The following is a 227,457-nucleotide window of genomic DNA, read 5'->3' on the forward strand; positions in this document are numbered from 1 at the left end:
CGGGTCGGCCAGACCGACAGGTCAGCCCACTCGACCTGGCTGACCACCCGGTCCCCCGGGGCGCGGCCGGGGAGACGGGAAGCGACCACTTCGGACACGCCGATCCCGGTCACCGCCTCGCCCAGCGGGATCTGCGGCAGGAAGTAGCTTTCGTCGCCGGTCACCTGGCCGCGCAGGGTGGCGTCGACGGAGAATGCCAAGGGACGCAACAAGACCTGTCCATCCTGAAGCTCGGGCAGGTGCTTGGCGGCGACGGTGAAGTGCTCGGGTTCGACCCGGCCGACAGGCAGGTACCGGCTGAGGGACACGAACCGGGTGGTGAACGACATCCAGTCCTCGCAAGGGAAATCGGGTTTCTTGTGCCGGTCAGACGCTAGATCTACACTCCCGTTGTGGGAAGTACCGACAAAAAAGTAAGTACTGACGACGGAGCGGCCCGGGAGCGGCCGGGGTGTTCGATCAGCCAGGTCGAACGCGCGCTGGGCATCCTGGAAGGCCGCTGGAAGCTGCTGATCATCCACCATCTCCTGGTGCGTCAGCCCCGTCGCTTCTCCGAGCTGGAGCGCGCGATCCCGCGCGTGACGCAGAAGATGCTCATCCAGCAACTGCGGGCGCTCGAGGCCGACGGAGTGGTCCGCCGCATCGTTTTCCCCGAGGTGCCGCCGCACGTGGAGTACGAACTCACTCCGACCGGAACAGCACTGACCCCGGCGCTCAACGCCCTGCACGACTGGGCCGCCGACACCCGCCCCGGCGCATGAGGCCGCGGGCTCGGCGCTATTCCCCAGGAGTCCAGGGAAGAACTTGCCCGTCGCGGACGAGCTGGCCGTAGTGCTCCGGCCTGACCGGGCCGAACACGAGGTCCAGCAGCGCGTCAGCCGCTTGGGCGGGACTCGGCGCGTCGCGCACGTCCCACCACATCGCGGACGTCGGGGTGTTCATCATGCCGGGACAGACGGCGGCGAGCAGGATTCCGCGGGCCAGGTCGTCCTCGCGCCGCCGGCCGGCGAGCGCGCGCACCGCCGCGACCTGGCCGATCTTGGACGGGATGTTGACGAACCCCGGCCAGTCTCCGCCGCGGGCGCTGCCGTCGGCGACCGCGTCCCGCCAGGCGGCGACCTGCTCGTCCACCTCGTCCAAAGTGGACAGTTCAGCGAACCGGTCGTGCAGCGCGGGTGCCAGGTGGTTCAGCGCGCCCAGCGAACTGGCCACGACGAGGAACCGGCCGTCGTCGCGGAGCAGCGGCGCGAAGGCGCGCAGCAACCGGGTGGTGCCGAAGTTGTTGACCTCCGCGTAGTCCCGGACGATCGCGCGCGGGTCGTCGTCGGGGCCGACGCGCATCACCGCGTTGCCGAACACGACGTCGACGCCGCCGTGCCGGTCCGCCACCTGCGCGGCGAGCCGGGCGGCGCCCTCGGGTTCGGCGACGTCGAGGATCGCGCCGCGGACACTGGCCCCGCCGCTGGGAACGGTCTCGACGGCCTGAGTGACCCGGTCGAGATCGCGGCCGGTCAGGTAGACGGTGTCTTCAGAGGACAGGCGCGAGGCGAGCCCTTCGACCAGCGCCAGCCCCAGGCCCTGGGTGGCGCCGGTGACGAGAGCGACTTTGCCGGTCATGCGGCTCCTCCGGCGAGCAGGGTTTCGGAGAGGGTCCAGAGGCGCTCGGCGCCTTCGGGATCGAGGGCGTAGCGGGCCACGCCGTGCAGGGGCGGCGCGTCGCCCCGGCGGTCGATGGTCTCCGTCTCGTTGCAGTCGGCGAAATAGCGGCCGCCGATCCCGTCCAGCAGCGGCGAGGTCGCCAGCAGAACCGAGGTGGCGGCGCCCTGCTCGGGCGTCTTGATCAGCTCGGGCGGGACCTTGCCGCTGCCGCGGCCCCCGGTGTGGCGCTGCAGATTCGTGTAGATCGCGCCCGGCATCAGGGCGTTCGCCGTGATCCCGTCGGCTGCCCAGCGGCGCGTCGCCTCGACGGCGAAGAGCGCGTTGGCGGTCTTGGACTGGCCGTACGCCAGCCACGGGTCGTACGGCCGGAAGGCGAAGTTGACGTCGTCGAAGACCACCGGCGACTGCTGGTGCCCGGACGAGCTGACCACCACGATCCGGGCGGAGCCGTCGGCGGCCAGCGCCGGGTGCAAGCCGGCGGCGAGGGCGAAGTGCCCCAGGTGGTTGGTGGCGAACTGCAGCTCCCAGCCCTGCGGCGTGTACTGCTCGGGAGCGGCCATCACGCCCGCGTTGTTCACCAGGACGTGCAGCGGGCCGTCCCAGGCCGCGGCGAACGCGGCGACCGATGCCGGGTCGCTCAGGTCCAGCGGCCGGACGCGCACCGCGGTGTTTCCGGTGCTCGCGCTGATGTCCTTGGCCGCTCGTTCGCCCGCGCCGACGTCGCGAACGGCCAGGGTGACCTCGGCGCCGGTCGAGGCCAGCGCGCGAGCGGTCTCGACGCCGAGTCCGGAGGAGCCGCCGGTGACCTGGCCCGGCGCCCGGCCAGGTCGACGCCCGCGGCGACCTCGGCCGCGGTGCTGGTGAATCCGAAGGGAGTCTTGATCAGGTCCATGAATTCCACGCTAAAGGCCGCGAGTGCATGCGGATAGCGAAAGAACCGCAGATCTGGTATGCGTTTAAATCATGACGTTCGCCGATGCGTCCCTCACCGCGCTGCGCGTGTTCCGCGAGGTGGCCGAGCGGGGAACGCTCACCGCCGCGGCCGCCGCGCTCGGCTACACGCAGTCCGCGGTCTCCCGGCAGATCGCGTCGCTGGAACGCGCCGCGGGAACACCGCTGCTGGAGCGGCGCCACGACGGGGTGCGGCTCACCCCGGCCGGGCAGATCGTCGTGCGCCGCGCCGCCGACGTCATCGACCGGCTCGACGCCACCGCCCGCGAACTCGCCGGGCTGCCCGGCGAGCAGGGCACGGTGCGGCTCGGCTGGTTCCCGACCGCCGGGGCGAGCCTGCTGCCCCGGGCACTGGCCGCCCTGCGGCGCACCCACCCCGCCATCACCGTCCTCAGCCGCGAAGGCCGCACCCCGGCACTGGTCCGCGCGTTGCGCGCGGGCACCCTGGACCTCGCGCTGCTGGCCTCCGCGCCGCCGTTCCGCCCGCCCGACACCGAAACACCGGCGCTGGCCCTGCACACCCTCACCGAACGCAGCCTCCGCGTCGCGGTGCCCGCCGCCCATCCCCTCGCCCGCCAGGAGTACATCGACGTCGTCGACCTGCGCGGCCAGCGCTGGATCGCGGGCTCGGGCGACGACCGGGTCATGGGCGTGTGGCCCGGCCTCGACGAACGCCCCGAGATCGCCCACACCGCCCGCGACTGGTTGGCCAAACTGCACCTCGTCGCCGCCGGCTGCGGGATCACGACCGTGCCCGGCGCGCTCGGCGCCGCCGTCCCGGACGGAGTCCGCGTACTCGCCGTCCGCGGCGGACCCGGAGAACAGCGCCGGGTCCTGCTCGCCCACCTCCCGCGACCGCTGACGGAACCCGCCGCACGCGTCGCCGCCGCGCTGCGCACCGCCGCCCTGGAAACGGACGCCGCGGTCGAGTGACCAAGCAGGTGATCCCTGCTGCGCCAAGCCCGTTCGGCAACCCGAGCCGAAGTGCCTTCCGTCCCGGTTACTTCCTGCCCCCTGGGGCAAGTGTGGTTCTCCTGCAAACCGCGATCTTCACCGAGACCCGCGCCAGCCTCGCCCTGCGCCACTCCAAGGGGTACCGCGTCGGCGAACCGAACGATGCGGTGACAGAGACCTCGCACATCAGATGACAGTTGTCCCGCACAAGTGAGCCGGGACTACGACGACGCTTGGCGTGCCAAGTGACAGTTAGCGCGTACCGTCGCATCCAGGCAGGGGACACGACCTGATCAGCGTCGTCCGGTAGCGTCAGCGGTCTCGTCCGGGGCGATCCGGTCGCGCGGCGGGCTGCGGCAACCAGTAGAGCCTGGACGGTTTCGAGCTGCTCAGGGATGAGGCCGTATCAGCTCCAGGTGCGCGGCGTTGGCAGGCGAGGAGACCGGCGGAGACGAGGTTCATCGTTAGTGCACTGTTCAGAAAGCGGGATCGGCGCTTCGGATCATCGTGATAGCTTGAGCAAACCGAGATGATGCGCCAACCGGTTGGGGCCGGTAGCTCAGTTGGTTAGAGCAGGAGACTCATAATCTCTTGGCCGTCGGTTCGAGCCCGACCCGGCCCACAGCATCAACCGTCGTGAACCAGAAGCCTCGCTCCCTTCCGGGCGAATCGTCCGACGTGTGAGAGCTGACGCAAAGTGATGCCGGGCGAGGTGACTCTGGCCGAATTCCGTGGGATCGGCGTCAACATCAGCGATTTCCAACGCTGCGTATGCTCACGCTTGTGGCAACGCAACGTCCCTCCGAGCCTGACGGCATCTCGCTCCGCCTGCCATCGCCGGTTGTCGAGCTGCAAGATGACCGTCTTCGTCGGCACGGTGTCCGGCTCCTGCTCAAACGGGACGACTTGATCCATCCGGACGTTCCGGGCAACAAGTGGCGCAAGCTGAAGTTCAACCTGGAGGAGGCACGGACACAGGGCTTCCACTGTCTCCTGACCTTCGGCGGTGCGTATTCCAACCACTTGCGCGCGACGGCAGCGGCTGGCCGCTACTTCGCTTTCGACACGGTCGGCGTGGTTCGAGGCGAGGAACATTTGCCGTTGAACGAGTCACTGGAGTACGCCGCGAGCGCCGGAATGCGGCTGACCTACATGGACCGTACGACATACCGACGCAAGGCTGATCCGGACGTGCTTAGTCACCTGACGAGTCAGTTTGGCCCGTGCTACATACTTCCCGAGGGCGGGAGCAATGCGTTAGCGGCGCGTGGATGTACCGAGTTGGTCGACGAGATAGCCGAAGATTTCGACATCATCTGCTCAGCCTGCGGCACCGGCTGCACCTTGGCGGGCATCGCGGCGCGCCTCCAGCAAGGCCAGCGAGCGATCGGCTTCAGCGTGCTAAAGGGCGGCGACTTCCTCAGTGATGAGATCCGGCGCTTCCAACGAGAGGCGTTCGAAGCCGGGACGAACAACTGGACGCTGGACACGGACTTCCACTTCGGTGGCTACGCCAAGCGAAATCCCGAGCTGGACGCCTTCATTTCCGACTTCGAAGATCGCCACGGCGTCCTCCTCGACTGGGTGTACGAGGCAAAGATGATGTACGGCATCTTCGCCCGAGCTTCCTCCGGACAGTTCGCGCCCGGAAGCACTGTGGTAGCGGTTCTGTGTTAGCTAGGCCTTCTCGTAGTACGCGCGCTGCGCTTGCTTCGAAGTTGCGGACTCACACCAAGTCAACTGCCACTCGCCAGAGTTGATCTTGAAATCACGGCCGAACCCGAGCCACATGCCCGTCATCCGACGACCGGCCGGGTCAATGACCATCTGAAGGGTCCCGTGGTAGGTAGCGCCCTGGTAGTAGCCGGTCGGTGACGTTTGCTCGCACCATGTGCCAGTAGCTACGGCTTTGTCCAGAGCTAGCTCCAATCGCAGGCGGGAGCCAATGGAGTGCGGCAGGCTCTGGCCAGTTAGCCGATGATCCTGCTGGCGCAAAACAACATAGTGCTCACCAGTGAAACTCTTGCCCCGGCCCGAACTTGGGTAGACGTAGCGGCTGCGCCAGATTCCGGAGAAGCCACCGCTCCCTTCGCTCATGCCAGATGTTTCGGCAACGGCGGGCTCCTCCGTGAGCACCGGGGTCAGCGAAGCCAGCGACAGTGCAGCGCTGATCTTGAGCAGTAGAGACCGACGGCTAACTTCGGATCCGTCGGCCTGTGCCCATGTCGTTGCCATCTTTGCCAGTTCGTGAACGTCGGCTGCGCCCAATCGCGACACGATGTCCTGCATGGACGTACCCGGGTTCTCAATCACCGCCAGTTGCTGTCGCTCGTGATGGACCGAGTCGGCAGGCCGGTGATCAGCCACGTCAGCAAGAAGGTCGGCGACCCGGCATTCATAGAGTTCCGCCAGCCGGCAGAGAACCTCGAGAGGCGGAGCGTGCCCCGTCGGGGCGGGCCACACCTCCCAGTATGAAAACAACTTGTCATTCTTCGGCTCGGCCGGCCAACGTTGGTTCCAACGCTCGGCGGCCTCTCGCTGGCTCCACCCGCGGGCCAATCGGAAGGCGGTACGCATGTTGACGTCGTATCGCTCAGCGAAGACAAACGCGATTTCTACCCACGTCTTAGACTGCGCTCGAAGCTGATCCGCCAATGCGCGTTGCTTGCTTCGCACACTGCGCGGCGCGGTTGAAGGCATGGGCGGTCCCCCTTCGGGTGAGTCAGCGCGGACCATACGCCGCTTCCAGTATGGAGCAACTTCTCCCCGTTGAACAGGGAGATTCTGTCCCACAAGATCCCTGTTTCGTTGGGTGGTTTGTGCGCCTGAAATGCGGTTTCGTTAGTAGCGGCGCTTCGGAGGTCGACTTGGCAGGCCAGCAGGTCGCGAGTCCACCGCGACCGACACTTGCTGGCCCGACGGCAGCAGCTAGTCCGGCCAGGTGCCACCAACACCGACGAACGGAGAGGGTGCTTTCCAGTGATAGCCACGCTGCCTATGGCGACGGATCACCTTCGTCTCGTTCTCGATTCCGTCGGTCTCTTCGCAGTACAGCTTTCCCCGGCGAGCAGACGTCGTACAGCGACGTCCTTCGCCGCCGGGCTGATGCTCAGTCCTGATGAACGCGGAACGGGTTCAGCGCACAGCACTGGATACGGCAACGGCGACAGGGAGTTTGCGATGACCAGACCAGAAGCGGCCTGCCGAGAGGGAAGAACGTTGCGCGCGGGGGTAATCGGCCTGGGGCGGCAGGCACTGGAGGATCACATTCCAGGGCTGCGTGCCGCTGATGCCGTCGAGTTGGCTGCTGTGTGCGACGAGAACCCACAAATCGCTGCCGAGCAGCAAGGCGAGCTTGGGATACCCACGTACACCGATGCTGGAATGCTGTTCGCCGAGCATCAGCTGGATTTCGTGGTGATCTGCGTACCTCACGACGCCGGTGCTCAGCTGATCGAGCTGTCCGCTAAACACGGCGTGCATGTGTTGAAGGAGAAGCCGTTCGCTACCTCCCTCGGGCAAGCCCAGTACCTCGCGGATCAAGTGCAAAAGGCCGGGATCCATCTCATGGTGACCTTGCAACGACGGTTCAACCCGATCTACACCAGCTTTCTCCAACTCGCAGATCAGATTGGCGCGCCGTTCGTGATCGACGCCGCGTACACGATGCACATTGACGACCCCTCCGAAGGATGGCGCGGACAAGCAGGTCGTGCTGGGGGCGGATGCCTGATCGACATGGGCTACCACATGGTCGACATGCTGCTGTGGTACTTCGGCCTGCCCGACCGAGTGATCGCTGACATCTCTGTCGGTGCACGACCGGACCGCGACTACGACGCTGAAGACACCGCCTTGGTGCACATCGCCTACGACAGCGGCCTGTACGGATCACTGCTGCTGTCAAGGGCGATCGGCCCTAAGTGCGAACGGATTCGCCTTGCTGGAAGCAAGGGAGTCGTCTGCTTGGAACGGGGGCGAATTGCCCGGCTCACCAACGACGGGGAAGTCGTCGAATCCCTTGCTCGTGAGCAAGCGTGGCCCTCGGCGAGCGTCAGTCAGATCAACCACTTTACCCATGTCATCAAGGGTGAGAGGCCGAACCTCAGCGGTCCGATCGACAATGTGGCACACCTGCGGTTCATTCACGCCTGCTACGAGTCAGCCCGCACGCATGCCGCGGTGAAGCCGAAGGAGCTGGCATGACAAGCCTGGCAATCAGCGGCGGCACGCCGATCGTCACCACTCCACCTCCGCACTTCAGCTGGCCTCCGATCAGCCGGACGACGACCGACGCCGTCCGGCGGCAGATGAACACAGCCATTTCAATCTATGACCGGTCCGGTGTGATCGCTGAGCTGGAAGACCGGTTGCGCGAGTACTTCGGTGTCCGCCGCGCTGTGTTGACCAGCTCGGGGACCGCCGCGGTTCACTCCGCGTACGTAGCGACGCACATCGGCCCCGGCGACGAAGTCATCGTTCCTGCTTACACGTTTCTGGCTACCGCCACTCCTCTGCTGCATATCGGCGCGATACCGGTACTGGCCGACAGCGACGAGACTGGCAATATCTCGGTCGCCGACGTCGAGGCCCGCATTACGGACAAGACCAAGGCGATCATGGTCACTCACCTGTGGGGAATTCCTGCTGACGTACCAGCTTTGCGTGCGCTGGCGGATCAGCATGGCCTGGCGCTGCTGGAGGATGGCTCACATGCTCACGGCGCAGACATCGGGGGCTGGAAGATTGGCAGATTTGGCCGGGCGGCAGCTTTCTCGATGAACGGACCGAAACCACTGTCCGCGGGTGAGGGCGGGTTCGTGCTTACCGATGATGACGAAGTCTACAAACGAGTTCTCCTGCACGGGCATTACAACAAGCGCTGCCGCAACGAGATCCCCGCTGACGACCCGGCCCATCTGTATGGGGTTACAGGTATGGGGCTGAAGTTTCGTATCCATCCCTTGGCCGCGGCGATTGCGTTGGAGCAACTTGGCAACCTCGACTCCTATCTTGAGGGACGAGCACGGTTCGCCCACTACCTGTGCGAGCAGCTCGAATCCCTGCCTGGCATCGCAGTGCCCAAGCCACCAGGCGACACGTATCCGGCGTGGTATGGGCTTCCGCTGACCTACGTGCCGGACGAACTCAACGGCCTGCCCGTCGAACGGTTTCACGAGGCTCTGCGTGCCGAAGGACTGCAGGAGGTGGACCGTCCCAGCTCTACTCGCCCGCTCAACCTGCTGCCTCTGTTTCGCGACCCGACCCCGATGCTGCCGTACTACCCGCACCTTGAACGCGTGGCCTATCGGACGGGCGAGTTCCCCGTCGCGGAACAGATCTGGCACCACACGCTCAAGCTTCCTGTCTGGCACCGCTATGAGGACCTCCCATTGGCCGAGGCATACGTCGCCGGATTCCGCAAAGTCATCGACAACCACACCCAACTCCTCGGGTAGGACATCATGATCGACGCTTCCGTGCTCGAGCGGCTCTCCCACCAAGCCGCTGAAGACGACATCCAACAACTCGTCGTCGGTGCCGTTGTTGAGGCCAGCGACACGGTGTTGCTCCTGAAACGACGTGCCGGCGATTTCATGGGCGGCATCTACGAACTGCCCAGTGGCAAGGTAGAGCGCGACGAAACCCTGGAGGCCGCGACTGCGCGCGAACTCGCCGAGGAAACGGGTCTTACGCTTGTTGAGATCGTCGACTACATCGGCAGCTTCGACTACGTCAGCGGCAGCGGGAGACGAAGCCGGCAGTTCACCTTCCTTGTCGCCGTCGTCGACACCACGCACGTCACGCTGACCGAGCACGATGACTACCGCTGGATGTCGCTTGCCGGTGAACTACCTGTCACTGACGAGGTCAGAAGCATTCTCGCGACGTGGCGAAAGCCCCGAGAAGTCAACGCCTGACAGCCTCTACTGAGGCATCGCGGCCACCCCGTGACGTCTGGACCGGCAGTGCGAGACGTCTCTGGGGATATCGGCGGCGGGCGAGGTTGAGCCCGGTGGCGTGCCCACCCCAATCACGGCATGCCCAGGCACCCTCGCCCGTCCGCCGCCCTTAGCCGCGGTGGAGGTGACTGCCCCGACCAGTCGCCTCCACCGCGTCCCAACCCGAATGAGAGGTGTCTGGAATGGTCGTGCCAGCCCAACGCCTGTGGACCACGCCCTACACCTGCGGGCGCGACGGCCTGGAGCATGAGGTGACCGATGAGGCCTTCTGCGAAGCTCGTGAATACGGCACGCCCCTCGTCTCTGTCTGTTGTCGTCAGTTGGAATGCTCGCTCGCAATCTCGCCTCCTGGAGCCAAATGTGTGGAGTGCGCTCGCATCATTCGGCTGTTCCGTCAACGGCAGCGTGAGAAGCAGCGAGCAGTTCTTGTGCTTGTCCAGGGCGGGCAGGCCGGACGGCATTGCCGACCTCGATCGTGTCGCCGAGGCCGTTCTCGCGGACGAACCCACCGCGCGAGGAGGGTTTCATGACCAACGGTGACGGGCGGAGGCCGCCCGAGAGCGCACTCGCAAACCCTGACGGTACAGGCCAGGAGAAGGGGACCCTTAGCTCACGCGTGTTCGGAACGCGTGCGATGACAGTCGCCCGGTTCGCGGTGTGCTGCAACGCACTGGGGCTGCCGCTCGCTCTCTTGTCCGATCGTGTCTACAACGAGACAAACAGCGAAGGATTGGTCGTCGTGGACCTGGCCCGGGTGGCCCTGTCTGGGCATCCGCTCGCACGGCGTGCGGAGATCCGGACGCGGGAGCTTTCCCTGGGCTCGATGGGCCGTCTGCTCGTTACCCAGTCCGTGCCGGACAGGCTCACCGAGATATACGAGTGGGACAAGGCCCAGCCGTTCGACGCACCGAAGGCGGCCTGAAATGCCCGAGTGGAGCCCTTTCAAGGTGTGCCTCGCCTTTCCGTCATTCTTTCTTCTCCACGAGGTAGTCATGCACAAGGTTTCGCAGAGGCTCCTTCGTGTCCTGCACCGAGGGCGCGTGTGGTTGGGGATGAGCGAATGCGGAGTCATGTGCCTTGTCGACTGGGATCCTCCCGAAGATCTCGTTCCGATGTGGTGCATCAAGTGCTTTCCGGCGGGGACCTTGCCCGTCTCGCGAGCGACAGGAGTCAATAGCCGTGATCGACTGCCCTCACGCTGTGCAGGAGTCGACCCGAACTCCCGCGGCACGCGGGGCATCCCCGGTCGATCGCGAGGTCGAACTGGGTCGCCCCTCTGTCACCCGCCGCAGGCCGTTGGACGACTGGACTGCGACGGAGATCGCCTGGCCAGTCGAAGACCGCGATCTGGTCCCCGTAAACCGTTAGCGAGACAACTGACGCCGATTCGTTCGCGCTCGACACCGCGGTGCGACCACGCGGGTGCTAGAAGCGGCGCGTATCGACGATCGCGGTAGCGGCTCTTCGCACCGTGATGCAGATTTGTAGCTGTGCGACAACAGAAACGGCCTTACTGTTCGCCGGGCCAATGCCTCGCCTGCCGGCTGATAAAAATCAGCCGAGCGAGAAACATAGTCGCATGGCGAAAGCTCGGGAGAAAGGTAGAGGCTCCCGAGCGAGGCCTTATGGTGTAACCGGAAGCACGACGGGACACGATCCCGCCGGTCCGGGTTCGACTCCCGGTGGGGCTACATGATGACTGCGAACATGGCTCGGCAGATGCCAACGATCGGAAGCGTGATCGCCGAGCACCAACTGGCGCTCGGACAGGTCGTAGATCCCGACTGGACTATGACGATGCCCTTGCCGCGCAAACCCGGCTTGGTTCACCCGCAGCGTCCGCACTGGTTCACGGTGTGGCAGGCGATCGAATGGTATGCGCAGGGGCTCACCGCGAAGGAGTGCGGCGCGAAGATCGGTGTATCCGGGCGAACAGTGCTCCGCTGGATGACACGCATCGGTGTACCGCGCCGCTCTCGCGCTCTCAACCGACGGGCTCGGTATTTGCGCAGGACAGGCGGGAGTACGAGTCCAGTCGACACGATCAGCCCTTCGCGACCTTGATCCCCGCTCCGGCCGCTCCGGGCCGGACGCGGTCTGTGTGCATGACAAGAAAGGCAACTACGTGCGTTCCAGAAAGCTCACCGCAACCAGCGCTGCTGCCCTCGTGGCAACCTCGTTGTTCACACCTGCCGCTGCTGCCGCCTCCGGCAGCAGTCCCGGGGCCTCTCCGCAGCTCGTCGGCGGCCATCCAGCGCCCGCGTCGGTCACCTACATCGCCGCAGTCATGTTCGACGCCCCGGCCCATGGCGAGCGCGACGCGACGACGTGCGGATCCGTCGCAGTGCTACCCGATTGGCTCCTCACTGCGGCCCAGTGTGTCACGGATCTGGGACTGCCCGACGAAATCCCCGCCAAGGACAAGCGATTCCACGTCCGCGCGGGACTCGACCGCACCAAAGGCGGCACCACCGCCGACGTGAGCGGCATTTACGTCAACCCGCACTGGACCGGCAAGATCAACCCGCCGGCAGAGACCGCCGACCTCGCATTGCTGCACGTCAACCGGCCGCTCCGCGTGCGGCCTGTTCCGCTCGCGTGGACGGCCCCGCGCGCGGGCACCCGGCTGGTGACCTACGGCTGGGGCTCGAAGGACGCTACTCCGCACCCCGACCGGCACAACCTGCCCACCCGGCTGCAGGAACTGCACCTGAACGTGATCCCTGACGCCGAGTGCGCCGATGCGGGAATCTCCCGCGGCGAATTCTGCACCGGCCACAAGGACGATACTGGCCGCAACATCGGCCCCGGCTACGGCGACGCCGGCGGACCGGCGATCGTTCACGACGACAAGGGCCGCCCCTGGATCGTTGGGATCGATTCGCACGGCGGCAGCCCAGTACCGGGAGCCTCGAACACCGCATTCACCAGCACCGCCCACTACATCGACTGGATCTGGGACACCATCGCCGAGAACTCCTGACCCGTGATGGACTCGGGGCTGCCTGGTGCGGCCCCGAGTCCACACCAACATCGCGCGACAGCGCAGCTCGGCCGGGCCTGGAAGGTTGCACGTGCCGGAACGCAGCAGTCACCCCAGACCGACACCGAAGACAACGGAAGATTTGGCATCCAGACCCACGTCTATCACAGTCCACAATGGACGACTGTGCAGTCGTTCAGTGTCGTGAACACGTGAACCCATTCGATCAAGGCAGCAAGAAAGGACAGAAGCCCTTGACGCCGCCAGCAGTCAACCTCAAAGGGCATCAGGTCACTGGGCCTGCCCGAACCGCAATGGCCAAGGCATTAAAGAAGAAATACAAGAAAGGTGCCAGTATTCGCGCACTGGCCAAGGAATACAGTCGCTCGTACGGCTTCGTGCGACAGGTGCTCAAGGAGTCCGGAGTCTGCATGCGTAGCCGAGGCGGTCAAGTCCACACGGTAAGCCCAGCTAAATCTCGCGGCGGAACACCTCGAAACGTGACAGGACGCCCGCTATGAGCAACGACGCCAGTCGCGCGCCAGGGCCGCGAGTAACGGTCCATGCCCTCATCGGCCGCGACGAACAAATCCTGTTCATCACCGACGACACCGGTGCCCTCGTCCTCCCTGGCGGCCCGGTCCGCGACGGCGAACCCGTCGAGTACGCACTCCGCCGCACAGTGCGCGATCAGCTCGCGGCAACGATCACCGGCCTGGACTTCTGCTCCGTGATCGAGCACCAAGCCGACCGAGGCCCACACGGTTCCTCGTCCGCACTGGCGTTCCTGTTCGACGTGACCCTCGCCGAAACCGACCACATCGCCGAGCGCCAGCCTCATCCGCACCGGTGGGCAGACGAATCCGATGTCGCGTTGCTGCGTCCAGCTGCAATCGCTGCGGTGATCGCCGACGGCAGCCTATCGGTCGACACTCCATGGTGGGCGTGGACACCATGACCTTGGCATCAGAATCCGGGTCCTGGGGTGCGTGAGGCCGGCGCAGGCGGAAGGCAAGATCTGCACGGTTCGACGGCGGAGCCTCGGACACAGATAGAGGCCACGCGTGGTCTTCAACCGATTGTCGCGCCGTCGCGGGCGGAAATGCTGCGGTTTCGCCCGGAGAACGTACGGATGTACGGGTACGGGAAACACGAACTGTTCGCAACACCAAGAAGATCAGACGAGGAGTGGCTGCGATGAACGAAGCCGCGGCTCTCGACGAGGACGAAGTCGACCTTGCAGTGATGCGCACCCGACGTAAGCGAGGGGAGCCCGTCCCTGCGGCAGCGCTGGAGGCGGCTGCCCGTTACGTGGATCGTCACTATCCGAAGGGTCGGATCCCGGAGCAGTTCATCCAGGACTTTCCGTCGCAGGTCAACTGCCCGCAATGCCGGATGGAAACCGAGTCGAGCAAGACGCAGTGTCCGCGCTGCGAGGCTCCGATCTATCTCCACTGGACTGCTGCTGGCCGTGCTGGCGGCACCGAAGCCACTGGTGGGGTGTGATGTGACCGGGCGCGGCATCGACCCCACCCGCATTCTGCGCGACGCACCCGACCCGGCGAACCCGCATCGCAGCCGTACCGTCCCGGCTGCATCGCCGGATGCGAACGCAGACGAGCGCTCAAGTGGAGGCGCTCAGCACCCTGCCGTCACGTCGGGTGGCGGCAGGGTCCTCCGGCCCCAGCGATCGGCCGGACGTCACCGTCTGCCACACCAGGAAACCGCAGGCGCGGGCGTCTACGCGGATCGCGAAGCCCGGGACGCCGAGGCACGTGAGCGATGCGAGCTTGCTGTGGCGGCCGCGAACGGTCTGTGCAACCCGTCGGCTCGCGCGCAACTGATCCTTCTCGTCGGCATAGCAGGGCGCACCGACATCTCCGACGAGGTTCGCGGTCGAGAAACCGCCGCGGCGTACGCAAAACTGATTGCGCTGCTCAACGACAGTCCGGCCGCCGCGGCGAGACCCCGATCTCATTCGTGGCGGCTGGGCACCAACCAGAGAGGCGGCCGCGATGGCGGCCGTTGACCCCCGGGCTAAGAAGATCCGCGCCGCCCAGTGGCGCGCCGCCGAGGAACGCGAGGGCAGACAGTCCCGCAACGCGCTGATGCTGACCCAGTGGCGGTCCGGTATGTCCATCACCGAGATCGCCCAGGAACACCGGCTGTCACTGAGCTGGACGGGGCGACTGCTGCGGCTCGAAGGCGCTGCGCTGCCGCCGACCCGCCGGGGTGTCAAACGCACCGACCTCGATGTCGAACAGATCATTCGCGACTACGAGAGCGGTGCCTCCATTCAGACGGTTGCCGACAATCACCACACCTCCTACGGCACCGTTTATCGGCTCCTGAAGAAGAACAAGGTGAAGATCCGCCCGCACGGCGGCCAGAACGCAATCGAAATCTCGCCCCTGCTGACTCCGCGATCCTCCAGGAACCGGTGACCCGATGCGGAGTTCGATCACGCAAGTTCAGGTCACTGCGAGGCATGGATTCGTCTCAACGACCGGCCCGGAGGCCGCGGCGCGCCCAGGTCGATGCCGGGGCGTCGTGTGGCTCTTGATGGGTTACCCGGCAAGGTGGTCGCTGATCTGGGCGAAGACGTGTTCCAGCGGGGGCACCGGAATCGACGGCGACATCAGATGCGATCCGTAGTGCGCGATCACGAGGTCCCGGCCAGGGCTGACCTGCAGGCGCTGGCCGTGGATGCCCCGCGCGCCGAACGTGCCGTGGGCGTCGCCGGGTACCCACCAGAAATTGTGGTAGCCGATCGGCCGGTCGGCACCGGTGGGCAGGGCGCGCTGAGCGGGGCCGGGCGGCACCTCGGTCAGGTCGGCGACGACGCGTTCGGGAACGATCTGCCGGTCGCCGATCGCTCCGCCGCGGCGGAGCATCTCCCCTACCCGGGCAAGGTCGCGCAGGGTCGCGCTGTAGCGGCCGCAGGCGATTTCGGTGCCGGTGGGGTCGAGGCAGTAGGCACCGTCTTCGTCCGCGCCGAGCTGGGACCAGATCCGTTCGCTCCACAGGTCGGCGAGGCTGAGGCCGGTGACGCGGCGGAGGGCTTCGGCGGCTGCCTCGGTGTTGCCGTTGTCGTAGCGGAATTCGGATCCCGGCGGCGCGACGGCCTGTGCGGTGGCGAGGTGTTCTTTGACGCTGGTGGGGCCGGTGTATCCGGCGGGGCGGGGCACGATCCCGACGGCGGCGAAATACCGTTGCGCTTCAAGGGGTTTGCAGAACGGCCGCCCGGCGTAGTCCATGACGGTGCCCATGTGCAGCAGGTGGTGGATCGAGGCGTCGCCGAACGCGGTGCCGGCAAGTTCGGGAGCGTAATGGGACAGCGGCCGGTCGGACTCGAGCGTGCCTTCGTCGATGAGGGTCGCCGCGAGCAGTCCGGTCCAGGACTTGGCGACCGACGCGGACAGGTGGACGTCGTGCGGCCGCATGCCGTGGAAGTACCGTTCGTACACGATCTTTCCCTGGTGCGCCACCAGGATCGCGTCGGTTTCGGCGCTGGCGAGGAATTCGGTCAGCTTGACGGCTGGTCCCCCGATGCGCGGGGTGACGAGCAGGTGGTCGAGGTCGTGGGGGTCCTCGGGCAGGTCCCAGCGCGGGCCGGAGCCGCGCCACACCCGCCGGGTCGGGCCGGTTTCCCTGGCCCGGGTCATGCCGAGGCGGACGAACGCCGGGTCGACGTAGCCGCGGCTCCAGTAGGCGTTGTCCACTGTGTACGGTGAGGTCATCGTGCGGTCTCCCTGTTTTCGGGCAACGGCAGGGCGAGTGCGGCGATGCGACGGGCATCGCGTTCGGGGCGGACGAAGATCATTGCGGCGAGCCCGCCGGCGGCCATGAGGATTCCGGGGATGGCGAAGGCGGTGGCGAAGCCGGCGGCGGGGCGATCGGCAGCCTCGACGAACCGGCCGGTGAGGTAGGGGGCCAGCAGGCCCGCGACCGTGACCAGGGCGACGCTGACCGACAGCACCGCGCCGCGCTGCGCGGGCGGGCTGATCTCGCTGTTGACGGTCTGGCCGTTGGCGAAGGTGACGCCGTGGAAGCTGAACGCCAGTGCGATCAGCACGATCCGCAGCGCGGGCTGCGTCACGAGCGGCAGCAGCAACATCGCCACGCCCGCCAGCAGCAGCACACCCCCGCCGAGGACGCCGCGCGCGATCCGGCTCGGCACCCCGAGGTGCAGCAGCCATTGGGTGATCGCGCCGTGCGCGAAGGTCAGGATCAGCCCGGCCACCCAGGGAATCGTCGTGATCGCGGCGGCTTCCGCGGTACTGTAGCCGAGCGCGGTCTCCAGATACGGCGGGAGCCAGGCGACCATCAGGGTGGAGGTCCAGTAGGCGCCGAACGCGCCCACGAACCCGCCGAGCCAGGTTCCCGACAGCAGGATCCGCCGGTACGGAACCCGGCCGGTTCCGGCCGGCACTGCGGCGGCCGGAGCCTGGTCGGCCGGGCCGTCGCGGCCGATCACCAGCCACAGCAGGCACCACACGCAGCCGACCAGGAACATCGTCAGGAACGCGGCGCGCCAGCCGAAGTGCACGATCACCACGGTGAGCAGCGGGGTCGCGATCGCCCCGCCCAGCGCGCCGCCGCCGACGATCAGCGCGCTGGGGATGTTGCGCTTGGTGTTGGGAAACCAGCTGTGCGCGGCGTGCAGCGCCATCGGCTGTGCGGGCCCTTCGGCGGCGCCGAGCACGATCCGGCTTGCCAGCAGCAGCCCGATCCCGCCCGCCGCGACCACCGACACCTGCGTCACCGCCCACACCAGCGCGAGCACCAGCAGGATCCACCGGGTGGAGATCCGGCTCGACGCCAGGCCGACGCCCAGCGCGCACACGCTGAACAGGAAGAAGAACGAGCTGGACAGCAGGCCGTACTGCGACGGGCTCAGCCCGAACTCGTGCATGATCGGGCGCGCGGCCAGGCCGAGGACGGTCTTGTCGCCGTAGTTGATCAGCATGAACAGCAGCAGCATGACCACCACCGACCAGCGGCGCAGCCAGCTGCTCCCCGCGACGCCGTCCGTCGCCGCGACCGACCGCTGCCGGGTGCCGGCGGGCTTCACCGCTGCGTCCCGGACGGCAGGAGCAGGGCTTTGGCGATGCCGTTCTTCTGGATCTCCGACGACCCGGTGAGCACGCGGAACATCCGCAGCCGGCGGAACAGCCACTCCACCTCGGCCCCGCGCACCAGCCCGGCTTTGCCGTGGATCTGCACGGCCTCGTCGGCGATGCGGAAGGCGTTCTCCGCGACGAACAGCTTGCACATGAACGCCTCCGTGCTCGGCTTGCTCCCGGAGTCCAATTCGGACAGTGCGTCGTAGGTCATGGCGCGGGCCGCGTAGTAGGCGGTGGCCATGTCGGCGATCTTGTGCTGGATGGACTGCAGCGCCGCGAGCGGGCCGCCGAACACCTGGCGGGTGCGGGCGAAGTCGATGGTGAGTTCCAGCGCGCGGCGGGCGTGGCCGAGCACGGTCGGGCAGTGCAGCAGGCGATTCGTGGTGACCCGGCCCAGACCGATGCGCAGCCCGTCGCCGACCCGGCCGAGCAGTTGCTGCGGGCCGACGTAGCAGTCGTCGAGGATGATGTCGGACTCGATGTGCTGGCCGGACATCGGAACCTCGCCGTCGGCGACGGTGCAGCCCGGCGAGTCCAGGTCGACCAGGAACGCCGAGTAGCTCTCCTCCGCCCCGGCCATCCGGGCGACCAGCACGGAGAAGTCCGCGATCGGGCCCGCCGAGGAAAACACCTTGTGCCCGCTGATCCGCCAGCCGTCGCCGTCCGGAGTCGCCGTGGTGCCCATGGCGCGGACGTCCGACCCGGCATTGGTTTCGGTGAGCGAGAAACAGCACGCGCGTTCCCCGCGGACCACCGGCAGCAGATACCGCTCGCGCTGGTCCTCGGTGGCTGTCGTGAAGATCGCGCCCGCGCGCAACGGGCCGCCCAGGTCGCCGAGCACGCAGTGGTAGAGGATCCGGCCGGACGCGCCGACTTCTTCCTTGAGCGCGGCCAGTTCGGTGTAGGTCAGGTCGAGGCCGCCGTATTCACTGGGCAAGTGGACGCCGTAGAAACCCAGCTCCCGGCAGCGTTTCCACACCGGCTCGATCATCGCCCGGGTGAGCGGTGTCTCCGGGGTCAGCCCGAGAGCGGCCTCGTACTCGGCGAGTTCGCCGGTCAGGTATTCGCGCAGCCGGCCGACCAGGTCCGCGAGCCGCGGGTTGTCGTCGTAAGCCGGGGTCAGGGTGAAGGACATGCCGGGCCTCCTCAGTGGACTTTCCGGGCTTCGCCCGCCCAGTACCGGTCCCGCACCGCGCGCCGGTCGATCTTGCCGTTGCGGTTCACCGGAAGCTCGTCGGCGAAGTCCACCGACCGGGGTTTCTTGATGCGCGCCAGCCGCTGCGCGCAGAACTCGATCAGCTCCTCGGCAGTGACGTCGGATCGGCGGACGACGACCGCCTTCACCGCCTCGCCCCACTGCTCGTCGGGCACGCCCACCACGCACGCCTCGGAGACGGCGGGATGCTCGTAGAGCACGGATTCCACTTCGGTGCAGTAGATGTTGTAGCCGCCGGAGATGATCATGTCCTTCTTGCGGTCCACAATGAACAGATAGCCGTCGGCCCGCAGGTAGCCGATGTCGCCGGTGTACACCCAGCCGTCCCGGAACGTCTCCGCGGACAGATCCGGTTCGTGCCAGTACTCCGTCACGCAGTCCGGGCCGCGCACCACAACCTCGCCGAGTTCCCCGGCGGGCACCGGCTTTCCTCCGTCGTCGACCACCCGCACCTCGGAGTCGAACAGCGGCCGCCCGGCCGAGGACAGCAGTTCCGGGTCCTCCTCGATCCCGCGCACCACGTCGTCGCAGGTCAGCACCGTGACGCCGCTGGTGGTCTCACCCTGCCCATAGCCCTGCATCACGACCGGCCCGAACGCCGCCACCGCGTCGCGCAGCCGCTGCGGCGACACCGGTGCGCCGCCCACCCGCAGGCAGGTCAGCGACGACAGGTCGAAGTCGCCGAGCCCGGGATGGGACAGCACCATGTTCAGCATCACCGGCACCAGGAACGTCGACGTGATCCGCTCCGTCTCGACCGCCCGCAGGAACTCCTCCGCGCTGAACCGCCGCAGCACCACCGCCGTGGCACCCCGGGAAAACGCCGCCAGCAAGCCCATTCCGGTGGCGTGCGTGATCGGTCCCGCCGCGAGGTAACGCTCCGATGTGGACGGTGAACCTTCCGGGCTCATCAGCCGCTTGCGCATGTTCGCCAGCCGGTTCCCGGTCGTCTGCGTCGCCGCTTTGAGCTTCCCGGTGGACCCGGAGGTGAAGTGCAGGACCGACGGATCGTCCGCGCCCACCTCGATCGCGACCGGCTCCGGCGAACCCGCGGCCAGCACGTCGGCATAGGACTGGGCATCCGGCGTGCGGCCGTCGTAGTCGATCAGCGAACACGATGTCGCGGCGGCCGCCTTGCGGGCCGCGTCGGCGTGCTCGGCGTCGATCAGCAGCACCCGCACGTCCGCGTCGGCCAGGATGTGCTCGACCTCGCCCGCCGACAGCCGCGCGCTGATCGGCACCCGCAGGAAACCGCCCTTGTAGCAAGCGATCTCGGTCTCCACCAGCTCCGCGCTGTTGCCGGAGAAGGTGGCCACCGCCTGTCCCGGCTCGACGCCGGACGCGAGCAGCGCGGACGCCAGCCGGTTCGTCCGCTCCTCCAGTTCCCGGTAGGACCACCGCCGCTCGCCGCACACCAGCGCCTGCTGATCGGGCCAGAACGTGCTGGCACGGGTGACATAGCTGCCCAGGTTCACGCGGACTCCCTGTTTATCGCCAGATTGACCAATGCTGAACACTGTGTCTATTAACGGTCGCGGTGTCAACAGTTCGCTAGACTCGGGCCGGCAACGACCGAAGGGGGCCCATGCCGACCACTGACCGACGGACCCGCCGCACCCGCGGCCTGCTCCGCGACGCGCTGGTGTCGCTGGTGCTCGAACGCGGATACGCCAACGTGACGGTGGAGGACATCACCGAACGGGCCGATCTCGGCCGCGCGACCTTCTACAGCCACTACCCGGACAAGGACGCGCTGCTGCGGCACGTCGTCACCGAACTCCAGGAGGAGCTGGACGAACGGCTGCGCCCGCTGGTCCCGGCGTCCGAGGTGGGCTTCACCGGCAAACCGGCGCTCGAACTGTTCCGGCACGCCCGCGAGAACCGCGACCTCTACCTGCTCATCCTGCGCGGCGAGGGCGACGGCCGGGCGCTGCGGCAGTTCACCGACGCGCGCATCGACGCGGTGTGCTCGGTGTTCAAGTCCCGCGCCGACCACCACGACGTCCGCCCGCGCATCGATCTCGGCGTGCTGGCGAGGGCGTGGGTCGGGGAACAGCTCGCCGTCCTGCGCTGGTGGCTCGAAACGGACCCGGCGCCGATGTCCGCCGAAGAAGCCACCGGAATGCTGCAGAACCTTTCGCTGCGCGGCCGCTATTGGGCCAACGGCTTCGAAGGCGATCCGCCCGACCCCGCACCGGCCGGATTGGACGGATGAACGCGGCCTGACCGCAACGACCCGCGCAGCACATCTCGACGCGGAACTGCACGGCGCCACCCATTCTCCCCGTACCGCGAACGCCGAAGCGGTAGTCCGTCTCGACCGGGAACGAGCTTCGTCGCGATGTTGTCGTGGAATCTCCTCCGCGGCGGCGGCTCTTGCCGGAGACGGTTGACCGGGCCCGGCCTTCGCCCGGCTGCCAGGCGAGGCACGGAAGCGGGTTGGACTTCGGGCTCGGCGTGGCGACCGGACCGGCAGGCCCGACCCGCGCCGACGCCGCGACCCCCAGCGGACACGGCGTCGGCGAGCCGCCGCAGCCCGGGACCACGTCCGGCCGACCCAGATCTGAACGAACGGGATGTGCCCCTCGGCGCGACCGCACAGCAGGCGACAGCGGTCGTCCCGGCTCCCCGGACGCGCGGCAACGGTGGGACTCGAATGAGCGAGCCGGTCACGCCGGGAGCCGGACGGCAGGGTGCCGCATGCGATGTCGACGTCGGCACGAATCGCCCCTGCCCGGCGGCGCTGCTCAGCCGATCGTCTCCGCGCGCTCCGCCAGCACGCGCTGGACCGGTTCGGAGAACGCGAGCTTGCCCATCAGCGAGCCTTCGGCATCGCGGCGGCGCTCGAACACCTCGAGGTAGCAGTTCTGCGCCGCGGCCGAACACGGGTCGGCCTGGAACGCCCATTCGGCCAGGTGACAGGCCAAGCGCAGATCAGTGCCGGCCAGTTCGCGCGCTCGCGCGACCAGCGCGTCGGCACCTCCGGCCAGGCGCGCGATCTCGTGTGCCCGGGCAGCCGCCGGTGCGGGCAGCAGGTTCGCCGGGTAGCCGTCCCACCAACCGCCGTACCGGCGGATCACGTTGCGGCAGACGAATTCGGGCCGGTCGTAGTGCGGCTGCAGGCGCGGGTGCGCGGCCAGGTCCGGCGGAATCACCAGGGATTCCACGATTTCGTCCGGCCGCAGGCCCGCGTTGAGACCGTCGAGCGCGTGGCGCACGATGTGCCGGAGGTACTCGGCCATGGTCAGCAGTTCGTCGCGGATCGCGTCGGCTCCGTGCACGCAGTCGCCGTGGCCGGTGATCACGCAGACGGCGTCGAGAGCGGCCATCTGCTCTGCCGCGTCGGCCCACTCTTCCGCGTAGCGCTGGACCTTGCGGGGGTTGCCCGCGTTGGGCAGGTAGCCGACCACCAGGTCTCCGGCAGCGATCACTCGCCGCTGCGGCGCCCAGACCCACGCGGCATCGTCGGTCTCTCCCTTGGCGTGGCGCACCACGAACCGCTCGCCGCCGACCCGCAGTTCCAGCGTGTCGCGGAAGGTGAGGTCGGGGACGACGAAGTCTTCCGGGGCGCTGGGCCAGCTGCGGCCGTTCGCGCCGGGACGCTGCCCGTTGATCGCGGCGTTCAGCCCGGCAGTCTTGGCGTAGCGGGAGAAGTGGCCGAGCAGGTTCTCGTGCGCGACCACGCGGGGCCGTTCACCCGCCTCCAGGAATGCCCACAGCCCGAAGGCGTGGTCGACGTGCCCGTGCGTGAACACGACCGTGTGCAGCGGCTGCGTGCTCAGCTCGCGTACCGCGCGCAGGAGCGCGGGACCGTCGCCGGCGCAACCGGAGTCGACCATGAGCAGGCCGTCGTCGGTCTCGAACAGCGCGACGTTCGCCATCCCGGGCCGGATCATGAAGGTGCGCGAGGCGACCTCGACGACCTGCGGCGGGTTCGGGGCGGCGATCTCGCGCGCCGCGACATGCAGGAACTGCGAGTTGCCGATATTGCCGAAGTTCTGCCGCATCAGCGCGTGCGCACCCGAGCCCAGCCGCGAGTCCACCGAGGCGCGGTCGTCGCGCGCCCCGGCCGTTCCACCGGACGAATCAGTCACGAGGATCTCCTTACTGCGATGTTCGACGGCACGTTGACGCCGATTAAACCACATGATTTAATCGCGGTGGGATAACGCTGCCGAAGAGAAGCTGGATCACCGTGGAAAGTTCAACTCGCTGGCACATCCTGCGCACCGCTGAACAGCTGTTCGCGACGCAGGGAATCGACGCGACCTCGCTTCGCCAGATCAGCGCGGACGCGCAACAGCGGAACACGGCGGCGACGAAGTACCATTTTCAGAACAAGCCGACCCTCATCAAGGCGATCTTCGACCACCGGCTCGCCACTATCGACGCCCGGCGCGCGGAACTGCTGAAATCGGCCGAGGACGCGGGTCTGCTCGGCGAGCCGTGGCATCTGGTCGAGGTGCTGGTCCGGCCGCTCGCCGAGCAGGCGATCGAACCCGGCAGCCACTACGTCCGGTTTCTCAACCAGGTTTTCGAGTACGCCGGGCGCGATGTGACCGCGCTGCCGGACATCGCGGGGCTTGACGAGGCGGTGGCCGTGGGCCGCTTGGTCGCCGACCGGCTCCCTTCCTCGCCGAGCCCGGGGCCCGTCCCCGAATTCGGTGGGCAGGGCAGTTGATCATCTCGGCGCTCGCCGAACTGGAGCAGTCTCACGCGTCCGCGGAAACCACAAGCGACGAGCCGGACGCCGAAACGTTCGTCGTCGCGCTGATCGACGCGGTCACCGGTCTGCTGACGGCCGAAGTGTCCGCTTCGCACAGCTGAATTCGGCCGAGGACGCCGCACCCGACCTTCAGGAGAAGACTTCCCCATGACTGCCGACGAACGCGCCAGGCCGGCCGGGACGACGATGCGCCTCGGTTATGCCGTTGCCGGGCTGGTGATCGGCGGTGCCTGGGCATTCGGCTGGGACGTTCCGGTCTGGGAGCACGCCCTGCGTCTTCTCGTGATCATCCTGGTCGTCCCGCCCGTCGTGCACCTCGCCCGGACACGGCTGGGACGGTTGACGCACACGCACCCGCCGTTGCGGCACCTGGTAATCGCCAAGGTGCTTCTCGTCATCGGAGCCATCGGGCTCGAGTTGCTGCTGGACCAGGTGACCCCCGCGGCCCCCTTCATCACCGCAGCGGCCCTCACGGTCATCGTCGCCGCCTGCGGACCGAGATGGCATCGAAAACAGCGGCGGAATGCCGCACCGCCCCACTCGGCCGGGAGTGCCGCCGGGCACCGCACCACGGAATAAACGAAACCCAGGACAGCAAAGGACACCGCAAACCAGCCGACATCGCGTTGCCCTTCCACCGTCGTGGAACGTCGGGCATGCAACAGAGGTCCGGTCAACCGGAAGGTGCCGGACGTCAGCGACGCCGTCGCGCCGTAGCCGAACCAAGTGTGGAGGAGCCGAGGATGGGCACGTATGCCGTTACTGGATCCGCGTCCGGGATGGGGCGGACGACCGCGGACAAGCTCCGCGCCGCCGGGCACACCGTCATCGGCGTGGACCTCGCGGAGGGCGACGTCGTCGCTGACCTGTCGACCCCGCAAGGCCGGCGCGAAGCCGCCAGCGAAGTGCTGGACGCCGCCAGCGGTCATCTCGACGGCGCTGTCCTGGCGGCCGGTCTGGGGCCGATGCCGGGACAGGAACGCGTGATCGCCCAGGTCAACTATCTCGGCGTCGTCGAACTGCTGAAGGCATGGCAGCCCGCACTCGCGGCGACGGGCAATGCCAAAGTCGTCGTGTTCTCCAGCAACTCCACGACCACGATTCCGCTGGTACCGCGACGCGTCGTCCGAGCGCTGCTGGCCGGGGACGCGCAGAAGGCGGTGCGGGGCGTGCGCCTGTTCGGCCGCGCCGCACCATTGATGGTCTACGCCGCCTCCAAGATCGCGGTCAGCCACTGGGTGCGCCGGCACGCGGTCCGGGCGGAATGGGCCGGTGCCGGAATCCGGCTCAACGCCATCGCCCCCGGCGCGATCCTGACCCCGCTGCTCGAACACCAGTTGGCCAATCAGCCCCAGGTGAAGGCGGTCCGATCGTTCCCGATACCGATCGGCGGCTACGGCGACGCCTCGCAACTCGGCGACTGGGTGGTGTTCATGCTCTCCGACGCCGCGGACTTCCTGGTGGGCAGCGTCGTTTTCGTGGACGGCGGATCCGACGCCTACCTCCGCACCGACGCCTGGCCGCGCCCGGTCCCGCCGCACGGGCTCGCGCGCTACCTTCGCCGGTTGCGGTCTCACACCCCGAGCCGATGACCGGAGACGTCCGCTCAATCGCACCCGCCACCCCGGTAAAGAAGAAGGAGACGCACCGTTGACCGACACCGACACGCACGAGAACCCGTCCGGGCAGTGGATGGAGCCGGGAGACCGCAGCCCGGACGAGGCCAAGTTCTTCTGGACAGGCGGACCGGTCCAGGTCGCGCCCGAAAGCTGGTTCGCCTCCCTCGGGTCCGGGGTCACCGCGTTCGCCACCGGCGAGGGCCTGGTCCTCATCGACTCCGGTACCAGGCTTTTCGCCCCCGAAATGGCCCGGCTGATCCGCGGTCGCACAGATCTTCCCGTGCACACGGCCGTCTACACCCACGGCCACGTCGACCACGCCTTCGGCCTGAGCGCCTTCCTGCACGAAGGCCAGCCCCTTCCGCGCATCATCGGACAGGCCGCCATGGCCGACCGCTTCACCCGATACGAGCGCACCCCCCAGCACAACGCGACCATTAACAGCCGCCAATTCGGCGGCCGCCCCGACGACCCGGCCTTCCGCGAACAGGACTTGCGATTCGGCGCCCCCGAACATCCGCCGAACCTCTACTACCAGAACGATTTGGAGCTGTCGGTCGGCGGCGTGCGCTTCGAACTGCACGCCTGCCGCGGCGAAACCGACGACCACACCTGGGTTTATTGCCCCGAACGCGGCGTGCTCTGCCCGGGCGACCTGATCATCTGGGGCGTCCCCAACGCCGGAAACCCGCAAAAGGCTCAGCGCTTCCCGTGGGACTGGGCACAGGGACTGCGCGTCATGGCCGCCACCGGCGCCCGCACGCTGTGCCCCGGACACGGCGGCCCGATCGTCGACGACGCCGCACTGGTGCGCCGCGTCCTGCACGAGACCGCCGATCTGCTCGAACAGATCGTGGACCGCACACTGGCGGTACTGGAAGCCGGGTCGCCGCCACACGTCGACGTGGTCCGCCGGGTCGAGCTTCCACAATCGGATTCCCCTGGCTCCAACCGGTCTACGACGAGGCGGAATTCATCGTCCGCAACGTCATCCGCCACTACGGCGGCTGGTGGAGCGGCCGCCCCAGCGAACTCAAACCAGCGCCCCGCCAGGACGTCGCAGCTCAGATCGCCGACCTCGCCGGAGGCACCCACGCACTCCTGCAGCGCGCCGGATCCCTCGCCGACACCGACCTCCGGCTGGCCTGCCACCTAGCCGACTACGCACTGGAAGCCACCCCGGGCGACCCCCGCGTCGCCGCCGAAGTCGCCCGGCTCTACACACTGCGCGCCGACAGCGAGCCGGGCCTCATGGCCACCAACCTCTACCGCTCCGCCGCCTCCTACGCCCAAGCCAGCCGTCCGTTTGCCTGACCACGACCTCCGTCCGGATCCGTGACAGGACGACGTCATCGTTCGGGCCCGAACGATGACGTCCAGGGGATCTACCGGCGCAAGCTGTGCGCCGATTCCTTGCTGGTCTGCGACCTGGGGCCCTTGACGGGTGCGGACCGGATCGAGTTCGCCGGGGCACCCCGGCAACTCACCGGCCAAGGGCTACTCATCCTCTGGCACCGCGAACCCTGTCGCACCCCGAAAACCCGCGCGCCCTTCGCTGCATATATCCGCAGGTCACGACACCTGGAAGCATGTACGACACGCAAATCTGGTCTTTGCTGCCGCCCGACCGCAGCAGGTTCGCAACACACCACATCCACACAGGTCAAACACGGTAATATTCACCCCTCACCGCTCCTGCCGGAGCGGTCCTTCATCGAGGCGAAGATCGTTCCCGTCGCTACGTCACCCCTGATCCGGACTCATCACACTGGTCGGCATGTTCTCGACACGAACCGCTGCAACCAGAGCCCGCGAAGTCGTCGCACCGACCCGAAGCTGCTTCCGCAACGTCTCGGCCGAGATCGGGCGCCGATAGCGTCGCCAGTGTTCCGTGTCCGCACGGCGAGCACGCTCAACAAGGTCGTGATCGAGACCAGCACTGCCATCCGGAGCCACCTCGACGCGCCTGTGGCGCTCAACGACCACAGGCTCAGCTACCGCACCGTCGAGGCCCGCACCCGCCCGGCCCGCTGCCACACGAGCAGGCAACTGCTCCAGCCCCGGGCCGCCATCGTTCGAAATGCTCAGCGCCCGCAGCAGTCCGGGGCCGACCTCAGCCCACCCGATCAGCAGAAACGGACCGACCGAGTCGAATGCCGCCTTACCCCACTCCCCAACGCACACAGGGTCGGCCACATTCAACAACAGCGTCCCGACGCTAGCCGCCGTCAACAGACGTCGACCTGCTCGCAGCACGTCATCACTGGCCCCGGACAAAGCCAGGTGGCGCGTGCCCACGAGCAACCCCAGCACCGTCAGGTCGACAGCAGGCGCTATCAGCGGTGCCACGAACACGGGTACCTGCAGCTTCAACGCCAAGCTCAACACGTTCCCGAACCCGAAGAGAAACGTGAGCCCGATGACCAACCCCATCACGACCGAGACAAACCGAGCAACCACCTGCGAATTGGCACTCATGACGGGCTCCCACCCGAACTCGGCAGCTCGAAGCTCGCTTCTATCACAAGCGTGCCGCTGAAAGGTCCCTGGTCAGCCCCGTTCCCATCCTTTGGTAGCCCTGCCGAGGGCACAATCCAAGCAGCCGCACAGAGCAGGGGAACCTGTCTCTGGCCAGCTATTTTGCTGGATTCGTTGATTCCCCTTACTCTCCGGCTGTCTCCAGCCTTGTACGGGCATCTCTTCCCAAAGGATCAAGTCCCGGGCCCCGCCCCAAGGCGGCGGCCGAGGATTTTCTCGATGCGAGCGCGGATTTCCGCCTCCCCGCGACCTAGTCCGCGGACGCGCAAGCGGTTCTGTCGGCAGAAGACCGGACGGCGCACTGCAGTGGCACGACACACCGATCGATCACAGCTCGTCGCGGCTGGCTGCTCTCGCCCCGACCCCCGGGGCTAGCTGAGGCGCTCACCGGGGCGATTTCCCGATGCCTTCCCAAGCACTCCGGCCGGAGCAGCACGTGCCTTTACTGAACCTCCAGGTCAGAGACACTTTCGCGCAGGAACAGCCCGCCGAGGTCGCGCCGACCTTACCGGTTAAAGCAACTAATAGTTGCGCGAAGCTGCGCCCCGGAGTAGGAAGATCATGAGAGGTTCGCCGCTTCGACGACGGGACTGGCCATGGTTCAGCAGATTTCCCACGGGGACATCACGATCGCCTACGAGGAATCCGGCTCCGGCGAACCGCTCATCCTGCTGCACGGCGGGGAGAGCAGCCACATCCAGTACGACACGTTCCGGCCGGTGCTCGGCGACGGGATCCGGGCCATTGCCTACGACCAGCGCGATACCGGCGACTCCGCGAATCCCGCTGAGCCGTACCGGATGGCGGATCTCGCCGACGACTGCGCGGCTCTGATCCGAGGGCTCGGCTACGAACGCGCGCACGTCTTCGGTGCCTCCTACGGCGGTGCCATCGCCTTGCAGGTCGGGATCAGCCGGCCGGAGGTCGTGCGGACGCTGACCGTCGGGACCGCGATCCCGCGGTTCTCCGCCGCGCCTGCTTCCGCGCAGGACCTCACTCGCGCGTCGGAAGATCGTGCGGCCAAGATGCTCGACGCCGTCCTGTCCGGGAAAGGGCAGCAGTCACCCGAACTGCTCGCCGAGGCCCGGCGAATTCTCCTCCATCGACCCGCTGAGGCGGACAAGCGCCGGATGGACGCGATCCGTGAGTTCGACGTTCTCGGCCGGCTGGGCGAGATCACCGCACCCACCCTGCTGATCTACGGCGGCGACGATCCGCTCGGCAAAGTCGAGTACGGACAGCAGATTGCCGAGGCGATCCCCGGCGCCCGCCTCGAGGTGATTCCCGGGATGCGGCACGGGATCACGCTGGAGGCCAAGCACGAGGTGGCCGCGCTGCTTCGCGACTTCATCCTGACGTCCTCGCGTGCACCGCGTGAATTCCCGCCAGAATGATGTCGACGATCTGTTTCGCGTCTTCGCGGGTGAAAGATCGCGGACCCCGGCGGAGGAGCAGATGCACTGGGCCGGACAACATTTCGGTGAGGAAATAGACGTCCACTGGTGGCAGCTCGCCGCGTTCGAACGCTTTGTCCAGTCGCTGGCGCATGGTTTCCATCCGCCGTTTGTGCGCGGCGTCCACGATCGCGGCTACTTCTTCGTTCGTCGGTGCCGACGCGGCGACGTTCGACAGTGCGCGGCCTCGCGGAGTGGACAGGGAATCGGCGAAGGCGACGAGGAATTCGGTCAGGTCCACGCGGAGGTCGCCGGAGTCCTTCACCACCACACTGTCCGCGTCGAACGAGGACAGCGCTTCGATCACCAACTCGACGTGGTCCGGCCAGTTCCGGTAAACGGTGGTCTTGTTCACCTCGGCAAGTTCGGCTACTTCCTCGTAGCGGAACCTTTCGATGCCGTCCCGCGCCACCAGTTCGGTGGCCGCGGCTAGCACGCGCTCACGCACGCGGGCGTTCCGTCCGCCCGGCCGGCGGGCCGGCGTCGCGCTCCCGGCGTCTTTGCTCGCCCCGCTGTGGTCGGCCACCGTCACTCACTCCTGAAGACTCGCTGCGCAGCGGCTGATCGACCAGGCACCAGGGGACGGCGCCGCCGGTCCGGCCCCCGGTGCATGATGCCGCACTGCCCTACTGTGCGAGCAGCAGCCGCGCGTTGCGCCGCTCGATGTCTTCCCACGTCGCGGGGACCATGAGGTCAGCCCCGCTGTTCGCGGACTCCTGTGCCTTGTCCGAGTACGGCCGCTGACGCCGCTCGTACTCGGTGAACGCCGTCGCGAGGTCGCCTTCGTGACGGGTGAGTTCTTCGGTCAGGAGCCAGGCGCCGGTCAGCGCCAGGGAGGTGCCGCGTCCGGCCATCGGAGTCGCGCAGTGCGCGGCGTCGCCGAGGAGGACGACGCGCCCCTGGTGCCACGTCGGCAGATGGATCTGGGCGATAGCGTCGAAGTACAGCTCTGGGTCTGCCTGGGCGGCGGCCAGCAGTTGCGGAATCTTCCATTGCCGGTCCTCGCCGTAGAAATCGGCGAGAATGCGTTTCTGTGCGGCCAGATCGTGGTGGTCGTATTCGATTTCCTTCGAGCGGAAGGTGAAGATGGCGAGCGCTTTGTCTCGATACCGGCCTAAGCACGCCATTCGCCCCGGCAGATTGAGAATGTGCACCGAATGCGGAGCGCCTGCCGAGACCACCTCCGCGGGCGCGGCACCGATCGCGACGTACAGGCCGAGATGCCGGGAGAACTCCCGTTCCGGGCCGAACACCAGTCGCCGTACGTTCGAGTGTGCGCCGTCCGCACCGACCACGAGGTCGTACCGGCCTTCCCGCCCTGAATCGAACCCGACGTCGACCCAGCCACCGTCGTCGGACAATGTCCGCACGGAATCCTCGAAACGCAGCTGGGCACCCTCCGGCAAAGCCTCCCACAGAATTCGCATCAGGTCTTCCCGAGGAATCTCGATGTCCGCGTCGGAATCATTGGTCTCCGACATCGGCTGAGGAGCGACGACAGCGCCGTTCTCGTCGACGAATTTCGCCCCCTCGGTCATCGTGATCGCATGCTCGAGCACTTCGTCCAGAAGACCCATCCGCTCGATCACCCCGACGGAGTCCCCTCGCACGTCGATGGGCGAACCGTTCGTCCGCAGCTGCCCGGCCCGCTCGACGATCTCGACCGCGTGCCCGGCCCGCGCCAGATCGATGCCCGCGCTGAGGCCGGCCACCCCCGCTCCGCTCACCAGGATTCGCATCCCGGTCTCCTCTCCCTGGATTCACGTTCCCCCAGAGACGACTATAGCAACTTTTTGTTGCTTTAGCATGGGCTTCGCGGCAAGACACCCGGCCGACGTCGTCAAAATTCCATAGCGAGCCCCGCTGGAGCGGCACCGGCCGTGCCACGCTGGCCGCCATGAGCAACTTGGCATGGACCGGGTCCCTGATCGGGCTCTTCCTGGTCGTGGCAATCCTGCTGAGGGCGGCGGGGCAGTATCTGGACCGCCGGGAGCAGCGGCGCTGAGCGTCAGTCTTCGAGGCCGGCGTGTTCGAGGTCGAGCAGGTGCTGCACCCGGCGTCGCGTGCTGTCGGTGATCTCGCCGTTCGCGAAGAGCCGGGTCAGTTCCGCGGCTTCGACGTCGAGCAGTTCCCGCCGCAGCGCGCGGTAGGCGGCGTCGTGGGAGGTGTCCGCCGGGTCCTCGGCGGCGGCTCGGATCCGGTCGGCGCGCGATTTCCAGCCCACGCGGAGCTGTTCGACCGCGTGCAGAGGCGCGGATTCGGTTTCGGCGACCTGTTCCAGGTGGTCCAGACCGGCTTCGGCGAGTCTCAGCCGGGCCGCACGGTACTCGTGGCGGACGGCGAGCGGGTCGAGCGCGATCCCGGTCCGGCGCACCAGCGGTGCCAGCGTGAATCCCTGCACCACCAAGGTCAGCACGATCACCGCCGTGGTCAGCAGCAGCACGAGATCGCGGTCAGCCAGCCCGGTCGCCGGCAGCGAAAGCGCGGCAGCCAGCGGCACGACGCCTCGTGCGCCTGCCCAGGAAATGACCGCGGGCGCCTGCCACGACAGCCGTCCGCGTCCGCGACGCTGCCGGATCGCGGTGAGCGCGAACACCAGCAGCAGCCGGACCACGACCAGCGTCGCCGCGATCCCCGCGGCCTGCAGCAGCCACCACGGGCCGCTGCTGGCGAGCCGCCGGACGAGGGCGGGCAACTGCAGGCCGATGAGGCCGAAAATGACGCTTTCCAGCAGGAACACCACGGTCTGGTACACCGCGCCGACCTGCAGGCGGATCCGCGCGGTGGACAGCCGTTCCGCCTGCGTCCCGAGGATCACGCTCGCCACGACCACGGCGGTCACGCCCGACGCGCCGACCGATTCCGCGATCACGTATCCCGCGTACGGCGTGACCAACGCGACCACGGTCTCCAGTACCGGATCCTCGGTGCGGCGGCGGATCACGAACGCACCCGCCGCCGTGAGCGCACCGACGACCAGGCCGCCGCCGGCCAGCAACGCGAACTCCCCCAGCATCCGGGACCACGCGGCGCCGCCCGCCACCGCCGCGAACAACGCGACCCGGAACAGCAACAGGCTGGTCGCGTCGTTGAACAGGCTTTCGGCTTGGATCAGGGCCTGCACCCGGGGCGGGAGCGCCAGCCGCCGCGCGAGTGCGGTCACGGCCACCGGGTCGGTGCTCGCGAGCACCGCGCCCAGCACAAACGCGACGCCGACGGGCATCCCGGTGACCGCGACCGCGATTCCGGCCACCGCCGCGGCGGACACCAGAACCAGCCCGACCGACAGCACCGCGACCGGCCGCGCCACCGCGCGCAGATCACGCCACGGAAGCTCCTCTCCCGCGGCGAACAGCAGCGGCGGCAGCACCACGAGACTGATGACGTCCGGGGTCACCTCGACCGCGGGAACGCCGGGCAGCAACCCCACCACCACGCCGACGAGCACCAGCAGAGACGGCGCGGGAAGGCGCAGCCGGTTGGCGAACGTCGCCACCACGGTCGCGATGACGACAAGGAACAACACCGTTTCGACGCCGCGCATCCGCCTGGTCCTCCACATCCGGTTCGGATGCCGACCAGACTTCCCGGCTCACCACGCGTCAGCCTACGCGGTCAAGCGGCGCGCACGGGACCGGATCTCGGCGGGTCACACCCCGGTGCGAAGCTCGTTTTCGACCCGGGCACGCCGTTTCTCCGGAAAGGTCAGTTTTTCGCTGATCCGCCAAAGCCTTTCCACCGCGTCCGGGTCCACCGCCGTCGAGGACGCCTTCGCCGGCAGCCTGCCGTCGTAGTAGCCGCCGTTGAACACCCGGGTTCCCGGGTCTGCTAGCCGGGCCACGACCTCGGCTCCGTCGGTCACGGGGCGGCCGCGGAAACTGTAGTGCGCCAGCATGCCGGTCGCGAGAATTCCCGGGTGCACGCTGACCGCCTCGCGCACCTTCGGGCAGCGCTCGGTCAGCGCCGTGGTGAACATGGTGAGCGCGAGTTTCGATTGCGCGTAGGCCGCGCCTCGGTGATAGCGGCGTTTGAAGTTCAGGTCGTTCCAGTTGATCCGCCCGCCGCGGTGCAGCGACGAGGACACGTTCACGACCCGGCTCACCGGCGACGCGGCGAGCGCGTCCTCCAGCAGCCGGGTGAGCAGGTAGGGCGCGAGGTAGTTGACCTGGAAGACCTGTTCGTGCCCGTCCGCGGTCACCGTCCGGCCTCCCGCACCGGCGGTTCCGGCATTGTTGACCAGGACGTCGATCCGCGGACAGGCCGCCGCGATCGCGTTCGCCATGTCGGCGACCTGGCGCAGTTCGGTGAAATCCGCGACGGCCAGATGCAACCGGCGCTCGTCGACGCCGGAGCCGAGCAGTCGCTCGCGGGTCTGCGCGGCTTCATCACCGCTGCGGGCATGCGCGATGACGATCGTGCTTCCGACAGCCAACTGCCGGACGGTGTGGTAGCCGAGGCCCTCAGCGGCACCGGTCACGAGAACAACAGAGTTTTCGGGCATGATTAGTCCACAATGGATTCTGCGGCGCGAGTACCGCGCCGGGCGGGCAGGTCAGCGACCGGCCGGGGAATCGTCGCGCACGACCGCATCGCCGGCCGGCTCCGGATCAGGCGGCCGATCGTCGTGGCGCACCCCGGGGCGTGCCCTCTGCCCATGCCGACGATGAAATCCCTCCGGCCGCCGCGAGGGCAAGAACCGGGACCCGGAACTTGCGGATTCCTGACGAACCGTTCTTTCCGGCCGCGCAACGGTTTACGCCGGGTGGATGAGGCGGCTTTCGTAGGCGAAGATCACGGCCTGGATCCGGTCGCGGAGTTCGAGTTTGTGCAGGATCCGGCCAAGGTGGGACTTCACGGTCGCCTCCGCGAGATGCAGGGCGGCGGCGATCTCGGCGTTGGACCGCCCGGAACCCACCTGGACGAGCACCTCGCGTTCGCGGGCGCTGAGCCTGCTGAGCCGTTCGTCGCGCGCGGTGGCGGCGGCGTCGGGGAGATGCGAGCGGAATTTCTCCAGCAGGCGGTGAGTCACACGCGGGGAGACGACCGCGTTTCCGGCGGCCACGGTGCGGATCGCGGAGAGCAGTTCCTCCGGCCGGGTGTTCTTGAGCAGGAAGCCCGAGGCTCCGGCTTTGAGCCCGGCGAAGGCGTACTCGTCCAGGTCGAAGGTGGTGAGGATCAGCACCTTGGTCTGCGGACAGTTCCGGATGATCTGCCGGGTCGCCTCGATTCCGTCGGTCTTCGGCATGCGGACGTCCATCAGGACGACGTCGGGGCGCAGATCGGCGGCTAGGCGGATGGCGTCGGTGCCGTTTTCGGCTTCGCCGACCGGTTCCAGGTCCGGTTCGGCCTCCAGAACCATGCTGAAAGCCATGCGCAGCAACGCTTCGTCGTCGGCGATCAGGATGCGGATCGTCATGCGGACTCCGTGGGGCCGAAGATCAGGCGGGTGTGGACTCGCCAGCCGCCGCTGGGAAGCGGTCCGGCTTCCACCGTTCCCCCGTAGACCGCCGAACGCTCGCGCATGCCGGTGATGCCGTTGCCGGGGCGGTTCACCGGGGAGGTCGGTGGGCCGGTATCCGTGACGTCCACGGTGACGGTCTCGGCGGCGCATTCGATCCGGACCTTCGCGCGGGTGCCGGCGGGGGTGTGCTTGAGAGTGTTGGTCAAGGCTTCCTGCACCAGGCGATAGACGGTCAGCTGCGCGGTCGCGGGGATGTGCGTGTGGTCGCCGTCGATATGGAGGTCGGTCGGGAGCCCGGCGGCGTTCGTCTGGCCGGCGAGGGTCTCCAGTTGGGCGATGCCGGGCAGCGGGTGGCGGGCCGCGTCCGGTTCGTCGGGGCGCAGGACGCCGAGGGCACGGCGCATGTCGGTGAGGGCTTGCCTGCCGGTTTCGGAGACCTGGAGCATCGCGGCGGTGGCCTTGTCCGGCGACCGATGCTGCGCGCGGACGGCGGCGTCGGTGAGCGCGACCATGACGGACAGATTATGGGTGACGATGTCGTGCATCTCCCGGGTGATCCGGGCCCTTTCCTCGGTGACGGCCCGTTCCCGCTTGGCTTCCAGGTAAGCCCGGGTGGTCCGGTCGTTCACCCCGAGCACGGCCGCGGCGACGACCATCGCGGTGAGCGCGGCGAACGGCGTCAGGAACGCACCGTCCGTCGCCCAGCGCAGGCAGGCGAGGACGGCCCCGATCTCCACCACGACGACCGCGGCGAGGGTGACGCGCTTGCCTGAGTTCGCGGCCACTGTGTACAGAGCCACCAGCAGCGCGATGTCGGCAGGCAACTGGACGCCCACCAGCCACTGGACGAAGGCCGCGGCCGCCACCACAGCGAACACCGTGCGCGGGGCCCGGCGCCGCCACACCAACGGCACCGCGAGGGCGGCGGTGAGCGGGACGGCCACCGGCAACTCCGCGGGTGCCCACATCGTCAGGACGTTGAGCAGGAGAAGCGCGGGCAGCAGCGAGTCCCACACCATCGGCGGTAGCCGGGACGCCCAGCGCATCACATCGCAATCGTAGGCCGACGGCGCGGCGCGCACATGAACCCGCAGTCTGACTGCGACGCGCCGGATTGCGACCGCAGCAGGACTCCCGATACCTCCTGCGGTCGGAGTCCGGACGCTGGTTCCGGTGTTCGATTGCCACTGGAGACGGCACGGAAATCGCGTCCGGAGAGCGATGCGGACACTCGGGTCCGCAGCCGAATATGGCCAGGTGACCGAGATCATCACCGGACTGAACCTGTTGGAACTCCTGACGTCGCTCAGCGCCCTCGCGTTGGTGGTGGCGCGGTGGTTGCCCGCCGTTGCCCGCCCGCGCGTCACCATCGCGGCGGGGGCGGTGTTTCTGCTGTCCGCGATCGCGCTCTGCGTGACCGGGATCCGCTGGCAGCTGCTGCCAGTGCTCGCGGGTGCTCTTGTCGCGGCACCGTTCGCTTTCTCCCCGCTGATACGGAGCCGTGCGCGGCGGGTCCGGTGGTGGCTGGCATTGCCGGGATCGGTGGTCTGCGTCTGCCTGATCCTCGCTGGTTCCGTTACGGCGTGGGCGTTTCCCGTCCCGGTCTTCCCAACGCCGTCCGGCGGCTTCGCGGTCGGCACGCGGGTGCTGCAGTGGACCGATCCGGACCGTCCTGAGACCTTCACCGCCGATCCTCAGGACCGGCGCACAGTAGTGGCCCAGCTCTGGTACCCCGCGCGGAAGAGCCCGGCTGACGTCGCCCGGTACCTCGGCCGCACGGAGGACGAAGCGCGCACCGTCGCCGAAGCACTCGCCAACGGAGTCGGTTTGCCGGGCTTCCTGCTCGACGGACTTCCGCACGCCCGTACCCACGCGATTCCCGACGCGCCCGTCGAGGGAGGACGGTTCCCGCTCGTGCTGTTCTCGCCGGGGTCCAGTGGAGTACGCACGCAGAACACCGCGTGGGCCGAAGAACTCGCCAGCCACGGTTACGTGGTCGCCGCGCTCGACCACCCGTACGACTCCGCCGCCGTCGTGCTCGCCGACGGCCGGACGATCACCACCGCGACCGTCTCCACCGGCGACCGGGACGAGGACGACCGGCTGGGCGACAACTGGACAGCGATCCGGGCCGCCGACCTCAGCTTCGCGCTGACCCGGCTGGAACGCCTCGACCAAGGCGACCCGCTGACCGGGCACCTGGACACCAGCCGGGTCGCCGCGACCGGTCATTCCATGGGCGGGGCTGCCGCACTGCAAGCGGCCAGGCGGGATCGGCGGTTCGACGCCGTCATCGATCTGGACGGCTACCCTCGCGGGCCCCTCTCGCCGACGCTCGACCAGCCGACACTCGCGCTCACGCAGGCCATCACGCCGGCTACCGATCCGCGGTACTTGCCGCAGCTCACCGAGGTGCTCAGCCGTGGTGCGGCGACCAACTACCGGGTCACTGTCCCTGGTGCCGCGCACCTGTCCTTCACGGACGGTCCGCTGTATCTGCCGCCGGTGCCGTCGATCGTCGGTTCGCTGGGACGGGACGAGAGTCCGCGCGTCGTTGCTGGTGCCACGCTTGCGTTCCTGGATTCCGTTCTGCGCCATGGAGCTGGCGATCTGGCAGGTGTGCTGTCGGGTTACGGGGAACTCACGGTGTCTGGCGGTGGCCGCTGATCGGCTCCAGCTACGACGAACGGCGGTTGTCCATCGCCCCATCAGCGGGTACTTCTATTTTTACAACGTTGTAAAGACGAGTGGAGGCTGGTCTCCATGCCGCTGAACCGCAGGCACTTCGTCGCGGGGACCGTCGCCGCACTGCTCGCCGGGGCGGCTGCCCCGAGCGCCGCGAGTCTCCGGAAGCCTGCGCGAGGCGGGTTCTACACGCCGAACGCGGCCCCGCTCGCCCCCACCGCGTTTCTCAAGCTGCCGCCGGGGGCGGTCAGGGCTCGCGGCTGGCTCGCCGGGCAGCTGCGGCTCCAGCTCGACGGCCTCTGCGGCCATTACCCCGAGATCTCGCATTTCCTCGACTTCGACACCACCGGCTGGGTACATCCCGAGCGCGGCGGCTGGGAGGAGGTGCCGTACTGGCTGCGCGGGTACGTCGACCTCGCCATCGTGACCGGGGACGGCACCGCCCTGGACTCGGCTCGCCGCTGGATCGACGCGGTTCTCGCTACTCAGCAGGCCGACGGGTTCTTCGGGCCGAACGAGTTGCGCACGAAATTCCGGGGCGGGCCGCACTTTTGGCCGTATCTGCCGATGATCCAGGCGCTGCGATCGTGGCAGGAGTACACCGGCGACGCGCGAATCGTCCCGTTGCTGACTCGGTTTTTCCGGTACATGAACGCTCAGCGCAACGACATCTTCGACGCGGACTGGCTGAACGTGCGCTGGGGCGACGGTCTGGACAGCATCTTCTGGCTGTTCAACCGCACTGGCGACACCTTCCTCCTGGACCTCGCCGACAAGATCCATCGTTACGGTGCCAACTGGGTCGGCAATCTGCCCAGCCTGCACAACGTCAATGTGGCACAAGGATTCCGTGAACCAGCGCAATACGCGCTGCGTTCGGGCGATACAAAGCTGATCCAAGCGTCCTATCAGGACTATGACCAGATCATGGCGGCGTACGGCCAATTCGCCGGCGGCGGGTTCGCCGGGGACGAGAACGCGCGGCCCGGTTTCGGCGATCCGCGGCAGGGCTTCGAGACGTGCGGGATCGTCGAATTCATGGCGAGCCATCAGTTGCTCACCCGGCTGACCGGCGATCCGGTGTGGGCTGACCGGTGCGAGGATCTCGCCTTCAATTCCTTGCCTGCCGCACTCGATCCGGCTGGGCGTGCGGTGCACTACATCACCAGCGCGAACAGTATTGATCTCGACAACGTGCCCAAGAGTGAAGGCCAGTTCCAGAACGGGTTCGCGATGCAGGCCTATCTGCCCGCCGTGGACCAGTATCGCTGTTGCCCGCACAACTACGGCATGGGCTGGCCGTATTTCACCGAGGAACTCTGGCTGGCCACACCGGACAAGGGGCTCGCGGCGTCGATGTATTCGGCGAGCAGCGTGACAGCGAAGGTCGCCGACGGGACCTCGGTGACCATCGACGAGGAAACGACGTATCCGTTCTCGGAGCAGATCACCTTTACTATCCGGACGCCGAAGCAGCTGAGTTTTCCGTTGTATTTCCGGATTCCGGCCTGGTGTACGGCTCCGCGGCTCACCGTGGCGGGCGCGCCGGTTGCGGTGCCTGCCGGGCCTGCGTTCGCGAAAGTGCGGCGGGCGTGGCGAAACGGCGATGTCGTTACCCTAGTGCTCCCGCAACGAACCTCCGTGCGAACATGGCGGGCGAACCATGACTCCCTGTCGGTCGATCACGGCCCGTTGACGTACTCGCTGCAGATCGGGGAACAGTACGAGCGGCTCGGCGGTTCTGCACAGTTCCCGGAGTATGCGGTGCATGCGACCACACCCTGGAACTACGGGCTGACCGTCGATGCCGCCTCGGCGATGACGTTCGCGGCCTCTAGCGAGCTGTCGGACAATCCCTTTACCCCGGACACCGCGCCAGTGCGGATCACCGCGCCTGCCCGGAAAATCACTGAATGGACGGCGGACGACCAGAATGTCGTCACGCCGTTGCAGGCGTCACCAGCGCGTAGTACGGAGGAGGTCGAGACGGTCACGCTGATTCCGATGGGCGCGGCCCGGTTGCGAATCACGTCGTTCCCGATCGCCTCGCCCGAGGGCACCCAGTGGCTGCCGGGCGGCGGCGGGGCGGGGTTCCGGATCGTGAACCTCAATTCCGGCAAGGTACTCGGGGTCGATCGGATGTCCACTGCGGACAGCGCGCAAGTCGTGCAGTACACCGACAACGGCACCGCCGACCATCTCTGGCAGCTCATCGCGAACGGCGACGGCTGGTACCGGATCCGCAATCACAACTCAGGCAAGGTGCTCGGCGTCGACCAGATGTCCACAACGGACAGCGCACAGGTCGTCCAGTACACCGACAACGGCACCGCCGATCACCTCTGGCAACTCATCGACAACGGTGACGGCTGGTTCCGGGTCGTCAATCGCAACTCCGGCAAGGTACTCGGGGTAGACCGGATGTCCACGGCGGACAGTGCGCAGGTGGTTCAGTTCGCTGACAACGGGACTGCGGACCACCTGTGGCAGCTGGTACCGGATGGTCAGCTGCGGATCGAGAACCGGAATTCGGGGAAGGTACTGGGCGTCGACCAGATGTCCACAGCCGACAGTGCTCGCGTGGTGCAGTTCGGCGACACCGGCACGGCGGATCACTTGTGGACCTTCGAGGCGACTGGTGGCTGGCTTCGGATCCGGAACGTCAACTCGGGCAAGGTGCTCGGGGTCGACCGGATGTCTACTGCGGACAGTGCGGAGGTAGTGCAGTTCAGCGACAACGGGACAGCCGACCACGACTGGCGGTTGCTCGACAACGGCAGCGGCTGGTTCCGGATCGTGAACCGCAACTCCGGCAAGGTGCTCGGCGTAGACCGGATGTCCACCGCGGACAGCGCACAGGTGGTCCAGTTCGCCGACAACGGGACCGCGGACCACCTGTGGCGGGTGCGTTAATCGGCGGCGCTTTCCGCGACCCGCAGCAACGCCTTCCCGATCACCGCCGCCTCCTCGTTGCTGACGTGCGCCGAAAAGTGCCGCTCGATGCTCCGCAGGTAGACCGGCGCGGTCTCGCGCAGCGCACGGACGCCCTCGTCGGTGATCACCGCCCAGCTGACCCGGCGGTCGTCCGGCTCCGGGCGCTTCGTCACCAGGCCGGCGCGCACTAGCTCGTCCACCAGTCGGCTCACCCGCGTACGGCTGAGCACCACCCGGTCGGCAACCTCCCGCATCCGCAGGCCCTTCGCACCCACCGCGTTCAGTTCCAGCAGGACGTCGTACCAGGCCAGGGGCACGGTGCCGCCGCGCCGCACGTCGGTTTCGATGGCGCGCACCGCCGCGCTGTGCGCGAGCAGCATCGCCCGCCACGCCTCCAGGCCGATCTTCGGATCGCTCACCGCCCCAGTCTAGGCCATTGCGTGCGTACGCACCTAATATGTAGAGTGCGTGCGTACGCACCTAAATGGTCCGAGGAGGACTGGATGGTCAAGCCCATCACGCGGGACGAGGTCAAGCGGCGGATCGACGCCGGTACGGCGATCGTCGTCGAGGCACTGCCCGCCGAGTACTACGCGAAGGCGCATCTGCCCGGCGCGCTCAACCTGCCGGTCGACGACGTCGAGGAACTCGCCCCCACCCTGTTGCCGCACAAGGATTCCGCGGTCATCGTCTACTGCGCCGATTCTCCCTGCCAGAACTCCGGCAACGTGGCAAAGCACCTGCAAGAACTCGGCTACACCCAGGTCTTCGACTACGACGAGGGCAAAGCCGACTGGATCGCGGCCGGACTGCCGACCGAATCCGGCGAATAAGAAAGGACTGGTACCCACCATGGCAGACACGACAGCGGCCACCCGGATCGTCGCCGGGGTGGAACTTCCCTCGGCGGGCACGTGGAAGGTCGACCCTGGACACGCCGAGGTCGGTTTCGTCGGCAGACACTTCATGCTCACCAAGGTCCGCGGCCGTTTCACCGGCGTGGACGCGACGCTGGACATCGGCGAGCAGATCGAGGACACCAAAGTCACCGCGGTCATTGACATGGCCACTGTGGACAGTGGGGACCAGACCCGGGACGACCATCTCCGTTCCGGTGATTTCTTCGACGTGGAAAAGCATCCGCGCGCCACGTTCGAATCGACCTCGGTCACGGCGACCGGCAGCGAAGCCGTCATGGTCGGAAACCTGACGATCAAGGGTGTCTCGCATCCGGTCGCCCTCGCCGTGGAGTACCTCGGCCACGCGCGCGATCCGTGGGGATCCGACCGGGCGGTGTTCTCCGCACGCGGCAAGATCAACCGCGAGGACTGGGGACTGGTCTGGAATATGGTGATGGAAACGGGCGGTCTGCTCGTCTCCAAGGAGATCGAACTCGTTCTTGAGGTCGAGGCGATCCGCTCCTGACTGAGCGGCGCGGCCGGGTTCCCGGCCGCGCCAATCGGTCAGCGCGCCTCGACGTCGGCCATCACCGCGGCGGCGAGAGCGAATTGTTCCTGCGCCGCCTCGTCCTCACCTCGTGCTTGACGGCACGCGCCCAGCCGATTCCGGACCTCGATTTCCGCCCACGGCGACATTTGATCTGTCAAAGCGCTCAACGCACGCAGATGGTGTGCGAGCGCGACGTCCAGGCTGCCCAATTCCTGTTCCGCACTGCCGAGCCTCGACAGCGAACTCACCAGGAGCAGCCGGTCGCCCACCTGCTCGGCCAAGGAAGCCGCCTCGCGCAAGGGTTCCGCGGCTTCGACGGACCGGCCGAGGTGCAATCGGACGCTGCCGATGTGGCTCAACACCCGGCCCAGCATCGCCGGATTACCCGTCTTGACCGCGACTTCCCGCGATTCGGCGAACGCGGCGAGGGAGCGTTCGTAATTGCCCTGTTTGAAATGCACGTAGCCGAGCCCGGACACCGCCCGTTCCACCAGCCAGCTGTCCGCCACTTCCTCGGCGAGCGTCTTCCCCTCGGCCAGCACCTCTTCCGCTTCGTCGAGCGGACCGGCGAGCATCGTGACCATTCCCAGCCCGCACAGGCCCCGCGCGGTTTCCCGCCGGTCGCCGGTTTCCCGGCTGATCCGCAGTCCTTCCTCGCACCATTGCCTGGCTTCCGCGGAATCGCCCAGCGCGAGATGCGCCCAGCCGAGCCCGAAACGCAGCGCGGTCGCCATTCGCCGGTCCGCGAGAGTGTCCGCTTCGGACAGTGCGACTTCCAGCAGGGCAACGCATTCCCGGTACCGGATGCGCCGCACGAGGTAGTCGACCGCGCTTTCGGCGATCCAGCACGCGTAGTCCGAATGGCCCGCGGCGACCGCGGACGAGACCACTTCCACCAGGTCGCCTGCCTGGTCCAGCCAGGCCGAGGCGTCCACCAGACCGGCGAAGGGCGACTCGGCGGGGGTCGGACCGCTGGGGAAACCCGGTTCGCCCCATTCGCTCGCCGCCCGGCAGGCGTGCAGGTACACCCCCAGCCCGCTGGTGACGTCGGGTTCGTCCCCGGCGAGGCGGCGCGCGTAAACGGCGACCAGGTCGTGCATCCGGTACCGGCCCGCGGCGGGTGCCTGCACGAGGTTGGCGTCGACCAGATCCTCGAGCACGCTTTCCGCCTCGCGCCGGGAACAGCCGAGCATCGCGGCGAGCACCAGTTCGTCGAATTCCGGCGCGGGTGCGCGGCCCAGCGTGCGGAAGGCGCGTTGCGTACTAGCCGGAAGCTGGTCGTAGGAAAGCCGGAACGCGGCCTCGACGCTGCGTTCCTCCGCAGTCAATTCGCCGAGGCGGCTCGTGTCGTCGGAGAGCCGGTCCGCCAGGTCGCGGAAGGTCCACATCGGACGGTTCTGGAGCCGGGCTCCCGCGATGCGCAGCGCGAGCGGAAGCCGTCCGCACAGACTGGCCAGCTCGTGCACAGCCTCGCGTTCCTGCCCCGCGCGTGCCGGGCCGACGATCCGGCTCAGCAGGCCGGCCGCGGCGTCGGAAGTCAAGGGCCCCAAGGAAATCCGGCGTTCGACGTCCAGGCCGGGCAGGCGGCGACGGCTCGTGATCAGCACGCGGTTTCCGGTGCCGCCGGGCAGCAGCGGGCGGACCTGCTCGGCGCTGACGGCGTCGTCCAGCACCAGCACCAAGCGCAGCGGCGCGGTAGCCGCGCGCCAGTTCGCGGACAGTTCGTCCAGGTCGTCCGGAATGTTCTGGTCGTTGACGCCAGCCGAACGCAGCAGCCGGCGCACCACGCGCACCGGAGCGAGCGGGGCCCGGCTGGTGCTGTGCCCGTGCAGGCCGACGAACAGGCAGCCGTCGGGATGTTCGTCGCGCAACAGCTGGGCCGCGCGCACTGCCAGCGCCGTCTTTCCGGCCCCGGGCACCCCGTCGACCGCCGACACCGCGCTCCCGGGCGCGGCGAGCCGGGCCAGTTCGTCGTCGCGACCAGCCAGCTCTCCGACGTCGGCGGGCAGCTCGTCCCGGATCCGCGGCTGCGCTGGCCGCGCCGCGAGGCCGAGTGTTCCGTCGTCACCGCGCAGCACCGCTTCGTGCACGCGGCGCAGGTCTTCGCTGGGTTCGAGCCCCAGCTCATCGAGCATCCGGACGCGGAACTCGCGCCAGGTGTCGAGCGCGTCGGTCTGCCGTCCGGCGCCGTAGAGGGCACGCATGAGCAGCCCGGTGAGCGGTTCGCGGTCCGGGTGCTCGGCAAGCAGCGCCGACACCTCCCCGATCGCCGACTCGTAGTCGCCCAGCCGGATCAGCGCGTCCGTCCGGCCCTCGACCAGCCCGATCCGGCGTTCGGCGAACCGGCGCCGTTCCCGTTCGGCGAACGGACCGGGCAGTCCGGCCAGCGGAACGCCCTCGTAGAAGGCCAGCGCCTGGCCGTAACCGTCGGCCGCGGCGGCGACCGCACCGGCCGCGGCCGCTTTCTTGGCCCGCGCGGCGATCTCCTCGACGCGCACCGCGTCCACGCCGACGCCCGCGCTGGCGAACCGGTACCCGCCGGGGTCGGTCCGCAGCACCGCTTTCGCGTCCGCGCCGGCCGCTGCCAGGGATTTCCGCAGCTGGTAGATGTAGCCGGGCACGCCGTCGCTCTCCGGCGGATGCTCGCCCCACACCCGGTCGACCAGCTCGGCCCGGCTGACCGTCACGTCCGGCCGCAGGAGCAGCGCGACCAGCATCGTCGTGCGCAGCACCGGCCCGAGTTCGAGCGGCTGCCCGCCGTACCAGCCGCGGACGGGTCCGAGCACCGCGAACTCCAGCCGGGACCCGGGCTCGCGCTCCGCACCGTCCCGGCCGGTTCCCGCGGCCCCCGAAGACATACCGGGAGTTTAAAGCAGCTCTCGCCGGTGTCCCCCGGGAGAGCTACTCGCGGGTGTCCACTGTGCGGGGACGATTTCGCGGTCGCGGATCAGTAGCGTTTCCGCCATCCGGGTTTCCGTTGATGGAGGGGTATTCGATGCGCAAGGTCGGGGGAATCGCGGCGATCGCGGCTTGTCTGGTGCTGACGGGGTGCGACGAGGAAACGGATCCGGATTCGGTGCCGAGCAGCGCACCGGTCAGCGCTCCGGTCAGCCAGGCCGCGTTCACCGGAGTGAAGAAGCTCACCGTCGACGGCAAATCGGTGAATGTATCCTGCGCCGGAACGCTCGAAAAAGGCAAACCGGTCGTCATTCTGCTGCACGGCGGCGGGGACGCACTGGACAAATTCGCCAGCCTGCAGGAAAAGCTCGGGAAGAAGAACCGGGTGTGCTCCTACGACCGGCTCGGCGCGGGCGGCAGTGCCCAGCCGGACGGCCCGCAGACCTTCGAGACCACCGGAAAGGTGCTGACCGGCGTCATCGGCCAGCTCGCCGCGGACTCCCCGGTCGTGCTGGCCGGGCATTCGCTCGGCGGGCTGATCGCCGCCCGTTACGCGCCCGAGCACCCGGACAAGGTGAAAGGCCTGGTGCTGATGGACGCCACCTCGCCGACACAGAACGCCGACCTGGCCAAGGAAATCCCGGCCAATGCCACCGGGGACGCGGCCGATCTCCGCGCGCAGACCATGGCGGTGTTCAAGGGCGAAAGCCCGGAAAAGCTGGTCGTCGCCGATGCCGCCGTGAAATCCGCCGGGGCTATTCCGGTCGAGGTGATCAAGCACGGCCAGGAATACCTCGCACAACTGCCGCAGTACGGTCCGGGACTGGAACGGGCGTGGACCGAAGGGCAGCAGAAATGGCTCGAGATTTCCAGCCGGGCCAAGCTGACGGTCGCGAAAACCAGCGGGCATTACATTTACGTCGACCAGCCCGATCTCGCCGTGCAGGAAATCGAAGACGTCGCCGCGCGGGCAGCTGGTTAATCCGCCAGCCCGTGCCGGTATGCGTAAACGACCGCCTGCACCCGGTCGCGGACGCCGAGTTTGGCGAGCATGCGCGAAACGTAAGTCTTCACCGTCTCCTGGCTGAGCACGAGCGTCGCGGCGATTTCGCTGTTGGACAGGCCGTCCGCGACCAGCCGGAGGACTTCCAGCTCGCGCGGGGCCAGCGGGAGGCCACCCGGATCCGCGGCAGCGGGGCGGATCCGGGTGGCGTACCGGCCGACGAGCTGGCGCGTCACCTCGGGGTCCAGCAGCGCCGCGCCGGACGCGACGGTCCGGATTCCGTGCAGCAGCTGCTCCGGCGGAGCGTCCTTGAGCAGGAATCCGGCGGCACCGGCGCGCAAGGCCTGGTAGACGTTCTCGTCGAGGTTGAAATTGGTCACCACCAGCACTTTCGCCGGCCGCGGCACGTCGGCTCCGGCCAGCAGCCGGGTCGCGGCGATACCGTCGAGGACCGGCATCCGCACGTCCATCACCACGACGTCCGGACGCAGCTCGCGGGCCAGGTCTACCGCGGACTGGCCGTCGCCGCATTCGCCGGCGACCTCGAGGTCCGGCTGCGCGTCGATGATCGTCACCAGCCCGGTGCGGACCAGCACCTGATCGTCGGCCACGAGGACCCGCAGCGGCGCGGTCATGCCGGAATCCGGGCCCGGACGTAAAACCCGCCGCCCTCGCCGCGTCCCGCGCTGAACTCGCCGCCGACGTCGTCCACCCGCTCGCGCAGTCCGGCCAGCCCGCGCCCGCTTCCGCCGACGGCCGCGTCCGCCTCGCTGTCGGTGCGGATTTCCACGGTGATGTCCTCGTCGCCGCGGCGGACCTGGACCGAAGTGGGGCTGCCGTGCGCGTGTTTGAGGGCGTTGGTCAGCGCTTCCCGCACGACCCGGTACGCCAGCCCCGATTCCACCGGCGGGCCCACCTCGGTGAACTCCACCGGCTGCCCGGCTCGCCGCGTCTGCTCGACCAGGGTGTCGAGGCCGAGGTCAGGCTGGGGGCCGGGGTTGAGCACGTCGAGCAGATTCCGCAGCTCAGCGATGGCCTGGCGGCCGGTACCGGTGACCGTGGCGAGGGTCTGGTCGAGCCGGTCGCCGCTCAGGTAACGCGCCGATTCGGTCTGCACGACCATGGCCGTCACGTGATGGGTCACGACGTCGTGCAGCTCGCGGGCGAGCCTCGCCCGTTCGGCGGCGCGCGTTTCCTCAGCGATCCGGCGGCGCCGTTCCGCCTCCGCGACGCGGGTGGAGCGCAGCCACGCGCCGATCCCCCACACGACGACCAGCGACAGGTAGAACGCGACCACCCCCGCCGCCGGCTCGCCGCCGCCACGCAGCGGAAACGCCGCCACGAACAGCAGATACGCCACGGTGAAGCCGATCGCCGCGGTGCGCCGGCCCCGGCCCGCCCGCCAGCCGGCGTTCAGCACCGCGACCGGCAACGCCGAACCGGCGAACGAGTGGTAACCGCTCAGCTGATCGAGCGCGAACCCGGCCGCCACCAGCGTCAACATGGCGATCGGCCACCGGCGGCACCCCGCGAGCGACAACGACTGCAGCGCGACCGCCACGACGGCCAGCGCGTCGTACGGCCGCGAGGGCAGCCCGCCGAACTGGGTCCCGAACGTCTGCAGCGACGGCAGCAGCGATCCGACGAAGAGCAGCAACCCGATCAACGGGAACACCGTGTGCTTCGAGACCCGCCGGAGGTTGATCACCCGGCGAGTGTATTCCGGACGAAAAGGATGCCGTATTCGCTCACCGCGGGTTGCCCGATCACTACTCCTCGGCTGCCCATTCGTCCCGGGTCAAGGCGTACTCGACCTCGCCGTGTTCGGTGCCTGGCAGCGGATCGTCGAACTCGACGTGGAACGTACGGACATAGCGCAATCCGGCCCGTTCCATCACCCTGCGGGACGGGGTGTTCACCGCCATCGTCTGCGCCCACACGCGTCGCGTGCCTAGCTCGGTGAATCCTTTGTGGATCGCGGCCCGCGCACCTTCCGTCGCGTATCCCTTGCCCCAGGCCTTCGCCATCAGCCGATAGCCGAGTTCCAGCTCGGTCGTGCTGCCGTCTTCCGGCGGATCCAGGGAAATCCAGCCGATGAACTCGCTACTCGCCCTCTCGATCGCCGCCCAGCGTCCGGCCGGTCCTTTCTCGTAATCCTGGAGAATGGCAGGCAGAACCTTGTGCTCGATCTCCGCGCGCGGCGTCGGCTCGCCGGCGAGGAAGCGCATCACTCGCGGGTCGCTGTCGAGCTGGACCAGATTCTCCATGTCGGCCTCGGTGAATTGCCGCAGCAGCAAGCGATCCGTCTCCAGGAATTTCACCGGGCCGCCATTCCGGCAGCCGCGGCGATCCGGTCCCGCGATTCCAGCAGCCGGTCCCTGAGCCTGGGCAGATCGACCCCCAGGAGCTTGCCGTCCCGCTTGACCGCGCGTCCGCCGACGTACACGCTGTCCACCAATCCCGGATGTCCGGAAGTGACCACTGTGGACACTGGATCGCTGACCGGAAAGACCGACAGGTCTTCGGCGTCAAGGAGAATCAGGTCCGCGTCCTTGCCGACGCTGATGCTGCCTGTCCGGTCTGCTCGCCCACAGGCCCGCGCGCCCTCCACCGTCGCGAACTCAAGCAGATCGCGTGCGACAAGACCGCCGTCGAGACCGCGCTGCGTCGCAAATGCCGTACGCATGGCCGAAAACATGTCACCCCCAGCTGACGGACAGTCGTCAATCGACAACGAAGGCCTGATCCCAGCAGCCAGCAGCCGTCCGGTTTCCGGCCACCCGAACCCCATCTTCACCTCGACGTCCGGGCTGATCGTCACCGAACAGCCGGTATCCGCGAGGATCGCCAACTGCTCGTCGGTGAGACCGTTGCCGTGAACGATTGTCGTACGGTCGTCAAGCAGGTTTCGTTCGTGCATCTCGGGAATCGAGTCGCACACCTCGCCGTGGACATGCACGCTCACCCGAAGGCCGAGTTCCCGCGCCAACGCGACGTCCGCGACGGTTGTGTCCATTGTGGTCAGAATCGGCCCGCGCAATCCGAACGCCATCTCGTCGCCCGGCAACCGTTTCCTTATGCGGGTCACGTCTTCGGGTTCCATTGCGCAGTAACAGAAGATCGATCGTCCGGGAGCTTCGTCGAGCGCGTCGATCGCCGCGTCGGCGTTCTCCGGTCGGTCTGAGCAGTGGAACCAGTCAAGCATCGTCGTCACGCCCGAGTCGAGCGCTTCGAGGCGACCCAGGAGATTGCCGAGATACACGTCCTCCGGCTGATAGTGCGGCCGGAGCTTGCCGTGCATGGCAGCGCGGTATTCGGCGAACGTCCAGTCCGCGCCGATCCCGCGAAACGCCGTCTGCCAGGTGTGCCGATGGGTGTCCACGAAGCCCGGCAGAACGATCTTGCCCTTGACGTCCACGACCTCCGCGTCGACGTCCAGGGCGGCCCCGACCGCCGCGATCCGACCGTCCTCGATCAGCACGTCCCCGCACGGAAAGTCCCCCACCGCTGGGTCGAGGCTGACCACCGTCCCGCCGCACAGCAAAGTCCGCATCGCGCCCCCTTCTAGAGTTGATGCGTCAACTCTAGGGCCGCACGAGTTGACGAGTCAACTGTGCCAGTACGCTTGCCGTCCATGACCCCCGAAGATTGGGAGCTGTGGAACGCCTGGGTCCACGCACAACGCCTGCTCACGCGTGAACTCGACCGCGGGTTGCAGCGGGAATGCGGCATCACGAAGACCGAATTCAGCGTTCTCGTGACGCTGTGGCGGACGCCCGGGCACGAGCTGCGCGTCGGCGACCTGGTCGAGGCGCTCGGCTGGGAGAAGAGCCGCGTCTCGCACCAGCTGACCCGGATGGAGGCGCGCGACCTCATCGCCCCCGCCCGGAGCCCCAGCGGACGGCGCACCGGGATCAGCCTCACCTCTCAGGGCCGATCCATCGTCCAGGATGCGCTGGTGGTGCACGGCGACAACATCCGCCGCCACTTCCTGGATTCGCTGACCCCCTCGCAGACCACGGCCATCCGGTCGTGGGCGGAGCAGACGATCGAACGTATTGAGCCAGGTCGTTGACCGGACGCTACCGTGTTCCGAAGATGACTACAGGTATCCGAAAGGTTGATGCCGGATGAGCGACGCGTCGGGCAAAGCAGCGTCGCCGGCCGCGGACCGGACGCTGACCGTTCTGGAGGCTCTCGTGCGGGCGGAGGAGCCGTTGACGCTCACCGCGCTCGCGAAGACCGCCGGGGTACCGCTCGCCACCTGCGCGTCTATCGCGTACACGCTGGAGCAGCGGGGGTATGCCGTGCGCCGGGTCGTGGGTCGGAGCCACTTCTGGCGTCCCACTCTGCGGCTCTACGGGCTGGCTATCGAACTGGTCCGGAAGGTCGATCTGCCGTCCCTTGTACAGGCGGACCTGCGCCGTCTTGCGGAGAGCCTGGGGATGCCCGCGCATGTCGGGATCCTGGAGGACGCTTCGGTCGTCTATGTCGCGAAGGCTTCTACGCCCGGGTTTGTGCAGTTCGATACTTACCGGGGGAAGGTCGCGCCGTTTGATCTGACCGCTTTGGGGCGGGCGATTGCCGCGCATTTGCCGGAGGCTGAGCTTAAGCCGTTGCTGTCCCGCCTTTCGCGGGGTGTTGGCCCCAACGCTGTTGCTCCTGACGCAGGGCGGTTCCTGGCCTTGCTGGCGAAGGTACGGGCGGATGGGTATGCGATCGAGAGCGAGGAGGAGCAGGCGGAGATCGCTTGCCTTGCGGCACCGTTCTTTGACGCCGAGGGGTCGGTTGCCGGAGCGGTGGGGGTGACGGGGTTCGCTCGGCAGTTGGTTGGGGAGAAGCGGAAGGCCGCGGCGCGAGGGGTGGTTCAGGTGGGACAGGAGGTCTCGCGGCGGTTGGGGTTTGCCGGAGTGAAGCCAACGGCCGGAACTTCAGAACCCGAACTACCGATAGCCCCTCGAACAACCATTTAACCACATACCGGGCAGACACTCTCGCGAACTTTATCGTCCAGCCCGCGAGTCGCGCATTGCACCACCCTCCGTCGAATTGTTTTCAGAAGCAATCTTCCTACACGACCGACCATGCAGCCGGAGAAAGAGCAGAATCAGCGCACAACCTCAAAAATTAGCATCAGCAAGAGACTACTCGCTTTTCGAGCTGGCCACAAAGATGGATACTCGCTTCGGCTTCCCATTGGTCTTAATCGGGTCAGCCAACGATAATGCTACATCTTGCAGAACCTCTAAGGCGATATTATAATCAGAACGAGATCGCTCTTTAAATTCCTCGGCGTCCGGCCACCAGATTACAGTTCGCTTACCATGAAGATTCAGAATACCTTCCCAGAGGGAGTCCGACAAGGCATCCCAGCTTCGCGATCCCATTACCGGCGGATCCAGGGGAAGCACAGAGCGCACAGCATCAAAGAAAGCCTTCCGACCTAAACCTTCCCCTGTCAAAATAGTGAAAACCTGCTGCCGCGCACTCTTTAGACGCAGAATCAATGGACTAATTTTATCTGCCTCTACCTTTGTAACACCTATACGATATTCCATTCCCGTCACCGAATCCGAACGAATGCTGGAGGACCACTGTCGCCATAGTGCGTCCACGTATAGTACGTCTCACCAGACTGGGCGTTTTGCACGACACGCAGGGGCCCAGCGCCTTTTACCCCGGGCGGCGCAGCCACCCTGTACTCAAGATACGGCGAACTCGCACCCGTACCACCGGGCAGGTCTTGCCCCCAGTTTTTGAAAGGTGTTCCCCACTTGTGGGCTGTCGCACCCTGAGGGATCGTCTTCATGTCGATATGACCCAATGTTTCAGCCAAAGCCTTCTCTTCTGCGGCAGGCAGTTTACCGGTGATCCACGGAACTCTCGACAGCGCCTTCTGCGGCACCGACAGCTCCGGCAACCGCCCCTGCACCTTCGCCAGCAAGAGTATCGTATAGTTGATCAGCGGAAATTTCCAGAAGATACGAACGGTCACAAGACTCAGAGCAGATGGACCGCAACGCACTCAGCGTAGCTTCACCGGTCAAGCTTCCAACTCTGGGCATCCCACGGTCAGCCTGTTTTTGCGCCGTCTTCTTCCACAAGCTGTTATTGCGAACCCAGTCGTCCAACTGCCCTGCAAGAACCTCAAAATCCGGAGAAACATCAGTGATCGGCATTTCCACACCATTGATAAACGCCTGGCCGGCAGTCCTGTAGTATTCAGTTCCACCAGGAAAAACTATGTGCCGACCTTTTTTATTCTCCGCCCGATATTCTTCTTGATTTTTCCGCATCTCCGGCGTCTGCGGTTTTTCAACGCCGGAAGGGTCGTAGTACTGGTTGGTTTGTTGCAGGTACTGGTCATACAGCTGACAGTCCTCAGTGCTTCCACAAGGTTTGTGCCCGTCGATCTCGATGCGACTAATAGGATTCCCACCAGTGAACGCATAGCGGTTGCCAGTCCAGGGATCAGTCGACAGCCCTAGGTCGTCGACAGCCCCGTTGTACGAGTCACGGGTCAGGAAGGTGTTGCGACCAGGGCTGTAGTGCCGGAACCCCATGTCGTAGTTGCGCGTTGCCGGGTCGTAGCGCTTGCCATTGAAGCGATACAGGTTGTAAGCCTGTGCCGACGGATCCTGCGGCTTCGGCTTGTCGATCCCGGTGAACGACTGCTTGTCATCACTCCCGTAAGCCGTGTACCCGTAGGTCGCCTTGGTATCGCCCTTATCCGTAGTAAGAGTCTCGACATCCGTATGCGGGTTATACCCGTACTGAGTCGTCTCCTTGCTGCCGTCCCCGTTTTGCTTGGTCTGTGACAGCCGCTGCCCGTTGGGGCTGTACTGGTAGGACTTGTCCAGCTTCCCAGCGAGCTTCTCGTTCAGGACGCTGCTCGACAGGCCGAGATAGGCGAAATCGGTAGTCTTGCCGCCCTCGGTCTTGGAGAGCGTCCGGTCCAACGGGTCGTACGCGTACGTCGTCGTGACCCGCTCGGTCGTGCTGCCTTCCTTCAGCTTCTGGTACTCCGCGATCCGGTCGAACCCGTCGTACCGGTACTTCTCCAGCAACGTCCCATCGACTGTCACGTTGTCCAACCGGCCGAACGGGTCGTACGTGTGCGTGCTGGTGTTCTTGTCGACCGACGACGTGACCAGCCGGTTGCGGTCGTAGGTGTATTTGGTCGTCTTCCCTTCGAGGGTCTGCTCGATGACGTTGTTGTTCGCGTCGTGCGTGTACTTTTCTTCGCCGGACGACGTGCCGGTCTTGGTGACGCCGCGGAGGCGGTCGCGGGGGTCGTAGACGAACGTGCGGGTGTTGTCCAGATAAGCGCCGTGGTCGTCGGCGTTCATCGTGTGTTGCGTGTCGTGCGCGGGGTTGCCGTTGGCGTCGTAGTCGCGGGTGTGTTCGCTGACGATCGTGCCGTCCGGCTTGCGTTCGATCTCGTGCCGGAGCGCGCCGTCGGGGAAGTACTCGGACTGGACCTGGTTGCCGTTGGCCTTAGCTTCGAGCAGCTTCTGGGCTCGCGGCGTGTAGGTGTAGGTCGTGTTCTGGGGTGCGCCGCCGGTGTCAGTGTTGGTGACCTTCGCCAGCAGGTCGCGGACGTCGTACTCGTACGCCGAGTGCTGGTCGTCGTGGTCGCGGGTCTTCGGGTTACCGTTCGGGTCGTAGCTGTAGGTGGTGGTTTTGGCTACGGCGCCCTTGAGCTTTTCCTGGACCTGCTGGATCTGGTTCAGCCCGGTGTAGGAGATCGCGTAGTTGTCGATCTTCGTGTTCGGGCTGGAGTCGGTGATGTCGACCAGGTTGTTGTTCGGGTCGTAGCGGTAGCCGAACGTTTTCTGCTGAGCGGGGCCGGTTTCGCCGCTTCCGTCGCGGACGATCTTCACCGCGTCCGCGGCTACCACGCCGTTGGCCTTGTCGGACAGCGTTACCTTGCGTGCTTGTCCTTCGGTAAGGCCATACGAACCGAGGCTGACCCACTGGCCGGGCTGCTGCGTCTGGTCGACAGTCTTCGTCGTGCTGCCGCCGTCGTGGTCGATGGTGTAGGTGGCGTTCGTGGCGGTGGCGGCCTTCGGATAGCGGACGAAGATCTCGTACGTCCCGGTGCGCGGGGCGTCGAGGTTCCAGGCGACGGTGTCGGTACCGGTGCCTGGGTTGTGCCGCCGGTAGTCGAAACCCTCGTAGTCAGGATTCGGGTCGGCACCGCCGGTGCCCCACGTTCCGGTGACGATGGCGGCGGGGTCGGTGTTGTCGATCACGCGCACGTCCCGGCCCAGCGGGACGCCGTCGTCGGAGCGCGACTTCAGCTTTCCGTCCGGGTAGAACGACCACGTCATGCTGCGGCTCATGGACCCGCCGGCCGCGGTGAGCGTGCGGGCGGTCTGCTTGCCGAGCTGGTCGTAGTCGTAGGTGGTGGTGATGTTCCACGGGTCGACGCTGGAGCGCAGCCAGCCGGTGTCGAAGTAGCTGGTGCGGGTCACGTTGCGGACGTTCTGCCCGTTGGACGGCGGCGCGCTCACTTCAGTGAGCCGGCCGACCTCGTCGTAGGTGTAGGTCGTCTTGTCGGGCGCCTTGACACGTTCGTCGTTGCGGTCGAACGGGGTCTGCTGTTCGACGGGGCGGTTCAGCTTGTCGTAGACGGTGACCGCGGCGAAGTTCTCCGTGTTGCCGGGGATTTCCGTGCCGCGCGGGGAAATGACCTTGGTCTTGTTGCCGACCTCGTCGTATTCGAAGCGGGTCTTGCGATAGACGGGATTTCCTGACGCGTCTTTGGCGCGCGGCACCCACTGTTCCTCGACCATGGCGCGGGCATCGAGCTTGAGCACTGTGGTGTTCTGCTCGGCGTCGGTGGACTCGACGATGTTGCTGTCCCGGTCGTACTTCCGGCCGGTGGTGAAACCCGCGGCGTCGGTGACCGTCTTCACGCGATGGTTCAGGTCGTAGGCGTACTTTGCCGTATACGCCTTGGGATCGTGGGTCGCGGTCTTGCGCGGGTCGACTACCACGGTGAGGTTGCCGACGTTGTCGTACTCGTACGTCGACCGGTTGCCCCCAGCATCCACAGTGGCGATGACCCGGTTGAGCTGGTCGTATTCGCGGGTGGTGGTGAAGTCGGCGGGATCGGGGGTCAGGGTGCCCTTCGGGTCGGTTTGCCGGAGCAGGTTCCCGACGTTGTCGTAGTCGTAGGTGGTGGTCCGGTCGGGATCGCCGGCGTCGTCCTTGGGAGTGCTGACCGCGACGATCTCGTCGGTGGGGCGATAGGCGGCCGTCGTGATCGCGCCATTGGCCGCTGTCGTCTTGATGACGTTGTCGTTCGAGTCGTATTGCGCGCCGGGGGTGAAGATGTAGTCGCCCTTGTCGGCGTCCTTAGGCACCTTGGACGACAACGGTCTGCCGAAGAGGTCGTAGGTGTACTCGCTGACCTTCTTTCGCGCGTCCATTGTGGACAACACGTTTCCGGTCGCGTCGAATTTGGTCAGCGTGTCGTGGCCGTAGGCGTCGGTGATCCGGCGCGGTGAACCGATGGGGTCGTAGTCCCCGAAGGTCGTGGTGTTGTTGTTGGCGTCAGTGACGGTCAGCAGCTGGCCGAAGCTGTCGTAGCTGCTGAGCGTGGTGTAGTGACCGGCCGTGGGGTCTCCGCTGCCCTTCGGATCGGTGACCGCGACCAGGTTTCCGCGGTCGTCGTAGGTGAACAGCCACTTGCGGCCTTCCGGGGTGATTTTCTCGGTCAGGTCGGCGACGTGACCGCCGAGTCCGGTCCGGTAGTTCAGGACGGTCGGCGGGGTTTTGTTCGCGTTGGCCTCGGCGTCGGCGATGCTCTTGGGGAATCCGGTGATCGGGTCGTATTCCCAGGTGGTGACAGCTTTGCCGCCGTCCTCGGCCAGGCGGCGGACGTTGTTGTCGGCGTCCCAGGTCAGTTCGGTGGTCTGGTTTTTCGCGTTGGTCAGCTTGGTCGGGCGGCCGTAGCCGTCGATGAGCGTGTCGGACGCGTGGCCGTTGGCGTCAGTCACGATCGAGTCGACCGCGGAGCTGTGGTCCGGATCCGGGTAGCGGTAGTCGAAACCGGTGTCCTTGCCCGCGCGGTTGGTCAGCGCGCGGGTCTTCCACTTGCGAGCCGGATCGTCGTAATAGGACAGTCCGGTCGAGTTGCCGCGCGGGTCGGTGACCGAGATCAGTTTGGCGTTCTTGTTCAGCAGCGCGTTGTTGTAGAAGAAGGTGAACGTCTTGTGCTGAGCGGTGCCCGCGCCGTCGGTGATCTCCTGCAGCAGGCCGCGGTCGCTGTAGACGAACTCGATCCGGCGGCCGGAGATGTCGGTGATCGCCTTGAGCTGGTTGGCGATCTTTCCGTTGGCGAGGTTGACGCCGTGGTGCTTCTGGTCGCCGGTGAAGTAGTCGTAGTCCGGATCGCCGTTCTGGAAGTATTCGAGGTTCAGGGTGCGGCGGCCGGTCGCGTCGGTGAGGTACTTCAGTACGCCGGTGTTGTGGTTGTTGACATACGAGCGTTCGTAGGTGAACTGGAGTTCGTTGCCGTTCTTGTCGACAGTCGCGCTTGGGTAGCCGTCGCTGTCGAACACGAGCTGGGTGCGGTCCGGCCGGGTCATGACCCAGGTGCGGTTCGGGTCTCCGCTCCCGGTGCGCTGCAGGTAGAGGTGGACGCCGGCGGGTTTGTCGTAGTCCCACAGCCGTGGGTCGGGGCTGTCGTGCTTGTTCAACGCGAACTGATGGCTGGTGCCGTCCCCGTCGGTCAGCACGATCTTCGCCGGGTATCCCGGCCCGCCCCAGCCGTAGAACTCCAGCGGGGTCCCCAGCCGCGCCAGGCTGGAGGCCGAGAGGGACCAGCCGGAGCCGATGTAGGAGTTGGACGTGTCCTGGGCGTTGTAGGTCATCCGCAGGAACGTCGCGAGACCGCGGCTCGGATTGCTCAGCGCGTTGTAGGACCACACCGCGTTGCCCGCGGACTGGTTGACCATCAGCGTCGAACCGGCGCCGGTGTTGCCGCCGGAATAAGAGTAGAACTTCTCCAGGCCCAGCTGATCCGATTTCGGGTCGTCGATCGTGATGTTCTGCGCCAGCGACGGGATCTTCGTGGTCTCCGACAGCCACTTCCCTGCCGTCCGGTTCCGCAGATCCCACTTCAGCACGAAGGCTTCGCGCTTGTTGCCGAGGTCGAACGGAGTCGCTGTCTTCACCTTCGCGTCGACCGCGATCACACCGTCCGGTGCGACGTCCTTGGGCAGCGGCGTCTCGACCCGGTTGCCGGGGCCGGTGACGTCCGTGCCGTCGGGCAGTTCCCAGTGGTAGGACAGCACGTAGTCAGCCGCGGACCAGGCCGCGCCGGTGGTGTTGGTGAGGGTGACCGGGACGGTGTACTCGTCGCCGGGGATCATCCGGTCCGGGGTAGTCGGTGCGTAGTAGGTGCTCTCCGCGGTCTGTTCGGTGTAGACCACGGTCAGTTTCGGCCGCAGGCGCGGCTCGGCGGCCTCGCTGCTGAGGAAGATGGTGCGTTCCGGCGGGTTGGCCTCGTCGGCGAGCTTGACCAGCGCGCCGTGGTTGCTCGCCGGATCGTTGACCCATCGCTGCGCCAATCCGGTCACCCGGAGGACGCGCAGGGCCGGATCATTGGTGACACCGGTGGTGCTTCCGGCGACCGCCGGCTCGAAGTCGCCGCCGGGAGCCGACCAGGACCGGCCGGAGCTGGCCTTGTTCCAGGTCGCGCTGCCCTGGTCGAAATCCTTGGTGAGCCCGTGTGCCTCGTAGGTGCCGGTGCCGACCGGGGTGCCGCCGACGTAGGTGAAACCCCAGAGACTGATCTCCGCGTTCTGCACTCGCGCGCCGGACGGAATCCCGGCCAGGTTCGGGAACTTCACCAGGCCGCGGGTCGCGCCGAAGGTGCCGGAGTTGTTGCCGACCGACAACCACGGCTCGCCGGTCAGCTTGTCGTGCGGCTGATCGGGCTGCTTGCTCGCCAGAGTGGTGTCGGCGGCGTTGCCCTGGATGACCTTGACGACCTGGCCCGCTTTGGGCAGCCGCACCAGTTGGGTCGCCGACGGGATCAGCTGTCCGTCGCGCGTTTTGGCCGCGACGATGTAGTAGAAGGCGTTGCCGAATGGCTGCGGATCGTCCGCTTTGGTCGGTTGCGCGGTGGTGTCGGCGTAGCTGGCGGTACCGGGGCGCACCGGCGCGACCAGCGTCGCGGCGGTCGGGGTGAACTGCTGGAAGACGGAGCGGTGGACCTGGTATTCCACTAAATCGTCCCCGGGATAGGCCGACCAGGTCAGGTTCGCGCCGGTGGCCCGGATCGTCGTCGGAACGTCGAGGACGGGGCCGGGCTTGCCGTAGGTCAGCAGCAGCCGCGGGGTCTGCTCGGTAGCCCCGTTGTAGGCGTACTCGGCGGCCTCGTACCGCGGACCGCCCTTGCCCTGGGTCTCGTCAGCGGCCTTGAGCAGGAACCCGTGGTTGGGCTGCGCACCGTCCAGCCAGCTTTGGACAGTGGAACGCACGCTGAAGCTGTGCCACACGTTGGCTTTGTCGGCCTTCTTGACCTGCGTACCGGGCTTGGTCAGGCGCACCGCGTCAGCCACGACCTCCTTGCCCGGCACCCCGCCGAGCACGACCTTCTGCCCGGTACCCGCCTTGAACGACCAGGTGCCCAACGACTTCCACCCGCCGGGAGCAGCGGCGGTCTGGTCCACCGGCACGGTCTGCTGGCCGCCGTTGTAGAACACGGTGTACGGAGCGTTGGACGCCCGCCCCGCCCCGGGCACGTAGTGCACCTCGACCTGGTAGTCGCCGTCCTCGGTGAGACGGGGAACCCAGGTGTAGTCGCCTCCCCGGGCAGCGACCCGGTAGCTGTGGCCCACCGCCTGCTCGGCGTCGCCGGTATCGATCGGACGCCATTCGCCGTTCGCCGCGGTACGGCCGGGTTCGCCGTCGTCTACGTTGTCCTGGTTCTGGCCGACCTCGGCGAACGCACCCGCGGAGGTGTTCCACGTGGCGGTGTTCGCCGTCCACGGCTGGGTCGCCCGGTGCGCTTCCACCGTGACGTCGTTGGAGCCGGTCGTGTGGTCCTGGTCGTAGTAGACCTGCAGCTGCGCCGAATCCAGCCGCGTGCCGGCCGGGATGTTCGCGAGGTCGAATTTCAGCAGGCTCCGAGCGGCGCCGGTGTTCGTCGCGCCGACCGACAACCGCCAGCTGCCGTCGTGGTTGGCGTCCGGTTCGTCGGAGGTCACCATCGTGTCCTGCGCCTGCGTGGCGGTGGGCTGGATCTTGATGGTCGGGTCGATCACCACCGGGTACACGCGTTCCTTGGCGCGCAACCATTCCTGGTCCGCGGTCACCGTGACGGTGAACCGGCCTCCCTCGGCGCGGACAGTCTGGGCGACCTTGCCGCTCCATGATTTTCCGTACGGGGAGGCCGGGTCGTCACGACCGTCCAGCATGAACGGCTTCGCCATGACGTAGAGCGGTCCGCCGTCGTGGTCGCCGCCCGCACGGAAGAAGGCGATCGAACCGTCTGGCTGCTGCTGGGCCTCGACGCCCGCCAGGTCCATCGTGAAGCTGTAGCTGGGCGCCTCCGCGGGCGGCTTGGCCAGCACGAGCTTTTCCTTCAACGCGTTCGGAGTCACCTGGTAGACCACATCGGTGCCGGGGAATGCGCCCGGATAGGTGACCGCGCTGCCCTCGGCGCGCGGCTCGAGCGGACGCGGCGCACCGGCGATGCCGAGCCGGATTTCCCGTTCTCCCTGCTTGAACCCGACGAGATTCTCGGTTTTAGTCCCGAAATAACTCTGGAAAGTGTTGCGCTCGTTTCCGTACGCGAAACCCGGGCGCGCTGCCGTTTTCGCGATCCGGGTGTCGATGTCCTGCCAATTCCCGGCGGAGTCGCGATAGTGCAGTGGCGTCTGGGAAACCTGCAGTTGCGTCCGGCCGTCCGACAACGGAAACGCCTTGGTCGTGAGCGTGCGCTGCGCGACCTTTTCCGCCAGCCGCTTCGGCTCGGGCGCTACCTGCCCTACTGGTGCCGATTCGTGTCGGGGAACCGCATCCCCCGGTCCCGGCGGGGACGGGGGAACGCTGCGGTGCGAGTGGACTGGCGGGCCGGCGGCCGCCCGCGGCGGCTGCGCCGCCGCCACCGGGCCAGCGCCGAAAACGGTGCCAACAGCTACGATAATCGTAAGAACGCAGCACGAAAAAGCGCGTCTGGCCGACATCTCAGCTTCCCCCTGCACAATCGCGCCCGAGTCCGCTGGATATGCGGCCGACCGGCGACAACGCCAGCCATCCCCTCTGGGCGGCGAACACCGCAATCGACGGTACAACCGGGTGATCACGGCCTCAATAGGCCGGATGGTCCAGCTTGGACAATCGCGGCGGGATGGACCGATCAGACAGTATTCGCTACATTCGAGTTACTCACTCATGCAATCGCATGATCCACCGATGGGGAGGCCGGAATGAGTACTATTCCGCGCGCGAAAACAATGTTCCTGGCCGCCGCGGCGGCCGCGGCCGCGCTGATCGTCGCGCCGGGCGCGGAAGCGAGCCCGGCCGTGGGTTCGCTTGGTCTGCCCGCTTACTCCGACCTGGCCGTCGACGAGGCGAACCATCACGTGTTCGTCAGCGGAGGCAAGACGAGCAACGGGGTCGTCGTCACCGACTTCGGCGGCTGGGTGCGCAAGACCATCGACAGCCAATTCGGTGCGTCCGGGCTCGTTCTCTCGGCGGACGGCCGCACGCTGTACGTCGCGCTCGCGTCCGGCGACGCGATCTCCGCGATCGACACCACTACCCTCGCTGAAACCGCCCGCTATCCCACCGGGGCCCAGACCTGCCCGGCCCATCTCGCCCGCACCGGCAGCGTCGTGTGGTTTGGCTACGGGTGCGAGGAATCGTGGAACGGCGGCATCGGCAAACTCGACACCGCCGCTGTCCCGCCCGCGGTTACGCTCGACCAGCAGGGCGCGAACGTCCGGTTCCATCATGCGCCGCTGGTCGCGTCCCAAACCGGGGACGCCGGGCCGCTCGTGGCCGGGCAAGCGGAACTCAGCCAGTCGTCGGTGTACGTCTACGCCGTCGCCGCCGGGAAGCTCGAGTCGCGCGCGTCCGGTGCGATCGTCGGCAGCGATCTGGCCGACCTCGCTCTGTCGCCCGACGGCAAGACCATTTACACCGCTTCGGGTTCCCGAGACGCAGTGGAAGCCTTCAACAGCAAAGATCTCACTCGCGCCGGCGCATACCACACTGGGCAGTACCCGAATGCCGTCGCCGCGTCGCCGGACGGCAAGTATCTCGCGGGCGGCGTCCGCAATCCGCGTGACGACGTCTACGTGTACAAGGTCGGCGGCTCTGCTCCGCTGGCCGCCCTGGACGCGACGAACGACGGCGTCCTCGCGCCCCGCGGCCTGGCGTGGACCGCGGACAGCGAGCGGCTTTTCGCTATCACCCGACCCGCCAACGGGCCGGAGCCCACGTTGCGGGTCCTGAGGGATCCGGCTGACCGGTAATCCTGCGTCACGATCGGCCCGGCCGCGTTCCTACCTGCGGCCGGGCCTCTTCTTGCCCTCCCCCGCGCCATTGCGTCTCCCCCTTCGATCGACTATCTTCCTGAATCAGGAAGACTTCTACGAAATACCGGAAGATAGGCCAACCGGAGTATCGGGGAGACGTCGTGGGCGCACTGTTGCGCTGGGCGGAGGCCGACCGCGCCGCGGTGCGTGGGGTGCTTGCCGAGGCGCTGGTTCTGGTGCCGATCGGCGCTACCGAACAGCATGGGCCGCATTTGCCGACTGGGACGGATGCGTTTCTCGCGGCTGCCGTCTGCGAGCGGGCGGCCGAGGTGGCGGCACCGGAGGCCGATCGGCCGTTGTTGCTTGCGCCGCCGATTCCCTACGGGGCTTCGGATCATCACCTTCCCTTCAATGGCACGCTTTCGCTTTCGGCGCAGACCTTATTGCAAGTACTTGACGATCTCGCGAGGTCGATCGCGGTGCAGGGTGGGCGGCGGGTCGTGGTGGTCAATGGGCACGGCGGCAATGTGGGGGTCTGCCACGCGTTCGCTGGGGCCGCTTCGACTAAGCATGGGCTTGCGGTGGCGCATACCGACTACTGGCGGGTGCTCGAACCGGACGACCTCGTGCCTGGGCATGCTGGTGAGTTCGAGACGTCGATGATGTTGGCGGTCCACAAGGAACTGGTCCGTGAAGCGACTCCGCGTGAGGCACCGCGGGTCGAGCGGGTGTCTGATGTGGACGTCCATTCCGGACACGTCTGGCGGAGTATCGACGGGTATACCGGTCGGCCTGAGTTAGCGACCGAAGCGCAAGGGCGTGAGTGGCTCGAGGCGATCGTCGGCGGGCTTGCGGAGCGGTTTGTCAGGCTGGCGAAGGTGTTGTGAAGCCATGATCGTGGACGTGCACACGCATACTCCGACCCACCAAGCGGCGGTGCCGGAGGGTGAACGGCGCGTCTATGACGGGTGGCGTACGGACCGGGCTGTGGTCACGACGAATTCTTGGGCTGACTACGACCAGGCGACTGCGGCCGCGGATCTGTCCATTGTGTTCAACATCGCGGTCGACAAGCCGGAGGAGGCCACGGGGCTGCCGTATCGGCCGGAGGACACCAATACTGCCACCGCGGCGTTCGCTACTGCCGATCCAGAGCGGCGGATCGGGTTTATGTCAGTGAATCCGACCGCGCCTGGGGTGTTCGAAGAGGCGGATCGGTGTCGTGAGCTGGGGTTGGTCGGGGTGAAGCTGGGGCCGAATTACCAGAACTTCGATCCGCTGGGCCAACCCGCGCTGGACTTCTACGCGTACTGCGAGCGGCACGGGTTGCCGATCTTGTTCCATCAGGGTGCGTCGCCGATTCGGCAGGCACCGTTGCGCTATACGTATCCGCTAGTGACCGACGAGGTCGCGCTGCAGTTTCCGGAGTTGCGGATCGTCATGGCGCACATGGGACATCCGTGGGGGCGCGAGACGGTGGTGACGATCCGCAAGCATCCGCACGTTTACGCCGACGTCTCGTCGATCTACCTCCGGCCTTGGGTCTGTTACGAATCACTGCTGTCCGCGCAGGAGTGGGGCGTGCCGCAGAAGCTGTTGCTGGGGTCGGACTTTCCGATCGCCACCACCGCGGAAGCCATCGCGGGGATTCGGCGGGTCAACGACATCGTCGCGGGTACTGCGTTGCCGAAGATCTCCTCCGAGCTGATCGAGGGAGTCATTCACGCGGATGCCGTTGCCGCGCTGGGTCTGCAGAGGGGGAAGCGATGACGCCAATTCGCGGGGTGTCGCCCGTGCTCGAAGTGCCCTTTACTGTGGACGGCGAGATCGATGTTTCTGGCTTTCGCCGGGTGGTCCGGCATGTGCTCGGGACCGGGGTCGGCAGTGTGATGTTCCCAGGGTTCGCGTCGGAGTTCTACAAGCTCACCGACGGCGAACGGGAATGCCTCACTGAGGTGTTGCTGGCGGAGACTGTTCCGCGGGCGGATGTGCAGGCCATTGTCGCGGTTCAGGATCACGCGACGAAGCTTGCGGTGAAGCGGGCGACTGAGGTGGTCGCGGCGGGGGCGGATTTGATCAATCTGCTGCCGCCGCATTATCTGCAGCCGTCTCGTCAGGCGCTGGTTGAGCATATTCGCGAGGTGCTGGATGCGGTGGCACCGACGCCGGTGGTCTTGCAATATGCGCCTAGCGAGACTGGGACCAGTCTGGACGCGGATGTGCTGCGGGCGATCGCGGCCAAGCATGCCAATTTGCGGCTGGTGAAGGTCGAATCCAGTCCGCCTGGGCCGCTGATTGCCGAGCTGGCCGCTGGGGATCCGCCGATTCCGGCGGTCGAGGGGTATGCGGGTGTGCAGTTGCCGGACGCGATCCGGCGTGGGGCGGTCGGGACGCAGCCGGGGTGTTCGTTCACCGAGATCTACGTGGAAATCTGGCGGCGGTTCGAGGAGGGCGACGACGCGGGCGGGGACGAGTTGCACCGCAGGCTGCTGCCGTACATTTCCTACTGGATGCTGGACACTGAGCGGATCATCGCCACGGAGAAGCTGATTTCGGTGCGGCGTGGGCTGTTCTCCAGCCCGTACTGCCGGGCACCGGCGTACCAGCTGGACGCCGAAGACATCCGGATGATCGACCGGTTTCTCGACGAGTTTCGCGATCTGCTGTGAACACCGTCGAGGACATCGAGGTCACCGCGATCAGTCCGGTCGTCCGGCCGGAGCTGGTGGTGGCGGGGGCTCGCGGGACCCATGACCGGTCTGACTTTCTGCTGGTCCGAGTGACCACTTCGGACGGAGCGACCGGGGTGGGCGAGGTCAGTGCGACCCTTCAATGGAGCGGTGAGGACGCTGGCACGGCGGAGTATCTGATCCGGCGGGCGCTCGCGCCGGCGATCCTCGGGCAGCCGCTCGTCCCGGTCGCCGATCTCGAGCGGAGGATGGATCAGGCGGCGGCTGGTGCTCCGTTCACCAAGGCGGGGATCTCAACCGCGTTGTGGGACGCGTATGCGCGCACGCTCGGAGTGCCATTGGCGGTCGCGTTGGGTGGTCCATTAAGGACTGAGGTGCCAGTGAAGTGCTCGCTCAGCGGTAGCAGTGAGCGGCTTCGCGACGTCTACCAGGCTGCCCACCGAGCTGGCTTCCGGAGCTTTAAGTTGAAGGTTGGCTTCGATCCGGTCGATGACGCGCGACGGCTTGCTGAGGCCCGTGCGCTCGTGGGGCCGGATACGTTCCTCGGTCTGGACGCGAATGGCGGCTACCGGCCTGCGGACGCGGCGAGGGCGATCGAGTTGATGCGGGACCAGGATCCGGCGTTTCTCGAACAGCCGGTGGCTGCCAAGGATCTCACCGCGATGTCCGCGCTGCGTGGACGTGGTCTGTCCATTGTGGCTGATGAAAGTGTGTTCGGTACCGATGATCTGGTGTCCGTGATCAGGGCGGAGGCGGCGGACGCGGTCAGCTTGTACATCGGCAAGGCGGGCGGGCCGGGCCGGGTGGTGTCGATGGCGCATCTGGCGAATGCGTTCGGGCTGGACGTCGTGCTCGGGTCCAATGGGGAGCTGGGCATTGGCGCGGCGGCACAGCTGCATGCCGCTTGTGCCGCGCCGGGGCTGTCGCTAACCATTCCGTCCGACATTATCGGTGCGCACTATTACGAGCGGGACATCCTCAAGACACCACTGGACAGCGACGGACAGACGGTCCGGCTCGGCGACGCACCTGGGCTCGGCGTCGAAGTGGCGGACGACATCGCCGCTGGGTTCACGAGCGTCCGCTGAACCGGTCGAGCACGTTCGCGGTCACTGCGGATACGCCGTCGTCCACGAGCACGGCGGACGTCCAAGCGATCGACCCGACGGAGAATACCTCGCCGCCGCTGGCCGTCGAGTGGTGCGCGATTTCGCCGCCGCCGTCGCCGGGATTCCGGCCGCGGGCGAGGACGTGTGTCCCCTGTGGACTGTGTGGTCCGGTCTTGTCGGTTTCGTGGCCGGAAGCGCCGCCTGGGCATCGTTCGTGCAGGCTCCGCACGCCGAACAGGTCTCCCTTGGCCAGTTCGGTGCCGCGGAAGGCCCAGTGGCCGGGGTCGATCACCTCGTACGGCGCGCCGGTCATCGCGCCCGCGCTGGTGAATACGACGCCGAACAGTTCCGACGTGGGTCGGAATGTGCGGTGCATGCGGCTCTCGTGCGGTCCGGCGACCTGGGTACGGAAACGCAAGAGATCCGGTGACGGGAATTCGACCTCGCAATCGGCGACGTTGCCACCGAAGTTGGCGAGCTTTCCGCCGCGATCGTGCACCCAGGAATAGACCGCGGAGTACATCTCTCGGGACCAGTACTCCGGGTGCGTGCTCAGGACCAGCACGCGGTAGCCGTCTAGGGGCAGGGTGCCGTCGTGGAGGTGTGCGTCCGAGTAGAGGTCGTATTCGTAGCCGTTGCGTTCCAGCCAGCTGAGCAAGCGCCATTCCGCGGCGGCCAGGTGACACGGTTGCCTGCCGCGGATCGGGTCGTCCGGCTGAGTGTCGGGGCTGAGCTGATTCAGCGGTTCGGGGCGTTCGAAGGACAGCGGCGGATAAACGTCGTCTGGCAGTGCGTGTTCGCTGAAGCTTGATTCGAGGTAGCGGGGCATTTCCAGGCGGGGCACCAAAACCGGCACCGCCGGTAAGCCAGAGGCGTTGATGTAGTTGCTGCGGCCGCCGAAATTGTTGTAGGCGTTCCAGGTGTTCGTGGACGCGACTACGGCGATGGGGGCAGTCGGTTCACGCGGTGCGACTATCCACGGAAAGGAGAATCGGGCACCGGACTCGCCTTCGGCGTGGAAGTAGTACAGGCCGCTGCGGTCTGGTGCGGTGACGTACTGGCGGTGTGATGGATCGGCGTAGCCCTTTTCGTTGAAACGCACGCCGGTTTGGGTGTAGTCGCCGTCGGGCGTAACCTGCACGGTCGCGCGTGGTGCGTGTTCGTCGAACCAGCCGATCAACGCCGTTTCCTCGGCCGTCGCACCGTGCCGCCACAGGCTCAGGCGGTACGGCTCGGGGCTGTGGATCCGGAACTCCCCCTCGTCGCCGCTACGGGCCCATTTCGGCCAGATATAACCGAAAAGCTGATCGGACAGCAGCCGGAATTGATGCGGTGCACCGGATCCGAGCGAGACGTCGACGTGTTTGGCACCGTAGCCGTCTTTGGCGAGGGTGACGCGGTAATCGCCAGGCGGGAGATCGGCGTGGATCGCTCCGGTCGCGGTGGAGCGAGCGGTCCAGTACGCATCGCGGGCGCTGATCTCGACGGTCACCTCGGGCAGGGCGAGATAACGTTCGTCGCTGACATATCCCAGCAAGGTCATACGGTCGCGGCTTTCGGTTCGCCAGCCGATTCCGGCAGCGGTTGTCCGGCACGTTCGGGCAAGAGCAGCATCGCGATCGCGCTGAGCACGCAGCCGGCGATCACGTAGATACCGACGCCCCACACCGCGCCGGTCGCGCCGACCAGCAGCGCGCTGAGGTACGGGGCGAATCCGCCGCCAAGTACCGCAGTGAGCTGATAGCCCAGGTTGACGCCGGTGACGCGCGAGCGAGTATCGAACAATTCGGACAGAATTGTCTGGGACAGCGCGGACATCGCCATCACGAAGATCGAGAAGCCCAGCACCATCGCGACCGCCACCAGCACCGGGTTCTTGGTTTCGAACAGCCAGAACACCGGGAAGATCACTACGGCGAGCCCGACGCAGCCGCCGAGGAACACCGGTTTCCGGCCGATCCGGTCGGACAGCGCACCCCAGGTCGGCGCGAGAATGATCTGCGCTCCCGCGGCGACCATTGTCGCGGTGAGCGCGACCGACGCAGGCATGCCGAGATCTTTCTTGACGTACGACGCGCCGTAAGTGGTGATGACGTAGCCGCCGATGCTGTTGGCGAAACCGAACAGGACGCCGTAGATCAAATTGCGCGGACGACGCAGTACGGCGAGCAACGGAATACGCGCGCCGGCATCCTTCTTCCGGGCGCGTTCAAACTCCGGCGTTTCGCCAACGCGCATCCGGATGATCAAACCGGCGACCAGCAGCACGAAACTCAGCAGGAACGGGATCCGCCAGCCCCAGGCCAGGAAATCCCGGTCGGGAAGGGTCGCGAACAACGCCATCAGCCCGGAGGAGATCAGCAACGCGACCCCGGCGCCGGACAGCAGCAGAGCACCGTAGAGACCGCGTTTGCGCGGCGGGGCGTGCTCGACGGCCAGCGAGATCGCGCCGCCCATTTCCCCGCCGGTCGAAAAGCCCTGCAGCAACCGCAGGAGCACCAGCAGAATCGGGGCGGCGACGCCGATCTGGCGGTAACCGGGCAGCGCGCCGATCAGAATCGTCGCGATCCCCATCAGCACGATGGTGAGGATCAAGGCTTTCTTGCGGCCGAACCGGTCCGCGATGTGGCCGATCACGATGCCGCCGATGGGACGCAGCACGAATCCGACGGCGAAGGTGGCGAACGACGACAGCTGGCCGGTGAGCGGATCCGCGGCCGGGAAGAACACCGCCGGGAACACGACGGCGGCGGCTAGGCCGAACAGGTAATAGTCGTAGTACTCGAGCAGCGTGCCGATACTGGAAGCCAGCACCGCGGACCGGCGCGCAGAGGTCGAGCCGGGCGAGTCCGAGCCGTCTGAGTGCATGACGCCCGCACCTCCTGATCCGAGTGCCCCCCGAATCCCCGTATTTCCGAAATACCGTAGATACGTCTTCTATTTCGGAAAGATTAGTCTATGCTGGCGCTGTCGGACAAGGGGAATCTCGGGCGGGCGCAACCGGGCCGCCGAGCCGTGGAGGGGTCGATCCATGCCGTTGAGCCGTCGTCGTCTCTTGCAGTTGTCCGCGGTCGCGGCGGGCGCGGCCGCGATCGGCGCCGGAACCGCGGACGCCGCTGAGGAACCGGACTGGGCCGCGTTGCGCCGAAAGCTGCACGGCGCGCTGCTGCGGCGAAACGACGCTGGCTACGAGGAAATCCGCCCGCCGTTCAACCTGCTCTACGACGATCGCTACCCACCGGCGATCGCCCGCTGCGCCGACGCCGACGACGTCCGGAAGTGCGTGGAATTCGCGGCCGAAAAGAAAATCAAGTTCGCCGCTCGCAGCGGAGGCCACAGTTACGTCGCGTATTCCACGCCCGGCGACGGATTGGTCGCGGACCTCAAGCTGATGAACCGCGTCGAGGTCCGCCGGAACGGCACGGCGGTGATCGGCGCGGGCACGCGGCTGATCGACGTCTATCACGCGCTGGCCGCGCAAGGCCGCGCGCTGCCCGGCGGCACCTGCGGTTCGGTCGGCATCGCCGGGCTCGCGCTCGGCGGCGGAATCGGCGTGCTGATGCGGAAATACGGGCTGACGTGCGACCACCTGGACAGCGCGAAAGTGGTGACGCCGCGGGATCTGCGGCTGCGTTCGGTCGACCCGGGTTCGGACCTCGGCTGGGCGCTCACCGGCGGAGGCGGCGGGAACTTCGGCGTCACCACGGAATTCACCTTCCGCACCGTGCCCGCGCCGCCGCGGGTCACCGTCTTCGTGGTGCACTTCCCCGAGGGGTCGGGCGCCGACGTCTGCGGTGCCTGGCAGGACTGGGTCACCGCCGCGCCGCGCGAGTTCTGGTCGAACATCTCGGTGCTCGGCGGCCCCCGGCCAGCCGCTGGGGTCCCTGGCTGTCTCCTCGGCGGCGCACAGCAGGCGCGCGATCTCATCGCCGATCTGGAACGCCGCGCCGGGGTCAAGGGCACGGTCTCCGGCTTCCAGGAGACGGACTATCTGGGCGCGATGGATTTCTGGTCCGGAGACCTCGGGCGGCGCCGATTCATGGCCGCTTCCCGGGTGTTGGCAACGAAAGCGGATCCGGCCGCGCTGAGCGCACTGGTCACCGGCGACACCAAGGTGGCGCTGGAAGTGAACCCGCTCGACGCGGCGGTCTCCGACGTCCGCCCCACGGACACGGCGTTCGCCCACCGCGGCGTGTTCGGCGACGTGCAGGTCTACCTCACCGCCGACCCGGGCGTCGACCGGGAAACCGCGAAGCGCGTAGTGAACGACGTCCAGGCGCGGCTGGCTGAGTTCGCCACCGGCGGCGCGTACGTCAACTACCTCAACGACGACCAGAAGGACTGGCCCACCGCGTACTACGGGGTGAATCTTCGGACGCTCCGGGCGGTAGCGGCGAAGTACGACCCGAGTGGGGTGCTCGCGTTCGAGCAGGGTCTCTCGCCGCGCCCGGTGTGAAAGCCGGTCTGCGGCCGGCGCAGGACTCCGGCCGCAGACCGGTGGGCTAGGCGGCGACCTGCAGAATCCAAGTCACGCCGAAGCGGTCCTGGAGCATGCCGAACGCCGGGGCCCACCGCGACGGGCCGAACGGTTCGATGATCTTCGCGTCCTCGGACAGCTTCTTCCAGAACTCGCCGGCCTCGTCGACGGAATCGCCGCTGACGGACAGGAAGAACTTCTCCGTGGTGATCGTCGTGCCGTTCTCGCGGGTGGTCTCGCCGGACGGCGCGGGCGCGGTGGTCCCGGGGACGTCGTAGGCCATCACCTGGAACCCGTTGTCCCCGGTGACCTGGCCGAACACGACCCGGTCCGCGCCCGGCACGTCCTTCGGCATGCCGAAGTCGCCGTACGTCGCGATCCGGATCTCCCCGCCGAACACCGCCCGGTAGAACTCGAGCGCCTCCCTTGCCTCGCCCCGGAAGTTCAAGTGGGCGACGGCGTGCACTGCCATGATTTCGACTCCTCGGTTTCCGCGCCGGACTCGTTCCGGCACTGGAACCGAGACTCGCAGCAGTAGCGGACAACGAGTGACCGCTACCTCCGGCATGATCGAACTCATGCGAAAAGTGACCGACGACGAGCGACGGGACCGGATCGGGCTGCGGCACGCATTGGCGACCGCCGCGTCTGGAGTGGAGGAAGCCGTCCGCGCGGTCACCTGCCTGCACGCCACCGAGGCCAGCAGCATTTACCTGTCCGCGTACGCCCGGTCCCGCGCCGATCGAGAGTCCATTTCGGACGCGTTGTTCGGCCGTCGGACCGTCGTGCGGCAGCTGGCGATGCGCCGGACCGTCTTCGCCTTTCCGGCCGATTTGTTCGCCGCCGCACGGGGAAGCGCGGCGGCCAGGGTCGCACGGCAGCTGACCGCACGGCTGGTCAAGGACGCCGAACTCGCCGGGATCAGCGACGGCGCGGCGTGGGTCGAGGAGAGGTGCGCCGAAGCGCTTGCGGCGATCCGCGAGGAGCCTGGAACCACCGTGCAGCTACGCGCCCGCGTACCCGAGTTGAGCACGCGGATCGCGGCGGAAGGACGGCCGACCGTTCTCGCCCCGGTCGGATCGCGGGTGCTCACCGTGCTCGCGGCGAGCGGTTCGGTGGTGCGCGGGGACAACGCGGGCAAATGGCAAACGTCGCGTCCAATGTGGACAGCGGTGGAGCAGTGGCTCGGCGAGGATCCGGGCGTCCTGGACGAACGCGAGGGCTACCGGGAGCTGGTGCGGCGGTGGTTGTGGTCGTTCGGGCCGGGGACCGAGGACGACCTGGTGTGGTGGCTCGGCGCGACGAAAACCGCGGTCCGGCGGGCGCTGGACGACGTCGGCGCCGCGCCCGCCGAACTGGAGGACGGAACCCCGGCGTGGCTGCATCCGCTGGACGAGGAGCCGGTCCGCCTCGACGGGGACTGGGCCGCGCTCCTGCCGACCCTCGACCCGACGACGATGGGCTGGCGCCGCCGCGACTTCTACCTCGGCGGCCACGCACCGCTGCTCTTCGACGGCGCGGGCAACGCCGGTCCGACCGCGTGGTGGAACGGCCGGGTGGTCGGGACCTGGACCCAGCGGCCGGACGCGACGGTGGAGGTCGTGCCGATCGAACCGCTGTCCCCTGCTGCCGCGGCGGCGCTGGAAGCGGAAGCGGAGAAGCTGACCGCATGGTTCGACGGCGAGGTGGTCGCGACGGGGTACGTGCCGCCGATCGTCCGCGGCCGGGTCAGCAGGCAGGCTGCCGGCGGAGCGTCGGGTCGGTGAGCGACGGCGGAACGTAGGCCACGTCGATCGGGCCCACGTCGGTGCCCGGCGCGACGATCTCGTCGATCCAGTCCAGCAGCTCGTCGTCCAGCCGGAGGTCGGCTCCGGACAGCAGGTCTTCGAGCTGCGGCAACGTCCGGGGCCCGATGATCGCCGACGTCACCGCCGGGTGGTGGACCGCGAACGCCAGCGCGAGGTGAGCCAGCGAAAGCCCCGCTTCCTCAGCGACCCGCGCGAACTGTTCGACCGCGGCGTGCTTGCGTTCGTCGCTCATGTGCTGCGGCACGAAGCGCAGCTGTGCTTCCCGAAGCTGTTCGCCGCCGGGCCGGTAGCGACCGGTCAGCAGGCCCATCGCGAGCGGGCTCCACACCAGAACGCCCAGGCCGTAGCGACGGCAAACCGGCAGGATTTCGCTCTCGATCCCCCGGTTGAGCAGCGAATACGTCGGCTGCTCAGTCCCCGCGCGCTGCGACGCCCACTGGGCCTCGACGATCTCGGACGACGGGAAGTTTGACGACCCGATGGCGCGCACCTCCAGATCGGTGTCCGGATCGGGGCGGTGGAGCTGAGAGCGGTCGATATGGTCGGTTCGCAACGCCGCGCCCAGTATTGCCTCGGATTCCCCGCCGGTTCCTTTCGTGCTCACGGCACGGTGGCAGAGGAACCGGTCAAGCAGTGTCCGCTACTTCCCCGGTCTGCGAGAGTGGACCCGTGACCGACGTCGTGCTGCCGCCGCGAATCCAGCCTGGGGACCGGGTCCGGCTCGTGTCCCCGGCCAGCTGGCCGACCGCCGAGATGCTCCAGGATTCCGTGCGGACGCTGGAAGACTGGGGGCTGACCGTCGAGGTCGGCAAGCACGCGCTCGACCGGCACGGGTTTCTGGCCGGGCTCGACGACGACCGGCTCGCCGATCTCAACGACGCCTACCGCGACCCCGGCGTGCGCGCGGTCATCGCGACTCGCGGCGGGGCCGGGGCGTACCGGATCGCCGACGGCATCGATTTCGCGGCCGTGCGCGCGGATCCCAAGCCGCTCATGGGGTTCAGCGACATCACCAACCTGCACCTCGCGCTGTGGCGGCACTGCCGAATCGCCGGGATCCACGGTTTCCTGGCCGGCGCGCGCTCCGCCGAATCGACCCGGCGGCTGTTGTTCGAGACCGAACCCACGACGCTGTACCGCGATCCGGAGGCACTCACGGCCGCGGTGAAGTTCCCGGGGAAGGCCACCGGGAACCTGGTCGGCGGGCATCTCGGCACAATCATCGGGTTCATCGGTGCCGGACTGCCCAGCCTCGACGGCGCGATCCTGTTCCTCGAAGCCCCGCGCGCGATCGGCCTCGGGCAGGTCGACCGGCAGCTGACGCACCTCATGCGGTCCGGTTCGCTGCGCGGTCTGCGCGGGGTCGCGCTCGGCCGGTTTCCCGGGTTCGAGGACTACGCCGACCGGGGCTGGACTGTGCTGGACGTGTTGCGCGATCGGCTGGGGGCGCTGGGCGTTCCGGTGGTCGGCGGCATTGATGTGGGGCACGGCGACTCGCCGCTGTCAGTACCGCTCGGGCCGGTCGCGGAGCTGGACGCGGACGCGGGCACGCTCGTCGCCGGACCCGCGGTCAGCTAGGAACGCCAGCTCAGGTGCCGGTAATGCAGGCCGTTCTTTGACTCCTGCCACTCCCCGACGGTGTCCGGTTCCCGGCCGATCTCCGGCGCGTAGACATCGCCCTCGAAGGACTCGCGGAGTTCGGTGACCTCGATCCGGTCGGCGAACGGCAGCGACTCCTCGTAGATCCGCGCGCCGCCCATCACCCACACGTCGCCGTCGGCGGCCGCAAACGCTTGCTCCAGGGAGGGGAAGGTCTCGGCACCCTCTTGCGGCGTGCGTGAGACCACCAGGTTGCGGCGTCCGGGCAGCGGCCGGGCCCGGTCCGGCAGCGACTCCCACGTACGCCGTCCCATCAGCACCGTCGCACCCGCGGTCACCGTGCGGAAGTGCTTCATGTCCTCCGGGATGTGCCACGGCAGGGCGTTGTCGCGGCCGATGACACGGTTCGCCGACTGCGCCCAAATGAGTCCGATCATCAGACGGCCACCGGAGCCTTGATGCCGGGGTGCGGGTCGTAGCCCTCGATCGCGATGTCCTCGTAGCGGTACTCGAAGAGGCTGTCCGCCGGCTTCAGGCTCAGCACCGGGAACGGCCGCGCATCCCGGGACAGCTGCTTGCGCACCTGGTCGACGTGGTTGTCGTAGATGTGGCAGTCGCCGCCGGTCCAGATGAAATCGCCGACGCCGAGGCCGACCTGGTCGGCGATCATGTGCGTCAGCAGGGCGTAGCTCGCGATGTTGAACGGAACGCCGAGGAACAGATCCGCGCTGCGCTGGTAGAGCTGGCAGGACAATTTGCCTTCGGCTACGTAGAACTGGAAGAACGCGTGGCACGGCGGCAGCGCCATCTGCGGGATCTCCCCGACGTTCCACGCCGACACGATGATCCGCCGCGAATCCGGGTTCTCCCGCAGGGTCCGCAGCACCTCGCTGATCTGGTCGACGTGCCCGCCGTCCGGGGTCGGCCACGACCGCCACTGCACGCCGTACACCGGGCCGAGGTCGCCGTCCGGAGCGGCCCATTCGTCCCAGATCGTGACGCCGTGGTCACGCAGCCAGTTCACGTTCGAGTCGCCGCGCAGGAACCACAGCAGTTCGTAGGCGATGGACCGGAAGTGCACCTTTTTCGTGGTGATCAGCGGGAATCCGTCCGCCAGCCGGTAGCGCAGCTGGTGCCCGAAAATCGACCGGGTGCCCGTACCGGTGCGGTCCCCCTTCTTGGCTCCGGTGTCGAGCACGTGCTGAAGCAGGTCTTCGTACTGCGTATCCGGCATGCCCGGATCGTAATCGAAACCGTGTTCCTGACGAGGCAGGCCTGCCCGTGTCAGCGGGATATCAGCCGCCGCGGTGACGCTGGTCGCACCACCACGGAGAGGGGATCCGAAGATGACCCGCCCACCCGGCCTGCCGCTCGACCGCGACGCGGGCCCGTTCGCGCCGCCGTCCGCCATCACCCGGTTGCGGGAGGACCGGCCGGTCAGCCCGCTGAAGTTCCCGGACGGGCACGACGGCTGGCTGGTCACCGGCTACGACGCGGTCCGCCAGGCGCTGGCCGACCCTCGGTTCAGCTCGCGCCAGGACCTCGGCCCGGTGCACGTGCCCTACGAAACGCCGAGCATGCCCGAGGCGCAGGAGAACCTCGAAGCCTCGCCGCAGGTGCCCGGCCTGTTCATCACGATGGACCCGCCGGACCAGACGCGGCTGCGCAAGAAGCTCACCGGCACGTTCACCGTCAACCGGATGAAGCGGCTCGAGGAGCACATCGCCGAGGTCGCCGAACGGCAGCTCGATCATCTGGCGGAGTGCCCGAAGCCGGTCGATCTGGTGACGGAATTCGCGCTTCCGGTGCCGTCGCTGGTGATCTGCGAAATGCTCGGCGTCCCGTACGCGGACCGGGACATGTTCCAGAAGAATTCCGCGCAATTCATGCAGCGGGACCAGTCGATCGAGGACAAAATGGCCGCCTGGACGGCGATCACGACGTATCTCGGCGAACTGGCGGCGAGCAAACGCGCGGAACCCGGTTCGGACATCCTGTCCGATCTTGCCCGCGACGACGACCTCAGCATCGAGGAACTGGTCGGCATCGGGTTCCTGCTGCTGCTCGCCGGGCACGAAACGACGGCGAACATGCTGGCGCTCGGCACTTTCGCGCTGCTGGAGAACCCCGAGCAGCTGGCCGCGCTGCGCGACGACCCGGACCTGATTCCCGGGGCCGTCGAGGAGTTGATGCGCTACCTCGCGGTGGTCGACATCGTCTTCCGTTACGCGTCCGAGGATCTCGAACTCGGCGGCGAGAAGATTCCCAAGGGATCGACTGTTCTCGTTTCGATGGCGGCCGCGAACCGCGATCCTGCGCATTTTCCGGACAGCGAAACCCTCGATGTCGAACGGAAGGCGCGCACGCATTTGTCGTTCGGCCACGGGGTGCACCAGTGTCTCGGGCAGCAGCTCGCCCGGATCGAAATGCGCGCCGGATTCGCCGGGCTGCTGCGCCGGTTCCCGACGCTCGCGCTCGCGATTCCGGCCGACGAGGTGCCGCTGCGGACCGGCATGAACATCTACGGCGTCCACGAGCTGCCGGTCACCTGGTAGCCGTCAACGTACCCGTTGACAAGTGGCTGCGTCAACGGGTACGTTGACGTTCATGGCCGACGACCCCGTGCAGGAGATGACCAGCCGCTACTTCCGGCAACGCCGGAACCCGTTTCTCGACGAACTGCTGCGCGCGGCCAGAAACGGGCACAGCGACGACCTGGACGCGGAAGACGCGGCGGACGCTCTGCACCTGGTCCCGGACGTCCGCCGGGATCTGGACCGGGCCGAGGTCACGCTGATCGAATCGGTCCTCGACCACGGCTGGACCTGGGAGCAGCTGGGCGCGGAGTACGGAAACCGGTCCAAACAGGCCATGCAGCAGCACTATCGGCGGCGCGGCGGCAAACGTTCCTGGCCAGCGGGGGAACGCCCGCCGCGCGCCGAATCCCCGCACCGGCTCTCCGACCAGGATCTTGACCCGGCGGACGTGGCGAACGTGCGCGAGGCGATCCGGGCCCTGCTCGCCACCGCACACGATGTCGCCGAGACACACACCGTCGACGGCGTGTGGCCCGCAGTCGACGCGCCACTCGAAGAAATCTCGGCGATCGGGCTGGATCCCTTGCCCCGGCTGGAAGTCGCGTGCCGCAAGGCGGCCGAGGCCATCGAAGGAATGGTCGTCGCGGGATGGGAACGCCGAGACCCGGGCCGGGAGGCCCGACGGCGGCAGTCGTGGACGGTGCGCCTTGAGGACGAGATGCGGGATATGGCGTCCTGGCTCGACCGGGAACCGCAGGGGCGGCTCATCCCGCGCGTCGACCGCCCGCTGCGAGTCGGGACGGCCACCGCCGAACGACCGGACCACCTCGAGATCGCCGCCGAGGACGTCGATCAGGTACAGGAGTCGATCGCCCTGACCCTCGACCGGCTCGAAGCACACCGTGCGGTCTTCGACCAGGTCATCGACGAACTGCGACGGCGACAGGCCGAACTGTCCTGAGCGAATTCACCGGGACTGGAGCCACTTGTCCCACGGTCGTTCTTTGTCCTTCGCGAACGGCACGTCGGAGAGCAGCCCGCGCGGGATGAGCACCAGCGCTTCACCGGCGAAGCTGACGCCGATCGCGAGCTGATACGGCCGCGCCTGTTCGTGCATGCCGGATTTCACTGCCAGCACGGTGAATCCGATCGACACGCCCACCCCGAGCACGAACAGCGCCAGACTCGACTTGCGGTAGCGCTGCCACAGTTCGCCTTTCTTCTCGTACAGCCGGACGGTCGCGCCGCGGGCCGCGCCGAAGGCGAGACCGATCAGGCAGCTGCCGGCGATCCACCACACGTCAGTGCTGGTCAGCCCCGGGAAGCCGACCACCCCCGCCACACCGATGGCGATCAGCACCACCGGCGGCGCGACCGTGTCGCGCCAGTTCAACGGCTCTCCGAGCATCCGGAACACCAGCATCACCACGACGCCGACGACCAAACCCGCAAGCACCCACCCGCTCACCATTCCCCCTTTCCCAGGGCCTCGTGAGTGGTGGGTTCTAACTGGTGCCACCACTCACGGCCCCCTCAGCCGACTCATCCACGGTGACGCCGGACCCGACCACCGCCTCGTGAGTGGCAATGCCAGTTCTCACTGGCACCAGCACTCACGGCCCCCACCCCACTCACCGCCCGACCCCTCCACAGCGACGCCGGGCCTGGCCAGCGCCTGACCGAACCTCGCCGCCCGGCCCTCCCGCCCCGCCACTCGTGAGTGCTGGCACCGGTTCCACCCGGCACCAGCACTCACCACCCCTATTTAGCACTCTCGTGCCAAATCCATCGTGGCACCATCGTGCTATAAACGCAACCATGCCGAAGATCGTGGTGCCGGAAGACCGGCGGAAGGCCGTCAGCGAGGCCGTGGTGCGGGTGGTCCGGCGCTCCGGCATCGAGGGCGCGACGCTGGGCAACGTGGCCAAGGAAGCAGGCCTTGCGATCGGCTCGATCCGGCACTACTTCGCCGACCACGAGGCGATGATGATCTTCACCATGGACCAGCTCGGCCGCCGGATCGGCGAGCGCGTCGCGGTTCGCGCGGAACGGCTGCTCGCCGCCGAGACCGATCGCCGGACCCTTGTCGAAGACCTGCTCGCCGAGTTCCTCCCGCTCGACGCCGAACGCCGGGACGAAGCCGTGGCCTGGCTGGCGTTCACCGTCGCCGCCCGCACGCGTCCGGCGTTTCGCGAAAGCGCCGACGCGCAGCACCAGTTCCTGCGCGACCTGATCACCCGGATCCTGCGCGAGGCCGTCGCGCTCGGCCGGCTTTCCGGGGAACTGGACCTGACCGTCGAGTCGGTCCGGCTGTCCGCGTTGCTCGACGGGCTGACCATGCAGGCGGTGCTGCACCCGGAATCGACGACGCCCGAACTGCTCCGGAGCGCGCTGCGGAACAGCCTTCCGTAACCCGGGTCCCTTGTGGACTAGCGCGATTCATCGCCTGTGAACGCGTTGTGAATATTGCGAATTACCCGCCGCCGCGAAGCGCGAAACCGCGGCGGTGCTAGTCGTTTCCCCGCGAACCCCGCTGTGAACGCTCACACCGCGTGCCGGGGCCGTTGCTCTGCGGGAACGGGCGAGCACACAGTGATGCTCGGCCGGGCCGACCCCGGCAAGCTCCCCTTCCCCGTCTGGCACAAGGAGATTCGATGAAATACCGACCCACCCGGCGGACCGTCCGGATTACGGTGGCGACCGGGGCGGCCGCGCTTGCCACGGCGCTGCTGCCGGGTGCCGCGCTGGCCCAGTCGACCGGCGACGCGAGCCAGCCGAACGGCCTCATCAAGACCGCCACGCACACCCAGGTGCGCGAGATCCAGCCGCTCGGCGCGCGTACCTCGCACGCGCTGCCCGTGTCGAAGCAGCTCGACTACAGCCAGCAGGTGCAGGAAAACGACCAGTGGTGCTGGGCCGCCGACGGCGCCAGCATCGAGCAATCGCAGGGCGGCTCCGCCTCGCAGGCCGATTTCTGCGCGGCGGGCAAGGGCGCGCCGGGCGGGTACTGCCCGAACGAGGGCGCCCAGATCTACGAGATCGTGCAGGGCTTCCAGGGCACCGGGTTCTCCGCGCAGGACGCGAACGGGCCGATCAGCTATTCGTCGATCCAGAACCAGGTCAACTCCGGAATCCTGAACCTGACCGGCATTTACTGGACCTCCGGCGGCGGCCACGCCGAGGTGATCTACGGATACGACAGCTCGAACCAGTCGCTGATGGTCGGCGACCCGTGGCCGAGCTACGAGCGGTACCAGACCTGGGATTACAACCAGTACCGCAGCAACGGCCAGTTCACCTGGAACGACACCATCGTCAACATCAAGAAGGGCTGACGAGCCGCCATGGGTGAGATCTGCCGGAAGTTCGCCGCCGGCGCGGCGATCGCGGTCGCGGCGCTCCTGTCCGCCGGTCCCGCCGAGGCCGCCGGGGCCTCGTGGGTCGCGCCGCCGTCGGAGCAGGACGTCGCGGCCGCGGTCAACGCCGCGGCCACGGCGCGCGCGATCAGTTTCGCCAAGTCGAACTTCCGGCAGGTCGGCCACGGCGATCCGGGGCGGATCACGCTGGAGCACAAGGGAATCCCGGTCTACACGCTCAATCCCGACTTCGTCACGGCGAAGCCGGGGGCCCCGGCCGGGATCCTGCGGGCGATCGCGGTGACCGCCACCTCCGCGACGGGGGCGAAAGCCACCCTCCGCGCCGCCCCGGACCACGCCGCGCCGGGCGGCTGGTCGGTCGGGAACGTGTTGTCCGGCAACGACGAGGAGCGGCTCAGCGCCCGGCTGCGCCCTGGTTCGGTGCTGCTGAACGAACCGCAGATCAACGGGTGGTACGACCTCGGCAAGGACGGCGTCGTGCTCCTGCAGGCCAGCCTTCCCCAGTCGCCGGTCGGCGAGTTCACGCCGCTCGACGGTTACCAGCACCAGGTGCACGAACGCTACGCCGACAAGCTGCCCGGTTCGGAGTACCAGCGCGGCGGCGGGATCGGCTTCAAACAGGCCGTCCAGCAGCGGGACACCGGACCGGCCGGTTCGCTGACCGTCGGGCTGATCGTGTTCGGCTCCGCCGTGGTGCTCGGCGCCGGGTTCCTGGCGTGGCGCTGGACGAAACGGCGGATCAATCCCAAATGAGATCGACCCCCGCGATGCCGACGCCGAGTTCCTCGAAGTAAGCGCTGACCGTGTTCCCCGGCCCGCAGAACAGCGGTTCGCGGACCAGCAGTTCCAGGTCCTCCCGGGGCCGGATCGTCCGCAGGCACCGCGCGGGCAGCGCGGCCGGGTCGAAGCGCAGCCGCAGCAGGTACGCCGACATGCGGGAGCGCACGATCCGGTGGAAGCTCGCCGGCCGGACCGAGGCGGCGGGACGCAGCGTGAACCCGAACGTGTGCGTCTCCCCCTCGGCGAGGCCGCGGTCGAAGAGCACCTCGAACACCATCCCCGCCGACCGCACGTTGCGCCGTACCCGCCCGACCCGGCAGCCGTCGACCGCGGCGATCTCGGTCGCGGTGACGTCGCTGCCGTCCTCGTCCTGGTGCGTCACCAGGAAACTGTCCTGCCCGGATCTTCGGGCCCGCACCACCATGGTCGACGAGATCTCCGCGGTGCGGCCTTGCGCGCCGAGCGTCAGCACGTCGACCACCGTCGCGACGTCGAGGTCCGCGTTCTCCTCGCCGCCGGGCATCCCGCCAAGCTCGTCACGCAGCGCGAACGTCTCGGCCCAGCTCTGCTGGAGTTCCGGCAGCGACGGGCGGCGGTCGGCGTCGGCGGTCCGGTGCGGCCCGATCAGCACCACCAGGCTGTCCGGCGGCAGGTTCAGCACCGACTCCAGAGCGCGCACGACATCGAGCGATCGGGGGGCGGACGGACTGCGCAAGCCGCGCTGCCAGTAACTCAGCGTGGACTCGGCGACCGAAACCCCGTGCGCGGCGAGGTGCGCGCGCAACCGGGAAAGGGACAGCCCGCGCCGCTCGACGGCCTCGGACAACGCGCGGTGAAACGGCCCGGACCGGACAGTTCGCGACGACCACCGGACCGCCAAGCTCTGTTGCTGCATCTGGCTTCCCCTGCTCGTGCGGAATAACTGTTCAGCATGAGCAGTTCGTGACCGGGCAACAACCGTCCATGGTCGAGAATCGGACATTTCACCCGGTTTGCGGAGTCTCAGCCGTCGCCGAGGTCTCGCCAGATGCCTGCCAGACAGCGCAGCTGCTCGTCGTCCAGCCGGTCGAAGAACAGCGTCCGCAGGTCCTCGTGGTGCCGGCGGCGGGCTTTGCGCATCAGCGCGCGGCCCTGCGCGGTCAACACCGCGTCGAAGCTGCGGGCGTCTACCTCCGATTGGCGGCGTTCGATCAACCCGCGGCTGACGAGCCGATCGGCCAGCCGGGTGAAGCCGCCAGTGGACATCAGGCGACGCTGAGCGAGGTCAGTCATCCGCATCCCGGCGTCGCCGACTTCGGCCAACAGGGCCAGCACGCTGTACTCCGCCATGCTCACGTTCAGCGGCGCGAGCCCCTCCGCGAGCGCGCGCCACAGCCGCTCGTGCGTGAAGAGGAATCCGCTCCACGCCTCCTGTTCCAGGTCCCGCAGCCCGTCGCTCGCCATGGCCAACACGGTAGCCGGGACCCGGCAAACGGGTGTCCGCGACCAGCTCCGGAATAGTTGCCTGCGCAGACAGGTTAATTCGGGCAGGCCCGGCCGCAGACCGCGGCCAGGTGCTGGAAAGGAGCACGGACCATGGCTGAATCACAGGCCAAGCGGCCGTTCGAACTCGGCATCCTGACGTTCGGCGAACTCACCAGGGACCCGGTTTCCGGGGCGCTCCCCTCGTCGCGGCAGCGGGTGCGCGAGACGATCGAGCAGGCGCAGCTCGCCGATCAGGTCGGGCTGGACGTCTTCGGCGTCGGGGAACACCACCGCAGCGATTTCGTCGGGTCCGCGCCCGCGATCCTGCTCGCCGCGGCGGCCGAGCGCACCGAACGGATCCGGCTGACCAGCTCGGTGACCGTGCTGAGTTCCGAGGATCCGGTGCGGGTGTGGGAGCAGTTCGCGACCATCGACCTGCTCTCCGGCGGCCGGGCCGAGATCATCGCCGGCCGCGGGTCGTACACCGAATCCTTCCCGCTCTTCGGCTACGACCTCGCCGACTACGCCGATCTCTTCCGCGAGAAGCTCGACCTCCTGCTGGCGATCCGCGAGGAGAACCCGTTGACCTGGAAGGGAAAGTTCCGCGCGCCGCTGATCGACGCCGACATCGCGCCGCGGGCGGACGCCCTGCCGGTCTGGGTCGGGGTCGGCGGGTCCCCGGCTTCAGCGGTCAGCACCGGACGACGCGGGCTGCCGATGGCGATGGCGTTGCTGCTGGGACCGTTGACCCAGCATGAGCAGACCGCCGCGCTTTACCGGGAGGCGGCGCGGGAAGCCGGACACGAACCGGGGCCGATCAGCGTCAACGTGCACGGTTATGTCGGGCGGACCAGCCAGGAAGCGCGCGAGACGATGTATCCCTACTTCGCGCAGGGCATGCGGGAGAACAACCATCAGCGCGGCGAGGGGATGATGATCTCCCGGTCGGCCTTTGAAGCGCAGGCCTCGCCTGGGTCGGGGCTGTTGGTGGGCAGTTCGGCGGAGCTGATCGAGAAACTGCTTGCCTACCACGAGGTTTACGGTCTGAATCGGGCGCTGATCCAGCTGGGTTTCGGCGGAATGCCGCAGAAGGAACACCTCGAAGCGATCGAACGGCTCGGCACCGAGGTCGCCCCGGTCGTGCGGCGCGAGGTCGCGGCGTGAGCGGGCTGCGGGTGGCCGTCGTCAACGGGAGCCCGAACCAGCCGTCCAAGACGATGGGGCTGGTGGACGTCATCCTGGAAACCCTCGGCGGGCTGACTCCCATCACGGTGTCCCGGATCGACGTATACCGGCTGGGGCTCGGCGGGACGATCGAGCGCTCGGAGGCACCGCCGGACGTCGAGACGGCGTTGCGGACCGCCGAGGAAGCCGACCTGCTGATCGCGGCGACACCGGTGTTCCGCGGTTCTTATCCCGGAATGTTCAAGCAGTTCTTCGATCTTGTCGACCAATACGCCCTCGTCGACAAGCCCGTGCTGCTGGCCGCTACCGGCGGCGGCGACCACCACGCACTGGTGCTGGAGCACGCGCTGCGGCCGTTGTTCGGGTTCTTCCAAGCACTGACGTTGCCGGTCGCGGTTTTCGCCTCGGCCGGGGATTTCGACGGTACTGTGCTGTTGAATCCGCGGGTGCACGGGAGAATCCAGATCGCGCTCGAATCCGCGGTCCGGTTCCTCCCGGCGGCTTGAGATGATTCACACCGCGAACTCGGGCTCCGCGAAGTAGGCCGTCGCGAACTCCGTGAGGCGTTGTGCCGCCGCGGAAAGGTACGAATCCGAGCGCTGGACCACCGTCAGGCTTCGATGGCAGCCCGGGGCGTCGAGCACCAGCGTGACCGCCGTTTCGTCCTTCGCGGCGGCGCGACGGGCAACCTCCGGCACGAAGCCGATTCCCAGCCCGGCCGAGATCAACTGGCCGGTCGCGCCGGGTTCGTCGCTCTCGCAGGCGTAGTTCGGCTCCAGGCCGGCCTCGGCGAAGAGCCGGTCGGCGAGGGAGCGCGGCCAGTAGCCGGGCCGGGTCGTCACGATGGGCTCGTTCGCGAGATCCGCCATCCGCACCCGTTTGCGCTTCGCCAGCCGATGCGTGCCGGGCACGGCCAGCAGCACCTCCTCGCGAAGCAGTTCGCGGGCCTGCAAACCGGGCAGCAGCAGCGGCTGCGACGCGAAGCACAGGTCGACCTCGCCCGCGCACAATTGCTGCGCCATGGTTTCCGCCGACGACTGGTACAGCCGGAGGTCGACGCCGGGGTGCTCCGCGCGGAAGGCGCTCATCAGGCCGGTGAGCGTGAGCAGGGTTTCCGACGCGACCGCTACCCGGCCGTGGTCCAGACCGGCCAGATCGACGAGTTCCTGACGGGCGTCGTCGAGTTCGCGCAAGGCTCGGTCGACGCGGCGCAGGAACGTGGTGCCGAAGTGGTTGAGCCGCAGCCCGCGCCCCGCGCGTTCGAACAGCGGCACGCCGAGGTCGGCTTCCAGCCGCGCGATCGCCCGGCTCAGCGACGGCTGCGCGATGTGCAGTTCGGCCGCCGCCTGGCTGAGGTGGCCGCGGTAGGCGACCGCCTGGAAGTAGCGCAGTTGCAGCAGGTCCATCTCATAGCCCCCAGGTCATGAGTATATGCCAATTTTGGTCTTGGACGGCATGAGAAGTTCAGCTTAGCGTCTGTTCGGGGGAAGACTTACGCGCACAAGGGGGAACGGTGGCCGAAGCGGCCCGAGCCGAGCACGGACGAGGGCGGACCTTGCTGGTGGTGATGCGGGCGTTCGTGACGGTGCACGCCGTCGCGATCCTGGGCCAGCCGGTGTTCGCCGGGCGGTATCTGATCGGCGATTACGACATGCTCGCGATGCACGAACTCGGCGCGAACATCGTGTCGACCGTCGCGCTGGCGCAACTCGTGCCAGCCGCGCTGTACTGGTGGCGCGGCGGCGTCCAGTGGCCGTTCTGGGCCAGCCTGCTGCTGGCCGGCGGCGAGACCGCGCAGTACTTCGCCGGTCAGGCCGGTGCGCTTGACCTGCACATCCCGCTCGGCGTCGCGCTGGTCGCGATCGCGCTCGGGGCATTGTTCGGCATCTGGCGGACCGGAGCGCGGCGATGAGCGGGATGTCCCGGCGGCGGTTTCTCGGGTTGGCCGGCGGTGCCGGAGTGGTGCTCACCGCCGGGTTCGTCACCCCGCGGTTGTTGCGGCCCGCTGCCGCCACCGGGGAGCTGTTGACCAGCGAAGTGCCGCTGCCACCGCCGTTTCAGGTCCCGCTGCCGATGCCGCCGGTGCTGAAACCGGTGACCCGCGAAGGCGGCGTCGACCGGTACGAGATCGTGCAACGCGCGAGCACCGCGGAAATCCTGCCGGGACTGCGCACGCCGATCTGGGGCTATCAAGGCACGTTCCCCGGTCCGACGATCGAGTCCCGCAGCGGCCGCACCACGATTGTCCGGCACCGCAACGAACTTCCGGTGCCGACGGTCGTGCACCTGCACGGCGGACGCACGCCTGCGGAGTCCGACGGTTACGCCACCGACCTCGTACTGCCCGCGGACGGCCGGTATCTGGCCAGCGCCGGGCACGGGCATTCGGGAATGGCCGATCCGGACGCCGTCGTCACCACGGGCAGCCGTGAGTACACGTATCCATTGCAGCAGAAGGCCGCGATGCTCTGGTACCACGACCACCGGATGGACTTCACCGGTCCGGCAGTCTACAGAGGACTCGCCGGACTGCACATCGTTCGCGACGACGAGGAAGACTCCCTGCCGCTGCCGCGTGGCGAGCGGGAACTGCCGTTGATGATCACCGACCGCGCGTTCGCCGAGGACGGTTCGATGCGGTATCCGTCGCTCGACCCTTCATTGCGGACAGTGCCCGGCGTCGAAGACGCTTACGCCGCAGGAGTTCTCGGCGACGTGCTTCTGGTGAACGGCGCGCCGTGGCCGGTCGCGGACGTGTCGGCGACCCGCTACCGGCTACGATTCCTCAACGGTTCCAACGCCCGCCGTTACGACCTCGCGCTCGATCCCCCGCCGCCGAGCGGACCCGCGTTCACGCAAATCGGCTCAGACCAAGGATTGCTCGACGCCCCGCGCGGCCACGAGCACCTGCCGATCGCGCCGGCCGAAAGGTACGACGTTGTGGTCGATTTCGGTGCCTATCCGGTTGGCACCGAGGTGACGCTGGTCAATCGCCTCGGCACCGGGACTACCGCGCAGGTGATGCGCTTTCGCGTCGCGCGCCGAGCGAAGGACGACAGCCGCATCCCGGCCAAACTGTCCGAAGTGGAGCGGCTCGACCGTGCACAAGCGACAGTGACGCGCGAGTTCGCGTTCCGAAGTGGACAGTTCAACGGACGGCACGGCTGGACCATCGGCGGCGAAGCCTTCACCCCGACCAAGATCGCCGCCCAGCCGAAGCTCGGCGACGTGGAGATCTGGCGATTCGTCGCGGATCTGCACCATCCGATCCACCTGCATCTGGTGCACTTCCAGGTGCTTTCCCGTGGCGGCAAGGCTCCCGCCCCGCACGACGTGGGCCGCAAGGACACTGTGGACCTTCAGCCCGGCGAGGCGGTCGAGGTGATCGCCCGGTTCGACGGGTATCGCGGACGGTACATGTTCCACTGCCACAACGCCGAGCACGAGGACATGGGGATGATGGCTACCTTCAAGACCGTCTAGGCGAGGCGCAGCCAAGACTTCGCGCGGCGGCCGGTCGCGAAGGCGCACACCAGCAACGGGAGCACCCAGTCCACTGAGACCAGGAAGAACCCGACCAGCGACGAACTGTCGACGGCAGTCGTGTCGAGCACCCGGGTGCCGTCGATCGGGACGAACGCGAAGACGAAGGCGACCACGACGACCAGCAGCCTGCTGCCCGCGCCCAGGAGAACAAGGGTCCGGCCGAGCGAGTTGCGCAGCGCCAGCAGCATCGCGCCGGCCAGGCAGCACACGCCGCAGAAGACCTGGCTGACCAGGCCGCCGAGCATGCTGGCCGACATGGTGCCGTCGTCCGCTGGCAGGTACATGGTGATGAGCGACAGTGCGTCGAGGGCGTCCCAGTCGTTGCCGGGGCGGATCGAGTGCACGGTGCCGGAGGGCCAGATCAGGAACACGGTCTCCCGTACGGCCGCCAGCAGCGCGAACCCGATCGAGAGCACCGTTCCCACTGGGATCCGCCTGGTCCGTTCGACTGTCTGTTCCGCCACCAGTGCCTCCTCCGTCACCAGAAGGCGGCCAAGATAGCGCAATGCGGGCGGGACCGGTCCCCGAACGCTCAACCGGACGAAGCACCCAGCCGATATCCGGCACCGGCGACCGTCTCGATTACCGGTGGCGATCCCAGCTTTCGGCGCAGCGTCATCACCGTGACCCGGACCGTGTTGGTGAACGGATCAGCGTGCTCGTCCCACGCTTTTTCCAGCAGTTGTTCCGCGCTCACCACCGTGCCGTCGGCGCGCATCAGCACCTCCAGCACCGCGAATTCCTTCGGCGACAATGGCAGGAACCGGCCATCCCGCGACGCCTGATGCCGCGGTAAGTCCAGGACCAGGCCGGCCGCTTCCAGTACCGGCGGCAGCGCCGGGCGGGCGCGGCGGGCCAGCGCGTGCACCCTCGCGACCAGTTCGGCGAACACGAACGGTTTGGTGAGGTAGTCGTCGGCGCCGAGGTTCAGGCCTTCGATGCGGTCGGTGACGTCGGCGGCCGAGGTGAGCATCAGGACGCGGGTCTCGCCGCCCGCCTCGACGATCGCGGCGCACACCTCGTCGCCGTGCACGGTCGGCAGGTCGCGGTCGAGGACGACGACGTCGTAGGAGTGCACGGCGACGCGTTCGAGGGCTTCGCCGCCGTCGTAGCAGACGTCCACCGCGATCGAATGGCGGCGCAGCCCCTCGGCGATCGAATCCGCCAGGAGCGGTTCGTCCTCGACAATCAATACCCGCATTCGATCATCATGCCCTGGACCAGGATAAAAGCGAGATAAGGATCAAGCGGGCAATCGCACCTCGACGGTCAACCCGCCGTTCGGATTTGCCCTTCCGGACACTTCCCCGCCGTGCGCGCGGGCAACGGAACGCACAATCGACAGTCCGAGTCCGGAGTGATCCGCGGCACCGGTGCGATCCGGTTTTCCCCGCCGGAACGGTTCGAACAGACCCGCCACCGCGTCATCGTCCACATTGCGCCCGGAATTGCGCACGCTGAGCGCGGGCGTCGCGCCGATCACGATCGACACCCAGCCGTCCGGGACGTTGTAGCTGATCGCGTTGCTCACCAGGTTCAGCACGAGCCGTTCGAGAAGCACGGCATCGCCGACGACAGTCCGCGCGCGCAGGCGGGTTTCGACGGTCACTCCGGCTTCTTTAGCTTGCGCGGCAGTGAGTTTCACGACCGAACGGACCACTTTGTCCAGTCGTACCGGCGTGCGTGCGCTGAGGCCGCGGTCGCTGCGCGCGAGGATGAGCAGACCCTCGATGAGCCGTTCGCTGCGTTCGTTGGTCTGCAGCAGATGCGTGCCCAGTTTGGTCAGCACCGGCCCGGCTTCAGGGTTCTCCAGCGCGACTTCGATCAGCGTACGTTGCACGGCGAGCGGCGTGCGTAACTCGTGGGAAGCGTTGGCTACAAAGCGTTTCTGGCTGTCGAACGAACCGGCGAGACGGTCCAGCATGCTGTCGAAAGTGTCGGCCAGTTCTTTCAGTTCGTCACTCGGGCCGTCGAGGTTGATTCGCTGGTCGAGCTTCCCGGCTTCGAGCCGTCGGGCGGTCGAGGTGATCGTGTGCAACGGACGCAGCGCGCGGCCGGCCATGAACCAGCCGAACAACACCGCCAATGCCGCGGTGATCACCAGCGCGATCGCGGACGCGACGAGCAAAGTGGACATGGTCGAACCGCGATAGTCGGTGACCACGGCCGAGGCCACCTGTTCCACCGGGGAAGGCGAGGTGCGCATCGGAATCGTCGTCGCGGCTTCCGCCGGGGCCCACTGGCCATTGGCGGGTATCGCCTGGCCGAGCCGCACCGAGGCGCCGTCGCCGAGGTACTGCGCCGGCCCGGGCAGCTCGTTGCTGACGACGACATAAGTCACCACCACCAGCACGATTCCGGCCAGCAGGAAGAACCCGCCGTACAGGGCGGTGAGCCGGGTCCGCACGGACAGCCGGAGCAGTCCCCGGCGCTTGTCGGCGCTGTTTTCGGCCAAGGGATCCTCCCGGTTCGCGGCTGCCGACAGTGTGTCCGCTACCGGCATAAGGAGAGGATAAACAAGATCGCTTAACGGGCCTGTATAGCCGCGTCGGTACTACTGGGGCCACCGGCGGGAGCCACCCGCCCGAGCGAAGGAGAATGCCGATGCGGAAAGCGCTTCTGGCGGCCGCCGGAATGACGCTGGCGCTGCTCACCGGGTGCTCGTCCGGGGACAACGCGCCGCAGGTGCCGTCGATCTCCAGCCCGAACGCGAGCCCGAAAGCGAATGCGGGACCGGGGGCCGCGGTCGGGAACAGCGATTCCGCGGCGGACCGGGACGCGATGCGCAAGTTCGCGAAATGCATGGGTATCGATACACCGGATCCCGGCGAGAACGAAGCCCCGACCATCAACTTCAGCAACGATCCCAAAAACCAGGCCGCGCTCGACGCCTGCAAAAAGCTCCTGCCGGGCGGCGGAGTCCCGAAGAAGCTGACCCCGGAGGAGCTGGACAAGGCACGCAAGGACGCCAAGTGCATGCGAGACCACGGCATCGACATGCCCGACCCCAGTGCCGACGGCGGCGCGCGGGCGATGCCGATGGAGGGCGACGGGACCAAAATGGAGGAAGCGATGAAGGCGTGCGGCATGGGGATGGCTCGCAAGTGACCAGAAAACGAGCACGCTGGTTCATCGCCGCCGGAGCGACGGTCGTCGTGATCGGCACAACGTCCGCGGTAGTGCTGACGCACGTCGCGTCCGGCGGCGAATCGGCCCCGGCGGCGAAACCGGTGTCGACCGCCGAAGTGACCAAATCGGACTTGAAGGAAGAGGAGAGCGCGACCGGAAAGCTGGGCTACGGCAAGGAAGCCACGTTAAGCGGCAAGAAGAACGGCACGGTGACCTGGCTTCCCGCACAGGGCGACGTGCTCGGCCGTGGCAAGACAGCGTACACAGTGGACGCCAAACCGGTGCCGTTGTTCTACGGAACTCTGCCGTTCTATCGCGCGCTGAACGACGGTGTCGACAAAGGACCGGACGTCAAGGAGCTTGAGGAGAATCTGAAAGCGCTGGGATACAGCGGTTTCGGCACGCCGGACGAGAAGTTCACCTCGGCGACCGCGTCCGCGCTCAAGCGGTGGCAGAAATCGCTCGGCCTGGAGCAGACCGGATCCTTCGATCCGGCGGACGTCCTGCTGGCCCCCGGTGAGATCCGGGTTTCGTCGGTGACCGGGCAGCTCGGCGGCCCCGGCGCGGGCGAGGTCTTCAAGTACACCGGCACGGCCCGCGTCGTGGAAGCCGAATTGGACGCGACCAAGCAGAGCGTAGCGGTCAAGGACGCCAAGGTTTCCGTCGCGTTGAACGGCCGCACGCTGACCGGCACTGTCACCGAGGTCGGCAATACCGCCGCGAAGGACAAGGAAGACAAGGGACAGGAGGACGGCAAGGCCAAGGTCACCGTCCAGATCCGGATGGACGACCCGGCCGCCACCGGCGACGTCATCGACGTTCCGGTCTCCGTTCAGTTCACCAAAGAGGTGCACAAGGACGTGCTGGTGGTCCCGGTTGGCGCCCTGGTCGCGCTCGCCGAAGGCGGGTATGCGGTCGAGGTCGACGAGCAGGGCAAGCGGCGGTTGGTCGGTGTCGAGACCGGGCTGTTCTCCGGCGGTCAGGTCGAGGTCAAGGCCGCCGGTCTGCACGCGGGCCAGAAGGTGGTGACCACGTCATGATCCCGGTGCTTGCTGCGTATGAGGTTTCGCGCACCTACGGCGGGAACGTGCCCGCGCTGCGCAAGGTGTCACTGTCCCTTTCGGACGGTGAAATGGTCGCGATCGTCGGGCCGTCCGGCTCGGGTAAATCCACCCTGCTGCAACTGATGGGCACGCTGGACCGGCCGACCGCAGGCCGGATCGAAATCCGCGGGCACGACGTCGCCCAGCTGTCTGACCGGAAGCTCGCCGCACTGCGCTCACGGTGGATCGGATTCGTGTTCCAGCAGTTCTTCCTCGACGACGGACTGTCCGCAGTGGACAACGTGTGCACCGGGCTGCTCTACAGCGGGGTCCCGAAACGGAAGCGGCGGGCGAAGGCGCTGATCGCGCTGGACCGCGTCGGGCTCGGGCACCGCGCCGGGCATCTGCCGGGCGAAATGTCCGGCGGCGAGCGGCAGCGGGTCGCGATCGCCCGTGCGGTCGTGAACACGCCGCCGATCCTGCTCGCCGACGAGCCAACCGGGAACCTCGACACCGGCAACGGCGCGGCGGTGCTCGCCCTGCTCTCCGAGCTGAACGCGGACCGCACGACCGTCGTGGTCATCACGCACGACCGGGAAATCGCCGCCGGGATGCCGCGCCGGATCGAAATCCTGGACGGGGCGCTGCGCGTCGACACCGGCGCGGCGGGAGCGCTCCGGTGACCGCGCCCGCCCCGGTGGCCCCGCCGGATCCGAACCGGCTGGGCCCCGTCGATCTGGTTTCCCTTGGCGCGCATGGCATGCGGACCCGGCCGATGCGGGCGATGCTGTCCGCGCTCGGCATCGCGATCGGCGTCGCGGCGATGGTCGCGGTGCTGGCCATCCCGGCGTCCGCGGACCAGGCGTTACAGGACAAGCTCGCCGCGATGGGCACCAACCTGCTGCGCGCGGAGGCCGGTCAGACGTTGCTGGGCGGTTCGGCCAAGCTGCCGGACTCGGCGGTCCCGATGGTGCGGCGGATCGCGCCGGTCGAGGGTGCGGTGGAGGTCGGCAAGGTCAGCGCCAAGGTGTACCGCAACGACCGGATGGACAAGGGCGACTCCGCGGGCGTTTCGGTCTTCGCCGCGCGGCCGGACCTGTTGCCGGTGCTCGGCGGAACGGTGCGGGCCGGGACGTTCCTCACCGCAGCGAACCAGCGGTTCCCGTCTGTCGTCCTCGGCTCGGAAGCGGCGTCGCGGCTCGGGATCGACCACCTCGATCCGGCGCGGCCGCCACAGATCCTGATCGGCTCGTCGTGGTTCAGCGTCGTCGGGATCCTCGCCCCGATGCCGCTCGCCCCGGAGGTCGAACGGTCGGTACTGATCGGCTGGGACGTCGCCAAGCAGGTCTTCGGCTTCGACGGCCATCCGAGCACGGTGTACCTGCGGGCGCGGGAATCGCAGGTCGACGCGGTGCGTTCGGTGCTCGCCGCGACGATCAACCCGGCCGCGCCGAACGAGGTGGCCGTCGACCGGCCCTCCGACGCGCTCGCCGCGCAGCAGCTGACGAAGAACACCTACGGCGCGCTGTTCCTCGGTCTCGGCGGGGTGGCACTGCTGGTCGGCGGCGTCGGCGTGGCGAACACGATGGTGATCTCGGTGCTGGAACGCCGGCGTGAGATCGGGCTGCGCCGCGCGCTCGGCGCGACGCGAGGCCAGATTCGCGGGCAGTTCCTCGCCGAATCGGTGCTGCTGTCTGGATTGGGCGGGCTGGTCGGGGTGGTGCTCGGCGTCGGCGCGACCGCGGGCTACGCGCTCAGCCAGGGCTGGCCCGCGGTCCTGCCGCCGGTCGCACTGGTGGGCGGGGTGGCGATTTCGGCCGCAGTGGGGGCGATCGCCGGGGCGTATCCGGCGATGCGGGCCGCGCGACTCCCGCCCGCGCAGGCGCTGGCCTGAGCCCTCGGGCGGCCCGTACGGCCGGGCCGCCCGAACGCCACCCGTTCGTGCGGGCAACACTTAACACTGGACCCGCGTCTAGTGCTATGGTTCAACTACGGTTACAAGTACTAACGTTCAATTGAGTACTTAACAAACTCTTGAGCTGCCGAGGTACCGCAGGCGCTACCGCTGTCTCGGCAGCGCGGGGGATCGAACCCGCGCGCCGGACCGGGGATCCTCGGCCGAGGGATCGCCGGCGGGAACGACTGGTCTGTGAGCTGACATGAGCGCATTGCCCGAACGAGTGGCGATCATCGCCAACGACCCGATCAGCGGCGAGGGAGCCGCCGCGTACCTGCGCGCCGCCCCGCGCTACGCCGTGATGGCTCCCGGCGAGGTCCCGCGTGCGGACGTCCTGCTCGTGATCGTCCCGGAGGTCCGCGAGAAGACCCTGCTCGACCTCGCCCGGATCCGCCGGACGGCGCTCGTGCCGGACGTGCGCGTCGTGCTGGTCGCCGACCGGATCGAGCAGGGCGAGCTGAGCAGGCTCGGCGGATTCGGCCTGGCCGCGGTGCTGTACCGCGGCTCCGCGACACGCGAGCGCATCCTGGGCGCGCTGTCCGCCCGGGTGCCCGCGGCCGAGCCCGAGGAGGCGCGCGCGACGCGGCTCGCGAACGAGTTCCACGCCAGCGAGGCGGAAGCCCGTTATCCGCGCGGTTTCCTCGACCGGCACCGGCTGCAGAGCCGCGAGGTGGAGATCCTCGGCCTGCTCGCGGACGGCTTCGGCACGGTCGAAATCGCCGACCGGATGGCGTATTCGGAGCGGACGATCAAGAACATCATCAGCACGCTCCTGGTGCGGTTCGATCTGCGGAACCGCTCGCACGCGGTCGCGTACGCGTTGCGCACCGGCATCATCTGAGCCCGGCTCAGATCGCGCCCTTCCGAAGGGCGTAGGCCACCGCGTGCGTGCGGTTGCGCAGTTCCAGCCGCTGTGACAGATCGTGGATGACCTTCTTCACCGCACGCTCGGAGAAGTTGATTTTCTCCGCCGTCTCCGCGGTGTCGAGACCGTCGGCCAGCAGGCGCAGCACGTCGATTTCCCGTTGCGTCAGCCCGGAACTGTGCTTCGGACGGGGTTCCACCGGACGGCGGAAGTGGCTGAGCAGCGTCCCCAGCGCCGCGGGCGGCAGGATCCCGCCGCCACGGGAAGCGGTCAGCACCGCGGCGGCCAGCTGCTCGCTCGACGTGCGCTCGCGGTTCAGCAGGGCGACCACGTTGCACTCCACCGCGGTCAGCACCGCCGGGCCCGCGGCCTCCTCGTCGACGAGCAGGACGACCGGAGCGTCCACAGTGGCCTTCAACCCGCGCAACGTGGACGCCACCTCGACCGACACCAGCTCGGCCGCGGCGACGATCACGTCAACCTCCTCGGATACCACGGAAAACTCCGGTCTCGCCTGCAGCCAGCTCCGGATCCCGGTGTCCGTCAGCGGATCCGGTGCTTGAATCAGCACCCGAACCGATCCGTTCATCCCACTCCCCCTGCCGCCCGTCCTCCCCGGTTGTGCCGAAACTTACGGCCGCGGCGGGACCGCTGGCGATCCCGCGCGGGGTAAAGATCAGGTACAGCCAGCTGTACCGCCCATGGTCCCGCGATACTGGAGCGGACGAAAGGACGCCGATGGCACGGACGGGACGCCGCCCCGGGCAGACCGAAACGCGGGAGGCCATTCTGGCCGCCGCGCGGGACCTGTTCGGCCGGAACGGGTACGAGGGCGCGACAATCCGCGCGATCGCCGCCGAAGCGGGCGTGAATCCCGCTCTGGTGCACCATTTCTTCGGCAGCAAGGACCAGGTTTTCGCGACCGCGCTGCACCTCCCGGCCGACCCCGGCGTCGTAGTGAACGCAATCCTCGACGGCCCGAGATCCGGCGTAGGCGAACGGCTCGTGCGGCTCTTCCTGACGCTTTGGGAAACCCCGGCCTCGCGCGACGCGTTTTTCGGCGTGCTGCGCTCGGTCTCCACCACCGAACAGGCCGCGGACATGCTGCGCGGCTTCATCCAGGGTGCGCTGCTGGACAAGATCGCGGGTGCGCTTGACATCCCGCCCTTGCGGGTCACCGGGATCGCCGCGCAGCTGGTCGGGCTCGCGATGGTTCGGTATGTCGTGCAGGTCGAACCCCTGGCCGGGGCGGCGCACGAGGACGTCGTCGCGTTGATCGCGCCCGCGGTACAGCAGTACGTCGACCGCGGCTGACCCTCCCGCCCCGGGCTCGATGTCCGTGAAGGACTCCTTGAAGGAATGAGATTCCCATGTCAGGGACTCAAGGCGGTGCTATGGGGCGTGGAGACTCGTCCGCCCAGGTCAGAAGGCTGACCAGGGCCGGTGCAGCTCTTGGCGCGGACCCGGCGGGGTTGGGTTGTCCGTGAGGGGCACCTTCACGGACTCAGATTCCCTCAGGGCTCCCCTCACAGACCTTTGGATATGGACACATGGGAATCAATCGGGCAATTCGGCGACTCCGGCGTCCTTTGTGGACGGTTCAGCAGATGTGGGGTCTCACAGCTTAAGTCCCCGGCAAGGGATCTCATTCCCGCAAGGAACCCTTCACGGATCTCTGCGGGACGGAGCCGCGCGGCCCGTCTCGCCCCGACCACCGAAACAACCCCAACGTGGCCTTGGTCGGCCCGGGCCGAAGGGGCCACAAGCGGAAGGCGGTCCGGCAGCCGCGGGCGACGGCGAACCGCTCGTGCTTGACAGGGAAATTCCGCGCGCGCAGAATTAAACGCATGACGAATTCCGCGGTGGTCATCGACGACCTCCGGGTCGTGCGCGGTGGCCGTGAAGTGCTTCGCGACGTGAGTTTCCGCGTCGAGCCCGGTTCGGTCACCGGGTTGCTCGGGCCGAGTGGTTGCGGGAAGACCACGCTGATGCGCGCCGTCGTCGGGGTGCAGGTGACGCACGGCGGCGCGGTTACCGTGCTCGGTGAACCGGCCGGAAGTCGTCAGCTGCGGAAGCGGATTGGGTACGCCACGCAGGCGCCGGCGGTCTACGCCGACCTCACCGTCACCGAATCCCTGCGTTACTTCGCTTCCGTGCTCGGCGCGCCGTCCCGGTCGGTGGCCGCCGCGATCGAGCAGGTCGGCCTCGGCTCGCACGCGGACGCACTGGTCGGACGGCTCTCCGGCGGTCAGCGCAGCCGGGCCAGTCTCGCCGTCGCGTTGCTCGGCCGTCCTGAGCTGCTCGTGCTCGATGAACCGACCGTCGGGCTGGATCCGTTGCTGCGCGAGCATTTGTGGAACGTTTTCCACCGCCTCGCCGCAGAGGGCACCACGCTTCTCGTGTCCAGTCACGTCATGGACGAGGCCGCGCGCTGCACCCGGTTGGTGCTGATGCGCGACGGCGCGCTGCTCGCCGACGATTCACCGGACGCCCTGCGCGCGGCCACCGGCGAACAAGACCTCGAACGCGCGTTCCTGCACCTGGTGAAGGCCCAGCGATGACTGTCTCGATCACCCTCGCCACCACCCGCCGGATTCTCGCCCAGCTGCGGCACGATCCGCGCACCGTCGTGATGCTCGTTCTCGTGCCGACGCTGCTGATGGTGTTGCTGCGCTTCGTCTTCAACTCGGCCGCGATGTTCAGCCGGACCGCGCCCGCGCTGCTCGGCGTGTTCCCGTTCGTGATCATGTTCCTGATCGCCTCGATCACCACCCTGCGCGAACGCACCGCGGGCACCCTGGAACGGCTGATGACGCTGCCGCTCGGGAAATTCGACCTGCTCGCCGGGTACGCGCTGGCGTTCGGCCTGGTCGCGGTGCTGCAGGTAGCGGTGGCGACGGCGGTCAGCCTGTGGTGGCTCGGCCTGTCGGTGGCCGGTTCGGTGTGGTCGCTGCTGCTGATCACCGCGCTCGACGCGGTGCTGGGCATGGCCCTGGGCCTGTTCGTGAGCGCGTTCGCGACGAGCGAGTTCCAGGCGGTGCAGTTCATGCCGCTGTTCGTGCTGCCGCAAGCGTTGCTGTGCGGGCTTTTCCAGCCGCGCGACGAGATGGGCTGGGTGCTGCACTGGCTGTCGGACGTGATGCCGCTGTCCTACGCCGTCGAAGCGCTCACCCAGGTGACGCGCAGCGCGGACTGGACAACGACGTTGACCCGCAACATCCTCATCGTCCTGGGCTGTGCGGTGCTGGCACTGGGCCTCGGGGCGGCGACCCTGCGACGTCGTACGCCTTAGAGGCGGCGTATCGCAGCCTCATACGCCGCGTGGTTGCGGTTGAGCCATTTCGCGAAGTACTGATCAGACTGGGCGTGGACATATCCCGGCGGGACGAACAAAACGGCGAAGACGGCGAACGCGCCAAGCCCGATGATCACCAGCTTCAGCACCGCGTCCGGTGGCGGATGGGCCATAAAGGACAGTCCACTAACGACTGCTGCTAAGCCGCCCATTCCCGCTGCGGCAAAGAAAGCGCCGCGCACATTCCCCGGCGTTCGGCCAGCAGACGGGCGTGAACCCGGGTTCAGCGCACGTTCGGTCGCGGGCCGGGAGCGCCAGATCAACGTTCCGCTGAGCCACAGCACAGCGAAGAAAACCCCGCCGCCTGCCAGCCCGAGGCCTGCCCCAGCCGAATGCAGTCCCAGCCCGATCCCGGCGACACCGAAGAGCCCGGCGAGACTGGCCGTCATCACCCGGTACACCCGCCGCGCGGTGACGATCGCCTGCAGCCGCGCGGTGTAGTCGCGCAGCCGTTGCTCGGGAGTGTCCGCGACCGCGCGAACCTCGTACCCGCTCACGGCTTCCGGACGAACCCGGCCGCACGGAGCTGTTCGGTTCCGCGCACGTCGATGCTCGTCCGGACCCCGTTCGTCACGGTGACGTCGCCGCTCAGCGCACCGAGCGCGATGATCACGAACCCGAGCGTGCGGATCAGCATCGCCCAGCCCGCCTTCCAGAGCCCGATCCGGCCGCCGTCGCGGAGGCGGACGAGGCGGATTCCGGTGCACAGCGCGCCGAGGCCGCGTCCGTTGCCGTAGAACCAGCCGTACAGCAGCGGCACCACGATCAGCCCGGCTATCCCGATCACGCTCGCGCCGACCGCCGCGTCAATGGTGTCCGCCTTGACGTAGTACGCCACCGCCGCGGCCACGGAGAGGCCGGTCACCAGGAGGAAGTCGACCAGCCAGGCCCAGATCGTGGAGCCGGTGCGCGCCTCGACGTACAGGCCGCCATTGCCGAACGCACGGATCCGCGCCGCCACGTCCTTGCCGAGGACGGGTTCCGCCTGCGCGCGGAGACGGGCCATGACGTCATGCTCAGAGTTCACGCCATCCCCGACGCCGGCCGAGGGCGCCAGGTTCCCCTGACCGGCGCACATCACGCGTCGGCGACAAGCTCCACGTGCTGCCCGACGTTGTCCGCGCCGGCCGCGTCCAGCACCGCGTCCAGCAGACCGGGGAAGCGTTCTTGGAGATCGTCTCGGCGCAGGGTGACGTAGCACCGGGTGCCTTCCTGCCGGGTGCGGGTGATGCCGGCGTCCCGCAGCACCCGCAGGTGATGGCTGAGGGTCGACTTCGCCACCGGCACCCGCAGCGCCCCCCAGCCCCGCTCGCGGCCGTCGGCGAGCACCCGGACCACCCCGACCCGGATCGGATCGCTCAGCGCCGCCATGACCGAAACCAGCTCCATCTCGCCGGCCTCCGGATGCCGCGCCTGCTTCATGCTGGTCATGCTACCTTGTTCGATGTTCTACAAACATCGAACATAGGAGAGAGATGGCCACGTTCACGGATCGGGTCGTGGTTGTCACCGGGGCGGGCTCGGGCATCGGGCGCGCCGCCGCGCTCGCCTTCGCCCAGGCCGGAGCACACGTTCTCGGCGTCGGCCGCCGTCAGGAAGCGTTGGCCGAAACCGCCCGCCAGCACCCAGGCATCGCCGTGTTCGCCGCGGACATCTGCGCCGACGGCGCGCCAGAGGCCGTCGTGCAGGAGGCAGTCGATCGATGGGGCGGCGTCGACGTGCTGGTGAACAACGCCGGTGCCACCGCGATCATGCCGCTCGCCGAGGCGACCGGTTCCCGCATCGACGACCTGTTCCGGCTCAACGTCACCGCACCCAGCCTGCTCGCCCGCGCCGCGCTACCCCACCTGCGCCGAACTCGCGGAGCGATCGTGAACGTCTCCAGCACCTACGGCCATCGACCACTGCCCAACGCGTCGCACTACGCCGCCACCAAGAGCGCCCTGGAACACCTCACCCGAAGCTGGGCGCTGGAACTCGCGCCGGACCGCATCAGGGTCAACGCGCTGGCCCCGGGGCCGACCGAAAGCGAGGCGCTGACCGCGTCCGGCCTGCCGTCGGAGACGGCGGACCAGATCAAGCAGGACGAAGCCAGCCGGATTCCCTTGGGACGCCGAGGCGAACCCGGCGAACTGGCCGCCTGGCTGTTACATCTCGCCGACCCCGCCGCCACCTGGCTCACCGGCCAGATCCTCACCGTCGACGGCGGGCTCGAACTGCTCTAAACGGCTCGGGCGAAGCGGTAGTCCTCGAGCGGGAACCGCGCCGCTTCCCGGTGGGCGCTGATCGTCGACGTCGGCCGCAGCAGGGTCGCCTCGCCGTGCTGGTTGAAGTAGTAACTGTTGGCGGTCGCGCACTGGCCGAGCGCGAACACCGAGTGCCCGACCTTGTGTTTCATCCGGTCGAGGAACTCGTCGTTCGCCCGCTGGGTCACCTCGAACACGTCCGAACCGCGGGCGCGCATCCCCTTGAACAGCCGGTCGATATGCTTCATCTGGCATTCGATGGTGGTGAAGTACGACAGTCCGCTGTAGGAATACGGGCTGTTGAGCGAAATCAGGTTCGGGAACCCGGGAACGGTGACGCCCTCGTACGCCTGGAACCGGTTGTCCCGCCACCACTTCCCGAGGTTCTTGCCGTCCCGGCCGATGATCTCGATCGCCGGGAAGTTGGTGTCCCACAGGTTGAAGCCGGTGGCCAGCACGAGCGTGTCGATCTCGGTGCGCTTGCCGTCGGCGGTCACGATCCCGGTCTCGTCGATCCGCTCGATGCTGGTCGTTTCGAGGTGCACGTGCGGACGGGTGAAGGCCGGGAAGTAGTCGTTGGAGAACGTCGGCCGCTTGCAGCCGAACGAGTAGTCCGGGGTGAGCTTGCGGCGCAGCTGCGGGTCGCGGACCTGGCGGTACAGGTGCGCACGGCACCAGCGTTCGGCGATCCGGTTCGCGCCGCGGAACTGCCGGTACTGCACGACGCCGGAGATCATCATCAGCTCCAGGATCGAACTGCCCGCCAGCCGCACGGCGCGCTGCACCAGCGGCAGCTTCGCGAACGCCTGCTGCAGCGGCTTCGGCACGGCGTAGTCCGGCTTCGGACTGACCCAGATCGGCGTGCGCTGGTAGACGGTCAGTTCCGCGGCGACCTTGGCGATCTCCGGGATGAGCTGGACGGCCGTCGCGCCGGTGCCGATCACCGCCGCGCGTTTGCCGGCGAGGTCGTAGCTGTCGTCCCACGCGGTGGTGTGGATGACTTTGCCCGCGAACCGGTCGATGCCCTCGATGTCCGGCATCTTCGGCTGCGAGAGGAAGCCGGTGGCGGTGAGCAGGTACTTCGCGGTGACGGTCTCGCCGCCTTCGATGCTGACCCGCCAGTGCGAGCCGTCCCAGGTCGCCCCGGTCACCACCGTGCCGAAGCGCATCGAGGCGCGCAGGCCGTACTTGTCCGCGACGTGCTCGGCGTATTTCTTCAGCTCCGCGCCCGGCGCGAACAGCCGTGACCAGTACGGATTGGGCTCGAACGAGTACGAGTAGGTGGACGACGGGATGTCGACGGCCAGGCCCGGGTAGCGGTTCACGTGCCAGGTCCCGCCGAGGTCGTCCTCGCGATCGAGAATCAGCAGGTCGCGGTAGCCGAGGCGGCGGAGCTGGATCGCCGCCCCCATGCCGCCGAAGCCCGCGCCGACGATGACTGCGTCGTACTGCGCGTCCATGTCCGACCTCTCATCCGGAATTACCTGTCAGTAACGGAACGGTATGTCACTTCTCGGAGGTTGGCAATACACTGCAGTGCGTGACAGCCCAGGAGAGCCCCCGCATCACCCGCGCCGAGCGTAAGAAGCAGGAACTACGCCGCGAGATCATCGACGCGGCGTTCGATTGCTTCGCCGACCTCGGCTACCACGCCACCGGCATCTCCGACATCGCCACGAAGCTCGGCATCGGGCACGGCACGTTCTACCGCTACTTCGAGAACAAGCGCGACATCGTCGACCACGTCATCGACGACTTGGTCGCCCGCATCGTCACCGCGCTCACCGCGGAGAACGCGCCGGACGCGGTGTCCACTTTGGACGCCTACCGCGAGCAGACCGCCCGCATCGGCGACGCGCTGGCGCAGATCTTCGGCGAGGACCCGCGCGTGCCGCGGCTGCTGCTGTTCGAGGCGGCCGGAATCGACAAAGCGATGGCGGCGCGGGTGCTGGACTTCTTCGAGCTGGCCACGGAACTGACCGCGGCGTATCTGTCGCATGGCGTCGAACTCGGGTACCTGCGCGCGGATCTCGACATCGAGAACAGCGCGCGGGCGATCAACGGGATGATCCTGGCGTCGGCGATCGCCTCGCTGCGCAATCCGGATCCCGACGAGCAGCGCCGGCTGAGCGAGGCGGTGCGGCGGATGATGTACGACGGGATCTCGGCGGCTAAGGGAGCGTGACTCCGGCCAGCTTGTCGGGGTTGCGCACGAAGCACAGCGTCGACACGCCCGCCGCGCCAGCGCGCAGGGTGACGGTGGTCGTTGCCTTGCCGTCCTGCAGGAAGACCGCGCCGGCCCCGCCGTTGATGATCGCCGGCACGATCGTCACCTCCTCCATCGTGGAGATTCCGATGAGGAACTGCGCGATCCGCTCGGGGCCGAACACCGGTTTACGGGCGGCCAGCACCTTGCCGCCGCCGTCGGAGTACAGGACCGCGTCCGGCGCGATCAGCGCGGCCACCTTGCCGATCTCGCCGGACAGCACCGCTTCGGCGAGCGTCGCCAGTGCCTCGGCGTCGCGATTTCCCTGATCTGGCAAGGAATCGCCGATCGCCGAGGTCACCGCCCGTTGCGCGCGCGAGACGAGCTGGCGGGCCGCCGCGGGCGTGGTCTCCAGTACCTCGGCGACGGACGCGTAGTCGACGTCGAGCACCTTTCGCAGCACGTACGCGGCTGCCTGTTCCGGGGTCAACGTGCTCAGCACGAAGTCCAGCGCCTGGCCGAGGCCGTCGCGATGCAGCACCTCCCACTCCGGCGAATCCCCCTCGACCACCGGCTCCGGCAGCCAGGGACCGGGGTAGTTCTCCCGCCGGCGCCGCTGCGCGCGGACCGCGTTGAGCGCCAGCCGCGACACCATCACCGACAGAAACGCGTGCGGGGTGCGGACGGTGTCAAGATCCACGCGGGACCAGGTTTCCCACGCGTCCTGCACGACATCCTCCGCGTCGTACCGCGATCCGGTGATGTGGAAGGCGGCGGCGAGCATCGTCGAACGATGCGCGGTGAAGACGTCGCCGTGATCCATGGTGACCAACTCTAGGCGCCGGCCGGCCACGAGTAGCGGCCCGCTCGGTCCCGCTCCTGGGTCAGCCATCGCACGGTCATCCGGCAGATCGTCTCCTTGATCAGCCCGCCTGCCCGCCCGTCGATCGCGAGCGCGCGTTCGGTGTCGTCCGGATGCAGGAACTGGACCCGCCCGCGTCCGCCGCCGAGGTCGGTGCACTGGAGCACGTATCCCATCCGGAACGGTTTCCCGGCCCGGCCTTGGCGACGTTCGGTGATGACGTCGGCGGCGTGCGCCCCCATCGGCAACGCGGTCGCGCACGCGGCGCGGTACGAGCTGTGCACCGCGTCGCCCGCGCCGAGGATGTTCGGATGCCCCGGCACGGTGAGCCGCTCGTCGACCAGCAAGCGGCCGGACTCGTCGACCGGCAGCTCCGAATCGGCGGCGAGGCTCGGCACGGTGAACCCGGTGGTGTCCACCACGATCCCCTCGATCTCGGCCGGATCGACGCGGGCGATCTCGACCTCGACCCCCTGTTTGGCGAGGAACCGCAGATGCGCCTGGATCGCGCGACGGCCCGGGGTGGTGGTGATGAGCTTGACCTCGCGGCCCGCCTCGCGGAGCGCACCGGCGAGTTCGACGCCGGTCAGGCCCGCGCCGACGATCGTGACGGGCGCTTGTGGTGCTTCGGCGAGCGCGTCTCGGAGCCGTTCGGTCTCGCGCTCGGAGACGATCCGGTAGCTGCCGTTGTGCGCGCTGGCCCCGGATCCGACCGCGTAGAGCAGGGTGTCGTAAGGCAGATTCTCGCCGGAGGCGAGCTGGACCTTGGCATCGCCGATCCGCGTTGCGGTGCCTTCGATGACCTCGACGGCGGGGTTCAGCACGGTCTTGAGATCGAGCCGGGCGTTTTCGCGGAGGCCGGGTGCCACACGGTGCAGCCGGATGCGTTCGACGAACCACGGCTCCGGGGTGACCAGCACCACCTCTTCACCCCGCCCGGCGAGCCGATTCGCGGCCATGACCCCGGCGTATCCCGCGCCGAGCACCATTGTCGTCATGCTGTCCTCCTCCGCTTTTGGGTGTGTCAGCGGATGGACACCGGCCGCGCGAAATCTGTGACGGTCAGATGCGGCGAGACAGGTAAGTGCTGTTCGGATCGTCCCGGTAGCTGCCGAACGGAGCGCACGGCGTAAAGCCCGCCCGGGCGTACAAAGCGCGGGCCGGAGCGAAGAACTCCATACTGCCCGTCTCCAGGGAGATGCGTTCGATGCCGCGGTCTTTGGCGTCCTGGAGCAGGTAGTCCAGCAGGGAACGGGCGATGCCTTGCCCGCGCCGGGCGGGGTCGGTGCGCATGCTTTTCAGTTCCTCGTGCCGGGGTTCCAGTGCCGCCAGGGCCGCGGTGCCGACGATGTGCCCGTCGTCATGGACGGTCCAGAGCCGGACGTCGGGACGCTGGAGCGCGGTCAGATCGAGGGCATGCTGACTCTCCGCCGGGGCGGTCGGGGCGAGGTCGTCCAGGTGCGCTTGGAGGAAGCGCTGGAGTTGCGGGTCCGCGAAGTCGGCTCGGTCGATCTGCATGGGTCCAGGCTGCCGTCCGGATGTTTCGCGGTTGTTGCCGCCGCACCCGATGCGACGTCCGGTGCGTCACATCGGGTGCGGCCCGGGTCAGAGCGCCAACCTTGGCCAGGAAGCCGTGTCGCGCAACAACTGTCGGTCGTGCGTGGCTACCACCACTGCGGCGGGCGTCGAGTGGAGGGCAGCGGTCAGCTCGTCGACCAGCGTTGCGGACAGGTGGTTCGTCGGCTCGTCCAGCAGCAGGACCTGCGGGCGCGCGGCCAGGACCAGCGCGAGATCCAGCCGTCGCCGGGCTCCGGTCGACAGCTCGGCGATCGGGCGGTGCCGGTCATAGCCGCTGAGCAGGCCGGGGTCGGACGAGCCGGGGAATCGTTGCTCCAGCAGCTCGGCGGCGGTGCGCCGGGCGGGGAGGTCGGATTCCTGGCCCAGCCAGCCGATCCGCACCGAACGGGCCCGCGTGACCGTGCCCGCAGTCGGTGCCAGCGTCCCGGCCAGCACCGTCAGAAGCGTCGACTTTCCCGCTCCGTTCGGGCCGGTGACGACGAGCCGGTCCGCGCCGCCGAGGGTCAGGTCGACCGGGTGGTCCAGCCGTCCGGCGACGGTCACCCCGGCCGCCCGCAGCGCGACGGTTCCCTGGTGCTGCGGCAATTCCGGCATGACGAACCGCGCGGGCGGCGGCGGGACGGCCACCACATGCGCGCGCAAATCCTCCTGCCGACGGTGGACGGCTCGGACCAAACCGGGCGCACGCGTCGCACGCGTGTGCTTGCCGTGGCCCTTGTCCGGACGCCAGTTGTCGCGCAATCGGTTCTGTGCGGCGGAAAGGTCGTCCGCCAGCCGCTGCCGTTCGGCGAGTTGCTCGGCGTGCAGCGCCTCCCAGCGGGCCCGTTCGGCTTGCCGCGCCTCGACGTACGCCGCATAGCCGTCGCCGTAACCGCGCGGGCGGCCGTCGCTCGACGGGTCGAGGTCGACCACGGTCGTGGCGACGTCGGCGAGCAACGCGCGATCGTGGCTCACCAGGACGACCACGCCCGGGTACGCGCGCAGCCGCTCGGTGAGGTGCGCGAGGCCGGACGCGTCGAGGTGGTTGGTCGGTTCGTCCAGCAGCAGCACGGAATGTCCCGCGCCAAGCAGGCACGCCAACCGGACCCGATGCCGTTGTCCGACCGACAGCGTGCCGAGCGGCCGGCTTCGATCGTCGACGGCGTTGAGCGCGGCCAGCGATACCTCGACGCGCCGGTCCGCGTCCCACGCGTCGAGCGCTTCGGCGTCCGCTAGCGCGGCGGCGAACGCGTCGTCCGCACCGGGCTGACCTTCGGCGAGTGCGGTGGTCGCGGCTTCCAAACTGGCCAGCGCGGTGCGTACGGCGGCCAGCTCGAGATCAATCAGGTCGCCGACGGTTTCCTTGTCGCCCAAGGGAATCTGCTGGTCGGCGACGCCGATCGTGCCCGCGCGGACGACCTCGCCCCGATCGACCGGCTGAGCACCGGCGAGGACGCGAAGCAGGGTGGTTTTGCCGCGCCCGTTCTCGCCGACGATGGCGACCCGGTCCCCGGCCGCCGCGACCAGATCGACCCCGGCGAGCACCGGGCGGCCGCCGAAACTGACGTGGACGTCGGACAGGCGGACGTGCGCCGTGCGAACGAGCGCAGGCGAAAGCGGAGATGACATGAGGGAAATGCCTCCGAAGAAACGTGATGAACAGCAAGGACGAGGGCCGGTGCCGCGAACGCGCGCGGTACCGGTGGAGGCGGAAACCCTCAGAGGTAGAACTGGTGCTGTATCACGATCATCAGGGTAGAGACCCGGTCGACGCCGCGCATCCGAATTTACCGCAGATCACGCGCGGGCCCGAACGGCCAGCACGATCGGCAGCGGAGTCCCGGATTCGGCGAACCGGTCCGGAACGAGACCAGCGTCGAGGAACGCGTTCAGCAGCTGCGGCAACGGCCAGTGCGTGGCCCCGAGCTTGTCGCGAATCCCCTGGTCCGTCCACGATTCCTTGGTCCAGTGCCCGTCGAGATACCCAGGCCGGACGACCACCGCGGCCGGATCGCTGCGATCGGCGAACCCGCCGCAGAAACACGGATGGACCCCGACGTGCACGAACACCCCGCCCGGCCGCAGCACCCTGGACGCCTCGCGCAGCACGGGGAAATACGCGGGCATATCGGTGTGCACCAGCACCGAGACGACCGCTTCGACGCTGTTGTCCCGCACCGGCAACCGCTCGGCGTCCGCCTGCGCGATCGGCAGCCGGCCGCGAGCGTGCCGCAACATCCCGCTGGACAGGTCGACGCCGAGCGGAGTCCAGCCCAGCTCGCGCACCGCGTCCGCGTGCACGCCGGTGCCGCATCCGATTTCCAGGCACACGCCGCTGCCGGTGCCAAGCAGCTCACGCAACGCGCCGGTGCCAGGATTCACCGGCTGGGCGCGAAGAAACTCCTCCTCGTACCAATCCGCGATCTCGTCGTAGGCGGCCACTCCACCATTGCACCGCCGAACCGGCCTGCGCCGCCACCGATTACGCGCTGGGCGAAGAAACCTTGCGAGCGCTGAGAATCGTGTCGTGCAATTCCCCGCCGGGCACCTCGCGCGTGCGGCTTTCGGCGAGAGTGATCTCCCACTGCCCCGCGTCCAGCCCAACATCCTCGACAGTGATCGTCGATTCGGGCGGATGCAGCTCACCGTGCGAATGCCCGACCACCAGCAACGTGCCACCCGGCGCGACCCACTCCGCGAGCCGCTCGAACAACGGGCCCGCCGCGTGCACGTAGTGAGTGGCGACCAGATCGAACTGCCCCGACGGAGTCCATTCCAGCAGGTCAGCGCACACCCACTCCACCGCGCTCGACCGCTCGCGCGCGTGCCGCAGCACCTCCTCCGACAGGTCGACCGCCGTCACCCGCCAGCCGTTTTCGGCCAGCCAGACCGCCTCCGTACCCTCCCCGCAGCCAGCGTCCAGCGCCCGCCCTGGCGTGAGTTTCCCCGCCTCCATGACCAACTGCGGATGCGGCCCGAGCCGCGCATGCCCGGCGGCCGCGGCCCAGTGCTCGTCCCAATAGGACTGATCGAATGCGTGCTGCACAGCGGTTCCTTTCCTGGTTCCTCCCTCCACCTTGCGAACCGTCCGGCGAGCCTGGCAAGGAATGTTGCCAATGTGTCAAACTCGAGGGATGAACGACGAACGCGCCCTGGACGCAGTCGGCCCCCGGCTGCGTGAGCTGCGCCGGAAGCGGGAAATGACGCTGGCCGAACTGTCCGCGCGAACCGGCATCGCGACCAGCACGCTGTCCCGGCTCGAGTCCGGCAACCGGCGGCCCACCCTCGAACAGCTCCTGCCGCTGGCCCGCGCGCACGGCGTGACCCTCGACGAACTGGTCGATGCCCCACAAACCGGCGATCCGCGCATCCACCTCCGCCCGATCAGCTGCGGCGACGGCGTGACGATCCTGCCGTTGACGCGCCGCCCGGGCGGGATTCAGGCGTACAAGTTCATCCTGCCGGGACAACGCGAAAAGCAGGAACCCGATCCCAAAACGCACGAGGGCTACGAGTGGACCTATGTCCTCAATGGACGGTTAAGGCTGGTGCTCGGCGAGCACGACATGACGCTTTCCCCCGGCGAGGCAGCGGAATTCGACACCCGGGTACCGCACTGGTTCGACGCGGCGACGGCGGAACCGGTCGAGTATCTGTGCTTGATCGGACGGCAGGGACAGCGCGCGCACGTGCGGGCCGCGCCTAAGGCGTGACCGAGGCGGGGAGTCCGAAGGGCGGGAAGTGTTCCGCGCCGAGGAACGACGTGAGGTCGCTGATCCGGTCGTCGCGCAGGGTCAGCACGGTGATGGACCATGCCTCGTGCGGGAGGGTCGCCGAACCGCCGAGATAGAACGCCACCGCCGGCTGAGCGTTCGCGCTCGTCAGCCGGTAGCGCCAACTCGGGCAACGCGTCATCGGGACCTCGAAGGCGAACTCGGTCACGGCCTCCCGGCCGCGGTACCACTGCGGCAGCGGCGGCATCGACCAGGTGACGTCCTCGGTCAGCAGGTTCACCAGGCTGTCGACGTCGCCTTCGGCGAGGGCGGTGGCGAAACCGGTGACCAGTTCGTGGAGCCGGGCGTCGTCGAGGGCCCGGAGGGTCTGCTGTTGCGTGCGGGCCGGGACGTGCGCCGAGACGGTCCGGCGGGCGCGGGCCAGGGCGGAGTTCACCGAGGTCACCGACGTTTCCATCATCGTGGCGATCTCGGCGGCGGAGAATCCGAGGACGTCGAACAGCAGCAGCGCCGCCCGCTGATTGCCGGGCAGGTGACGGCACGCGGCGACGAAAGCGAGTTCGACCGCCTCGCGCTGTTCGTAGCTGCCCGCCGGTTGATCGGGATACGGGCCTAGCCAGGCCACGTCGGTGCGCGGAGCCGAGTCGAGCACTACCTGCTCGCTCGACGGACCCAAGTCGATCGGCAGCGCCCGACGGCCGCGCTGGTCGATGAGGTCGAGACAGGTGCGCGTGGCGACCGTGTACAGCCAGGTGCGCAGTGCGCTGCGGCCCTCGAACCCGGACAGCCCGCGCCATGCCCGCAGCAGTGCCTCCTGCACTGCGTCGTCGGCGTCGTGGATCGAGCCGAGCATGCGGTAACAGTGCGCACGCAGTTCCGCACGCAAGGGTGCCACCGCACGGGTGAACTCGGCTTCTGAAGAAAGTTCCCCCATGACCGACGATTCTGCCGCACCCAGCCGGTCTCACCTGAGAACGAATACCGAGGAGAACCGGAATGACCTGGCCACAGATCCACACCGAACGCGCCGCGCTGGCAGAAGACCTCGCCACCCTCTCCGACGCGCTATGGAGCACGCCTTCGCTCTGCGACGGGCTCTCCGTCCGGGAAGTGCTGGCGCATCTCACCGCAGCGGCATCGCTCACCCCGTTGCGCTGGATGGCGGGCGTGCTCCGCTGCCGGTTCGACTTCGACCGGCAGGTCGCGATGCGGCTGGCCGAGCACCTTGGCGACGACTCCGCCGACACGTTGGCCCGCTTCCGTCGGGTCATCGGGAGCACGATCAAGCCGCCGCTGCCGGTCGTCGCGATGCTCGGCGAGACGGTCGTGCACGGCGAGGACATCCGCCGTCCGCTCGGAATCCGCCACGACTATCCGATCGAAACGCTCACCGCGGTGGCCCGGTACTACCTCGGCTCCGACCTCGTCGTCCTCGCCAAAGGGCGCGTCCGCGGCCTCGCGCTCGCCGCGACCGACAGTGACTTTTCCGGCGGCTCGGGACCCCTCGTGTCCGGTCCGACGCTCGCGCTGATCATGGCGATGACCGGGCCCTCGACGACCTGACCGGCGACGGCGTCGAGATCCTGCGGCAGCGCTGACGAGCTTGCGCTCCGCCGCCAGGAGTTCTATAACAGTGGGGACAGTTATAGAACTCTAAGGAGATGCTCATGCGCACCCCGACCCAGGAAGGACGCTTCGGGGAGTACGGCGGGCGCTGGGTGCCGGAATCGCTGGTGCCCGCCTGCCTCGAAGTCGCGGACGCGTTCGAGGACGCCTGGGCCGACCCCGGTTTCCGCGAGCAGCTCCGGACGATGCTCGCCCGGCACGTCGGCAGGCCCACGCCGTTGACCCCCGCCGAGAGGCTGTCCGCCGAACTCGGCGTGACCGTCGCGCTGAAGCGGGAAGACCTCACGCACACCGGATCACACAAGATCAACAACGCGGTCGGCCAGGCGCTGCTCGCGCGGCGGATGGGCAAACAGCGGCTGATCGCCGAGACCGGGGCCGGGATGCACGGCGTCGCGACGGCCACCGCGGGCGCGTTGCTCGACCTGCCGGTCACCGTGTTCATGGGCGAACAGGACGTCGAACGCCAGTCGCACAACGTGTTTCGCATGCGCTACCTCGGCGCGGAGGTCGTCCCGGTCCGCAGCGGCAGCCGGACGCTCAAGGACGCGACCAGCGAGGCGATGCGGCACTGGGTCAGCGCGACCGAGGAGGCGCACTATTGCCTCGGCTCGGTCGTCGGGCCGCATCCGTATCCGTGGATGGTGCGGGAATTCCAGCGCGTGATCGGCGAGGAAGCCCGCGAACAGTACGCGGCGGTGCCCGATTTCGTCGTCGCGTGCGTCGGCGGCGGGTCCAATGCGGCGGGCACTTTCGCGGGATTCGCCGACACCGGCGCGCGGCTGGTCGGCGTGGAGGCGATCGGCGGATCCGGCGCGACGTTCGGCCAGGCTGGCGTGTTGCACGGTTCGCAGTCGTTGTTCCTGCAGGACGAGCACGGGCAGATCCGGGAAGCGCATTCGATCGCGGCTGGGCTGGACTACCCCGGCGTCGGACCGGAACACGCCTATCTGCGGGATCTGGGCCGGGCTCGGTATGTCGCGGTCAATGACGAAGCAGCGGTCGCCGCGGCCGCGCAATTGGCTCGCACGGAAGGAATCATTCCGGCGCTCGAATCCGCGCACGCACTCGCTTGGGTAGCCGAAGCCGCTGGTACGGCGGATCTTCCAGCCGGTTCGACGGTCCTGCTCACCCTTTCCGGCCGTGGCGACAAGGACATCGCCACGCTCATCGCCCGTTCCGAGGAGGCCACCGCATGAAAACCGGCCGCAAGATCCTGATGCCGTACCTCACGGGCGGAATCAGTCCGAATTGGACTGATTACCTCCCGGCGCTGGTCGCTGCGGGCGCGGACGCGATCGAAGTCGGTATCCCGTTCTCCGACCCGACCTTGGACGGCGTCACCATCCAGGAAGCGTCCAACGTCGCGCTCGCCCGCGGAACAACGCCACTGAGTGTCCTTAATGCACTAAAAGAGACCACAGTGGACGTTCCGATCATCGTGAGCACGTATGCCAACTTGGCGGTCCGCAAGGGTTTCTGCGCCCAGCTGAAGGACACCGGAGTCGACGGCTTGATCGTGCCGGATCTTCCGCTGGAGGAAGTCCCCGCGATCGAGCAGTCGGGGATCGAGTTGGCGCTGCTGGTCTCCCCCGCGACGCCTGCCGACCGCGCACGCGAGATCGCCGCGCAGAGCCAAGGTTTCGTTTACGCCGTCTCGTCCATGAGCACCACCGGCGAACGCGACCACCTCCCGGCCTCCGCGATCGAACTGGCCACCCGGCTGAAGGGCACCACCGACCTGCCCATCCTGATCGGCTTCGGCATCTCCCAACCGGCACACGCCGCCGAGGCCGCCCGGGTGGCCGACGGCGTGATCGTGGGCGCGGCCATCATGCGGCGCGTGCTCGACGGTGCCGGTCCGGCGGAGGTCGGCGAGTACGTCGCAACGCTGCGAGCCGCACTGGACTAGAATCCGCTGGTCTACCCGAACCGGACCAGAACGGACGCGCATGGCCCGATACCGAGCGATCGCCGCGGATCTCGCCGCGAAGATCCGCGCCGGGGAGTACGCGCCCGGCGAGGCCTTGCCACCGCAACGGGAACTCAGCGCGTCCTACGGCGTCACGCTCATGACGCTCCGCCAGGCGCTGCGCGAACTCAGCGACGAAGCCCTGATCGTGCAACAACCCGGCCGCGGCACCTTCGTGGCGCCAACGCCGGCCTCGTACCAGCTGGGCTCGCTGCGCAGCTTCACCGAGGACCTGCGCGATCAGGGTTACGTCGTGCGCACCGAGGTCGTCAGCCAGGCAGTACGACGGCTGCCCGCTCGCGTCGCGGCCCGGCTGCAGGCGCGGGCCACCGATTCCGGCCTGCGCCTGGAACGGGTACGCGAGTTCGGCGGCCGCCGGGTGATCCATCAGGTGTCCTGGGTCGCTCCCCCGCACGGGGAACGCTTGCGGGACACCGATTTCACCACAGTCTCGCTCTACACCGCACTGTCCGAACTGGACGTAACGGTGGATCGGGCCGCGGAAACCATCCGCCCGGACACTCTCGACGACAAACTCGCCCGCCTCCTCGACGAACCCGTCGGCACCCCGGTTCTGGTCAGCGAACGCACCACCAGCACCCCAGACGGCACCCTCGTCGTCATCGACCGCGCGACCATCCTCGGCAGCATGATGCACATCAGCACCGAACGCGCCGCCGACCGGCTCTCACTGCGCTGGGGAGCCGGCAGCTGAATCACGGTGCCCATGCGCCAAAACCGCCAGATGCAACGAAAGCCGAGTGTCCGGATTGGACAGATCAACCCCGAGCACCCGCTCGATCGTCGCCAGCCGCGAATACACCGCCGGACGGCTGAGGTTCAACGCCTTCGCGAACTCCGTCATCGAATAACCCGACTCGACAAACGCCCGCAACGTCGCGAACGCCCGGCTGGCGCGCGGTTCCGGCAGCGTCAGCAACGGCCGCAGCTGCGCCTCGGTGAACTCGTGCAGCCGCGGATGTTCCCGCAGCCACCACAACAACCCGCGCACGCCCAAGTCGCCAGCCCGCCGAAGTCCAGGCGCGCCAGGCGATTCGACGTCCGCGACGTGCACCGCCTCCTGCAGCGCCGCCGGTAGTTCCCCGAGCCGCCGAACCGGACCGGCCGCGCCGAAAGCCGCCGCCAAGCCTGTCGGGACACCGGCGACCACCCGCTCCAGCAGCGTCTTCTCCGCCGCCACCGAGGAACACGGGAACACCGCCGCGACCCGGCCTTCCGCCAGCACGCCGCCGATCCCGTCGCTGGTCAGCACCGCGTCCAGCAACGCCCGCTCCTGCCCGGCCCGCGCCGGACGGCACACCAGCACCGCGTAGTACGCCGCCGAAGCCAACCCCAGCGCCCGGGCTCGCGCGCGGACCGAACCCTCGTCCGCGCCGTGCAGCAGGTCCCGCAGCAAATCGCCCTGCGCCTCGATCTCCACCGACAGCGGTGAGCGTTCCAGCAGCTTCCCGACGGTCAGCGCCTCCGCCGCGCGTTCGAGCACCATCCACGCCGCCGGTTGCTCCGCCGACCGCGCGGGCACGACCAGCCGGCCCCAGCGTTCGCGCGGCGGCCCGACCGGCGTGCACATCCAGCTCTCCGGACCGCCCACCTCGGTCGCGGCGGAGAACGGCACCCGGCGCGACCGGGCCGGCCAATCACGCAGCAGCGCCTCCGCCGAACCGACCCCGGCGAACGCGAGCGCCCGATGCGTCCGGTCCTCCAGCACCACCGGCAGCCCGATCAAGTCCGCCGCGTGCGCGAGGACCGCATCCTGCGACTGCGACGCCGAACCGACCGTGCTGAACGCCTCGTGCGCGCGCTCGGCCAGCCGCAACCGCTCGTAGTGCGCGTTGACGATCCGCGCGTGCACGATCTCGGTCACCTCGATGAAGCGGACCGTGCTGCGCAGCTCCACCAGCGGAAACCGGGCGGCGCGCGCGGCCTGCACCAACGCGTCCGGCAACGCTTTCAGATGCTGGCCCGGCTCCACGACCAGCCCGATCGCACCGGCGTCGCGCAACGACCGCACGTAGGCCACCGCGTCGAAACCCGGCTCGGTGAATGCCCTGCCGATCGAGAGCACCAGAACGTCGCTGGTCAGCGTCCCGGCGACGTCGCTCAGCTCGCTCACGTGCACCGACCGCACCGGCACGTCGACCGCGTCCGCCGCCGAGCGCACGACCGGAGCCCCGGCGGCCATCACGGGCAGCTCGAGGACGTCTCGCAAGCTCAGGTGCACGACGTCAGGATAACCCGACGATCTGTAAAGCGAGGACCCCGCAAACCGACGCTTCGTCGGTTACCCGCGACCCGTCCGGCAGGGACCCTCAGAGGGCGAATACCAGGAGAAAGGTGGCTCGATGAGCGATTCCGTGCCGACGCTGTCCCAGTGGATCGCCGGCGGTGAAACAGCAGGCACGCCGGACGGCTACGGGGACGTCACGAACCCGGCGACCGGAAAGGTCACCGCACGCGTGCCGCTCGGCTCGGCCGCGGACGCCGAGGCCGCGATCGCCGCCGCGAAGGCCGCGTTTCCCGCCTGGCGCAAGACTTCCCTGGCGAAGCGCAGCCGGGTGCTGTTCCGGTTCCGCGAACTGCTCGACGCACGGGCGCCCGAACTCGCGAAGATCATCACCGCCGAACACGGCAAGGTGCTGTCCGACGCGGCGGGCGAGGTCGCGCGCGGTCTGGAGGTCGTCGAATTCGCCTGCGGGATCCCGCAGCTGCTCAAGGGCGCGGCGACGGCCAACGCGTCGACCGACATCGACGTCACCTCGCTGCGCGAGCCGCTTGGCCCGGTCGCGATCATCTCGCCGTTCAACTTCCCCGCCATGGTCCCGATGTGGTTCTTCCCGATCGCGATCGCGGCCGGGAACACCGTGGTGCTGAAGCCGTCGGAGAAGGTGCCGACCGCCGCGAACTGGCTGGCCGAACTGTGGCGTGAAGCGGGTCTGCCCGAGGGCGTGTTCAACGTGTTGCACGGCAACAAAACCGCGGTCGACGCGCTGCTGCACAGCCCGGACATCGAGGCGGTCTCGTTCGTCGGCTCGACGCCGATCGCGCAGTACGTCTACGAAACCGGCACCGCGAACGGCAAGCGCGTCCAAGCGCTCGGCGGCGCGAAGAACCACATGGTGGTGCTGCCTGACGCCGACCTCGACCTGGTCGCCGACCAAGCCGTCAGCGCGGGTTTCGGGTCCGCGGGCGAACGCTGCATGGCGGTGTCCGTGGTGGTCGCGGTGGGCGACGTCGCCGACGCGCTGGTCCCGCGAATCGCTGACCGCGCGAAGACGCTGGTCACCGGCGACGGCACCCGCTCGTGCGACATGGGCCCGCTGGTGACCGCCGCCGCGAAGGACCGGGTGTCCGGCTACATCGCCGCCGGTGCCGAGGCAGGCGCGACCCTCGTGCTGGACGGCCGCGAAGGCGAGTTCGACGCGGACGGCGAGGGCTTCTTCGTCGGCCCGACGGTGTTCGACCACGTCCGCCCGGACATGCCGATCTACACCGACGAGATCTTCGGCCCGGTGCTTTCCGTGGTGCGCGTGGAGACCTTCGCCGACGCGATCGAGCTGATCAACGCCGGACCGTACGGCAACGGCGCGGCGATCTTCACCAACGACGGCGGCGCCGCCCGCCGGTTCTCCGCCGACGTCGAGGCGGGCATGGTCGGCGTGAACGTCCCGGTGCCGGTCCCGGTGGCCTACCACTCGTTCGGCGGCCGGAAGAACTCGCTGTTCGGCGACACGCACGCGCACGGCGGCGAGGGCGTGCACTTCTTCACCCGCGCCAAGGTCGTCACCACCCGCTGGCCGGGCCCTGAGCAGGGCGGACTCGACCTCGGCTTCCCGCAGAACGTCTGAGAGGGGATCAGCGATGGACACTCAGTCAGCAGCGGCCCGGCATCTCTGGATGCACTTCTCCCGCATGGGGAACTACCAGGACTCGCCGGTCCCGGTGATCACCCGCGGCGAGGGCGTGCACGTGTGGGACGACCGCGGCCGCCGGATCCTCGACGGGCTGGCCGGGCTCTTCGTCGTGCAGGCCGGGCACGGCCGCCGGGAACTCGTGGAGGTCGCCGCACGGCAGGCGAACGAGCTGGCGTACTTCCCGATTTGGGGCTATGCCACGAAACCCGCCGCGGAACTGGCCGAACGGCTCGCCCACCTCGCGCCCGGCGACCTCAACCGGGTCTTCTTCACCACCGGCGGCGGCGAGGCCGTCGAGTCCGCGTGGAAGGTCGCGAAGCAGTACTTCAAGCTGACCGGAAAACCCGGCAAGCACAAGGTGATCAGCCGCGCGGTGGCCTACCACGGCACCCCGCACGGCGCGCTCGCGATCACCGGCCTGCCCGCGATGAAGAAGGACTTCGAACCGCTCGCGCCGGGCGGCTTCCGCGTGCCGAACACCAACCTGTACCGGCATCCGGAGTTCGCCGGCGACCTCGAAGCGTTCGGCCGCTGGGCAGCGGACCGGATCGAGGAGGCGATCCTGTTCGAGGGCGCGGACACGGTCGCCGCCGTCGTGCTCGAACCGGTGCAGAACTCCGGCGGCTGCCTCACCCCGCCGCCCGGGTACTTCGAGCGGGTGCGGGAAATCTGCGACCGGCACGACGTGCTCCTGGTCGCCGACGAGGTAATCTGCGCGTTCGGCAGGCACGGCACGACGTTCGCCAGCGAGAAGTTCGGCCTCCAGCCGGACCTGCTGACCTGCGCCAAGGGCCTCAGCTCCGGCTACAGCCCGATCGCCGCGCTGATCGCGTCGGACCGGGTGATGGAGCCGTTCCTCGCCCGAGGAGTCGGCTTCCCGCACGGCTACACCTTCGGCGGGCACCCGGTGTCGGCCGCGGTCGCGCTCGCGAACCTCGACCTGATGGAGCGGGAGGGCCTCAACCAGCGCGTACTCGACAACCAGGACGCTTTCGAGGCGACCCTGGGCAAGCTGCTGGACCTGCCGATCGTCGGCGACGTCCGCGGCGACGGCTACTTCTGGGCGGTGGAACTGGTCAAGGACAAGGCGACCAGGGAGACGTTCAACGCCGAGGAACGGGAACGCCTCGTCCGCGGCTTCCTGCCCGGCGCGCTGTTCGACCGCGGCCTCTACTGCCGCCCGGACGACCGGGGCGACGTGGTCGTCCAGTTCGCGCCGCCGCTGATCGCGGGGCAGGCGGAGTTCGACGAAATGGAGCAGATCCTGCGGGACGCGCTGCTCGAGGCGCAGAAACTCGTCTGAGCCACCTGGCGAGGGAGGGGGCCGGGACCAGCTGCGTCCCGGCCTTCTTCCGTGCCGTCGACTACCATGGATCGGAAGGAGTCCTAGCCGCGAGGCGGTGCGCATGCCCGAGCACGAACCCAGCCTCGACCGACGGCTGGCCGACGCCATCGAGCGGCTCGGGAACGGCCTCCGCTCACTGGCCCAGCACAGCGCCCGCACGCAGGGCCTTTCGCCGCTGCAGCAGCAAGCGGTGCTGTCGCTGGCCCACCAGCCCGCGGCCCGGCGCGAGGTGAACGCGCTGGCCGCCGCCTTCGACGTGACCACCCCGACGATGTCCGACGCGGTCAGCGCGCTGGAGCGCAAGGGGCTCCTCACCCGCTCACCGGGCTCGGACGGACGCCGCCGCCTGCTCACCCTCACTGACCGCGGCCACGAGGTCGCCGCCGAACTGTCCGGCTGGGACGAGCAGCTGGTGCGCTCGCTGGCCGCCCGTCCGGAGGCGGACCGGGCCACGACGCTGCACACGCTGCTGCGGGTGATCGCGGACCTGCAGGCCACCGGGGCGATCAGCGTGGCCAGGGTGTGCACGACGTGCCGGTTCTTCAGCCCGGACGCACACCCAGATCCGCGTGCGCCCCACCACTGCCATCTCCTGCGGCAACCGTTGCCGCTGACCGACTTGCGCACCGACTGCCCCGAACACGAGCAAGCGACCGCCTGACGTCCGTGAAGGACCCCTTGAGGGAATCTGATTCCTTCAAGGGGTCCTTCACGGGCCTTAAGCCAGCGTCACAACGCGCCGATCTCCTCGCACGCCTTCCGCACCCCAGCGCCGTAAGCCGGGTCTGCCTTGCCGCAGTTCTCGATGTGCAGCTCGACCGTCTCCTTGCGCGCGCCCTTGATCGCCCGCGCCGTGTTCTCGAAGAGCCGCTGCCGCTCGTCCTCGGTCATCAGCCGGAACAGGTTGCCCGGCTGCTCGAAGTAGTTGTCGTCGTCCTCGCGGAAGTCGAACCGGTCCGCGACCGCGCCCGCCGCCTCCGCGGGCTCGGCGTACTGCGGCTGCTCCGCCCACCGGCCGTAGGTGTTCGGCTGCACGCCCGGCACCCCGCCCTGGTTGCCGTCCACGCGCATCGCGCCGTCGCGGTGGTAGCTGTTCACCAGCGCGGCCGCGCGCGGGCAGTTGACCGGGATCTGGTGGTGGTTCACGCCGAGCCGGTAGCGGGTCGCGTCGCCGTAGGAGAACAGCCTGCCCTGCAACATCTTGTCCGGGCTGACCGAGATGCCCGGCACCAGGTTGGCCGGGGTGAACGCGGCCTGCTCGACGTCGGCGAAGTAGTTCTCCGGGTTGCGGTTCAGCTCCAGCTCGCCGACCTCGATGAGCGGATAGTCCTTCTTGCTCCACACCTTCGTGAGGTCGAACGGGTGGAACCGGTAGGTCGCCGCGTCCGCCTCTGGCATCACCTGCACGTACAGCGTCCACTTAGGATAGTCACCCTGTTCGATCGCCTCGTACAGGTCGCGCTGGTGCGATTCGCGGTCCTGGCCGATGAGTTCGGTCGCCTCCGCGTCGGTGAGGTTTTCGATGCCCTGCTTCGTGCGGAAGTGGAACTTGACCCAGTGCCGCTCGCCCTCGGCGTTGATGAAGCTGAACGTGTGCGAGCCGAAGCCGTGCATGTGCCGGTAGCTCTTCGGGATGCCGCGGTCGCTCATGACGATGGTGACCTGGTGCAGCGCCTCGGGCAGGTTCGTCCAGAAGCCCCAGTTGTTCTCCGGGCTGCGCAGGTTCGTCCGCGGGTCGCGCTTCACCGCGTGGTTCAGGTCGGGGAACTTCAGCGGGTCCCGGTGGAAGAAGACCGGCGTGTTGTTGCCGACCACGTCCCAGTTGCCCTGCGAGGTGTAGAAGCGGACGGCGAACCCGCGGATGTCGCGTTCGGCGTCCGCCGCGCCGCGTTCCCCGGCGACGGTGGAGAACCGCGCGAACGTCTCGACCTCGTTGCCGACCTTGCTGAACAGCGCGGCCTTCGTGTAGCGGCTGATGTCGTGGGTGACGGTGAACTTGCCGAAAGCACCGGACCCCTTGGCGTGCATGCGCCGTTCCGGGATGACCTCGCGGTCGAAGTGCGCGAGCTTCTCCACCAGCCAGAGGTCCTGGAGCAGGAGCGGGCCGCGCGCACCCGCGGTAAGGCTGTTCTGGTTGTCGGCGACCGGGGCTCCCGCCGCGGTGGTCAGCGGGTCGGTGTTGTCAGCGAACGTCATTGCTCCTCTTTTCTCGGCGGTGCGGACAGACAGGACGGGCAGGTGCCCCAATACGTCACCTCGGCCGCGTCGATGCGGTAGCCGTTTTCCTCGGCGGGCGGCAGGTCGACGCGCTCGACGTCCGCCACCGCACCGCACACCCGGCACGCGACGTGGTCGTGGTCGTCGGTGCGCAGTTCGAACCGGGCGCGCGAGCCGGGCAGTTCGAGCCGCCGCACGAGCCCGGCCGCGAGCAGCGCGGCCAGCACGTCGTACACCGCTTGCGCGGAAACGGAACCGAGCTTGCCGCGGACCTCGTCGCGGATGTGCTCGAACCCGGCGTGCGGCCGGCTTCCCAGCACCTCCAGCACCGCGATCCGCTGTTTGGTGACCCGCAGCGAAACCCCGCGGAGCGCGGCGACCGGGTCCGCAGCCTGCACGACGGGCTCCCCTCCCACACTGGCAACTAGTTAGGACTCCTAGCGGCAGTGTGGCAGGCCGTCCACGGGTCGCACAAGAGAATTCCGGATTGATTCCAGAAAAGCACCCGAAGGGGTTCGTCCGGAGAGGCGTCAAGATCGTACCGGAGCGCGAGAGCGGTCCACTGCGACAAACAGGCTAAAATTGGAGCAGCGTTATTCTCGACGCGCCAATTAGCTTGCGCCGTTCGCATTTCGTTGAATACCGCGTGGCTATTTCCGAATACCTAAGCCAAAAGCGTCTGACACTGAGGATTTCTGGTCAGTCCTCGCTGTCGCGCACCACCAGCGCGATCTGCACCCGGTTCACCACACCCAGCTTCGCGAACAGGCTGCTCGTGTGCGCCTTCACTGTCGCCACGCTGATGTGCAGCCGCGCCCCGACCTCGGCGTTCGACAGTCCGTCCGCGATCGCCCGCGCGGTGTCCAGCTCGCGTTCGGTCAACGCGGCCAGCCGGGCCCGCGCCGTCTCCCGCGCCGCGCGCCGGGTCTCCGACGACTGCGGCCCCATCGCCGCGGTGATCAACCGGGTCGTGGCCGCCGGGGAGAGCGCGGGATTCCCGTCGGCGACCGAGCGCACCGCGGCCACGATGTCCGGCGGCGGGGTGTCCTTGAGCACGAACCCGAGCGCGCCTGCCCGCAGCGCGCCGAGCACCATCTCGTCGGAGTCGAAGGTGGTCAGCACCAGGACGCGCGGCGGATCCGGCCAGCTGAGGATCGCCTCGGTCGCGCTGAGGCCGTCGCGTCCGGGCATCCGCACGTCCATCAGCACGACGTCCGGCCGCAGCCGGCGGACCTCGGTGATCGCGGCGTCGCCGTCCGCCGCCTCGCCGACGACCTCCAGGTCGGCCTCGCCGTCGAGCATGAGCCGCAACGACATCCGCACCAGCTGATCGTCGTCGACGATCACGACCCGCACCCGGTCCACTCACTCGCTCCCTTCGCCGCGGGCAGGCCACGGCAGCCACGCGGTCAGCACGAACCCGCCGTCCGGATCCGCGTGATGGTCAAGTTCACCACCTGCCAGCTCCACCCGTTCGGAGAGGCCGAGCAAGCCGAATCCGGCCGACGGCGGCGGAGCCTCGCCCCGGACCGCGCCGGAATCCCGCACGGTCACCCGCAGTCCTTCGCCCTCCCCGCCAGTGACGGTAACGCGCACCTCGGCACCGGGTGCGTGTTTCCCGGCATTGGTCAGTCCTTCTTGGACAATCCGGTAAACCGTGCGCGCGAGCAGATCCGGCGGGGTGCCAACGGAATCCGGGGTGTATTCGACGTTGACCCCGAGCGCACGCGCGTCGGCGACCAGCGCGGGCAGATTCGCCAGCGACGGCTGCGGCGGTTCGAGCCCGCCCGGGCTGGCCCGCAGCACCCCGAGCACCTCCCGCAACTCCTCCAGCGCCTGATGTGCGCCGTCGGCGATCCCCTTGGCCAGCATCGACACCTGCGCGGCCGGCAAATCGGTGCGATGCCCCAGCACGCCGGCCTGCATCGCGACCAGCGAAACCCGATGCGCGAGGACGTCGTGCATCTCGCGCGCGATCCGGTGCCGCTCGAGAATCCGCGCCTCCGCCGCCCGCGCGACCTGCTCGCGTTCGGCGCTCTCCGCCCGGTCCCGCAGCGACTGCAACTCCTCGCGCCGCGCCCCGATCGCCGCCCCGACCGCGACGACGATGCCGGTGATCAGCACGATGAATGACATGGACAACCACCACGGGTCCGGGTCGCTGCCCCGCGGGTAGAGCCCTTCGGTGACCGCCGCGGTCGCGACGCAGGCGAACCCGATGAACATGGTCTCGAGCGGACGGCGCCGGGTCGCGAGCGACCCGAGCACGAGCAACGCGGCACCCCCGGCGGACGTCGACACCGCCGAGACGATTACCACTCCCGTCGCGATCGAGAGCGGGTACTTCCGCCGCCACAGGGACACGACGAGGCAGCCGAGGCCGATAATCGGATCGCCGAAGATCAGCCATCCGATCCGCGGGTCGTCGGACCCCTCCGGCAGCTGGGCGGCCACCGCCAGCCAGGCGAACACGCCGAGCAGCGCGGCCACGACCAGCCGCCACCCCTGCTGCCACGGCTTGAGCTTGGCCTGCGCGACGATCACCAGCCCATCTTCGCCGATCCGCCCCCGCCGTGCAGCCGCCCGCGGCACAGCCCGTGCCCTAGACCAAAGTCGTAACCCTCGGCTTTTGGTCGGCCCCGGTTCACTCCGCAGGTCCGATGCCCGCGGCGGGCGCGGCCGTCACACTGAGGGCACCACGAACTCAAGGAGAGCAGATGAGCAAGGGCGGTTACTCGGCAGTGCAGATCGCCGGCATGGTGATCACCGTCGTCTGCGCACAGGCCGCGATCCGCAGTTTCTTCGACCACGACGCACGCCAGCTGTGGGGAGCCTTCGACTGGGTCCCCGGCGGATGGGGCGGGCAACTGGTCGCGCTGCTGATCCTGACCCTGGCCGGCATGCTGCTCGCCGGCTGGGCGCACGACCGGGCGAAGGCGAAAGGCTGAGTCCTTTACGGGCTCAGTGGACGTCCGGCCCGAGCGCCGCATACGTCTCGGGCCGCCGCCTGCGCAGGTAACCGGCCATCGCCAGCCCCGCGACAATCAGGATCGGCAACAGCCACGGCAGCAACCCGATCCACGCCGCGTCGGACCCGGCCATCGTCGGGAAGTTCAGCACCGCCAGCACGATCACCCCGATCAGCCCGGCCCCGCCGAGCCCCGGCGCGACGAACGTGCTCCACCAATGCGGATCACGCCGCTGCCGGAAGAACACCACCACCGCGATCGACGCCATCGCCTGCAGCACCAGAATCGCCAACGTGCCGAACCCGGTCATCGACGACGTCAGGAACGCGACCGGGTCCAGCCCCAGCACCGCGAAAATCGCCGCGACCACGGTAGCGAACCCGATCTGTGCGGCGCTGGCGTTACGCGGCGTACCGGAAACCGTGCGCCCCAACGCCTTCGGCAGCACACCATCCCGAGCGAGCGCGTAAATGTAGCGGCTCGCGGAGTTGTGCAACGCCAGCAACGCAGCGAAGAGACTGACCACGAGCAGCAGCTGCATCGCGTCGGTCAACACGGTGCCGAGGACGTCCTGTGACGTGGACAGCAGCAGATCGCCAGCCGCAAGATGGTCCTGCGCCACGGATTTCGCGTTCTCCACGCCAATCGCACTCACCAGCGCAAGCGACGTAACCGCCGCGAACACCCCAATCGCAATCACCGCGATATAAGTGGCCCGCGGCACCGACCTATTCGGATCCCGCGCTTCCTCACTGAACAACGCGGTCGCCTCAAACCCGATAAAACACGTCGCAGCAAACAACAACCCGAGCCCGATCGACCCGGACGTCACCACCGCAGGCGACAACGCACTGAACGAATACCCAGATTGCACCAGCACCGCGACGTCGAACACGACCAGAATGCTGACCTCGAGAATCAGCGAAACAGCCAGCACCTTCGCGGAAACGTCAACCCCGCGCCGGCTCAGCAAAAACACCGCCGCCACGGAGAGCCCCGCCCACACCTCCCAAGGCAAGTCAAGATGGAAGACCCGGTTGACCACGCCGCCCGTCAGCGCCCCGGATGTCCCCACCGCGCCCGCGACGAAACAGTTGTATCCCGCCAACGCGACAAACGCCCCCGACAACCCAGCCGGCCGCCCCAGCGCAGCAGTCAAGTAGGCGTAGAACCCGCCCGCGTTGGAGACGTACCGGCTCATCCGCGCGTACCCCACGCCGAACAGCAGCAACACGATCCCGGCGATCAAGAACGACGCAGGCATCCCGCCACCATTGCCGAGCGCGATCCCGAGCCCCGCGATGACGACCATCCCCGTCAACGGCGCGACGGCGGCGAGCACCAGGAACGCGATCCCGCCAGTACCGAGCGCATTAGCGCGAAGCCGCCCTTCAGCAGCCTCCGGCGACGCTTGCTGTGGCATTCCCAGCCCTCCCGCGATCAACTCCAGGGCGACTCGTGCCCCGCGAGCGTCCCAGTGTGCTAGCCGAGAGCCCCTTCCCCCTTGTCCCCGCAGGCAGAGGTCTTGGCAATGCGCGCACCCCCACCTCCCGTGAGGGGAACCCTCACAGCCCCAGATTCCCTCAGGGTTCCCCTCACGACCCTCTGACACCCCCGCACAGTCCCGTCACCGATGCACCCACCCATCGAGGCACCCACCCCACCCCCAACCCCGATACGGAGCCAAAAACACGGCGCGGGGGTGCTTGTCAAGGCATCTTTCCCGCCTTGACAAGCACCCCCGCGCCGTAGTCACACTCAACCTTCGGGGTGCCCCACGCCATCACCGGCCCGCAATGTCGCCGCCAGGCGACGAGCAAACTCCCCCGGCCGCCCCGCATACCCACTCTCCTCCCCCAAGAACCCCCCATGATGCGAAGGAAACATCACCACCTCCAACCCCAACTGACCAGCAATAGCCCGAGCAGTCCGAGAAGTAAACGTATCCCCAGTCTCCTCCCCCACCCCCACCACAACCCGCGTCCCCGCAGCCTTCAACCCCGCAACATCCGGCACATAATCAATTACCGGCCGAGACCGCTCAGACAACAACGGATCATCCCGCCGCCCGTCATCCTCGGCAGGCAACCCGAACTGCCCAGGCTCAGCAACCGGCAACGCGAAGTACTCCTCGGTAAACTCCCCAACCCAGCTAGTCATCGCGATAAACGCAGCCATCCCATACCCCCACCCCCGGGACAGATACACCTCCGTCATCGCATCACAAGCCCGCGCAGCAGACCACAGCGTCCGGCAACGCAGAAATAGCAGGCGGCTCATGCGCCACCAACGTCACGACATCCTCGGGATAAGCCGCGACCAACGCCAGTGCAGTAACCGCCCCGCCACTACTGGCGAACAAATCAACCGGCCCCGCACCAAGCGCCTCGATCACCGCGTGCACGTCCCCAGCCTGCACCTCAGGCCGATTCTCAACGCTGCCGTCAGACCGCGTACTACGGCCGAGCCCGCGCGGGTCATAGGTGACCACCGTCCGCTCCGGAAACCGTTCAGCCAGCGCGCTGAACCCACTGGCGTCCATCGGCTGCCCGATCATCACGAGCGGCCGGATCCCGTCGGTGACCGGCTGGTTCCGCACGTCGTAGACGATATCCGCGCCGTCAGTTTGAAGGTGAAACTCAGGCATAGCGACTCTCCCCTGTTCTCACGAGAACGAGCAGCCTACCCGACCACCGCGTCCGAAGGGTCCATTGTGGACCGCAGCATCGCGGAAGTCGTTCAGCTATGCTGGCCAGGTGACTAATCCGGCAGGCAGCAAGGGAATGCCGCGACCCGAGCGGGAGCGGCTGATCCTCGACGCCGCCGTCCAGGAGTTCGGCACACAGGGCTACGCGCACGCCTCGGTCGCCGCCATCGCCCGGCGGGCGGAAATTTCCAAACCGTTGGTATACGGCTATTTCGAGTCCAAGGACGGCCTCTACCTGGCCTGCCTGCACCGCGGTGCCGCCCCGCTGGTCGACGCCGTCACCGAAGCGCAGGCGGGCACCGGCCTGTCCCGCGCGCTGGGCACGCTGGAAGCCATCTTCCGCACCCTCGAACCGCGCCGTCTGGACTGGGCGGTCCTGTGGGATCCGACCCTGCCGCCAGGCTCCGCGGTCGACGAAGCGGCCCGTTCCTACCGACGGAAACTGTCGTCGCTCGGCGCGGAAGGCACGAAAGAAGCCTTGTCCTCAGCCGGTTTCGCCGATCCCGCCGACGCGTCGCTGTTCGCCCGCATCTGGTACGGCGCGGTCGCCGCCACCGTCAACTGGTGGCTGGAACATCCGGAGGAGCCCGCCGAAGTCACCACCCAGCGCTGCGCCCGGATCCTCACCTCGCTGCGCGGCTGACCTCGCAGTCGACCCACTCGAAGTATCCCGTTCCCGACACTGGCCGCTGCCGGAAAGTGCCGGAATATGTGTAAGCGCCGACATAACCGCGCCCGTGCCCGTACCGGAGTGGACTGTCCACAACAGCCTCCAGCGTCACGACCTCGTCCGCGCCGTCCCGGACCGTCCAGCGGAACCGCTCCGGCACCCGCATCTCCCGCCCGCGCGGATCGACCTCCGGCTCGACACGGTGCTCAACCTCGACCTGAACCTCGCGGAACGCCGCCGAGTCGCCATCGAGCGTGCGCAGGTGCGCGAACCGGCACGCCGTCGCCCCAGCCGCGCGGACGTCGGTGAGCAGCAGCTGGGTCCGGTCGTCCAGGTTGATGATCTGATAGGTGAAGAAGTCGATCGGCAGCTTGAGCCGCGGCGGCAGCGGCGTACGGCGAAGTGCTTGCGGGGACAGCGATCGCGCGTATTCCACGGTGCAGAGGCCGCCGATCTCGGTCTCGCCGGTGTCGTCGGTGATCATGCCGGTGAAGGTGGCGAGCAGGCTCAGGTGGTCGTACGCCAGGTTGCGCATGAACCACGACACCTGCCGGGTCGCGGTGATCTCCAGGTCCGCCGAGAAGCCGTCGTAACGCGCGTGCACCCGGTACGACGGGTGCGCCGCTTCGATGGCGAGGTCGGAATCCCATTCCAGCCGCGAACCGTCCTCGGCGAAGCGACAGTCGGTGCGGGAATCGTAGGCTCGGTAGTGGTGGTGCCCCGGCGCGGCGGTCGACGAGAGCACGGTCGTGGTGCGCCGGACGTCCGAGGTCGCGAGGTAGTCGTTGTCGAAGCAGACCGTGCCGGTGCTGCCGATCAGCGTCATGGTGTTGAGGTAGCGAAACGGCCGGGGCAACTCCGGCACGAAGACGCCGTAATGCGTCCACGCCCAGGTCCGCGAGCCCGGCTGCGGCCGCAGCAGCTCAGGCCGGTCGAACGGTTTCGCGGATTCCTCGATCCGCTGGTCGAAGCGGGGCAGCACCCGGTTCACCACGAACGGCGCGGCGGCGGTCAGCAGGCTCATCTTTCCTCCTCAGGGCCTATTACCCTAGAGTAAGTTACCCTAGGGTCACTTCGGAAGGGAGCAGTCGGATGACACGGTCCTGGTGGGGTTGGGGCGACACCGAGGAAGCGCTGACCGCCGCGGAGTCGGAAGCGCTGGTCGCGCGCACGGCCGCGTTCCTTCCCGCGCACGACTTCACCGACCACGCCCCGCCCTCACCGGACGACCTTCCGGTGCCGCGTTCTCGCCTCCGCCCGCCCGCCGCGCTGGCCCGGCTGTGCTCGGCCGACCCGGTCGACCGGCTGTCGCACGCGCGCGGCAAGGCGTTCCGCGACGTCGTGCGGAACCTCGAAGGACGGGTCGAAACGGTGCCGGACGTCGTCGCGCGACCGGAGACCGAGCAGGACGTGCTCGACCTGCTGGACTGGTGCTCGGTCAGCGGCACGCCGGTAATCCCTTACGGCGGCGGCAGTTCCGTCGTCGGCGGCATCGAGCCCCGGTTCCCCGCGCCCGCGGTGTCGATGGATCTCGAACGCCTCGACCAGGTCGTGGAGATCGAGCGAACGAGCCGCACCGCGCGGATCCAGGCGGGGGTGTACGGCCCCGCGCTGGAGGACCAGCTGCGTCCGTACGGGCTGACACTGCGGCACTATCCCCAGTCGTTCACGCACTCCACGCTGGGCGGCTGGCTCGCGACCCGCGCCGGCGGCCACTTCGCCACGCTGGCGACGCACATCGACGACCTCACCGAATCCCTGCGCGTCGTGACTCCGGCGGGCGTCAGCGAATCGCGCCGGCTGCCCGGTTCGGGGGCCGGACCGTCGCCGGATCGGTTGTTCCTTGGCTCCGAAGGCACACTGGGCGTGATCACCGAAGCCTGGATGCGCCTGCAGGAACGTCCGCGCTGGCAGGCGAAAGCGTCAGTGAGTTTCGCGCGGTACGCCGACGCAGTGCAGGCGACCCGGGCAGTCGCCCAGTCCGGCCTGTACCCGGCGAACTGTCGCCTCCTCGACACCGCCGAGGCGTTCCTCAACACCGGCGTCCAGACGGACGGGTTGCTGCTGCTCGCCTTCGAGTCCGCCGACCATCCGGTGGACGCTTGGCTGGACCGCGCGCTCGAACTGACCGCAGACCACGGCGGCACGGTCACCGCCCGCCGCGGCGAATCCGGTTCGACCTGGCGATCGGCGTTCCTGCGCATGCCGTACCAGCGCGACGCGCTCGCCCGCCGGTCGATGGTGGTGGAGACCTTCGAGACCGCCTGCACCTGGGACGCGTTCGAGTCGCTCCACGAGGCAGTCACGACGGCCGCCAACGCGGCGATCGCCGAAATCTGCGGCGCGGGCGTGGTGACCTGCCGGTTCACCCACGTCTACCCCGACGGCCCCGCGCCGTACTACGGCATCTACGCGACTGGCCGATGGGGCAGCACCGTCGCGCAGTGGGACGAGCTGAAAACCGCGGTGTCCGAAGCACTTCTGGCCAACGGCGGCACGATCACCCATCATCACTCGGTCGGCCGCGACCACCGCCCGTGGTACGACCGGCAGCGCCCGGACCCGTTCGCCGCCGCCCTGTCCGCCGCGAAGAACGCGCTCGACCCGGCAGGCGTGCTGAACCCGGGCGTCCTGATCCGGTAACCCGTCATCGCCGCAGGTACCGCAACGCCCGCGCCGCCGCGTGACTGCCGCACATCCCGTGCGCGCCCGGCCCCGGCGGCGTGGCCGCGGAACACACGAAGTGGCCCGGAACGCCAACGTCGTACGGCTGCCAGGTCGCGCGCGGACCAAACACCAGCTGCCGCACGTCCTTCGCTCCGGTGAGGATGTTCCCGCCGACGAAATTCGGGTTCCCCACAGCGAATTCCGCCGACGACGTGGTCACCGAACCGAGCACCCGCTCCCGGAACCCGGGCGCGAACCGTTCGATCTGCGCGGTGATCGCCTCGGTCGCGTCGCCGGTGTAACCATGCGGCACATGCGCGTACGCCCACACCGGATGCACATCACCGACCGAACGGGACGGATCGGCCAGGTACTGCTGTCCCAGCAACACAAACGGCCGTTCCGGCATCCGTCCGTTGTGGACTTCTCGCTCTCCCGAAGCGACTTCCGCCGCCGATCCTCCCAAGTGGACCGTCCCAGCCGCCCGCGCCTCCGGCGAACGCCACGGAATTCCGCCCTGCACCGCGAAGTCCACTTTGAACGCACCAGGACCGTAACGGAACCGCTCGTACGCACGTCGGATCCGCGGTGGCAACCGGTCGCCGAGCACCGACGCCAGTGTGCGTGGCCCGACATCCCACACCACGACGTCCGCGCGCGGCAGCTGCGAAACCGACCGCACCCGCACCCCGGTCTCGATCTTGCCGCCGAAGTCGGCCACCAACGCGGCCAACGCGTCGCTGATCGCCCGCGAACCGCCCTCGGCGACCGCCCAGCCGTGCCGGTGCCCAGCGGTGAGAATGCCGAGCCCGATCGCCGACGACAGCGGCCGATCCAGCGGACGGAACGCGTGCGCCGCCACCCCGAGCCACAGCGCGCGGGCCTGCTCGGTACGGAAGTACCGGGCCAGCACGGTTGCCGGCGCGAGCGTCGGCAGACCGAACCTTCCCAGCAGCAACGGATGTTTCGGCACTCGTAGCAGCGGACCGAGGATGTCCTCGCTCAACGCGTCGTAGTTCTGCGCCGGTGCGGAGAACAGCGCGGACCAGCGACGCTCGTCCGGGCCGAGCCCGGCGGCGGTGTCGGCGACCGAGGTCCGCAGGACGCCAGCGGTGCCGTCGTCGAGCGGGTGCACGCAGTCGATCTCCGGCAGTCGCCAGCGCAGGCCGTACCGATCGAGCCCGAGGTCGGTCAACACCGGCGAGCCGACCGCCATCGGATGCGTCGCGGAGCAGTGGTCGTGGCGCAGGCCGGGGACGATCGCCTCGTAGGTGCGGGTGCCGCCGCCGATTTCGTCGGCGGCCTCCAGCACCGTCACGTCGACCCCGGCGCGCGCCAGCACGGCCGCCGCGGCGAGCCCGTTGGGTCCGCTGCCGACCACCACCGCCGTAGTCATGCCGGCACGCTGCTGGTCTTGGCCTGGTTCGCGGTCCAGGTGACGGTGAGCGGGATCGGGCCGTTCGGCAGCCACGGCTGCTCGTTTACCGCGTCGGCCACCGTCCAGTGGCCCCGCTCGACCACGCCCAGCGCCGCGTCAATCACCTGGTAATGCTGCACCTTCGAGTGGATGGCCTGCGACTCGACCCACACCACGATCCACTCTCCGGGCGCGAAGCCGACCCGCTTCTGCACCGCGTTGACGAAGTCGAGGCCGTGCAGGTGCCCGTCGCCGAAGTTGAACCCGAGGATGGAGTTGCAGCCGAATTCGGCCTCCCGCACGGTGCGCGTCTCGAGGTCCGGCAGGTTCTTCGCGAGCACTGAGAACAGCCCGCGGCCCTGGCTGTGCATCGACCGCCACGCGATCGTCTGCTGCATGGTGATTTCCGCGACCTCGGCCGGGTAGCCCATCGCCTGCAGCTGGTCGACCTGGTTCTTCGTCGGCCGGTGCGGCAACGTGTTCAGCTTCGCCTCGGCACCCGGCGCGAACGCCCACAGCGCCGACGCCCAGTTGCCCGCGTACTGCCGCATCGACGGCAGGAACGACACCAGATCCGGCCGCAGGTTGCCGAGCACCGGGAAGAACAGCAGCGCGGCCGCGATCACGACGCCGAGCCAGCCCGGCGTCAGGTCGCCGACGCCGTATCCGGCGCTCGCCGGGAAGCCGAGGAACAGGAAGATCGCGAGGTAGCCGAAGAGAATGTTCCACTCCAGCGGCACGGCCAGCGGGAACGTGGACGTGATGAACAGGTGGAACACCACCATCAGCGCGACCCCGGCGAGCGTGACCCAGTGATTGGTGGAGAACAGCAGCACCAGCGGCGTGATGATCTCCACCGTCGTCCCGCCGACGTGCGCCATGAACGACGCGAGCTTCGACGGCCGGATATCGTTCGGGAAGTCCCGGTAATGCGCCCGCTTCAGCCATTTGAACGGAACGCACGGGCTGTTGGACACCATCGGCGGCACCACATTCGTGAAGTGCTTGCCGAATTTCGAGACGCCCGCGCCGATCCACACAATGCAGATCAGCAGCTTCGCCGCGATGATCATGTTCACGAACGGCAGGAAGGCGAAGAACACCAACGCGGGCAGATACTGTTCACCGCGAGCGGCGAGGAAGATCGTCTTGTCCCGCAGTCCATTCAGGACGTACAGCACGATCGGCGCGATCAGCAACGCCGGGCGAACCAGGCCTGAGGTGTTGCCGGGCAGCGCGGCCGACAACGCCGCGTCCGGGGCTCCCGGCAGGACGATCGCGGTCAGCAGCGAGGCGAGGAAAGCCAGGTACAGCAGCACATCGAAGCCGCTTCGCCGGTCGCCCGCGGTGAACGGGACGCGCCTCCACGGCCGCAACCGGATCGTGCCGGGCCGCGCCCAGAACAGGATCCCGCCGGTCATCGGCTTGAACTTGCCCGCGATCGGTCCCCAGGAACCGGCGACACCGACCGCTTCCAGCAATACCGTCCACAGCACGAGCTTTTGGTAAACCACCGGCTCGTGCCACCACGCGGCGACGTCCCAGAACGGGCCGACGCCGGACGTCGCGGTGGCAATCGCCACTCCGGCCAGCACGTACAGGAAGATCAGCTTCACCACATACGTCGCCGGAATCATCTTGGGCGAGCCGAAGCCGAACTGGACCCAGTGCAGCGCGAGCGCCTTGGTCCGTTCAAAAAGTGGCTTCCGCAGGAAGGTTTCCGGATCGACCGGGGGAAAGTCCCCTGTCTTGAACCCCATTGTTCTCCGCCTTTCTCCGGGCAGCATCGACCGGACCCGCGAATGCGGGCACGGATTTTTCTTTCAGCAGCGAGGAATCAGCCGGCCGCGGCGAGTTCGCGGCGCAGCGCGGGTTTGTCGATCTTGCCGACCGGGTTCCGCGGCAGCGCGGGCACGATGTCGATCCGCACCGGCACCTTCACCCGCGTCAGCCGGGCCCGGCAGTGGTCCAGCAACTCGTCCTCGCTCACCACCGCCGAGGGGTACAGCGTCACGGTCGCGACCGGCAGTTCGCCGAGCACCGGATGCGGCGCGCCGACCACCGCGGCTTCCAGCACCGCCGGGTGTGCGTGCAGTGCGTTCTCGATCTCCTTGGGGTAGAGGTTCTCCCCGCCCCGGATGATCATGTCCTTGATGCGGTCGACCAGGACGAGGTAGCCGTCCTCGTCGAACCGCCCGACGTCGCCGGTGTGCAGCCAGCCGTCCACGATCGTCGCGGCCGTGTCCTCGGGCCGGTTCAGGTAGCCGCGCATCACGTTCGGCCCGCGCACCACCACCTCGCCCGGACCGTCGGTCAGCCGGCCTTGTGGATCCATCAGCGCGACCTCCTGGCCGGGCAGCGGACGCCCGACAGTGCCCGGTTTACGCGGCCCGGCCAGCGGATTCAGCGTCGAAGCACAGCTTCCTTCGGACAGCCCATACCCTTCGACCACCACCACACCGAACCGTTCCTCGACCCGCTCGATCAGCTCGGCGGGCATCGGCGCGGCCCCGCACACCACCAGCCGCAGCGACGAGGTGTCCGGCCGCACCGTCTCCGGAAGCTCGGCCAGCCGCGCGTAAATCGCTGGCACAGCGGAGAAATACGTCGGACGGACGCGTTCGACCGTGTCGAAGAAGTCGTCGGCGCGGAATCTCGCGGTGATCGTCGAGCGGCCGCCGGCGAGCAGCGGCGCGAGCACGCTGACCACGATCCCGTTGACGTGAAACAGCGGCAGGATCAGCAAGCTGTGATCCGCAGGGCCGAGTTCGAGCGCGTCGACGATCATTTCCGTCATCGCCCGCACATTCGCGTGATCGAGGACCACGCCTTTCGGCCGTCCCGTGGTGCCGCTGGTGTAGATGAGCAACGCGACCGCATGATCGTCGTCGGCCACCGACCCCTCGTCCGGGGAGGCCGTCTCCAACTCCTCGATCCGCAGCGTCACCAGGTCCGAATCGCCTTGCCCCACCACGACTTTCGCGCCCGCGTCGGCGATCTGGAACGAGGCTTCGCCGTCGGTCAGCTCCGGGTTCACCGGCGTGACCGCGGCACCGAGCCGCCAGGCCGCGAACAACACCACCGCGAACTCGATCCGGTTCGGCAGCAACACCGCGACGACGTCGCCCGCGCCGACTCCCTTGCCCGCAACGCGGCCGCCGCGCTGCGCACCCGCACCGCGAAACCAGCGTTGCCGAGTTCGCCGTGTTCGTCGCTGAGACAAGGCAGGTTCGGGCTCCGCCGAGCCCGTTCTTCAGGCAGCGCCGCGAGGTGCATCGTCGAAGTCCTTTCCCAGGGCGGCTTAGTGGGAAATGACGGTAAGGACGGGGCGTGACCTGGGCCATAGGCCGCAGAACCGAAGGTGGCGCGGGTCGTTGTGCCGGGGTCACAACCGCCTGCACCGAGGGGGTGAACGGTGCCGCTCGCCTGTCGCCGGGGCGCTCCGGTGGTTACCCTGACCGCCATGTCCGACGCCGTCGACGCCGTCGTGGCCGAGATCGCGCACGCCATCGACGCCGATCTCCCCGCGCGCACCACCGAACTCACCGACTGGTTCATCGAGGTGATCCCGGAGTTCCGGCACGACGAGACGGTGCGCAAGCTCATGATCGCCAGCACGTCGGCGAATCTGGTCGCGATCCTCGACATGCTGTCGCATTCCATCCCGCTCGACCGGATCACCGTCCCGCCCGCCGCGGCCGAGTACGCGCGCCGGTTCGCCCAGCACGAGCTGTCCCTGGAGGCGCTGCTGCGCGCGTACCGGCTCGGCGAGCACCGGTTCGAGCAGTGGGCGATCGAGGCGCTGGGGCGGCAGCCGAACATCAGCACCCAGGTCGCGCTCGGCGTGCTCGCCGAACTGTCGCGGCGCACCAACCGCTACATCGACCAGGTCATCGAGGGCCTCATCGACATCTTCGAGACCGAACGCCGACGCTGGAGCAGCCGCACCGGCGCGGCCAGGGCGGCGCAGATCCGGCTGGTGCTCGAATCGGACACACTGACCGAGGATTCCGCGCAGCAACTCCTCGCTTTCCCGATGCAGCAGTGGCATCGCGCGGCGGTCGCCTGGCTGCCCGCCGAGGGCGCGGGCGAACTACAGGCCGCGGCCCGGCTGCTGCAGGAGGTGTGCGGACGCGGGCCGGCGCTCACCATGCTCGCCGACGACCGCACGCTGTGGAGCTGGACGGTCAGCATGGAACGCGACGATGTCGAGGTCGACCGGCTCCGCTCCGGCGTGGCGGACATCGGCGGCGGCCTGCGGCTGGCCTTGGGCGCGCCGGGCTACGGGCTGGCCGGATTCCGCGGATCGCTGCGCGAGGCGGTCCGGGCGCGAGCCGTCGCGGAGACCGACGAGGACCAAGATCAGAGCGTCGTGCTGTTCGACGACGTCGCGATCGCCGCGCTGCTCACCGAACAGTCCGACGACGTGTACCGCTGGATCGCGCGGGTCCTCGGAGACCTCGTCGCCGACGATCCCGGCACCGAACAACTGCGCGAGACGCTGCGGGTCTTCCTCGACACCGACGGCAGCTACACGCACGCCGCCGCCCGCCTGCACCTGCACAAGAACACCGTCCACTACCGAGTCCGCAAGGCCGAGGAACTGTGCGGACGGCCGCTTTCGGAGCACCGGCTGGAAGTGGAGGTCGCCCTGCGCGCGGCCACCTTGCTGCGCAAGCGGCTGCCGTGGAACGAACCCGGCTGACCCGTTCGTCCATTGTGGATTGGTTTGCCTTCGCGCGCCGCCGTGTTAGCCTGACGCCGTGCTGCGCTTCCTTACGTCTGAGCGACTCGTAACCCAGCGCGCCGGCTGAACCAGGCTGCCGGCGCGCGATGCCGGCGTACGCCGTCTTCTTCGGGACCTGGCCCCTTTTCCCGCCAGACCTCTCTTCCCGGAGAAACGCCATGTCGCTGAGCACCTTTTCGTCCGCCCCGTACACCTCCGCCCCGGCCATGCTGGTCCGCCGCCGGATCGCGACCTACTTCGTCGGCGGCATCGACCAGATCCCCGGCCTCGTCGCCACGCTGAGCCAGCACGGGAAGCTGATCCACGAGCTGTCCGTCGACGTCCGCGAAGGCGTCCGGGAAAGCAGCATGGTCAGCACCGTCCTGGTCAGCCCCGACGCGCTCGACCCGCTGCTGGACGCCCTGCGCGACCTGCCGTCGGTCGTCTCCGCGGAGCTGGCCTGACCCCTTGCGGCGGTGACTTAGAATGATCATCCGTACCAGCAGCGTCACCCTCGCGGGTGATCCGGCACGCGGGGGCAGTCATCGGCGGCGACGAGTCGGGTCCGGCGTTGCGGTTCGCCGTGCTCGGACCGGTCCGCGCCTGGTACGGCGACCAGCCGGTGGCGCTCGGCCCGGTCCGCCAGCAGGCCGTGCTGGCGGTCCTCCTGCTCGACCGCGACCGCGCCCGCACCGCGGACGACCTGCTGCGCACGATCTGGGGCGGTGCCCCGCCGTCGAGCAAGACCAACCTGGTCTCGGTCTACCTCTACCGGCTCCGCGCCGCCTTCCGCGCGGCCGGGGTGCCAGGCGAGGTAATCAGCAGCGGACCGGCCGGGTACCGGTTCGTCGCTGACGCCTACCTCGACGCCGCCCACCTGGACGAACTGCTCGAGGCGAGCTGCGCTGACGACGCGGAAGCCGCCCTCACCCAGGCCACCGCATTGCTCGGCGGCGAACCACTGGCCGGACTGCCCGGCGACCACGCGGCAGCAGAACGCGAACGCCTCGCCAACCGCGGCCTCACCGCCTGGCGGCAGCTGACCGAACTGTGGATCCGCGAGAACCGGCTGACCCCCGCCATCGACGCGCTGACCAAACTGGTCGCCGCCCATCCGCACGACGAACCGCTGGTCGCGCTCCTCATGCGCGCCCGCTACCGCGGTGGCTGGACGTCCGACGCCCTGCGCGACTACCGCGACCTGCGCCGTCGCCTGATCACCGACCTGGGCGTCGAGCCAAGCCATACCCTGCGCATGCTGCACGAAGCGATCCTCCGAGACGACGCTTCAGCGGTCGAAACCCCACGCAGAAACGAGCTACCACCAGACATCTCGAACTTCGCCGGACGAGACGCGGTTGTCGACGCGATCGCCGCTTCGCTGGCACCACGCCCCGGCGACGCACCCCGGCTCGCCGCGGTCGACGGGATCGCCGGAGTCGGCAAATCCGCAGTTGTCGTCCACCTCGCGCACCGGCTGCACCCCGCGTACCCGGACGGCGCGCTCTTCCTCGACCTCCACGGCTATACCGCCGGACGCACCCCGCTCAGCCCGTCCGACGCCCTCGGCCGACTCCTGCGCACCGTCGGCGTGGCAGACCGCGAAGTGCCCGATGACCTGGACGAACGTGCCGCAGTGTGGCGTGCCCGGACCGCCGACGCGCGGCTCCTGCTCGTCCTCGACAACGCGGCGTCCGCCGAACAAGTCCGGCTGCTCCTGCCCGGCGGCAGCGGCAACGCGGTCCTCGTGAGCAGCCGGGGCCGCCTCGCCGGACTCGACCCGGACAGTCAGTTCACCCTCGACGCCCTGCCAGAGGCCGTGGCCGTCGAACTGCTCACCGCGCTGATCAACGACACCCGCGCCTTTGCCGAACCCGCCGAGGTCTCCGCCGTCGCCCGGCTGTGCGGCGGCCTCCCGCTCGCACTGCGGATCGTCGCCGCACGGATGCGCAGCCGTCCACAGTGGACCTTCGCGCATCTAGCGGCCCGCTTATCCGAACGCCGCCTGCACGAACTCGCCGACGGCCCGCGCAGCATCGAGGCCGCGTTTTCCCTTTCCTTTCAACGCTTATCGCCAGCCGAGCAACGCGTGTTCCGTCTGCTGGGCGAAATCCCCGGCGTGGCACTGGACAGGCATTGCGTGGCCGCGCTAGCCGCCATCCCCGCGACCGAGGCCGAGGAGCTGCTGGAGAACATCGTCGACGCGAGCCTGCTCGACCTCGTCGCGCTCGACCGATACCGCCTGCACGACCTGGCCACCGACTACGCCCGCAGGCTCGCCGCCGAAACCCCGGATCCGCAAGCGCTGGACCGGGTCCTGGCCTACTACGAAGCCGCCGCCCGGGACGCGCACGCGCAGCTGACCGGCGACGGAGACCTCCCCAGTGCGAACGCGTGGCTGACCGCCAACCGGGTCGCGCTGGTGGAACTGGTCGAGTACGCCGTCGCGAACGACCGGCTCGACGCCGCCGCCCGGATCGCCACAGTGGTCGCCGAACTGTTCACCATGCACGCCTGGTTCAGCGACGCCCGCCGGATCCATGAATGCGTCCTCGCCGCCGGTCCGGACGACGACGCTCCATTGTGGATGAATCTGGCGCACGTCCACGGCATGCGCGGTGCGTACCAGCAAGCGTGGGACTGTTTCATCCGTGCGGAGAAAGGCTTCTCCCGCAGCGGCGACGAAAAGGGCGTAACGCGCGCGCTGGCCGGTCTCGGCGCCGCAGCCCGCGCGCTGGGCCGATACCGCGAAGCCGCCGGATACCTGGAACGCGCACTCGCCGAAGCCAACCGGCTCGAATACTCGACGCCGATGTTCACCGTGCTGCCGAACCTCGCGATGGTCCACGAGCAGAACGGCCGCTACGACCTGGCCCTAGAGCACGCGCGCACCGCCGTGGAACTGGCCGCCGAACTCGGCGACAGCCGCCGGCACTGCGCCATGCTGGGTCACCTCGGCGAACTGCTGCGCGATTCCGGAGACTTGGCGGAAGCCGCGCAGGTCCTCACCGACACCGTCGAGCTGGCGCAGCGCACCGGAAACGTCCGGGTGCACGCCCAAGCGCTCACCGAACTGGGCGCGGTCTCGTTGCGGCAAGGCGACCCGGACACCGCGATCCGCCACCAGCTGGCCGCACTGGACATGGTCGACGCGGACGCTCTCGAGACGATGATCATGCTCCGCACCCACCTGGGCGAGGCCTACCTCGCCGCCCGCCGCGCGGCCGATGCCGCCACCCAGTTCACGACCGTGCTCACGCTGACCGACCGAGCCCCGAACCCAGTGGCCCGCACCCGCGCGCTGGCCGGTCTGTCCCGCTGCTCGTGAGTGCTAATGCCGGTTCTAACCGGCACCAACACTCACGACACCCTCGGACCGCGGCCGGTCGTGCGCACCTATGCCATCGTCGGCACGCCCGGGATGGAATCTGGATGAAATCGCCCGCCGCCAGTGATTTTCCCCCTTCAGTCCCTCTTGACCAGGTGATCACCGCGCCCGGAAACTGCTGGCACGCCCCGGGCAGCCGCGCCCGGGACCACTGGAGGGACCAGATCTTGCGACTTCTGAAGAAAGCCTGCCTGCTCCTCGCCGGGGCGGTGACCGCGGCGGGCGTGACCGTTCTCGGAGCGGGCGCCCCGGCGTCGGCCGCCGACTGCAGCCACGTGTACTTCCTCGCCGACGGGCACCTCAACGGCACCACCGGCGCCACCTGGGACGTGAACCACACCGTCGCGCCGCCCGGGGCGCATCTGGAGAAATTCCTTTACGACGACGGCATCATCCCGGTCGTCGAACCGCACGACCTCGACACCACGCAGAAGTACGCGGGCCCCGCGCTGGAGAAGAAGGTCACGGACTTCCACCAGTCCTGCCCCGGCACGCCGATCACGCTCGTCGGCTACTCGTTCGGCGCGCTGATCTCCGGCAACGTCGTCGCGAGCCTCGCGAGCAAGAACGCCGTACCGCACAACCTGCTCAACGCCGTGCTGATCGCCGACCCGCGGCACGCCGTGCACACCAGCGGCGTCGAGGGCCCGGCCGGCGGCATCATGTCGGTCGCCCCGGACGGTCCCGGCATGCACACCACCGGCCCGCGGAACTTCGGCGACATCAAGGTCGCGAACATCTGCCGGCACGACGACATCATCTGCAACGCGGTCAACCCGGTCTCGAACGCGCAGGGCTTCATCGGCGAAATGCAGCGCTTCAACACCGCACACACCGCGTACGGCGACCCGGACCCCAACCGCAGCCCGTGGCACAACCCGGCCGCCTTCGAGAACTCCGGCGACCTCATGCTGGCCCCGTCGGCCCCGATCACCTGGGGCGGCCCCGCCTTCCCCGCCCCCATGCCGCGTGATGTGCTGAACTCCAACCCCGTCTACCAGGGCGTGATCGACGGTCTCAGCAAGTCCGGAGACACCCTGGACTGGGCGAACGTGCTCAACTCCTTCGGCCTTCCCGGCGACCAGGTGATCCACGAGATGATCGCCGCGCTAGAAGCCGCGGGCAAATACTGGTGACCTGTTCCGCGCGCGGCACCCGCTTCCACCGGGTGCCGCGCGCGGCGCCGCTCGCCCGATCGCGCAGACTGGGTTCCCCACCAGCGAAAGGGCACCCCACATGCGTTTGGCCGACAAGATCACCCTGATCACCGGCGCTTCAAGCGGAATGGGCCGGGCGGCGGCCCGCACGTTCGCCCGCGAAGGCGCGACAGTCGTCGTCACCGACATCGAAGACGCCGACGGCACCGCCGTAGCCGAGGAAATCCGCACCACCGGCGGCCAAGCCGAATACCGCCGCCTGGACGTCACCGACGAAGACTCCTGGACCGCCGCGATCGCCGACGTCCTGGACCGGTACGGAAAGCTCGACGTACTGGTCAACAACGCCGGCATCAGCGGCACCTACGACCCAGACCTCACCAGCACTGCGTTCTATGACCGCTTGATGCAGGTCAACGCCCGCGGAGTGTTCCTGGGCATCAAACACGGCGCCGCGGCGATGTCCGGCCGCGGCGGCTCGATCGTGAACCTGACGTCGATCTCCGCCTCGATCGGCCAGCCCGGAGTCCACTTAGGATACGGCGCTTCCAAAGCCGCGATTAAGTCGATGACCACCACCGCATCGGTGCACTACGCGAGGGACGGCATCCGCGTCAACGCGGTCGCCCCCGGCGTGCTGCCGCCGATGCGCACCTCCCGCGGCTCCACCGACCCGGTCTGGCGCGCGAAGCAGATCGAAGGCATCCCGCTGGGCCGCGCCGGCGAGGTCCAGGAGGTCGCCGATGTGATCCTGTTCCTGGCTTCCGCGGAATCCTCGTACGTGACCGGAGTAGAAATCCTGGCAGACGGCGGTTTCACGGCGCAGTAGCGCCACTACCCGGTACCGTTCTGGGGCGAGACGAAGGCGAGGCCCGATGGAGCTGAGGCAGGTCGAACACTTCCTCGCCGTAGTGCGGCACCGCAATTTCACCCGCGCCGCCCAGGACGTGCACGTCGTGCAGTCCGCGCTCAGCGCTTCCATCCGGAAACTGGAAGCCGACCTGGGCGCGGAACTGTTCGACCGCACCACCCGCCGAGTAACCCTCACCCCCGCCGGCGAGGCCCTGCTCCCGCTGGCCCACCGGATAGCGACAGAAGTAGACGCCGCCCGAGGCGAAGTAGCCGCAGTGACCGGCCTGGCCTGCGGCCGAGTGTCGATCGGCACCATCCAAACCCTGACCGTCATCGACCTCCCCGCGAAACTAGGCGAATTCCGCGCCCGCTACCCAGGAATCCGCCTACGCGTACGAGAAGGCACGATCCCCGGCCTGACCGCCGCGGTCTCGGACGGCGAACTAGATCTGTCCTATGTAGGCGGTCCGCTGCCAGAGGACCTGGCAGAATTCGCCAGCTGGCAGCAAAACCTGGTCCTGCTCACCCACCCAGGACACCGCCTGTCCTCCCGCCGCCGAGTACGCCTAGCGGAGCTGGACGGCGAACCATTCGTCGACTTCACCGGCAGCGGCCTGCAAGTATTGGTAGACCACGCCTTCACCGAAGCCGGTGCCCGCCGTGATCAGGTCTGCGAGGCAACCAACGTTGCACTGCTAGTCGACCTGGTCGCCGCAGGCCTAGGCGTCACCGTGGTCCCCGAACAAGTCGCCGCCCGATCCGGACTGCCTTTCGCCCACCTGACCCAGCCACCCCTGGCCCGCACGATCTACCTGACCGGCCGCTCGGCAAACCTCACCAACCCGGCCGCTCGGGCACTGCTGGCGCACCTCCTCGCCTGACCCCACGCACCGGCGCGAGGATCAAGGCGAACCCGACCAACCCAAGCACCAGCGCGACGGTCGTCAACCCGGTAAGCCCAGCGACGAAGGCCAACGCGAACGCCCGCCAGCCAAACCGCCGCAGCAACTGGACCACATCCCGAGTCGACTGCTCCTGCTCCACAGCGGCTTCGCTGAGCCCAGCGGCTTCAGCGGCGTCCGCAGCCCCGGCGGCTTCAGCGGCTTCGGCGGTCCCGGCGGCTTCGGCGATTTCTGTAGCCCAGGGGGCTTCAGCGGCTTTGCTGAGCCCAGCAGCTTCGGCGACTTCAGCGGCTCCGGCAGCCCAGGCGGTTTCGGCAGCCCCAGCAGCTTCGGCGGCTTCGGCAGCCCAGACAGCTTCAGCGTTGGCGGCGGCGCTGAAGGAGACGTCGTTCGGCGCGACCGCGCCGAAGAGACCGTGGTCCGGCGGGATGCCACCGAAGGCACCTTCCTCCGCGGCCCCACTGACGGCACCGTCTTCAGCCACAGTCCCACCGGCGGCACCGCCTCCAGCCACAGTCCCACCGGCGGCACCGCCTCCAGCCACAGTCCCGCCGGCAGCACCTTCGCCTGGCCCGGTGCCACCGGCGCCACTGTCGCCTGGAACGGTCCCGCGAGCGCTCGCCCCTTCCTCAGGACAACGCTCGCCAGTCCAGCCCGAAGCCGCTCCACCAAGCCTGAGTTCCGCAGCCCAGGCGGCAAAGTCAGCCGAGCCGGTCCGGCCGGAAGTCTCTTCCTCACCGCCAGCACAGTCCGGCACCAGACCATCCGCACACGACTCGGAGCCAACGGCACGGCGCGGATCAGCACCCGACGCCACCTCACCGTGCGGCACCAGACCGTCCGCACTCGCCTCGGCGCCAGCGGCACCGCACGGGTCAGCACCCGAGGCCGCACGACTGGACGCCGCACCGTCCTCGCTCGCACCGCCGCCAGCCGCATCACCCGCAGCAGAACCATCGGTACCCGCGGCCACACCGCCGACCACATGACCCGTAGCAGCACCCCCGCCATCAGCTCCGGACGTCGCCCCAGCGTCGCCGGACCGGTCCGCCGACACCCCGCCACGGTCGTGGCAACCGTCGAGACACCGATCGACGCCTCGATCGTCATCCCTCCAGCCGGAACTCTCGCCGGAATCACCAGCCGCAGACGTCATGGGCTGAGTATTGGCCCGCGCTCGCCATCCAGTCCAACGCCTGTTTTCGCTGCGATTCAGCGATGAAATCGATCGCCAACCCGAAAGCCCGTCGACCAAAGCAGCCGCCGTCGACTCGACGGCACCGAGGATCAGCCGAAGACCACCTCCTCACTCCCGACCAGCTTCACGCCCGCCGCCGACAGTTCCGCGTCAACCCGTGCGCTCTCCTCCGCGGCGGAGAGTTCGTCGTCATAGGTGGCGTGAGCGTCTTGTACCAGGGTGACCTCGTGCCCCCGCTCAAGGGCGGCCAAGGCGGTAGCACGAACACAGAAGTCGCTCTGCATCCCGGCCAGCACCAACGGCACCGAATCCGGCAGCAAGGAACCCAGCGGGGTATCGGCGAACGAATCGGGTGTCTGTTTGTCGACTATGTGCTCGCCCGGGCGGACCTCATGCACCAGTTCCCAGCCGGAGGTGCCGGGAACGTCGGGATCGTCACCGGTGCCGTTGTTCCGGATGTGCACGACCTGAGCACCCGCGGCCCGCGCCCGTTCGAGGACGCGCGAGATCGCGGCGGCAACCCGGTCGGCGTCGGGTACGGGGGTGGGCGGGAGAAGCATGTTGTTCTGGACGTCGATGAGAAGCAGCACGGGAACCATGCCAGAAGCATCTCAGCCACCACCGACAAAAAACGCGGCTCGGCCGAAAGACCTCGGTTACGAATCCCGACGTTCCCGCGCGGCATCCTGCTTGCCGGACGGTCGCGGATGCGGCATCGGACGTTGCCGGGCGACCGGGTAACGGGCCAGCGGATGCGCCTCGTCGAGCCGGTGACGGGCACGGCGCGGCACGTCGTCCGACGGGGAGACCCACCGGCGCGCCGAATCGTCCGACGGGACGGCGGGAGGCGGCGGAGCAACAGGGCGACGCCGGGCGGCGCGGCGCAGGAACACCACGGCCAGCACCACGAACACCGCGGCGACGGCCACCAGGAGCCACCAAGCTTGCATTCGTCCTCCCGTCTGGGTGGGTCGCACGCAAGGGTGCCCGTTCAGCCCGTCGGCAGCGCGATGTCCACACCGCCGGGTGTCACCGGAACGGGGTAGTTTGCTGGATAATCACGGCAGGAGCGCGCCGTGCGGGTCCGGTGGCAACGACCCCGGCCGGGAACCAGCGAGGCTCCGGAACAGCGCGACGCTTCACCACGCGACCAGACACACCAGCACCCGCCTCACCCGCTCGACAAGGCGCACCGGCGATGCCCCTCACCGCGCGGCAAGGCACACCAGTGCCAACCTCATCGTGCGGCGCACCGACACGAACCACACCGCCCGACGAGGCACACCGACGGTGACTCGTCAACCGGCACGGCCTACCAGCGCGAACCTCATCGCATGGCGAAACGCACCAGCAACAGCCTCACCGCACAACCAGGCGCACCAGCACCGGCCTCACTCGCACGACACGGCCCACTAGCGCCAACCTCATCGCACGACGTAGCGCATCGACAGCAACCTCACTGCCCGACCAGGCACACCGACACCGACCTCAACCGCACGACACGACCCACCAGCGTCAACCGCACCACACGACGAACCGCCAGCAGCAACCTCACCGCACAACCAGGCCCACCGGCACCGACCCCACTCGCACGGCAAGACACACCGACGTCAACCTCACCGCACAACCAAAAGCGTCGAAGACAGCATCTCAGCAACCCGCAGCCAACCCCACCGCCGAAAGCCTCACTTCAACCCATCCCGCAGGGCCGAAACCCGGTCCACCGCCGCAGTAAACTCACCGCTCGGCAGCGATCCATCCGACAACCCCGCCGCCAGCGCGGACGCCGCATCGTCACCCTGGCCCACATCCCGAGCCGAGGCCAGGATCAAATCCATCCCTGCCTTAGCCGCCAGCGCCGCACGGTTTCCCGGCCCGCCATAGGATTTCAGCGCGCCAGCCTCCAAAGCATCCGTCACGGTCACCCCGGAGAACTTCGTGCCGGTTCGGAGTTCCTGCACCACCGCGGGAGAAAGCCCAGCCGGACGGGCGGCGTCCAACGCGGGATACACCGCCCACGAGAGCATCACCAGTTTCACCCCCGCGTCCACCACCGGGTGGTACGGCGCTTCATCCTTCGCACGCAGCTCAGGCAGCGGGATGTCCAGGGTTACCGGGCCGACATCCGTGTTGCTTCCCGCCGGGACGGCACCCAGGCCAGGGAAATGCTTCGCCGTCGCCGCGACGCCCGTCGCCTGCTGGGCCGTCACGAAATCCCGGCCGAGTGCGCCGGCTACCTGCGGATCGCGGCTGTAGGAACGGCCGTACTTGTCGATGAAATTCCCCGATTGGCGGTAGACATCCAGAACCGGCGCGAGATTCACGTTCATCCCGACCCCGGCGAGGTTCTGCCCGGCCCCAGTACCAGTGGCTTTGGCCGCCGCCGCGGGGTCCGCGGACTCCGCGACCTGCTTCGCCGACAGGGCGGGCTCACCAGGCAACCGACGGACCTTGCCGCCCTCCTGATCCGTCATCAGCAGCAGCGGACGGTGCACCGGGCTTTGCGCGTTCGCGTCCCGCAATTGCCGTACGACGCCGGCGATCTGCTGCGAGCTGGAAACGTTCTCCCCGAAGAAGATCACGCCAGCCGCTTCGCCGGCGCGGATTCGCTGCAGCAAGGCGGCGGGCGGGGTCAGGCCGGGATAGGAGTAGATCACCCGCTGTCCGGCGAGCTGTCGCGGCGTGAGCCCCGCCGGGGTCGCGGCGACCGTGCTCATCGCGAGCACCGCGACTCCGAGCGCCTGCAATGCCTTCCGACGCTTCATGTGGCCTCCGTTCTCGCGCGGGTCCTCACGACAACGCTAGCCCCCTGCGGCCGTGCGCGCTTGACTGGAGCAAACCGTCCTAAATGGACATCAGACCCAGTACGCCACCCGAGCCCGGTAGTTGCGCAAGACCAGCAGCGCCAGCGACCAGCCGACCACCGTCACCACGCCCGCCACGAGCCAATGCGTCCAGCTCTGCTGCTGTCCCACGAGCGGCGCGCGCACGATCTCCACGAAGTGGTACACCGGATTGAGCTGCAGCAAATTCACCGCGACAGAGCCGAAACCTTCGCTCGAACCCCGGTTCATCGCCCGCACCTGGTCCATCGACCACATGATCGGCGTCGCGTAGAAGAGCATCGTGATAAAGCTCTGGATCACCGGCGGAATGTCGCGGAACCGGGTGGACACCACCCCGAACAGCAGCACCACCCACGCCCCGTTCAGCAGCACCAGCATCAGCGCGGGCACGGCGAGCAGCATCCCCCAGCCGAGCCCGGGGTGCAGTAACGCGCCTTCCTTGTCCACCAAACGGTACGGCTGCGAAAGCTTCCCGAAGAAGACCGCCAATACCACCAGGTACACGACGAGGTTGTGCGCCAGATACAACGCCTGCCGCCACACCGTGCGCAGCGCGTACACCGACACCGGCGCCGGCAGCTGCTTGATCATTCCTTCGTTCGCGATGAACGTCTCGGAACCCTCAACGATGCAGCCGTTCATGAAGTTCCACAGGATGAGCCCGGTGGTGATGCTCGGCAGCAAAGTCGCGATGGACGTGCCGAACAACGCGGAGTTCACCACGCCGAGCGCGAGCGCGGTGACCGCCATTCCGACGGTGATCCACAACGGGCCCAGCGAAGAACGGCGGTAGCGCTGCTTGATGTCCTGCCACGCGAGCAACGCCCACAGTTCCCGGGCGCGCAACCCAGCCTGCAGATCTGCGAGAGCGCGGCGCCAACTTCTCGATGCCGCGTCGATCGCGGGCGGAGCGGTCATAACAGCGAATCTAGCCGCGATCGCCGTTCCCGGCCAACACACGACTACGGTGTGCCGGGTGAGCTTCTTCCTGTCCCGCGTCCTTTCGGCGCTCCGCGACGGCGGCGACACCGTGCTGTTCCATCACGACGACACCACGATGACGTACCGGGCGGCGTCAGAGCTGCTGTCGCGGCTGTGCGGCGGGCTTGCCGACGCACGCGGCATGATCGCGATCGACGCCGCCAACCGGCCGGAAGTGGTGCTCACGCAGCTTGCCGCGCAGCTGCGGGGGCTGGAAGTCGTGCTGATCGCCACGTCCGCGAGCCGTCCGGCGCGGGCGGCGACCTTGGCGGCCACCGGCGCGACCTTGCTCACCGACGCCGACCTCGACAAGCTCGCCACCGCACGTCCGTCCATTCCGGACTCGTTGCCGGACAGCGTCACGGCGATCTTCCCCAGCGGCGGCACCACTGGTGCTCCGAAACTGATCCGGCACAGCGGCATCTACAACGGCGTGGCGCACATTTTCCAGCCGGACGGCACCAAAACCGCCCTCGTCACCGCACCGCTCACGCACATGACTGGCAACGCCGCCGTCCTTGGCGCGCTTTGCTGCGGCAATACCGTAGTGCTGCACCGGGAATTCGCCGCCGAAAAGCTTCTCACCGATCTGGAACAGCATCGCATCACGACGCTTTCCCTTACCCCGCCCAGGCTCGCCGCGGTTCTCGACCATCCCGCACTGTCCACTACAGACGTGTCCAGCGTGCAACAGCTCTCCCTCGGTGCCGCACCATTGCCGCCTCGCCGGTTGGCCGAGGCGCTCAAGGTGTTCGGCCCGGTCGTCGGCCAGGGTTACGGGCTCACCGAAGCACCGATGATCGCCAGTATCTCTGCAGACGAAGTGCTTGCCCGGCCGGAACTTCTTGGCTCCGTCGGTCGCATCGTGCCCGGAATGGAGGCCCGGATCGAGAACGGCGAGGTACTCGTCCGCGGACTGTCCATGATGGACGGCTACCACGGACAGCCGCCGATCGGCGACGGCTGGCTGCGCACCGGCGACCTCGGCCGCTTCGACGAAGACGGTTACCTCTACCTAGAGGACCGGATCGACGACGTCATCGTCACCGGAGAACACGGCACGAAGGTCTCCTCGACCACAGTGGAGCACGCGCTTCTCAGCCACCCCAAGGTAAAAGCCGCCGCAGTGGTACCCGCAGCCGGGCCGGACGGAACGCTTCTGCACGCGGTGGTGGTCGCCGAGGAAACTACTGCGGAAGAGCTGCGCCGCCAGGTTCGAGAAGAACTTGGCGGCGAACACTTCGTACCGTCCACCGTGGAGTTCCGTGCCGCGCTGCCGCTCACCCCGGTCGGCAAAGTGGACAAACAGCGGCTCAAGCGCTCAGCGAACGTTGTCTAGCGCAAAAGTTGTCCTCAGCAATAATCCGCGTCCAGGGCGGGCACTTTCTCCCGGCCACCGGATTTTGTCGGTGATCTTCACTAGGGTGGGGTTCAGCGACGCGGAGGTGAGCCGGTGGAGGACCACCCACTCCGGGGCAACCCCGGGGAGCAGCACGACACGTACCCTCAGCGCCCCGCGCAGCGGCGGCACGCTCCGCGTACAAGACAGCGCGGATGAACGGAGAACGAGTCGCCTCCGCGTCGCTGCCCGGCCCGATGCCGGTGTGGCGCTGGCCGGTCGCGCGCTGGACGACGTTCGACGAATGCGCCGCCGCCCTCGACCTCACCCCCGGCGAGCTGGCCTGGTTCGCCGACGAACGCGGCTGGCACCGCCGGTCCCGTCCGGTGCTCCGGCACTACCGCTACCGCTGGATCCCCACGTCCACCGGCGGCGTCCGGCTGATCGAACAGCCGAAACCGCGCCTGGCCGAGGTGCAGCGCCGCGTCCGCAGGCACGTGCTCGACGCGCTGCCAGTCCACGAGGCCGCGCACGGGTTCCGCCGCGGCCGCTCGATCCACACCTGCGCTCTCCCGCACGCCGGACAAGACCTGGTGGTGCGGCTGGATCTGGCCGGCTTCTTCCCGACAGTCTCCGCGACCCGCATCCGATCGCTGCTCGACCTGGCCGGCTATCCGCAGGCAGTCGCGGCCGCGATCGCCGGAATCCTCACCACCCGCACCCCGGTCGACGTCCTGCGCGCCGCCCCCGCCCGGTCGGCCATGCTGAACCACCTCGCCGGGACGCACCTCCCGCAAGGCGCACCGTCGTCGCCCTCGGTGGCGAACGCGGTCACCCACCACCTGGACCGCCGGCTCTCCGGCCTCGCCGCCGTACTGGGCGCGAACTACACCCGTTACGCCGACGACCTCGCCTTCTCCGGCGACGCGAGCCTTCCGCTGCACCGGCTGCTGCCGGGCGTCCGACGGATCGTGACCGACGAGGGCTTCCGCCTGCGCGACGACAAGACGTCCGTGAAACCGGCGTACCGGCAGCAGCGCGTCGCGGGTTTGGTCGTGAACGCCGCACCAGCCGTCGCCCGCGCCGAGTACGACGAACTGCGGGCCGTGCTGCACAACTGCGTCCGCACCGGCCCCGCGCTCCAGAACCGCGAGGGGCATCCGGATTTCCGCGCGCACCTGCTGGGCCGGATCGCGTGGATCAGCGCGACGAACGCGGCGCGCGGCGCGAAATTGCGCGCTCAGTTCACCCGGATCGACTGGCCGCCTTCAGACGGATAACAGGCTCAGATTCCGCTCCATCTCAGCCCACCATCCAGTCGCTGGAACATCGCGCGGCTGAATCAACGAGGCTTTGACCAGAATGTCGGGCCGGTTTTCTCGCCAAGCGTAGGAAAAAAGCTCGTCATAATGCGCCCGCGGAAGCCACCCTTGTTCCCGGCCCGCTTCCAATCGCATCAGCTGCCGGGCAAGATCCACGCTGCTTCGGTCACAACTGCGAAACGCGCTCGCAAATCTTTGCACGGCCACCGTATCCCCGCGCCGAACCGCCTGGCAGGCAAGGAAAAGCGCGGTCACGGCGAGGACATCCGACCGGTGCACCCCACCCTCCGCCGCCAGATGTTCCGCCAGCTGAAAACTGCGCTTCCGCCGTCCCCGGCGCACCATTTCCGCCAGCGCGCGCTGTTGGCGAGTGAGATATTCGTCTTCCCGCAGGTACTGCACAGCGTTTCCTCCCCTGCGCCCGGTCCCGACCCAGGCCGCTTCCCGGTACAGGATGCTCCACCAGGGTGACAGATACATCGGCGACACTCAGCCGTTCGGAGCAAAATATCACCCAGGGGCATCGACAGTACCCGACCGCGCAAGCACGGGAATTCTTGCCGTGCCGAAGGAATCGGGGTCTCAGCAGGGTTCGCGGGAGTTCGGGACGCGAGTCGGTTTCCGCATCAGTTTTGCCGCTTGAGTGGCGTTGCCGACGCGGATGCGGTGAGAGGCTGCGGAATCCGCATCCCTGAGTCGACTGACCTCTGTGGACACGTCGCGGACGCCGGGAGCGTGATCGCGAATCGCTTTCATACCAAGGACTTGTCCAGCCGAAGCGGAGCAGGCCTCCGGGCGGCCGGGGCTTCGATTTCCGCTATCCGCGCGGTTTCCCGGCGTGATTTCTGAGTGCGATTTCACCCGTTCGGCCCAATCGGGCGTGATGAATCGAGGCTGGCACGCTGCTCTGGGGTGACTGGCGAGGCTGCGGTCAGCCAGGATGCGAACAGCTCGGGACAGCTCGCCGATTGGCGGACTGGCTGTCTCGCAGCCGAGCGCCCTCCGCGCACCACGCGAATGTCCCTCCCGGCTGGGTTTCCTGCCCAACCGCGACCCCGGTTCGACGCACTGAAGCACGCGACCGTCCCGTCAGGATTCCCTGTCCGCCGGAGCCGAAACCGCCCAACCCCAGGACAAACGGCCCAGCCGTCCCCGCAGCTAGGCCGCACATCCACTGCAATTTGGCCGCAGCCAGCCCAGCTGTCCCCACAGCTAGACCGCACATCCACTGCCGCCCAGCCGTGCCCACACAGCCGGACCGCGCATCCGCTACCACTCAGCAGCGGCCAGCCCAACCGCCCCCACAGCCGGACCGCACACATCCACTACCGCTCGGCCGCAGCCCAGCCGTCCCCACAGCCAGGCCGCGCATCCACCGCCACTAGGCCGCAGCCAGCCCAGCCCTCCCCAGGGCCGGACTGGCGCACAGCCTGGCAACCCCCGTCCGCGCCGATCCGCATACCGGCCGCGGCATCTTCCTCAGCCGGAACTCCCCCGGCTGAAACCGGAGTACCTCAAGCGACCTCGGTCCGGCTGCCGCCGGGCGCGTGCAGGCCCAGCATGTCCAGCAGCAGGGCGCATTCCTCGGCGTCCTTGGCCTGCGACGCGACGGCCAGCGCTGCCTTGCGGCGGCGTTCCTCCTGCCGGGCCGCGTCCGTGTCGTCCACGAGGTCTGGCGCCGGGTGCAATCCGGTGGTCAGGTCTCGCATGATGGCTCCTCCCCGATCGGCGTGAGCGCGGACCCTTCCCGCGCTCGCTGCACACCCCTTCAACGGCCGAGCCGTGCCGGATGTTCCGATGACTCCGATCACGTCGGCAGGCCATGCGCGGACGGCAGCCGCGAAAGAGCCGCCGGGAAACGGGGCCGGTGCAGGGCACGAACGTAAAGCGTCCTAAGTGGACTGACCGCGAAAAGCGCCCATTCGGGTGGAGTGAGTGGACTCACCCGGCTGGGCGAGTCACCATCCACGCTGTGCATTCCGACCGGCGCCCTGTGCGCACCGCTCTCGTCGGGATGACTGTGCTCGCCCTCGGCTTCCTCACCGCGTTGCAGGCGCCCAATCTGCCGATCATCGGCGACGGCACCGCGTATGCCGCCGAATTCAGCGAGGCCGCGGGGCTGGAGACCGGCAATGACGTCCGGGTCGCCGGGGTGAAAATCGGGCGGGTGTCCGGGGTTTCGCTCGACGGCGCGTCCGTCCGGGTGTCGTTCCGGGTGTCGGGGGCGTGGCTCGGGGACCGGACGTCGGCCGCGATCCGGATCAAAACGGTGCTCGGCCAGAAGTATCTCGCGCTCGACCCGGTCGGGGCCGGCTCGCTCGATCCGGACACGCCGATCCCGCGCAGCCGGACCACCGTTCCCTACGACGTGCTGCCCGCGTTCCGCCAGCTGGCCACGACCGTCGACGCCATCGACACCACCCAGCTGGCGCACAGCTTCCGCGCCATCTCCGACACCTTCGCGCACACCCCGGCCGCCGTCCGCGCCACGCTGACCGGGCTGTCGCGGCTGTCCGATTCACTCTCCGCCCGCGACGCGAAACTGGCTCACCTTTTAGCGGGCACCAGAACGGTTTCCGCCACGCTCGCCGACCGCGACGCGCAGCTGACCCGGCTGCTCACCGACGGCAACCAGCTGCTGGCCGAGGTGCAAAAACGCGAGTCCGCCATCCAATCGCTGCTCGCTGGAGCCCGTCAGCTGGGCAAGGAAGTCTCCGGGCTCGTCGCCGACAACGATCGCGAACTCGGGCCGGTGCTCGTCCAGCTCGACCGGCTGACCGCGTTGCTCGAACGAAACCGCGCGTCCCTCGGCGAGGGAATCCAGAAACTGGCCCCGCTCGTCCGTCTCGCCGCGAATCTCACCGGAAACGGCCGTTGGATCGACGGTTATCTGTGCGGCCTGATCTTCCCCTCGATCGGACCGCTCAACGAGCACGGCTGTTTCACTCCATGAGCCCCGGTCCGCCGGTGATCCGCACGGTGACCTGGTTGTCGTTGTAGGTGTAGGCCTCGTAGGTGAACTCGACGCCGGTCTTCTCGACGTGCTCGGTCCACGCCCGGTACTCGTGCCGCTTCCAGCCGGGGAAGTTGAAAAACTCGTCGAAGTGCACGATGCTGCCGACCCGCAGCCGCGGGCCGACGTTGTCCAGCACCGTCTTCGCGGAGCTGTAAAGATCGCCGTCCACGTGCAGGAAATCGACCGGTCCGGGGTGCTTCTCCAGGAACCCGGGCAGGCTGTCGGAGAACAGGCCGACGACCAGTTCGGCTCCCGGCACGTCGGGCAGATCGTCGCGGGCGAAGGCGCCGGCGGGCATGCCGTTGAGCCACGCCTCGGGCAGGCCGTCGAACGAATCGAAGCCGTACACCTCGGTCGCCTCGCGCGCGGCGGTGATGGTGCGCAGCGTGTTGCCCGACGCGACGCCGAACTCCAGCGCCATCCCGCCGGTGGGCGCGAGGGAAAGCGCGTACTTCAGCGTTTCCTTCGGGCTGCCGAAATGCCGCGCCCCGACCAGGTTTTCGCGCGCGAAGACGTTGCTCTCCAGCGCCGCGTCCTGATCTCCGGCGTACACGATGTCGCGGCGGCTGCGGATCTCGAACTCGACCACCCGGTCCAGCAGCCGATCCCCCTGCCGGACGATCTCCGCCCGCAGGTCCTCCCGCGTCCGCTCCAGTTCGGCGCGCAATGCGTCGAGCTGCGCGGTCTGCGGATCGCGCAACCGGGCCGCGGCCCGGCGCAGCACCAGGCCGGCCTTCCGGCGCAGCGCAGGGCCCAAAGTCCTTGTCGTCAGCCGATCTTGGCTTTCCTGGTTCATCCCGGGACGATAGCCGACAACCGGACACCGCTCCGAACTGCCCGGCTTACCCGGGAGTAGCCGACCGCTTGACCACCGCGGATCCCTGTGCGGCCGCGCATAACGTCGAGTTTCCGTCTCCGTCCACTGTGTACAGATCGCAGCGGCAGGTGGCCCGCGAACGACTCGCTTGCACGACCGTCGCTTCCGCGCGCAGCAGCACCCCGTCGGCGGGTACGAGGTAGTCGATGGAGAAGCCGCTCGTGAGCAGCTGCGGGCCGAGCACGGTTCCGGCGGCGAAGGTGAGCGCGTTGTCCGCGGCGTAGGCGAGGACGCCGCCGTGGAGGTAGCCGTTCTGCTGGCGGAGGTCGTCGCGGACGTCCAGCTCCAGCACCGCGCGGCCGTCGCCGAACTCCTCGACCCGCGCGCCGAGCAGGACACTGAACGGTTGCGCGGCGAGCCCGGCGCGGGCGAAGTCCAAGTGCACTTTTCGTCCTCACTTCAGTAGTGAAGTGCTTCAGTAGTGAAGTGAGGATGGCGGTGCGAGGAGAACACTGTCAAGATCCCCGCATGGCCGCCGACGAACGTCTTTTCTTCCTGCTGCAAAGCGCGGCACACCGGCTGCGCGTCGAGGGCGACCGACGCTGCCTCGCCGCGGGCGGCGTGACGACCGCGCAGCTCGGCGCGCTGCTCGCGGTGCACGATCAGCCGGGGCTCACCCAGCGGGAACTGGCCGCGGAGCTGGGCCAGCGCGAATCCGCGATCACCGCGATGACGGCGCGGCTCGTCGAGGCCGGGCTGATCGTGCGGCAGCAGCATCCGGAACAGCACCGGGCGCTGGTGCTGGACCTGACCCCCGAAGGAACCGCGACGCTCGCCCGGCTGCGGCCGGTGATCGAATCCTTCAACGGCGAACTGCACGCGCTGCTCGGGGACGCGTTCGGCCCGACCAGCGAGGCACTGCGGTATCTGGCGGGCTGGCCGGGCTGAGGGGACCCCAGAACCGCGGCTCTCCCGGGTGCCGCCGGAACCGGACCGGCTAGCCTGAACCGAGATGTCACCCACCACACCCGCCCCCGCCGCCTCCCGGCAACGTGCGGCCCGCACCATGTCCGGCGTGGCGATCATGACAGCCCGGCTCTGGTGGGCCTGGCAGACGATCCGATCCGCGGGTGTTGCCTACCTCTCGGCTCAGCGGTCCGAGCCGTCCCCGCCCTGTTCCGCGAGGAACCGCTCGAACTGCGAGCCCAGTTCGTCGGCCGTCGGCATGTGCTCCTGCGATTCGGCGAGCAGGCTGTGCCCGGACGCCTCGGTGAACGTGTCGTACTGACGTTCCAGCGCGCGCACCACGTCGGCGGATTCGTCGGACTCGGCGATCTGGCGGTCGATTTCGGCCTTGGCCACCTCGGCCGCGGTCCGCAGTTCGCCGTCCGGCAGGCGCAGGCCGGTGACCTTCCCGATCGAGTCGAGGATCGTCAGCGCGGCGGCCGGGTACGTCGACTGCGCGAGGTAGTGCGGCACGTGCGCGGCGAAGCCCATCGCGTCGTGGCCCCATTCGCCGAACCGGTACTCCAGCATCGCGGCGGCGCTGCCCGGCACCTGCATCCGGTTGGGCAGCGGCTGGTGCTCGCCGATCAGGTGCTCGCGGGTCGCGTGCGCGGTGACGCCGAGCGGGCGCGTGTGCGGGGCCCCCATCGGAATCCCGTGGTAGCCCACGGTGAGCCGGACTCCCCAGCGTTCCACGAGCTGGCGCACGGCGGCGGCGAACAGCTCCCATTCGCGGTCCGGTTCGGGGCCGGACAGCAGCAGGAACGGGATGCCGTCGTCGTCGTGCAGCAGGCGGACGACCAGCTCGGGGGCCTCGTATTCCTCCCAGTGGTCGACCGCGTAGATCATCGCCGGGCGGCGCGACCGGTAGTCGATGAGCCGGTCGACGTCGAACCGCGCGATGACGCGGTTCTCGACCTCCCCGGTGAGGTGGTCGGTGACCAGCTGACCGGCCGAACCCGCGTCCATGAAACCTTCGAAGAAGTGCAGCAGCACTGCTCCGTCCAGGTCGGGGACGTCCGAGTCCACCTCGTACAGTTCCTCGGGATCGAGTCCCACCGGATCCTCCTGCTGCTCGCTTGCACGGACGTACGCGGTACAACGCGGCCCGGCTGCGAATCCATCCCGCGCGCGGCGGAAATAGTAACGCCCCGCATCCATCCGCCACCCCGGATCGGGGCATCGTGACACTTGTCGTGGGCATCTCCGCGGCCGGTCGGGCACTCTGAGCGGGTGAACACCGAAGGATCCACCACTCTTGAACTGCGGTTGCGCCCGCCCGAACACCGGGTGAGCCGGCGGGCGATCGGCCACTGGGCGGCGTCGGCGGGGGCCGGCTGGCTGCTCGTGCTCGCGGTGCAGGCGGTGGTGGTCGCGACCGCGGACGACCCGCCGTCGTGGCTCACGGTGACGCTGCTGCTCTCCTGCGTGCTGGCCCCGCTGCATCTGCTTGTCATGCCGCAGTGGCGCTACCGCGTGCACCGCTGGGAAGTCACCGGCGAGGCCGTCTACACCCAGTCCGGCTGGCTGAAGCAGGAGTGGCGGATCGCACCGATCTCGCGGATCCAGACGGTGGACGTCGAACGCGGTCCGCTGGAGCAGCTGTTCGGGCTGGCGCGGCTCACCGTCACCACCGCGTCCGCCGCCGGGCCGCTGCGCATCTCCGGTCTCGACCGGGAGGTCGCGGTCGCGCTGGCCGACGAGCTGACCCGTACCACCCAGGCCGTGCGCGGGGACGCGACGTGAACGCCACCGCGCCCTCCCAACCGGTCGCTGCCGAAGGCACCGGCGACGCTCCCTGGCACCGGCTCGACCGCCGGATGCTGCTGATCCGCCCGGTCCTCGACCTCGTGAAGTCGCTGCCGGTGCTGGTCGGCGCACTGGTGCTCGGCCACGGCAATTACTGGCAATGGATCGGTCTCGCCGCCACCGCGGTGACCATCGGGGTCGGCATTTCGCACTGCCTCACCTCGCGCTACCGCGTCACCGCGACCCAGATCGAATGGCACACCGGGTTGCTGCTGCGTAAACAACGCGCCATCCCGCGCGACCGAATCCGTACCGTAGACGTGCTTTCGGAACCGAAACATCGGCTTTTCTCGTTGTCCGCGGTACGAATCGGTACCGGACGGCACGATCACGGAAAAGGCCCCGGCAAGGACCAGCTCGTGCTCGACGCGGTCACCCGCGCCGAAGCCCAGCGGCTGCGGACCCTGTTGCTGCACCGGAAACCGGTGGAAACGGAAGCGCCGCCGGAGTCGCTCGTCGCCGAGGTCGACAAGCGGTGGGTGCGGTACGCGCCGTTCACGCTGTCCGGAATCGCCGTGGTCGCCGCGATCCTCGGCACGGTTTACCACTTCGCACACGAGTTGCACTTCGATCCGACCAGCTTCGGGCCAGTGCGCGACCTGACCGCTCGCGCGCTCGAACAACCGGTGTGGCTCACCGTCTTGGTAGCGGCGGCCGGGCTGCTCGTGCTGGTGTCGGTGCTGTCGATCGGCGGATACGTGCTGTCGTTCTGGAACTTCCGGCTCACTCGCGAACCAGGTGGCACGCTGCACATCCGGCGCGGGCTGATCACGACGCGGTCGGTGTCGATCGAGGAAGACCGGTTGCGCGGCGTCGAGATCAAGGAACCGTTGCCGCTGCGGATGGTCGGCGGCGCGAAATGCGTCGCGGTGGCGGCCGGATTGCGCGAGGGCAAGGGCGCGGACCGCGGCGGCGGCCTGCTGCTGCCACCCGCTCCGGCCGCGAAAGCCCGGGAGATCGCGAGCGAGGTGCTCGGCGAGGATGTCGCGAATGTCCCCCTCGTGCGGCATTCCGGGCGCGCGCTGACCCGCCGGATCACCCGCGCCGTCTTCTCCGTGCTGGCGCTGTCGGCCGCGTTGTTCGCGCTGGCCCGGCTGGACGTGCTGCCGGAATGGCCGTGGCAGGCCGCGCTGGTGCTGCTGCCGTTCGCGGTCCTGGTCGCCTTCGACCGGTACCGCACGCTCGGCCACGCGATCACCGGCCGGTACCTCGTGACCCGTTCCGGGTCACTGGCCAGGGCGACGGTCGCGGTCCAGCGCGACCGGCTCACCGGGATCGTCGTGCGCCAGTCGTTCTTCCAGCGGCGGGCCGGGCTGGTGACCGTCATCGCGCCCGTCGCCGCTGGAAGCGGCCATTACCGCGTGCTGGACGTCGAGGAAGGCGCCGGGCTCGCGCTCGCCGACACGGCCGTGCCCGGATTGCTGACCCCGTTTCTTACTGTGCCGGACAAAGCGTGAGTTGTGGTAATTTACCGACGCGTTCGTGACTGAATTCGGTGCTCTCGCGAAGAGGTTTCAGGATGTCGGAACCCGGGCTCCGTCGCACGGCCGGGGCCAACAGTTCCCGGAAAGTGCTCCAGTTGCTGCTGTCGTTCACCGAACAGCGCTGGGAGGCCAGCGTGGCGGAACTCGCCGGGGTGATCGGCAGCCCGGTCGCCACCACCTACCGCTACGTGCAGTTGCTGAAAGAACTGCAGCTGCTCGAGGAATCGCGGTCCGGGCGCTACCACGTCACCAGCCGCGTCATGCCGCTCGCACGCGCCGCCCGGCTGGCGAACGACCTCGCCCGGATCGCGCGCCCGACGATGGAGGAGGCCGCGCGCGAACTCGGCGAGACGATCCTGCTGTTCCAGCACTTCGGCGAGTTCGCGGTGTGCAGCGACCGGGTGGAATGCGACCGCGCGATGCGGTTCACGTTCCAGCCGGGGCATTCCATCCCGCTCGGCGTCGGCGCGACCGGGAAGATGCTGCTCGCCCTGCTGCCCGACGGCGAACGCGAACGCCAGGTCGCGCGGATCGCCAGCGAACGCGGTTCCGAGGTGCGCGACGACCTCAAGCACGCGCTGGCCAACCGGTACGCGCAAAGCTGGGGCGAGATCGAGGACGGCGTGTGGGCGTGCTCGGTACCGGTCGACGCGGACCGGCTCCGGCCGAGCGTGCTGAGCCTCGTCGGACCGGCCACGCGCGTCGGCGACGTGGAACGCGAACGGGCCATCACGGCGTTGCGCGAGTACGCCGCGCAGATCGGAAAAGCGATTTCCGAGTACTCCGTGTAGCCGTAAAATCGGGCCAGTGATCCGTCTCGCGACCCCGGCCGACCTTCCCGCGCTGTCCGACCTCGAACGCGCCGCCGGCGAACCGTTCCGCGCCTTCGGCATGCCCGAGATCGCCGACGACGCACCGCCCACGGTCGAGGAACTCACCGTGTACCAGTCCGCGGGCCGCTGCTGGGTCTGGGACGACGACGGGACGATCGCGGCGTACGTGCTCGCCGAGGAAGTCGACGGTTTCGGGCATGTGGAACAGGTTTCGCTGCTGCCGAGCCACGCGCGTCGCGGATTGGGGCGGGCGCTGATCGAGACAGTCGGCGAGTGGGCGGCGGAGCGGGGACTGTCCGGGCTGACGCTGACGACGTTCGCCGAGGTGCCGTGGAACGCGCCCTACTACGAGCGGCTCGGATTCCGCGTGCTGGCCGAGGAGAAGCAGGGCCCGAAACTGCGGGAGATCCGGCGGGCGGAGATCGCGCGAGGGTTGGACCGGTGGCCTCGGGTGGCGATGGTGCGGCCTTCTTGAGTCCTTGCGGTTTCAGCTCCAGCCGTCGGGGTTCGACCCGGTCTCGTAGTCGACGGGACTGACGTGTTCCCAGTCCTTTCCCGTCGAACTCTCGTAGGCGTGTTGTGCGACGTAGAGCAGGAATTCCGCCTCGGGTCCGCCGGTCCCGGTGTACGAACGGAATTTCGCCGGGTCTTCGAGAACGGACCGGTACTTCTCTTCCCCCGCTAGCACCACCGCTGCCCGGTAGCAGAGGAAGGCGTCGTTCGACAGGGGCAAGCCGGTGGCGGCGGACGGTGTCGCGGCTAGTTCGGACCGGTCCAGGTCGTAGAGATGCCGGGCGAGGATGTCTTCGAACTGCTTGATCTCCGCTTCGCCGCGTTTGCGGAGTTCTTCTTCCAGGGGAACGAAATCGGCCTGATCCCGCGCCGGAGGGTCCCGGCGCACCAGGGAGATGAGCGCCCAGAACTCGCGATCGTCCATCGGGGCCTGGTCCTTCCGGGTTGAGGATGCGCGTGGCCAACGTAGCGGAGCGGACCGCCGAACGTGGGTCGCTCGGGAGGGGGACCTGAATTGCTCCGCGAATCGAACACGTGTTCTACTGGTTGAGCCGGCCCCGGAGGGGAAGCTCCGCGGGCCGGCACCCAGTCGTCGATCGATCTCCAGGAGGCAGTGTGGCGGTCAAGATCACCCACCTCGCCAGTGGTCAGCAGGTCCGCTTCGCGAACGCGGACGGCGCCCGCCGCTATGCCGAAATCATGGGCGGCGGGGTGGACAAGTGGCGGTTCACGATCGTGCCCGGGGACAGCGGGGCTCCCGGGATGCCTGCGGCGGTGGTCAATGTGCCGGTGTGGCGGACTGCCGCTCGGTAGCGGCCGGAGCGAACTGCGGGCGGGCACCAGCGAGGGCGGCCGCGGGGCGACGGTCGGTGCGGGCCGTCGCCTGCGGGCCGTCGCTGGATAGCCGCGAGCGCTGGCCACCATTCGACCGTGGCCAATGCGACCCGCCTGCCAGCGACCACCAGCGCGGTGCCGCATCCGTTAGCCGCCCTTGCGGAGCGCGGCATCCGATAGCCGCCCGCGGAGCATCGCGCCCAACAGCCGCGCGGGCCACCGCCCGATAGCCGCCAGCGCGAGCCGTCGCCCGGCGGCCGAGAGCGATGGTCACCATCAGAACCGCCGCCAGCGCGAGCCACCGCCCGGCGACCATGAGCGAAGGTCACCGTCAGAGCCGCCGACCGCCGCCATCCGGTGAGCACTGGTCACCGTGCGAACCGCCGTTCAGCAACCACGAACGACAACCTCCGCCGAAGTTCCGGTCAGCGTGCACCCGGTGTCGATCATCGGAACAACGTCACCTGCTGTTTGTTGCTTACCGGCCGCGCCTTGTGCTCCACTGTCGATCACCCACTGCTGTAAGTCCCGCGCGAGGGCGGGGCCGCCGCTTGTCAGCAGCGACCACCTGGGCACGGCTTTGCACCGTGCCGGACGGACAGAAGGAGCGGCTCCTTGCTTGCGCACCAGCGTGGAACACATCGGCGTGGAAAAATCCGGGTCACCGTCGCGTTGTCGGTGCTCTCGCTCGCGGTTGGGGCCGGTGCGGCCCACGCGGCGACGAAAGCCACCGCGTGGCCTGGGGGGTCGAAGGTGGCCATCGCCGACGACGCCGGGGTTTTCGGTACCAACCTCAGTGGCGTCTCGTACGAATCGCCTACCGTGCTGTGGGCGGTGAAGAACGGCCCGAGCACCCTGTACCGGCTCGTGCCGGACGGGAACAAGTGGAAGCCCGCCAGCGGCTGGGGCGAGGGCAAGGCCATGCACTACCCCGACGGCAGCGGCGATCCGGACGCCGAAGGGGTCGTCTTCACCCCGGACGGCGTCTTCACCGCCACCGAGCGCGACAACGACGACGGCGACACCAGCAAACCCGCCATCCTCCGGTACGACGCCTCCGGTTCGGGCGGGTCGCTGAAGGCGACCGGGGAGTGGGACGTCACCTCGGATCTGCCGTCCGTGGAGCCGAACAAGGGGCTCGAGGCGATCTCCTGGGTGCCCGATTCGGCGCTCACCGCGCACAAATTTCGGGACCAGCACACGAAAGCCGCCTACAACCCGGCGAACTACCCGAACCACGGGACCGGCCTGTACTTCGTGGGGCTCGAGGACAACGGGAAGGTCTACGCGTACGCGCTCGACCAGTCCAGCGGCAAGTACACCCGCGTCGCCGCGTTCGACAGTGGGTTTCCGGCGGTGATGGATCTCGAGTACGAACCGGCGACCGGTCACCTGTGGGCCGAATGCGACAACACGTGCAAGGGCCGCACCAGCACGCTCGACATCAACGCCGACGGTGCGTTCGCGGTCACCGCGCAGTACGACCGTCCGTCCGGGATGTCGAACTACAACAACGAGGGCTTCGCGATCTCGCCGAACTGCGCGAACGGGAGCAAGCAGGTCGTGTGGTCCGACGACGACAACGACGACAACCACGCGCTGCGCACCGGAACGCTCGCCTGTAAGTAGTCCTTTGTAGACAGACTGCGGCGGCACCGACAAACCTCGGTGCCGCCGCAGTGTCGTAAGCGTCAGTTCTTCAGCAGCCGGTCCAGCGCCTTCGGCACGGCCGACGCCAGCAGGTCCAGTTCCGTCTCGTCCGCCACCAGCGGCGGCGACACCGCCATGCCCTTGCCGAGCGAGCGCACGATCACGCCCTCCTCCAGCAGGAACTTGTGCAGCCGGCCGGGTGCGCCCGGGTCCGCGGCCAGCAGGTCCGGAGCCAGTTCCACCGCGGCCAGGAATCCCAGCCCGGCCCGGACCTCCGCGACCGCCGGGTGCCCGACCGCGCCGGAAAGGGCGTCCGCGAGCGGCTTTTCCAGTGCCTTGCCGCGCGGGATGATGTCGTCGCGCTCGTAGATGTCCAGCGTCGCGTTCGCCGCGGCGCACGCGACCGGGTGCCCGGCGTACGTCGCGCCGTGGCGCAGGATCGGCGCGCCCGGGCTGCCGGTGAAGAACGGCTCCGCCACGTGCGGCGCGACCAGCAGCACGCCCAGCGGGATCGTCCCGCTCGTCACGCCCTTCGCCGTGGTCACCAGGTCCGGCTGGACCGGCCAGCGGTCGATGCCGTACCAGGTGCCGAGGCGGCCCCACGCGCAGATCACGCAGTCCGCGACGAACAGCACCTCGTGGCGGCGGCAGATCGCCGCGACTTCCTCGATATAGCCGTCCGGCGGAAGCAGCACGCCGCCCGCGCCGATCACCGGTTCACAGAAGAACGCCGCCACCCGCTCCGGCCCCACGCGGAGGATTTCCTCCTCCAGCGCCGCCGCGTTGTCGTACGGCACCTGCGAGAAGTCGGCGGCGGGCGGGCCCCAGCCCTCCGCGTTCACCGGGATACCGGCCGCGGCGGTGCCGAAACCGTGCGTACCGTGGTAGCCCTGGGTCCGGCTGATGACGTGGGTCTTGTCCGGACGCCCCGTGTGGACGAAGTAGGACCGCGCGATCTTCACCGCGGTGTCCACCATGTCCCCGCCGCCCGAGCCGAGGAACACCTTCGACCCCGGCACCGGGGCCAATTCGGACAGCCGCGACGCCAGCTTCAGCGCGGGCTCGTTCGCGACGCCGCCGAACAGGTTGTACGCGTCGAGCTTCTCCATCTGCTCGGTGACCGCGCGGGTGATCTCGGGACGGCCGTGGCCGAGGTTCGAGTACCACAGCGACGCGGAGGCGTCGAAGTAGCGGCGGCCCGCGTCGTCCCACACGTAGGACCCCTCGCCGCGGGTCACCACGAACCGGTTCCCGTCGACCGCGCCCATGTCCGCGAACGGGTGCCACAGCGGGTTCGGCTGCTGGTCCGGCATTGCTCCTCCTCGGGGTCGGCTCAACCGGCCGGCGCCGCGGGGAGCGGCGACCGGCCGCCGCCGCCCTTTCTACCCGCCCGGCCGGGGATCGGCGAACCGCGACCCCTCGACGCGCGCCATCGCGGAACTCCGCAGCCCGGGGTCCCGATGGCTCCGATGGCGCTGTCCCCGGCCGGGCAGACTGGGTGCGGGCCGCCGCGCCGGACGGAAGCACGCCAGCTCGCCCTTGTACAGCTCGGCGGCGCGGACCAGATCGGCGTAGGCCTCGACGTGGATCCGGTTGATGGCGTCGTGCGCGTCCCGGGCAGCCGCGTCGAGCCACGCGCAGTAGTCGTTCCGGGTCTGGGTCCGCATCGCGCGCCCCCGCTCAGACGGTTTCGGTGGTGGCTACCTGGGTGCCGGCGGGAGCCGTACTGAGCGGCGCGCCCCGCCGGTCCTTGACGAAGAAGCTCGTGACCAGGCCGATCACGGTCATCGCGGCGAGGTAGCCGCCGACTGCGTAGACCGTTCCGGTGCGGGTCTGCAAGGCCTCGGCGATGGTCGGCGCGAACGCCCCGCCGAGCACCGCACCGATCGCGTACGAGATCGCCGCGCCGCTGTAGCGGACCGTCGTCGGGTACATCTCCGAGTACAGCGCCGCCTGTGGGCCGTAGGTGAACCCGAGCCCGACCGAGAACAACACCAGCGCGAGCACCAGCAGGCCGACGCTTCCCGTGTTGACCAGCGCGAAGAACGGGAACATCCAGACCAGCTGCAGCACGAAGCCGATCTGGTAGGTGCGCACGCGGCCGATCCGGTCGGCCAGCCAGCCGCCGACGAGCGTGCTCACCAGCCAGGCGACCGCGGAGATCATCACCGCGATCAGCACGATCGAACGGTTCAGGTGCAGCGATTTGGTCGCGTACGACTGCACGTATCCGCCGGTGGTCATGTACCCGACGGCGTTGTTGGCCGCGAACAGCAGCGCGCCCGCGATCACCAGCTTCCAGTGGTGCCGGAACAACTGCACCAGCGGCATGCTCGAGCGCGCCTTCTTCTCGCGGACCTCCTCGAACACCGGGCTCTCCGCGACGCGCGACCGGATCAGCAGGCCGGCGACGATCAGCACGACGCTCAGCAGGAACGGGATCCGCCAGCCCCACGCGAGGAACTGCTCCGGCGTCGTCAGCGCGGTGACCAGCGCGAGAACGCCGTTGGCCAGCAGCAGCCCGATCGGCACGCCGATCTGCGGAAACGCGCCGTACAGTCCACGCCGGTCAGCGGGCGCGTGCTCGACCGCGAGCAGTGCCGCGCCACCCCATTCGCCGCCCGCCGACAGCCCCTGCACGATGCGCAGCAGCACCAGGAGGATCGGCGCCCACACGCCGATCGACGCGGTGTTCGGCACCAGGCCGATCAGCACCGTCGAGATCCCCATCAGCAGCAGGGTGAGGATCAGCATCGCGCGCCTGCCGAGCCGGTCGCCGAGATGCCCGGCGATCACCGCGCCGATCGGGCGGAAGAAGAAGCTGATGCCGACCGTCGCGAACGACAGGATCAGCGCGTCCTTGCCGAGCACCGCGAAGTACTGCGTCGCGAAGACCAGACCGGCACAGATCGCGTAGATGAAGAAGTCGAACCACTCGATGGTCGTGCCGACCATGGCCGCCAATACGACCCGGCGGTGCTCCCGGCTGATCCCGGTCGTGCGCGGCATTGCGCCTCCCCTGCTGCTGACTATGCTCCCAGGCCGTGGCAGATCGTATATAATCAGTCGCCGCTCCGACAAGGCTCAATGCGGTAACTGAACAGGCCCTTTGCCCTCAATCACTCCCCAGACGCAGCGTGCGGGCCTCTTTCGCGCGGCGCAGCACGTCTGTCGACTGTATATTATTTAGCACGGCGAACGGACCGGTTACCGTGGCCTGGACAACCCCGCCCCGGCGGGGCTGCGAAGGGGAGGCGACAGGGATGTCCACAACGCAGGAGCAGAACGGCGGGCTCAGCAAGAGCCAGCACACGTATCAAGTGCTGAAATCCCGGATCACCGCGGGCGCGTACCCGGCGGGACACCGGCTGGTCCTCGGTTCGCTGGCCAAGGAATTCGACGTGAGCACGGTCCCGGTGCGGGAAGCGGTGCGGCTGCTGCAGGCCGAGGGATTAGTCCACTTCGAACGCAACGTCGGCGCGACCGTCGCGGCGATCGACCCGGTCGGCTACGAGCACACGATGCAGATGCTCGCGATCGTCGAAAGCGCGGCCACCGCGCTCGCCGCACCGCATCTGACCGACGACGACCTCGCCGAGGCCAGCGAACTCAACAACCGGATGCGCGCCGGTCTCGACCAGCTCGAGCCGGTCGAGTTCACCCGGCTCAACCACGAGTTCCACGAGCTGCTCTACTCGCGCTGCCCGAATCCGAGCCTGGTCGACCTGGTCAAGAAGGGCTGGGCGCAGCTCGCCACGATCCGCGATTCGACGTTCTCCTTCGTGCCCGCCCGTGCGCTCGCCTCGGTCGCGGAACACGACCAGCTGCTCGACCTGATCCGCGCCCGCTCCGGTCCCGAATGGATCGAGCACTGCGCACGGGCGCACCGGTCGGCGACGCTGGACGCGTTCCTCAGCTGGGAAGCGGACGCGCACCCCAGCTGAGGCGCCTTCACCCGGCCATGCGCGCGATGATCGTCGAAAAATCCCGCTGCGGAATCTGAAACAATCCTCGGCGAAACGGCAAACCCCAATGCGTGGGGTCGGCGATAAAGGACAACTGGCCGACCAGCGGTTTCGCGTCCACCCGTTCGCACGCGTGAAAGTCGACTGCGAGCCGCCACGGCTGGAAGTCCTCGCTGACATAGGCCTGATAAGGCTTTTCACCGGTAATAGTGGCCCACGCGGTGAACTGCCGGACTGGCTTTCCGTTCTGCAGGCTGGTGCGCGGCGAGTAAAAGATCATCTCGTCGCCGGGACGGGGCTGGCGAAGACGTTTGCCAGCCCCGTGATCCGCTTGCGTGAAGCTGCCCTCGATGGCCGCTTCGACGTGGTCCAGGGTGACGGTGTTGATCCAGAACCGCTGATCGGGGCTGTTCACTGTGCCGTCAGCCCCTCGACGAGGCTCGTTGTCGGCCTGCCGAGCAGCCGGGAGAGATCGTTGCCGACCCGAGCGAAAACCCCGGCGGCGATGGTTTCGTCGAGGCTGACCAAGAAGCTGGCCAGCTCGCCGTCCATTCCGGAATTGAGGAGAATTTCCCGCAATTCTTCGGGAGCGACCGGCTGATACGTGACTTCTCGCTCCAGCACTACCGACATCGCTTTGGCGATGTCGGCGTAGGCGAAGTCCGTGTCCCCGGAAAGGCTGTAAGTGACGTTGTCGTGCCCGGTTGTGGTGACCACGACGGCCAATGCCTCCGCCAGGTCCTTCCGGCTGGCTGCCGCGACGACCGCGTCACCGGTCGCGGCGGCGAGAACGCCGGTGAAGCGAGGACCGGCCAGCGACTGCGCATAGTTTTCGATGTACCAGGTGTTCCGCAGGATCGTGTACGGCACTCCGGAAGCGATGAGGGCTTCCTCGGTCGCCCGGTGGTCCGCATTGATCTCGAACCGGACGTCGTCGGCTCGGACGCCGCTGGTGTAGTAGACGTGCCGGGCGTTCGCGTTCTTCGCGGCCTCGATGACCGACTCGTGCTGCGCCAGCCGGTCCGGATCCCGGCCCGAGATCAACACGACGTCGCGGTGCCTGGCCACGAGTTCCGCGACGGCAGCGGAATCCGACAGATCGATGGCCGCAGTGGAGAACCCGGCGGAAGCCAGCTCCCCGAGGCGCGTGTGATTCCGGCCAGCCGCGGTGATCGTTTCGGGGCTGATTCCCCGAGCCGCCAGCGCGTCCAGAACGTGGCGGCCGAGCGCTCCAGTCGCCCCGAAGACCAGGGTGTTCGCCTCAGCCACGGTCGTGGAGGGTGACGTGGTAGCCGTCGGGGTCGGCGAAGGTGAACGTTCGGCCGAAGGGGCCGTCGATCGGCGCGGAGACGATGCGGTGGCCGTCGGCGGCGAGAGCGTCGTGAATGGACTGGACGTCGGTGGCGTGGAGCCAGATCGCGACGCCGAGGCCGGGCTGGGCGACGGACGCGAGGTCCGTGCCGGGAACGATCTCGCGGAGCGCGAACACGATCGGCTTCGTTTCGAAGACGACGGCGTGCGGCGGCCCGGCCGGCGAGCGGACGAGGCCGAGGTACTGCTCGTAAAACGCCTGCGAGGCGCTCAGGTCACGCGCTTGCAGCGAGAGGAAGTCGGGGCCGGTGGCGGGCATGAAGCTGTTCCTTTCTTCGTGTCAGTCTTCTGACATAGCTCAATGTATGTCAGAATCCTGACATGAGTCAAGGCGGGGTCGACCTGAACACGTCACTGGGCTATCTGCTGAAGGAGGCGTCGAGCGTCCTGCGCGCGGCGATGGAGGAGGTGCTGCGTCCGCTCGGGATGAACGTGACGCACTACGCCTGCCTCGAGCTGCTGGCCCAGCGCCCGGGGCTGTCGAACTCCGAACTCGCGCGGGGCGCGTTCGTGACCCGGCAGACGATGAACGTGCTGCTCCAGGCCCTGGAGCGGGACGGTTACGTGACCAGGCCCGCGGAGGCACCGGTCGGGAAGGCCCTTCCCGCGCGGCTCACTCCTCGCGGACGGCGGAGTCTGGAGAAGGCGACCGCGGCGGTCCGGTCCGTCGAGGTCAGGATGCTGTCCGGGATGACCGAGGCCGAACAGGCAGCCGCGTTCCGGAGCCTGCGGAGCATGATCAACTCCCTGCGCGAGGACCCCGCGTAGCTCAGCTGCGCGGCTTCCGGTACCACCGCGGCGAAGTGTTCAGCGGCGGCTTCAGCTTCGCGCGCACCACCAGGACGTTCGGCTCGTCCGATTCCACGAATTCGCTCAGCAAGCGGCGAAACGCGCGGCCGAAGCCGGACACGCGGTCCGCGTGCACGCCGAACGAGCGGGCCAGTCCGACGAAGTCCGGGCTGTCCCAGTCGACGCCTCGGTGCGGCAGGCCTTCCTGATCCTGATCGAACCGCAGCATCCCGTAGCCGCCGTCGTCCACCACCACGACGGTGACCGGCAGCTGCTCCTCCGCGAGCGTCGCCAGATCTCCTACCGCGTAAAGGAAACCGCCGTCGCCGGTGACGCACAGGACGCGTCCGCCGCCGGCCGCCTCGGCTGCCGCGCCCGCGCCGAGCGACGCCGGGAAACCGTAGCCGAGCGTGCCCCAGCCCATCGGGTAGGCCAGCCGACGCGGCGCGCGGACCCGGTGGAAGCCGCCGATCCAGTACCCGGCGACGCACATGTCCGTGACGATCGTGCCGTCCTCGGGGAGCACTTCCTCCAAAGTGGACAGAAAGTCGGCGGCCTGCGGTTCCTCGTCGCGGATGCGCCTGCGCACCCGGCGGCCGATGCCGGCCAGCCGCGCGGTCAGCTCGTCCAGCCCCGGCCGCGGTTCCGGGTGCAGGGATTCGACGACGCGGCGAGCGTCGCCGACGAGGGTGACATCCGGCCGGTAGTTCTTCGCCGCGTCGCCGGCGTCGACGTTGATCGCGATCAGCTTCGGCGGCGCGGGCATCTGCCAGTTCTGCGTCATCAGGCCGTCGAAGTCGGTGCCGATCGCGAGCACCACGTCGGCCTCGTCCCACAGCTGCCCGACCTCCGGCGCGTGCACCGGATTCGGGGCCAGGCAAGGATGATCGAGCGGAAGCAGGCCGCGCGCGCCGAACGTGGTGAGCACCGGCGCGGCCAGTCGCTCGGCGAGATGCCCGATCGCTTCGCCCGCTTCGGCGCGCAACGCACCGCCGCCGGCCCAGATCAGCGGACGGCGCGCGGCCGCCAGCAGATCCGCCGCGCGCGGCAGGTCCGGCAGGTCGAGCACGCGCTCGGCGGGCGGCGCGGGCGGTTCGCGCGGCGGGGTGGGTTCGCGGAGGAAATCGGTCGGAATGCCCAAATACACCGGACCGCTTTGCGGCATCAGCGCGAGCCGGGCCGCGCGGTGCAGCGTCGTGCCGATCTGGTCCGCGCGGTGCACGGTGAACCCGGCCTTGGTCACCGGCGCGAACATCGCCTGCTGGTCCGAAGTTTCGTGCAGCACCCCGCGCACCACGCCCGGGCGGCGCAGCGTCGACGGGATATCCGTGGCGATCACGAGCACCGGAGCCGCCGACGCCATCGCTTCGCCGACCGCGCCGAGCGTGTTCGCCGCGCCAGGGCCGGTGGTCACGAGGGCGACGCCGAGTTTTCCCGTCCTGCGGGCATAACCGTCGGCCGCGTAGCCCGCGGTCTGTTCGTGCCGGACGTTGACGAGCCGGATCCCGGTGTCCGCCAACGCCTCCCACAGCGGCAGGTTGTGGACCCCCGGCAGGCCGAACACCACTTCGGTCCCGAGAGCCGTGAGCGCGTCCCCCAGCTGCTGAGCTCCAGTCCGTCCTGCCACGCCAGCGATGGTATCCGCCCCCAGTAAGCAGCTGCAGACACGGCACCGGACAGGGTTTGTCATCGGTTGTCCCCCACCTGGCCGTGCGAGACGCGAACCGCCGCCTTTTTCGTGCGTACACTCCGGGGGCCGGGCACGCCGAGGTTCCCGGCACCGCGGAAAGGGGTGGCCGAATGCCGTTGATGCCGGTGACCGACTCGATGTTCCTGATGGTCGAGACCCGCGAGCACCCGATGCACGTCGGCGGGCTCCAGCTGTTCCGCAAACCCGACGGCGCGGGCGAGGACTATCTGCGCGATCTCCGCCGGAGCCTGCTGGAATCGGACAACATGCGCGGCGTGTTCCGGATGCGGCCGAGCCGTCCGGTGAACACGGTCGGGCACGTGCGCTGGTCGCGCGACACCGACCTGGAACTCGACTACCACTTCCGGCATTCCGCGCTGCCGCAGCCGGGCCGGATCCGCGAACTGCTCGAACTCACCTCGCGCTGGCACAGCACGCTGCTCGACCGGCACCGGCCGCTGTGGGAGACGCACCTCATCGAGGGACTGCGCGACGGCCGGTTCGCGGTGTACTCGAAAATTCACCACGCGCTGATGGACGGCGTTTCAGCGCTGAGGCACCTGCAGGGCACGCTGTCGGACGACCCCGCCGACCTGGACTGCCCGCCGCCGTGGGGGTCACGGGAGAAGCCCGCCGAGCACCGGAACGGGCGTTCGTCCACCTCCCCGTTCGCGCTGGTGGGCAAGACGTTCGAGCAGGTCGCGGGCATCGCGCCGGCCGCGGCGAAGGTGGCGCGCGAGGCGTTCCGCGAGCACCGGCTCACGCTGCCGATGCAAGCGCCGAAGACGATGCTGAACGTGCCGATCGGCGGCGCGCGCCGGTTCGCCGCGCAGTCCTGGCCGCTCGAGCGGGTGCGCGAGGTCGCGACCGCCGCCGGTGTGTCCCGCAACGACGTCGTGCTCGCGATGTGCTCCGGCGCGCTGCGCGACTACCTCATCGAACAGAGCGCGCTGCCGGACGCGCCGCTGGTCGCGATGGTCCCGGTGTCGCTGCGCCGCCGCGACTCCGGCGACGCGACCGGCAACAACATCGGCGCGCTGCTCTGCAACCTGGCCACCGACGAGACCGACCCGGCGCGGCGGCTGGCCGCGATCTCCGAGTCGATGTCGAACGGCAAGAAGCTGTTCTCGCAGCTGTCGCCGCTGCAGACGCTGCTGCTGTCCGGGATCAACGTGGCCCAGCTCGGCGCGTCGCCGATCCCCGGGGTCGTCGGCAACACGCGGCCGCCGTTCAACCTGGTGATCTCGAACGTCCCCGGCCCGCGCAAGCAGATGTACTGGAACGGCGCGGCGCTCGACGGCATCTACCCGGCGTCGGTGCTGCTCGACGGGCAGGCCCTGAACATCACGCTGACCAGCAACGGGGACAACCTCGACTTCGGCATCACCGGATGCCGGCGCAGCGTCCCGCACCTGCAGCGGATCCTGACGCACCTGGACACGGCGCTCGCCGAACTGGAATTCGCGACCCGGTAGCCGGTCAGTCAGCCGGTCAGTCGATGCCTTCCGGGCTGGCCCCGCCGACCGGCACGGCGTCGGCGATGATCCGGTCGATCTCGGCGAGGTCGGCCGGGGTTAGCTGGAAGTCGGTCGCGCTCTTCTCGATGCTGGCCGGGCGGCGGGCGCCGACGATGGCCACGTCCACCTTCGCCAGCGTCCACGCGATGGCCAGCTGGCTCACTGTCGCGCCTCGCTCCTTGGCGAACGCGGCGAGCTGGTCGACGATCTTCAGGTTGTGCCGCAATGACTCTCCGCGGAAAGCGGACGAACGCGACCGCCAGTCCGACGGGTCGAAGACTGTCTCGGCGGTCAGTGAACCGGTGAGCAGACCGCTGCCGAGCGCGCTGTAGGCGAGCACGCCGAGGTCATGCGCGCGGGCGTATGGGAGCGGGTCGGTTTCCGCGCCGCGCCGGAAGAGGTGATACGGCACCTGCACGGTTTCTACCGTCTCGTTCAAGGCACTGAGCTGGGCGGAGTCGTAGTTCGAGACTCCGACGTGGCGGACCTTGCCCGCGTCCACGAACTCCTGCAGCGTTCGGGCGACCTCGGCGGCTGGCGTACGCGGGTCGGGCCAATGGATCTGGTACAGGTCGAGGTGGTCGACGCCCAGCGCGCGCAGGCTGTCGTCTACCCCCTTGGCGAGCCATTCGCGGCGGGAATCGCGGATGCGTTCGGAGCCGGGATTCGTCCCGCCCTTCGTCGCGATGACGACACTGTCGCGGCGATGGTCGAGTTCGCTGCGCAACGCTTTGCCCAGCAGCGCTTCGGCGGTGCCGTAAGCCCGCGCGGTGTCGAAGAGGGTGATGCCGAGTTCGTGCGCGCGCCGGATCGCCGCGATCGCGGTGTCCTCGTCGAAGCTTCCCCACTGCCCGCCGAATCCGCCGGTACCGAAGGCGATCCGGGACACTTCGAGGCCGCTGCGGCCAAGAATCGTCGTCCGCATGAGTCGAGCACAGCATTATTGCCCGGCCTTGCCGAGCTGTCCCAGCTGCTGATTATTCGGTTGACAGCCCGAGGATGCTCGCGAGGTGAGCCTCCTGGAGCCGTTGCGGCACCGCAGTTTTCGCGCCCTCGCCGCCGGACGGACGCTCGGCGTCTTCGGCAACTCGGTCGCTCCGGTCGCGCTCGCGTTCGCGGTGCTCGACCGCACCGGGTCGGCGGTCGATCTCGGGCTGGTGGTCGGGGCCCGGTCGCTGGCGAACGTGCTGCTGCTGCTTTTCGGCGGGGTGCTCGCGGACCGGCTGCCGCGAGCGATGATCCTGCAGGGCACCGAGATCGCGGCCGGGCTCAGCCAGGCGCTGATCGCCGCGAGTGTCCTTTGTGGATTCGGCTCGATCCCGTTCCTGGTCTCGCTGAGCGTGGTCAACGGGGCGGTCTCGGCGATGTCGCTGCCCGCCGCGGCGGCGATCACTCCGCAGACCGTGCCGCGAGACCTGCTGGCCCCGTCGAACGCGCTGCTGCGGCTGCTCGTCAACGGCGGCCGCATCGCCGGGGCCGGAGTCGCCGGGGTCGCGGTGGCGGCGGCCGGATCCGGCTGGGCGCTGGCGGTGAACGCGCTGGTGTTCTTCGCCGCCGCGCTCGCCTATCACGCCGTCCGGCTGCCGCGGGCCGAGCGAGTTCCAGGCGCTCGGCCGATCGCCGACCTGATCGCCGGATGGCACGAGTTCCGGTCCCGCACCTGGGTGTGGGCGGTGGTGGCGCAGTTCGGCGTCGTCAACGCGGCCGGGATGGGCGCGCTCGTGGTCATCGGGCCGGTCGTGGCGGACGAGACCTTCGGGCGGTCCGGATGGGGCTTGGCGCTGGCGATGCAGACGGCGGGCGCGCTGCTCGGCGGGATCGTCGCCGCGCATTGGCAGCCGCGGCGCGCGTTGTTCGCCGGGGTGGCCCTGGTGTTCATGGACGCGCTGCCGGTCTTGACGCTCGGCTGGTGGCCGTCCCTCGTCCCGCTGCTGATCGCGATGCTGATCGCCGGGCTGACGATGGAACAGTTCGCCGTCGCCTGGGACGTCTCGCTGCAGGAACACATCCCGCCCGACCGGCTCGCCCGCGTGTACTCCTACGACATGCTGGGGTCGATCGCCGCGATGCCGCTCGGGCAGATCGCGGCGGGTCCCCTCGTGCAGCACTTCGGCCGCGAGCCGGTGCTCGTCGCGTGCGGGATGCTGGTCCTCGTCTCGACCGGGCTCGCGCTGTGCAGCCGCCAGATCCGGCAGCTCACGAACCGGCCGGCGGCTCCGGTCGCACCGACAGGAAGTTGACCGCGCTCGCGCTGAACACCAGCTCGTCGTCGCCGTTGAACACTTCCATCCGGGTGCGGATCAGGCCGCGGTCCGGCTTCGACTTCGACCGCCGCGCCTCGGTGACGGTCGCCCGCATCCGCAGCCGGTCCCCCGGCCGCACTGGACGCGGCCAGCGCAGCTCGTCGATGCCGGGGCTGCCGAGGCTCGCGACCGACGACAGGTAGTGGTCGGCGAACATCCGCATCATCAGGCTGGACGTGTGCCATCCGCTCGCGATCAGCCCGCCGAACGGGCCCTCCTTCGCCGCCACCGGGTCCACGTGGAAGCTCTGCGGGTCGTACTTCTCGGCGAACTCGATGATCTCCGCTTCGGTGACGGTCGTGTCGCCGAACTCGTACACCGATCCCTCGCGGTAGTCCTCGAACCAGCGGTCGTCGATGGGCGCGGTGAACTCGGTCATGGGCGACAGCCTGCCACAGCTGCTCGCGGGGAAAACGTGCCGAGAATCTCCCGGCGGGGCGTCACGGGGCGGCCCAGGGCCGGACCTCCTCCAGCAGCTTCGCCACCGCCAGCACCAGGTCGTCCGAATGCCGCGGGCCCACGATCTGCAGCCCCACCGGGAGGCCGGATTCGGTGCGCCCGGCCGGGACGCTGATCGCCGGCTGCTGCGTCATGTTGAACGGGTAGGTGAACGGCGTCCACTCCGGCCATTCGGTCATCCCGCTGCCCGGCGGCACGTCGTGCCCCGCCTCGAACGGCGGGATCGGGACGGTCGGCGTGAGCAGCACGTCGTAGCGGGTGTGGAACTCGCCCATCCGGATGCCGAGCGCGGCGCGTTCCGCGGTGGCGTCGAGGTAATCGCCCGCCGAGTAGGTGCGGCCCCGCTCCCAGACGCGAAGCAGGCCCGGGTCGACCCGCGCCTCGCTGCCGGGCGGGAACGCGTCGAGCGACTTCGCCGCACCGGCGGACCACAGCACGTCGAAGGCGTCCTTCGGGTCGCTGAACCCGGGGTCGGCCTGCTCCACCTGCAACCCGGCGTCCGCGAGCGACTGCACCGCCGACGCGACGATCGCCGCGACTTCCGGGTCCACGTCGACAAAACCGAGCGTCGGCGAGAACGCCGCGATCAGCCCGCGCACGTCGCGCCGCACTGCCTCGCGGTACGCGCTGATCGGCGGCGCGAGGCCGGTCGGGTCGCGGTGGTCCGGCATGGCGAGGACGTCCAGCAGCAGCGCGGTGTCGTCCACGCTGCGCGCCATCGGACCGGCGTGCGCGAGCGGGCCGAACGGGCTCGCCGGGTACAGCGGGATCCGGCCGTGAGTCGGCTTCATCCCGACGATCCCGCAGAACGACGCGGGAATCCGCACCGAACCGCCGCCGTCGGTGCCGACGGACAGCTCGCCCATCGCCGCCGCGACCGCGGCCGCGCTGCCGCCGCTGGACCCGCCCGCGGTCATCCGCGGGTTCACCGGATTGCGCGTGACGCCCGCGAGCGCGCTGTCGGTGACGCCCTTCCACGCGATCTCCGGCGTGGTCGTCTTGCCGAGCACGACCAGGCCCGCCTCGCGCATCCGCGCCATCACCGGGCTGTCGACCTCCCACGGCTGGTCGGCCGGGATGCTCGTGGAACCGCGCAGCGTCGGCCAGCCCTGGGTGAGGAAGATGTCCTTGATCGACGCGGGGACGCCGTCGAGCCAGCCGATCGGATTCCCGTCGCGCCACCGGACTTCGGCCGCCTTCGCCTGTTCGAGCGCGCGGTCGGCGTCGACCAGGCAGTACGCGTTGACCTCGCCGTCGCGGTCCTCGATGTTCTGCAGGGCGCTCTTCGTCGCCTCGACCGGCGAAAGCTCGCCCGTAGCGTAGGCGGCGACGAGTTCGCTGGCGGTCAGTTCCCGGTCGCCCATCCGGCGCCTCCCTGCGATTCGGACGGCACATAGCCGAGCCGTTTGTCCACGACGTTCCACAGCGGCTCCCCGGCGAGCCAGCGCCGGAAGTTCCCCGCGAACACCTCGACCAGGGTCCGCCGCCAGCCGAGGAAATCGCCCGACATGTGCGGGGACAGCAGCACGTCCGGCATGGTCCACAGTGTACTTTCGGCGGGCAGCGGCTCGGTTTCGAACACGTCGAGCGCGGCGCCGGCGATCTCCCCGGCCTCCAGCGCCGCGATCAGATCGGACGTGACCACCAGTTCGCCGCGGCCGACGTTCACGAACCGCGCGGACGGCTTCATCGCGGCGAACGCGGCCGCGTCGAACATGCCCTTGGTCTGATCGGTGAGCGGGGCGACCGCGACGACGTAGTCGAACTCGGGCAAATACCGCGTCAGCTCGGCGGATACGTGCACGACGCCGAAATCCGGATCCCCGACGCGCCCCCGCCGCCCGGCCCCGGACACGCGCATCCCGGCCGCGCGCAGCATCCGCGCGATGGCCCGGCCGATCGGCCCGGTGCCCACCACGAGCACCTCCCGTCCGGCGATCCGCTCGGTCTCGCGGTGCTGCCATTTGCCGGCGCGCTGCAGGTCGAGCGACCGCGCGAAATCCTTGGCGAACGACAACACGACGCCGAGCACGTACTCCGCGATGGCGTCGTCGAACACCCCGCGCGAGTTCGTGAGCACAACGTCGCTCTCGCGCAGCCCGGGAAACAGCACCGGATCGACGCCCGCGCTCGCGATGTGCAGCCACTGCAACCGGTCCGCCGCGTGCCAGGCCCCGGGGACGGCTCCGGACAGGAAGTCGTAGACGAAAAGCGCGTCGGCCCCGGCGAGAGCGCCGGCGAGCCCGCGCTCGTCGGTGTAACGAACCACCGCCGCGTCTTCGATAGCGGCCATGTCCGGTGGTTGGGCTGCCCCGCAGAGCACTGCCAGAACGGGGGTTTCCGGGGCGTTCACGATTGACACGGTAAAAGTGGCTCGTATGATTGTCAACAATCCGAGGACCACCCCCGGAGCACCGGACGGGCATCGGCACAGGCGTATTCCGGAGGCTGAACCTTGGATCTGGACTTCCTCGCGTTCGAGGGCCCGCTCGCCCAGCGCGGCATCGGCGTGATCGCGCCGTTCGACCTCGCGCTCGAGCGCGAACTGTGGCGCTGGGTGCCGATGGAGGTGTCGCTGCATCTCGCCCGCACCCCGTACGAACCCGTCCCGGTGAGCATGGAGATGGCGCAGCTGGTGAGCGACAGCAGGCACCTCGCCACGGCCACCCGCGACGTGCTGCACGTCGAGCCCGAGGTGGTCGCGTACCTGTGCACCTCCGGCAGCTTCGTGAACGGCATCGACTACGAACGCTCCCTCACCAAGGCGATCTGCGACGCGGGCGCGCCGGACGCGGTCACCACCTCCGGCGCCCTCGTCGAGGTGCTGCACCAGCTCGACCTGCACCGCGTCTCGGTGCTCACGCCGTACGACGCCGACCTCACCGGCAAACTCCACGACTTCCTCGCCGAGGTCGGCGTGGACACCGTGTCCAGCGACCACCTCGGGCTGGGCGGCGGCATCTGGAAGGTCAGCTACCGCACCATCGCCGAGCGGATCCTGGCCGCGGACCACCGCGAGGCCGAGGCGATTTTCGTCAGCTGCACCAACCTCCCCACGTTCGACCTGATCGAACCGCTGGAGAAGGCGCTCGGCAAACCCGTGCTGACCGCCAACCAGCTGACCATGTGGGCGTGCCTGCGACGGATGCGGCTGCCGATCGTGGGCCCGGGCCAGTGGCTGCGGGAGGTGTCTTGACCCGTCCCGGTAATATTGTCGACAATTTGCGCATCCCGGAGGTTTCGTGACCACGATCGGCTTCATCTACCCCGACCACGCGGCCGAGGACGACTACCCGCTCGCGGAACAGCTTCTCGGCGACATCAGCCTGCCGGTCGCGCACATTTACGGCACCGACCTGCACGCCGTGCCGGAACTGCTCGACCTCGGCAGCGAAACCCGGCTCGCCGAAGGCGCCCGGCTGCTCGCGAAGCACCAGCCGGAAGCCGTCGTGTGGGCTTGCACGTCCGGCAGCTTCGTGTACGGCTGGGACGGCGCGCGGAACCAGGCCGACCAGCTCGCCGCGGCCGCCGGAGTGCCCGCTTCGAGCACCTCGTTCGCCTTCGTGCACGCGGCGAAAGCCCTTGGCGTACAACGAGTCGCGGTGGCCGCTAGCTACCCGGACGACGTGGCCCGGCTGTTCGTGGACTTCCTCGCCGCCGGCGGCGTCGAGGTGCTCTCGATGTCGAGCGCGGACATCGACACCGCCGCCGAGGTGGGCCAGCTCGCGCCCGAGGCCGTGGTGGACCTCGCGGTGAGCCACGACCACCCGGACGCCGACGCGGTGCTCGTGCCCGACACCGCGATGCGCACGCTCGGCGAGATCACCGCCATCGAGGAGAAACTCGGCAAGCCGGTGCTGACCGCCAACCAGGTGACCGTGTGGGAAGGCCTCCGGCTGACCGGCACGAGCAGGCTGGTGCGTTCGCTGGGCGCGTTGTTCCGGACGAAGGGCTGACCCGTGGTCGCACTGCCTGACATAGAACCGGTGAGCCGGGAATCGACCGCCGCCGTGATCGCCCGCCAGCTGCGCGACGCGATCATGACCGGCGCGCTGCCGCCGGGCACTCAGCTCGGCGAGACCGACCTGGCCGCCCGCTTCCAGGTATCGCGCGGCCCGCTGCGCGAGGCGATGCAGCACCTGGTGTCCGAGGGCCTGCTGCGCAGCGAACGCCACCGCGGCCTGTTCGTGATCGACCTCGAACCGGCGGACGTGTTCGACATCTACCTCGCCCGCTCGGCCGTGGAAAGAGCCGCCCTGCTGTGCGCCTTCCGCGGCGACCGCGAGGCAGTGGCCGCGACGCTGGAACAGAACGTGGCCGACATGGCGGCGGCCGCGGACGATCCGGCCGCGCTGTCCGAGGCGGACCTCCGGTTCCACGAGGCGCTGATCAACGCCTCCGGCAGCAAACGGCTGGTGCGCATGGCCCGGACGCTGCTGATCGAGACGCGGATGTGCCTGACGTTGCTGCAGAGCACGTATCAGGGCGTGGAGGATCGGCTGGAGGAACACACGCGGATCATCGAAGCCCTGCGCTCGGGCGACGAGGAGACCGCGCTGCAGTTGCTGGACGCGCACATGGAGGACGCGATCAGCCGGTTGCTGCCGGGGCGGAGCCTGAAGGACGGGATCGCGGCGGCCGAGTGAGGCGGAGGGGTTCGCGAGCGGCGCTACGCCTACGCCCCGCAGCCCAGCCCTCGTGAGCGGCCACGCCGGTTCTAACCGGCGCGAACACTCACGAGCCCGCGGCACCCGCCCGCCGCGGCGAAGGCAGCCTGCCCTCCTGTCCCGGAAGGTGAGTGCTGCCAGCAGGTTCCAGGCGGCGGCAGCCACGCGGGAGAAAGCGCGGCGTCCGGCAGCGGGTGCCCTTCTGAACGGTGCGAAGTTCACAGCCCCAGCACCTCCGCCATTGTGCCGCCCAGGACTCGGGCTCGTAGTTCTCCCGGCGGGGTCACGCGTTCGATCGTCGCGCGGGCCAGGACTGGGTCGCCGTAGGGCGCGTCTGAGCCGAACATCGTGCGGTCTGGGACCTCGGTGATAGCCAGGCGGACCGCGAAGATGATGCTTGCCGTCGACAGTTCCAGGTAGACGTTGGGCGTTTCGCGGGCCAGGTCGATCGCGGTGAGCCAGTGTGCGCCGCCTAACTGGCTGAGGACCAGCGGCACGGCTGGGTAGCGGCGGGCCAGCTCGGCCAGGGTCGACAGGTCTCGTTCGGTGGTCGGGGCGGAGCCGTGCACGACCACGGGGAGTCCATTGTGGTCGGTCGCCGCGCGCAGGACTGGTTCGATCCGGGCGGCGGCGTCCGGGGGCGGGGTCAGTTCGCCGATTCCATAGAAGCCCCGCGCGGCCTGCTCGACCTCCGCGGCGACCTGGTCCTCGGGCAGGTCCAGGCGGACTGAGCGGAAGCCCAGGAAACGGTCGGGGTATGCGGCGAGAGCGGCGTCCAGTTCTTGCCAGGCGGACTGGTAGCCGTCGCCGGGCTCGCCGCTGAGCGCGACGTCCAGCACGCGCATTTCCCGGCGGAACGAAGCCAGGTCGACGGCTCGTTCGGGGTGCGGCCTGGTCGCGAAGAGCACAGCGCGGTCAGCTCCGGCTTCGTCCAGCAGGGCAACGTGCTGGTGCGCTGGGTCGTGAACGTGGCTGTGTGCGTCGATGATCACCAAAGACTCCCGGTCGGGTTCGGCGCGCGGAATGCGGTCGCCGGGGTCAGTGTTGAACGTTGACACCATGCCAAGGTCAAGCTCAGCGGAGGGACGATGCGGATCGGGCAGCTGGCCGAGCGCACCGGTACCAGCGAACGGCTCCTGCGGTACTACGAACGCGTCGGGCTGCTGACCGCGGACCGGCGGCCCAACGGGTACCGCGACTACGCCCCCGCCGCCGAGCAGACCGTGCGCCAGATTCGCGCGTTGCTGGCGGCTGGGCTGCCGACGAGCTTGATCAAGCGGATGCTGCCGTGCGCCGAGACGGACGGCTCGCTGCGCCCGTGCCCGGGGGTGCTGGGCGCGCTGCGCACTCAGCTCACCGAACTCGACCGCCGGGCGGAGGGCATCGAGCAGGCACGACGGACGCTCCGCGAGGCCATCGCGGCGACGGAACGCGCTACCTGAACAGGTCAGTCCGACAGCGGGATCCAGTAGCGCCGCACCGGTCCGTGCTCGGTCTGGCGAAGTTCTTCCAGCACCCCGCCAGCGCGTTCGATCGTCTTGGCGGAGGCCAGGTTCTCCGCCGCGCACACCAAGAGCACGCGAGACAGGCCCTGGCTCCGCGCTTCGGCCAGCATCTGGCGCAGCGCCCAGGAACCGAGCCCACGGCCACGCGCCGAGGGACGGATGCCGAAGCCGATGTGCCCGGCCCACCGCACGTACTCGGCTGGCCCAGAACGCAAGGCGATCCCGCCGAGCACCTGGTCGCCATCGACTAGCCAGCGGTGGACGGCCGGGCTCCGCGTCAATGCGCTTACCCAGGAGGCGAATCCCGCTGGAGAACCGACCGTGTCCGAGGCGGACAGGCCGAAGCCGTCCTCGTGGAGGCCGGGACCCCATTCGTTGTGCGCTTCCAGCCAGGCGCGGTGCAGGAGGACCGTGGGTGCCAGAAGTTGGGGCATACTCCGATTCTACCGGCCGAAAGCGTCGAAAACCCTTTCGCGGCAAAGAGAATTCAGGCATTGCGCACCCCCAGCACGGGCTGTCCGCCGAAGCCGAGGTTGTAGTGCGGCGACCACGGGAACCACCCCGCCGGGTCCGCGTAGACCAGCTGCACCGCCTCGATTCCCGTGCCATAGCAGGAAACCGCGACGTGCAGGTGCACAGCGGGGGTGCCGATCCGCACGACCTCCACGCGCGGCAGCCGGGGCAGCAGCCACTGCTCCCCCGGTATCGGCGGGCCGGTGTGCAGCGCGTGTTCGGCCGCCGTGTTGAGCAGATATGCCGCGTGGTGCGGCGACAATCCGGTGACGACCAACTCGGGCAAACCTTGCGCGGTCAGGCCCGCGGTGTACGCCCAGGACGGCCGGGAACCTTGTCCCAGCACGCCCTGGACGCACCAGCCGTACTCCCGGATCCGGTCCAGCACCTCGATCAGGTACTGCTCCTCGGATCTTTCCGGTTCCTCGCACATCTGGCACATCGGTGCCTCCTCCCCTCGGGGACCCGTCGGCGGGTCACGAGAAGAGTGAAGCGCGCGGCACCGACGAAAAATCAGCGGAGCGAAGCGGCCACCGCGGTGCCGAGCGCGGTTGTGGTAGCGGTTCCGCCGAGGTCGGGGGTGAGCGTTTCGCCCGCCGTCAGGACCTCGTCGACCGAGGCGCGGATCGCTTGTGCGGCAACGGTTTCACCGAGGTGGTCGAGCAGCATCGCACCGGCGAGGATCTGTGCGACCGGGTTCGCGATGCCCTGCCCGGCGATGTCCGGAGCGCTCCCGTGGACCGCCTCGAACATCGACGGAAACTCACCTGATGGGTTGATGTTTCCCGACGGAGCCATGCCCAGTCCGCCGGTGATCGCGGCCGCGAGATCGCTCAGGATGTCGCCGAACAGGTTCGACGCCACCACCACGTCGAGCCGGTCCGGGGCCTGCACCATCCGCGCGGCGAGCGCGTCCACATGGCACTGTTCCGCGCGGACGTCCGGGTACCGCGCCGCGACCTCGGCGAAAATCTCGTCCCAGTAGGGCATCGAGTGGATCAGCCCGTTGGACTTCGTCGCCGAGGTGACGTGCTGAGAACGCGTGCGCGCGAGTTCGAAGGCGTACCGGATGATCCGTTCCACCCCGACCCGCGTGAACACCGATTCCTGCAGCACGAACTCGTCCGGCCGCCCGGCGTTGTGCCGTCCGCCGATCGCCGAGTACTCGCCCTCGGAGTTCTCCCGGACGATCACCATCTCCAGCTCGTCCGCCTTCCGCCCGGCCAGCACCGAGGTGGTGCCCGGAAGGAGCCGGACCGGCCGCAGGTTGACGTACTGCTGGAACGCCCGCCGCAGCGGGATCAGCAGGCCCCACAAGGAAACGTGGTCGGCGACGCCGGGGAAGCCGACCGCGCCGAGCAGGATCCCGTCGAAGCCGGACAGCTGCGCGACGCCGTCCTCCGGCATCATCGCGCCGGTCTTCGCGTACCGCTCGCAGCTCCAGTCGAATTCGGTCCACTCCAACGAGAAGCCGTACTTCGCCGCGGCCGCGTCGAGGACGCGCCGCGCTTCGATCGTGACGTCGACGCCGATCCCGTCGCCCGGGATGCTCGCAATCCGGTGTGTCACAGGCTCACCGCGATGTACTTGGTCTCCAGGAACTCGTCGATGCCGACCGTGCCGCCCTCGCGGCCGAGACCGGACTGCTTGACCCCGCCGAACGGGGCCGCCGGGTTGGACACGATGCCCTGGTTGAGGCCGATCATCCCGGCCTCCAAGCGTTCCGACACCCGCAGCGCGCGCTTCAGATCGCTGGTGAACAGGTAGGACACCAGGCCGAATTCGGTGTCGTTGGCCTTCTCGACCGCCTCGTCCTCGGTGTCGAACGGCGTGATCGGCGCGACCGGGCCGAAGATTTCCTCGCTGGCCAGCCGGGCGTCGACCGGGACGTCGGTGAGCACCGTCGCCGGGTAGAAGTGGCCGGGACCCTCGACCCGCGAACCGCCGGTGAGCACCCGCGCGCCCTTGTCGGTGGCGTCCTTGACCAGCTCGGTCACCTTGTTCACCGCGGCCTCGTCGATGAGCGGGCCGACCACGACGCCCTCGTCGGTGCCGCGCCCCATCGGCAGCGCCTGCATCCGCTCGGTGAGCCGGCGGGAGAACTCCTCCGCGACGCCACGCTGCACGTAGAACCGGTTGGCCGCGGTGCACGCCTCGCCGATGTTGCGCATCTTGGCCTGCATCGCGCCCTCGACCGCGGCGTCCAGGTCCGCGTCGTCGAACACGACGAACGGCGCGTTGCCGCCCAGCTCCATCGACGTGCGCAGCACCTTCTCCGCGCACTGCTCCAGCAGCTTGCGCCCGACCCCGGTCGAGCCGGTGAACGACAGCTTGCGCGCGCGTCCGTCGCGGATCAGCGGCTCCATCACGCCGCCCGCGTCCTTGGTGGTGACGACGTTCAGCACGCCCTCGGGCAACCCGGCGTCGGCGAGGATCTGGGTGAGCGCGAGCATCGACAGCGGCGTCTGCGCGGCCGGTTTGATCACCATCGTGCAGCCCGCGGCGACCGCCGGGCCGATCTTGCGCGTGCCCATCGCCATCGGGAAGTTCCACGGCGTGATCAGCAGCGTCGGGCCCACCGGCTGGCGGGTGATCAGGAACCGGCCGTTGCCGTTCGGGGCCACCGCGTATCCGCCGTCGATCCGCACCGCCTCCTCGGCGAACCAGCGGAAGAACTCGGCGGCGTAAGTGATTTCCCCGGCCGCCTCGGCCAGCGGCTTGCCCATCTCCAGGGTCATCAGCAGCGCCAGTTCGTCGCGGCGCTCGATGAGCTTGTCGTACGCGCGGCGCAGGATTTCGCCGCGCTCCCGAGGCGCGACCGCCGCCCAGCTGGCCTGTGCCGCGACCGCCGCGTCGAGCGCCGCGAGGCCGTCTTCCGGCCCGGCGTCCGCGACCTGGCACAGCACCTCGCCGGTGGAGGGGTCCTGCACGTCGAAGGTCTTCCCGCTGCGCGCGGCGACCCACTTGCCGCCGATGAAGAGTTCCTTGCCGACCGCGCCCACGACGCCGTTCTCGGTGATCCCGCTCATCCAGGTTGCTCCTGTTCCTGTTGTCCCGAACTCATGCTATGGATATTGTCAACAATCGACAACCGTCTCCACCCGCATCCCAGGAGGGCGCCGCATGGCCCAGCTTTCCCCGCTGCTCAAGCAGGCAACGCCCGTCGTCGTCGACCACGGTGAAGGGGTTTACCTCTACGACGTGGACGGGAAACGTCATCTCGACTTCACCGCGGGCATCGGGGTGACCAGCACCGGGCACTGTCACCCGCGCGTGGTCGAAGCCGCGCGCGAGCAGATCGGCAAGCTCGTGCACGGCCAGTACACGACGGTGATGCACCAGCCGCTGCTCGAACTGACCCGCAAGCTCGGCGACGTGCTGCCGTCCGGGCTCGATTCGCTCTTCTACGCGAACTCCGGCAGCGAAGCCGTCGAGGCCGCGCTGCGGCTGGCCCGGCAGGCGACGAAGCGGCCGAACGTCATCGTGTTCCAGGGCGGCTTCCACGGCCGCACGGTCGCCGCCGCCACCATGACCACCTCCGGCACGCGGTTCAGCGCGGGCATCTCGCCGCTGATGTCCGGCGTACACGTCGCGCCGTTCCCGTACGCCTACCACTACGGCTGGGACGAGGAGACGGCGACGAAGTTCGCCTTGCGCGAGCTGGACTATCTCTTCCAGACCGTCTCCGCGCCGAACGAGACGGCCGCGTTCTTCATCGAGCCGGTGCTCGGCGAGGGTGGCTACGTTCCGGCGAACACCGCGTTCATGGCCGGGCTGCGCGAGCGCGCCGACCGGCACGGCATCCTGCTGGTGCTCGACGAGGTGCAGGCCGGCTTCGGCCGTACCGGCAAGTTCTGGGGCCACGACCACTTCGACGTCCGCCCGGACGTCGTGCTGATCGCGAAGGGCCTCGCCAGCGGCTTCCCGCTGTCGGGCATCGCTGCTTCGGAAGAGCTGATGGCAAAGGCGTACCCAGGTTCGCAAGGCGGCACGTACGGCGGCAACGCGGTGTCGTGTGCAGCAGCGATCGCGACGCTCGACGTCATTCAGGACGAAGGCTTGGTCGAGAACGCCGCGGAGCGCGGCCGTCAGCTTCTCGAGGGCGCGCGCGTCATCGCGGACAAGACGCCGGCTATCGGCGACGTACGCGGTCTCGGGCTCCTCGTGGGCACTGAGTTCACTACTGCGGACGGCGAACCGGACACAGCCACCGCGCAGGCCGCGCAGCAGGCGGCCGCCAAGAGCGGACTGCTGTTGCTCACCTGTGGTGCGTACTCGAACGTCGTGCGCATGGTGCCGCCCCTGGTCGTCAATGCGGAACAGGTCGACGACGCTTTGCGCATCTGGGGCGAGGTCGTCACTTCGGTCACGGGGAGCTGAGGCATGGCGCGCTACATCACCATCAGCCTCGACAAGCGCGGCGTCACCTGTCGCGCACGGCTGCTCGACGACGAAGCACCGCGCACCTGCAAGGCGGTGTGGGACGCGCTCCCGCAGAGCGGTTCGGCGTACCACGCGAAGTACGCGCGCAACGAGGTCTACACGCTCGTGCCGCCCTTCGCGGAGCCCAAGCCGGGCCGCGAGAACCCGACCATTACCCCGATTCCGGGCGACGTCGTCTACTTCGGCTTCGAGGCATGGGAAATCGGCAACCCGGCGTACGGCTACGACGAGGGCAGCGAGGCGCACAGCGACCAGGGTGCCACGGATCTCGCGATTTTCTACGGCCGCAACAACCTCCTGATCAACGGCGACGCCGGCTGGGTGCCCGGCAACGTCTTCGCGACGATCGAGGAAGGCCTGTCCGAGATGGCCGCGGCCGCGCAGGACCTGTGGCTGCGCGGCGTGGAAGGCGAGACGCTGTCGTTCGCCCGCGCTGACTGACGGGTCACCCAGCCAGGGCCGGTCTCTCCGCTACGGAGGGACCGGCCCTTTGTTGTCCCGATCGAGCCAGATTGTCCCTCCGGAGTGAGGCCGGGTTAACCCTCCGCGATCATGAACCCGGGCCGGGATTCGCTGCCGGACAAGGGATCCGGCCCCGATGATCACCCGGCGGTGTGAACCTCGGCAACTCACCAATCGTGGCTTCGCATTCACCGGTTCGAGGGGACACGCCGCCCGGTTGCCGCAGTGCGCGTCTGCTACCCAGGGTGATCGGACGCGGCCTTCGCTACGAACCGTGGCGAAGAGTCCACAATGCACCCCCGGCAGCAAACCCGAAAGCCTTACATGTTTAACATGGGAAGATTCTCCGGCGGCCAATCCGTTGCCAGCACTGGGAAAACCGCGTTTTGACACTGCGACAGCACCGGTGGAAATCTGCGTTGGCTCCTCGCGAGAGCACCACAGAAGAACAATCCGAACAAGGAGCCCCTCAATGCAGATGTTCACCCAGCACGTGCACCACGGCCACGACCTGATCTCGGGTCTGCTCGCGCACCTGGCGCACGTGCTCGGCTGGCTCGTCTGACCGGCACCGAGGATTAACCCAGGGGCCGGCCTGTTGGCGCGGGCCGGTCCCTGCTGTGGTTCCCCTTCTTGGCCACGCGCGCGGCGTGGCCTTTTCGTGCCCGCGTCGGCTAACGTGAAAACTATTCATGGCCAGTCCGGCGACAGAACGGCTAGGCTCGGCCACGACGTACGCGCGCGCACGAAGGAGTGGCATGAGCGAGATCGCAGCACAGCTGGCAGGTGCCGTCGGAGCTGGGAACCTGCTGACCGGTGACGCGATTTCCGACGATTACGCGCACGACGAGGCGCTCAGCACGCCGGGCCAGAAACCCGCGTACGTCGCGAAGCCCGCGACCACCGAAGAGGTCTCCGCGCTGCTGAAGATCGCCGCCGCCGAGGGCATCCCGGTGACCGCGCGCGGGTCCGGCAGCGGATTGTCGGCCGCGGCGCGTCCGGTCGAAGGCGGGCTGGTCGTCTCGTTCGAGCGGATGAACTCGGTGCTCGAGATCGACACCGGCAACCACGTCGCCGTGGTCCAGCCGGGCGTCACGCTGGCCGAACTCGACGCGAAGACCGCCGAGCACGGCCTCACCTATCCTGTCTACCCCGGTGAGTTGAGCGCGAGCGTCGGCGGCACTGTCGGCACCAACGCCGGCGGCATGCGCGCGATCCGCTACGGCATCACCCGCGGCAACGTCTCGGGTCTGCAGGCGGTGCTCGCGACCGGCGAGATCATCCGCACCGGCGGCCGGATGTCGAAGATTTCCAGCGGCTACGACCTCACCCAGCTGATCATCGGCTCGGAGGGCACCCTCGCGCTGGTGACCGAGGTGATCGTGAAGCTGCAGCCGCGGCTGCCGCACGGCGCGACCGTGCTCGCCCCGTTCGACGACTTCGAGCAGGTCATGGCGGCGGTGCCGAAGATCGCCGCAAGCGGTTTGGCCCCGCAGATCCTCGAGTACATCGACAACATGACGATGGCCGCGATGGTCTACAACGACAAGCTCGAACTGGGCGTCCCGGCGGAAATCCGCGACCGGACCCAGGCGTATCTGGCGGTGGCGCTGGAAAACCGCGTGGCCGACCGGCTCGGCGAGGACGTCGAGGCGCTTGGCGAGCTGCTCGTCGAACTCGGCGCGGCCGACGCGTATGTGCTCGAAGGCGGAGCCGCGCGCAAGCTCATCGAAGCCCGCGAAAAAGCCTTCTGGAACGCCAAAGCCGCGGGTGCGGACGACGTGATCGACGTGGTGGTGCCGCGGACCGCGATGCCGCAGTTCCTGGCGAAAGCCCGCGAGCTGGCGATGGCGACCGGCGGCGGCGCGATCGGCTGCGGGCACGCTGGCGACGGCAACGTCCACCTGGCGATCTTCTGCAAGGACCCGGACACCCGCTCGCAGCTGCTGACCGACATCTTCGGTTACGCGTACGAGCTGGGCGGCGCGATCTCCGGCGAGCACGGCCTCGGTCGTACCAAGACGAAGTACTACGCCAAACTCGAAGACCCGGCGAAGCTCGATCTGCTGCGCCGGGTCAAGGACAGCTTCGACCCGGCCGGGATCCTCAACCCCGGCGTTCTGTTCGCGCAAACCGGAAAGTGAGCACAGTGAGCACGCTCAACGGCGCCCAGTCCCTCATCCGCACGCTCGTCGACAGCGGGGTCGACGTGTGCTTCTCCAACCCCGGCACGTCGGAGATGCACTTCGTCGCCGCGCTCGATTCGGTGCCGGAGATGCGCGGCGTCCTCGCGCTGTTCGAGGGCGTCGTGACCGGTGCCGCGGACGGGTACGCGCGCGTCGCCGGCAAGCCCGCGGCGACGCTGCTGCACCTCGGCCCCGGGCTGGGCAACGGCTTGGCGAACCTGCACAACGCGCGACGCGCGCACACGCCGGTGGTCAACGTGATCGGCGACCACGCCACCTATCACAAGCAGTACGACGCTCCGTTGGAGTCGGACATCGACGCCATCGCGGGCGCGCTCGAAGGCTGGGTGCGCCGGTCGGGACACACGAAGGACGTCGGCGCGGACGCGGCGGCGGCGGTCGCGGCAGCGCAGGACGCACCCGGCCGGGTCGCGACGCTGATCCTTCCCGCCGACGCGTCGTGGGGCGAGGGCGGCGAAACCTGCGCGCCGATTCCACCGCGCGTGCCGCAGACGGTCGACGCGACGACCGTGCGGAAGATCGCGGACGTGCTGCGCAGCGGCGAGCCGGTGGCGTTGCTGATCGGCGGAGCTGCTTGCCACGAAGCCGGTTTGCGCGCGACCAGCCGGATCGCCACGGCGACCGGCGCGAAGACGTTCGCCGAGACGTTCCCGGCGCGGCTGGAGCGCGGTGCCGGGCTGCCGAACATCGAACGGCTGGGGTATCTCGCCGAACAGGCCAAGTACCAGCTGGACGGGATCAAGCACCTGATCGTCGCGGGCACGAAGGCTCCGGTGTCGTTCTTCGCCTACCCCGGCATGCCGAGCGAGCTGACTCCGGAAGGCGCGGAGGTGCACGTGCTCGCGTCGGTCGGCCAGGACGTCTCCGCCGCGCTCGAAGCGGTCGCCGCTTTGGTCGCCGCCGACACCGAGCCGGTCCTGCAGGAAGCGGGACGACCGGAGCTGCCAAGCGGTCCGCTCACCGTGCAGAACTGGGTCGACGTGATCGGTGCGCTGCTGCCGGAGAACGCGATCATCGTGGACGAGGCGAACACGTCCGGTCTCATGCTCCCCGCCGCGACGGCGGGCGCGCCCCGGCACGACGTGCTGACCCTGACCGGCGGCGCGATCGGCTACGGCATGCCGGTGGCTGTCGGTGCGGCGATCGCGGCTCCGAAGCGGCCGGTGATCAACCTCGAATCCGACGGCAGCGCGATGTACACGATCTCCGCGCTGTGGACGCAAGCGCGCGAGAACCTCGACGTGACCACGGTGGTGCTCAACAACAACGCGTACGCGATCCTGCGGATGGAGCTGCAGCGCGTCGGCGCGTCCGGCGACGGACCGCGTGCGAAGGAACTGCTGGACATCGGGCGTCCGGACCTGGACTTCGTGAAGATCGCCGAAGGCATGGGCGTTCCGGCGACTCGGGCGACGACCGCGGAGGAGCTGGCTGAACAGTTCCGGCGCGCGGTCGCCGAGCCGGGGCCGCACCTGATCGACGCGGCCGTCCCGCCGCTGCTCTAGACGCGGGCGAGTTCCGGGCTGGCGGCACGGACCCGCGGGACCACCGCGGTCAACGCCAGCCCGGCCAGCGCCGCGACGGCGGCCACCGCGAACGTGGCGCGGAAACCGGCGAGCGACGGCACCGTGAACGTGCCGACGGTGATCGTCAGGTGGGCCAGCATCGTCGCCATGACGGCGCTCGACGTCGAGGTGCCGACGGAACGCATGAGCGAGTTGAGCCCGTTCGCCGAGGCTGTTTCGGTGACCGGGACCGCGCTCATGATCAGCGCGGGCATTGCGGCGTAAGCGATTCCGACGCCCGCGCCGATGATCACCGACGCGATGATCAGCTCGACCGCGTTGGCCATCAGGAAAATCGCGAAGAGATAGCCGACCGCGATCACGATCGCGCCGGTCATGAGCGTGACGCGGGCACCGTAGCGATTGGTGAGGCGTGCGGATACCGGGGACAGCGCCATCATCACCAGGCCGTTCGGCGCGAGGCACAGACCGGCTTGCACCATGGTGAGGCCAAGTCCGTAGCCGGTCGCCGAAGGTGCCTGCAGCAGCTGCGGGAACGACAGGGACATCGCGTACATCGCGAAGCCGACCAGGATTGACGCGAGGTTCGTGAACAGCACCGGCCGTCGCGCCGAAACGCGCAGGTCGACGAGCGGGTCACGGCGGCGCAGCTGATACCAGCCCCAGCCGGCGAGAACGACCACCGCCGTCGCGGCGAACCCGAGCGTCGCCGGGCTGCCCCAGCCCCACTCGCCGCCCTTGACGATCGGCAGCAACAGACTTGTGAGGCCGACGATCAACCCGAGCGTGCCGAGGAAATCGAACGGCGCGGGCGCACGGACCGGCGATTCCGGGACGAAGCGCAGAATCAGCAGCGCACAACCCAGCCCGAGCCCGGCCGCGCCCCAGAACAGGACGTGCCAGTCCGCGTGCTCGGCCACGATCGCCGCCACCGGCAGGCCGATCGCGCCGCCGACGCCGAGCGTCGCGCTCATCAGCGAAATCGCGCCGCTGACGCGTTCGGCGGGCAGTTCGTCGCGCATGATGCTGATGCCGAGCGGGATGACGCCCATCGCACAGCCCTGCAGCCCGCGGCCGACGATCATCAGCGCGAGCGAGCTGGTGAGCGCCGAGACCACGGACCCGGCGATCAGCACGGCCAGGCTCACCAGCAGCACGCGGCGCTTACCGTAAAGATCGCCGAGCCGCCCGGCGACCGGGGTGCAGACCGCCGCCGCGAGCAGCGTGACGGTGACGACCCACGACGCGTCCGTCGGCGTGGTGTGCAGGAGTCTCGGGAACGCCGGGATCAACGGGATGACCAGCGTCTGCATGAACGAAGCCACCAGCCCGCACGAGGCGAGCACCACGATGATCGGCCGCGCGCCTGCCCGTGCCACCACGTCCCCCGTTCCGTATGCCGTACCGGATTCGCACGCTACCGGGCGGGGCGGGCGGAACGGGTGGTTCGTGATCGATCCGACTTACCGGACTAGGCCGTTTGGCCCAGCGCTTGGTTGGTTCAGAGCCATTGCTTGACGCCGCCGTGGTGCGAGCAGGTGCCGGAACGGTGCTGGCTGTAGCTGTAGGTGCCGTCGTTGCACCGCGCGGTCGCGCCGGACGGGTTGGAGTCCGGGCGGTGGACGCAGTTTCCGGAGGAGTTGCGGTAGTAGTCGGAGCCGCATTCGGCGGGTGCGGGATCCGGGGCAGGCGGAGCGGTGACTCGCGGCGCGGCCTGCGTTTTCGGTGCTGGCTTGGGCTTGGCGGCCGTGGTCGGCGCCGCGACGTGCTGCTGCGTGGTAACCGGCGGGGCGACCGACGTCGCGGGAGACGACGTTGTCGGCGCGCTGTAGCTGGTCGTCGGCGAGTACTCGCTCGTGACGCTGCTCTGCACGGGCGGAGCCGGATCCCCGGCCGGTGCGGTCGCCGCTCCGCACCCGGCGACCAAAACGCCCGCGGCCAACGCCATCCCCAGTTTTCGCCACATACCGAGCCTCCCTCGCGATCCAGACAAACGAGGAGGTCGAAAGCCCGCGGAAAACTGTTACAGCGAGTGCGCAGCCCACTCGGTCGGTGACGGAGAGAGCACGAAGTCGAGCCGCCCGCCGTGCTGGGTCAGCGAAGCGGGTGCCTTCCAGTCGCGTTGCGGCAGGCCGTTCCGCCAGGCCGACCGCACGTACTTCCCCGAGCCGTGCCCGGTGATCGTCAGCACGGCACCGCTGCCGGAGCGCACCACCGCGCGCGGGAAGAGCGGGCTCGACAACAGCATCTCGCCCGAGCCCGGCGTGCGCGGGTAGATGCCGAGCGCGCCGAAGACGTACCAGGCGGACATCGTGCCGAGGTCGTCGTTGCCCGGCAGCCCGGACGGGCCGGTGGTGTAGACCGTGTCCACGATCTGTCGCACGGTTTCCTGCGTCTGCCACGGCCGGCCGAGTTCGTTGTACAGCCACGGCGCGTGGATGTCTGGCTCGTTCGTCGGGTCGTACTTCAGCGGGCCGCCTCCGCGCAGCTGCCAGTTTCCGGCCGCGTCGTGGAAGAAGCCGTCCAGCCGTTTCGCGGCGGTTTCCTTGCCGCCCATGACATTCGCGAGGCCGGTGACGTCCTGCGGCACCAGCCACGTGTACGCGGCGGCGCTGCCCTGCGCGAAACCGCGGTCGCTGGCCGGATCGAATGGCGTTACCCAGGAACCGTCCGCATTGCGCGCCTGCATATAGCCGGTCGCGGGGTTGAAAACGTTGCGCCAGTATCCGCCGCGCGCCGACAGCTCCGCAGCCTCTTTCTTCCGCCCGAGCTGCGCGGCCCACTGCCCGAGGGCGAAGTCCGCGATCGAGTCTTCCAACGTCTCCGCGCCGCCGCCCCAGCAGTGGCAGACGTCGTTGGGCGCGTAATGGGATTGGAGATATTGCGCGAGATTCGGTCGCTGGCCGACGCATTGCCCCGGGCAACCCGCGTCCTGCAAGCCTTCCGGCCGCGGCACGGTCGCCTGTGCGTACAGCGAATCGAAGGCACCGCGGTAGTCGAAGTTGCGCACGCCCATGGCGTAGAAGGTCGCGAGCGTCGCGGCGGTCGGATCGCCAGTCATCACGTGTGTTGCGCCATTCACGTGCACCCAGCGGTCCCAGACACCGTCGTTTTGCTTGGCATAGTTGAACAACGACTGCGCGAAGTTCCCGGCGACCCGCGGCTCCAGCAAAGCCAGCAGCTGAACCTGCGCGCGATACTGGTCCCAGCCGGAGAAGTTGCTGTATTGCGCGTCCTGGCCGCGTTCGAGGCGATGCGGTGCGCGGTCCATCCCGAGGTACTGGCCGTCGATGTCGCTGACCAGGTTCGGCTGCTGCAGCGAGTGATACAGCGCGGTGTAGAAAACCGTGCGCTGCGCCGGAGTTCCGCCGTCGATCTGGACCCGGTTCAGCTTGGCGTTCCACTCCCGGCGGGTCGCCGCGGCAATGGAGTCCACAGTGGACCACGGCGGTTGCTCCGCGCGCAGATTCCGCTCGGCTCCGGCGAGGGAGACGTACGAGATCGCAATCCGCATCGTGACCTTGCTGCCCGGCGCGAAACCGACCCAGCCGCCGGAACCGCGGCCGGCGCGGTCCTTGCCGGTCGCGTAGCCCTCGCCGCCGGTCTGGTCGAGCCCGCCCGGCTGCAGCGTGCTGTCGCGCCAGGTGCCAGTACTGGTGAACGGCTGGTCGAACCGCGCGGTGAAGTGCAGCCGGTAGTAGGTCTTGCGGTTGTTCACCCCGCCGTTGGCGCGACGGCCGCAGAACGCGCCGGTGAGCACCGAGCCGGTGACCTCGCGGCGGGCCGGGTCGATGTGCGTTTCCGCGTCCTCGCTGCCGTTGAGCGAGTTCGACGTGCGGAACAACAGGTTCGCCGGTTTGCCCGCCGGGAACTCCACGCGTCCGGCGGCGGAGCGCTCGGTCGCGGCGAAGTCCGTGGTCGCGCCGTTCGCGAGACCGAGCCGGTACCGTCCGGGCGTCGCCTTCTCGTCGGCGTGGCTGAAGTCGCTGGCGTACACCGCGTCCTTGGTGTCCGCGGTCGGCGACGACGTGACATCCCCGGTGTACGGCAGGATCGGCACGTCGCCCGCCGCGCCCGGATTGCAGCCCGCGCCGTTGACATGCGTGAGGCTGAACCCGCGCAGCCGCGTGGTGTCGTACTGGTAGCCGTTGGCCGCGCCGGTGCTGGTCTGGTCGCCGCGGGTGCTCGTCGGGCTCCACGCCAGCATCCCGAACGGCGCGGTCGCGCCCGGATAGGTGTTGCCGTCGCCCTTTGAGCCGATCAGCGGATCGACGACGGCGGCCGGGTCGAGCGGACTGGCCGATGACAACGTTGTCGGCACAAGGGCGGAGGTCAGCAGAACGGTGGCGAGAACCACCGTGACACGACGGCGCATGGCGCGACCTTAGCCGCGATCGGTGACATCCGGGAGAATTCGGGCCGAACGCCGCCGCTCAGCCGTTCGCGAGCCGTGCGATCGTTCCCAGCAACCTCCGCACGCCGAAGGCGTGCCCGCCGCTTCCGACCACGAGCAACCGGTAGCCCGCGCCCAGTGCCCCGGGAAAGCTGGCCCGGCTCTCGGCGCGGATCATCGTCAGCCCGGAGGAGGCGGATTCGAGCCGGAACGTGAGGCGATAGTCGGAAAACCGATGGCGGCCGGCAAGCGCGAGCAGCTCCGGCTGTTCCGCGGCGACGACCCGGAAGCCGGGGACGGTGGAGCCCTCGGCGAGCGGGCGGGGCCCGGTCGCTTTCCAGTCCGTGGAGCCGACCGCCCAGGCGTAAGCGGTGGCGAGCCTGCTGGAAAAGCCTTCGGCGACGCGGTTTACCGCACGCCAGGCTGTCTCGGCGTCGGCGTGCACGAGGACGCGATGCTCGTCCAACACGGGCAAGTCCGGTTCGGTTGTCATCGCCACCTCCGCGAGCAGACGTCGTCCGCGCGGATCGTCTCACGCTGCGGCTCAGCCGTCCGCCGGGCACCACGGGTCGGGGGCCCGGACCACTGCCTTTCCACAGAAGCCCTGCAGTTCCGGGTCGACCTCGCCGTTCTGGACCTGCAGCACCGCGAGCGGCTTGTCCTGGGGGACATGCCTGCCGATGTCGCCGCCGTAGTCGATGGTTCCGCTGACTCCCTCGATGTACTTGTTGGTCTGGTTCGCGTCCGGCCGCGAGGTGTGGATCGCGGTGATCTCGCGCCACACCGCTCCGGGGGTCACCGGGACCTTGGACGACGTTTCCCGCAGGTATGCGGTCGCGGTGATGATCACCAGCGCGGCGTCGTAGGACAGCGCGGCGTGGCCGTCGAACGACCGGCCCTTGTCGGTGTGCTCGAAGGCGAACTTGGCGTTGAGCGTGGCGTAGAAGTCGCGGGCGAGGCCCTTCGCCGTCGTCGCCGGGGCGCTCGCGAGTGCGAGGTAGTAGTACGGCAGCGCGCGGTTGCGTTCTCGCGCAACGGAATCCGCGACGTAACGCGAGACGTCGTCGTCCCCGATGATCGTCGCGGTGCTGCCGCATTGGGCGGCTCCGGCCAGGAAAGCGCCGAAGTCCGGGACGCCTCGGCCGGCGAAGAACGCGAAGCCGTTGTAGGAGCAGCTGTCCCGCCCAGCGGCACCGGCGTTGCCGACGGTTCGGTCGCCGTAGCGCCCATGCGCGGGCCGTCCTACCGGACCTCCGTCCGGGTCGAACGCGCGCGCTTCCACCGTGAAGCCCTTGTCCTTGAAGGACTTCAGGACGTCGTCGCGGAGGTTTGTGCTGTAGAAATCGGTGTCGTCGTCGGAGTAGTAAACGCGGAGCGCGCGAGGTCCGGGCCGCTGGGCGGCGAACGCGGCGGCTACCGCGGCCTCCCGGCGGTTTTGGGGTGCGACCTGGAAGTAGATCGGGTTCTGGTCGGCGAGGCGGTCGGCGGTGAGGGTCGCGGCGACCACCGGGATGCCCGCGTCGCCGAGGGCGCGGATCGTGTCGGACGTCGGTTCGCTGCTCATGTCGAGGCCGACCACGCCGACGATGCTGGGGTCCTGTTTCGCCATCTCCAGCAGCGTCTGCGCGACCCGCGCGCCCTGATGCATCCCCTTGCCGCCGTTGGCGATCAGCATGCGGACGATCGGCTCGGCCTCGGCGGTCGCGTCGAGCTGGCGCGACTGGGCGACGGCGAAGCCCTCCAGCGATTCCCGTTCCGCGGTGAGCCCTTCGGCGGTGCCGTTCGACGACGTCAGCGCCTCCAGGTCGACCAGCGTGATGTACGGCCGTTCCGGATGCTGCTGGTGCAGCTCCGCCGCCCGCCGGTTCTGGTCCGCGATCACCGCCTCGACCTGCTGGATCGTCCCCTCCTTGTCGACCGGGGAGAACAGCGTGAAGGTGCCGTCGGACACCCCGACGCACTGGTCGTCCACCCGGGTCAGCCATTCGCTCGACGTGCCGCAGTGACTGTCCAGAAAGGACTGATAGCGCACGACCGCGAACCCGGCGACCAGCGCGAGCACCACCGCGGGCACCCCGGCCCGGATCCAGCGCGTCGTCCACCACGCCGAACGCCCGCGTCCGCCGGACAGGTCGTAATGCTCGCCGAGGGCCAGCATTCGCTTGCGCACCTCGGTTTTCTCGACCTCGGTCTGCGGCGCGTCGAGCCCGATCGGCAGGTACCACGCGGTCGGGCGCCGGGCGCGGCGGTCCGCGCTGAGCCGGTTCTGCCACACCCGGTACGCACCGGCGGCGTCGGCGGCGTGGTACTTCGGCCGGTCCTCGCTCGGCGCGGCGTCCGGCGGCGGCGCCTGGCTCGCGCTCACCACGAGCAGCGGGTCGAAGAGACCGACCTGGTTGCGGACGTCGTTGATCAGCTCCAGCAGCCGGTAGCCGCCGTTGGCGGGACCGACCTCGTCGAGCAGCAGCACCGGATAGGTCGTCCGGCGCCGCCGCCAGAACTGCCACGGCCGCAGCCGGTACTCGCGGCGCAGGTCCTCCAGGAACGCGTTGACCAGCAACCGCGCGACGAACTCCGGCGACTCCTTCTGCCATTCGCCGTCGGTGAGCCGCAGCGCGAAGCGGACGAAGCTGCCGGACATCTCCGGCGCGAGATGCGGCTGGCGCAGGAACCACCGGTACCGTCCGGACAGCCCCGGCACGCGCCCGGTGACGGCGAGCCGGAAGGTGCCGAGCGTCAGCAACCGCAGGAGCAGCAACGGAAACCGCCACGCCGGATGCTGCGGCACCAGCTCGCGGCTGACGCTGTCGATGGCCGAGCGGAAGCGCACCAGCAGGCCGTTCTCCTGCAGCTCGCGCAGCAGGATGTGCTCGGGCTCGGTTTCGTCGTCCGGAAACTTCTTCGCCATGAGCTGGTCGACCAGCGTGAACAGCCGGAACCGCAGCCGGCTTTCGCGCGTGCGGGCACTGCGGACGAGAGTGTTCCGGACGCGCCACAGAATGTCGCGCACCGCCTCGACGCTCGCCCCGGTCGCCTCGCCAGGAGCGTCGGTGTCCGGCCGGTCCGCGAGCGAGAGGTAGACCGAACGCACCGTGCCCGCCGGTTTCGCGTTCTGCAACCGGGAGCCCAGCTCTTCGAGCACGCCCTCGCGCGCGTCGCCGACTAGGCACACCATGGGCAGCCCGCGCCGCCCGGCCCGCTCCCGGTGATAACCGGGCCGCCATTCTCCGTCGTCCTGCAATTCCCGTGGGCGATCCCCTGCGCGCGGCCGCTGATAAAGCGCCCCGATGAGCTTGACAAGCCGATCCGCACCAGCGAACGCGAGCTGCTCCCCCGCGACGGCCACCGTCTGGTCCATGCCGAATTATCCCATGCGCCGGATGCGCGGTGCTTCGGGATTTGTGCCGTCACGGCAAGGGTTTCCGGCCTCTCGTGCGGCCGTTTGGGTGGTGGTGGTTCAGCCGTTCGTCGGAGGCGTGGTTGCGCTGAGCTACCGCACCGAGAAGACGGGTGATCGAATTACGAAAATAGCCGCAAACGACGGAATCGAATACGAAAAACGGGGCCGCCCCGGAAAAACTCCGGAGCGGCCCCGCCGCGAAGAGAATATTCAGATTTATGGGCAGATCTCAGCCTTCTCCGCCAGCAGCGGCAGGTGCCGTCCTCGCGGAGAGCGGACGCGCCGGAGGAGACCGAGGAACCCTGCCCGGTACGGTGAAAAAGTGACTGCATCTGACCGCCGACCAGCCGAACCTGGCGCGGCGGACGACATCACCTACCGCGTGGCCGAGAACGAGCGAGAAAAGTCCGCCGTGATCAAGGGCGAGTTCATCTCGGACACGGTCTTCGAAGTGGCCGGCTCCGAAAGCGGCTTCACCCTTCGCCCCAGCAAGCTGGACCCGCCGGTGCACAAGGTTTTCCCCGTTGACGAGCCTGGCGAGGACGCGGAGACAGCGGAGGGCAAGCGGCGGTTCGTCGCACTGGACGGCGAACTCGTGTGCGGCTATGTCGACACGGACTACGAGCCGTGGAACCGTCGGCTGACCATCGCCGACATCGAGGTGGCCAGCCCGTACCGAGGCCGGGGAATCGGGCGGGCGCTGATGAACCACGCCGTCGATTGGGCCCGGAAACGCGGTGCCGGGCACGTCTGGCTGGAAGTGACGAACATCAACGCTCCGGCCGTCCGCGCCTACCAGCGGATGGGCTTCGCCCTTTGCGGCATGGACACTTCCCTCTACCACGGCACCGAATCCGAAGGGGAAACGGCGCTGTTCATGAGCCGCTTCCTCGATTGATCCTTCTCCAGCGCAGCAAAACGGGGCCGCCCCGGGAAAACCCGGAGCGGCCCCGCCGGAAAGCCAGCCGTTATTCGTAGATCTCGCCCTTGGCGGCCTTCTCCACGAGCGACTGCGGCGGCTCGAAGTGGCTGCCGTACCGCGCAGCCAGCTCGCGAGCCCGGTCCACGAAGCCCTGCAGGCCGCCCTCGTACTGGTTGATGTACTGGATCACGCCGCCGGTCCAGGCCGGGTAGCCGATGCCGAAGATGGACCCGATGTTGGCGTCCGCGACCGAGGTCAGGACGCCCTCGTCGAAGCACTTCACCGTTTCCAGCGCCTCGGCGAAGAGCATGCGCTCCTTGAGGTCCTCGAACGGCACGTCCGCCGAACCCGAGTTGAACGCCTCGCGCAGGCCCGGCCACAGACCGGTGCGCTTGCCGTTCTCGTCGTACTCGTAGAAGCCCGCTCCGGTGGACCGGCCCTTGCGGTCGTACTTGTCGAGCATCGTGTCGATGACCGCCTCGGACGCGTGCGGCGTCCAGGTGCCGCCGGCGGCCTCGATCGCGGCGCGGGTTTCCGCGCGGATCTTGCGCGGCAGCGTGAGGGTCAGCTCGTCCATCAGCTGCAGCGGCGGAGCCGGGTACCCGGCCTGCGAACCCGCCTGCTCGATCGACGCCGGTTCGACGCCCTCGCCCAGTGCGGCGACCGCCTCGTTGATGAAGGTGCCGATGACCCGTGAGGTGAAGAAGCCGCGGCTGTCGTTGACGACGATCGGGGTCTTGCGGATCTGCAGCGTGTAGTCGAAGACCTTGGCCAGCGTGGCCGGCGACGTCTTCTCCCCGCAGATGATCTCGACCAGCGGCATCTTGTCCACCGGCGAGAAGAAGTGGATCCCGATGAAGTCCTCGGTCCGCTGCACGCCCTCGGCGAGCGCGGTGATCGGCAGGGTCGAGGTGTTGGAGCCCAGCACCGCGTCCGCGTTGACGATGCTCTCGATCTCGCCGAACACCTTGTGCTTCAGCTCGACGCTCTCGAACACGGCCTCGATCACGAAGTCGACGCCCGCGAAGTCGGCCGGGTCGGCGGTCGGCTTGATCCGCGCCAGCAGCGCGTCCGACTTCTCCTGCGTGGTCTTGCCGCGCGAGAGCGCCTTCTCCTCAAGCTTGACCGCGTAGCCCTTGCCCTTCTCGGCCGCCTCCTGCGAGACGTCCTTGAGCACGACGTCGATGCCCGCCTTGGCGGACACGTACGCGATCGCGGCGCCCATCATCCCGGCGCCGAGCACGCCGACCTTCTTGGCGGTGTACTTCTCGAACCCGTCCGGACGCGAACCGCCGGAGTTGATCGTCTGCAGGTCGAAGAAGAACGCCTTGGTCATGTTCTTCGAGACCTGCCCGATGGCCAGGCTGACGAAGTACCGCGTCTCGACCTGGATCGCGGTGTCGAAGTCGACCTGCGAACCCTCGATCGCGGCGGCGAGGATCGCGCGCGGCGCGGGCATCGGCGCGCCCTTGAGCTGCTTGCGCAGGTTCGCCGGGAACGCGGGCAGGTTCGCCGCGAAGCTCGGGTTCGACGGGGTGCCGCCCGGGATCTTGTAGCCCTTGACGTCCCACGGCTGCACGCCGCCCTCGGGGTTGGCCTTGATCCACGCCTTCGCGGCGGGCACCAGCTCGTCGACGGTGTCCACGACCTCGTGCACCAGGCCCAGCTCCAGCGCCTTGCGCGGCTTGAGCCGCTGGCCCTGCAGCAGCACGTTCAGCAGCGCGCTCTGGATGCCGAGCAGCCGCACGGTGCGGACCACGCCGCCGCCGCCGGGCAGCAGGCCGAGGGTGACCTCGGGCAGGCCGATCTGGCTGCCCTTGACGTCGGCCGCGATGCGGTGGTGCGTCGCCAGCGCGAGTTCGAGGCCGCCGCCGAGCGCCGCGCCGTTGATGGCCGCGACGACCGGCTTGCCGAGCTGCTCGAGCCGGCGCATCTGGCCCTTCATCGCGGTGCTGGACGCGGTGATCTCGGCCGCGTGCTCCGGCTTCGCCTGGATGAGGTCGCGCAGGTCGCCGCCGGCGAAGAAGGTCTTCTTCGCCGAGGTGAGCACGACACCGGCGATGTCGTCCTTCTCCGCCTCAAGCCGGTCCACGGTCGCGGCGAGCGACTCGCGGAAGGCCTGGTTCATCGTGTTGGCCGACTGGTCCGGGTCGTCCAGGGTCAGCGTGACGATGCCGTCGGAATCCTTGTCCCAACGGATGGTTTTGCTCTCGGTCATCTCGGTCCTCACACCCGCTCGATGATGGTCGCCACACCCATGCCGCCGCCGATGCACAGGGTCACCAGCGCCCGGCGCGCCTGACGGCGTTCCAGCTCGTCGACCACCGTGCCGACCAGCATCGCGCCGGTGGCGCCGAGCGGGTGGCCCATGGCGATCGCGCCGCCGTTGACGTTGATCTTCTCGTCCGGGAGGTTCAGGTCCTTCTGCCACTTGAGCACGACGGACGCGAACGCCTCGTTCAGCTCCCACAGGTCGATGTCGTCCGCGGTCAGGCCCGCGGTCTTCAGGACCTTCTCGGTGGCCGGCGTCGGGCCGGTCAGCATGATCGTGGGCTCGGAGCCGATCGAGGCGGTGGCGACGATGCGCGCCCGCGGCGTGAGACCGGCCCGCTTGCCCGCTTCCTCGCTGCCGACCAGGACGATGGCCGACCCGTCGACGATGCCGGACGAGTTGCCGCCGGTGTGCACGTGGTCGATCTTCTCGACCTGGTGGTACTTCTGGAGCGCGACGGCGTCGAAGCCGCCCATCTCGCCGATCGTCGTGAAGGCCGGCTTGAGCTTAGCCAGACCCTCCACAGTGGACCCCGGACGGCGGTGCTCGTCGTGGTCGAGGATGGTGACGCCGTTCATGTCCTTCACCGGCACCACGGACTTCGCGAAGTAGCCGCCGGACCAGGCCGCCTCGGCCTTCTCCTGCGAGCGGACCGCGAAGGCGTCGACGTCCTCGCGGGTGAAGCCCTCCATCGTCGCGATCAGGTCCGCGCCGATGCCCTGCGGGGCGATGTAGTGGTCGTACGCGGTGGCCGGGTCCATGAACAGCGCGCCGCCGTCGGAGCCCATCGGCACCCGCGACATCGACTCCACGCCGCCCGCGATGACCAGCTGGTCCCAGCCGGAGCGGACCTTCTGCGCCGCGACGTTCGTGGCCTCGAGGCCGGACGCGCAGAACCGGTTGAGCTGCACGCCCGCGACCGTCTGCGGCAGGCCCGCGACGAGCGCCGCGGTGCGCGCGATGTCCGCGCCCTGCTCGCCCACCGGGGACACCACGCCGAGCACGATGTCGTCGATCTCCCGCGGATCGAGGTTCGGGTGGCGGACCTTCAGCTCTTCGATGAGGCCGACCACCAGGTCGACCGGCTTGGTGCCGTGCAGGGCACCGCCCTTGTTCTTGCCCCGGGGCGTGCGCAACGCCTCGTAGATGTAGGCCTCGCTACTCACTGAACACTCCTCCGCGAAGCGGCATGGTTGGACACTGCGGTGTATCTCGCCGTCGACTATACCGGCCAGTAGGTGCTAATGGCCATTAACATAAGCCCGATGAACCCCATGGTGTCAATGGGTTGCCGTAGTTTCGATACGCGCTATGGTCAGTTCACCATGAGTACCACTCCCGCACGCGGCACGCGGCCTCGCGACCGCAAGGCCCAGCTCGCCGCCGTCGCGGCCGAGCTGTTTCGCGCGCGGGGGTTCCACGGGGTCGGCATCAACGACATCGCCGCGGCGGCTGGCGTGACCGGACCCGCGCTGTACCGGCATTTCGCCGACAAACAGGCGATCCTCGCCTACGTCGTGCTGGCCGGGATCGACGACATGGAGTCGGCCACCGCGGCCGCGCTCTCCGATTCCGCGCCGCCGCTTTCCCAGCTGAACTCCCTGCTCACCGGCCTCGCGACGCAGGCGGTCGAGCGCCGGGAGATCGCCGCGCTGTGGCGCTGGGAGGGTCCGCATCTGCCGCGCGAGCAGCGCCGGGAGATCCGCCGCCGGTCCGGCGCGGTGCTCGACGCGTGGACGAAAGCCCTGCTCACGCTGCGTCCGGAGCTGTCGGCGGACGAGGCTGAGCTGTTGTGCTGGGCCGCGCTGTCGGTGTTCGGAAGCGTCGCGGTGCACCACACGTCGGTGGCACGGAAACGCTTCGTGCCGCTGCTGGTCGAGCTGGCTCAGACGGTGCTCGAAGTCTCGCTGCCAGTTCCGGCCGAGCCCACGGCACCGGTCGCCAGCAGCCTCGGCACGCCGTCCCGCCGCGAGCAGGTGCTAACGGCCGCGACCAGCCTGTTCGCCGAACGCGGCTTCCACACGGTGAGCATGGAGGACATCGGCGCGGCGGCGGGCATCGCCGGGCCCAGCGTGTACCGGCACTTCCCCAGCAAGGCCGCGCTGATGGTCGCGATCGGGCACCGCGCCGCCGACCGGCTCGCGCTGGCCGCAGAGCAGGCGCTGCAGGCTCCGGACGAACGGGCCGCGCTGGGCCGGCTCGCTGCGTCGTATGTGCACATTCTGCTGCGCACGCCGGAGCTTCTGGTGTCGTTCACGGCGGACCGCGTGACCATGCCGGAGCGCGACAAAGCCGATCTGCGGCGGGTGCAGCGGGACTATGTGGATCAGTGGGTTTCCTTGCTGTGCGCGGTGTTTCCGGAGCTTCCGACACGGGAGGCGAGGATCCGGGTGCATGCCGCGCTGACCATCGCGAACGATCTGAGCCGGACCGGGCGGATCAAGAGCAGGCCGCAGCTGCAGACGGAACTGACGGCGGTGCTGCACGCGGTGCTCGGGCTTAGCTGAACGCTCTAGGCGAAACCGCCCCCGATCATTCCCCCATCCGTGTAAGCATCTGCCGTGCCCACGAGACGGTTGCATCTGGTACGCGCGGACGAAGGCCACCGCGTCACGACCATTGAGCTTTTCTTCGACCTGGTCTTCGTCTACGCCATCACGCAGACCACCGAGCTGATGGCCGGCCACCTGAGCCTGCTCGGCGTCGGCGAGGGACTGCTGGTGCTGATGGTGCTGTGGTGGTGCTGGTGCAGCTACGCGTGGCTCGGCACGACCATCCACGTCGACCACGGCATCGCGCGGCTGGCGATGTTCGGGGCGATGGCGGTGATGTTCCTCGTCGCGCTCGCCGTGCCACAGGCGCTGACCAACGAGCCAGGCGGGCTCGACGGGCCGTTGCTGTTCGTCGCCTGTTACGGCGTCGTGCGGTTGCTGCACATCGTCGCCTACCTCGGGGCCGCGCGGCACGACACCGAGCTGCGCGGGGTGCTGCTGCGGATGTTGCGCGGGCTGCTTCCCAGTCTGGCCTTGCTGGCCATCGCCGACGTCGTGGGCGGGCCCTGGCAGGTGGTGCTGTGGGTGGCCGCGCTGGCGGTCGACTACCTCAACGTCTACCTGTCCGGTCCGGCGGGCTGGCGGCTGCACTCGCCCGCGCACTTCGCCGAGCGGTTCGGGCTGATCGTGATCATCGCGCTGGGCGAATCGATCGTCGCGATCGGCATCGGGATCGGGCACGTGCCGATCACGTGGCTCGTCGCCGGGTCGGCGATCTGCGGGATCGCGCTCGCCGCCGGGATGTGGTGGACCTACTTCGACGTGGTCTCGCACGTCGCCGAGCGCAAGCTCGCCCGCGCCGAAGGCCTCGCCCGCACCAAGGTCGCCACCGACTCTTACACCTATTTGCACCTGCCGCTCATCGCCGGCATCGTGCTCGTGGCGCTCGGGTTGAAGAAGACGTTCCTCACCCTGTCCGACGGCGTGCACCACAGTCCGGCGGACGCGCTGCACGGCGTCGCGCTGTGGGCACTGACCGGCGGGCTCGCGCTGTATCTCGTCGCGCTCAGCTCGCTACGGCGGCGCAACCTCGGCAGCTGGAACCGGCAGCGGCTCGTGCTCGCGGTGGTGCTGCTCGCCCTTACCCCGCTGCTCGAACACGTGCCCGCGGCCTTGCTGCCGTTGATCGTCATGGCCTCGGTCCTGCTGCTCATCGCGTTCGAACGCACGGCGCTGGCCAGGCGGGTGACCCGGGCCGCACTGGCGGATTCCGCGTAGCCGCGTTAACCTACTCGTGAGTAGGTAACGCGAGGGAGATGCTGCATGGCTGCGCCAAGGAAACGAGACGCGATGGGCCTCGGCCTGGCCGCGCTCACCCGGTTGGCCGGGAGCAAAGCGATCGACCGGGTCGGGCTGCGCGGACCGGTGCAGAACCTGGTCAAGACGGGGACCCGGAGCGGTTTCCGCGCGGCGGGAGCCGCGACCAGGTCGTTCACCTCGGTCCAGCGGCTGGGCAAACCGGCCCGGCTGGCCAAGCCGGACGACCGCGGGCTGTTCGACCTGACGCCGGACGAGGACCAGCAGCTCATCGTCGAGACGGTCGGCGAATTCGCCGCCGAGCAGCTGCGCCCGGCCGCCGCGGACGCCGACGAGAAGCTCGCCGCGCCCGAAGGACTGCTGAGCCGCGCGGCCGAACTGGGCATCAGCCTCGTCGGGATTCCGGAGGAGCTGGGCGGCGCGGGCACCGAACGTTCGGTCGTCACGAACGCGCTGGTCGCGGAGGCGCTCGCGCACGGCGACCTCGGGCTGGCGGTGGCCGTGCTGGCCCCGTCGGCGGTGAGCACCGCGCTGGTCGCGTGGGGCGACGAGCAGCAGCAGGCCGATTACGTGCCCGCGTTCACCGGCGAGCAGGTGCCTGCCGCCGCGCTCGCGCTGCTGGAGCGGACGCCGCTGTTCGACCCGTTCAAGCCCGCCACCAAGGCGAAGCGCACTCCGAAGGGCTACCAGCTCGACGGCGTGAAGTCGCTCGTCCCGCGCGCGGCGGAGGCCGAGCTGTTCCTTGTCTCGGCCGATCTGGAAGGCCGCGGGCCGGCGCTGTTCCTCGTCGAATCGTCCAACGCGGGTGTGACGATCGAGTCCGAACCCGCGATGGGCCTGCGCGGCGCGGCCACCGGAAAGCTGCACCTGGAGAAGGTTTCGCTGCCCGCGGGCGCACTGCTCGGCGGTGGCAAGGCGGACGTTTTCACTGAGGTGGTACGGCTTTCGCGGCTCGGCTGGGCGGCGCTGGCCGCCGGTGTCGGCAAGGCGGTGCTGGACTACGTCGTGCCTTACGTGAACGAGCGCACCGCGTTCGGCGAGCCGATCAGCCACCGGCAGGCGGTCGCGTTCTCGGTGGCGGACATCGCGATCGAGCTGGAGGGCCTGCGCCTGGTCACGTTGCGCGCGGCTTCGCGGGCCGAGCAGGGCAAGGAATACGCGCGGGAAGCGGCTCTCGCCCGGAAGCTCGCGACGGACAAGGGCATGCAGATCGGCAACGCCGGCGTGCAGCTGCTGGGCGGGCACGGGTTCGTGAAGGAGCACCCGGTGGAGCGCTGGTACCGCGACCTGCGGGCGATCGGCGTGATGGAAGGCGTCGTCCTCCTCTGATCCTTTTCCTTGCTCCGAAAGGCAACTCATGATCAACCTGGAAGCTCCGAAGAAGGCCGGCGCGCTGATCAACCAGGCGTATCAGGCCGCGGCCGAGGTGTTCCGGCCGATCTCGCGCAAGTACGACCGCGCCGAGCACACCTATCCGTCCGAATTGGACATGTTCGCCGCACTGCTGGACGGCCTGAACTCCTCCGGCGAAGGCGGCGCGGGCGCGGCGGGCGTGCGCCGGTCCGGAAAGGACGAAGGCGACAAGGGAAACCGCAACGGCGCCAACCTGAACGTGGTGCTCGGCACGATCGAAATGTGCTGGGGCGACGTCGGCCTGCTGCTGTCGATGCCGCGCCAGGGCCTCGGCAACGCGGCGATCGGCTCCGTGGCGACCGACGAGCAGCTCGAGCGCTTCAAGGGCCTGTGGGCCGCGATGGCGATCACCGAACCCGGCTGCGGTTCGGACTCGGCCGCGATCACCACGACGGCCACCAAGGACGGCGACGACTACATCCTGAACGGCGAGAAGATCTTCGTGACGTCCGGCCAGCGCGCCGACGCCGTCGTGGTCTGGGCGACGCTGGACCGCACCAAGGGCCGCGCCGCGATCAAATCGTTCGTGGTGGAGAAGGGCACGCCCGGTTTCGAGGTCGTGCGCGTGGAACACAAACTGGGCATCCGCGCGTCCGACACCGCCGTGCTGCGCTTCGAAAACTGCCGCGTCCCAGCCGAAAACCTGTTGGGCACGCCGGAAATCGACACGGCCAAGGGTTTCGCCGGGGTCATGCAGACCTTCGACAACACCCGCCCGCTGGTAGCCGCCATGGCGATCGGCGTCGCCCGCGCGGCACTGGACGAAACCCGGCGCATCCTGACCGAGGCCGGCGTCGTCATCGACTACGACCGCCCGTCCTTGACGCAGCACGCCGCGGCCGCGACGTTCCTCCAACTGGAGGCGGACTACGAGGCGGCATACCTGCTGACGCTGGAGTCGGCGTGGATGGCCGACAACCGTCAGCCGAACTCGCTGCAGGCTTCCATGGCGAAGGCAAAGGCCGGCCGGACGGTGGTCGACGTGACGCTGAAGTGCGTCGAACTCGCCGGGGCGTATGGGTACACGGAGGAATCGCTGCTGGAGAAGTGGTCCCGGGATGCCAAGATCCTGGACATCTTCGAGGGTACGCAGCAGATCCAGCAGCTGATCGTGGCTCGACGGGTGCTGGGGAAGACCTCGGCGCAGCTGAAGTAGCTTGCCTGCTCGGCCCGCTTCCCGAAAGCGGGCCGAGCAGGCTATTCCAGCTGTTTCTTCCCCGTGGATTGCCCGAAGAAGTACCCGAGCACCAGCAGGAACGCGCTGGACAGCACCTGGTTGATCTCCACCGCGGCGAACATCGCGGCCACCACGGCCAGGCACATGATCAGCAGAATCGCCGCCCCGACATAGGTCGCGACGGATTCCTTGGCCAGGAAGTTCTGCCACACCTTGGCTTTTCGCTCGTATTTGTCGATTTCCGACGCCATCGCGGCGGCCTCGACCTCGGCGATCTTCCGGCTGGTCTCCTTCAGTTCACCGTCGATCTCGCCGGTTTTGCTCTCGAACTCGCCGAGCAGCCGGTGGAATTCCTCCTTCGTTCCGGCATCATCGACCCCGGACACCGCGTTTCTGAGTTTGCCGATCTCCTGTCCGACGGTCAATCCGTTGATCAGTTCGAGGATCTGCTCACGCCGCTCCAGCGAGAGCTTCAGAGCACTGCGATGGGCGTTCACCTTGCGGAGAGTGTCCGCGCACGCTTTCGTCCCGTTCTCCGCCGCCAGCGCTTCCTTGTGCAGCGCGAGTTTCTTCCGCTGGCGGACGATGACCGCGTCGAGCCGGACCAGCGACGAGCGGAGTTCGTCGACGGACTGCGTCTGCAGCGCGGAGATGTCGAGTCCGTTGTCGATGAACTCCAGCTCCATCCGCCGTCTCAGCCGGCCGTGCCGGTGGTCGGGTTCTTCGAACTCAACAACGCTGCTCTCTTCGGGAACGCTCATGGTATTTCCGTTTGGTCGAGTTGCGCAGCCGCTTGCTCACTGCGGGTCGCTCCCAGACGAGCGACTGTTGCGCACCGTTATCAGCCGTCGCCGTCCTGAACCCGAATCGTGACAACGACAGCGGCGGTACCGATTACTAAAAGTGCAACGTGAGCAGTAATTCACCATGGAAATCGCAGTGAAAGTGACGATGCGGAATGTTTTACTGATCGCGGCTATTGCCAAACGACGCGGGGTGCTGCTGCTCAACCCGGGCGGCGAGGCCCGGTGCCGAGCGAAAACGTGTTCGCCTCGCGCTTCGCGGCGACTCGAACCGGCCGAAGCGGAACAACGCGGTGAACGAGTTTCTCACTATCGGGAAGCGGCCCGCGGCGGACGTTTTCTGCGCGGCTTAGATCTCCAGCACGATCCGGCCTCGTGCCTCGCCTTCCTCCTGTGCCCGGTGCGCTTCGGCGGCCGCCTCGAGAGGAAGGCGGGCACCGATCCGGGGACGCAGGATTCCGGTGGACAGTCCGCGATTCACGACGCGAGCGGCGGCGCCCAGTGCGGCGACACCGGCGTTGCTGATGGCGAAACCGCGGATGCTGGCGTCGCGCGTGTACAACTCGCCGATGGGCAGGGTCGGCATCGACTGCATTCCGGCCATCGCCACGATGCGGCCGCCGCGGGCCAAAAGCGGGACCGCCGAGATCAGGTCGTGGCGGCCCGCGTTGTCCCACAACACATCCGCGGCCGGGAGCTTTTCGTAGAGATCCGGGTCGGCGTAGTCGAAAACCTCGTCCGCGCCGCATTCCCGGCACCATTCCGCGTCGGCGGCGCGGGCGGTCGCGATCACGCGCATTCCGGCGGTGGAAGCAAGTTGGACGACCGCGCTGCCGACGCCGCCGCCCGCGCCGAGCACCACGATCGTCTCGCCGTAGCCGGCGTCGGCGTGCTCGAAGAGGCCCAGATACGCGGTCGCGGCGGTGTGCAGGACGGCGACCGCGTCGTCGGAAACCCCGTCCGGCAAGGGATACAGCCGGTCGACCGGTACCGCGCAGTACTCGGAGAAGGAGCCCTGCCGTCCGTCGTGGCCGAGGCTGTTGCACCACACGCGATCGCCTGGCGCGAAGCGGTCGACTGGCGACGAGACGACCGTGCCCACCAGGTCCCGGCCGATGACGAACGGGAACGGGATATCGGTGTGGTACGCGCCGGACCGGACGAAGGTGTCGACGTGGTTCACCGCCACCGCGGAGACTTTCACCAGCACCTCGCGCGGGCCGGGAGAGGGATCAGGCAGCGGGCCGACCTTGATCTCGGAACTGCCGCCGAGGGACGTCACGTATGCAGCGATCACCAACTAACCGTACCGCCGGTTTTTCACCGGCTTCGCGCGGATATCGGATTGATCTCCGCCGGAGGAAAACGCGCGGAAATACCCTAATCTGCCCGGCATGACCGCTCCGGTGGCGCCGGCCGACCTCAAACAGGCCCGCATCTTCATGTGGATCCAGGTTGCGTTGAGCGCGATCGGACCCCTGCTGCTGGCCGGGGCGACCGGCGTTTCGCTGGCCGAGCTGATCAGCCTCGCCCAGCTCTACATCGCGATCACCTACGCGACGGCGATCGCGCTCGCGGTGTGCGCGGTCGTATTGCCGAAACGCCAGCAATGGGCCTACGTGACCGCCGCGGCCATCGAAGGACTGCTGGTGCTCAACAGCCTGATCACGCTGCTCAGCAAGGGCCTGCCCGGCATTCTGCCGCTGATTTTCGCTGGGCTGGCGCTGCGCGCGCTGCTCACCCGCGACGTCCGGACCTGGTTCTTCCCGCCGCAGCCTTCGGTCAGCTGATCCGCTCGTCCAGGAACTCGTCGAGGTAACGCCAGGTCGTGCCCCGGGCGCGGCGGCCGGTGAGCACGCCGAGGTGCCCGCCGGGCGCGGTGCGGAACCGGACCTCCGGCGCGTTCTCCAGCAGCTGCACCACGCGTTCCACCGACGCGCGCGGCGCGATGGTGTCGTTTTCGCCTGCCACCACCAGCATCGGCGTCTTCACGTCGGACAGACTGATCTTGCGCCCGTTCAGGTCGACGGTGCCCTCGGCGAGGTCGTTCGTGCGGAACAGCCGGTGGTACAGCTGGCCGAACGTGCGCCCGGGGTAGGCGTACATATTGCCCATGAAGTGGTCCACCGCCTCGATCTGCGCGAGATAGTCGCGGTCGTCGAGGTTTTTCAGGATCGCCAGCGGTTTCGTGATTTCCTTGGAGATCCCGGTGGCCCTGAACACCCGGGTGACCAAATAGGACGGTGCGCCGCCGAACACCCGGTACACCGGCGTGAGCAGATGCCCGCCGGTGAGGTCCACGAGCGGCCGGAACGGCGCGACGATCGGGATCGCGGTGAAATCGACCGGCGAGCCGACCGCGGTGATCGATTCGATCGGCAGGTCCGGCTGGTCCGCGCTCACCAGCATCGAGAAGATCCCGCCGAGCGACCACGACACCAGGTGCACGCCCTGTCCGCCGGCGTCCTGGCTGACCTTGCGGATCGCCCTCGGCAGCACCTCGTCGATCCAGTGCTCGATGCCGAGCCGGCGGTCGGAGAACGCGACCATGCCGTAGTCCACGAGGTAGGTGGGCCGGCCGGCCTCCACCAGGTGCTCGATGAGGCTGCAGCCGCGGCGCAGGTCGAAGCACAGCGCGGGCGCGGCCAGCGGCGGCACCAGCAGCACCGGCGGGCCGGAGGTCTTGGCCGCGCCGTGCGTCATCCGGTAGACCGAGCGGTTGGGGCCCTGGTCGATCAGCACCCTCGGCATCGGCCGCAGATCGGCGACCCCACCTTGGAACACCTTGCCCACGACGTTGGCCGCCGCGGCAGCCAACCGGGCCGGTGGGGAAACCATTCAGCGCCTCCTGGAACTCGTCGTCTGCGGGCATCTTGCCGTGCGCGCGGGCGCGGCATCAACACGCCACTCCCGCAAGCACCCGGCAAGCGCACGTCCACATCAGACGCTCCCACCAGGCGGGACGGCCGACGGCGCGCTCCGGGCGGCCCGGTCCTCGTACTCGGCGCGCTCGGGCGAATGCGCGGCGGACGCCAGCAGTTGGTCGCCGCCGAGCGCGCGGACCAGCCATTCGCCGAACGCGCGCGGGAACAGCCGGGTGATCCGGCCGGTCAGATCGAGCGATTTCGGCACGAAAACGTCGAACTTCGGCCGCTCCAGCGCGTCGACGATCGCCGCCGCGACGTCTTCCGGCCCGACGGACTTGATGAACCGCGCTTCGCCCAGCCCGGAGGCGAGTTCCGTGCGCACCACCGCGGGCATCACGCACGACACCTCGACGCCGGTGCCGCGCAGCTCCAGCCGCACCGCCTCGGACAGCCCGACCACAGCGTGTTTCGTAGCGCAGTACGTCGCCGCCCCGGCGAATCCGGACTTTCCGGCCATCGACGCCACGTTCACGATGTGCCCGCGGCCGCGCGGCTTCATCCGCTTGACGGCCTCGCGGGTGCCGTGCACGACCGCGTGCACGTTGATCTCCAGCAGCCGCCGCGTGGCCGCGTCGTCCTCCTCGTCCAGCGGCGAGAGCGGCATGATGCCGGCGTTGTTGATCAGCACGTCGATCGGCCCGGCGGTGCGTTCGACGTCGTCCAGGAACGCGGTGAAGGCGGCCGTGTCGGTGACGTCCAGCGGTGCCGCGACCACGTCCGGCCCCAGTTCACCAGCGGTTTTCTCGGCGCGGACCCGGTCGAGGTCGCCGAGCACGAGCAGGGCTCCGCGCCGGTGCAGCGCGGCGGCGGTGGCCGCCCCGATGCCCTGCGCGCCGCCCGTGACGACGACGACCTTCCCGGAGAGCGACTGCCTGGCCATGGCGGACTCCTCCTCTATTGACATCAAGCCAATATCGTCCTCCGGGGCAGGCCGGGCCGCTATCCCCCAACCCGTTGCTCCAGGACCTGGCCGAGCCAGCCGTCGACGGTGAACTGCTCGGTCGGCGTGAAGCCCTGGCGCTGGTAGTAGCGCGGCAGGTCGCCGTCGCCGCCCGCCCAGCAGTCGACGCGCACGAGGTCGACCCCGCGCCGTTTCGCCTCGTCCATCGCGTGCTCCAGCAGCCGCGAGCCGACCCGGTGCCCGGTGAACCGGCGGGACGTGATGAGCAGCCGCACGTACAGCTCGGGCTCGTCGACCTTCGGGGCGTACGGCATCGCCTGTCCGAGGATCAGCGCGCCCGCGGGTTTTCCGTCGATCTCGGCTATCCGTAACTCCGGATCGGCCGCGTACTCGCGCACCCGCTCGACCCGTTTCGGGTTGGTGCTCCACGGCTCGGTGCCCCACTGGCCCGCGCTGCCGCGCGCGACCAGCCACTCGACGGCCTCGTCGAAAAACCCCAGTAGAACGTCTGCGTCTCCGGCGACCCCAGGCCGGATGGTGAACTCCATGACCCCACAATAGGGATCTTCGAAGCAGCGCCGCCGGGACTCCGCCCGGACGCCCCGGCGGCGCTGGGTCTCAGGCGCCGACCCCGAGGTGGCGCGCGATGAGCATCCGCTGGACCTCGCTGGTGCCCTCGCCGATTTCCAGGATCTTCGCGTCGCGGTAGAACCGGCTGACCGGGAATTCGTTCATGAAGCCGTATCCGCCGAAGATCTGCGTCGCGTCGCGGGCGTTGTCCATCGCCGCGTTCGACGCGACCAGTTTCGCGATCGACGCTTCCTTCTTGAACGGTTCGCCGCGCAGCATCTTCGAAGCCGCCTGGTAATACGCCAGTCGGGCGGTGTGCGCGCGCACTTCCATGTCCGCGATTTTGAACTGAATCGCCTGGTACTCGCCGATCCGGTGACCGAACGCGACGCGGTCCTTCGCGTACTTCAGGCATTCGTCCACGCAGCCCTGCGCGAGACCGACGCTCAGCGCGGCGATCGCCACCCGTCCCTCGTCCAAAATGGACAGGAACTGGGCATAGCCGCGACCGCGCTTGCCGACCAGGTTCTCGGCGGGCACCCGGACGTCCGAAAAGGACAGTTCGTGGGTGTCCGAGCAGTTCCAGCCGACCTTCGAGTACTTCGGGGCCACCGCGAAGCCCGGCGTGCCGGACGGGACGATGATCGCCGAGATCTCCTTGCGGCCGTTCTCCATCACGTCGGTGACCGCGGTGACCGTGACCAGCCGGGTGATGTCGGTGCCAGAGTTGGTGATGAACGCCTTGCTGCCGTTGATGACCCACTCGTCGCCGTCGAGCCGGGCGCGCGTGCGGGTGGCCCCCGCGTCCGAGCCGCCGCCGGGTTCGGTGAGGCCGAATCCGCCGAGCGCCTCGGCGGTGGTCAGCATCGGCAGCCAGGTTTCCTTCTGCTCCTGGGTGCCGAAGCGGTAGATCGGCATCGCGCCGAGCGAAACCCCCGCCTCCAGCGTGATCGCGACCGAGGAATCGACCCGCGCCAGCTCCTCCAGCGCGAGGCACAGCGCGAAGTAATCCCCGCCCATGCCGCCGAATTCTTCGGGGAACGGCAGGCCGAACAGGCCCATCTCGCCCATCTTCGCGACCAGCTGGTACGGGAATTCCTCCTTCTCGTACAGCGGGCCGATCACCGGCGCGACCTCCGCCTGCGCGAAGTCCTCGACCGTCTTGCGAAGCGATTCGTATTCCTCGTCCAGCCGGAAGTCGATCACTGCTTCTCCTCTGCTGCGCTCACCACGGCCAGCGTCTCGTCGAGCGCGACCTGCTGGCCGACCCGCACGGAAAGCTCGGTCACCACACCGTCGATCGGCGCGGTCACGGTGTGTTCCATCTTCATCGCCTCGACGACGAGCAGCGGCGTCCCCGCGCTCACCACGTCGCCTTCGGCGGCCTTCACCACCAGCACCGTTCCCGGCATTGGGCTCTTCACCGGACCAGCGCCCGCCGCCTCGCCCCGCGAGGACAACGTGAACTCCTGGTCGGCGAACGCGAACGACTGGCCTTCACGAGCCAGCCACACTGTCCGTTGTGGACCATCAGCGCAGCGATACCGCTCGACGCCGTTCGCCCGGCGCACTTCGAGCAGGTCGCCTTCTCGGCGGGCGGAAACGCGCACCGGCTCGGCGTCGTCCACTCGCACCGTCGCGTCCGACGGCGTGCCCTCGACGCGTACCACAGCTTGGTTTTCCCCGGTACGCAACCGGAAAGTGACCCCACCGGGTCCGCTGAGCCGCCAGCCGCTCGGGATGTCCCACGGGTCCACGATCGCGCCCGTCGGCTGCAGCGAGATCAGCCGATCCATGGCCGCGGCGACGAAAAACTCCGCCGGGACGTCGGAGGAGACCAATTCGGACAGTCGCCGGTCCACCAGTTCGGTGTCCAGCCGTCCGGCGCGGACGTCCTCGTCGGCGAGCAACCCGCGCAGGAACGCGATGTTCGTGCCGAGGCCGAGCAACGCGGTGTCGGCCAGCGCCCGGTCCAGCTTCTGCAGCGCCGACGCGCGGTCCGGGCCGTGCGCGATGATCTTCGCCAGCATCGGATCGTAGTTCGACCCGACCACCGCGCCGACCGACATCCATGAGTCCACCCGCACGCCGTCGCCGGAGGGCTCGTGCACGGCCAGCACCGTGCCGCCGGTCGGGATGAAGCCGCGCGCCGGATCCTCGGCGTAGACCCGGGCCTCGACCGCGTGCCCGTCGAGGCGCACGTCGTCCTGCGTCAGGCCGAGTGGCTCCCCTGCCGCCACCCGCACCTGCCAGGACACCAGGTCGAGGCCGGTCACCATCTCCGTGACCGGGTGCTCCACCTGCAGCCGGGTGTTCATCTCCATGAAGAAGAACTCGTCCGGATTGTGCGCGGACATGATGAACTCGACCGTGCCCGCACCGACGTACCCGACCGACCGCGCGGCTTCCGCGGCCGCCGCGCCCATCTTCGCCCGGGTGGCCTCGTCCAGCAGCACCGACGGCGCTTCTTCGATGATCTTCTGGTGCCGCCGCTGCAGGCTGCACTCACGTTCGCCGAGGTGCAGCACGGTGCCGTGGGTGTCGGCGAGCACCTGGATCTCGATGTGCCTTGGTGTGGTGACGAATCGCTCCATCAGCAGCGTGTCGTCGCCGAAGGAACTCTTCGCTTCCCGGCGCGCGGATTCGACCGCAGCGGCCAATTCGGACTCTTCGTGCACCAGGCGCATGCCCTTGCCGCCGCCGCCCGCGGACGGCTTCAGCAGCAGCGGATAGCCGACCTTCGCCGCGGCTTCGGCGAACCCGCCCTCCGGAATGTCCACATCGGACGCACCCGGTACCACCGGCACGCCGGCCGCGGACACCGTGGCCTTCGCCCGGATCTTGTCGCCCATCTTGTCGATCGCTTCCGGCGGCGGCCCGATGAACACCAGCCCGGCCTCCGCACAGGCACGCGCGAACGCGGTGTTCTCGGCAAGGAAGCCGTACCCGGGATGCACCGCCTGCGCGCCAGTTTCCTTGGCTGCCGCGATGATCGCCGGAATCGACAGGTAGCTCTTCGCCGCCTCGGCCGGGCCGAGGCGCACCGCGGTGTCCGCCTCGCGCACGTGCCGGGCATCGGCGTCCGCGTCGCTGTACACCGCGACCGAACGGATCCCGAGCGCACGCAGGGACCGGATTACGCGAACCGCGATCTCACCGCGGTTGGCGACCAGAACAGTCTCGAACACGCTCATCACATCCGGAAGACGCCGTAGTTGACCTCGGGCAAGGGTGCGTTGGCCGCCGCCGACAGCGCGAGCCCGAGCACCGTGCGGGTGTCCGCCGGGTCGATCACGCCGTCGTCCCACAGCCGCGCGGTGGAGTAGTACGGGCTGCCCTGTTCCTCGTACTGCTCGCGGATCGGGTCCTTGAAGGTCTCTTCGTCCTCAGTGGACCATTCGCCGCCGCGGCCCTCGATCGCGTCGCGGCGCACCGTCGACAGCACCGACGCCGCCTGCTCGCCGCCCATCACGGAAATCCGCGCGTTCGGCCACATCCACAGGAACCGCGGCGAATACGCCCGGCCGCACATGGAGTAGTTGCCCGCGCCGAAGGACCCGCCGATGATCACGGTGAACTTCGGCACCCGCGCGCAAGCGACCGCGGTGACCATTTTCGCGCCGTGCTTGGCGATACCGCCCGCCTCGTACGCGCGGCCGACCATGAAGCCGGTGATGTTCTGCAGGAACACCAACGGAATCGAACGCCGGTCGCACAGTTCGATGAAGTGCGCGCCCTTCATCGCGGACTCGGCGAACAGCACGCCGTTGTTCGCGATGATGCCGACCGGATGGCCGTGGATGTGCGCGAAGCCGGTGACCAGCGTCGAGCCGTATTCCTTTTTGAACTCCGCGAACCGGCTGCCGTCGACGACGCGGGCGATCACCTCGCGCACGTCGTACGGGGTGCGCGAATCCGTCGGCACCACGCCGTACAGCTCGCTCTCGTCCACCGCGGGCGGCTCGATCGCCTTGACGTCCCACGGCCGCGGCGTGCGCGGGCCGAGCGTGGAGACGATGTCGCGGACGATGCGCAGCGCGTGCGCGTCGTCGTCCGCGAGGTGGTCGGTGACCCCGGACTGGCGGGCGTGCACGTCGCCGCCGCCCAGTTCTTCAGCGGTCACGACCTCGCCGGTCGCGGCCTTCACCAGCGGCGGGCCGCCGAGGAAAATGGTGCCCTGATTGCGCACGATGACCGCTTCGTCGCTCATCGCCGGGACATACGCGCCGCCGGCGGTGCAGGAGCCGAGCACGGCGGCGATCTGCGGGATCCCGCGTGCGGACATGGTGGCCTGGTTGTAGAAGATCCGGCCGAAGTGCTCGCGGTCCGGGAAAACCTCGTCCTGGCGCGGCAGGAACGCACCGCCCGAATCGACCAGGTAAATGCACGGCAGGTTGTTGTGCAGCGCGACTTCCTGCGCCCGCAGGTGCTTCTTCACCGTCATCGGGTAGTAGGTGCCGCCCTTGACCGTGGCGTCGTTGGCCACGATCACGCATTCGCGGCCGGACACCCGCCCGATCCCGGTGATGATGCCCGCGGACGGGGCCTCGTCGTCGTACAGCCCGGTCGCCGCGAGCGGCGAAAGCTCCAGAAACGGCGAACCCGGGTCCAGCAGCGTGTCCACCCGGTCGCGAGGCAGCAGTTTGCCGCGTTCCACATGGCGGGCGCGCGATTTCTCCGGCCCGCCGAGACGGGCGGACGCGAGCCGCTTGTGCAGATCCTCGACCAATTCGCCGTGCGAAGTGACGCTACGGGTGAAGGTGTCGCTGCCGCGATCCGCGGAACTGCGCAGTACCGGCGTGTCCATGACTCTCCGTCGAGACGTTAGCGGTCGTTAACTCCGCCGGAGATGTTAGTGCTCGTTAACCGCCGTGTCCAGCCCAGCACGAAGCCCCCGGCCACGCGACCGGGTGAAATAGGAAACACTCAGCCCGCGACGGCGTCGGAGATCCAGCCGGCCACCGGCAGATCCCGTTCGAGGCATTCGACCGACAGCCGGATCGTCCAGCGCAGCGCCTGCAGCAGGAGGCTGTCCACCTCGTTCGGGGCGGCACTGGCCAACGCGATCTCGACCTGTTCGCGAGCGGCGGCGGTATTGCCGTGCACCTCGGCGAGCAGCGTGCGGACCGCGGTGCGCACCGGCGGGTCGGCCTGGTCGATCGAAACCTCTTCGCCCGCTTCGTCGAAAACCTGCACCTTGACCGGGGCGGTGCCGCCGTCACCGAGCGTGGACACCATCGCGCTGCACTCGCCGAAGAGCAGCAGCATCAGCTCTTTGGTCTCCTCGTCGCGTTCGCCTGGCTCCTCGGACGAGGGCGTGACCTCTTCCAGCGCCTCCGTGTCCTCGCCAAGGCTGATGGCGACGAGCGCGCGCTGTGCCTTCTCGACGAGCCGCTGCTCGTCCTCGCTCCGGTCCGCGGTCACGTGCCTATCAAACACCAGACCGGCGGTCGGCGGGATACCCCGGATCTGGGGCTCAGCTCGCCGCCGAAAGCGCACCCAGCGCTAGCCGGCACAGCAGATCGGCAAGGGCGCCGTCACCAAGATGGCGGTTGTAGGGCGTTGAGTTGATCAAGCCGAACACGGCGTGTGCCGCCGACCGCGCCTGGCGTTCGCCGAGGCCGGGCAGCGCATCGCGAATCGCGCGCACCCACACCTCGACGTACTGCCGCTGCAGCGCGCGCACCTGCTTGCGGTCACCATCGGTGAGATTCGCGAGGTTGCGCTCCTGCACGGTGATGAGCGCCGGATGGTCGAGCGCGAAGTCGACATGGAACCGCACGAGCGCGGCCAGCAGCTCGTCCGGCGTCCCGCCCGCGGCGGCGCGCGCGGTGCCGCCCTCGAGCAGGTAGTGGCTGATCGAGTTCAGCATTTCCCCGAGAATGGCGTCCTTGCTGCGGAAATGCCGGTACAGCGCGGGACCGGAGATGCCGACGGCCGCGCCGATGTCGTCGATCCCGACGCCGTGGAAACCGTGGTGGGCGAACAGCTCGGCGGCGGCGGAGAGGATCTGTTCCCGCCTGTTCGGCTTCGCGCCGTTCACCAGTGGGAGGGAATTCGCCGACATCCGCACATAGTAGGTCCCGCGGTTAGCGAACGCTAACTTCCGGTCCTACTTCCTGCTTGAGCCAACTGGCGGCACCCGGATTTGAGGGGTGTCTTGTGGGGATTGCACCTGGTAAAGCTTTACCGCGTCAAGCTGTCACGACAGGAGTGACCTATGGCTGCAAACACCCGTCCATCACGACGCATCCTTCGGATGTGCGCGGCCCTGGGGGTCGCTCTCGCTACCTCGCTCGGGCTCGCGTCCACTGCGAGTGCTGCGTCGCAAAACTACGTCGCGCTCGGCGACTCCTACTCCTCCGGAGTGGGTGCCGGGAGCTACGGCGATTCCGGCAACTGCAAGCGCAGTGCCAACGCGTACGGCCAGCTGTGGGCCAACGCCCACTCCGGCACCAATTTCACCTTCCTCGCCTGCTCGGGCGCGAAGACCGGCGACGTGCTGAACCAGATCAGCTCGATGCCGTCCAACGCCACCCTGATCACGCTCACCGTCGGCGGCAACGACGCCGGCTTCACCGACGTGATCAAGACCTGCACGCTGGGAAGCGACCAGACCTGCGTGGATCGGGTCAACACCGCTAAGACGTACGTCAAGAACACTCTGCCCGGGCTGCTGGACAAGGTGTACTCGGCGGCCAAGAGCAAGGCTCCGGGGGCTTCGCTGGTCGTGCTGTCTTATCCGCGGTTCTACACCGTGCCCGGGTCGTGCAATGTCGGGCTGAGCGACACGAAGCGATCGGCGATCAACTCCGGGGCGGACACGTTGGCGTCGGTGCTGTCTTCGCGGGTTTCGGCGGCTGGGGGGAAGTTCGTGGACGTCCGGTCCGCGTTCGACGGGCACAACATTTGTTCTTCGGCCAGCGACTATCTGCATAGCCTGACTTGGCCGGTGGACGAGTCGTATCACCCGACTGCTGCTGGGCAGCGGGGTGGGTATTACTCGCCGTTGTCTTCGGCGATCGGCTGAGTCAGGGCACCCCGAAGCACAAGTGTGACTACGGGCGGAGGGTGCTTGTCAAGGCGGGAAAGATGCCTTGACAAGCACCCTCCGCCCGTGTTTTGGCTTCGTATCGGGGTGCGGGGGGTGTGGCTGCCTGGCTTGGTTGGGTGCGTCGGTGCGGGTGGTCAGCCCAGCAGGGTTTTGACCAAGGCGGCGATCTGGTCGGTTTCGATGAGGAATGAGTCGTGGCCGTACGGAGAAGTCAGCACTGTTGCCTCGCCGCCGATCGCTGACGCGATCTCGTGTGATTGGTAGGGCGGGTAGAGGCGGTCGCTGTCCACGGCGGCGACCACGGTCCGCGCGGTGACCCGGGCCAGGGCGGCGGCGACTCCGCCTCGGTCGCGGCCTACGTCGTGGGTGTTCATGGATTCGGTGAGCACCACGTAGGAACCCGCGTCGAAGCGGTGGACGAGTTTGTCCGCGTGGTGGTCCAGATAGGACTCGATCGCGAACCGGCCGCCGGCCAGTGGGTTCTCGTTTCGCTGCGGGCGGTTCGCGAAACGCGTTTCCAGTTCGGGTTCGCCGCGGTAGGTGACGTGGGCGATCCGGCGGGCCACGCCCAGTCCTCGGTAGGGGCCTTCGGCCGCGGTGTAGTAGTCGCCGCCGCGCCAGGACAGGTCGCCTCGGATCGCGTGCAGTTGCGGGGCGGCCCAGGCGATTTGGTCGGCTGAGGCGCGGGCGGTCGAGGCCAGCACCAGAGCCGAGGCAACACGTTCGGGGTGAGTTGCCGCCCATTCGAGGGCGCGCATTCCGCCCATGGAACCGCCCGCGACCGCGGCCCAGCGTTCGATGCCGAGTGCGTCGGCCAGCGCGGATTCGGCCTTGACCTGGTCTCGCACGGTCAGGATCGGGAACCGGCTGCCCCAGGCCTCGCCGTCGGGAGCGAGTGAGGACGGGCCGGTCGATCCCTGGCATCCGCCGAGGACGTTGGGGGCCACGACGAACAGCTCGTCGGTGTCGAAGGCCTTGCCGGGGCCGATCAGTCCGTCCCACCATCCGGGACTCGGATGGCCGGGTCCGGCGGGGCCGGCGGCGTGGCTGTCGCCGGTGAGGGCGTGCTCGATGAGGACGGCGTTGGAGGCGTCGGAGTTGAGCGTTCCCCACGTTTCGTACGCGAGGGTGTAGCCGGGCAGGATCGCACCCGCCTCCAGCGCGAGTGCGCGGGAGGCGGTGAACCAGAGCCGGTCGCCGGGTGGGTCTCCCGCCCGCCACGCGCCGGTGACGGGCGGAAGACTCGCGCCGGGATCGGTCACAGCGCCGCCTTGGCGGCTCGGAAGCCCGCCTCGAGGTCGGCCTTCAGGTCCTCGATTCCTTCCAGTCCGACGGCGAGCCGCACCAGGCCCGGCGTGACGCCGGCGGCGACCTGCTCCTCGGGGCCGAGCTGGCTGTGCGTGGTCGACGCCGGGTGCACGATCAGGCTGCGCACGTCGCCGAGGTTCACCAGCTGGCTGTGCAATTCAGTGCCGTCGACGAACTTCCGGCCCGCCTCGACACCGCCGCGCAGCTCGAACGACAGCACCGCGCCGACGCCTCGCGGCAGGTACTTCTGCGCGGCCGCGTGGTACGGGCTCGACGGCAGTCCCGCGTAGTAAACCTTCTCGACTTCGTCGCGCTCTTCCAGCCATTCCGCCAGCGCCTGCGCGTTGTTCGAGTGCCGCTCCACGCGCAGCGACAGCGTCTCGATGCCCTGCAGGATGAGGAAGCTGTTCAGCGGAGCGATCGCCGCGCCGGTGTCACGAAGGATCTGCACGCGCGCCTTGGCCGCGAACGCGCCCGGGCCGAGCGCCTCCCAGTACTTGAGACCGTGGTAGCTCGGGTCGGGCTCGTTGAAGCCCGGGAAGCGGGACGGGTCCTTGCCGAAGTCGAACGTGCCGCCGTCGACCAGCACGCCGGCAACCGCCGTGCCGTGGCCGCCGAGGTACTTCGTCGCGGAGTGCACGACGATGTCCGCGCCGTGCTCGATCGGGCGGACCAGGTACGGCGTCGGCACCGTGTTGTCCACGACCAGCGGAACACCTGCTTCGTGCGCCAAGTCGGCGACCTTGCGGATGTCGAGCACGGCGCTGCTCGGGTTGGCGAGCGTCTCGGCGAAGAACAGCTTGGTGTTCGGCCGGACCGCGGCCCGCCACTGCTCCGCGTCGTCCTGGTCGTCGATGAACGTGACCTCGATGCCGAGCTTCGGCAGCGTGTAGTGGAAGAGGTTGTAGGTGCCGCCGTACAGCGACGGGCTGGTGACGAAGTGGTCGCCGGAGTTGGCCAGGTTCAGGATCGCCGCCGTGACCGCGGCCGAACCGGAAGCGAACGCGAGGGCGGCAACCCCGCCTTCGAGGGTGGCGACGCGCTGCTCCAGCACGTCCTGAGTCGGGTTGTTGATCCGCGTGTAGATGTGGCCCGGCTCGGCGAGGCTGAACAGATCGGCCCCGTGCTGAGTGTCGCGGAAGACGTACGAGGTGGTCTGGTAGATCGGCGTGGCGCGGGCGCCGGTGGTCGGGTCGGGCGCCGCCCCCGCGTGGATCTGCTTGGTCTCGAAGGACCAGCTCGAGGTGTCTTCCGGCATGTGCGCGCTCCTAGCGGTCGAAAACGGGTCGGCTGTGCGCAGACGGTAATCACACCGGACGAACCGCCCAACCACTCTCACGAGATGAGAGGCCTACGCACCCGAACGTAGGAACAAGTGCCGTGCGCTGACGGACGACGCGACCCGCCTCCGCGGCGCACGCTCAGGCCCATGGATTGGAGAATGCGGCCGGCGACCCGAAAGTGGTTCCTGTTCGGCCACGTCGTCACGTCGGTCGGCTGGATCGGAGCCGAACTCGCGGTGCTGCTGTGCAGCGTGCTCGCGGTGGCCGGCTTCGATCCGGTGACCACGCGCAGCGCGAACATCATCGCCGGGCTGCTCGCCGGCACGCTCTATTTCCCGGCCAGCCTGCTCGCGCTGGCGACCGGGGTCGTACTCGGGCTCGGCACGAAGTGGAAGCTGGTCCGCTACCACTGGGTGCTGTGGAAACTGCTGGCCACGCTCGCCCTGTTCACCGGCGGGAACCTGCTGGTGGTTCCGGGTTTCGTCGCGCACGGCGAGCAGGCGGCGCGCGGGGAGATCGTCGACGCGAGCGCGGTGTCGGGCACCGGCGCGATGAGCGTCGGGCTGACGCTCCTGCTGCTGGCGACGCTGGTGTCCTACTTCAAGCCGTGGCCGAAGATCGGTCGCGCAAACTAGTGCCGCGGGTGGCGAAACCCGGGCAGTCTTCTACCGTTCCAGCTAGTACGTCAGAAGCGCTGGAGGTAGCTGTGGTCTCGGTACGCAGCGTCGTGGACCGGGTCGGTCCCACGCTGCTCCACGCGCTTCTCGTGCCGGAGGGCTGTCCCGCAGTCGGCGACGTGGTGATCGCCGAGCCGGGCGCGGAGTCCACCATCGCCGCGGGCGACCTGGTGCTCGGCGTCGCCACCATCGAGTCGGCAGACGCCGCGGAACTCGTCCGGGTGAGTGCGGGACGGGGTGCGGCCGCGGTGCTGTTGAAGCCTCCGTTGGCCGCGAAACAGTCGGTGCGGCGGGCGGCGAAGACGGCTGGGATCGCGCTAATCCAGGTGCACGCGGCGACGTCGTGGGCACAGCTGGTCTGGCTGTTGCGGACGGTTTTGGACGCGCTCGCCGACGAATCCGAAGCGCTCGAAGAGGGCGGCGACCCCGGTTCCGGCGACCTCTTCCGGCTCGCCGACGCCGTGGCTGCGGTCGTCGACGCGTCGGTGACGATCGAGGACACCAACTCGCGCGTCCTCGCCTACTCCGCGCGCCAGGACCTCACCGACCCGGCGCGCGTCGCGACGATCATGGGCCGCCGCATCCCGGACGACGTACTGGCCCGGTTCCGCTCGCGCGGCGTGTTCCGCGAGCTTTCCCGTGGCAGGCAAACGATCTTCGTCCCGGCCCAGCGCGACGGCACCCTGCCGCGGCTGATCGTGCCGATCCGGATGGGCGGCGAGTTGCTGGGTTCGATGTGGGCGGTCGTCCCGGGCCCGGTTTCGGAGGAACGCGCGGCGGCTTTCGCGGACGCGGCCCCGGTGGTCGCGCTGCACCTGCTGCGGCGGCGCGCGCACACGGACGCGCAGCGCCGGGCTTCCGCCGAACTGTTGCGCGCGGTCTTGGAAGGACAGGTCCCGCCGCGCCGGGTGGTCGCCGAACTGGACCTGTCCGACGAACCGCATCGAGTCGTCGTCGTGGACGTCAGCGGCGGCGACAGCCGGGACGCCGAGGGGCTGTTGCTGGCGTTGCTGGAACGGATTTCGCAGGGTTTCGGCCGCCGCCCGGTCGCGGCTGAACTGGGCGGGTTGTTGTACGTCGTGGTGCCGGACCGGCCTGGCGAAGGCGGCTGGCCGGAACTGCGGGACGCGCTGCTCTCCCAGCCCGCGTCCCGGCGAGGCGGATTGCCGCGCGCGGCCGCGGGCGCGCCCGGCGATCCAACCGCACTGGCCGCGTCACGCGCCCAGGCGGACGAGGCGCTCGGACTGCTGCGGGCTGGGCTGGTCGAGGGACGCGTCGTGGCTTACGACGAAGCGTGGACCGCGTTGGTCCTGCACCGCGCCGCCGCCGGAGCAGCGGCGGCGCAGGTGTCGGAACTCGGCCCGCTCGGCGTGCTGCGCGCGCACGACGAGGCGAGCAACGCCGGGTACGTCGACACTCTCTACGAATGGCTCCGCAACCCCGGCGACCCCCGCGCCGCCGCGGAACGGCTGCGGATTCACCCGAACACGTTGCGGTACCGGATGAAACGGCTGCTGGAACTCGTCCCGCTGAACCTCGACGACCCCGACGTCCGGCTCGCGCTGCTCACCCAGCTGATCGCACTGCGCTGGAGCTGACTTCGTAGCTAAGGTCCTTGGCCTGCAACGATTCCGGCTTCATCCGGACCCACACCGTGCCGCGTTCGATCGGATCGTCCAGCAGATACGCCCGAAACCGCGGATCCCACGCTTGCTCGTCCCGGCCCAGATACCGCACCAGCTTCCGCCGCCCTCTCGGCACGTCGAATGGCTCGATTTCGGCCGGCCCGCGCGCGATCACCTGACGCACCAAGCCGGTCGCGAGATCGCACACGTCCACCGTCAGCGCGATCCGCGGCTCCGCGCGCACCCGCTCCGGCAGCCGCGACCACGGGCCGCTGAGGATCCAGAACGCCCCGTCCTCCCAGAGGTACCAGGTGGGCCGGACGGTCGGACCCGCAGTGGCGACCCGTGCGGTCAGCGGCTGTGCGAGGTAGCTGTCGACGTCGAAAACGGTCACGCGACCAGCAACGTCTTCCCGATCGTGCCGCGCGATTCGATCGCCGCGTGCGCGTCGGCCGCGCGCTCCAGCGGGAACCGCTGCCCGATCACCGGGGTGAGCTGTCCGGCCGCGGCGGACGCCAGCGCCGATTCGGTGTAGCCGCGCATCGCCGCCGCGTCGCCGATCGACCGGACGAGCTTGACCCCGCGCGCGGCAGCGTCCTCTTCGGACACTTCCGTCCACGAACCGCTTGCCAGACCGTAAATCGCCATCCGGCCGCCGGGCCGCACCAGCGTGAACGCCGCGGTGCCGACCGCGCCGCCCACGCCGTCGAAGACCACGTCGACCTTGCCCGCTTCAGCGGTCCACTCTGGGTCGTTGTAGTCGACCGCCAGGTCCGCGCCCAATTCCCGGGCGCGGGCAAGCTTTTCCGGCCCGCCCGCGGCCGCGACGACCTCCGCGCCGGCGGCTTTCGCCAGCTGCACCAAGAGGCTGCCGACCCCTCCCGCGGCAGCCTCGACGAGCACCCGTTCCCCCGGTGCCACCTCGGTCGCGTGCACCAAGCCGGTCGCGGTGCGGCCGTCGGCCAGCAGCGCGACGGCCGCGTCGAGGCTCAGCGCGTGCGGCACCGGGAACACCAACTCCGCGTCCACGACCACGCGCTGGGCGTAACCGCCGCTGCCGCCGGTCGACGTCACCACGCGTTTCCCGACCAGCGCCGGGTCCACGCCCTCCCCGGCGCGGCTGATCACGCCCCCGACGCCGTTGCCGGGCACCATCGGCAGCGCGCCCGCGAACGGCCCCGTCCCGGTCGCGCGGAACTGCGTCTCCACGAACGTGACGTTCGCGAACGCCACCTCGATCAGCACTTGCCCCGGTCCGGGCGCCGGATCGGGGGCGTCCCCCGCCTGCAGCACCGCCGGCCCGCCGAACTCCCGCAGCCACACCGCTCGCATGTATGCCCTTCCTCAAGTCTCCGCCGGTGGCCAGCCAACTACCTCTAGTGCGGTCGAGGTCAAGTGCGTTGTCCCCGCAGCACTACCAACCCGGCGCAAGACTGTGCCGTCGGGATGATGACACCGCCGTCCGGGTAGATCACCGTGAGTGGCAACACCTTCGACAGAACCGCCGCCAGGAGGCAAGCAGTGCGCATCGCCGTTCCCCGTGAGATCAAGAAGCACGAGTACCGGGTCGCGTTGACCCCGGCCGGCGTGCACGAGCTGGTCGGTCGCGGGCACGACGTCTTCGTCGAGACGGGTGCCGGGATCGGGTCGTCCATCACGGACGAGGAGTACGTCGCCGCGGGCGCGAAGGTGCTCGCCACGGCGGAGGAGACGTGGTCCGAAGGCGAACTCGTGCTGAAGGTGAAGGAGCCGATCGCCGAGGAGTACCCGCGCCTGCGCAAGGACCTGGTGCTGTTCACCTACCTGCACATCGCCGCGGACCGCCCGCTGACCGACGCGCTGCTGGCCGCGGGCACCACCGCGATCGCCTACGAAACGGTGCAGAAGCCGAACGGCGCGCTGCCGCTGCTGGCCCCGATGTCCGAGGTCGCCGGCCGGCTCGCCCCGCAGGTCGGCGCCTACGCCCTGATGAAGCCGAGCGGCGGCCGCGGCGTCCTGCCCGGCGGCATCCCCGGCGTGCACCCCGCCCGCGTGGTCGTCATCGGCGGCGGCGTCGCCGGCCTCAACGCCGCCCGCGTCGCGCTGGGCCTCGGCTCCGACGTGGAAATCCTGGACACCAACGTCGACCGCCTCCGCCAGATCGACAACGACTTCGGCGGCCGCATCCGCACCGTGACCTCCAACCGCCTCTCGGTGGAGGAATCGGTCCTGGAAGCGGACATGGTCATCGGCGCGGTCCTGGTCCCCGGCGCGAAGGCCCCGAAGCTCGTGTCCAACGACCTGGTCTCCCGCATGAAGCCCGGCAGCGTCCTGGTGGACATCGCCATCGACCAGGGCGGCTGCTTCGCCGACTCCCGCCCCACCACCCACGACGACCCGACCTACACGGTCCACAACTCCGTCTTCTACTGCGTGGCCAACATGCCCGGCGCGGTCCCGCGCACGAGCACCTACGGCCTCACCAACGTGACGCTCCCGTACGCGGTGCAGCTGGCGGACAAGGGCTGGAAGGCCGCCCTCAACGCCGACCCCGCGCTCGCGCTCGGCCTGAACACCCACGCGGGCGCCCTGACCAACGCCCCGGTCGCCACCGCCCACGGCCTCCCCCACACCGCCGTGGAAACCGCGCTGGCCTGACCAAGCTCAGCGGAGAAGCGGCGAGGACCACCAGGTCCCTCGCCGCTTTTCTTATGCCCCAAGCATTTCCTGGACCGGAAGGTCACACGCCGAGCAGTTTTTCCGCGTTGCCGTGCGCGATCCGGTGCTGGTCCTCCGTGGACAGTCCGGAATCGGTGAGGAACGCGGCCGCCCCGTCGTTGCCGACGAACGGGTAGTCGACCGAATGAAGGATCCGGTCCGCGCCGATCGTCTCGAGGCAGAACCGCAGCTGCGGCAGGCTGAACATGCCGGACGGCGTGATGTACGCGTTCTCCCGGAAGTACTCCGCAAAAGAGCGGTCGAGGCCGGTGATCCGCGCGGGCAGCTGGTCGTCGAGCCGGTCCAGGTAGAACGGGATCATCTCGCCCCAGTGCCCGAGGATCACCTGCAGCTCCGGATGCCGGTCGAACACCCCGGACAGCACCAGGTGCACGAAATGCGTCGCGGTTTCCACGTGCCAGCCCCAGGCAGCGGCCTGGAACCGCGCGGTGACCACCGGATCGAGGCCGGCGTAGGAGGCATCGGTGACCGCTCGCGGCGGCAGGCCGGGGTGGAGATAGATCGGCACTCGCAGCCGGGCCGCGGCGGCCAGCACCGGGGCGAACCGCGGGGCGTCGAGGAATTCGCCTTCGGTCCGCCCGGTGATCAGGGTGCCGACGAACCCCAGTTCGGACACGCACCGGTCCAGTTCCGTCGCCGCGGCTTCGGGCGCGGCGGTGCCCAGCGTGGCGAAAGCCGCGAACCGGCCGGGGTGCGCGGCGACTGCCGCGGCCGCGGTGTCGTTGGCGCGGCGGGCCAATTCGGGTGCGACGTCGGCAGGCACCTGCTGCCCCCACAGCCCGGAAAGGACCTGGGTGGTGATGCCGTGCCGGTCCATGTCCGCGATCCGGGCTTCGCCGATTTCTTCGAGTTGTTCCGCCGGCGCCGCGGTGGCGGAGGTGGCGTTGCCCTCGGCGGCCGAATAAGCACGCACGAAGCCGGGCCCGAGTTCGCGCAGCACCGGGGCGCTCGCGGCGGTGAGGGCGGGCTCGGAGAAGTGCTCTTCCAGCGTGATGATCCGCATCGGGTCTCCTAGATGAATTAATGGACAAGTTGTCCACTAATTCGATGTTAGGCTCCTGTCCCATGGCGCGCAACGACTCCGAACCGGCCAAACGCGGACGGGGCCGCCCGCCGTCGGCCGAGGTGCGCCGCCGCATCCTCGAAACCGCGGCGGCGGTGCTGCGCGAGAACGGCGTCTCCGAGGTCACCTTCGACAAGGTGGCGCGCCGCGCCGAGGTGAGCCGGATGACGCTGTACAAGTGGTTCCGATCGCCCGCTTCGCTGGCGCTCGCCGCGTTCGAAGACACCTACGCGGATTCGCTGCGCCCCGAGTCGAGCGGCGACCTGTGGACCGACCTGCGCACCCACCTGCGGGAGTTCGTGGCCAACCTGTCCGAGCCCGGCATCGGCACGATGGTCGCCGGCCTCCTCGGCTCCGCCCAGCACGACCCAGCGCTAGCAACCGAGATTTCCGACACCTACACCCGCCCCCGCCGCGAAGGCGCGACAGAACTACTGCGCGCAGCCCAAGAACGCGGCCAACTACCACCATCAGTAGACGTCGAAGCCCTAGTCGATCAACTATGGGGCGCCTGCTACGCCCGCCTACTGCTCCCCGAAGGCACCCTAAACGAAGCTTTCGCAGACGCCCTAGTAACAAACCTGCGCGCCCTAACCAGCCCCCACTGACCCAACCCCCAGCGCCCCAAAAGACCGGACGCCCCCACATTCGCCATACCCCACAACGAAAAACCGCCACCGCGCCCCGCCGCAAAGGAACCACCCACCCAACCGCCGCCAACCGCACCGTGGGGGTCCGGGGGCTCGGCCCCCCGGGTAATACGACGCCCCTTCCGAGGCGAAGCGCCGCCAGGCGCGAGCACAGGAAGGGAAGAAGGGCGACCCGCTCAACCAGCCTGGGGGTCACTGGGAGCGGGTCGCCGAGTACTAGCTTAAAGAACATTGGGCGGGAGCGCTCGCCCGGGGGTGGAATTGGCCGGGGTTCGTCCCGGTAACCAGGTGAACGTTCAACCTTTCACCTTTGCTGACGGGGACAGGGTTTCCCTGCTCCACGCCGCTTCCAGGGCCCCTCGCAACCCGCTGGCGTGCCGTTCGTCACCTCGGCGTCCGGCGGCGTCCGGCAGCGCCGGTTGTGCCCGTTTGGTCCGGGCGGGCGGCGCTCGCGGGAATAAATTGTCGGTGCCGCTCCCTAACCTTGTGATGTGACCACCACTGAGACGCCTGCGCGTCAAGACCGTCCGATTGCTGAGACGGCGCCCCAACCGGTCGGCTGGGTGCGCCGGTTGTCCGCTGCCTGCTGGGAGCACCGCGGCGTCGTCGTGCTCGCGATGACGGCGGCGGTGCTGAGCGTGGGCGTGCAGGCGGCGAGCCCGTTGCTCGTGCGGGCGGCGGTGGACGACGCGGTGGCGGGGCACACGTCGCAGCTGACCGGGCTCGCGGTGGGGCTGGTGGCGTTGCAGGTGGTGGCGTTCGGGTCGGCGTTCCTGCGGCGGTATGTCGGCGGGCGGCTGGCGCTGGACGTGCAGCACGATCTGCGGAACCGGGTGTTCGGCGCGGTGTCGCGGCTGGACGGCGGGAAGCAGGACGCGTTGCGCACCGGGCAGGTGGTCTCGCGCGCGATTTCGGATCTGCAGCTGGTCACCGGGTTGCTGATGCAGGTCCCGTTGTCGGCGGGTTCGGTGATTTTCGCGGTGCTGGCGCTGGGCGCGATGCTGTGGATGTCGCCGCTTCTCACGCTCATCGCGCTGGTGGTCGCGCCCGCAGTCGGGATTGTCGTGGCGATGAGCAGGCGGAGGTTGTTCCCAGCCACCTGGTCGGCGCAGCAGCGCGCGGCGGATGTGGCACAGCACGTCGAGGAAACCGTCACCGGCGTGCGGGTGGTGAAGGGTTTCGGGCAGGAGGCGCGCGAGGTCGCCCGGCTGGAGCGCACGGCGCGGAAGCTGTTCGCGGAGCGGTTGCGCGCGGCGAAGCTGTCCGCGTTGCCGACAGCGACCACGTCGGCACTGCCTGCCGCGGGTCAGGTCGCGGTGCTGGCGATCGGCGGTGTGCTGGCCTTGAACGGGCAGATCAGTCTCGGCACGTTCCTCGCGTTCGCCACGTATCTCGCCGCGTTGATCGGTCCGGCGCGGTTCCTGTCCGGTCTGGTGGTGCAGGCGCAGCTCACGCGCGCCGGCGCGGAGCGGGTGTACGAGCTGATCGACGCGCAGCCGGAGGTCACCGACAGTCCGGACGCGCGGCCGCTGCCACCCGGCACGCTGGGCGTGGAGCTGGCCGACGTGAAGTTCGGCTACACCCGCAGCGATCCGGTGCTCGACGGGCTCACCCTGGAAGCGCGGCCCGGCGAAACGCTCGCGCTGGTGGGCACGGCAGGGTCCGGGAAGTCCACGATTTCCCTGCTGCTGCCCCGGTTTTACGACGTGCATTCGGGTTCGGTGCGGGTCGGCGGGCTGGATGTGCGCGACGTCCCGCTGAAGGATCTGCGGCAGGCGATCGGCGTGGTCTTCGAGGAAGCGTTCCTGTTTTCCACGTCAGTGCGGGACAACATCGCGTACGGCCGCCCGGACGCGAGTGACGAGGAGGTGTTCGCGGCCGCCCGCGCGGCGGAGGCGGACGAGTTCATCCGCGCGCTGCCAGACGGGTACGCCACCGAGGTCGGCGAGCGCGGGCTCACGCTGTCCGGCGGGCAGCGGCAACGGCTCGGGCTCGCTCGCGCGCTGCTCACCGACCCGCGCGTGCTGATCCTGGACGACGCGACGTCGGCGATCGACACTGTCACCGAAGCCGCGATCCACGACACGCTGCGCGCGGTCACCGCCGAGCGCACCACGTTGCTCATCGCGCACCGGCGGTCCACGCTGCAGCTGGCCGACCGGATCGCGGTGCTGGACCAGGGCCGCGTGGTCGATGTCGGCACCGAGGAAGAGCTGCTGGCGCGGTGCCCGTT

The 227,457-nt window shown here is 68.6% G+C and carries 215 protein-coding genes, 2 tRNA genes and 1 pseudogene (2 of these 218 running past the window's edge); 109 read left to right on the forward strand and 109 right to left on the reverse strand.

All coding sequences use genetic code 11. The features are described 5' to 3' along the window. On the reverse strand, window positions 1–329 hold the start of the coding sequence (locus RPX00_RS04125) for a zinc-binding dehydrogenase (RefSeq protein WP_406637604.1). It extends 703 nt beyond the left edge of the window; only the first 329 of its 1,032 coding nucleotides appear in the window; the start codon lies at window positions 327–329; its stop codon lies beyond the left edge, outside the window. Window positions 330–392: 63 nt separating this feature from the next. On the opposite strand from RPX00_RS04125, the gene RPX00_RS04130 reads away from it, so the two are divergent. Beyond that, window positions 393–761, forward strand: coding sequence for a winged helix-turn-helix transcriptional regulator (locus RPX00_RS04130; protein WP_406637606.1), 369 nt, complete (start codon window positions 393–395; stop codon window positions 759–761). Between the two features lie 16 nt (window positions 762–777). Here the strand turns inward: RPX00_RS04130 and RPX00_RS04135 are convergent, their stop codons facing one another. Both RPX00_RS04135 and RPX00_RS04140 read right to left on the reverse strand, forming a co-directional pair. Continuing rightward, entirely contained in the window at window positions 778–1,617 is an 840-nt protein-coding gene (locus RPX00_RS04135) for an SDR family NAD(P)-dependent oxidoreductase (protein ID WP_406637608.1), read from the reverse strand. Next, the gene (locus RPX00_RS04140; protein WP_406642753.1) at window positions 1,614–2,555 is read right to left on the reverse strand and encodes an SDR family NAD(P)-dependent oxidoreductase; all 942 of its coding nucleotides are present in this window, start codon (window positions 2,553–2,555) and stop codon (window positions 1,614–1,616) included. The genes RPX00_RS04135 and RPX00_RS04140 overlap by 4 nt, the downstream gene beginning before the upstream one ends. Window positions 2,556–2,622: 67 nt before the next feature. Here RPX00_RS04140 and RPX00_RS04145 point away from each other — a divergent pair, with 67 nt between their 5' ends. From RPX00_RS04145 to RPX00_RS04160, 4 genes are all read left to right on the forward strand, one after another. Continuing rightward, window positions 2,623–3,543 (forward strand): LysR family transcriptional regulator, encoded by a 921-nt coding sequence (locus RPX00_RS04145; RefSeq protein ID WP_406637610.1) that lies wholly within the window; start codon window positions 2,623–2,625, stop codon window positions 3,541–3,543. After that, a complete protein-coding gene (locus RPX00_RS04150; protein WP_406637612.1) occupies window positions 3,540–3,758 on the forward strand; it encodes a hypothetical protein in 219 nt (72 codons plus the stop codon). Before RPX00_RS04145 ends, RPX00_RS04150 begins: the two co-directional genes overlap by 4 nt. Window positions 3,759–4,112: 354 nt before the next feature. Continuing rightward, window positions 4,113–4,186 (forward strand) — tRNA-Ile (locus RPX00_RS04155). 161 nt (window positions 4,187–4,347) lie between these two features. After that, window positions 4,348–5,241, forward strand: a complete 894-nt coding sequence (locus RPX00_RS04160) for a 1-aminocyclopropane-1-carboxylate deaminase/D-cysteine desulfhydrase (protein WP_406637614.1) — start codon at window positions 4,348–4,350, stop codon at window positions 5,239–5,241. Here the strand turns inward: RPX00_RS04160 and RPX00_RS04165 are convergent, their stop codons facing one another. Beyond that, a complete protein-coding gene (locus tag RPX00_RS04165) occupies window positions 5,242–6,264 on the reverse strand; it encodes a helix-turn-helix domain-containing protein (RefSeq protein ID WP_406637616.1) in 1,023 nt (340 codons plus the stop codon). Between the two features lie 480 nt (window positions 6,265–6,744). Between RPX00_RS04165 and RPX00_RS04170 the strand changes: the two genes are divergently transcribed. From RPX00_RS04170 to RPX00_RS04220, 11 genes are all read left to right on the forward strand, one after another. Next, window positions 6,745–7,770, forward strand: coding sequence for a Gfo/Idh/MocA family protein (locus tag RPX00_RS04170; RefSeq protein WP_406637618.1), 1,026 nt, complete (start codon window positions 6,745–6,747; stop codon window positions 7,768–7,770). Beyond that, a complete protein-coding gene (locus RPX00_RS04175; RefSeq protein ID WP_406637620.1) occupies window positions 7,767–9,023 on the forward strand; it encodes a DegT/DnrJ/EryC1/StrS family aminotransferase in 1,257 nt (418 codons plus the stop codon). The genes RPX00_RS04170 and RPX00_RS04175 overlap by 4 nt, the downstream gene beginning before the upstream one ends. A 6-nt stretch (window positions 9,024–9,029) precedes the next feature. After that, window positions 9,030–9,485, forward strand: a complete 456-nt coding sequence (locus tag RPX00_RS04180) for an NUDIX hydrolase (protein ID WP_406637622.1) — start codon at window positions 9,030–9,032, stop codon at window positions 9,483–9,485. A gap of 658 nt (window positions 9,486–10,143) precedes the next feature. Next, complete coding sequence (locus RPX00_RS04185; RefSeq protein ID WP_406637624.1) at window positions 10,144–10,449, forward strand: hypothetical protein; 306 nt, start codon at window positions 10,144–10,146, stop codon at window positions 10,447–10,449. Window positions 10,450–11,146: 697 nt separating this feature from the next. Further along, window positions 11,147–11,218: transfer RNA gene (locus RPX00_RS04190), tRNA-Arg, on the forward strand. Window positions 11,219–11,628: 410 nt separating this feature from the next. Further along, the gene (locus tag RPX00_RS04195) at window positions 11,629–12,510 is read left to right on the forward strand and encodes a S1 family peptidase (protein WP_406637626.1); all 882 of its coding nucleotides are present in this window, start codon (window positions 11,629–11,631) and stop codon (window positions 12,508–12,510) included. 254 nt (window positions 12,511–12,764) lie between these two features. After that, a complete protein-coding gene (locus RPX00_RS04200) occupies window positions 12,765–13,031 on the forward strand; it encodes a helix-turn-helix domain-containing protein (protein WP_406642754.1) in 267 nt (88 codons plus the stop codon). Continuing rightward, the gene (locus RPX00_RS04205) at window positions 13,028–13,468 is read left to right on the forward strand and encodes an NUDIX domain-containing protein (RefSeq protein ID WP_406637628.1); all 441 of its coding nucleotides are present in this window, start codon (window positions 13,028–13,030) and stop codon (window positions 13,466–13,468) included. Before RPX00_RS04200 ends, RPX00_RS04205 begins: the two co-directional genes overlap by 4 nt. Window positions 13,469–13,707: 239 nt before the next feature. Then, window positions 13,708–14,016: a hypothetical protein gene (locus RPX00_RS04210; protein WP_406637630.1), complete on the forward strand. Its 309-nt coding sequence runs from the start codon at window positions 13,708–13,710 to the stop codon at window positions 14,014–14,016. Window position 14,017: 1 nt separating this feature from the next. Continuing rightward, a complete protein-coding gene (locus RPX00_RS04215; RefSeq protein ID WP_406637632.1) occupies window positions 14,018–14,539 on the forward strand; it encodes a hypothetical protein in 522 nt (173 codons plus the stop codon). Next, window positions 14,526–14,954, forward strand: coding sequence for a helix-turn-helix domain-containing protein (locus RPX00_RS04220; protein ID WP_406637634.1), 429 nt, complete (start codon window positions 14,526–14,528; stop codon window positions 14,952–14,954). Before RPX00_RS04215 ends, RPX00_RS04220 begins: the two co-directional genes overlap by 14 nt. Window positions 14,955–15,077: 123 nt before the next feature. Here the strand turns inward: RPX00_RS04220 and RPX00_RS04225 are convergent, their stop codons facing one another. The 4 genes from RPX00_RS04225 to RPX00_RS04240 are packed head-to-tail and all read right to left on the reverse strand — an operon-like array spanning window position 15,078 to window position 20,327. Further along, window positions 15,078–16,250 (reverse strand): serine hydrolase domain-containing protein, encoded by a 1,173-nt coding sequence (locus tag RPX00_RS04225; RefSeq protein WP_406637636.1) that lies wholly within the window; start codon window positions 16,248–16,250, stop codon window positions 15,078–15,080. Beyond that, the gene (locus RPX00_RS04230) at window positions 16,247–17,584 is read right to left on the reverse strand and encodes an MFS transporter (protein WP_406637638.1); all 1,338 of its coding nucleotides are present in this window, start codon (window positions 17,582–17,584) and stop codon (window positions 16,247–16,249) included. Before RPX00_RS04230 ends, RPX00_RS04225 begins: the two co-directional genes overlap by 4 nt. Next, complete coding sequence (locus RPX00_RS04235; RefSeq protein WP_406637640.1) at window positions 17,581–18,771, reverse strand: acyl-CoA dehydrogenase family protein; 1,191 nt, start codon at window positions 18,769–18,771, stop codon at window positions 17,581–17,583. Before RPX00_RS04235 ends, RPX00_RS04230 begins: the two co-directional genes overlap by 4 nt. Window positions 18,772–18,782: 11 nt before the next feature. Then, entirely contained in the window at window positions 18,783–20,327 is a 1,545-nt protein-coding gene (locus tag RPX00_RS04240; RefSeq protein WP_406637642.1) for an acyl-CoA synthetase, read from the reverse strand. A 110-nt stretch (window positions 20,328–20,437) separates the two neighbouring features. On the opposite strand from RPX00_RS04240, the gene RPX00_RS04245 reads away from it, so the two are divergent. Next, window positions 20,438–21,067, forward strand: a complete 630-nt coding sequence (locus tag RPX00_RS04245; RefSeq protein WP_406637644.1) for a TetR/AcrR family transcriptional regulator — start codon at window positions 20,438–20,440, stop codon at window positions 21,065–21,067. A 532-nt stretch (window positions 21,068–21,599) separates the two neighbouring features. Here the strand turns inward: RPX00_RS04245 and RPX00_RS04250 are convergent. Beyond that, window positions 21,600–22,946, reverse strand: a complete 1,347-nt coding sequence (locus tag RPX00_RS04250) for an alkyl sulfatase dimerization domain-containing protein (protein WP_406637646.1) — start codon at window positions 22,944–22,946, stop codon at window positions 21,600–21,602. A gap of 101 nt (window positions 22,947–23,047) precedes the next feature. Between RPX00_RS04250 and RPX00_RS04255 the strand changes: the two genes are divergently transcribed. From RPX00_RS04255 to RPX00_RS04280, 6 genes and pseudogenes are all read left to right on the forward strand, one after another. Further along, window positions 23,048–23,533 carry a TetR/AcrR family transcriptional regulator gene (locus RPX00_RS04255; RefSeq protein WP_406637648.1) on the forward strand — a complete coding sequence of 162 codons (486 nt, stop codon included), beginning with the start codon at window positions 23,048–23,050 and terminating at the stop codon, window positions 23,531–23,533. Then, window positions 23,530–23,679, forward strand: coding sequence for a hypothetical protein (locus RPX00_RS04260; protein WP_406637650.1), 150 nt, complete (start codon window positions 23,530–23,532; stop codon window positions 23,677–23,679). The genes RPX00_RS04255 and RPX00_RS04260 overlap by 4 nt, the downstream gene beginning before the upstream one ends. Before the next feature lie 46 nt (window positions 23,680–23,725). After that, a complete protein-coding gene (locus tag RPX00_RS04265; protein WP_406637652.1) occupies window positions 23,726–24,157 on the forward strand; it encodes a hypothetical protein in 432 nt (143 codons plus the stop codon). 164 nt (window positions 24,158–24,321) lie between these two features. Then, a complete protein-coding gene (locus tag RPX00_RS04270) occupies window positions 24,322–25,170 on the forward strand; it encodes an SDR family oxidoreductase (protein ID WP_406637654.1) in 849 nt (282 codons plus the stop codon). A 100-nt stretch (window positions 25,171–25,270) separates the two neighbouring features. Next, a pseudogene (locus RPX00_RS04275) lies at window positions 25,271–25,963 on the forward strand (MBL fold metallo-hydrolase); the annotation flags it as partial. Next, window positions 25,963–26,511, forward strand: a complete 549-nt coding sequence (locus RPX00_RS04280) for an alkyl sulfatase dimerization domain-containing protein (RefSeq protein WP_406642756.1) — start codon at window positions 25,963–25,965, stop codon at window positions 26,509–26,511. The pseudogene RPX00_RS04275 and the gene RPX00_RS04280, both read left to right, overlap by 1 nt. A 429-nt stretch (window positions 26,512–26,940) precedes the next feature. Here the strand turns inward: RPX00_RS04280 and RPX00_RS04285 are convergent, their stop codons facing one another. After that, complete coding sequence (locus RPX00_RS04285; protein ID WP_406637656.1) at window positions 26,941–27,675, reverse strand: hypothetical protein; 735 nt, start codon at window positions 27,673–27,675, stop codon at window positions 26,941–26,943. A gap of 656 nt (window positions 27,676–28,331) precedes the next feature. On the opposite strand from RPX00_RS04285, the gene RPX00_RS04290 reads away from it, so the two are divergent. Next, window positions 28,332–29,129 carry an alpha/beta fold hydrolase gene (locus RPX00_RS04290; protein WP_406637658.1) on the forward strand — a complete coding sequence of 266 codons (798 nt, stop codon included), beginning with the start codon at window positions 28,332–28,334 and terminating at the stop codon, window positions 29,127–29,129. On the opposite strand, the gene RPX00_RS04295 is transcribed toward RPX00_RS04290, so the two are convergent. The 6 genes from RPX00_RS04295 to RPX00_RS04320 form a co-directional block, all read right to left on the reverse strand. Continuing rightward, window positions 29,083–29,637 carry a TetR/AcrR family transcriptional regulator C-terminal ligand-binding domain-containing protein gene (locus tag RPX00_RS04295; protein WP_406637659.1) on the reverse strand — a complete coding sequence of 185 codons (555 nt, stop codon included), beginning with the start codon at window positions 29,635–29,637 and terminating at the stop codon, window positions 29,083–29,085. The genes RPX00_RS04290 and RPX00_RS04295 overlap by 47 nt on opposite strands. A 178-nt stretch (window positions 29,638–29,815) precedes the next feature. Beyond that, window positions 29,816–30,928, reverse strand: coding sequence for an FAD-dependent monooxygenase (locus RPX00_RS04300; RefSeq protein WP_406637661.1), 1,113 nt, complete (start codon window positions 30,926–30,928; stop codon window positions 29,816–29,818). Window positions 30,929–31,197: 269 nt separating this feature from the next. After that, window positions 31,198–32,733: a Na+/H+ antiporter gene (locus tag RPX00_RS04305; protein ID WP_406637663.1), complete on the reverse strand. Its 1,536-nt coding sequence runs from the start codon at window positions 32,731–32,733 to the stop codon at window positions 31,198–31,200. 105 nt (window positions 32,734–32,838) lie between these two features. Next, complete coding sequence (locus RPX00_RS04310; protein ID WP_406637665.1) at window positions 32,839–33,690, reverse strand: SDR family NAD(P)-dependent oxidoreductase; 852 nt, start codon at window positions 33,688–33,690, stop codon at window positions 32,839–32,841. A 252-nt stretch (window positions 33,691–33,942) separates the two neighbouring features. Next, entirely contained in the window at window positions 33,943–34,605 is a 663-nt protein-coding gene (locus RPX00_RS04315) for a response regulator (protein ID WP_406637667.1), read from the reverse strand. Next, complete coding sequence (locus RPX00_RS04320; protein ID WP_406642758.1) at window positions 34,602–35,696, reverse strand: sensor histidine kinase; 1,095 nt, start codon at window positions 35,694–35,696, stop codon at window positions 34,602–34,604. The genes RPX00_RS04315 and RPX00_RS04320 overlap by 4 nt, the downstream gene beginning before the upstream one ends. A gap of 211 nt (window positions 35,697–35,907) precedes the next feature. Between RPX00_RS04320 and RPX00_RS04325 the strand changes: the two genes are divergently transcribed. Further along, on the forward strand, window positions 35,908–37,317 hold the full coding sequence (locus RPX00_RS04325; RefSeq protein ID WP_406637669.1) for an alpha/beta hydrolase family protein: 1,410 nt from the start codon (window positions 35,908–35,910) through the stop codon (window positions 37,315–37,317). Window positions 37,318–37,413: 96 nt separating this feature from the next. After that, window positions 37,414–40,248, forward strand: a complete 2,835-nt coding sequence (locus tag RPX00_RS04330; protein WP_406637671.1) for an RICIN domain-containing protein — start codon at window positions 37,414–37,416, stop codon at window positions 40,246–40,248. Here RPX00_RS04330 and RPX00_RS04335 read toward each other — a convergent pair. Continuing rightward, complete coding sequence (locus RPX00_RS04335; RefSeq protein WP_406637673.1) at window positions 40,245–40,688, reverse strand: MarR family winged helix-turn-helix transcriptional regulator; 444 nt, start codon at window positions 40,686–40,688, stop codon at window positions 40,245–40,247. The genes RPX00_RS04330 and RPX00_RS04335 overlap by 4 nt on opposite strands. 84 nt (window positions 40,689–40,772) lie before the next feature. Between RPX00_RS04335 and RPX00_RS04340 the strand changes: the two genes are divergently transcribed. Together RPX00_RS04340 and RPX00_RS04345 are read left to right on the forward strand one after the other, a co-directional pair. Next, window positions 40,773–41,102 (forward strand): rhodanese-like domain-containing protein, encoded by a 330-nt coding sequence (locus tag RPX00_RS04340; RefSeq protein ID WP_406637675.1) that lies wholly within the window; start codon window positions 40,773–40,775, stop codon window positions 41,100–41,102. Window positions 41,103–41,121: 19 nt separating this feature from the next. Next, a complete protein-coding gene (locus RPX00_RS04345) occupies window positions 41,122–41,694 on the forward strand; it encodes a YceI family protein (protein WP_406637676.1) in 573 nt (190 codons plus the stop codon). A 38-nt stretch (window positions 41,695–41,732) separates the two neighbouring features. Here the strand turns inward: RPX00_RS04345 and RPX00_RS04350 are convergent, their stop codons facing one another. Then, window positions 41,733–44,576 carry an AfsR/SARP family transcriptional regulator gene (locus RPX00_RS04350; protein WP_406637678.1) on the reverse strand — a complete coding sequence of 948 codons (2,844 nt, stop codon included), beginning with the start codon at window positions 44,574–44,576 and terminating at the stop codon, window positions 41,733–41,735. A 137-nt stretch (window positions 44,577–44,713) separates the two neighbouring features. Between RPX00_RS04350 and RPX00_RS04355 the strand changes: the two genes are divergently transcribed. Then, window positions 44,714–45,598: an alpha/beta fold hydrolase gene (locus RPX00_RS04355; RefSeq protein WP_406637680.1), complete on the forward strand. Its 885-nt coding sequence runs from the start codon at window positions 44,714–44,716 to the stop codon at window positions 45,596–45,598. Here RPX00_RS04355 and RPX00_RS04360 read toward each other — a convergent pair. From RPX00_RS04360 to RPX00_RS04375, 4 genes are all read right to left on the reverse strand, one after another. After that, entirely contained in the window at window positions 45,595–46,254 is a 660-nt protein-coding gene (locus RPX00_RS04360) for a response regulator (protein WP_406637682.1), read from the reverse strand. The two genes, RPX00_RS04355 and RPX00_RS04360, sit on opposite strands and share 4 nt — an antisense overlap. Beyond that, window positions 46,251–47,327: a sensor histidine kinase gene (locus RPX00_RS04365; RefSeq protein WP_406637684.1), complete on the reverse strand. Its 1,077-nt coding sequence runs from the start codon at window positions 47,325–47,327 to the stop codon at window positions 46,251–46,253. The genes RPX00_RS04360 and RPX00_RS04365 overlap by 4 nt, the downstream gene beginning before the upstream one ends. Before the next feature lie 61 nt (window positions 47,328–47,388). Beyond that, complete coding sequence (locus RPX00_RS04370) at window positions 47,389–47,940, reverse strand: GNAT family N-acetyltransferase (RefSeq protein WP_406637686.1); 552 nt, start codon at window positions 47,938–47,940, stop codon at window positions 47,389–47,391. Then, the gene (locus RPX00_RS04375; RefSeq protein ID WP_406637688.1) at window positions 47,937–49,172 is read right to left on the reverse strand and encodes an amidohydrolase family protein; all 1,236 of its coding nucleotides are present in this window, start codon (window positions 49,170–49,172) and stop codon (window positions 47,937–47,939) included. The genes RPX00_RS04370 and RPX00_RS04375 overlap by 4 nt, the downstream gene beginning before the upstream one ends. Window positions 49,173–49,253: 81 nt before the next feature. Here RPX00_RS04375 and RPX00_RS04380 point away from each other — a divergent pair, with 81 nt between their 5' ends. Next, complete coding sequence (locus RPX00_RS04380; RefSeq protein ID WP_406637689.1) at window positions 49,254–49,694, forward strand: MarR family winged helix-turn-helix transcriptional regulator; 441 nt, start codon at window positions 49,254–49,256, stop codon at window positions 49,692–49,694. Window positions 49,695–49,749: 55 nt separating this feature from the next. Further along, window positions 49,750–50,592 (forward strand): IclR family transcriptional regulator, encoded by an 843-nt coding sequence (locus RPX00_RS04385; protein WP_406637691.1) that lies wholly within the window; start codon window positions 49,750–49,752, stop codon window positions 50,590–50,592. A gap of 171 nt (window positions 50,593–50,763) precedes the next feature. Here RPX00_RS04385 and RPX00_RS04390 read toward each other — a convergent pair whose 3' ends face one another. After that, complete coding sequence (locus RPX00_RS04390) at window positions 50,764–51,177, reverse strand: barstar family protein (RefSeq protein ID WP_406642760.1); 414 nt, start codon at window positions 51,175–51,177, stop codon at window positions 50,764–50,766. A gap of 303 nt (window positions 51,178–51,480) precedes the next feature. After that, on the reverse strand, window positions 51,481–59,553 hold the full coding sequence (locus tag RPX00_RS04395; protein WP_406637693.1) for a DNRLRE domain-containing protein: 8,073 nt from the start codon (window positions 59,551–59,553) through the stop codon (window positions 51,481–51,483). Window positions 59,554–60,069: 516 nt separating this feature from the next. On the opposite strand from RPX00_RS04395, the gene RPX00_RS04400 reads away from it, so the two are divergent. The 5 genes from RPX00_RS04400 to RPX00_RS04420 all read left to right on the forward strand — a co-directional run bounded on the left by RPX00_RS04400 (window position 60,070) and on the right by RPX00_RS04420 (window position 64,900). Beyond that, window positions 60,070–61,119: a YncE family protein gene (locus tag RPX00_RS04400; protein ID WP_406637695.1), complete on the forward strand. Its 1,050-nt coding sequence runs from the start codon at window positions 60,070–60,072 to the stop codon at window positions 61,117–61,119. 164 nt (window positions 61,120–61,283) lie between these two features. Further along, a complete protein-coding gene (locus RPX00_RS04405) occupies window positions 61,284–62,009 on the forward strand; it encodes a creatininase family protein (RefSeq protein WP_406637697.1) in 726 nt (241 codons plus the stop codon). A gap of 4 nt (window positions 62,010–62,013) precedes the next feature. Continuing rightward, window positions 62,014–62,892: an amidohydrolase family protein gene (locus RPX00_RS04410; protein WP_406637699.1), complete on the forward strand. Its 879-nt coding sequence runs from the start codon at window positions 62,014–62,016 to the stop codon at window positions 62,890–62,892. Further along, window positions 62,889–63,791: a dihydrodipicolinate synthase family protein gene (locus tag RPX00_RS04415; RefSeq protein WP_406637701.1), complete on the forward strand. Its 903-nt coding sequence runs from the start codon at window positions 62,889–62,891 to the stop codon at window positions 63,789–63,791. The genes RPX00_RS04410 and RPX00_RS04415 overlap by 4 nt, the downstream gene beginning before the upstream one ends. Continuing rightward, on the forward strand, window positions 63,788–64,900 hold the full coding sequence (locus RPX00_RS04420) for a mandelate racemase/muconate lactonizing enzyme family protein (protein ID WP_406637703.1): 1,113 nt from the start codon (window positions 63,788–63,790) through the stop codon (window positions 64,898–64,900). Before RPX00_RS04415 ends, RPX00_RS04420 begins: the two co-directional genes overlap by 4 nt. Here RPX00_RS04420 and RPX00_RS04425 read toward each other — a convergent pair. Both RPX00_RS04425 and RPX00_RS04430 read right to left on the reverse strand, forming a co-directional pair. After that, the gene (locus RPX00_RS04425; RefSeq protein ID WP_406637705.1) at window positions 64,884–66,464 is read right to left on the reverse strand and encodes a N,N-dimethylformamidase beta subunit family domain-containing protein; all 1,581 of its coding nucleotides are present in this window, start codon (window positions 66,462–66,464) and stop codon (window positions 64,884–64,886) included. The genes RPX00_RS04420 and RPX00_RS04425 overlap by 17 nt on opposite strands. Then, window positions 66,461–67,789 carry an MFS transporter gene (locus tag RPX00_RS04430; RefSeq protein ID WP_406637707.1) on the reverse strand — a complete coding sequence of 443 codons (1,329 nt, stop codon included), beginning with the start codon at window positions 67,787–67,789 and terminating at the stop codon, window positions 66,461–66,463. The genes RPX00_RS04425 and RPX00_RS04430 overlap by 4 nt, the downstream gene beginning before the upstream one ends. A gap of 163 nt (window positions 67,790–67,952) precedes the next feature. On the opposite strand from RPX00_RS04430, the gene RPX00_RS04435 reads away from it, so the two are divergent. After that, complete coding sequence (locus RPX00_RS04435) at window positions 67,953–69,377, forward strand: FAD-binding oxidoreductase (RefSeq protein ID WP_406637708.1); 1,425 nt, start codon at window positions 67,953–67,955, stop codon at window positions 69,375–69,377. Window positions 69,378–69,423: 46 nt separating this feature from the next. On the opposite strand, the gene RPX00_RS04440 is transcribed toward RPX00_RS04435, so the two are convergent. Beyond that, window positions 69,424–69,870 carry a VOC family protein gene (locus RPX00_RS04440; protein WP_406637710.1) on the reverse strand — a complete coding sequence of 149 codons (447 nt, stop codon included), beginning with the start codon at window positions 69,868–69,870 and terminating at the stop codon, window positions 69,424–69,426. Between the two features lie 106 nt (window positions 69,871–69,976). Here RPX00_RS04440 and RPX00_RS04445 point away from each other — a divergent pair, with 106 nt between their 5' ends. Further along, complete coding sequence (locus tag RPX00_RS04445; protein WP_406637712.1) at window positions 69,977–71,164, forward strand: winged helix DNA-binding domain-containing protein; 1,188 nt, start codon at window positions 69,977–69,979, stop codon at window positions 71,162–71,164. Here the strand turns inward: RPX00_RS04445 and RPX00_RS04450 are convergent. Beyond that, the gene (locus tag RPX00_RS04450) at window positions 71,127–71,810 is read right to left on the reverse strand and encodes an aldo/keto reductase (protein WP_406637714.1); all 684 of its coding nucleotides are present in this window, start codon (window positions 71,808–71,810) and stop codon (window positions 71,127–71,129) included. The genes RPX00_RS04445 and RPX00_RS04450 overlap by 38 nt on opposite strands. A 65-nt stretch (window positions 71,811–71,875) precedes the next feature. Between RPX00_RS04450 and RPX00_RS04455 the strand changes: the two genes are divergently transcribed. Continuing rightward, window positions 71,876–72,784: an LD-carboxypeptidase gene (locus RPX00_RS04455; RefSeq protein WP_406637716.1), complete on the forward strand. Its 909-nt coding sequence runs from the start codon at window positions 71,876–71,878 to the stop codon at window positions 72,782–72,784. Here the strand turns inward: RPX00_RS04455 and RPX00_RS04460 are convergent. Both RPX00_RS04460 and RPX00_RS04465 read right to left on the reverse strand, forming a co-directional pair. Continuing rightward, window positions 72,781–73,242 carry a dihydrofolate reductase gene (locus RPX00_RS04460; RefSeq protein WP_406637718.1) on the reverse strand — a complete coding sequence of 154 codons (462 nt, stop codon included), beginning with the start codon at window positions 73,240–73,242 and terminating at the stop codon, window positions 72,781–72,783. The genes RPX00_RS04455 and RPX00_RS04460 overlap by 4 nt on opposite strands. After that, the gene (locus tag RPX00_RS04465; protein ID WP_406637720.1) at window positions 73,242–74,039 is read right to left on the reverse strand and encodes a thymidylate synthase; all 798 of its coding nucleotides are present in this window, start codon (window positions 74,037–74,039) and stop codon (window positions 73,242–73,244) included. The genes RPX00_RS04460 and RPX00_RS04465 overlap by 1 nt, the downstream gene beginning before the upstream one ends. A 112-nt stretch (window positions 74,040–74,151) precedes the next feature. On the opposite strand from RPX00_RS04465, the gene RPX00_RS04470 reads away from it, so the two are divergent. Both RPX00_RS04470 and RPX00_RS04475 read left to right on the forward strand, forming a co-directional pair. Next, window positions 74,152–75,360 carry a cytochrome P450 gene (locus RPX00_RS04470; RefSeq protein ID WP_406637722.1) on the forward strand — a complete coding sequence of 403 codons (1,209 nt, stop codon included), beginning with the start codon at window positions 74,152–74,154 and terminating at the stop codon, window positions 75,358–75,360. 52 nt (window positions 75,361–75,412) lie between these two features. After that, window positions 75,413–76,303, forward strand: coding sequence for a hypothetical protein (locus RPX00_RS04475; RefSeq protein ID WP_406637724.1), 891 nt, complete (start codon window positions 75,413–75,415; stop codon window positions 76,301–76,303). Window positions 76,304–76,309: 6 nt separating this feature from the next. Here the strand turns inward: RPX00_RS04475 and RPX00_RS04480 are convergent, their stop codons facing one another. Continuing rightward, complete coding sequence (locus RPX00_RS04480; RefSeq protein ID WP_406637725.1) at window positions 76,310–76,810, reverse strand: DUF1453 domain-containing protein; 501 nt, start codon at window positions 76,808–76,810, stop codon at window positions 76,310–76,312. 350 nt (window positions 76,811–77,160) lie between these two features. Between RPX00_RS04480 and RPX00_RS04485 the strand changes: the two genes are divergently transcribed. From RPX00_RS04485 to RPX00_RS04495, 3 genes are all read left to right on the forward strand, one after another. After that, the gene (locus RPX00_RS04485) at window positions 77,161–77,754 is read left to right on the forward strand and encodes a TetR/AcrR family transcriptional regulator (RefSeq protein ID WP_406637727.1); all 594 of its coding nucleotides are present in this window, start codon (window positions 77,161–77,163) and stop codon (window positions 77,752–77,754) included. 242 nt (window positions 77,755–77,996) lie between these two features. Further along, on the forward strand, window positions 77,997–78,677 hold the full coding sequence (locus RPX00_RS04490) for a papain-like cysteine protease family protein (protein ID WP_406637729.1): 681 nt from the start codon (window positions 77,997–77,999) through the stop codon (window positions 78,675–78,677). Window positions 78,678–78,686: 9 nt separating this feature from the next. Then, window positions 78,687–79,472 carry a hypothetical protein gene (locus RPX00_RS04495; protein ID WP_406637731.1) on the forward strand — a complete coding sequence of 262 codons (786 nt, stop codon included), beginning with the start codon at window positions 78,687–78,689 and terminating at the stop codon, window positions 79,470–79,472. Here RPX00_RS04495 and RPX00_RS04500 read toward each other — a convergent pair. Further along, window positions 79,459–80,394 carry a multiprotein-bridging factor 1 family protein gene (locus RPX00_RS04500; RefSeq protein ID WP_406637733.1) on the reverse strand — a complete coding sequence of 312 codons (936 nt, stop codon included), beginning with the start codon at window positions 80,392–80,394 and terminating at the stop codon, window positions 79,459–79,461. The two genes, RPX00_RS04495 and RPX00_RS04500, sit on opposite strands and share 14 nt — an antisense overlap. Before the next feature lie 107 nt (window positions 80,395–80,501). Continuing rightward, window positions 80,502–80,942 carry a MarR family winged helix-turn-helix transcriptional regulator gene (locus RPX00_RS04505; protein ID WP_406637735.1) on the reverse strand — a complete coding sequence of 147 codons (441 nt, stop codon included), beginning with the start codon at window positions 80,940–80,942 and terminating at the stop codon, window positions 80,502–80,504. Window positions 80,943–81,074: 132 nt separating this feature from the next. Between RPX00_RS04505 and RPX00_RS04510 the strand changes: the two genes are divergently transcribed. Together RPX00_RS04510 and RPX00_RS04515 are read left to right on the forward strand one after the other, a co-directional pair. After that, the gene (locus RPX00_RS04510) at window positions 81,075–82,127 is read left to right on the forward strand and encodes an LLM class flavin-dependent oxidoreductase (protein WP_406637737.1); all 1,053 of its coding nucleotides are present in this window, start codon (window positions 81,075–81,077) and stop codon (window positions 82,125–82,127) included. Further along, window positions 82,124–82,654: an NAD(P)H-dependent oxidoreductase gene (locus RPX00_RS04515; RefSeq protein ID WP_406637739.1), complete on the forward strand. Its 531-nt coding sequence runs from the start codon at window positions 82,124–82,126 to the stop codon at window positions 82,652–82,654. Before RPX00_RS04510 ends, RPX00_RS04515 begins: the two co-directional genes overlap by 4 nt. A 6-nt stretch (window positions 82,655–82,660) precedes the next feature. Here RPX00_RS04515 and RPX00_RS04520 read toward each other — a convergent pair whose 3' ends face one another. Next, window positions 82,661–83,554, reverse strand: a complete 894-nt coding sequence (locus RPX00_RS04520; RefSeq protein ID WP_406637741.1) for a LysR family transcriptional regulator — start codon at window positions 83,552–83,554, stop codon at window positions 82,661–82,663. A gap of 107 nt (window positions 83,555–83,661) precedes the next feature. On the opposite strand from RPX00_RS04520, the gene RPX00_RS04525 reads away from it, so the two are divergent. Continuing rightward, complete coding sequence (locus RPX00_RS04525) at window positions 83,662–84,060, forward strand: hypothetical protein (protein WP_406637743.1); 399 nt, start codon at window positions 83,662–83,664, stop codon at window positions 84,058–84,060. Next, window positions 84,057–85,631, forward strand: coding sequence for a multicopper oxidase family protein (locus tag RPX00_RS04530; protein ID WP_406637745.1), 1,575 nt, complete (start codon window positions 84,057–84,059; stop codon window positions 85,629–85,631). The genes RPX00_RS04525 and RPX00_RS04530 overlap by 4 nt, the downstream gene beginning before the upstream one ends. Here the strand turns inward: RPX00_RS04530 and RPX00_RS04535 are convergent. The 3 genes from RPX00_RS04535 to RPX00_RS04545 form a co-directional block, all read right to left on the reverse strand. Next, a complete protein-coding gene (locus RPX00_RS04535; protein ID WP_406637747.1) occupies window positions 85,628–86,158 on the reverse strand; it encodes a hypothetical protein in 531 nt (176 codons plus the stop codon). The two genes, RPX00_RS04530 and RPX00_RS04535, sit on opposite strands and share 4 nt — an antisense overlap. 68 nt (window positions 86,159–86,226) lie before the next feature. After that, complete coding sequence (locus RPX00_RS04540; protein ID WP_406637749.1) at window positions 86,227–86,895, reverse strand: response regulator transcription factor; 669 nt, start codon at window positions 86,893–86,895, stop codon at window positions 86,227–86,229. Between the two features lie 42 nt (window positions 86,896–86,937). Next, window positions 86,938–88,116, reverse strand: a complete 1,179-nt coding sequence (locus RPX00_RS04545; protein WP_406642762.1) for a sensor histidine kinase — start codon at window positions 88,114–88,116, stop codon at window positions 86,938–86,940. 182 nt (window positions 88,117–88,298) lie between these two features. Between RPX00_RS04545 and RPX00_RS04550 the strand changes: the two genes are divergently transcribed. The 5 genes from RPX00_RS04550 (at window position 88,299) to RPX00_RS04570 (ending at window position 92,664) form a co-directional block, all read left to right on the forward strand. After that, a complete protein-coding gene (locus RPX00_RS04550) occupies window positions 88,299–88,802 on the forward strand; it encodes a hypothetical protein (protein WP_406637751.1) in 504 nt (167 codons plus the stop codon). After that, the gene (locus RPX00_RS04555) at window positions 88,799–89,863 is read left to right on the forward strand and encodes a peptidoglycan-binding protein (RefSeq protein WP_406637753.1); all 1,065 of its coding nucleotides are present in this window, start codon (window positions 88,799–88,801) and stop codon (window positions 89,861–89,863) included. Before RPX00_RS04550 ends, RPX00_RS04555 begins: the two co-directional genes overlap by 4 nt. Then, window positions 89,860–90,549 (forward strand): ABC transporter ATP-binding protein, encoded by a 690-nt coding sequence (locus tag RPX00_RS04560; RefSeq protein WP_406637755.1) that lies wholly within the window; start codon window positions 89,860–89,862, stop codon window positions 90,547–90,549. The genes RPX00_RS04555 and RPX00_RS04560 overlap by 4 nt, the downstream gene beginning before the upstream one ends. A 77-nt stretch (window positions 90,550–90,626) precedes the next feature. Next, window positions 90,627–91,760 (forward strand): ABC transporter permease, encoded by a 1,134-nt coding sequence (locus tag RPX00_RS04565; protein WP_406642764.1) that lies wholly within the window; start codon window positions 90,627–90,629, stop codon window positions 91,758–91,760. A 265-nt stretch (window positions 91,761–92,025) separates the two neighbouring features. Then, on the forward strand, window positions 92,026–92,664 hold the full coding sequence (locus RPX00_RS04570; RefSeq protein WP_406637757.1) for a response regulator transcription factor: 639 nt from the start codon (window positions 92,026–92,028) through the stop codon (window positions 92,662–92,664). A 7-nt stretch (window positions 92,665–92,671) separates the two neighbouring features. Here the strand turns inward: RPX00_RS04570 and RPX00_RS04575 are convergent, their stop codons facing one another. Beyond that, window positions 92,672–93,277, reverse strand: a complete 606-nt coding sequence (locus RPX00_RS04575) for a response regulator transcription factor (protein ID WP_406637759.1) — start codon at window positions 93,275–93,277, stop codon at window positions 92,672–92,674. Window positions 93,278–93,426: 149 nt separating this feature from the next. Here RPX00_RS04575 and RPX00_RS04580 point away from each other — a divergent pair, with 149 nt between their 5' ends. The 3 genes from RPX00_RS04580 to RPX00_RS04590 all read left to right on the forward strand — a co-directional run bounded on the left by RPX00_RS04580 (window position 93,427) and on the right by RPX00_RS04590 (window position 95,980). Next, window positions 93,427–94,002 carry a TetR family transcriptional regulator gene (locus RPX00_RS04580; RefSeq protein WP_406637761.1) on the forward strand — a complete coding sequence of 192 codons (576 nt, stop codon included), beginning with the start codon at window positions 93,427–93,429 and terminating at the stop codon, window positions 94,000–94,002. Between the two features lie 533 nt (window positions 94,003–94,535). Further along, window positions 94,536–95,249: an ABC transporter ATP-binding protein gene (locus tag RPX00_RS04585; RefSeq protein WP_406637763.1), complete on the forward strand. Its 714-nt coding sequence runs from the start codon at window positions 94,536–94,538 to the stop codon at window positions 95,247–95,249. After that, window positions 95,246–95,980: an ABC transporter permease gene (locus RPX00_RS04590; protein ID WP_406637765.1), complete on the forward strand. Its 735-nt coding sequence runs from the start codon at window positions 95,246–95,248 to the stop codon at window positions 95,978–95,980. The genes RPX00_RS04585 and RPX00_RS04590 overlap by 4 nt, the downstream gene beginning before the upstream one ends. Here RPX00_RS04590 and RPX00_RS04595 read toward each other — a convergent pair. From RPX00_RS04595 to RPX00_RS04605, 3 genes are all read right to left on the reverse strand, one after another. Next, window positions 95,977–96,540 carry a hypothetical protein gene (locus tag RPX00_RS04595; protein ID WP_406637767.1) on the reverse strand — a complete coding sequence of 188 codons (564 nt, stop codon included), beginning with the start codon at window positions 96,538–96,540 and terminating at the stop codon, window positions 95,977–95,979. The two genes, RPX00_RS04590 and RPX00_RS04595, sit on opposite strands and share 4 nt — an antisense overlap. Then, window positions 96,537–97,049, reverse strand: coding sequence for a hypothetical protein (locus RPX00_RS04600; protein ID WP_406637769.1), 513 nt, complete (start codon window positions 97,047–97,049; stop codon window positions 96,537–96,539). Before RPX00_RS04600 ends, RPX00_RS04595 begins: the two co-directional genes overlap by 4 nt. Before the next feature lie 71 nt (window positions 97,050–97,120). Then, entirely contained in the window at window positions 97,121–97,474 is a 354-nt protein-coding gene (locus RPX00_RS04605) for an ArsR/SmtB family transcription factor (protein WP_406637770.1), read from the reverse strand. A 44-nt stretch (window positions 97,475–97,518) separates the two neighbouring features. Here RPX00_RS04605 and RPX00_RS04610 point away from each other — a divergent pair, with 44 nt between their 5' ends. Next, a complete protein-coding gene (locus RPX00_RS04610; protein ID WP_406637771.1) occupies window positions 97,519–98,268 on the forward strand; it encodes an SDR family NAD(P)-dependent oxidoreductase in 750 nt (249 codons plus the stop codon). On the opposite strand, the gene RPX00_RS04615 is transcribed toward RPX00_RS04610, so the two are convergent. Beyond that, entirely contained in the window at window positions 98,265–99,749 is a 1,485-nt protein-coding gene (locus tag RPX00_RS04615) for a flavin-containing monooxygenase (protein WP_406637773.1), read from the reverse strand. The genes RPX00_RS04610 and RPX00_RS04615 overlap by 4 nt on opposite strands. A gap of 80 nt (window positions 99,750–99,829) precedes the next feature. Here RPX00_RS04615 and RPX00_RS04620 point away from each other — a divergent pair, with 80 nt between their 5' ends. Then, window positions 99,830–100,474, forward strand: coding sequence for a TetR/AcrR family transcriptional regulator (locus tag RPX00_RS04620; RefSeq protein ID WP_406637775.1), 645 nt, complete (start codon window positions 99,830–99,832; stop codon window positions 100,472–100,474). Here RPX00_RS04620 and RPX00_RS04625 read toward each other — a convergent pair. The 6 genes from RPX00_RS04625 to RPX00_RS04650 all read right to left on the reverse strand — a co-directional run bounded on the left by RPX00_RS04625 (window position 100,461) and on the right by RPX00_RS04650 (window position 105,960). Beyond that, window positions 100,461–101,318 carry a sigma factor gene (locus RPX00_RS04625; protein WP_406637777.1) on the reverse strand — a complete coding sequence of 286 codons (858 nt, stop codon included), beginning with the start codon at window positions 101,316–101,318 and terminating at the stop codon, window positions 100,461–100,463. The genes RPX00_RS04620 and RPX00_RS04625 overlap by 14 nt on opposite strands. An 11-nt stretch (window positions 101,319–101,329) precedes the next feature. Then, window positions 101,330–102,355 carry an NAD(P)/FAD-dependent oxidoreductase gene (locus RPX00_RS04630; RefSeq protein WP_406637779.1) on the reverse strand — a complete coding sequence of 342 codons (1,026 nt, stop codon included), beginning with the start codon at window positions 102,353–102,355 and terminating at the stop codon, window positions 101,330–101,332. A gap of 64 nt (window positions 102,356–102,419) precedes the next feature. Then, the gene (locus RPX00_RS04635; RefSeq protein WP_406637781.1) at window positions 102,420–102,875 is read right to left on the reverse strand and encodes a GNAT family N-acetyltransferase; all 456 of its coding nucleotides are present in this window, start codon (window positions 102,873–102,875) and stop codon (window positions 102,420–102,422) included. A gap of 87 nt (window positions 102,876–102,962) precedes the next feature. Continuing rightward, a complete protein-coding gene (locus RPX00_RS04640) occupies window positions 102,963–104,543 on the reverse strand; it encodes an ABC-F family ATP-binding cassette domain-containing protein (RefSeq protein WP_406637783.1) in 1,581 nt (526 codons plus the stop codon). A 168-nt stretch (window positions 104,544–104,711) separates the two neighbouring features. Beyond that, a complete protein-coding gene (locus RPX00_RS04645; protein WP_406637785.1) occupies window positions 104,712–105,356 on the reverse strand; it encodes a class I SAM-dependent methyltransferase in 645 nt (214 codons plus the stop codon). Between the two features lie 40 nt (window positions 105,357–105,396). After that, window positions 105,397–105,960: a class I SAM-dependent methyltransferase gene (locus tag RPX00_RS04650; RefSeq protein WP_406637787.1), complete on the reverse strand. Its 564-nt coding sequence runs from the start codon at window positions 105,958–105,960 to the stop codon at window positions 105,397–105,399. A gap of 88 nt (window positions 105,961–106,048) precedes the next feature. Here RPX00_RS04650 and RPX00_RS04655 point away from each other — a divergent pair, with 88 nt between their 5' ends. Beyond that, window positions 106,049–106,627 (forward strand): XRE family transcriptional regulator, encoded by a 579-nt coding sequence (locus RPX00_RS04655; protein ID WP_406637789.1) that lies wholly within the window; start codon window positions 106,049–106,051, stop codon window positions 106,625–106,627. On the opposite strand, the gene RPX00_RS04660 is transcribed toward RPX00_RS04655, so the two are convergent. Further along, window positions 106,617–107,582 carry a sigma-70 family RNA polymerase sigma factor gene (locus RPX00_RS04660; RefSeq protein ID WP_406637791.1) on the reverse strand — a complete coding sequence of 322 codons (966 nt, stop codon included), beginning with the start codon at window positions 107,580–107,582 and terminating at the stop codon, window positions 106,617–106,619. The two genes, RPX00_RS04655 and RPX00_RS04660, sit on opposite strands and share 11 nt — an antisense overlap. 62 nt (window positions 107,583–107,644) lie before the next feature. On the opposite strand from RPX00_RS04660, the gene RPX00_RS04665 reads away from it, so the two are divergent. From RPX00_RS04665 to RPX00_RS04680, 4 genes are all read left to right on the forward strand, one after another. Continuing rightward, window positions 107,645–108,211, forward strand: a complete 567-nt coding sequence (locus RPX00_RS04665) for a maleylpyruvate isomerase family mycothiol-dependent enzyme (protein ID WP_406637793.1) — start codon at window positions 107,645–107,647, stop codon at window positions 108,209–108,211. Between the two features lie 104 nt (window positions 108,212–108,315). Then, window positions 108,316–109,473 carry a tryptophan synthase subunit beta gene (trpB, locus tag RPX00_RS04670; protein WP_406637795.1) on the forward strand — a complete coding sequence of 386 codons (1,158 nt, stop codon included), beginning with the start codon at window positions 108,316–108,318 and terminating at the stop codon, window positions 109,471–109,473. Next, window positions 109,470–110,186, forward strand: coding sequence for a tryptophan synthase subunit alpha (gene trpA / locus RPX00_RS04675; protein WP_406637797.1), 717 nt, complete (start codon window positions 109,470–109,472; stop codon window positions 110,184–110,186). The genes trpB and trpA overlap by 4 nt, the downstream gene beginning before the upstream one ends. 40 nt (window positions 110,187–110,226) lie before the next feature. Next, window positions 110,227–110,961 carry a GntR family transcriptional regulator gene (locus tag RPX00_RS04680; RefSeq protein WP_406637799.1) on the forward strand — a complete coding sequence of 245 codons (735 nt, stop codon included), beginning with the start codon at window positions 110,227–110,229 and terminating at the stop codon, window positions 110,959–110,961. Here RPX00_RS04680 and RPX00_RS04685 read toward each other — a convergent pair. Further along, window positions 110,935–112,488, reverse strand: a complete 1,554-nt coding sequence (locus RPX00_RS04685) for a PucR family transcriptional regulator (RefSeq protein ID WP_406637801.1) — start codon at window positions 112,486–112,488, stop codon at window positions 110,935–110,937. The genes RPX00_RS04680 and RPX00_RS04685 overlap by 27 nt on opposite strands. A 121-nt stretch (window positions 112,489–112,609) precedes the next feature. Here RPX00_RS04685 and RPX00_RS04690 point away from each other — a divergent pair, with 121 nt between their 5' ends. The 3 genes from RPX00_RS04690 (at window position 112,610) to RPX00_RS04700 (ending at window position 116,184) form a co-directional block, all read left to right on the forward strand. Then, the gene (locus RPX00_RS04690) at window positions 112,610–114,112 is read left to right on the forward strand and encodes a CoA-acylating methylmalonate-semialdehyde dehydrogenase (RefSeq protein WP_406637803.1); all 1,503 of its coding nucleotides are present in this window, start codon (window positions 112,610–112,612) and stop codon (window positions 114,110–114,112) included. 13 nt (window positions 114,113–114,125) lie between these two features. Continuing rightward, a complete protein-coding gene (locus tag RPX00_RS04695) occupies window positions 114,126–115,481 on the forward strand; it encodes an aspartate aminotransferase family protein (protein WP_406637805.1) in 1,356 nt (451 codons plus the stop codon). Window positions 115,482–115,584: 103 nt separating this feature from the next. Continuing rightward, window positions 115,585–116,184, forward strand: a complete 600-nt coding sequence (locus RPX00_RS04700) for a MarR family winged helix-turn-helix transcriptional regulator (RefSeq protein WP_406637807.1) — start codon at window positions 115,585–115,587, stop codon at window positions 116,182–116,184. A gap of 68 nt (window positions 116,185–116,252) precedes the next feature. Here the strand turns inward: RPX00_RS04700 and RPX00_RS04705 are convergent, their stop codons facing one another. From RPX00_RS04705 to RPX00_RS04720, 4 genes are all read right to left on the reverse strand, one after another. After that, on the reverse strand, window positions 116,253–117,719 hold the full coding sequence (locus tag RPX00_RS04705; protein ID WP_406637809.1) for a catalase: 1,467 nt from the start codon (window positions 117,717–117,719) through the stop codon (window positions 116,253–116,255). Continuing rightward, entirely contained in the window at window positions 117,716–118,138 is a 423-nt protein-coding gene (locus RPX00_RS04710) for a Fur family transcriptional regulator (protein WP_406637811.1), read from the reverse strand. The genes RPX00_RS04705 and RPX00_RS04710 overlap by 4 nt, the downstream gene beginning before the upstream one ends. Window positions 118,139–118,439: 301 nt before the next feature. Next, window positions 118,440–119,105: a response regulator gene (locus RPX00_RS04715; RefSeq protein ID WP_406637813.1), complete on the reverse strand. Its 666-nt coding sequence runs from the start codon at window positions 119,103–119,105 to the stop codon at window positions 118,440–118,442. Further along, entirely contained in the window at window positions 119,106–120,284 is a 1,179-nt protein-coding gene (locus RPX00_RS04720; RefSeq protein ID WP_406637815.1) for a sensor histidine kinase, read from the reverse strand. Window positions 120,285–120,457: 173 nt separating this feature from the next. Between RPX00_RS04720 and RPX00_RS04725 the strand changes: the two genes are divergently transcribed. Beyond that, window positions 120,458–120,688: a hypothetical protein gene (locus tag RPX00_RS04725; RefSeq protein WP_406637817.1), complete on the forward strand. Its 231-nt coding sequence runs from the start codon at window positions 120,458–120,460 to the stop codon at window positions 120,686–120,688. Between the two features lie 13 nt (window positions 120,689–120,701). On the opposite strand, the gene RPX00_RS04730 is transcribed toward RPX00_RS04725, so the two are convergent. Together RPX00_RS04730 and RPX00_RS04735 are read right to left on the reverse strand one after the other, a co-directional pair. Then, window positions 120,702–122,132, reverse strand: coding sequence for an APC family permease (locus tag RPX00_RS04730; protein WP_406637819.1), 1,431 nt, complete (start codon window positions 122,130–122,132; stop codon window positions 120,702–120,704). A 798-nt stretch (window positions 122,133–122,930) separates the two neighbouring features. Beyond that, window positions 122,931–123,356 carry an alpha/beta fold hydrolase gene (locus tag RPX00_RS04735; protein ID WP_406637821.1) on the reverse strand — a complete coding sequence of 142 codons (426 nt, stop codon included), beginning with the start codon at window positions 123,354–123,356 and terminating at the stop codon, window positions 122,931–122,933. Between the two features lie 109 nt (window positions 123,357–123,465). Here RPX00_RS04735 and RPX00_RS04740 point away from each other — a divergent pair, with 109 nt between their 5' ends. After that, window positions 123,466–124,059, forward strand: a complete 594-nt coding sequence (locus tag RPX00_RS04740) for a TetR/AcrR family transcriptional regulator (protein ID WP_406637823.1) — start codon at window positions 123,466–123,468, stop codon at window positions 124,057–124,059. Here RPX00_RS04740 and RPX00_RS04745 read toward each other — a convergent pair. Next, window positions 124,040–125,110: a DUF6670 family protein gene (locus RPX00_RS04745; RefSeq protein WP_406637825.1), complete on the reverse strand. Its 1,071-nt coding sequence runs from the start codon at window positions 125,108–125,110 to the stop codon at window positions 124,040–124,042. The two genes, RPX00_RS04740 and RPX00_RS04745, sit on opposite strands and share 20 nt — an antisense overlap. A 68-nt stretch (window positions 125,111–125,178) precedes the next feature. Here RPX00_RS04745 and RPX00_RS04750 point away from each other — a divergent pair, with 68 nt between their 5' ends. Further along, entirely contained in the window at window positions 125,179–126,729 is a 1,551-nt protein-coding gene (locus RPX00_RS04750) for an FAD-binding oxidoreductase (RefSeq protein WP_406637826.1), read from the forward strand. Between the two features lie 4 nt (window positions 126,730–126,733). On the opposite strand, the gene RPX00_RS04755 is transcribed toward RPX00_RS04750, so the two are convergent. The 3 genes from RPX00_RS04755 to RPX00_RS04765 form a co-directional block, all read right to left on the reverse strand. Further along, window positions 126,734–128,149, reverse strand: coding sequence for a phytoene desaturase family protein (locus tag RPX00_RS04755; RefSeq protein WP_406637828.1), 1,416 nt, complete (start codon window positions 128,147–128,149; stop codon window positions 126,734–126,736). Next, entirely contained in the window at window positions 128,146–129,930 is a 1,785-nt protein-coding gene (locus RPX00_RS04760) for a DUF3556 domain-containing protein (protein WP_406637830.1), read from the reverse strand. Before RPX00_RS04760 ends, RPX00_RS04755 begins: the two co-directional genes overlap by 4 nt. 77 nt (window positions 129,931–130,007) lie before the next feature. Beyond that, window positions 130,008–131,393 carry a class I adenylate-forming enzyme family protein gene (locus RPX00_RS04765; RefSeq protein ID WP_406637832.1) on the reverse strand — a complete coding sequence of 462 codons (1,386 nt, stop codon included), beginning with the start codon at window positions 131,391–131,393 and terminating at the stop codon, window positions 130,008–130,010. Window positions 131,394–131,633: 240 nt separating this feature from the next. Here RPX00_RS04765 and RPX00_RS04770 point away from each other — a divergent pair, with 240 nt between their 5' ends. From RPX00_RS04770 to RPX00_RS04795, 6 genes are all read left to right on the forward strand, one after another. Continuing rightward, on the forward strand, window positions 131,634–132,875 hold the full coding sequence (locus RPX00_RS04770) for a PucR family transcriptional regulator (protein ID WP_406637834.1): 1,242 nt from the start codon (window positions 131,634–131,636) through the stop codon (window positions 132,873–132,875). Window positions 132,876–133,075: 200 nt separating this feature from the next. Next, window positions 133,076–133,360, forward strand: a complete 285-nt coding sequence (locus RPX00_RS04775) for a hypothetical protein (protein ID WP_406637836.1) — start codon at window positions 133,076–133,078, stop codon at window positions 133,358–133,360. 56 nt (window positions 133,361–133,416) lie between these two features. Beyond that, window positions 133,417–136,224: a BTAD domain-containing putative transcriptional regulator gene (locus RPX00_RS04780; protein WP_406637838.1), complete on the forward strand. Its 2,808-nt coding sequence runs from the start codon at window positions 133,417–133,419 to the stop codon at window positions 136,222–136,224. Window positions 136,225–136,451: 227 nt separating this feature from the next. Next, the gene (locus RPX00_RS04785; RefSeq protein ID WP_406637840.1) at window positions 136,452–137,420 is read left to right on the forward strand and encodes a cutinase family protein; all 969 of its coding nucleotides are present in this window, start codon (window positions 136,452–136,454) and stop codon (window positions 137,418–137,420) included. 100 nt (window positions 137,421–137,520) lie between these two features. Next, window positions 137,521–138,270 (forward strand): SDR family NAD(P)-dependent oxidoreductase, encoded by a 750-nt coding sequence (locus tag RPX00_RS04790; RefSeq protein ID WP_406637842.1) that lies wholly within the window; start codon window positions 137,521–137,523, stop codon window positions 138,268–138,270. 46 nt (window positions 138,271–138,316) lie between these two features. Then, window positions 138,317–139,174, forward strand: coding sequence for a LysR family transcriptional regulator (locus RPX00_RS04795; RefSeq protein ID WP_406637844.1), 858 nt, complete (start codon window positions 138,317–138,319; stop codon window positions 139,172–139,174). Here the strand turns inward: RPX00_RS04795 and RPX00_RS04800 are convergent. The 5 genes from RPX00_RS04800 to RPX00_RS04820 all read right to left on the reverse strand — a co-directional run bounded on the left by RPX00_RS04800 (window position 139,128) and on the right by RPX00_RS04820 (window position 144,157). Further along, window positions 139,128–139,679: a hypothetical protein gene (locus RPX00_RS04800; protein ID WP_406637845.1), complete on the reverse strand. Its 552-nt coding sequence runs from the start codon at window positions 139,677–139,679 to the stop codon at window positions 139,128–139,130. The two genes, RPX00_RS04795 and RPX00_RS04800, sit on opposite strands and share 47 nt — an antisense overlap. A gap of 803 nt (window positions 139,680–140,482) precedes the next feature. Then, window positions 140,483–140,992 carry an isochorismatase family protein gene (locus RPX00_RS04805; RefSeq protein WP_406637847.1) on the reverse strand — a complete coding sequence of 170 codons (510 nt, stop codon included), beginning with the start codon at window positions 140,990–140,992 and terminating at the stop codon, window positions 140,483–140,485. A gap of 57 nt (window positions 140,993–141,049) precedes the next feature. Continuing rightward, on the reverse strand, window positions 141,050–141,343 hold the full coding sequence (locus RPX00_RS04810; RefSeq protein ID WP_406637849.1) for a hypothetical protein: 294 nt from the start codon (window positions 141,341–141,343) through the stop codon (window positions 141,050–141,052). A 735-nt stretch (window positions 141,344–142,078) separates the two neighbouring features. Next, window positions 142,079–143,158 (reverse strand): glycoside hydrolase family 3 N-terminal domain-containing protein, encoded by a 1,080-nt coding sequence (locus tag RPX00_RS04815; protein WP_406637851.1) that lies wholly within the window; start codon window positions 143,156–143,158, stop codon window positions 142,079–142,081. 90 nt (window positions 143,159–143,248) lie between these two features. Beyond that, entirely contained in the window at window positions 143,249–144,157 is a 909-nt protein-coding gene (locus tag RPX00_RS04820; protein WP_406637852.1) for an ABC transporter permease, read from the reverse strand. A gap of 58 nt (window positions 144,158–144,215) precedes the next feature. On the opposite strand from RPX00_RS04820, the gene RPX00_RS04825 reads away from it, so the two are divergent. Together RPX00_RS04825 and RPX00_RS04830 are read left to right on the forward strand one after the other, a co-directional pair. Then, window positions 144,216–145,559 (forward strand): class I adenylate-forming enzyme family protein, encoded by a 1,344-nt coding sequence (locus RPX00_RS04825; RefSeq protein WP_406637854.1) that lies wholly within the window; start codon window positions 144,216–144,218, stop codon window positions 145,557–145,559. Window positions 145,560–145,774: 215 nt separating this feature from the next. Beyond that, window positions 145,775–146,839, forward strand: a complete 1,065-nt coding sequence (locus tag RPX00_RS04830) for a reverse transcriptase family protein (RefSeq protein ID WP_406637856.1) — start codon at window positions 145,775–145,777, stop codon at window positions 146,837–146,839. On the opposite strand, the gene RPX00_RS04835 is transcribed toward RPX00_RS04830, so the two are convergent. Both RPX00_RS04835 and RPX00_RS04840 read right to left on the reverse strand, forming a co-directional pair. Further along, window positions 146,828–147,283, reverse strand: coding sequence for a hypothetical protein (locus RPX00_RS04835; RefSeq protein ID WP_406637857.1), 456 nt, complete (start codon window positions 147,281–147,283; stop codon window positions 146,828–146,830). The two genes, RPX00_RS04830 and RPX00_RS04835, sit on opposite strands and share 12 nt — an antisense overlap. Window positions 147,284–148,395: 1,112 nt before the next feature. Then, window positions 148,396–148,590 carry a hypothetical protein gene (locus tag RPX00_RS04840; RefSeq protein WP_406637859.1) on the reverse strand — a complete coding sequence of 65 codons (195 nt, stop codon included), beginning with the start codon at window positions 148,588–148,590 and terminating at the stop codon, window positions 148,396–148,398. A 305-nt stretch (window positions 148,591–148,895) separates the two neighbouring features. Here RPX00_RS04840 and RPX00_RS04845 point away from each other — a divergent pair, with 305 nt between their 5' ends. Continuing rightward, on the forward strand, window positions 148,896–149,834 hold the full coding sequence (locus RPX00_RS04845; RefSeq protein ID WP_406637861.1) for an MCE family protein: 939 nt from the start codon (window positions 148,896–148,898) through the stop codon (window positions 149,832–149,834). Here the strand turns inward: RPX00_RS04845 and RPX00_RS04850 are convergent. Both RPX00_RS04850 and RPX00_RS04855 read right to left on the reverse strand, forming a co-directional pair. Continuing rightward, window positions 149,824–150,693, reverse strand: coding sequence for a class I SAM-dependent methyltransferase (locus RPX00_RS04850; RefSeq protein ID WP_406637863.1), 870 nt, complete (start codon window positions 150,691–150,693; stop codon window positions 149,824–149,826). The genes RPX00_RS04845 and RPX00_RS04850 overlap by 11 nt on opposite strands. A gap of 46 nt (window positions 150,694–150,739) precedes the next feature. Next, window positions 150,740–151,159, reverse strand: coding sequence for a PaaI family thioesterase (locus tag RPX00_RS04855; RefSeq protein ID WP_406637865.1), 420 nt, complete (start codon window positions 151,157–151,159; stop codon window positions 150,740–150,742). Window positions 151,160–151,242: 83 nt separating this feature from the next. On the opposite strand from RPX00_RS04855, the gene RPX00_RS04860 reads away from it, so the two are divergent. Next, window positions 151,243–151,662 (forward strand): MarR family winged helix-turn-helix transcriptional regulator, encoded by a 420-nt coding sequence (locus RPX00_RS04860; protein WP_406637867.1) that lies wholly within the window; start codon window positions 151,243–151,245, stop codon window positions 151,660–151,662. Window positions 151,663–151,863: 201 nt separating this feature from the next. On the opposite strand, the gene RPX00_RS04865 is transcribed toward RPX00_RS04860, so the two are convergent. Next, window positions 151,864–152,778: a proteasome assembly chaperone family protein gene (locus tag RPX00_RS04865; protein WP_406637868.1), complete on the reverse strand. Its 915-nt coding sequence runs from the start codon at window positions 152,776–152,778 to the stop codon at window positions 151,864–151,866. Between the two features lie 174 nt (window positions 152,779–152,952). On the opposite strand from RPX00_RS04865, the gene RPX00_RS04870 reads away from it, so the two are divergent. The 4 genes from RPX00_RS04870 (at window position 152,953) to RPX00_RS04885 (ending at window position 156,320) form a co-directional block, all read left to right on the forward strand. After that, complete coding sequence (locus tag RPX00_RS04870) at window positions 152,953–153,465, forward strand: PH domain-containing protein (protein WP_406637870.1); 513 nt, start codon at window positions 152,953–152,955, stop codon at window positions 153,463–153,465. 74 nt (window positions 153,466–153,539) lie between these two features. Continuing rightward, on the forward strand, window positions 153,540–154,985 hold the full coding sequence (locus RPX00_RS04875; protein WP_406642766.1) for a PH domain-containing protein: 1,446 nt from the start codon (window positions 153,540–153,542) through the stop codon (window positions 154,983–154,985). A gap of 62 nt (window positions 154,986–155,047) precedes the next feature. After that, the gene (locus tag RPX00_RS04880; protein ID WP_406637872.1) at window positions 155,048–155,803 is read left to right on the forward strand and encodes an IclR family transcriptional regulator; all 756 of its coding nucleotides are present in this window, start codon (window positions 155,048–155,050) and stop codon (window positions 155,801–155,803) included. Between the two features lie 16 nt (window positions 155,804–155,819). Then, window positions 155,820–156,320, forward strand: coding sequence for a GNAT family N-acetyltransferase (locus RPX00_RS04885; protein ID WP_406637874.1), 501 nt, complete (start codon window positions 155,820–155,822; stop codon window positions 156,318–156,320). Window positions 156,321–156,332: 12 nt separating this feature from the next. On the opposite strand, the gene RPX00_RS04890 is transcribed toward RPX00_RS04885, so the two are convergent. Beyond that, a complete protein-coding gene (locus RPX00_RS04890; protein ID WP_406637876.1) occupies window positions 156,333–156,782 on the reverse strand; it encodes a DUF4240 domain-containing protein in 450 nt (149 codons plus the stop codon). 191 nt (window positions 156,783–156,973) lie between these two features. Here RPX00_RS04890 and RPX00_RS04895 point away from each other — a divergent pair, with 191 nt between their 5' ends. Further along, entirely contained in the window at window positions 156,974–157,171 is a 198-nt protein-coding gene (locus RPX00_RS04895; RefSeq protein ID WP_037361241.1) for a hypothetical protein, read from the forward strand. Window positions 157,172–157,807: 636 nt separating this feature from the next. Further along, window positions 157,808–158,821 carry an esterase-like activity of phytase family protein gene (locus RPX00_RS04900; protein ID WP_406637878.1) on the forward strand — a complete coding sequence of 338 codons (1,014 nt, stop codon included), beginning with the start codon at window positions 157,808–157,810 and terminating at the stop codon, window positions 158,819–158,821. Window positions 158,822–158,883: 62 nt separating this feature from the next. Here RPX00_RS04900 and RPX00_RS04905 read toward each other — a convergent pair whose 3' ends face one another. From RPX00_RS04905 to RPX00_RS04915, 3 genes are all read right to left on the reverse strand, one after another. Continuing rightward, complete coding sequence (locus tag RPX00_RS04905) at window positions 158,884–160,155, reverse strand: aspartate aminotransferase family protein (RefSeq protein WP_406637880.1); 1,272 nt, start codon at window positions 160,153–160,155, stop codon at window positions 158,884–158,886. Window positions 160,156–160,224: 69 nt separating this feature from the next. After that, window positions 160,225–160,509 (reverse strand): hypothetical protein, encoded by a 285-nt coding sequence (locus RPX00_RS04910; protein WP_406637882.1) that lies wholly within the window; start codon window positions 160,507–160,509, stop codon window positions 160,225–160,227. Between the two features lie 13 nt (window positions 160,510–160,522). Beyond that, window positions 160,523–161,851 carry an MFS transporter gene (locus RPX00_RS04915; RefSeq protein WP_406637884.1) on the reverse strand — a complete coding sequence of 443 codons (1,329 nt, stop codon included), beginning with the start codon at window positions 161,849–161,851 and terminating at the stop codon, window positions 160,523–160,525. Between the two features lie 254 nt (window positions 161,852–162,105). On the opposite strand from RPX00_RS04915, the gene RPX00_RS04920 reads away from it, so the two are divergent. Next, on the forward strand, window positions 162,106–162,786 hold the full coding sequence (locus RPX00_RS04920; protein ID WP_406637886.1) for a GntR family transcriptional regulator: 681 nt from the start codon (window positions 162,106–162,108) through the stop codon (window positions 162,784–162,786). A gap of 7 nt (window positions 162,787–162,793) precedes the next feature. Here the strand turns inward: RPX00_RS04920 and RPX00_RS04925 are convergent, their stop codons facing one another. The 3 genes from RPX00_RS04925 to RPX00_RS04935 are packed head-to-tail and all read right to left on the reverse strand — an operon-like array spanning window position 162,794 to window position 164,437. After that, the gene (locus RPX00_RS04925) at window positions 162,794–163,222 is read right to left on the reverse strand and encodes an EVE domain-containing protein (protein ID WP_406637887.1); all 429 of its coding nucleotides are present in this window, start codon (window positions 163,220–163,222) and stop codon (window positions 162,794–162,796) included. Then, entirely contained in the window at window positions 163,219–164,076 is an 858-nt protein-coding gene (locus tag RPX00_RS04930) for an NAD(P)H-binding protein (RefSeq protein WP_406637889.1), read from the reverse strand. Before RPX00_RS04930 ends, RPX00_RS04925 begins: the two co-directional genes overlap by 4 nt. Further along, entirely contained in the window at window positions 164,069–164,437 is a 369-nt protein-coding gene (locus tag RPX00_RS04935) for a VOC family protein (RefSeq protein WP_406637891.1), read from the reverse strand. The genes RPX00_RS04930 and RPX00_RS04935 overlap by 8 nt, the downstream gene beginning before the upstream one ends. A gap of 62 nt (window positions 164,438–164,499) precedes the next feature. On the opposite strand from RPX00_RS04935, the gene RPX00_RS04940 reads away from it, so the two are divergent. After that, window positions 164,500–164,946, forward strand: coding sequence for a MarR family winged helix-turn-helix transcriptional regulator (locus tag RPX00_RS04940; RefSeq protein WP_406637893.1), 447 nt, complete (start codon window positions 164,500–164,502; stop codon window positions 164,944–164,946). Between the two features lies 1 nt (window position 164,947). On the opposite strand, the gene RPX00_RS04945 is transcribed toward RPX00_RS04940, so the two are convergent. Beyond that, window positions 164,948–166,594: a thiamine pyrophosphate-binding protein gene (locus RPX00_RS04945; RefSeq protein WP_406637895.1), complete on the reverse strand. Its 1,647-nt coding sequence runs from the start codon at window positions 166,592–166,594 to the stop codon at window positions 164,948–164,950. Between the two features lie 173 nt (window positions 166,595–166,767). On the opposite strand from RPX00_RS04945, the gene RPX00_RS04950 reads away from it, so the two are divergent. Further along, window positions 166,768–168,132: a WS/DGAT/MGAT family O-acyltransferase gene (locus RPX00_RS04950; RefSeq protein WP_406637897.1), complete on the forward strand. Its 1,365-nt coding sequence runs from the start codon at window positions 166,768–166,770 to the stop codon at window positions 168,130–168,132. 16 nt (window positions 168,133–168,148) lie between these two features. On the opposite strand, the gene RPX00_RS04955 is transcribed toward RPX00_RS04950, so the two are convergent. Next, the gene (locus tag RPX00_RS04955) at window positions 168,149–169,099 is read right to left on the reverse strand and encodes an aldo/keto reductase (protein WP_406637899.1); all 951 of its coding nucleotides are present in this window, start codon (window positions 169,097–169,099) and stop codon (window positions 168,149–168,151) included. Window positions 169,100–169,184: 85 nt separating this feature from the next. Between RPX00_RS04955 and RPX00_RS04960 the strand changes: the two genes are divergently transcribed. Then, the gene (locus tag RPX00_RS04960) at window positions 169,185–170,414 is read left to right on the forward strand and encodes an MFS transporter (RefSeq protein ID WP_406637901.1); all 1,230 of its coding nucleotides are present in this window, start codon (window positions 169,185–169,187) and stop codon (window positions 170,412–170,414) included. Here the strand turns inward: RPX00_RS04960 and RPX00_RS04965 are convergent. From RPX00_RS04965 to RPX00_RS04975, 3 genes are all read right to left on the reverse strand, one after another. Beyond that, window positions 170,371–170,856, reverse strand: coding sequence for a MaoC family dehydratase (locus RPX00_RS04965; RefSeq protein ID WP_406637903.1), 486 nt, complete (start codon window positions 170,854–170,856; stop codon window positions 170,371–170,373). The two genes, RPX00_RS04960 and RPX00_RS04965, sit on opposite strands and share 44 nt — an antisense overlap. Before the next feature lie 61 nt (window positions 170,857–170,917). Further along, window positions 170,918–172,300 carry an amidase gene (locus RPX00_RS04970; RefSeq protein WP_406637905.1) on the reverse strand — a complete coding sequence of 461 codons (1,383 nt, stop codon included), beginning with the start codon at window positions 172,298–172,300 and terminating at the stop codon, window positions 170,918–170,920. Beyond that, window positions 172,282–173,229 (reverse strand): D-2-hydroxyacid dehydrogenase, encoded by a 948-nt coding sequence (locus RPX00_RS04975; protein WP_406637907.1) that lies wholly within the window; start codon window positions 173,227–173,229, stop codon window positions 172,282–172,284. The genes RPX00_RS04970 and RPX00_RS04975 overlap by 19 nt, the downstream gene beginning before the upstream one ends. 162 nt (window positions 173,230–173,391) lie before the next feature. Here RPX00_RS04975 and RPX00_RS04980 point away from each other — a divergent pair, with 162 nt between their 5' ends. Genes RPX00_RS04980 through RPX00_RS04990 form a run of 3 tightly spaced genes read left to right on the forward strand, consistent with a single transcriptional unit; the run spans window position 173,392 to window position 175,582 of the window. After that, window positions 173,392–174,132, forward strand: a complete 741-nt coding sequence (locus RPX00_RS04980; protein ID WP_354747425.1) for an Asp/Glu/hydantoin racemase — start codon at window positions 173,392–173,394, stop codon at window positions 174,130–174,132. A gap of 46 nt (window positions 174,133–174,178) precedes the next feature. Beyond that, the gene (locus RPX00_RS04985) at window positions 174,179–174,892 is read left to right on the forward strand and encodes a maleate cis-trans isomerase (protein WP_406637909.1); all 714 of its coding nucleotides are present in this window, start codon (window positions 174,179–174,181) and stop codon (window positions 174,890–174,892) included. Between the two features lie 3 nt (window positions 174,893–174,895). Then, on the forward strand, window positions 174,896–175,582 hold the full coding sequence (locus tag RPX00_RS04990) for a GntR family transcriptional regulator (protein ID WP_406637911.1): 687 nt from the start codon (window positions 174,896–174,898) through the stop codon (window positions 175,580–175,582). A 239-nt stretch (window positions 175,583–175,821) separates the two neighbouring features. On the opposite strand, the gene RPX00_RS04995 is transcribed toward RPX00_RS04990, so the two are convergent. Then, a complete protein-coding gene (locus tag RPX00_RS04995; protein WP_406637913.1) occupies window positions 175,822–176,661 on the reverse strand; it encodes an amidohydrolase family protein in 840 nt (279 codons plus the stop codon). A gap of 30 nt (window positions 176,662–176,691) precedes the next feature. Between RPX00_RS04995 and RPX00_RS05000 the strand changes: the two genes are divergently transcribed. Continuing rightward, entirely contained in the window at window positions 176,692–177,045 is a 354-nt protein-coding gene (locus RPX00_RS05000; protein ID WP_406637915.1) for a MerR family transcriptional regulator, read from the forward strand. A 5-nt stretch (window positions 177,046–177,050) separates the two neighbouring features. Here the strand turns inward: RPX00_RS05000 and RPX00_RS05005 are convergent, their stop codons facing one another. The 4 genes from RPX00_RS05005 to RPX00_RS05020 all read right to left on the reverse strand — a co-directional run bounded on the left by RPX00_RS05005 (window position 177,051) and on the right by RPX00_RS05020 (window position 180,650). Further along, complete coding sequence (locus RPX00_RS05005) at window positions 177,051–177,542, reverse strand: GNAT family N-acetyltransferase (RefSeq protein ID WP_406637917.1); 492 nt, start codon at window positions 177,540–177,542, stop codon at window positions 177,051–177,053. 53 nt (window positions 177,543–177,595) lie between these two features. Further along, window positions 177,596–178,063: a DUF4262 domain-containing protein gene (locus tag RPX00_RS05010; protein WP_406637919.1), complete on the reverse strand. Its 468-nt coding sequence runs from the start codon at window positions 178,061–178,063 to the stop codon at window positions 177,596–177,598. 71 nt (window positions 178,064–178,134) lie between these two features. Next, complete coding sequence (locus tag RPX00_RS05015) at window positions 178,135–179,190, reverse strand: tartrate dehydrogenase (protein ID WP_406637920.1); 1,056 nt, start codon at window positions 179,188–179,190, stop codon at window positions 178,135–178,137. Next, window positions 179,187–180,650, reverse strand: a complete 1,464-nt coding sequence (locus tag RPX00_RS05020) for an NAD-dependent succinate-semialdehyde dehydrogenase (RefSeq protein ID WP_406637922.1) — start codon at window positions 180,648–180,650, stop codon at window positions 179,187–179,189. The genes RPX00_RS05015 and RPX00_RS05020 overlap by 4 nt, the downstream gene beginning before the upstream one ends. 94 nt (window positions 180,651–180,744) lie before the next feature. Here RPX00_RS05020 and RPX00_RS05025 point away from each other — a divergent pair, with 94 nt between their 5' ends. The 4 genes from RPX00_RS05025 (at window position 180,745) to RPX00_RS05040 (ending at window position 186,238) form a co-directional block, all read left to right on the forward strand. Then, window positions 180,745–182,001 carry an aspartate aminotransferase family protein gene (locus RPX00_RS05025; protein WP_406637924.1) on the forward strand — a complete coding sequence of 419 codons (1,257 nt, stop codon included), beginning with the start codon at window positions 180,745–180,747 and terminating at the stop codon, window positions 181,999–182,001. A 3-nt stretch (window positions 182,002–182,004) separates the two neighbouring features. Next, entirely contained in the window at window positions 182,005–182,505 is a 501-nt protein-coding gene (locus RPX00_RS05030; protein WP_009082826.1) for a DUF3830 family protein, read from the forward strand. 779 nt (window positions 182,506–183,284) lie between these two features. Further along, a complete protein-coding gene (locus tag RPX00_RS05035) occupies window positions 183,285–184,670 on the forward strand; it encodes an FAD-binding oxidoreductase (RefSeq protein WP_406637926.1) in 1,386 nt (461 codons plus the stop codon). Between the two features lie 5 nt (window positions 184,671–184,675). Next, window positions 184,676–186,238: an acetolactate synthase large subunit gene (locus tag RPX00_RS05040; RefSeq protein ID WP_406637928.1), complete on the forward strand. Its 1,563-nt coding sequence runs from the start codon at window positions 184,676–184,678 to the stop codon at window positions 186,236–186,238. On the opposite strand, the gene RPX00_RS05045 is transcribed toward RPX00_RS05040, so the two are convergent. The 5 genes from RPX00_RS05045 to RPX00_RS05065 all read right to left on the reverse strand — a co-directional run bounded on the left by RPX00_RS05045 (window position 186,235) and on the right by RPX00_RS05065 (window position 194,010). After that, a complete protein-coding gene (locus RPX00_RS05045; protein WP_406642768.1) occupies window positions 186,235–187,638 on the reverse strand; it encodes an MFS transporter in 1,404 nt (467 codons plus the stop codon). The two genes, RPX00_RS05040 and RPX00_RS05045, sit on opposite strands and share 4 nt — an antisense overlap. Before the next feature lie 122 nt (window positions 187,639–187,760). Next, window positions 187,761–188,225, reverse strand: a complete 465-nt coding sequence (locus tag RPX00_RS05050; protein WP_406637930.1) for a DUF3761 domain-containing protein — start codon at window positions 188,223–188,225, stop codon at window positions 187,761–187,763. A 57-nt stretch (window positions 188,226–188,282) separates the two neighbouring features. Continuing rightward, window positions 188,283–190,634 carry a GH92 family glycosyl hydrolase gene (locus tag RPX00_RS05055; protein WP_406637932.1) on the reverse strand — a complete coding sequence of 784 codons (2,352 nt, stop codon included), beginning with the start codon at window positions 190,632–190,634 and terminating at the stop codon, window positions 188,283–188,285. Window positions 190,635–190,692: 58 nt separating this feature from the next. Then, entirely contained in the window at window positions 190,693–191,145 is a 453-nt protein-coding gene (locus tag RPX00_RS05060; RefSeq protein WP_406637934.1) for a hypothetical protein, read from the reverse strand. Window positions 191,146–191,196: 51 nt separating this feature from the next. After that, window positions 191,197–194,010, reverse strand: a complete 2,814-nt coding sequence (locus RPX00_RS05065) for a hypothetical protein (protein ID WP_406637936.1) — start codon at window positions 194,008–194,010, stop codon at window positions 191,197–191,199. Window positions 194,011–194,374: 364 nt separating this feature from the next. Here RPX00_RS05065 and RPX00_RS05070 point away from each other — a divergent pair, with 364 nt between their 5' ends. After that, window positions 194,375–194,950 carry a GNAT family N-acetyltransferase gene (locus RPX00_RS05070; RefSeq protein ID WP_406637938.1) on the forward strand — a complete coding sequence of 192 codons (576 nt, stop codon included), beginning with the start codon at window positions 194,375–194,377 and terminating at the stop codon, window positions 194,948–194,950. 70 nt (window positions 194,951–195,020) lie between these two features. On the opposite strand, the gene RPX00_RS05075 is transcribed toward RPX00_RS05070, so the two are convergent. Both RPX00_RS05075 and RPX00_RS05080 read right to left on the reverse strand, forming a co-directional pair. Continuing rightward, window positions 195,021–197,192: a 3-hydroxyacyl-CoA dehydrogenase NAD-binding domain-containing protein gene (locus RPX00_RS05075; RefSeq protein WP_406637940.1), complete on the reverse strand. Its 2,172-nt coding sequence runs from the start codon at window positions 197,190–197,192 to the stop codon at window positions 195,021–195,023. Window positions 197,193–197,200: 8 nt separating this feature from the next. Then, window positions 197,201–198,412: an acetyl-CoA C-acetyltransferase gene (locus tag RPX00_RS05080; protein WP_406637942.1), complete on the reverse strand. Its 1,212-nt coding sequence runs from the start codon at window positions 198,410–198,412 to the stop codon at window positions 197,201–197,203. 159 nt (window positions 198,413–198,571) lie between these two features. Here RPX00_RS05080 and RPX00_RS05085 point away from each other — a divergent pair, with 159 nt between their 5' ends. From RPX00_RS05085 to RPX00_RS05100, 4 genes are all read left to right on the forward strand, one after another. Then, complete coding sequence (locus RPX00_RS05085) at window positions 198,572–199,753, forward strand: TetR/AcrR family transcriptional regulator (RefSeq protein WP_406637944.1); 1,182 nt, start codon at window positions 198,572–198,574, stop codon at window positions 199,751–199,753. A gap of 54 nt (window positions 199,754–199,807) precedes the next feature. Next, window positions 199,808–201,016: a low temperature requirement protein A gene (locus RPX00_RS05090; RefSeq protein ID WP_406637946.1), complete on the forward strand. Its 1,209-nt coding sequence runs from the start codon at window positions 199,808–199,810 to the stop codon at window positions 201,014–201,016. A gap of 72 nt (window positions 201,017–201,088) precedes the next feature. Further along, entirely contained in the window at window positions 201,089–202,384 is a 1,296-nt protein-coding gene (locus RPX00_RS05095; RefSeq protein WP_406642770.1) for an acyl-CoA dehydrogenase family protein, read from the forward strand. 28 nt (window positions 202,385–202,412) lie between these two features. Beyond that, the gene (locus RPX00_RS05100; RefSeq protein WP_406637948.1) at window positions 202,413–203,624 is read left to right on the forward strand and encodes an acyl-CoA dehydrogenase family protein; all 1,212 of its coding nucleotides are present in this window, start codon (window positions 202,413–202,415) and stop codon (window positions 203,622–203,624) included. A 41-nt stretch (window positions 203,625–203,665) separates the two neighbouring features. Here RPX00_RS05100 and RPX00_RS05105 read toward each other — a convergent pair whose 3' ends face one another. Together RPX00_RS05105 and RPX00_RS05110 are read right to left on the reverse strand one after the other, a co-directional pair. Beyond that, window positions 203,666–204,406 (reverse strand): hypothetical protein, encoded by a 741-nt coding sequence (locus RPX00_RS05105; RefSeq protein ID WP_406637950.1) that lies wholly within the window; start codon window positions 204,404–204,406, stop codon window positions 203,666–203,668. Window positions 204,407–204,797: 391 nt separating this feature from the next. Continuing rightward, window positions 204,798–205,745 carry an NADPH:quinone reductase gene (locus RPX00_RS05110; protein ID WP_406637952.1) on the reverse strand — a complete coding sequence of 316 codons (948 nt, stop codon included), beginning with the start codon at window positions 205,743–205,745 and terminating at the stop codon, window positions 204,798–204,800. A 97-nt stretch (window positions 205,746–205,842) separates the two neighbouring features. Here RPX00_RS05110 and RPX00_RS05115 point away from each other — a divergent pair, with 97 nt between their 5' ends. After that, on the forward strand, window positions 205,843–206,238 hold the full coding sequence (locus tag RPX00_RS05115) for a hypothetical protein (RefSeq protein WP_406637954.1): 396 nt from the start codon (window positions 205,843–205,845) through the stop codon (window positions 206,236–206,238). On the opposite strand, the gene RPX00_RS05120 is transcribed toward RPX00_RS05115, so the two are convergent. The 8 genes from RPX00_RS05120 to RPX00_RS05155 form a co-directional block, all read right to left on the reverse strand. After that, window positions 206,231–207,286 carry an alpha/beta fold hydrolase gene (locus RPX00_RS05120; RefSeq protein WP_406637956.1) on the reverse strand — a complete coding sequence of 352 codons (1,056 nt, stop codon included), beginning with the start codon at window positions 207,284–207,286 and terminating at the stop codon, window positions 206,231–206,233. The two genes, RPX00_RS05115 and RPX00_RS05120, sit on opposite strands and share 8 nt — an antisense overlap. 102 nt (window positions 207,287–207,388) lie before the next feature. Further along, a complete protein-coding gene (locus tag RPX00_RS05125) occupies window positions 207,389–208,255 on the reverse strand; it encodes an SDR family oxidoreductase (protein ID WP_406637958.1) in 867 nt (288 codons plus the stop codon). 59 nt (window positions 208,256–208,314) lie between these two features. Further along, on the reverse strand, window positions 208,315–208,824 hold the full coding sequence (locus RPX00_RS05130) for a GNAT family N-acetyltransferase (protein WP_406637960.1): 510 nt from the start codon (window positions 208,822–208,824) through the stop codon (window positions 208,315–208,317). Window positions 208,825–208,894: 70 nt separating this feature from the next. Then, window positions 208,895–210,052, reverse strand: coding sequence for an acyl-CoA dehydrogenase family protein (locus RPX00_RS05135; protein WP_406637962.1), 1,158 nt, complete (start codon window positions 210,050–210,052; stop codon window positions 208,895–208,897). Beyond that, window positions 210,049–212,034 (reverse strand): acetyl/propionyl/methylcrotonyl-CoA carboxylase subunit alpha, encoded by a 1,986-nt coding sequence (locus tag RPX00_RS05140; protein ID WP_406637964.1) that lies wholly within the window; start codon window positions 212,032–212,034, stop codon window positions 210,049–210,051. The genes RPX00_RS05135 and RPX00_RS05140 overlap by 4 nt, the downstream gene beginning before the upstream one ends. Before the next feature lie 5 nt (window positions 212,035–212,039). Beyond that, the gene (locus RPX00_RS05145; RefSeq protein ID WP_406637966.1) at window positions 212,040–213,653 is read right to left on the reverse strand and encodes a carboxyl transferase domain-containing protein; all 1,614 of its coding nucleotides are present in this window, start codon (window positions 213,651–213,653) and stop codon (window positions 212,040–212,042) included. A 119-nt stretch (window positions 213,654–213,772) separates the two neighbouring features. After that, complete coding sequence (locus RPX00_RS05150; RefSeq protein WP_406637968.1) at window positions 213,773–214,270, reverse strand: hypothetical protein; 498 nt, start codon at window positions 214,268–214,270, stop codon at window positions 213,773–213,775. Between the two features lie 52 nt (window positions 214,271–214,322). Continuing rightward, entirely contained in the window at window positions 214,323–214,913 is a 591-nt protein-coding gene (locus tag RPX00_RS05155) for a TetR/AcrR family transcriptional regulator (RefSeq protein WP_406637970.1), read from the reverse strand. A gap of 192 nt (window positions 214,914–215,105) precedes the next feature. Between RPX00_RS05155 and RPX00_RS05160 the strand changes: the two genes are divergently transcribed. Further along, the gene (locus tag RPX00_RS05160) at window positions 215,106–215,876 is read left to right on the forward strand and encodes an SGNH/GDSL hydrolase family protein (protein WP_406642772.1); all 771 of its coding nucleotides are present in this window, start codon (window positions 215,106–215,108) and stop codon (window positions 215,874–215,876) included. A 158-nt stretch (window positions 215,877–216,034) separates the two neighbouring features. On the opposite strand, the gene RPX00_RS05165 is transcribed toward RPX00_RS05160, so the two are convergent. Together RPX00_RS05165 and RPX00_RS05170 are read right to left on the reverse strand one after the other, a co-directional pair. Then, complete coding sequence (locus tag RPX00_RS05165) at window positions 216,035–217,162, reverse strand: homoserine O-acetyltransferase (RefSeq protein ID WP_406637972.1); 1,128 nt, start codon at window positions 217,160–217,162, stop codon at window positions 216,035–216,037. Further along, window positions 217,159–218,466, reverse strand: coding sequence for a bifunctional o-acetylhomoserine/o-acetylserine sulfhydrylase (locus RPX00_RS05170; RefSeq protein ID WP_406637974.1), 1,308 nt, complete (start codon window positions 218,464–218,466; stop codon window positions 217,159–217,161). Before RPX00_RS05170 ends, RPX00_RS05165 begins: the two co-directional genes overlap by 4 nt. A 183-nt stretch (window positions 218,467–218,649) precedes the next feature. On the opposite strand from RPX00_RS05170, the gene RPX00_RS05175 reads away from it, so the two are divergent. Together RPX00_RS05175 and RPX00_RS05180 are read left to right on the forward strand one after the other, a co-directional pair. Continuing rightward, window positions 218,650–219,126, forward strand: coding sequence for a hypothetical protein (locus RPX00_RS05175; RefSeq protein WP_406637975.1), 477 nt, complete (start codon window positions 218,650–218,652; stop codon window positions 219,124–219,126). A gap of 71 nt (window positions 219,127–219,197) precedes the next feature. Further along, window positions 219,198–220,766 carry a PucR family transcriptional regulator gene (locus RPX00_RS05180; protein ID WP_406637977.1) on the forward strand — a complete coding sequence of 523 codons (1,569 nt, stop codon included), beginning with the start codon at window positions 219,198–219,200 and terminating at the stop codon, window positions 220,764–220,766. Here RPX00_RS05180 and RPX00_RS05185 read toward each other — a convergent pair. Both RPX00_RS05185 and RPX00_RS05190 read right to left on the reverse strand, forming a co-directional pair. After that, a complete protein-coding gene (locus RPX00_RS05185; RefSeq protein ID WP_406637980.1) occupies window positions 220,735–221,187 on the reverse strand; it encodes a pyridoxamine 5'-phosphate oxidase family protein in 453 nt (150 codons plus the stop codon). The two genes, RPX00_RS05180 and RPX00_RS05185, sit on opposite strands and share 32 nt — an antisense overlap. Beyond that, the gene (locus RPX00_RS05190; RefSeq protein ID WP_406637982.1) at window positions 221,184–222,125 is read right to left on the reverse strand and encodes a zinc-binding dehydrogenase; all 942 of its coding nucleotides are present in this window, start codon (window positions 222,123–222,125) and stop codon (window positions 221,184–221,186) included. The genes RPX00_RS05185 and RPX00_RS05190 overlap by 4 nt, the downstream gene beginning before the upstream one ends. Window positions 222,126–222,314: 189 nt before the next feature. On the opposite strand from RPX00_RS05190, the gene ald reads away from it, so the two are divergent. Next, window positions 222,315–223,430 (forward strand): alanine dehydrogenase, encoded by a 1,116-nt coding sequence (ald, locus tag RPX00_RS05195; protein WP_406637984.1) that lies wholly within the window; start codon window positions 222,315–222,317, stop codon window positions 223,428–223,430. Between the two features lie 82 nt (window positions 223,431–223,512). On the opposite strand, the gene RPX00_RS05200 is transcribed toward ald, so the two are convergent. Continuing rightward, window positions 223,513–224,514, reverse strand: a complete 1,002-nt coding sequence (locus tag RPX00_RS05200; RefSeq protein WP_406637986.1) for an amidohydrolase family protein — start codon at window positions 224,512–224,514, stop codon at window positions 223,513–223,515. A 62-nt stretch (window positions 224,515–224,576) separates the two neighbouring features. On the opposite strand from RPX00_RS05200, the gene RPX00_RS05205 reads away from it, so the two are divergent. After that, complete coding sequence (locus RPX00_RS05205) at window positions 224,577–225,182, forward strand: TetR/AcrR family transcriptional regulator (protein ID WP_406637988.1); 606 nt, start codon at window positions 224,577–224,579, stop codon at window positions 225,180–225,182. 572 nt (window positions 225,183–225,754) lie between these two features. Continuing rightward, a protein-coding gene (locus RPX00_RS05210) for an ABC transporter ATP-binding protein (RefSeq protein ID WP_406642775.1) crosses the window boundary here: on the forward strand, window positions 225,755–227,457 show its 5' portion. Its footprint extends 2,014 nt past the window's final position; 1,703 of the gene's 3,717 nt are visible here — the first part of the coding sequence; its start codon is at window positions 225,755–225,757; its stop codon lies off the right edge, out of view.

Origin of the sequence: Amycolatopsis sp. WGS_07 (assembly GCF_045278895.1) — a bacterium.
Lineage (GTDB): Bacteria > Actinomycetota > Actinomycetes > Mycobacteriales > Pseudonocardiaceae > Amycolatopsis.

Coding starts and splice junctions, on each gene's coding strand:
- RPX00_RS04965 (WP_406637903.1), bottom strand. CDS start 170,856: ATGACCGAGTTCACCGCGCCCATCGACGACCGCTGGTTCGAGGACTAC.
- RPX00_RS04235 (WP_406637640.1), bottom strand. CDS start 18,771: ATGTCCTTCACCCTGACCCCGGCTTACGACGACAACCCGCGGCTCGCG.
- trpB (WP_406637795.1), top strand. CDS start 108,316: ATGCGCACCCCGACCCAGGAAGGACGCTTCGGGGAGTACGGCGGGCGC.
- RPX00_RS04805 (WP_406637847.1), bottom strand. CDS start 140,992: ATGGTTCCCGTGCTGCTTCTCATCGACGTCCAGAACAACATGCTTCTC.
- RPX00_RS04850 (WP_406637863.1), bottom strand. CDS start 150,693: ATGAACCAGGAAAGCCAAGATCGGCTGACGACAAGGACTTTGGGCCCT.
- RPX00_RS05125 (WP_406637958.1), bottom strand. CDS start 208,255: ATGGCCAGGCAGTCGCTCTCCGGGAAGGTCGTCGTCGTCACGGGCGGC.
- RPX00_RS05060 (WP_406637934.1), bottom strand. CDS start 191,145: ATGACAACCGAACCGGACTTGCCCGTGTTGGACGAGCATCGCGTCCTC.
- RPX00_RS04845 (WP_406637861.1), top strand. CDS start 148,896: ATGACTGTGCTCGCCCTCGGCTTCCTCACCGCGTTGCAGGCGCCCAAT.
- RPX00_RS04135 (WP_406637608.1), bottom strand. CDS start 1,617: ATGACCGGCAAAGTCGCTCTCGTCACCGGCGCCACCCAGGGCCTGGGG.
- RPX00_RS05020 (WP_406637922.1), bottom strand. CDS start 180,650: ATGAGCGGGATCACCGAGAACGGCGTCGTGGGCGCGGTCGGCAAGGAA.
- RPX00_RS04600 (WP_406637769.1), bottom strand. CDS start 97,049: ATGGCCCGTCTCCGCGCGCAGGCGGAACCCGTCCTCGGCAAGGACGTG.
- RPX00_RS04575 (WP_406637759.1), bottom strand. CDS start 93,277: ATGAACGGATCGGTTCGGGTGCTGATTCAAGCACCGGATCCGCTGACG.
- RPX00_RS04410 (WP_406637699.1), top strand. CDS start 62,014: ATGATCGTGGACGTGCACACGCATACTCCGACCCACCAAGCGGCGGTG.
- RPX00_RS05200 (WP_406637986.1), bottom strand. CDS start 224,514: ATGCGGATCATCACGCTGGAAGAGCACTTCTCCGAGCCCGCCCTCACC.
- RPX00_RS04550 (WP_406637751.1), top strand. CDS start 88,299: ATGCGGAAAGCGCTTCTGGCGGCCGCCGGAATGACGCTGGCGCTGCTC.
- RPX00_RS04340 (WP_406637675.1), top strand. CDS start 40,773: ATGGTCAAGCCCATCACGCGGGACGAGGTCAAGCGGCGGATCGACGCC.
- RPX00_RS04775 (WP_406637836.1), top strand. CDS start 133,076: ATGTCGCTGAGCACCTTTTCGTCCGCCCCGTACACCTCCGCCCCGGCC.
- RPX00_RS04725 (WP_406637817.1), top strand. CDS start 120,458: ATGAGCAAGGGCGGTTACTCGGCAGTGCAGATCGCCGGCATGGTGATC.
- RPX00_RS04490 (WP_406637729.1), top strand. CDS start 77,997: ATGAAATACCGACCCACCCGGCGGACCGTCCGGATTACGGTGGCGACC.
- RPX00_RS04465 (WP_406637720.1), bottom strand. CDS start 74,039: ATGCCGGATACGCAGTACGAAGACCTGCTTCAGCACGTGCTCGACACC.
- RPX00_RS04300 (WP_406637661.1), bottom strand. CDS start 30,928: ATGCGAATCCTGGTGAGCGGAGCGGGGGTGGCCGGCCTCAGCGCGGGC.
- RPX00_RS04445 (WP_406637712.1), top strand. CDS start 69,977: ATGCGAAAAGTGACCGACGACGAGCGACGGGACCGGATCGGGCTGCGG.
- RPX00_RS04180 (WP_406637622.1), top strand. CDS start 9,030: ATGATCGACGCTTCCGTGCTCGAGCGGCTCTCCCACCAAGCCGCTGAA.
- RPX00_RS04755 (WP_406637828.1), bottom strand. CDS start 128,149: ATGACTACGGCGGTGGTGGTCGGCAGCGGACCCAACGGGCTCGCCGCG.
- RPX00_RS04355 (WP_406637680.1), top strand. CDS start 44,714: ATGCGCAAGGTCGGGGGAATCGCGGCGATCGCGGCTTGTCTGGTGCTG.
- RPX00_RS04665 (WP_406637793.1), top strand. CDS start 107,645: ATGACCTGGCCACAGATCCACACCGAACGCGCCGCGCTGGCAGAAGAC.
- RPX00_RS05145 (WP_406637966.1), bottom strand. CDS start 213,653: ATGGACACGCCGGTACTGCGCAGTTCCGCGGATCGCGGCAGCGACACC.
- RPX00_RS04520 (WP_406637741.1), bottom strand. CDS start 83,554: ATGGACCTGCTGCAACTGCGCTACTTCCAGGCGGTCGCCTACCGCGGC.
- RPX00_RS04500 (WP_406637733.1), bottom strand. CDS start 80,394: ATGCAGCAACAGAGCTTGGCGGTCCGGTGGTCGTCGCGAACTGTCCGG.
- RPX00_RS04350 (WP_406637678.1), bottom strand. CDS start 44,576: ATGTCTTCGGGGGCCGCGGGAACCGGCCGGGACGGTGCGGAGCGCGAG.
- RPX00_RS04580 (WP_406637761.1), top strand. CDS start 93,427: ATGGCACGGACGGGACGCCGCCCCGGGCAGACCGAAACGCGGGAGGCC.
- RPX00_RS04660 (WP_406637791.1), bottom strand. CDS start 107,582: ATGGGGGAACTTTCTTCAGAAGCCGAGTTCACCCGTGCGGTGGCACCC.
- RPX00_RS04360 (WP_406637682.1), bottom strand. CDS start 46,254: ATGACCGCGCCGCTGCGGGTCCTCGTGGCCGACGATCAGGTGCTGGTC.
- RPX00_RS04810 (WP_406637849.1), bottom strand. CDS start 141,343: ATGCAAGCTTGGTGGCTCCTGGTGGCCGTCGCCGCGGTGTTCGTGGTG.
- RPX00_RS04265 (WP_406637652.1), top strand. CDS start 23,726: ATGACTGCCGACGAACGCGCCAGGCCGGCCGGGACGACGATGCGCCTC.
- RPX00_RS04955 (WP_406637899.1), bottom strand. CDS start 169,099: ATGCGGACGACGATTCTTGGCCGCAGCGGCCTCGAAGTGTCCCGGATC.
- RPX00_RS04320 (WP_406642758.1), bottom strand. CDS start 35,696: ATGCGCTGGGCGTCCCGGCTACCGCCGATGGTGTGGGACTCGCTGCTG.
- RPX00_RS04975 (WP_406637907.1), bottom strand. CDS start 173,229: ATGGCCGCTATCGAAGACGCGGCGGTGGTTCGTTACACCGACGAGCGC.
- RPX00_RS04940 (WP_406637893.1), top strand. CDS start 164,500: ATGAGTCAAGGCGGGGTCGACCTGAACACGTCACTGGGCTATCTGCTG.
- RPX00_RS04375 (WP_406637688.1), bottom strand. CDS start 49,172: ATGCGGACTTTGCTGTGCGGCGGGACGGTGGTCAGCCTCGACCCAGCG.
- RPX00_RS04245 (WP_406637644.1), top strand. CDS start 20,438: ATGCCGACCACTGACCGACGGACCCGCCGCACCCGCGGCCTGCTCCGC.
- RPX00_RS04875 (WP_406642766.1), top strand. CDS start 153,540: ATGCTGCTGATCCGCCCGGTCCTCGACCTCGTGAAGTCGCTGCCGGTG.
- RPX00_RS04590 (WP_406637765.1), top strand. CDS start 95,246: ATGACTGTCTCGATCACCCTCGCCACCACCCGCCGGATTCTCGCCCAG.
- RPX00_RS04390 (WP_406642760.1), bottom strand. CDS start 51,177: ATGGAATATCGTATAGGTGTTACAAAGGTAGAGGCAGATAAAATTAGT.
- RPX00_RS05120 (WP_406637956.1), bottom strand. CDS start 207,286: ATGGTTTCCCCACCGGCCCGGTTGGCTGCCGCGGCGGCCAACGTCGTG.
- RPX00_RS04285 (WP_406637656.1), bottom strand. CDS start 27,675: ATGAGTGCCAATTCGCAGGTGGTTGCTCGGTTTGTCTCGGTCGTGATG.
- RPX00_RS04345 (WP_406637676.1), top strand. CDS start 41,122: ATGGCAGACACGACAGCGGCCACCCGGATCGTCGCCGGGGTGGAACTT.
- RPX00_RS04510 (WP_406637737.1), top strand. CDS start 81,075: ATGGCTGAATCACAGGCCAAGCGGCCGTTCGAACTCGGCATCCTGACG.
- RPX00_RS04385 (WP_406637691.1), top strand. CDS start 49,750: ATGAGCGACGCGTCGGGCAAAGCAGCGTCGCCGGCCGCGGACCGGACG.
- RPX00_RS04760 (WP_406637830.1), bottom strand. CDS start 129,930: ATGGGGTTCAAGACAGGGGACTTTCCCCCGGTCGATCCGGAAACCTTC.
- RPX00_RS04605 (WP_406637770.1), bottom strand. CDS start 97,474: ATGACCAGCATGAAGCAGGCGCGGCATCCGGAGGCCGGCGAGATGGAG.
- RPX00_RS04145 (WP_406637610.1), top strand. CDS start 2,623: ATGACGTTCGCCGATGCGTCCCTCACCGCGCTGCGCGTGTTCCGCGAG.
- RPX00_RS04950 (WP_406637897.1), top strand. CDS start 166,768: ATGCCGTTGATGCCGGTGACCGACTCGATGTTCCTGATGGTCGAGACC.
- RPX00_RS04730 (WP_406637819.1), bottom strand. CDS start 122,132: ATGCCACAGCAAGCGTCGCCGGAGGCTGCTGAAGGGCGGCTTCGCGCT.
- RPX00_RS04585 (WP_406637763.1), top strand. CDS start 94,536: ATGACGAATTCCGCGGTGGTCATCGACGACCTCCGGGTCGTGCGCGGT.
- RPX00_RS04505 (WP_406637735.1), bottom strand. CDS start 80,942: ATGGCGAGCGACGGGCTGCGGGACCTGGAACAGGAGGCGTGGAGCGGA.
- RPX00_RS04220 (WP_406637634.1), top strand. CDS start 14,526: ATGGCGGCCGTTGACCCCCGGGCTAAGAAGATCCGCGCCGCCCAGTGG.
- RPX00_RS05010 (WP_406637919.1), bottom strand. CDS start 178,063: ATGTGCCAGATGTGCGAGGAACCGGAAAGATCCGAGGAGCAGTACCTG.
- RPX00_RS05115 (WP_406637954.1), top strand. CDS start 205,843: ATGACCGCTCCGGTGGCGCCGGCCGACCTCAAACAGGCCCGCATCTTC.
- RPX00_RS05005 (WP_406637917.1), bottom strand. CDS start 177,542: ATGCCCCAACTTCTGGCACCCACGGTCCTCCTGCACCGCGCCTGGCTG.
- RPX00_RS05095 (WP_406642770.1), top strand. CDS start 201,089: ATGGGCCTCGGCCTGGCCGCGCTCACCCGGTTGGCCGGGAGCAAAGCG.
- RPX00_RS04910 (WP_406637882.1), bottom strand. CDS start 160,509: ATGCGGACCCAGACCCGGAACGACTACTGCGCGTGGCTCGACGCGGCT.
- RPX00_RS05025 (WP_406637924.1), top strand. CDS start 180,745: ATGGCCCAGCTTTCCCCGCTGCTCAAGCAGGCAACGCCCGTCGTCGTC.
- RPX00_RS05030 (WP_009082826.1), top strand. CDS start 182,005: ATGGCGCGCTACATCACCATCAGCCTCGACAAGCGCGGCGTCACCTGT.
- RPX00_RS04290 (WP_406637658.1), top strand. CDS start 28,332: ATGGTTCAGCAGATTTCCCACGGGGACATCACGATCGCCTACGAGGAA.
- RPX00_RS04270 (WP_406637654.1), top strand. CDS start 24,322: ATGGGCACGTATGCCGTTACTGGATCCGCGTCCGGGATGGGGCGGACG.
- RPX00_RS05050 (WP_406637930.1), bottom strand. CDS start 188,225: ATGTGGCGAAAACTGGGGATGGCGTTGGCCGCGGGCGTTTTGGTCGCC.
- trpA (WP_406637797.1), top strand. CDS start 109,470: ATGAAAACCGGCCGCAAGATCCTGATGCCGTACCTCACGGGCGGAATC.
- RPX00_RS04205 (WP_406637628.1), top strand. CDS start 13,028: ATGAGCAACGACGCCAGTCGCGCGCCAGGGCCGCGAGTAACGGTCCAT.
- RPX00_RS04610 (WP_406637771.1), top strand. CDS start 97,519: ATGGCCACGTTCACGGATCGGGTCGTGGTTGTCACCGGGGCGGGCTCG.
- RPX00_RS04820 (WP_406637852.1), bottom strand. CDS start 144,157: ATGACCGCTCCGCCCGCGATCGACGCGGCATCGAGAAGTTGGCGCCGC.
- RPX00_RS04630 (WP_406637779.1), bottom strand. CDS start 102,355: ATGACGACAATGGTGCTCGGCGCGGGATACGCCGGGGTCATGGCCGCG.
- RPX00_RS05170 (WP_406637974.1), bottom strand. CDS start 218,466: ATGCCGGAAGACACCTCGAGCTGGTCCTTCGAGACCAAGCAGATCCAC.
- RPX00_RS05065 (WP_406637936.1), bottom strand. CDS start 194,010: ATGGACCAGACGGTGGCCGTCGCGGGGGAGCAGCTCGCGTTCGCTGGT.
- RPX00_RS04305 (WP_406637663.1), bottom strand. CDS start 32,733: ATGCGCGGCGTCGAAACGGTGTTGTTCCTTGTCGTCATCGCGACCGTG.
- RPX00_RS04415 (WP_406637701.1), top strand. CDS start 62,889: ATGACGCCAATTCGCGGGGTGTCGCCCGTGCTCGAAGTGCCCTTTACT.
- RPX00_RS04745 (WP_406637825.1), bottom strand. CDS start 125,110: ATGAGCCTGCTGACCGCCGCCGCGCCGTTCGTGGTGAACCGGGTGCTG.
- RPX00_RS05000 (WP_406637915.1), top strand. CDS start 176,692: ATGCGGATCGGGCAGCTGGCCGAGCGCACCGGTACCAGCGAACGGCTC.
- RPX00_RS04380 (WP_406637689.1), top strand. CDS start 49,254: ATGACCCCCGAAGATTGGGAGCTGTGGAACGCCTGGGTCCACGCACAA.
- RPX00_RS05205 (WP_406637988.1), top strand. CDS start 224,577: ATGGCGCGCAACGACTCCGAACCGGCCAAACGCGGACGGGGCCGCCCG.
- RPX00_RS04170 (WP_406637618.1), top strand. CDS start 6,745: ATGACCAGACCAGAAGCGGCCTGCCGAGAGGGAAGAACGTTGCGCGCG.
- RPX00_RS04565 (WP_406642764.1), top strand. CDS start 90,627: ATGCGGACCCGGCCGATGCGGGCGATGCTGTCCGCGCTCGGCATCGCG.
- RPX00_RS04570 (WP_406637757.1), top strand. CDS start 92,026: ATGAGCGCATTGCCCGAACGAGTGGCGATCATCGCCAACGACCCGATC.
- RPX00_RS04460 (WP_406637718.1), bottom strand. CDS start 73,242: ATGATCGGACTCATTTGGGCGCAGTCGGCGAACCGTGTCATCGGCCGC.
- RPX00_RS04750 (WP_406637826.1), top strand. CDS start 125,179: ATGACACGGTCCTGGTGGGGTTGGGGCGACACCGAGGAAGCGCTGACC.
- RPX00_RS04915 (WP_406637884.1), bottom strand. CDS start 161,851: ATGCCGCGCACGACCGGGATCAGCCGGGAGCACCGCCGGGTCGTATTG.
- RPX00_RS04470 (WP_406637722.1), top strand. CDS start 74,152: ATGACCCGCCCACCCGGCCTGCCGCTCGACCGCGACGCGGGCCCGTTC.
- RPX00_RS04905 (WP_406637880.1), bottom strand. CDS start 160,155: ATGCCGGACCAGCAGCCGAACCCGCTGTGGCACCCGTTCGCGGACATG.
- RPX00_RS05075 (WP_406637940.1), bottom strand. CDS start 197,192: ATGACCGAGAGCAAAACCATCCGTTGGGACAAGGATTCCGACGGCATC.
- RPX00_RS04795 (WP_406637844.1), top strand. CDS start 138,317: ATGGAGCTGAGGCAGGTCGAACACTTCCTCGCCGTAGTGCGGCACCGC.
- RPX00_RS05155 (WP_406637970.1), bottom strand. CDS start 214,913: ATGTCGGCGAATTCCCTCCCACTGGTGAACGGCGCGAAGCCGAACAGG.
- RPX00_RS04920 (WP_406637886.1), top strand. CDS start 162,106: ATGTCCACAACGCAGGAGCAGAACGGCGGGCTCAGCAAGAGCCAGCAC.
- RPX00_RS04635 (WP_406637781.1), bottom strand. CDS start 102,875: ATGCAGATCGACCGAGCCGACTTCGCGGACCCGCAACTCCAGCGCTTC.
- RPX00_RS05175 (WP_406637975.1), top strand. CDS start 218,650: ATGCGGCCGGCGACCCGAAAGTGGTTCCTGTTCGGCCACGTCGTCACG.
- RPX00_RS04175 (WP_406637620.1), top strand. CDS start 7,767: ATGACAAGCCTGGCAATCAGCGGCGGCACGCCGATCGTCACCACTCCA.
- RPX00_RS04530 (WP_406637745.1), top strand. CDS start 84,057: ATGAGCGGGATGTCCCGGCGGCGGTTTCTCGGGTTGGCCGGCGGTGCC.
- RPX00_RS04935 (WP_406637891.1), bottom strand. CDS start 164,437: ATGCCCGCCACCGGCCCCGACTTCCTCTCGCTGCAAGCGCGTGACCTG.
- RPX00_RS04225 (WP_406637636.1), bottom strand. CDS start 16,250: ATGACCTCACCGTACACAGTGGACAACGCCTACTGGAGCCGCGGCTAC.
- RPX00_RS04690 (WP_406637803.1), top strand. CDS start 112,610: ATGAGCGATTCCGTGCCGACGCTGTCCCAGTGGATCGCCGGCGGTGAA.
- RPX00_RS04330 (WP_406637671.1), top strand. CDS start 37,414: ATGCCGCTGAACCGCAGGCACTTCGTCGCGGGGACCGTCGCCGCACTG.
- RPX00_RS04705 (WP_406637809.1), bottom strand. CDS start 117,719: ATGACGTTCGCTGACAACACCGACCCGCTGACCACCGCGGCGGGAGCC.
- RPX00_RS04430 (WP_406637707.1), bottom strand. CDS start 67,789: ATGCACTCAGACGGCTCGGACTCGCCCGGCTCGACCTCTGCGCGCCGG.
- RPX00_RS04640 (WP_406637783.1), bottom strand. CDS start 104,543: ATGTCATCTCCGCTTTCGCCTGCGCTCGTTCGCACGGCGCACGTCCGC.
- RPX00_RS04655 (WP_406637789.1), top strand. CDS start 106,049: ATGAACGACGAACGCGCCCTGGACGCAGTCGGCCCCCGGCTGCGTGAG.
- RPX00_RS04475 (WP_406637724.1), top strand. CDS start 75,413: ATGGCCGACGACCCCGTGCAGGAGATGACCAGCCGCTACTTCCGGCAA.
- RPX00_RS04210 (WP_406637630.1), top strand. CDS start 13,708: ATGAACGAAGCCGCGGCTCTCGACGAGGACGAAGTCGACCTTGCAGTG.
- RPX00_RS04440 (WP_406637710.1), bottom strand. CDS start 69,870: ATGGCAGTGCACGCCGTCGCCCACTTGAACTTCCGGGGCGAGGCAAGG.
- RPX00_RS04815 (WP_406637851.1), bottom strand. CDS start 143,158: ATGAAGCGTCGGAAGGCATTGCAGGCGCTCGGAGTCGCGGTGCTCGCG.
- RPX00_RS04425 (WP_406637705.1), bottom strand. CDS start 66,464: ATGACCTTGCTGGGATATGTCAGCGACGAACGTTATCTCGCCCTGCCC.
- RPX00_RS04695 (WP_406637805.1), top strand. CDS start 114,126: ATGGACACTCAGTCAGCAGCGGCCCGGCATCTCTGGATGCACTTCTCC.
- RPX00_RS04680 (WP_406637799.1), top strand. CDS start 110,227: ATGGCCCGATACCGAGCGATCGCCGCGGATCTCGCCGCGAAGATCCGC.
- RPX00_RS05130 (WP_406637960.1), bottom strand. CDS start 208,824: ATGGAGTTCACCATCCGGCCTGGGGTCGCCGGAGACGCAGACGTTCTA.
- RPX00_RS05160 (WP_406642772.1), top strand. CDS start 215,106: ATGTGCGCGGCCCTGGGGGTCGCTCTCGCTACCTCGCTCGGGCTCGCG.
- RPX00_RS04770 (WP_406637834.1), top strand. CDS start 131,634: ATGTCCGACGCCGTCGACGCCGTCGTGGCCGAGATCGCGCACGCCATC.
- RPX00_RS04615 (WP_406637773.1), bottom strand. CDS start 99,749: ATGGACGCGCAGTACGACGCAGTCATCGTCGGCGCGGGCTTCGGCGGC.
- RPX00_RS04840 (WP_406637859.1), bottom strand. CDS start 148,590: ATGCGAGACCTGACCACCGGATTGCACCCGGCGCCAGACCTCGTGGAC.
- RPX00_RS04735 (WP_406637821.1), bottom strand. CDS start 123,356: ATGCCTGAGTTTCACCTTCAAACTGACGGCGCGGATATCGTCTACGAC.
- RPX00_RS05100 (WP_406637948.1), top strand. CDS start 202,413: ATGATCAACCTGGAAGCTCCGAAGAAGGCCGGCGCGCTGATCAACCAG.
- RPX00_RS04790 (WP_406637842.1), top strand. CDS start 137,521: ATGCGTTTGGCCGACAAGATCACCCTGATCACCGGCGCTTCAAGCGGA.
- RPX00_RS04400 (WP_406637695.1), top strand. CDS start 60,070: ATGAGTACTATTCCGCGCGCGAAAACAATGTTCCTGGCCGCCGCGGCG.
- RPX00_RS04880 (WP_406637872.1), top strand. CDS start 155,048: ATGTCGGAACCCGGGCTCCGTCGCACGGCCGGGGCCAACAGTTCCCGG.
- RPX00_RS05105 (WP_406637950.1), bottom strand. CDS start 204,406: ATGAGCGTTCCCGAAGAGAGCAGCGTTGTTGAGTTCGAAGAACCCGAC.
- RPX00_RS04315 (WP_406637667.1), bottom strand. CDS start 34,605: ATGACGATCCGCATCCTGATCGCCGACGACGAAGCGTTGCTGCGCATG.
- RPX00_RS04485 (WP_406637727.1), top strand. CDS start 77,161: ATGCCGAAGATCGTGGTGCCGGAAGACCGGCGGAAGGCCGTCAGCGAG.
- RPX00_RS05035 (WP_406637926.1), top strand. CDS start 183,285: ATGAGCGAGATCGCAGCACAGCTGGCAGGTGCCGTCGGAGCTGGGAAC.
- RPX00_RS04890 (WP_406637876.1), bottom strand. CDS start 156,782: ATGGACGATCGCGAGTTCTGGGCGCTCATCTCCCTGGTGCGCCGGGAC.
- RPX00_RS04830 (WP_406637856.1), top strand. CDS start 145,775: ATGAACGGAGAACGAGTCGCCTCCGCGTCGCTGCCCGGCCCGATGCCG.
- RPX00_RS04625 (WP_406637777.1), bottom strand. CDS start 101,318: ATGGATCACGGCGACGTCTTCACCGCGCATCGTTCGACGATGCTCGCC.
- RPX00_RS04165 (WP_406637616.1), bottom strand. CDS start 6,264: ATGCCTTCAACCGCGCCGCGCAGTGTGCGAAGCAAGCAACGCGCATTG.
- RPX00_RS05085 (WP_406637944.1), top strand. CDS start 198,572: ATGAGTACCACTCCCGCACGCGGCACGCGGCCTCGCGACCGCAAGGCC.
- RPX00_RS04540 (WP_406637749.1), bottom strand. CDS start 86,895: ATGCGGGTATTGATTGTCGAGGACGAACCGCTCCTGGCGGATTCGATC.
- RPX00_RS04310 (WP_406637665.1), bottom strand. CDS start 33,690: ATGCCCGAAAACTCTGTTGTTCTCGTGACCGGTGCCGCTGAGGGCCTC.
- RPX00_RS04860 (WP_406637867.1), top strand. CDS start 151,243: ATGGCCGCCGACGAACGTCTTTTCTTCCTGCTGCAAAGCGCGGCACAC.
- RPX00_RS04970 (WP_406637905.1), bottom strand. CDS start 172,300: ATGGGCGACCGGGAACTGACCGCCAGCGAACTCGTCGCCGCCTACGCT.
- RPX00_RS04435 (WP_406637708.1), top strand. CDS start 67,953: ATGCCGTTGAGCCGTCGTCGTCTCTTGCAGTTGTCCGCGGTCGCGGCG.
- RPX00_RS05055 (WP_406637932.1), bottom strand. CDS start 190,634: ATGCGCCGTCGTGTCACGGTGGTTCTCGCCACCGTTCTGCTGACCTCC.
- RPX00_RS04495 (WP_406637731.1), top strand. CDS start 78,687: ATGGGTGAGATCTGCCGGAAGTTCGCCGCCGGCGCGGCGATCGCGGTC.
- RPX00_RS04700 (WP_406637807.1), top strand. CDS start 115,585: ATGCCCGAGCACGAACCCAGCCTCGACCGACGGCTGGCCGACGCCATC.
- RPX00_RS04560 (WP_406637755.1), top strand. CDS start 89,860: ATGATCCCGGTGCTTGCTGCGTATGAGGTTTCGCGCACCTACGGCGGG.
- RPX00_RS05190 (WP_406637982.1), bottom strand. CDS start 222,125: ATGCGAGCGGTGTGGCTGCGGGAGTTCGGCGGGCCGGCGGTGCTGCAG.